Annotated in this window: 210 protein-coding genes, 9 tRNA genes and 6 pseudogenes (2 of these 225 cut by a window edge); 122 read left to right on the forward strand and 103 right to left on the reverse strand. The window is 60.0% G+C overall.

The window, feature by feature from the left end:
* Positions 1–1,027: the beginning of a DNA mismatch repair protein MutS gene (gene mutS, locus ACSAMW_RS19385; protein WP_500591664.1), read on the reverse strand. Its footprint begins 1,541 nt before the window's first position; only the first 1,027 of its 2,568 coding nucleotides appear in the window; its start codon is at positions 1,025–1,027; its stop codon lies off the left edge, out of view.
* Between the two features lie 246 nt (positions 1,028–1,273).
* On the opposite strand from mutS, the gene ACSAMW_RS19390 reads away from it, so the two are divergent.
* The 3 genes from ACSAMW_RS19390 to recX all read left to right on the forward strand — a co-directional run bounded on the left by ACSAMW_RS19390 (position 1,274) and on the right by recX (position 3,486).
* Positions 1,274–1,774, forward strand: a complete 501-nt coding sequence (locus ACSAMW_RS19390) for a CinA family protein (protein ID WP_500591665.1) — start codon at positions 1,274–1,276, stop codon at positions 1,772–1,774.
* A 106-nt stretch (positions 1,775–1,880) separates the two neighbouring features.
* Complete coding sequence (recA, locus tag ACSAMW_RS19395; protein ID WP_500591666.1) at positions 1,881–2,987, forward strand: recombinase RecA; 1,107 nt, start codon at positions 1,881–1,883, stop codon at positions 2,985–2,987.
* Between the two features lie 37 nt (positions 2,988–3,024).
* On the forward strand, positions 3,025–3,486 hold the full coding sequence (gene recX, locus ACSAMW_RS19400; protein ID WP_168082136.1) for a recombination regulator RecX: 462 nt from the start codon (positions 3,025–3,027) through the stop codon (positions 3,484–3,486).
* A 4-nt stretch (positions 3,487–3,490) separates the two neighbouring features.
* On the opposite strand, the gene ACSAMW_RS19405 is transcribed toward recX, so the two are convergent.
* Together ACSAMW_RS19405 and ACSAMW_RS19410 are read right to left on the reverse strand one after the other, a co-directional pair.
* A complete protein-coding gene (locus ACSAMW_RS19405) occupies positions 3,491–4,567 on the reverse strand; it encodes an LOG family protein (RefSeq protein ID WP_500591667.1) in 1,077 nt (358 codons plus the stop codon).
* A 62-nt stretch (positions 4,568–4,629) separates the two neighbouring features.
* On the reverse strand, positions 4,630–5,040 hold the full coding sequence (locus tag ACSAMW_RS19410) for a quorum-sensing-regulated virulence factor family protein (RefSeq protein ID WP_168082132.1): 411 nt from the start codon (positions 5,038–5,040) through the stop codon (positions 4,630–4,632).
* Positions 5,041–5,207: 167 nt separating this feature from the next.
* Here ACSAMW_RS19410 and ACSAMW_RS19415 point away from each other — a divergent pair, with 167 nt between their 5' ends.
* Entirely contained in the window at positions 5,208–5,933 is a 726-nt protein-coding gene (locus ACSAMW_RS19415) for a tRNA-uridine aminocarboxypropyltransferase (RefSeq protein WP_500591668.1), read from the forward strand.
* Here ACSAMW_RS19415 and ACSAMW_RS19420 read toward each other — a convergent pair.
* Positions 5,894–6,778, reverse strand: a complete 885-nt coding sequence (locus ACSAMW_RS19420) for a DMT family transporter (RefSeq protein ID WP_500594084.1) — start codon at positions 6,776–6,778, stop codon at positions 5,894–5,896. The genes ACSAMW_RS19415 and ACSAMW_RS19420 overlap by 40 nt on opposite strands.
* A gap of 167 nt (positions 6,779–6,945) precedes the next feature.
* Here ACSAMW_RS19420 and erdR point away from each other — a divergent pair, with 167 nt between their 5' ends.
* Together erdR and ACSAMW_RS19430 are read left to right on the forward strand one after the other, a co-directional pair.
* Complete coding sequence (gene erdR / locus ACSAMW_RS19425) at positions 6,946–7,596, forward strand: response regulator transcription factor ErdR (protein ID WP_168082674.1); 651 nt, start codon at positions 6,946–6,948, stop codon at positions 7,594–7,596.
* A gap of 53 nt (positions 7,597–7,649) precedes the next feature.
* Complete coding sequence (locus ACSAMW_RS19430; RefSeq protein WP_500591669.1) at positions 7,650–8,018, forward strand: diacylglycerol kinase; 369 nt, start codon at positions 7,650–7,652, stop codon at positions 8,016–8,018.
* Here ACSAMW_RS19430 and ACSAMW_RS19435 read toward each other — a convergent pair.
* Positions 8,015–8,941 carry a LysR family transcriptional regulator gene (locus ACSAMW_RS19435; protein WP_168082124.1) on the reverse strand — a complete coding sequence of 309 codons (927 nt, stop codon included), beginning with the start codon at positions 8,939–8,941 and terminating at the stop codon, positions 8,015–8,017. The genes ACSAMW_RS19430 and ACSAMW_RS19435 overlap by 4 nt on opposite strands.
* Positions 8,942–9,076: 135 nt before the next feature.
* On the opposite strand from ACSAMW_RS19435, the gene ACSAMW_RS19440 reads away from it, so the two are divergent.
* Positions 9,077–9,856, forward strand: a complete 780-nt coding sequence (locus tag ACSAMW_RS19440) for a ferredoxin--NADP reductase (RefSeq protein WP_500591670.1) — start codon at positions 9,077–9,079, stop codon at positions 9,854–9,856.
* 51 nt (positions 9,857–9,907) lie between these two features.
* Here ACSAMW_RS19440 and tsaA read toward each other — a convergent pair whose 3' ends face one another.
* The 3 genes from tsaA to rimO form a co-directional block, all read right to left on the reverse strand.
* Entirely contained in the window at positions 9,908–10,603 is a 696-nt protein-coding gene (gene tsaA / locus ACSAMW_RS19445) for a tRNA (N6-threonylcarbamoyladenosine(37)-N6)-methyltransferase TrmO (protein ID WP_500591671.1), read from the reverse strand.
* A 1-nt stretch (position 10,604) separates the two neighbouring features.
* Positions 10,605–11,066 (reverse strand): YehS family protein, encoded by a 462-nt coding sequence (locus ACSAMW_RS19450; RefSeq protein WP_500591672.1) that lies wholly within the window; start codon positions 11,064–11,066, stop codon positions 10,605–10,607.
* Between the two features lie 86 nt (positions 11,067–11,152).
* Positions 11,153–12,490, reverse strand: a complete 1,338-nt coding sequence (gene rimO / locus ACSAMW_RS19455) for a 30S ribosomal protein S12 methylthiotransferase RimO (protein ID WP_500591673.1) — start codon at positions 12,488–12,490, stop codon at positions 11,153–11,155.
* A gap of 228 nt (positions 12,491–12,718) precedes the next feature.
* Between rimO and ACSAMW_RS19460 the strand changes: the two genes are divergently transcribed.
* Complete coding sequence (locus ACSAMW_RS19460) at positions 12,719–14,617, forward strand: potassium transporter Kup (protein WP_500591674.1); 1,899 nt, start codon at positions 12,719–12,721, stop codon at positions 14,615–14,617.
* An 899-nt stretch (positions 14,618–15,516) separates the two neighbouring features.
* Here the strand turns inward: ACSAMW_RS19460 and ACSAMW_RS19465 are convergent.
* The 4 genes from ACSAMW_RS19465 to ACSAMW_RS19480 form a co-directional block, all read right to left on the reverse strand.
* Positions 15,517–16,791: a virulence factor family protein gene (locus ACSAMW_RS19465; protein ID WP_500591675.1), complete on the reverse strand. Its 1,275-nt coding sequence runs from the start codon at positions 16,789–16,791 to the stop codon at positions 15,517–15,519.
* Positions 16,791–19,433, reverse strand: coding sequence for a bifunctional lysylphosphatidylglycerol flippase/synthetase MprF (mprF, locus tag ACSAMW_RS19470; RefSeq protein ID WP_500591676.1), 2,643 nt, complete (start codon positions 19,431–19,433; stop codon positions 16,791–16,793). The genes ACSAMW_RS19465 and mprF overlap by 1 nt, the downstream gene beginning before the upstream one ends.
* 219 nt (positions 19,434–19,652) lie before the next feature.
* Positions 19,653–19,729: transfer RNA gene (locus tag ACSAMW_RS19475), tRNA-Met, on the reverse strand.
* A 169-nt stretch (positions 19,730–19,898) separates the two neighbouring features.
* Positions 19,899–19,975 (reverse strand) — tRNA-Met (locus ACSAMW_RS19480).
* A gap of 172 nt (positions 19,976–20,147) precedes the next feature.
* Between ACSAMW_RS19480 and dinB the strand changes: the two genes are divergently transcribed.
* Positions 20,148–21,227: a DNA polymerase IV gene (gene dinB, locus ACSAMW_RS19485; protein ID WP_500591677.1), complete on the forward strand. Its 1,080-nt coding sequence runs from the start codon at positions 20,148–20,150 to the stop codon at positions 21,225–21,227.
* Positions 21,228–21,245: 18 nt separating this feature from the next.
* Here dinB and ACSAMW_RS19490 read toward each other — a convergent pair whose 3' ends face one another.
* The 3 genes from ACSAMW_RS19490 to ACSAMW_RS19500 all read right to left on the reverse strand — a co-directional run bounded on the left by ACSAMW_RS19490 (position 21,246) and on the right by ACSAMW_RS19500 (position 25,346).
* On the reverse strand, positions 21,246–22,184 hold the full coding sequence (locus ACSAMW_RS19490) for a hypothetical protein (RefSeq protein ID WP_500591678.1): 939 nt from the start codon (positions 22,182–22,184) through the stop codon (positions 21,246–21,248).
* An 18-nt stretch (positions 22,185–22,202) separates the two neighbouring features.
* A complete protein-coding gene (locus ACSAMW_RS19495) occupies positions 22,203–23,918 on the reverse strand; it encodes a proline--tRNA ligase (RefSeq protein WP_500591679.1) in 1,716 nt (571 codons plus the stop codon).
* A gap of 120 nt (positions 23,919–24,038) precedes the next feature.
* The gene (locus ACSAMW_RS19500; protein WP_500591680.1) at positions 24,039–25,346 is read right to left on the reverse strand and encodes an OprD family porin; all 1,308 of its coding nucleotides are present in this window, start codon (positions 25,344–25,346) and stop codon (positions 24,039–24,041) included.
* Positions 25,347–26,104: 758 nt separating this feature from the next.
* Here ACSAMW_RS19500 and ACSAMW_RS19505 point away from each other — a divergent pair.
* Positions 26,105–26,539, forward strand: a complete 435-nt coding sequence (locus ACSAMW_RS19505; protein ID WP_500591681.1) for an HIT domain-containing protein — start codon at positions 26,105–26,107, stop codon at positions 26,537–26,539.
* The gene (locus ACSAMW_RS19510; protein ID WP_168082098.1) at positions 26,529–26,738 is read left to right on the forward strand and encodes a SlyX family protein; all 210 of its coding nucleotides are present in this window, start codon (positions 26,529–26,531) and stop codon (positions 26,736–26,738) included. Before ACSAMW_RS19505 ends, ACSAMW_RS19510 begins: the two co-directional genes overlap by 11 nt.
* A gap of 8 nt (positions 26,739–26,746) precedes the next feature.
* On the opposite strand, the gene ACSAMW_RS19515 is transcribed toward ACSAMW_RS19510, so the two are convergent.
* Both ACSAMW_RS19515 and ACSAMW_RS19520 read right to left on the reverse strand, forming a co-directional pair.
* Positions 26,747–26,944 carry a cold shock domain-containing protein gene (locus ACSAMW_RS19515; protein ID WP_225776263.1) on the reverse strand — a complete coding sequence of 66 codons (198 nt, stop codon included), beginning with the start codon at positions 26,942–26,944 and terminating at the stop codon, positions 26,747–26,749.
* An 84-nt stretch (positions 26,945–27,028) separates the two neighbouring features.
* Positions 27,029–27,349 (reverse strand): annotated as a pseudogene (locus ACSAMW_RS19520) (cold shock domain-containing protein membrane protein); the annotation flags it as partial.
* A 370-nt stretch (positions 27,350–27,719) separates the two neighbouring features.
* On the opposite strand from ACSAMW_RS19520, the gene ACSAMW_RS19525 reads away from it, so the two are divergent.
* From ACSAMW_RS19525 to ACSAMW_RS19625, 21 genes are all read left to right on the forward strand, one after another.
* Entirely contained in the window at positions 27,720–28,193 is a 474-nt protein-coding gene (locus ACSAMW_RS19525) for a Dps family protein (RefSeq protein ID WP_168082094.1), read from the forward strand.
* A 264-nt stretch (positions 28,194–28,457) separates the two neighbouring features.
* Positions 28,458–28,799, forward strand: a complete 342-nt coding sequence (locus ACSAMW_RS19530) for a ribbon-helix-helix domain-containing protein (protein ID WP_500591682.1) — start codon at positions 28,458–28,460, stop codon at positions 28,797–28,799.
* Between the two features lie 126 nt (positions 28,800–28,925).
* Positions 28,926–29,147 (forward strand): FmdB family zinc ribbon protein, encoded by a 222-nt coding sequence (locus tag ACSAMW_RS19535; protein WP_168082090.1) that lies wholly within the window; start codon positions 28,926–28,928, stop codon positions 29,145–29,147.
* Between the two features lie 84 nt (positions 29,148–29,231).
* Positions 29,232–31,007 carry an aspartate--tRNA ligase gene (aspS, locus tag ACSAMW_RS19540; RefSeq protein ID WP_168082088.1) on the forward strand — a complete coding sequence of 592 codons (1,776 nt, stop codon included), beginning with the start codon at positions 29,232–29,234 and terminating at the stop codon, positions 31,005–31,007.
* Positions 31,008–31,101: 94 nt separating this feature from the next.
* On the forward strand, positions 31,102–31,848 hold the full coding sequence (locus tag ACSAMW_RS19545) for a YebC/PmpR family DNA-binding transcriptional regulator (RefSeq protein WP_500591683.1): 747 nt from the start codon (positions 31,102–31,104) through the stop codon (positions 31,846–31,848).
* Positions 31,845–32,375 carry a crossover junction endodeoxyribonuclease RuvC gene (gene ruvC / locus ACSAMW_RS19550; RefSeq protein ID WP_168082084.1) on the forward strand — a complete coding sequence of 177 codons (531 nt, stop codon included), beginning with the start codon at positions 31,845–31,847 and terminating at the stop codon, positions 32,373–32,375. The genes ACSAMW_RS19545 and ruvC overlap by 4 nt, the downstream gene beginning before the upstream one ends.
* Before the next feature lie 116 nt (positions 32,376–32,491).
* Positions 32,492–33,103, forward strand: coding sequence for a Holliday junction branch migration protein RuvA (ruvA, locus tag ACSAMW_RS19555; RefSeq protein ID WP_168082082.1), 612 nt, complete (start codon positions 32,492–32,494; stop codon positions 33,101–33,103).
* A 1-nt stretch (position 33,104) separates the two neighbouring features.
* Positions 33,105–34,142, forward strand: a complete 1,038-nt coding sequence (gene ruvB / locus ACSAMW_RS19560; protein ID WP_168082080.1) for a Holliday junction branch migration DNA helicase RuvB — start codon at positions 33,105–33,107, stop codon at positions 34,140–34,142.
* A gap of 140 nt (positions 34,143–34,282) precedes the next feature.
* The gene (gene ybgC / locus ACSAMW_RS19565; RefSeq protein WP_168082078.1) at positions 34,283–34,747 is read left to right on the forward strand and encodes a tol-pal system-associated acyl-CoA thioesterase; all 465 of its coding nucleotides are present in this window, start codon (positions 34,283–34,285) and stop codon (positions 34,745–34,747) included.
* Positions 34,737–35,432: a protein TolQ gene (gene tolQ / locus ACSAMW_RS19570; protein ID WP_168082076.1), complete on the forward strand. Its 696-nt coding sequence runs from the start codon at positions 34,737–34,739 to the stop codon at positions 35,430–35,432. The genes ybgC and tolQ overlap by 11 nt, the downstream gene beginning before the upstream one ends.
* 13 nt (positions 35,433–35,445) lie before the next feature.
* Positions 35,446–35,898: a protein TolR gene (gene tolR, locus ACSAMW_RS19575; protein ID WP_168082074.1), complete on the forward strand. Its 453-nt coding sequence runs from the start codon at positions 35,446–35,448 to the stop codon at positions 35,896–35,898.
* Positions 35,898–37,001 (forward strand): cell envelope integrity protein TolA, encoded by a 1,104-nt coding sequence (gene tolA / locus ACSAMW_RS19580; RefSeq protein ID WP_178088838.1) that lies wholly within the window; start codon positions 35,898–35,900, stop codon positions 36,999–37,001. The genes tolR and tolA overlap by 1 nt, the downstream gene beginning before the upstream one ends.
* Positions 36,998–38,296 (forward strand): Tol-Pal system beta propeller repeat protein TolB, encoded by a 1,299-nt coding sequence (gene tolB, locus ACSAMW_RS19585; protein ID WP_500591684.1) that lies wholly within the window; start codon positions 36,998–37,000, stop codon positions 38,294–38,296. The genes tolA and tolB overlap by 4 nt, the downstream gene beginning before the upstream one ends.
* 52 nt (positions 38,297–38,348) lie before the next feature.
* A complete protein-coding gene (gene pal / locus ACSAMW_RS19590; RefSeq protein WP_500591685.1) occupies positions 38,349–38,861 on the forward strand; it encodes a peptidoglycan-associated lipoprotein Pal in 513 nt (170 codons plus the stop codon).
* A gap of 6 nt (positions 38,862–38,867) precedes the next feature.
* Positions 38,868–39,701, forward strand: a complete 834-nt coding sequence (gene ybgF / locus ACSAMW_RS19595; protein ID WP_500591686.1) for a tol-pal system protein YbgF — start codon at positions 38,868–38,870, stop codon at positions 39,699–39,701.
* Positions 39,702–39,864: 163 nt separating this feature from the next.
* On the forward strand, positions 39,865–40,512 hold the full coding sequence (queE, locus tag ACSAMW_RS19600) for a 7-carboxy-7-deazaguanine synthase QueE (RefSeq protein WP_500591687.1): 648 nt from the start codon (positions 39,865–39,867) through the stop codon (positions 40,510–40,512).
* A gap of 22 nt (positions 40,513–40,534) precedes the next feature.
* Positions 40,535–41,209 (forward strand): 7-cyano-7-deazaguanine synthase QueC, encoded by a 675-nt coding sequence (gene queC / locus ACSAMW_RS19605; protein ID WP_500591688.1) that lies wholly within the window; start codon positions 40,535–40,537, stop codon positions 41,207–41,209.
* Between the two features lie 60 nt (positions 41,210–41,269).
* Positions 41,270–41,345, forward strand: a tRNA-Lys gene (locus ACSAMW_RS19610).
* Positions 41,346–41,473: 128 nt separating this feature from the next.
* Complete coding sequence (locus ACSAMW_RS19615) at positions 41,474–42,535, forward strand: catalase family peroxidase (RefSeq protein WP_500591689.1); 1,062 nt, start codon at positions 41,474–41,476, stop codon at positions 42,533–42,535.
* On the forward strand, positions 42,532–43,068 hold the full coding sequence (locus tag ACSAMW_RS19620; RefSeq protein WP_500591690.1) for a cytochrome b: 537 nt from the start codon (positions 42,532–42,534) through the stop codon (positions 43,066–43,068). The genes ACSAMW_RS19615 and ACSAMW_RS19620 overlap by 4 nt, the downstream gene beginning before the upstream one ends.
* Before the next feature lie 151 nt (positions 43,069–43,219).
* Complete coding sequence (locus ACSAMW_RS19625) at positions 43,220–45,073, forward strand: diguanylate cyclase domain-containing protein (protein ID WP_500591691.1); 1,854 nt, start codon at positions 43,220–43,222, stop codon at positions 45,071–45,073.
* Positions 45,074–45,089: 16 nt separating this feature from the next.
* Here the strand turns inward: ACSAMW_RS19625 and ACSAMW_RS19630 are convergent, their stop codons facing one another.
* Positions 45,090–45,176, reverse strand: a complete 87-nt coding sequence (locus ACSAMW_RS19630) for a small membrane protein YohP (RefSeq protein ID WP_442963079.1) — start codon at positions 45,174–45,176, stop codon at positions 45,090–45,092.
* A gap of 91 nt (positions 45,177–45,267) precedes the next feature.
* Positions 45,268–45,996: a DUF4198 domain-containing protein gene (locus ACSAMW_RS19635; RefSeq protein WP_500591692.1), complete on the reverse strand. Its 729-nt coding sequence runs from the start codon at positions 45,994–45,996 to the stop codon at positions 45,268–45,270.
* Positions 45,997–46,177: 181 nt separating this feature from the next.
* Here ACSAMW_RS19635 and ACSAMW_RS19640 point away from each other — a divergent pair, with 181 nt between their 5' ends.
* The 6 genes from ACSAMW_RS19640 (at position 46,178) to ACSAMW_RS19665 (ending at position 53,081) form a co-directional block, all read left to right on the forward strand.
* Positions 46,178–47,107 (forward strand): substrate-binding domain-containing protein, encoded by a 930-nt coding sequence (locus ACSAMW_RS19640; protein ID WP_500591693.1) that lies wholly within the window; start codon positions 46,178–46,180, stop codon positions 47,105–47,107.
* Between the two features lie 42 nt (positions 47,108–47,149).
* Complete coding sequence (locus tag ACSAMW_RS19645) at positions 47,150–48,667, forward strand: sugar ABC transporter ATP-binding protein (protein WP_500591694.1); 1,518 nt, start codon at positions 47,150–47,152, stop codon at positions 48,665–48,667.
* Positions 48,630–49,634, forward strand: a complete 1,005-nt coding sequence (locus ACSAMW_RS19650; RefSeq protein WP_500591695.1) for an ABC transporter permease — start codon at positions 48,630–48,632, stop codon at positions 49,632–49,634. The genes ACSAMW_RS19645 and ACSAMW_RS19650 overlap by 38 nt, the downstream gene beginning before the upstream one ends.
* A 79-nt stretch (positions 49,635–49,713) precedes the next feature.
* Positions 49,714–50,805: a zinc-binding dehydrogenase gene (locus ACSAMW_RS19655; protein WP_500591696.1), complete on the forward strand. Its 1,092-nt coding sequence runs from the start codon at positions 49,714–49,716 to the stop codon at positions 50,803–50,805.
* 10 nt (positions 50,806–50,815) lie between these two features.
* Positions 50,816–52,351, forward strand: a complete 1,536-nt coding sequence (locus ACSAMW_RS19660; RefSeq protein ID WP_500591697.1) for an FGGY-family carbohydrate kinase — start codon at positions 50,816–50,818, stop codon at positions 52,349–52,351.
* Positions 52,344–53,081, forward strand: coding sequence for an SDR family oxidoreductase (locus ACSAMW_RS19665; RefSeq protein ID WP_500591698.1), 738 nt, complete (start codon positions 52,344–52,346; stop codon positions 53,079–53,081). The genes ACSAMW_RS19660 and ACSAMW_RS19665 overlap by 8 nt, the downstream gene beginning before the upstream one ends.
* Before the next feature lie 6 nt (positions 53,082–53,087).
* Here the strand turns inward: ACSAMW_RS19665 and ACSAMW_RS19670 are convergent, their stop codons facing one another.
* Positions 53,088–54,095 carry a LacI family DNA-binding transcriptional regulator gene (locus tag ACSAMW_RS19670; RefSeq protein WP_500591699.1) on the reverse strand — a complete coding sequence of 336 codons (1,008 nt, stop codon included), beginning with the start codon at positions 54,093–54,095 and terminating at the stop codon, positions 53,088–53,090.
* A 27-nt stretch (positions 54,096–54,122) separates the two neighbouring features.
* Here ACSAMW_RS19670 and copC point away from each other — a divergent pair, with 27 nt between their 5' ends.
* Both copC and ACSAMW_RS19680 read left to right on the forward strand, forming a co-directional pair.
* Positions 54,123–54,587, forward strand: a complete 465-nt coding sequence (gene copC, locus ACSAMW_RS19675) for a copper homeostasis periplasmic binding protein CopC (RefSeq protein WP_500591700.1) — start codon at positions 54,123–54,125, stop codon at positions 54,585–54,587.
* A gap of 113 nt (positions 54,588–54,700) precedes the next feature.
* Positions 54,701–55,207, forward strand: coding sequence for a DUF4142 domain-containing protein (locus ACSAMW_RS19680; RefSeq protein WP_500591701.1), 507 nt, complete (start codon positions 54,701–54,703; stop codon positions 55,205–55,207).
* Positions 55,208–55,293: 86 nt separating this feature from the next.
* Here the strand turns inward: ACSAMW_RS19680 and ACSAMW_RS19685 are convergent, their stop codons facing one another.
* Positions 55,294–56,616, reverse strand: a complete 1,323-nt coding sequence (locus ACSAMW_RS19685) for an Nramp family divalent metal transporter (protein ID WP_500594085.1) — start codon at positions 56,614–56,616, stop codon at positions 55,294–55,296.
* A gap of 367 nt (positions 56,617–56,983) precedes the next feature.
* On the opposite strand from ACSAMW_RS19685, the pseudogene ACSAMW_RS19690 reads away from it, so the two are divergent.
* The 3 genes and pseudogenes from ACSAMW_RS19690 to nadA form a co-directional block, all read left to right on the forward strand.
* Positions 56,984–57,118: pseudogene (locus ACSAMW_RS19690) on the forward strand (con-10 family general stress protein); the annotation flags it as partial.
* A gap of 355 nt (positions 57,119–57,473) precedes the next feature.
* Positions 57,474–58,715, forward strand: coding sequence for a sensor domain-containing phosphodiesterase (locus ACSAMW_RS19695; protein WP_500591702.1), 1,242 nt, complete (start codon positions 57,474–57,476; stop codon positions 58,713–58,715).
* Positions 58,716–58,783: 68 nt separating this feature from the next.
* Complete coding sequence (nadA, locus tag ACSAMW_RS19700) at positions 58,784–59,842, forward strand: quinolinate synthase NadA (protein ID WP_500591703.1); 1,059 nt, start codon at positions 58,784–58,786, stop codon at positions 59,840–59,842.
* A 108-nt stretch (positions 59,843–59,950) separates the two neighbouring features.
* Here nadA and ACSAMW_RS19705 read toward each other — a convergent pair whose 3' ends face one another.
* From ACSAMW_RS19705 to ACSAMW_RS19745, 9 genes are all read right to left on the reverse strand, one after another.
* On the reverse strand, positions 59,951–64,225 hold the full coding sequence (locus ACSAMW_RS19705; protein WP_500591704.1) for a DEAD/DEAH box helicase: 4,275 nt from the start codon (positions 64,223–64,225) through the stop codon (positions 59,951–59,953).
* 47 nt (positions 64,226–64,272) lie between these two features.
* Entirely contained in the window at positions 64,273–65,190 is a 918-nt protein-coding gene (gene metR, locus ACSAMW_RS19710) for a transcriptional regulator MetR (protein ID WP_500591705.1), read from the reverse strand.
* A gap of 117 nt (positions 65,191–65,307) precedes the next feature.
* Positions 65,308–69,741: a hypothetical protein gene (locus tag ACSAMW_RS19715; protein WP_500591706.1), complete on the reverse strand. Its 4,434-nt coding sequence runs from the start codon at positions 69,739–69,741 to the stop codon at positions 65,308–65,310.
* A 60-nt stretch (positions 69,742–69,801) separates the two neighbouring features.
* On the reverse strand, positions 69,802–71,124 hold the full coding sequence (aauR, locus tag ACSAMW_RS19720; RefSeq protein ID WP_500591707.1) for a two-component response regulator AauR: 1,323 nt from the start codon (positions 71,122–71,124) through the stop codon (positions 69,802–69,804).
* On the reverse strand, positions 71,121–72,923 hold the full coding sequence (locus ACSAMW_RS19725) for a sensor histidine kinase (protein ID WP_500594086.1): 1,803 nt from the start codon (positions 72,921–72,923) through the stop codon (positions 71,121–71,123). The genes aauR and ACSAMW_RS19725 overlap by 4 nt, the downstream gene beginning before the upstream one ends.
* A gap of 148 nt (positions 72,924–73,071) precedes the next feature.
* Positions 73,072–74,601: a glycerol-3-phosphate dehydrogenase gene (glpD, locus tag ACSAMW_RS19730; RefSeq protein WP_500591708.1), complete on the reverse strand. Its 1,530-nt coding sequence runs from the start codon at positions 74,599–74,601 to the stop codon at positions 73,072–73,074.
* A gap of 167 nt (positions 74,602–74,768) precedes the next feature.
* Positions 74,769–75,527 (reverse strand): DeoR/GlpR family DNA-binding transcription regulator, encoded by a 759-nt coding sequence (locus ACSAMW_RS19735; RefSeq protein WP_500591709.1) that lies wholly within the window; start codon positions 75,525–75,527, stop codon positions 74,769–74,771.
* A 79-nt stretch (positions 75,528–75,606) separates the two neighbouring features.
* Positions 75,607–77,088 (reverse strand): glycerol kinase GlpK, encoded by a 1,482-nt coding sequence (gene glpK, locus ACSAMW_RS19740; RefSeq protein ID WP_500591710.1) that lies wholly within the window; start codon positions 77,086–77,088, stop codon positions 75,607–75,609.
* A 46-nt stretch (positions 77,089–77,134) separates the two neighbouring features.
* Positions 77,135–77,998 carry an MIP/aquaporin family protein gene (locus ACSAMW_RS19745; RefSeq protein WP_500591711.1) on the reverse strand — a complete coding sequence of 288 codons (864 nt, stop codon included), beginning with the start codon at positions 77,996–77,998 and terminating at the stop codon, positions 77,135–77,137.
* 297 nt (positions 77,999–78,295) lie between these two features.
* On the opposite strand from ACSAMW_RS19745, the gene ybaK reads away from it, so the two are divergent.
* Entirely contained in the window at positions 78,296–78,766 is a 471-nt protein-coding gene (gene ybaK, locus ACSAMW_RS19750) for a Cys-tRNA(Pro) deacylase (RefSeq protein WP_500591712.1), read from the forward strand.
* 38 nt (positions 78,767–78,804) lie between these two features.
* The gene (locus ACSAMW_RS19755) at positions 78,805–79,602 is read left to right on the forward strand and encodes a PhzF family phenazine biosynthesis protein (protein ID WP_500591713.1); all 798 of its coding nucleotides are present in this window, start codon (positions 78,805–78,807) and stop codon (positions 79,600–79,602) included.
* A gap of 12 nt (positions 79,603–79,614) precedes the next feature.
* On the opposite strand, the gene ACSAMW_RS19760 is transcribed toward ACSAMW_RS19755, so the two are convergent.
* Together ACSAMW_RS19760 and argF are read right to left on the reverse strand one after the other, a co-directional pair.
* Positions 79,615–80,682, reverse strand: coding sequence for an ABC transporter ATP-binding protein (locus tag ACSAMW_RS19760; protein ID WP_500591714.1), 1,068 nt, complete (start codon positions 80,680–80,682; stop codon positions 79,615–79,617).
* The gene (gene argF, locus ACSAMW_RS19765) at positions 80,679–81,599 is read right to left on the reverse strand and encodes an ornithine carbamoyltransferase (protein ID WP_500591715.1); all 921 of its coding nucleotides are present in this window, start codon (positions 81,597–81,599) and stop codon (positions 80,679–80,681) included. Before argF ends, ACSAMW_RS19760 begins: the two co-directional genes overlap by 4 nt.
* 330 nt (positions 81,600–81,929) lie before the next feature.
* On the opposite strand from argF, the gene plzR reads away from it, so the two are divergent.
* Together plzR and grxD are read left to right on the forward strand one after the other, a co-directional pair.
* Positions 81,930–82,223: a PlzR type 4 pili assembly inhibitor gene (gene plzR / locus ACSAMW_RS19770; protein ID WP_040261033.1), complete on the forward strand. Its 294-nt coding sequence runs from the start codon at positions 81,930–81,932 to the stop codon at positions 82,221–82,223.
* Positions 82,224–82,328: 105 nt separating this feature from the next.
* Positions 82,329–82,670, forward strand: a complete 342-nt coding sequence (gene grxD / locus ACSAMW_RS19775) for a Grx4 family monothiol glutaredoxin (RefSeq protein WP_500591716.1) — start codon at positions 82,329–82,331, stop codon at positions 82,668–82,670.
* 54 nt (positions 82,671–82,724) lie between these two features.
* On the opposite strand, the gene bfr is transcribed toward grxD, so the two are convergent.
* The 4 genes from bfr to pyrC form a co-directional block, all read right to left on the reverse strand.
* Positions 82,725–83,204 (reverse strand): bacterioferritin, encoded by a 480-nt coding sequence (bfr, locus tag ACSAMW_RS19780; RefSeq protein ID WP_500591717.1) that lies wholly within the window; start codon positions 83,202–83,204, stop codon positions 82,725–82,727.
* A gap of 172 nt (positions 83,205–83,376) precedes the next feature.
* Complete coding sequence (locus ACSAMW_RS19785; RefSeq protein ID WP_500591718.1) at positions 83,377–83,595, reverse strand: bacterioferritin-associated ferredoxin; 219 nt, start codon at positions 83,593–83,595, stop codon at positions 83,377–83,379.
* Positions 83,596–83,716: 121 nt separating this feature from the next.
* Positions 83,717–84,391 carry a ribonuclease T gene (gene rnt / locus ACSAMW_RS19790; RefSeq protein WP_500591719.1) on the reverse strand — a complete coding sequence of 225 codons (675 nt, stop codon included), beginning with the start codon at positions 84,389–84,391 and terminating at the stop codon, positions 83,717–83,719.
* Positions 84,388–85,434, reverse strand: a complete 1,047-nt coding sequence (pyrC, locus tag ACSAMW_RS19795) for a dihydroorotase (RefSeq protein WP_500594087.1) — start codon at positions 85,432–85,434, stop codon at positions 84,388–84,390. The genes rnt and pyrC overlap by 4 nt, the downstream gene beginning before the upstream one ends.
* 208 nt (positions 85,435–85,642) lie before the next feature.
* On the opposite strand from pyrC, the gene ACSAMW_RS19800 reads away from it, so the two are divergent.
* Positions 85,643–86,647, forward strand: a complete 1,005-nt coding sequence (locus tag ACSAMW_RS19800) for a flagellar protein MotY (protein WP_500591720.1) — start codon at positions 85,643–85,645, stop codon at positions 86,645–86,647.
* A 122-nt stretch (positions 86,648–86,769) separates the two neighbouring features.
* Complete coding sequence (locus ACSAMW_RS19805) at positions 86,770–87,987, forward strand: argininosuccinate synthase (protein WP_500591721.1); 1,218 nt, start codon at positions 86,770–86,772, stop codon at positions 87,985–87,987.
* A gap of 76 nt (positions 87,988–88,063) precedes the next feature.
* Here the strand turns inward: ACSAMW_RS19805 and ACSAMW_RS19810 are convergent, their stop codons facing one another.
* A complete protein-coding gene (locus ACSAMW_RS19810; RefSeq protein ID WP_500591722.1) occupies positions 88,064–88,363 on the reverse strand; it encodes a hypothetical protein in 300 nt (99 codons plus the stop codon).
* 382 nt (positions 88,364–88,745) lie between these two features.
* Here ACSAMW_RS19810 and ACSAMW_RS19815 point away from each other — a divergent pair, with 382 nt between their 5' ends.
* On the forward strand, positions 88,746–89,378 hold the full coding sequence (locus tag ACSAMW_RS19815) for a response regulator transcription factor (protein WP_168081991.1): 633 nt from the start codon (positions 88,746–88,748) through the stop codon (positions 89,376–89,378).
* A 41-nt stretch (positions 89,379–89,419) separates the two neighbouring features.
* Here ACSAMW_RS19815 and ACSAMW_RS19820 read toward each other — a convergent pair whose 3' ends face one another.
* The 3 genes from ACSAMW_RS19820 to metG all read right to left on the reverse strand — a co-directional run bounded on the left by ACSAMW_RS19820 (position 89,420) and on the right by metG (position 92,457).
* Positions 89,420–89,599, reverse strand: coding sequence for a PA3496 family putative envelope integrity protein (locus ACSAMW_RS19820; protein WP_500591723.1), 180 nt, complete (start codon positions 89,597–89,599; stop codon positions 89,420–89,422).
* Positions 89,600–89,717: 118 nt separating this feature from the next.
* Positions 89,718–90,356, reverse strand: coding sequence for an endonuclease III (gene nth / locus ACSAMW_RS19825; protein WP_500591724.1), 639 nt, complete (start codon positions 90,354–90,356; stop codon positions 89,718–89,720).
* Positions 90,357–90,417: 61 nt separating this feature from the next.
* Positions 90,418–92,457, reverse strand: a complete 2,040-nt coding sequence (gene metG / locus ACSAMW_RS19830) for a methionine--tRNA ligase (RefSeq protein ID WP_500591725.1) — start codon at positions 92,455–92,457, stop codon at positions 90,418–90,420.
* 123 nt (positions 92,458–92,580) lie between these two features.
* On the opposite strand from metG, the gene apbC reads away from it, so the two are divergent.
* Positions 92,581–93,675 carry an iron-sulfur cluster carrier protein ApbC gene (apbC, locus tag ACSAMW_RS19835; protein ID WP_500591726.1) on the forward strand — a complete coding sequence of 365 codons (1,095 nt, stop codon included), beginning with the start codon at positions 92,581–92,583 and terminating at the stop codon, positions 93,673–93,675.
* Between the two features lie 77 nt (positions 93,676–93,752).
* Here apbC and ACSAMW_RS19840 read toward each other — a convergent pair whose 3' ends face one another.
* Complete coding sequence (locus tag ACSAMW_RS19840; protein ID WP_079202733.1) at positions 93,753–93,962, reverse strand: cold-shock protein; 210 nt, start codon at positions 93,960–93,962, stop codon at positions 93,753–93,755.
* 302 nt (positions 93,963–94,264) lie between these two features.
* Between ACSAMW_RS19840 and dcd the strand changes: the two genes are divergently transcribed.
* The 3 genes from dcd to ACSAMW_RS19855 all read left to right on the forward strand — a co-directional run bounded on the left by dcd (position 94,265) and on the right by ACSAMW_RS19855 (position 96,055).
* Positions 94,265–94,831 carry a dCTP deaminase gene (gene dcd, locus ACSAMW_RS19845; protein WP_168081980.1) on the forward strand — a complete coding sequence of 189 codons (567 nt, stop codon included), beginning with the start codon at positions 94,265–94,267 and terminating at the stop codon, positions 94,829–94,831.
* A 109-nt stretch (positions 94,832–94,940) separates the two neighbouring features.
* Entirely contained in the window at positions 94,941–95,162 is a 222-nt protein-coding gene (locus tag ACSAMW_RS19850) for a hypothetical protein (RefSeq protein WP_500591727.1), read from the forward strand.
* A gap of 77 nt (positions 95,163–95,239) precedes the next feature.
* Positions 95,240–96,055 (forward strand): transporter substrate-binding domain-containing protein, encoded by an 816-nt coding sequence (locus ACSAMW_RS19855; protein ID WP_500591728.1) that lies wholly within the window; start codon positions 95,240–95,242, stop codon positions 96,053–96,055.
* Here the strand turns inward: ACSAMW_RS19855 and pdeM are convergent.
* The 9 genes from pdeM to ACSAMW_RS19900 all read right to left on the reverse strand — a co-directional run bounded on the left by pdeM (position 96,052) and on the right by ACSAMW_RS19900 (position 106,496).
* The gene (gene pdeM / locus ACSAMW_RS19860; RefSeq protein ID WP_500594088.1) at positions 96,052–96,711 is read right to left on the reverse strand and encodes a ligase-associated DNA damage response endonuclease PdeM; all 660 of its coding nucleotides are present in this window, start codon (positions 96,709–96,711) and stop codon (positions 96,052–96,054) included. The genes ACSAMW_RS19855 and pdeM overlap by 4 nt on opposite strands.
* Before the next feature lie 11 nt (positions 96,712–96,722).
* Entirely contained in the window at positions 96,723–99,203 is a 2,481-nt protein-coding gene (locus ACSAMW_RS19865; RefSeq protein WP_500591729.1) for a ligase-associated DNA damage response DEXH box helicase, read from the reverse strand.
* A gap of 86 nt (positions 99,204–99,289) precedes the next feature.
* Positions 99,290–100,054: an ABC transporter ATP-binding protein gene (locus ACSAMW_RS19870; RefSeq protein WP_500591730.1), complete on the reverse strand. Its 765-nt coding sequence runs from the start codon at positions 100,052–100,054 to the stop codon at positions 99,290–99,292.
* A 13-nt stretch (positions 100,055–100,067) separates the two neighbouring features.
* Positions 100,068–101,189, reverse strand: a complete 1,122-nt coding sequence (locus tag ACSAMW_RS19875) for a succinylglutamate desuccinylase/aspartoacylase family protein (RefSeq protein ID WP_500591731.1) — start codon at positions 101,187–101,189, stop codon at positions 100,068–100,070.
* Between the two features lie 9 nt (positions 101,190–101,198).
* The gene (locus ACSAMW_RS19880; protein WP_500591732.1) at positions 101,199–101,975 is read right to left on the reverse strand and encodes an ABC transporter permease; all 777 of its coding nucleotides are present in this window, start codon (positions 101,973–101,975) and stop codon (positions 101,199–101,201) included.
* Entirely contained in the window at positions 101,972–102,700 is a 729-nt protein-coding gene (locus tag ACSAMW_RS19885) for an ABC transporter permease (RefSeq protein WP_168081966.1), read from the reverse strand. The genes ACSAMW_RS19880 and ACSAMW_RS19885 overlap by 4 nt, the downstream gene beginning before the upstream one ends.
* A gap of 98 nt (positions 102,701–102,798) precedes the next feature.
* On the reverse strand, positions 102,799–103,578 hold the full coding sequence (locus ACSAMW_RS19890) for a transporter substrate-binding domain-containing protein (protein ID WP_168081964.1): 780 nt from the start codon (positions 103,576–103,578) through the stop codon (positions 102,799–102,801).
* 246 nt (positions 103,579–103,824) lie between these two features.
* On the reverse strand, positions 103,825–105,483 hold the full coding sequence (locus tag ACSAMW_RS19895; RefSeq protein ID WP_168081962.1) for an ATP-dependent DNA ligase: 1,659 nt from the start codon (positions 105,481–105,483) through the stop codon (positions 103,825–103,827).
* Positions 105,480–106,496, reverse strand: a complete 1,017-nt coding sequence (locus tag ACSAMW_RS19900; RefSeq protein ID WP_500591733.1) for a ligase-associated DNA damage response exonuclease — start codon at positions 106,494–106,496, stop codon at positions 105,480–105,482. Before ACSAMW_RS19900 ends, ACSAMW_RS19895 begins: the two co-directional genes overlap by 4 nt.
* A 165-nt stretch (positions 106,497–106,661) precedes the next feature.
* On the opposite strand from ACSAMW_RS19900, the gene ACSAMW_RS19905 reads away from it, so the two are divergent.
* The gene (locus ACSAMW_RS19905; protein ID WP_500591734.1) at positions 106,662–107,297 is read left to right on the forward strand and encodes a M10 family metallopeptidase C-terminal domain-containing protein; all 636 of its coding nucleotides are present in this window, start codon (positions 106,662–106,664) and stop codon (positions 107,295–107,297) included.
* Positions 107,298–107,514: 217 nt separating this feature from the next.
* Here ACSAMW_RS19905 and ACSAMW_RS19910 read toward each other — a convergent pair.
* From ACSAMW_RS19910 to ACSAMW_RS19935, 6 genes and pseudogenes are all read right to left on the reverse strand, one after another.
* Positions 107,515–107,801 (reverse strand): annotated as a pseudogene (locus tag ACSAMW_RS19910) (type II toxin-antitoxin system RelE family toxin).
* Complete coding sequence (locus ACSAMW_RS19915) at positions 107,791–108,030, reverse strand: type II toxin-antitoxin system RelB/DinJ family antitoxin (protein ID WP_500591735.1); 240 nt, start codon at positions 108,028–108,030, stop codon at positions 107,791–107,793. The pseudogene ACSAMW_RS19910 and the gene ACSAMW_RS19915 overlap by 11 nt, the downstream one beginning before the upstream one ends.
* A 136-nt stretch (positions 108,031–108,166) precedes the next feature.
* A complete protein-coding gene (locus tag ACSAMW_RS19920; RefSeq protein ID WP_500594089.1) occupies positions 108,167–109,474 on the reverse strand; it encodes a cytochrome c in 1,308 nt (435 codons plus the stop codon).
* A gap of 5 nt (positions 109,475–109,479) precedes the next feature.
* On the reverse strand, positions 109,480–111,267 hold the full coding sequence (locus ACSAMW_RS19925; RefSeq protein ID WP_500591736.1) for a GMC family oxidoreductase: 1,788 nt from the start codon (positions 111,265–111,267) through the stop codon (positions 109,480–109,482).
* A 2-nt stretch (positions 111,268–111,269) separates the two neighbouring features.
* Entirely contained in the window at positions 111,270–112,016 is a 747-nt protein-coding gene (locus ACSAMW_RS19930) for a gluconate 2-dehydrogenase subunit 3 family protein (protein WP_500591737.1), read from the reverse strand.
* Between the two features lie 289 nt (positions 112,017–112,305).
* Entirely contained in the window at positions 112,306–114,837 is a 2,532-nt protein-coding gene (locus ACSAMW_RS19935) for a penicillin acylase family protein (RefSeq protein ID WP_500591738.1), read from the reverse strand.
* Positions 114,838–115,076: 239 nt separating this feature from the next.
* Here ACSAMW_RS19935 and ACSAMW_RS19940 point away from each other — a divergent pair, with 239 nt between their 5' ends.
* From ACSAMW_RS19940 to ACSAMW_RS19955, 4 genes are all read left to right on the forward strand, one after another.
* Positions 115,077–115,313, forward strand: coding sequence for a hypothetical protein (locus ACSAMW_RS19940; protein WP_500591739.1), 237 nt, complete (start codon positions 115,077–115,079; stop codon positions 115,311–115,313).
* 131 nt (positions 115,314–115,444) lie between these two features.
* Positions 115,445–115,786 carry a ribonuclease E inhibitor RraB gene (locus ACSAMW_RS19945; protein ID WP_500591740.1) on the forward strand — a complete coding sequence of 114 codons (342 nt, stop codon included), beginning with the start codon at positions 115,445–115,447 and terminating at the stop codon, positions 115,784–115,786.
* A gap of 172 nt (positions 115,787–115,958) precedes the next feature.
* A complete protein-coding gene (locus ACSAMW_RS19950) occupies positions 115,959–116,183 on the forward strand; it encodes a hypothetical protein (protein ID WP_500591741.1) in 225 nt (74 codons plus the stop codon).
* Between the two features lie 135 nt (positions 116,184–116,318).
* A complete protein-coding gene (locus tag ACSAMW_RS19955) occupies positions 116,319–117,029 on the forward strand; it encodes an amidotransferase (RefSeq protein WP_500591742.1) in 711 nt (236 codons plus the stop codon).
* 41 nt (positions 117,030–117,070) lie between these two features.
* Here the strand turns inward: ACSAMW_RS19955 and ACSAMW_RS19960 are convergent, their stop codons facing one another.
* The 3 genes from ACSAMW_RS19960 to ACSAMW_RS19970 form a co-directional block, all read right to left on the reverse strand.
* Positions 117,071–118,042: a magnesium and cobalt transport protein CorA gene (locus tag ACSAMW_RS19960; RefSeq protein WP_500591743.1), complete on the reverse strand. Its 972-nt coding sequence runs from the start codon at positions 118,040–118,042 to the stop codon at positions 117,071–117,073.
* Between the two features lie 30 nt (positions 118,043–118,072).
* Complete coding sequence (locus ACSAMW_RS19965; RefSeq protein WP_500591744.1) at positions 118,073–118,810, reverse strand: lysophospholipid acyltransferase family protein; 738 nt, start codon at positions 118,808–118,810, stop codon at positions 118,073–118,075.
* Positions 118,811–118,892: 82 nt separating this feature from the next.
* The gene (locus ACSAMW_RS19970) at positions 118,893–119,588 is read right to left on the reverse strand and encodes a crotonase/enoyl-CoA hydratase family protein (RefSeq protein ID WP_500591745.1); all 696 of its coding nucleotides are present in this window, start codon (positions 119,586–119,588) and stop codon (positions 118,893–118,895) included.
* A 254-nt stretch (positions 119,589–119,842) separates the two neighbouring features.
* Between ACSAMW_RS19970 and ACSAMW_RS19975 the strand changes: the two genes are divergently transcribed.
* Both ACSAMW_RS19975 and ACSAMW_RS19980 read left to right on the forward strand, forming a co-directional pair.
* Positions 119,843–119,932 (forward strand) — tRNA-Ser (locus ACSAMW_RS19975).
* A 255-nt stretch (positions 119,933–120,187) separates the two neighbouring features.
* Positions 120,188–122,149, forward strand: a complete 1,962-nt coding sequence (locus ACSAMW_RS19980) for a P-loop NTPase family protein (protein WP_500591746.1) — start codon at positions 120,188–120,190, stop codon at positions 122,147–122,149.
* Positions 122,150–122,159: 10 nt separating this feature from the next.
* Here ACSAMW_RS19980 and ACSAMW_RS19985 read toward each other — a convergent pair whose 3' ends face one another.
* On the reverse strand, positions 122,160–122,642 hold the full coding sequence (locus tag ACSAMW_RS19985; RefSeq protein WP_500591747.1) for a GreA/GreB family elongation factor: 483 nt from the start codon (positions 122,640–122,642) through the stop codon (positions 122,160–122,162).
* On the reverse strand, positions 122,642–123,094 hold the full coding sequence (locus tag ACSAMW_RS19990; RefSeq protein WP_500591748.1) for a hypothetical protein: 453 nt from the start codon (positions 123,092–123,094) through the stop codon (positions 122,642–122,644). Before ACSAMW_RS19990 ends, ACSAMW_RS19985 begins: the two co-directional genes overlap by 1 nt.
* A gap of 125 nt (positions 123,095–123,219) precedes the next feature.
* Here ACSAMW_RS19990 and earP point away from each other — a divergent pair, with 125 nt between their 5' ends.
* Positions 123,220–124,350, forward strand: a complete 1,131-nt coding sequence (gene earP / locus ACSAMW_RS19995; protein WP_500591749.1) for an elongation factor P maturation arginine rhamnosyltransferase EarP — start codon at positions 123,220–123,222, stop codon at positions 124,348–124,350.
* 42 nt (positions 124,351–124,392) lie between these two features.
* The gene (locus tag ACSAMW_RS20000; protein ID WP_500591750.1) at positions 124,393–124,962 is read left to right on the forward strand and encodes an elongation factor P; all 570 of its coding nucleotides are present in this window, start codon (positions 124,393–124,395) and stop codon (positions 124,960–124,962) included.
* A gap of 54 nt (positions 124,963–125,016) precedes the next feature.
* On the opposite strand, the gene ACSAMW_RS20005 is transcribed toward ACSAMW_RS20000, so the two are convergent.
* The gene (locus ACSAMW_RS20005) at positions 125,017–125,487 is read right to left on the reverse strand and encodes a MarR family winged helix-turn-helix transcriptional regulator (protein WP_500591751.1); all 471 of its coding nucleotides are present in this window, start codon (positions 125,485–125,487) and stop codon (positions 125,017–125,019) included.
* A 178-nt stretch (positions 125,488–125,665) separates the two neighbouring features.
* Between ACSAMW_RS20005 and ACSAMW_RS20010 the strand changes: the two genes are divergently transcribed.
* Positions 125,666–126,415: a sulfite exporter TauE/SafE family protein gene (locus ACSAMW_RS20010; RefSeq protein ID WP_500591752.1), complete on the forward strand. Its 750-nt coding sequence runs from the start codon at positions 125,666–125,668 to the stop codon at positions 126,413–126,415.
* On the opposite strand, the gene ACSAMW_RS20015 is transcribed toward ACSAMW_RS20010, so the two are convergent.
* A complete protein-coding gene (locus ACSAMW_RS20015; protein ID WP_500591753.1) occupies positions 126,416–127,270 on the reverse strand; it encodes a LysR family transcriptional regulator in 855 nt (284 codons plus the stop codon).
* Between the two features lie 97 nt (positions 127,271–127,367).
* Here ACSAMW_RS20015 and ACSAMW_RS20020 point away from each other — a divergent pair, with 97 nt between their 5' ends.
* A complete protein-coding gene (locus tag ACSAMW_RS20020) occupies positions 127,368–127,601 on the forward strand; it encodes a DUF1127 domain-containing protein (RefSeq protein ID WP_500591754.1) in 234 nt (77 codons plus the stop codon).
* Positions 127,602–127,650: 49 nt separating this feature from the next.
* Here the strand turns inward: ACSAMW_RS20020 and ACSAMW_RS20025 are convergent, their stop codons facing one another.
* A complete protein-coding gene (locus tag ACSAMW_RS20025) occupies positions 127,651–129,000 on the reverse strand; it encodes a class II 3-deoxy-7-phosphoheptulonate synthase (RefSeq protein WP_500591755.1) in 1,350 nt (449 codons plus the stop codon).
* A gap of 142 nt (positions 129,001–129,142) precedes the next feature.
* Between ACSAMW_RS20025 and ACSAMW_RS20030 the strand changes: the two genes are divergently transcribed.
* Positions 129,143–129,898 (forward strand): spermidine synthase, encoded by a 756-nt coding sequence (locus ACSAMW_RS20030; RefSeq protein ID WP_500594090.1) that lies wholly within the window; start codon positions 129,143–129,145, stop codon positions 129,896–129,898.
* A 289-nt stretch (positions 129,899–130,187) separates the two neighbouring features.
* Positions 130,188–131,837, forward strand: coding sequence for a DEAD/DEAH box helicase (locus ACSAMW_RS20035; RefSeq protein ID WP_168081918.1), 1,650 nt, complete (start codon positions 130,188–130,190; stop codon positions 131,835–131,837).
* A 72-nt stretch (positions 131,838–131,909) separates the two neighbouring features.
* Here the strand turns inward: ACSAMW_RS20035 and ACSAMW_RS20040 are convergent, their stop codons facing one another.
* The 3 genes from ACSAMW_RS20040 to ACSAMW_RS20050 all read right to left on the reverse strand — a co-directional run bounded on the left by ACSAMW_RS20040 (position 131,910) and on the right by ACSAMW_RS20050 (position 135,149).
* Positions 131,910–132,677, reverse strand: a complete 768-nt coding sequence (locus tag ACSAMW_RS20040) for a DODA-type extradiol aromatic ring-opening family dioxygenase (protein WP_500591756.1) — start codon at positions 132,675–132,677, stop codon at positions 131,910–131,912.
* Between the two features lie 163 nt (positions 132,678–132,840).
* Positions 132,841–133,728 carry a protease HtpX gene (gene htpX, locus ACSAMW_RS20045; protein WP_500591757.1) on the reverse strand — a complete coding sequence of 296 codons (888 nt, stop codon included), beginning with the start codon at positions 133,726–133,728 and terminating at the stop codon, positions 132,841–132,843.
* A gap of 209 nt (positions 133,729–133,937) precedes the next feature.
* Positions 133,938–135,149: a pyridoxal phosphate-dependent aminotransferase gene (locus ACSAMW_RS20050; protein ID WP_500591758.1), complete on the reverse strand. Its 1,212-nt coding sequence runs from the start codon at positions 135,147–135,149 to the stop codon at positions 133,938–133,940.
* A 155-nt stretch (positions 135,150–135,304) separates the two neighbouring features.
* Here ACSAMW_RS20050 and msrB point away from each other — a divergent pair, with 155 nt between their 5' ends.
* Entirely contained in the window at positions 135,305–135,712 is a 408-nt protein-coding gene (msrB, locus tag ACSAMW_RS20055; RefSeq protein ID WP_500591759.1) for a peptide-methionine (R)-S-oxide reductase MsrB, read from the forward strand.
* The gene (locus ACSAMW_RS20060) at positions 135,712–136,203 is read left to right on the forward strand and encodes a glutathione peroxidase (RefSeq protein ID WP_500591760.1); all 492 of its coding nucleotides are present in this window, start codon (positions 135,712–135,714) and stop codon (positions 136,201–136,203) included. Before msrB ends, ACSAMW_RS20060 begins: the two co-directional genes overlap by 1 nt.
* Before the next feature lie 19 nt (positions 136,204–136,222).
* Here ACSAMW_RS20060 and ACSAMW_RS20065 read toward each other — a convergent pair whose 3' ends face one another.
* Positions 136,223–138,547, reverse strand: coding sequence for a response regulator (locus tag ACSAMW_RS20065; protein ID WP_500591761.1), 2,325 nt, complete (start codon positions 138,545–138,547; stop codon positions 136,223–136,225).
* Positions 138,548–138,668: 121 nt separating this feature from the next.
* On the opposite strand from ACSAMW_RS20065, the gene ACSAMW_RS20070 reads away from it, so the two are divergent.
* Both ACSAMW_RS20070 and ACSAMW_RS20075 read left to right on the forward strand, forming a co-directional pair.
* Positions 138,669–139,562, forward strand: a complete 894-nt coding sequence (locus ACSAMW_RS20070; protein ID WP_500591762.1) for an ATP-binding protein — start codon at positions 138,669–138,671, stop codon at positions 139,560–139,562.
* Complete coding sequence (locus tag ACSAMW_RS20075) at positions 139,555–140,040, forward strand: GAF domain-containing protein (protein WP_500591763.1); 486 nt, start codon at positions 139,555–139,557, stop codon at positions 140,038–140,040. The genes ACSAMW_RS20070 and ACSAMW_RS20075 overlap by 8 nt, the downstream gene beginning before the upstream one ends.
* Positions 140,041–140,102: 62 nt before the next feature.
* Here the strand turns inward: ACSAMW_RS20075 and ACSAMW_RS20080 are convergent, their stop codons facing one another.
* On the reverse strand, positions 140,103–140,870 hold the full coding sequence (locus ACSAMW_RS20080) for a hypothetical protein (RefSeq protein WP_500591764.1): 768 nt from the start codon (positions 140,868–140,870) through the stop codon (positions 140,103–140,105).
* Between the two features lie 296 nt (positions 140,871–141,166).
* Here ACSAMW_RS20080 and ACSAMW_RS20085 point away from each other — a divergent pair.
* The 5 genes from ACSAMW_RS20085 to ACSAMW_RS20105 all read left to right on the forward strand — a co-directional run bounded on the left by ACSAMW_RS20085 (position 141,167) and on the right by ACSAMW_RS20105 (position 142,722).
* Positions 141,167–141,242, forward strand: a tRNA-Glu gene (locus ACSAMW_RS20085).
* A 2-nt stretch (positions 141,243–141,244) separates the two neighbouring features.
* A tRNA-Gly gene (locus ACSAMW_RS20090) sits at positions 141,245–141,320 on the forward strand.
* 92 nt (positions 141,321–141,412) lie between these two features.
* Positions 141,413–141,488 (forward strand) — tRNA-Glu (locus tag ACSAMW_RS20095).
* 2 nt (positions 141,489–141,490) lie between these two features.
* Positions 141,491–141,566, forward strand: a tRNA-Gly gene (locus tag ACSAMW_RS20100).
* A 169-nt stretch (positions 141,567–141,735) separates the two neighbouring features.
* Entirely contained in the window at positions 141,736–142,722 is a 987-nt protein-coding gene (locus tag ACSAMW_RS20105; protein ID WP_500591765.1) for a zeta toxin family protein, read from the forward strand.
* An 88-nt stretch (positions 142,723–142,810) separates the two neighbouring features.
* Here the strand turns inward: ACSAMW_RS20105 and ACSAMW_RS20110 are convergent, their stop codons facing one another.
* Positions 142,811–143,221, reverse strand: coding sequence for a PA2817 family protein (locus ACSAMW_RS20110; protein WP_500591766.1), 411 nt, complete (start codon positions 143,219–143,221; stop codon positions 142,811–142,813).
* Between the two features lie 291 nt (positions 143,222–143,512).
* Between ACSAMW_RS20110 and ACSAMW_RS20115 the strand changes: the two genes are divergently transcribed.
* The 11 genes from ACSAMW_RS20115 to ACSAMW_RS20165 all read left to right on the forward strand — a co-directional run bounded on the left by ACSAMW_RS20115 (position 143,513) and on the right by ACSAMW_RS20165 (position 153,281).
* Complete coding sequence (locus tag ACSAMW_RS20115) at positions 143,513–144,445, forward strand: ABC transporter ATP-binding protein (protein ID WP_500591767.1); 933 nt, start codon at positions 143,513–143,515, stop codon at positions 144,443–144,445.
* Positions 144,442–145,221: an ABC transporter permease gene (locus ACSAMW_RS20120; protein ID WP_500591768.1), complete on the forward strand. Its 780-nt coding sequence runs from the start codon at positions 144,442–144,444 to the stop codon at positions 145,219–145,221. Before ACSAMW_RS20115 ends, ACSAMW_RS20120 begins: the two co-directional genes overlap by 4 nt.
* 85 nt (positions 145,222–145,306) lie before the next feature.
* Positions 145,307–147,541 carry a DNA internalization-related competence protein ComEC/Rec2 gene (locus tag ACSAMW_RS20125; protein ID WP_500591769.1) on the forward strand — a complete coding sequence of 745 codons (2,235 nt, stop codon included), beginning with the start codon at positions 145,307–145,309 and terminating at the stop codon, positions 147,539–147,541.
* A 65-nt stretch (positions 147,542–147,606) separates the two neighbouring features.
* Complete coding sequence (pocA, locus tag ACSAMW_RS20130; protein WP_500594091.1) at positions 147,607–148,242, forward strand: flagellar polar localization protein PocA; 636 nt, start codon at positions 147,607–147,609, stop codon at positions 148,240–148,242.
* Entirely contained in the window at positions 148,239–148,670 is a 432-nt protein-coding gene (gene pocB, locus ACSAMW_RS20135; RefSeq protein ID WP_500591770.1) for a flagellar polar localization protein PocB, read from the forward strand. Before pocA ends, pocB begins: the two co-directional genes overlap by 4 nt.
* The gene (lpxK, locus tag ACSAMW_RS20140; RefSeq protein WP_500591771.1) at positions 148,670–149,677 is read left to right on the forward strand and encodes a tetraacyldisaccharide 4'-kinase; all 1,008 of its coding nucleotides are present in this window, start codon (positions 148,670–148,672) and stop codon (positions 149,675–149,677) included. The genes pocB and lpxK overlap by 1 nt, the downstream gene beginning before the upstream one ends.
* A 28-nt stretch (positions 149,678–149,705) precedes the next feature.
* Positions 149,706–149,891 carry a Trm112 family protein gene (locus ACSAMW_RS20145; protein ID WP_168081880.1) on the forward strand — a complete coding sequence of 62 codons (186 nt, stop codon included), beginning with the start codon at positions 149,706–149,708 and terminating at the stop codon, positions 149,889–149,891.
* Positions 149,888–150,655, forward strand: a complete 768-nt coding sequence (gene kdsB, locus ACSAMW_RS20150; RefSeq protein ID WP_500591772.1) for a 3-deoxy-manno-octulosonate cytidylyltransferase — start codon at positions 149,888–149,890, stop codon at positions 150,653–150,655. Before ACSAMW_RS20145 ends, kdsB begins: the two co-directional genes overlap by 4 nt.
* Positions 150,652–151,680: a UDP-N-acetylmuramate dehydrogenase gene (murB, locus tag ACSAMW_RS20155; protein WP_500591773.1), complete on the forward strand. Its 1,029-nt coding sequence runs from the start codon at positions 150,652–150,654 to the stop codon at positions 151,678–151,680. The genes kdsB and murB overlap by 4 nt, the downstream gene beginning before the upstream one ends.
* A 63-nt stretch (positions 151,681–151,743) precedes the next feature.
* Entirely contained in the window at positions 151,744–152,694 is a 951-nt protein-coding gene (locus ACSAMW_RS20160) for an XdhC family protein (RefSeq protein WP_500591774.1), read from the forward strand.
* The gene (locus tag ACSAMW_RS20165; RefSeq protein WP_500591775.1) at positions 152,691–153,281 is read left to right on the forward strand and encodes a nucleotidyltransferase family protein; all 591 of its coding nucleotides are present in this window, start codon (positions 152,691–152,693) and stop codon (positions 153,279–153,281) included. The genes ACSAMW_RS20160 and ACSAMW_RS20165 overlap by 4 nt, the downstream gene beginning before the upstream one ends.
* Before the next feature lie 402 nt (positions 153,282–153,683).
* On the opposite strand, the pseudogene rne reads toward ACSAMW_RS20165, so the two are convergent.
* A pseudogene (rne, locus tag ACSAMW_RS20170) lies at positions 153,684–156,806 on the reverse strand (ribonuclease E); the annotation flags it as partial.
* 747 nt (positions 156,807–157,553) lie between these two features.
* On the opposite strand from rne, the gene rluC reads away from it, so the two are divergent.
* From rluC to ACSAMW_RS20185, 3 genes are read left to right on the forward strand one after another with little or no spacing between them, the layout of a single operon-like run.
* Positions 157,554–158,510, forward strand: coding sequence for a 23S rRNA pseudouridine(955/2504/2580) synthase RluC (gene rluC / locus ACSAMW_RS20175; protein ID WP_168081868.1), 957 nt, complete (start codon positions 157,554–157,556; stop codon positions 158,508–158,510).
* Complete coding sequence (locus ACSAMW_RS20180; RefSeq protein ID WP_500591776.1) at positions 158,503–159,180, forward strand: HAD-IA family hydrolase; 678 nt, start codon at positions 158,503–158,505, stop codon at positions 159,178–159,180. The genes rluC and ACSAMW_RS20180 overlap by 8 nt, the downstream gene beginning before the upstream one ends.
* Before the next feature lie 3 nt (positions 159,181–159,183).
* Positions 159,184–160,182, forward strand: coding sequence for a S49 family peptidase (locus tag ACSAMW_RS20185; protein ID WP_500591777.1), 999 nt, complete (start codon positions 159,184–159,186; stop codon positions 160,180–160,182).
* Positions 160,183–160,188: 6 nt separating this feature from the next.
* Here ACSAMW_RS20185 and ACSAMW_RS20190 read toward each other — a convergent pair whose 3' ends face one another.
* Complete coding sequence (locus tag ACSAMW_RS20190) at positions 160,189–160,767, reverse strand: Maf family protein (protein ID WP_500591778.1); 579 nt, start codon at positions 160,765–160,767, stop codon at positions 160,189–160,191.
* Between the two features lie 110 nt (positions 160,768–160,877).
* Here ACSAMW_RS20190 and ACSAMW_RS20195 point away from each other — a divergent pair, with 110 nt between their 5' ends.
* The 13 genes from ACSAMW_RS20195 (at position 160,878) to ACSAMW_RS20255 (ending at position 170,952) form a co-directional block, all read left to right on the forward strand.
* A complete protein-coding gene (locus ACSAMW_RS20195) occupies positions 160,878–161,405 on the forward strand; it encodes a YceD family protein (protein WP_500591779.1) in 528 nt (175 codons plus the stop codon).
* 13 nt (positions 161,406–161,418) lie between these two features.
* Positions 161,419–161,601, forward strand: coding sequence for a 50S ribosomal protein L32 (gene rpmF, locus ACSAMW_RS20200; protein ID WP_168081858.1), 183 nt, complete (start codon positions 161,419–161,421; stop codon positions 161,599–161,601).
* A gap of 3 nt (positions 161,602–161,604) precedes the next feature.
* On the forward strand, positions 161,605–162,639 hold the full coding sequence (gene plsX / locus ACSAMW_RS20205; RefSeq protein WP_168081856.1) for a phosphate acyltransferase PlsX: 1,035 nt from the start codon (positions 161,605–161,607) through the stop codon (positions 162,637–162,639).
* 94 nt (positions 162,640–162,733) lie between these two features.
* The gene (gene fabD / locus ACSAMW_RS20210; RefSeq protein WP_500591780.1) at positions 162,734–163,672 is read left to right on the forward strand and encodes an ACP S-malonyltransferase; all 939 of its coding nucleotides are present in this window, start codon (positions 162,734–162,736) and stop codon (positions 163,670–163,672) included.
* 16 nt (positions 163,673–163,688) lie between these two features.
* Positions 163,689–164,429, forward strand: coding sequence for a 3-oxoacyl-ACP reductase FabG (gene fabG, locus ACSAMW_RS20215; RefSeq protein ID WP_500591781.1), 741 nt, complete (start codon positions 163,689–163,691; stop codon positions 164,427–164,429).
* Positions 164,430–164,623: 194 nt separating this feature from the next.
* Positions 164,624–164,860, forward strand: a complete 237-nt coding sequence (acpP, locus tag ACSAMW_RS20220; protein WP_010566559.1) for an acyl carrier protein — start codon at positions 164,624–164,626, stop codon at positions 164,858–164,860.
* 109 nt (positions 164,861–164,969) lie between these two features.
* Positions 164,970–166,214 (forward strand): beta-ketoacyl-ACP synthase II, encoded by a 1,245-nt coding sequence (gene fabF / locus ACSAMW_RS20225; RefSeq protein ID WP_500591782.1) that lies wholly within the window; start codon positions 164,970–164,972, stop codon positions 166,212–166,214.
* Positions 166,214–167,029, forward strand: coding sequence for an aminodeoxychorismate lyase (gene pabC, locus ACSAMW_RS20230; protein WP_500591783.1), 816 nt, complete (start codon positions 166,214–166,216; stop codon positions 167,027–167,029). Before fabF ends, pabC begins: the two co-directional genes overlap by 1 nt.
* 2 nt (positions 167,030–167,031) lie before the next feature.
* Entirely contained in the window at positions 167,032–168,138 is a 1,107-nt protein-coding gene (mltG, locus tag ACSAMW_RS20235; RefSeq protein WP_500591784.1) for an endolytic transglycosylase MltG, read from the forward strand.
* A gap of 10 nt (positions 168,139–168,148) precedes the next feature.
* Positions 168,149–168,781 carry a dTMP kinase gene (gene tmk, locus ACSAMW_RS20240; protein ID WP_500591785.1) on the forward strand — a complete coding sequence of 211 codons (633 nt, stop codon included), beginning with the start codon at positions 168,149–168,151 and terminating at the stop codon, positions 168,779–168,781.
* On the forward strand, positions 168,774–169,757 hold the full coding sequence (locus ACSAMW_RS20245; RefSeq protein ID WP_500591786.1) for a DNA polymerase III subunit delta': 984 nt from the start codon (positions 168,774–168,776) through the stop codon (positions 169,755–169,757). Before tmk ends, ACSAMW_RS20245 begins: the two co-directional genes overlap by 8 nt.
* A 31-nt stretch (positions 169,758–169,788) precedes the next feature.
* A complete protein-coding gene (locus ACSAMW_RS20250) occupies positions 169,789–170,145 on the forward strand; it encodes a PilZ domain-containing protein (RefSeq protein WP_168081840.1) in 357 nt (118 codons plus the stop codon).
* Between the two features lie 24 nt (positions 170,146–170,169).
* A complete protein-coding gene (locus ACSAMW_RS20255) occupies positions 170,170–170,952 on the forward strand; it encodes a TatD family hydrolase (RefSeq protein ID WP_500594092.1) in 783 nt (260 codons plus the stop codon).
* Positions 170,953–171,162: 210 nt separating this feature from the next.
* Here ACSAMW_RS20255 and ACSAMW_RS20260 read toward each other — a convergent pair whose 3' ends face one another.
* Complete coding sequence (locus ACSAMW_RS20260; RefSeq protein ID WP_500591787.1) at positions 171,163–172,308, reverse strand: aminotransferase class V-fold PLP-dependent enzyme; 1,146 nt, start codon at positions 172,306–172,308, stop codon at positions 171,163–171,165.
* A 70-nt stretch (positions 172,309–172,378) separates the two neighbouring features.
* On the opposite strand from ACSAMW_RS20260, the gene ACSAMW_RS20265 reads away from it, so the two are divergent.
* Positions 172,379–173,014: a TetR/AcrR family transcriptional regulator gene (locus ACSAMW_RS20265; RefSeq protein ID WP_500591788.1), complete on the forward strand. Its 636-nt coding sequence runs from the start codon at positions 172,379–172,381 to the stop codon at positions 173,012–173,014.
* A 28-nt stretch (positions 173,015–173,042) separates the two neighbouring features.
* On the opposite strand, the gene ACSAMW_RS20270 is transcribed toward ACSAMW_RS20265, so the two are convergent.
* Positions 173,043–173,486, reverse strand: coding sequence for a hypothetical protein (locus tag ACSAMW_RS20270; RefSeq protein ID WP_500591789.1), 444 nt, complete (start codon positions 173,484–173,486; stop codon positions 173,043–173,045).
* A 96-nt stretch (positions 173,487–173,582) separates the two neighbouring features.
* On the opposite strand from ACSAMW_RS20270, the gene dinG reads away from it, so the two are divergent.
* The 5 genes from dinG (at position 173,583) to ACSAMW_RS20295 (ending at position 179,305) form a co-directional block, all read left to right on the forward strand.
* Positions 173,583–175,727: an ATP-dependent DNA helicase DinG gene (dinG, locus tag ACSAMW_RS20275; protein WP_500591790.1), complete on the forward strand. Its 2,145-nt coding sequence runs from the start codon at positions 173,583–173,585 to the stop codon at positions 175,725–175,727.
* Positions 175,728–175,825: 98 nt separating this feature from the next.
* The gene (locus tag ACSAMW_RS20280; RefSeq protein ID WP_500591791.1) at positions 175,826–176,971 is read left to right on the forward strand and encodes a serine hydrolase domain-containing protein; all 1,146 of its coding nucleotides are present in this window, start codon (positions 175,826–175,828) and stop codon (positions 176,969–176,971) included.
* 110 nt (positions 176,972–177,081) lie between these two features.
* Complete coding sequence (locus ACSAMW_RS20285; RefSeq protein WP_500591792.1) at positions 177,082–178,101, forward strand: OmpA family protein; 1,020 nt, start codon at positions 177,082–177,084, stop codon at positions 178,099–178,101.
* 11 nt (positions 178,102–178,112) lie between these two features.
* The gene (gene pdxH, locus ACSAMW_RS20290) at positions 178,113–178,760 is read left to right on the forward strand and encodes a pyridoxamine 5'-phosphate oxidase (protein ID WP_500591793.1); all 648 of its coding nucleotides are present in this window, start codon (positions 178,113–178,115) and stop codon (positions 178,758–178,760) included.
* Between the two features lie 80 nt (positions 178,761–178,840).
* On the forward strand, positions 178,841–179,305 hold the full coding sequence (locus ACSAMW_RS20295; RefSeq protein ID WP_500591794.1) for an outer membrane lipoprotein: 465 nt from the start codon (positions 178,841–178,843) through the stop codon (positions 179,303–179,305).
* Between the two features lie 72 nt (positions 179,306–179,377).
* On the opposite strand, the gene nhaA is transcribed toward ACSAMW_RS20295, so the two are convergent.
* The 8 genes from nhaA to ACSAMW_RS20335 all read right to left on the reverse strand — a co-directional run bounded on the left by nhaA (position 179,378) and on the right by ACSAMW_RS20335 (position 188,240).
* Positions 179,378–180,598 (reverse strand): Na+/H+ antiporter NhaA, encoded by a 1,221-nt coding sequence (gene nhaA, locus ACSAMW_RS20300; RefSeq protein ID WP_500591795.1) that lies wholly within the window; start codon positions 180,596–180,598, stop codon positions 179,378–179,380.
* A 176-nt stretch (positions 180,599–180,774) separates the two neighbouring features.
* A complete protein-coding gene (locus ACSAMW_RS20305) occupies positions 180,775–182,382 on the reverse strand; it encodes an NAD(P)/FAD-dependent oxidoreductase (protein ID WP_500591796.1) in 1,608 nt (535 codons plus the stop codon).
* A gap of 89 nt (positions 182,383–182,471) precedes the next feature.
* Positions 182,472–183,146, reverse strand: coding sequence for a hypothetical protein (locus ACSAMW_RS20310; protein ID WP_500591797.1), 675 nt, complete (start codon positions 183,144–183,146; stop codon positions 182,472–182,474).
* A gap of 121 nt (positions 183,147–183,267) precedes the next feature.
* Positions 183,268–183,969: an ABC transporter ATP-binding protein gene (locus ACSAMW_RS20315; protein WP_500591798.1), complete on the reverse strand. Its 702-nt coding sequence runs from the start codon at positions 183,967–183,969 to the stop codon at positions 183,268–183,270.
* A gap of 1 nt (position 183,970) precedes the next feature.
* A complete protein-coding gene (gene livG, locus ACSAMW_RS20320; RefSeq protein WP_500591799.1) occupies positions 183,971–184,738 on the reverse strand; it encodes a high-affinity branched-chain amino acid ABC transporter ATP-binding protein LivG in 768 nt (255 codons plus the stop codon).
* On the reverse strand, positions 184,735–185,988 hold the full coding sequence (locus tag ACSAMW_RS20325; protein WP_500591800.1) for a high-affinity branched-chain amino acid ABC transporter permease LivM: 1,254 nt from the start codon (positions 185,986–185,988) through the stop codon (positions 184,735–184,737). Before ACSAMW_RS20325 ends, livG begins: the two co-directional genes overlap by 4 nt.
* On the reverse strand, positions 185,985–186,908 hold the full coding sequence (gene livH / locus ACSAMW_RS20330) for a high-affinity branched-chain amino acid ABC transporter permease LivH (protein ID WP_500591801.1): 924 nt from the start codon (positions 186,906–186,908) through the stop codon (positions 185,985–185,987). Before livH ends, ACSAMW_RS20325 begins: the two co-directional genes overlap by 4 nt.
* A 216-nt stretch (positions 186,909–187,124) precedes the next feature.
* On the reverse strand, positions 187,125–188,240 hold the full coding sequence (locus ACSAMW_RS20335) for a branched-chain amino acid ABC transporter substrate-binding protein (protein ID WP_500591802.1): 1,116 nt from the start codon (positions 188,238–188,240) through the stop codon (positions 187,125–187,127).
* A 358-nt stretch (positions 188,241–188,598) separates the two neighbouring features.
* On the opposite strand from ACSAMW_RS20335, the gene ACSAMW_RS20340 reads away from it, so the two are divergent.
* A complete protein-coding gene (locus ACSAMW_RS20340) occupies positions 188,599–188,904 on the forward strand; it encodes a DUF2288 domain-containing protein (RefSeq protein ID WP_500591803.1) in 306 nt (101 codons plus the stop codon).
* A gap of 267 nt (positions 188,905–189,171) precedes the next feature.
* Here the strand turns inward: ACSAMW_RS20340 and rapA are convergent, their stop codons facing one another.
* Complete coding sequence (gene rapA, locus ACSAMW_RS20345; RefSeq protein ID WP_168081804.1) at positions 189,172–192,012, reverse strand: RNA polymerase-associated protein RapA; 2,841 nt, start codon at positions 192,010–192,012, stop codon at positions 189,172–189,174.
* 210 nt (positions 192,013–192,222) lie between these two features.
* On the opposite strand from rapA, the gene ACSAMW_RS20350 reads away from it, so the two are divergent.
* Together ACSAMW_RS20350 and ACSAMW_RS20355 are read left to right on the forward strand one after the other, a co-directional pair.
* Positions 192,223–192,549, forward strand: a complete 327-nt coding sequence (locus tag ACSAMW_RS20350) for an aspartate-semialdehyde dehydrogenase (RefSeq protein WP_500591804.1) — start codon at positions 192,223–192,225, stop codon at positions 192,547–192,549.
* A gap of 52 nt (positions 192,550–192,601) precedes the next feature.
* Positions 192,602–192,766, forward strand: coding sequence for a hypothetical protein (locus ACSAMW_RS20355; protein ID WP_500594106.1), 165 nt, complete (start codon positions 192,602–192,604; stop codon positions 192,764–192,766).
* 134 nt (positions 192,767–192,900) lie between these two features.
* On the opposite strand, the gene ACSAMW_RS20360 is transcribed toward ACSAMW_RS20355, so the two are convergent.
* On the reverse strand, positions 192,901–193,371 hold the full coding sequence (locus ACSAMW_RS20360) for a MaoC family dehydratase (protein ID WP_168081800.1): 471 nt from the start codon (positions 193,369–193,371) through the stop codon (positions 192,901–192,903).
* Positions 193,372–193,546: 175 nt separating this feature from the next.
* On the opposite strand from ACSAMW_RS20360, the pseudogene ACSAMW_RS20365 reads away from it, so the two are divergent.
* From ACSAMW_RS20365 to ACSAMW_RS20385, 5 genes and pseudogenes are all read left to right on the forward strand, one after another.
* Positions 193,547–194,766: pseudogene (locus tag ACSAMW_RS20365) on the forward strand (AMP-binding protein); the annotation flags it as partial.
* 228 nt (positions 194,767–194,994) lie between these two features.
* Positions 194,995–195,273, forward strand: a complete 279-nt coding sequence (locus ACSAMW_RS20370) for an AMP-binding enzyme (RefSeq protein ID WP_500594093.1) — start codon at positions 194,995–194,997, stop codon at positions 195,271–195,273.
* 174 nt (positions 195,274–195,447) lie between these two features.
* Positions 195,448–197,145 carry a long-chain-fatty-acid--CoA ligase FadD1 gene (fadD1, locus tag ACSAMW_RS20375; RefSeq protein WP_500591805.1) on the forward strand — a complete coding sequence of 566 codons (1,698 nt, stop codon included), beginning with the start codon at positions 195,448–195,450 and terminating at the stop codon, positions 197,143–197,145.
* 113 nt (positions 197,146–197,258) lie between these two features.
* Entirely contained in the window at positions 197,259–201,170 is a 3,912-nt protein-coding gene (hrpA, locus tag ACSAMW_RS20380; protein WP_500591806.1) for an ATP-dependent RNA helicase HrpA, read from the forward strand.
* Between the two features lie 81 nt (positions 201,171–201,251).
* Positions 201,252–202,373: a beta-ketoacyl-ACP synthase III gene (locus ACSAMW_RS20385; RefSeq protein WP_500591807.1), complete on the forward strand. Its 1,122-nt coding sequence runs from the start codon at positions 201,252–201,254 to the stop codon at positions 202,371–202,373.
* Between the two features lie 42 nt (positions 202,374–202,415).
* Here ACSAMW_RS20385 and ACSAMW_RS20390 read toward each other — a convergent pair whose 3' ends face one another.
* Together ACSAMW_RS20390 and ACSAMW_RS20395 are read right to left on the reverse strand one after the other, a co-directional pair.
* Positions 202,416–203,186 (reverse strand): class I SAM-dependent methyltransferase, encoded by a 771-nt coding sequence (locus tag ACSAMW_RS20390; protein WP_500591808.1) that lies wholly within the window; start codon positions 203,184–203,186, stop codon positions 202,416–202,418.
* A 129-nt stretch (positions 203,187–203,315) separates the two neighbouring features.
* On the reverse strand, positions 203,316–204,602 hold the full coding sequence (locus tag ACSAMW_RS20395) for a putative porin (protein WP_500591809.1): 1,287 nt from the start codon (positions 204,600–204,602) through the stop codon (positions 203,316–203,318).
* A 304-nt stretch (positions 204,603–204,906) separates the two neighbouring features.
* Between ACSAMW_RS20395 and ACSAMW_RS20400 the strand changes: the two genes are divergently transcribed.
* Positions 204,907–206,037, forward strand: coding sequence for a GNAT family N-acetyltransferase (locus tag ACSAMW_RS20400; RefSeq protein WP_500591810.1), 1,131 nt, complete (start codon positions 204,907–204,909; stop codon positions 206,035–206,037).
* On the opposite strand, the gene ACSAMW_RS20405 is transcribed toward ACSAMW_RS20400, so the two are convergent.
* The 3 genes and pseudogenes from ACSAMW_RS20405 to ACSAMW_RS20415 form a co-directional block, all read right to left on the reverse strand.
* Entirely contained in the window at positions 206,034–206,465 is a 432-nt protein-coding gene (locus ACSAMW_RS20405; RefSeq protein ID WP_500594094.1) for a methyl-accepting chemotaxis protein, read from the reverse strand. The genes ACSAMW_RS20400 and ACSAMW_RS20405 overlap by 4 nt on opposite strands.
* 108 nt (positions 206,466–206,573) lie before the next feature.
* A pseudogene (locus tag ACSAMW_RS20410) lies at positions 206,574–207,350 on the reverse strand (PAS domain-containing protein); the annotation flags it as partial.
* 105 nt (positions 207,351–207,455) lie between these two features.
* Positions 207,456–208,640, reverse strand: coding sequence for a GAF domain-containing sensor histidine kinase (locus ACSAMW_RS20415; RefSeq protein ID WP_500594095.1), 1,185 nt, complete (start codon positions 208,638–208,640; stop codon positions 207,456–207,458).
* 171 nt (positions 208,641–208,811) lie between these two features.
* On the opposite strand from ACSAMW_RS20415, the gene ACSAMW_RS20420 reads away from it, so the two are divergent.
* Positions 208,812–209,888, forward strand: a complete 1,077-nt coding sequence (locus tag ACSAMW_RS20420; protein ID WP_500591811.1) for an MBL fold metallo-hydrolase — start codon at positions 208,812–208,814, stop codon at positions 209,886–209,888.
* On the opposite strand, the gene ACSAMW_RS20425 is transcribed toward ACSAMW_RS20420, so the two are convergent.
* The 3 genes from ACSAMW_RS20425 to ACSAMW_RS20435 form a co-directional block, all read right to left on the reverse strand.
* A complete protein-coding gene (locus tag ACSAMW_RS20425) occupies positions 209,889–210,809 on the reverse strand; it encodes a formate/nitrite transporter family protein (RefSeq protein WP_500591812.1) in 921 nt (306 codons plus the stop codon).
* A 46-nt stretch (positions 210,810–210,855) separates the two neighbouring features.
* Entirely contained in the window at positions 210,856–211,740 is an 885-nt protein-coding gene (locus tag ACSAMW_RS20430; RefSeq protein ID WP_500591813.1) for an alpha/beta hydrolase, read from the reverse strand.
* Between the two features lie 71 nt (positions 211,741–211,811).
* A complete protein-coding gene (locus tag ACSAMW_RS20435) occupies positions 211,812–212,543 on the reverse strand; it encodes a YuaM family protein (RefSeq protein WP_500591814.1) in 732 nt (243 codons plus the stop codon).
* Positions 212,544–212,814: 271 nt separating this feature from the next.
* Between ACSAMW_RS20435 and ACSAMW_RS20440 the strand changes: the two genes are divergently transcribed.
* Positions 212,815–212,891 (forward strand) — tRNA-Val (locus ACSAMW_RS20440).
* Between the two features lie 149 nt (positions 212,892–213,040).
* Positions 213,041–213,523, forward strand: a complete 483-nt coding sequence (locus ACSAMW_RS20445) for a GNAT family N-acetyltransferase (RefSeq protein WP_500591815.1) — start codon at positions 213,041–213,043, stop codon at positions 213,521–213,523.
* A gap of 22 nt (positions 213,524–213,545) precedes the next feature.
* Here the strand turns inward: ACSAMW_RS20445 and ACSAMW_RS20450 are convergent, their stop codons facing one another.
* Entirely contained in the window at positions 213,546–214,151 is a 606-nt protein-coding gene (locus tag ACSAMW_RS20450) for a DcrB/PsbP domain-containing protein (protein WP_500591816.1), read from the reverse strand.
* A 177-nt stretch (positions 214,152–214,328) separates the two neighbouring features.
* Here ACSAMW_RS20450 and ACSAMW_RS20455 point away from each other — a divergent pair, with 177 nt between their 5' ends.
* Positions 214,329–214,880: an ATP-dependent Clp protease proteolytic subunit gene (locus ACSAMW_RS20455; RefSeq protein ID WP_500591817.1), complete on the forward strand. Its 552-nt coding sequence runs from the start codon at positions 214,329–214,331 to the stop codon at positions 214,878–214,880.
* A gap of 134 nt (positions 214,881–215,014) precedes the next feature.
* On the opposite strand, the gene ACSAMW_RS20460 is transcribed toward ACSAMW_RS20455, so the two are convergent.
* The 10 genes from ACSAMW_RS20460 to ACSAMW_RS20505 all read right to left on the reverse strand — a co-directional run.
* A complete protein-coding gene (locus ACSAMW_RS20460; RefSeq protein ID WP_500591818.1) occupies positions 215,015–215,947 on the reverse strand; it encodes an alpha/beta fold hydrolase in 933 nt (310 codons plus the stop codon).
* On the reverse strand, positions 215,947–217,215 hold the full coding sequence (locus tag ACSAMW_RS20465) for an ATP-grasp domain-containing protein (protein ID WP_500591819.1): 1,269 nt from the start codon (positions 217,213–217,215) through the stop codon (positions 215,947–215,949). The genes ACSAMW_RS20460 and ACSAMW_RS20465 overlap by 1 nt, the downstream gene beginning before the upstream one ends.
* The gene (locus ACSAMW_RS20470) at positions 217,212–218,144 is read right to left on the reverse strand and encodes an alpha/beta hydrolase (RefSeq protein WP_500591820.1); all 933 of its coding nucleotides are present in this window, start codon (positions 218,142–218,144) and stop codon (positions 217,212–217,214) included. Before ACSAMW_RS20470 ends, ACSAMW_RS20465 begins: the two co-directional genes overlap by 4 nt.
* Positions 218,145–218,159: 15 nt before the next feature.
* Complete coding sequence (locus ACSAMW_RS20475) at positions 218,160–219,446, reverse strand: MFS transporter (protein WP_500591821.1); 1,287 nt, start codon at positions 219,444–219,446, stop codon at positions 218,160–218,162.
* A gap of 45 nt (positions 219,447–219,491) precedes the next feature.
* Positions 219,492–220,460: a 50S ribosomal protein L11 methyltransferase gene (locus tag ACSAMW_RS20480; RefSeq protein WP_500591822.1), complete on the reverse strand. Its 969-nt coding sequence runs from the start codon at positions 220,458–220,460 to the stop codon at positions 219,492–219,494.
* A 36-nt stretch (positions 220,461–220,496) separates the two neighbouring features.
* Positions 220,497–220,793: a Rieske 2Fe-2S domain-containing protein gene (locus tag ACSAMW_RS20485; RefSeq protein WP_500591823.1), complete on the reverse strand. Its 297-nt coding sequence runs from the start codon at positions 220,791–220,793 to the stop codon at positions 220,497–220,499.
* Entirely contained in the window at positions 220,774–222,171 is a 1,398-nt protein-coding gene (locus tag ACSAMW_RS20490; protein ID WP_500591824.1) for an iron-containing redox enzyme family protein, read from the reverse strand. The genes ACSAMW_RS20485 and ACSAMW_RS20490 overlap by 20 nt, the downstream gene beginning before the upstream one ends.
* 337 nt (positions 222,172–222,508) lie before the next feature.
* Entirely contained in the window at positions 222,509–222,892 is a 384-nt protein-coding gene (locus ACSAMW_RS20495; protein WP_500591825.1) for an Ada metal-binding domain-containing protein, read from the reverse strand.
* Positions 222,793–223,878 (reverse strand): bifunctional DNA-binding transcriptional regulator/O6-methylguanine-DNA methyltransferase Ada, encoded by a 1,086-nt coding sequence (gene ada, locus ACSAMW_RS20500; protein WP_500591826.1) that lies wholly within the window; start codon positions 223,876–223,878, stop codon positions 222,793–222,795. The genes ACSAMW_RS20495 and ada overlap by 100 nt, the downstream gene beginning before the upstream one ends.
* Positions 223,879–224,060: 182 nt before the next feature.
* On the reverse strand, positions 224,061–224,567 hold the 3' portion of the coding sequence (locus ACSAMW_RS20505; RefSeq protein WP_500591827.1) for a DNA-3-methyladenine glycosylase family protein. Its footprint extends 174 nt past the window's final position; the window shows 507 of its 681 coding nt (coding positions 175–681); its start codon lies beyond the right edge, outside the window; it ends in the stop codon at positions 224,061–224,063.

The following is a 224,567-nucleotide window of genomic DNA, read 5'->3' on the forward strand; positions in this document are numbered from 1 at the left end:
CCTTGAGCTGTGGCTGCAGCCCCTCGAACCGATACCCTTCCAACAGGCAGCGGATGGAGTGCTGGCGCGCCGACAATACCTTCAAGTCACGCAACGGGCGGTTGAGCCAGCGGGTCAGCAAACGGCTGCCCATGGCGGTCTGGCACCGGTCCAACACAGACTGCAGGGTGTTGTCGCGCCCCCCTGCCAGGTTGATGTCCAGTTCCAGGTTACGCCGCGTGGCCGCATCCAGCACTACGGTGTCGTCCAGCCGCTCGTGCCGCAGGCTGCGCAAGTGGGGAAGGGCCGTACGTTGTGTTTCGCGTGCGTAGGCCAACAGGCAACCCGCGGCACTGATGGCCAAGGTTAGCTGTTCGCACCCGAACCCTTTCAGGTCCTGAGTGCCGAACTGCTGGCACAGCAGTTTGCGCGCGGTATCGCGTTCGAACTCCCAGGGCGCGCGGCGCCGTGCGCCTCGACGTTTCTCCGCTGGCAGGCCCTGGGGCCAGTCGTCCGGGATCAGGAGTTCTACGGGGTTGATGCGCTCGAGTTCGGCCAGCAGGTGCTCCCAGCCCTTGACCTCCTGAACGATGAACTGGCCGCTAGTGATGTCCAGCACGGCCAGCCCGAACAGGCGCTCGTCCCCGAGCAGGGCGGCGATGAGGTTGTCTCGGCGCTCGTCCAGCAGGGCCTCGTCGCTGACGGTGCCTGGTGTGATGATGCGCACCACCTGACGCTCAACTGGCCCCTTGCTGGTTGCCGGGTCGCCGATCTGCTCGCAGATCACCACGGACTCGCCCAGCTTGACCAGCTTGGCCAGGTAGCCCTCGGCAGCGTGATAAGGGATGCCGCACATGGGTATCGACTGGCCTGCTGACTGCCCCCGCGCGGTCAGGGTGATGTCGAGCAGCTTTGCGGCCCTCTTCGCGTCTTCGTAGAAGATCTCGTAGAAGTCGCCCATGCGGTAGAACATGAGCTGGTCAGGATGCTGGTTCTTCAGCTTCCAGTATTGCTGCATCATCGGGGTATGGTTGGACAGGTCAGACATTCAGGGGCTGGGCTCGGCTGTCGGCAGTAACAAAGGGCGAAAGCGGCCAATGGTACAGGGATTTTTTCCGCGTCGCTAAAACGGGGCAAATGAACTTTGGCGTGCTTGGAGGCTCATCCTCCTGCACCCTGCGTGTAGCGCCGCAACGAATGGTTGCGTATCGGCCATGGACAGACCTCGCCAGCCGGGGGAAAGTCTGCCCGGCCCGCCTGCTGCCAGGCGGCTTGACCCGAACAAGGAGTTTCCATGGATGACATCACCCACCTGGCCACTGCCTTGGGCAACCGCCTCCAGGCGATAGGCGCCCACGTGACCACCGCCGAATCCTGCACAGGCGGTGGCATTGCCGAGGCTATCACGCGGGTGGCCGGTAGCTCGGCCTGGTTCGAAGCTGGCTACGTGACCTACTCTAACGCCCAGAAAACAGCGCAACTGGGCGTACCCGGCACACTGTTCGAGCAGGTAGGCGCCGTCAGCAAGGAGGTTGTCCACGCCATGGCCATTGGCGCGGCGCAGAGGGCACAGGCCAGGTTTTCAGTGGCTGTGAGCGGTGTGGCAGGGCCCGGCGGCGGGTCGCCAGACAAGCCTGTAGGCACCGTGTGGCTGGCGTGGGCAGACGGCTCACGCATTTTTACCGAACGCCAGCAATTCCCAGGTGATCGACATGCTGTACGGCAACAAACCGTTGCCGCCGCGCTTCATGGATTGCTTGCCTTGGCCAATGGAGAAATACCAGGGCAGGGGTAGTCGATCCGTTGAAGGTGTGGAATAATACTGTTCACTTATACAGTTATTGGCCAGTACAGGGCGCGAACAGCGTAATGGCGGCCCTATCGAAATCGTGAGGACATCAATGGACGACAACAAGAAGCGTGCCTTGGCTGCGGCCCTGGGTCAAATCGAGCGTCAATTCGGTAAGGGTGCCGTCATGCGCATGGGCGACCATGAACGCACAGCCATCCCTGCTATCTCGACCGGCTCCCTCGGCCTGGACATCGCACTGGGCATCGGCGGGCTGCCAAAAGGCCGTATCGTCGAAATCTACGGCCCGGAATCTTCGGGTAAAACCACCCTTACGCTGTCGGTCATCGCTCAGGCGCAACGTGCGGGTGCTACCTGCGCCTTCGTCGACGCCGAACACGCCCTAGACCCTGAATACGCCGGCAAGCTAGGGGTAAACGTCGATGACCTGCTGGTCTCGCAGCCAGACACAGGTGAGCAGGCGCTGGAAATCACCGACATGCTGGTGCGCTCCAACGCCGTAGACGTGATCATCGTCGACTCCGTGGCTGCATTGGTACCCAAGGCAGAAATCGAAGGTGAAATGGGTGACATGCATGTGGGCCTCCAGGCGCGCCTCATGTCCCAGGCGCTGCGCAAGATCACCGGCAACATCAAAACTGCCAATTGCCTGGTCATTTTCATCAACCAGATCCGTATGAAAATCGGTGTGATGTTCGGCAGCCCCGAAACCACCACAGGGGGTAATGCCCTCAAGTTCTACGCGTCTGTACGCCTTGATATCCGCCGCACTGGTTCGGTGAAGGAAGGCGACGACGTGGTGGGCAGCGAGACCCGCGTGAAAGTGGTGAAAAACAAGGTATCGCCACCGTTCCGTCAGGCTGAGTTCCAGATTCTCTATGGCAAGGGCATCTACCTGAATGGCGAAATCATCGACCTGGGTGTCGCCAATGGTTTCGTAGACAAGTCAGGCGCTTGGTATGCCTACCAGGGCAACAAAATTGGCCAAGGCAAGGCCAACGCTGCCAAGTACCTTGAGGAGAACCCTGAGGTCAAGGCTGCACTGGAAAAGCAGATCCGTGACAAGTTGCTTAGCGCAGGCCCAGCGCCTGAAACAAAGGACGCTAAAGAGGTGAAGGACGAGAAGCCCGGCCGTAAAGGTGCTGCGCCTGCAGCAGCAGCGGCTGATGAAATGGCTGACGCCGAAAACGATCTGTAAGCGTGAAGTGTTGCGTGGCTCATGAAGAGGGCTGCCCATGCCTGCGGTAGCCCTTGATACAGCGGTTGCCGTACGGCGCGTGGCAATGGACCTGTTGGCCCGGCGGGAACACGGCCGGGTCGAGCTGGAGCGTAAGCTGCGCCAGCGGGGCGCTCCCCCCGAACTCATTAGCTCAGCACTGGACCGCCTTACAGAGGACGGGCTTCTTTCCGAAGCCCGCTACCTCGAAAGCTTCATCAACTACCGTGCCCGTTCTGGGTATGGGCCTGCACGTATTCGTGAGGACCTGGCGCAACGCGGCCTATTGCGCGCTGACATCGACCAGGCCTTGCGGGAATGCGGCTTTGATTGGTCTGCGCTCCTGCGCGATGTTTGGGAGCGCAAATTCTCAGGCGAGTTGCCTATAGACCAAAAGGAACGTGCACGGCAAACGCGTTTTCTGCTGTACCGCGGTTATCCCATGGACTTGGTCGGGCGTTTGTTGAGCGGGCGAGATTGAGCGATCAGCCAGCTTGAACCCAATGCTCTGGCTGGTTGATATAGTCCACCAACTCCCGAAGTCGCCCTTGGTTTCGGCCGGTAAAGGTAAAGGCCAGCCGAACCAGGTGTGCCAGCTCTGGCTCATCAGCCGCTTCAGGTATCACCTCATGCTGCTCGAATTCGCCGCTGAGCTTCAAATCCCCGAATAAGGCATCCAACTTGGCGAGCGCAGGCGCGTTCAGCGGATGGCGCATGCGCACGATAAAAATGTTCTTGTGCCAGCGCGTGGAGTGGAAGTTGGCGTAGAAGCGGTTGATTTCAGCCACAGCGTCTTCGGCACTGTGCACCAGCCGCATCAGTTTCAGGTCGCTGGGCAAAATGTAATGGTTGGCTTCCAGTTCACGGCGCATGAAGCCCAGCGCTTCTTCCCAGAAGGTATGCCCTGGTGCATCCAGCAACACCACAGGTACTAAGGGGCTCTTGCCCGTCTGGATCAAGGTCAGTACTTCGAGTGCTTCATCCAGCGTGCCAAAGCCGCCAGGGCATAGCACGAGCGCATCCGCCTCTTTGACAAAGAACAGTTTGCGCACGAAAAAGAAGTGGAATGACAGCAGGTGATCGGAACCATCGATGGTGGCATTGGCCCGCTGCTCGAAGGGCAGGGCGATGTTGAACCCCAAACTGTTGGCCCGGCCAGCACCCTCGTGGGCTGCCGCCATGATGCCTCCGCCGCCCCCTGTGATCACCATCAGACCTGAACGGGCAAGTGCCGCCCCCAGTTCCTGGGCAATAGCATAAACGGGGTGTTCGCGTGGTGTGCGCGCCGAGCCGAATACGGTCACCTTGCGTTGCCCTTTATGGGCCTGCAACACTCGGAAGGCATGGTCCAGCTCACGCAGGGTTTGTAGCGTGATCTTGGCGTCCCAGCGGCTGCGGTCTTCTTGCGCCATGCGCAGTACCGTCAACACCATGTCCCGGTACAAGGGGAGGTTGGCGCTGCCCGGTGCAAGGCGCGCCAGTTGCGCATCTACTTGGGTTACCAAGGCGCTGTCATGCGCCGCGAAGTGTTCGTCCAGTGTTCTATCGGGCTGGTACGCCATGCAACCGCTCCTTGGTGCCTGCCGGGGGATCAGCAAGAGGCCGACCCCCCAGCACGTGAAGGTCAGTGCTTCAAGCCACAGTCTGCGGCCGTATACCGGTGGGTCGCCACCGGCTTCTTGGTCTTGTACTCGGTAAATTCATAACGCATCACCGCGCCACGGGCCATCAGCTTCTGGTAGCCGGGGTTACGACAGACGCTGGCCCCAAGCTGCAAATAGACTTCCTGGGGGTTCTCACGCATTTGTGCGGCGTGGCCAGGCTGTACGGCCAGGTGGTCGATAAGTTCGTTGCCTTTGACCGTGTAGCCTTGGTCAAGGATGTCTTCGTTGATGGCCCTGGGCGTACCCACACTGCTGTCCTTGGCTACCTGTTCGAGCGCTTTGGTCAGCTCGAAATCCTGTAGCGATGCAGCTTGAGCAATGCCCAGCGGCAAAGCCAGCAGCAGGGAAACAGCGATGGTGAAGCGTGGCATGAAACCTCCTCGATCTGATGGCGCCCTTGGCGCAAGCCCGTTGGACCGGCAATGCCTGCCTGTGTTCCAGGGTAGGGGATGAGGCGCAGTATATACCGCAGCTTGCACGCCCTGTGCTGCAGCCAGTGGTAGACTGCCTCCCTTCCTACTGTCTGCCTGGCTGCACCATGCCCCACGCCGTTTTTCGCCTACGCGCCGAGCGCCTGGCGCGCAGTACCCGGCCTTTTGTGGCCCGCGGCTCGAAAAGCCCGCGCTGCCCACACTGCCGCGTGATTCCCAGCCATTGCCTGTGCGCTGAGGCACCCCAAAAACACAGCGGCCCGGCGATATGCCTGTTGATGCACGATGTAGAAGCCCTCAAGCCGACCAATACGGGCTGGCTGATTGCAGACGTGATTCAGGACACCTATGCCTTTGAGTGGAGCCGAACCCACGTAGACCCTCAACTGCTGGCATTGCTTCAGGACACGCGCTTCAGCCCGGTTCTGGTATTCCCAGGTGAGTTCGTACAGCCGCCTTCGCGTGTGGTGAGTGATGTACCGCCGTTATCGGGCAAGCGCCCCTTGTTCGTGCTGCTCGATGCCACCTGGAGTGAAGCGCGCAAGATGTTCCGCAAAAGCCCTTACCTGGACGGATTGCCGGTACTGAGCCTGGCACCTGAAGCCATCTCCCGTTACCGGCTTCGCCGATCTCGCCGGGACGACCATTTCTGTACCGCTGAAGTGGCTGCCCTGTGCCTGAGCCTGGCAGGGCATGAACAGGCGGCAGACACCTTGGACAACTGGCTCGACCTGTTCAGCGCACACTATATGGCGGCAAAGCGCGGCTTGCCCAGGCCGCGGCCTGGAGTGCCTCAGGCCAGCGCAGGGGTAGCGCGTGACGGCCATAGCTGAGCCACCAGCATACCCGTGAGCATCACTGCGCAACCTACATAGCCCCGTGGCGTGAGCACCTCGCCCAGGAACAGCGTGGCAGCGATGGCCGCAAATACTGCTTCCAGCGAAAAAATGATGGCGGCATGGGAGGTAATCGCATCCTTCTGGGCGATTACCTGCAACGTATACCCCAGCGCCGCTGCAACCATGCCCCCGTAGGCCACCGCAGGCGCAGCGGCCATGATTGCGGCGATGTCGAAGTGCTCGAACACCAGGGAGAGCATCAGGCTGGCCACCGCGCACACCACGAACTGAATGAAGGCCAGGCGTATCACGTCGTGGCGGCTGGCAAAATGCCCTACCAGCAACACGTGGCCTGCCCATACGAAAGCGCCGGCCAATTGCAGCCAGTCGCCTGGGGCTACCTGGAAGTGTTCGTTCACGCTCAACAGGTACATGCCTACCACCGCCAGGCACGCGCCCAGCCAGGTGCCTGTACCCGTGGCATGCCCCAACAGCAGCCCCACCACTGGCACCACAATCACATACAGGCCCGTGATAAACCCGGCATTGGTGACACTGGTGAACTGCAACCCGAACTGTTGCAGGTTGATGCCTATCGCCAGCGCCAAGCCCATGGCGGCGCCGGCGTACCACTGGCCTCGCGTGGCAGGCTGCGGGGCGGTGCGGCTGCGCCAGTACAGCAAGGGCAGCAGGCAGACCGAGCCCAAGGCAAAGCGCAGCCCTGAATAGAGGAAAGGCCCGATATGGTTCATGCCGGCGGTTTGTGCAACAAAGCCAGACCCCCAGATCATTGCGGTCAACAGCATCAGCAGGTCGGCGCGCAGGGCATGGCGTTGCATCATTCGCTCCATGAATTATTTCCGGGGGGCGAAACTGTGCCTCAATGCAGGCAGCTTGACCACCCCTGCCGGCCTCGGCATGCTTGGCGCCGTCCCAGCTGCGGCAGTTTGCCACGCATGTGGCTTTTTCAATTGGACCTTGCTTGTTTGAACAGGACGCCCGCCTGATGGCCAGCTACGACATCCTCATCGCCGATGACCACCCGTTGTTTCGCAGCGCCCTGCGCCAGGCGTTGGTCCTCGGGCTCGGTGACGCGGCACGGCTAGCAGAAGCCGAGAGCATCGCGGAGCTGGAAAGCCGCTTGGCCGGAGAAGCAAGCTGGGACCTGGTATTGCTGGACCTGAACATGCCTGGTGCCTATGGCTTCTCGGGCCTGGTGCTGTTGCGCGGGCAATATCCTCAGGTGCCGGTGGTGATGATTTCTGCCCAGGACGAACCGGCGGTGGTGGTACGTGCTCGGGAGTTCGGTGCCAGCGGGTTCATTCCCAAGTCCAGCCCATTGGAGACCATTCAGGCTGCTGTGCAAGCCGTGCTGCAAGGGGATGACTGGTGGCCGGCGCAGGCTTTCGAGCCCATTGAGGTCAGTGCCCAGGCCAAGGCGGCCGGAGAGGGGCTTGCCAGCCTGACGCCCCAGCAGTTTCGCGTGCTGACCATGGTGTGCGAAGGGCTGCTCAACAAGCAGATCGGTTTCGAGCTCAATGTGTCTGAAGCAACGGTTAAGGCCCATGTAACGGCTATTTTCCGCAAGCTGGGGGTACGCACACGCACCCAGGCCGCGTTATTGCTGCAGCAACTGGCGTCCCTCGGCGCCGGTTGACCTGCTGCATCCCGTGGGCCGATCAGGTAATGTGCAGCCCCCACTAACAGGGTGTGTCCATGTCTCCTTTCAAAGGCCAGAGCGGCCTCAAACGTATCTTCAACGCCGCTGGCTATTCATTTGACGGTTTGCGTGCAGCCTTTACGGGCGAGGCGGCCTTCCGCCAGCTGGTACTGCTCAATGCCGTACTCATTCCCGTGGCGTTCTGCCTGCCGGTGAGCCGGCTAGAGCGTGCGGTGCTGATTGCCGTGTGCCTGGTGGCGTTGATCGTGGAATTGCTCAACTCGGCCATCGAGGCCACGGTGGACCGCATCTCCCTGGAGCGCCACCCGTTGTCCAAGAATGCCAAGGACATGGGCAGCGCGGCTCAATTCATTGCACTTTCATTGATTGGTTTGGTGTGGGCGGTGATTCTTCTTTAGGCAAACGGCCGCAGCACGATTTCATCGCTGCGCTTTACACCGGCGGTGAACGTACGGCATAGCTCTAGAAACTCGCGCATGGCGCAGGTCTGGTATTTCTGTTTGTGCCAGATGAAGAAAAACTGCCGCGCCAGGTCCAGCTCCGGCGTCGCAATGTAGACCAGGCTACCCCGGCGCACGGCGTCGCGCAGGGCCAGGCGGGATACGCAACCAATGCCCAGGCCAGACTCCACGGCGCGCTTGATGGCTTCGGTATGTTCCAGCTCCAACCGCACGTTCAACGTGGAACGGTGGTGGCGCATGGCTTGGTCGAAGGTCAGGCGCGTGCCAGACCCTTGTTCCCGAAGAATCCAGGCTTCCCCCACCAAGTCTTCAAGGCTAGCACTGCCTTTGGCAGCCAGCGGGTGAGCGGGGGAGCAGAACACGGCCAGCTCGTCTTCAACCCAAGGGTGAACTTCAATATCGCTGTGGTAGCAATCCCCCTCGATCAAGCCTAGGTCCAGCTCGTGCTGCGCCACCTGCTGCACGATATGGGCTGTGTTGTGCACATGCAGTTTCACCTGGCTTTCCGGGTGGCGCTGCATAAAGCTGCCAATGAGCAAGGTGGCTAAGTAATTGCCAATAGTAAGTGTGGCCCCTACCGCCAGTGACCCAAAGCCAGACTTGCCATTGAGCAGGTCTTCGATTTCCTTGGCCTGGTCCAGCAGGGCAACCGCCTTGGGTAAGAGCTGATGCCCCAGCGCATTAAGGCTCAGGCGTTTGCCCGCACGGTCGAACAGCTGGCAGCTTGATTGCCGCTCCAGCTCTGTGATGGAGGTACTGGCGGCCGACTGCGACAGCGCCAATTGAGACGCAGCGCGAGAGACGCTTTCCTGCTGGGCCACGGCCACAAAAACCTGTAACTGGCGTAAGGTAAATCGCATATCTATATAACCGATTAGGTATATCTTGATAATTCATTTAACAGATATTATTACGGGCCCTAGAATACCGCGCAATCATGCCGCACTGTCGGCACCTGCCTGGCAGGGTACAGCGTTTTCAGGAGCTTTCTTTCAATGAGCAACTTCAACCACGAGCGCGTGCTCAGTGTTCATCACTGGAACGATACCCTGTTCAGCTTCAAGTGCACCCGGGACCCTGGGCTGCGCTTCGAGAACGGCCAATTCGTGATGATCGGCCTGCAGCAGCCCAATGGCCGCCCTCTGATGCGTGCCTACTCCATCGCCAGCCCCAATTGGGAAGAGCACCTGGAGTTCTTCAGCATCAAAGTGCCAGACGGCCCACTCACCTCGCAACTGCAGCACCTGAACGAAGGTGACGAGATCATCATCAGCAAGAAGCCTACCGGCACGCTGGTGCTCGATGACCTCAAGCCTGGCAAACACCTGTACCTGCTTAGCACCGGTACCGGCCTGGCGCCGTTCATGAGCGTCATCCAAGACCCGGAAACCTACGAGCGTTTCGAAAAGGTGATTCTGGTGCACGGTGTGCGTTACGCCAACGAAGTGGCGTATCACGAGTTCATCACCGAGCACTTGCCGCAGAACGAATTCTTCGGTGAAGGCGTACGGGAAAAGCTGATCTACTACCCTACGGTGACCCGCGACCCATACCGTAACCAGGGCCGGCTAACTGACCTGATGCGCAGTGGCAAGCTGTTCGCCGATATCGGCCTGCCCCCGATCAACCCGGAACACGACCGGGCCATGCTGTGCGGTAGCCCAAGCATGCTGGATGAAACCAGTGAAGTGCTCAACAGCTTCGGCCTTACCGTGTCGCCACGCATGCGTGAGCCAGGGGATTACCTGATCGAGCGTGCCTTCGTCGAGAAGTAAGCCACGTTGCTGCCTGCAAAGCCGCCGCGCGCTAGACGCCCGGCGGCTTTTTCATGCCTGCGGGACCACTTCCAGTACGCGAATGCCATGGGCATCCGGGTAGTGCCAGCGCACTTCCACGTCCCATAGCTTTACCCCGTACTGCCGCTCGGGGGGTGGCGCCTGATAGGCCGGGCGAGGGTCTTGGGCCAGGCATTGTTCGATCAGGGCTACCAGTGGCTCACCAAGGCGCCCAGCGTGCTGCTGAGCCTGATGCAGCGCCGCTTCGGTCCACTGCACCTGAATCAGAGGTGGGGCTGTGTCTGCCAAGGCATTGAATGCCCCTGGCACCTGATCGGCATAGGGTACATAGGGCTTGATGTCGAGCACGGGTGTGCCATCGAGCAGGTCGATGCCGGACAGCCACAGCTTGCCCGGCTCAACCCGGTCCAGCCGCACTACGGACTGGCCTATGCCATTGGGCCGATGGGTCGCGCGGCTGGCAAACACGCCAATACTGCGATTGCCGCCCAGGCGAGGCGGCCGGACCTTTAGCCGAGGTTGTGCCTCAAGGGCCTGGTGGAACACGAACAGCAGCCACACGTGGCTGACGGCTTCCAGCCCTTGAACGGCCTCGGGTCGGTCATAAGGGGCGATTAGCTCCAGGCAGCCACGCGCGGCGCTGGCCAGTGCAGGCTGGCGAGGAATGGCGAACTTCTCTTTGAAGCAGGACCGAACATAGCCCACCGGCACCATGCTGTAGGCCATGTCAGGGGCGCAGTCGCAGGGTCAGGCCTTTAAGGAAGTTGCGCAGCAACTGATCGCCACAGGCCCGGTAGTTGTCATGGCCAACCTTGCGAAAAAGGGCGCTCAGTTCCGGCTTGGATACCGGGAAGTCGACAGTGGCCAGGATCTGACGGATGTCATCTTCGCGCAGCTCAAAGGCCACACGCAGTTTCTTGAGGATGTCATTGTTCGAAACGGGCAACTGAACTGGCAGCTGCGGCCGGCTTTCGTCTTTGCCACGGCGGTGGAACACCAGCCCATCCAGGAAGTGGCCCATGACCGCATCTGGGCAACGAACGAACCCGTTTTCATCCTCTTTCTTGAGGTAAGTGCGTACAGCCTCGATGGTCACGGGTTGGCCACCCAGCTTGATCATGTCCACCAGCGCGCCATCGCTGATGGCCAGTGCATAACGCAGGCTGCGCAGTACATCGTTGTGAATCATAAGTGGTTACACGCCTTTGAGCAGGAAAGCAGGAAATGCACGTGCAGCGCGACCATGGCACCCTGCCTGGCCGCGCCGAGGGCGAGTCAGATGGCGGTAGCCCAGAGGTCGTATTCGTCTGCTTCGGTCACGCGGCACATGACCTTGTCGCCAGGGTGCAGTGGGCGGTCGGCTTCCACATAAACATTGCCGTCGATTTCTGGCGCGTCGTAGAAGCAACGGCCAATGGCGCCTTCCTCGTCCACCTCATCGATCAATACCTCGATTTCGCGACCCACACGGCTTTGCAGGCGGGCGGCGCTGATGGCCTGCTGGTGCGCCATGAAGCGGTCCCAGCGGTCCTGCTTCACCTCGTCTGGCACGATATCGGCCAATGCATTGGCCGGTGCGCCTTCCACAGGCGAATACTGGAAGCAGCCTACGCGGTCCAATTGCGCTTCGGTCAGCCAGTCCAGCAGGTACTGGAAGTCTTCTTCGGTTTCACCCGGGAAGCCTACGATGAACGTGGAGCGAATCACCAGCTCAGGGCACAGTTCACGCCATTGCTTGATACGGGCCAGGGTTCTGTCTTCGAACGCCGGGCGCTTCATCAACTTCAGCACCTTGGGGCTGGCGTGCTGGAAAGGGATGTCCAGGTACGGGAGGATTTTCCCAGCGGCCATCAGCGGGATCAGTTCATCCACGTGTGGGTACGGGTACACATAGTGCAGGCGTACCCACACACCCAACGTGCTGAGTGCCTGGCACAGCTCGGTCATGCGGGTTTTCACCGGCTGGCCGTTCCAGAAGCCGGTACGGTATTTCACGTCCACACCGTAGGCGCTGGTGTCTTGAGAAATGACCAGCAGCTCCTTGACGCCTGCCTTGACCAGGCGCTGGGCTTCGTCCAGTACGTCGCCCACTGGTCGGCTGACCAGCTTGCCGCGCATGGAAGGGATGATGCAGAAGCTGCAGCTGTGGTTGCAGCCTTCGGAAATCTTCAGGTAGGCGTAGTGGCGTGGGGTGAGCTTGATACCTTGTGGAGGAACCAGGTCGATGAGCGGGTTGTGGTCCTGACGGGGCGGCACCACTTCGTGAACAGCGTTGACCACCTGCTCGTACTGCTGTGGCCCACTGACCGACAGCACGCTGGGGTGCACGTTGCGGATGGCATTCTCTTCCACGCCCATGCAGCCGGTCACGATCACACGGCCATTTTCAGCGATGGCTTCGCCAATCACTTCGAGCGATTCGGCTTTGGCACTGTCAATAAAGCCACACGTGTTGACCACCACCACGTCTGCGTCCTGGTAGGTGGGCACAACCTCGTAGCCTTCCATGCGCAATTGGGTCAGGATCCGCTCCGAATCGACCAGGGCTTTGGGGCAGCCCAGTGAGACGAAGCCGACCTTTGGGGCAACGGCAGGCGCAGTGACAGTAGACATGACTAACCTCGGTATGGGGCAGGGGCACGGCCTTGCCCGTGTGCGCGTTCAACGCGCCTGATCAAAAAGTGCGCAATTCTAGCGATGCGCGCGCTGCATTTCCAGTGTTTAGCAGGGAAATACGACCGGCGCTGCGCTATGCTTCGCGCCCTCTGCGCGAAGGTGGCGACTCGTCAGACTTCAACGCGAACGAAACCAGGCCGGTATCAAGGGTAGCAGGAGAGGTGGATGGGTCAGGCAAGCAGTGAGGCACAGGGCGGTCACGCCGCCGCAAAACCGCTGGGTGTGCTGGTGGCAGCCGTGGGTGTGGTGTATGGCGACATCGGTACCAGCCCTTTGTACACCCTCAAGGAAGTGTTCATGGGGGGCTACGGAGTGACCGTCACCCATGAAGGGGTGTTGGGCGTGCTGTCGTTGATCTTTTGGGCGCTGATCTGGGTGGTGTCGATCAAGTATGTGCTGTTCGTGCTCCGTGCCGACAACCAGGGGGAGGGCGGTACCATGGCCCTGCTGTCCTTGGCGCGCAGGGCCGTGGCCGGTTACCCGCGGTTGGGTGCGGTCATGGTGATCTTCGGCCTGGTAGGCGCAGCATTGTTCTATGGAGACAGCATGATCACCCCTGCGGTGTCGGTGCTGTCTGCAGTAGAAGGGCTGGAGCTGGCCTTCGACGGCGTGGACCGATGGGTTATCCCCATTGCCCTGGTGATTCTCATCGGGCTGTTCGTGCTGCAGAAGCACGGCACCGCCAGCATCGGGAAGTTGTTCGGGCCCATCATGGTGTGCTGGTTCCTGGTATTGGGCGCCTTGGGGGTGTTGGGCATTTCCCATCATCCTGAGGTGCTGCACGCCATCAACCCGGTGTGGATGCTGCGCTTTTTCGCCAGCCACCCAGGCATGAGCGTCGCCGTACTGGGCGCCGTGGTGCTGGCGCTCACCGGTGCCGAAGCGTTGTATGCCGACATGGGGCACTTCGGTCGCAAGCCCATCGCCCGCGCCTGGTTTGCGCTGGTGCTGCCTGCACTGGTACTTAATTATTTTGGCCAGGGCGGGCTGTTGCTGGAAAACCCCGAAGCGGCACGCAACCCCTTCTTCCTGCTGGCACCGGGCTGGGCGCTGATTCCCTTGGTAGTGCTATCGACCCTGGCCACAGTGATCGCGTCCCAGGCAGTGATTTCTGGGGCTTTCTCGCTGACGCATCAGGCTATCCAACTGGGCTACATTCCGCGGATGCATATTCAGCACACGTCCAGCAGTGAACAGGGCCAGATCTACATCAGTGCCGTGAACTGGATGCTGATGGTGGGCGTGATTCTGCTGGTGCTGGGGTTCGAATCCTCCAGTGCCCTGGCCTCGGCCTACGGCGTGGCGGTGACGGGCACGATGTTGTGCACTACTGTGCTGCTATCGGTGGTAGTGGTACGCCTCTGGAATTGGTCGCCTTGGCTGGCCGTTCCGCTGATGGTCAGTTTCCTGCTGGTGGACCTGCTGTTCTTCGCCGCCAACGTGCCGAAGATTGTGCAGGGCGGCGCCTTCCCGGTGCTGGCTGGCGGGGCACTGTTCATCCTCATGACCACTTGGAAGCGCGGCAAGCAGTTGCTGGTCGAGCGCCTGGACGAAGGCAGCCTGCCGTTGCCCATCTTCATTGGCAGTATTCGTGTGCAGCCGCCTTACCGTGCCCAGGGTACGGCGGTATTCCTGACCGCGCGCCAGGATGCTGTGCCCCATGCGTTGCTGCATAACATGCTGCATAACCAGGTGCTGCATGAGCAGGTGGTACTGCTGACGGTATTGAGCGAAGACCAGCCTCGTGTGCCGGCAGAGCGACGGGTAGAAGTGGAGGCGTTTGGCGAAGGCTTCTACCGGGTGATTCTGCATTACGGTTTCATGGACGAGCCGGATGTGCCTGCTGCGCTGGGCTTGTGTCAGCTCGAAGATCTGGACTTCACCCCTATGCGTACCACTTACTTCCTTAGCCGGGAAACGGTGATCCCGTCCCGCCTGCCGGGCATGGCCCGCTGGCGGGAAGGGCTGTTCGCGTTCATGCTCAAAAACGCCAACGGCAACCTACGGTTCTTCCGCCTGCCGTTGAACCGGGTGATCGAACTGGGGACTCAGGTGGAGATGTAGTTCGCGGCCTGTTCGCTACAGGGCGCGTGCTCCACGCGTTTTGTGTACGAGCCTGTGAAACGCAGGCGAATGGGCCTCAGAGCCTATGCGCATTGTTCGCGGCCTACGACCGCTCCTACAGGGCCCGTGCCTGGCGCGGTTTGTGTAGGCACCTGTGAAGCGCGGGCGAAGCGGGCGAATGGGCCTCAGAGCCTATGTGTATTGTTCGCGGCCTACGGCCGCTCCTACAGGGCCCGTGCCTGGGGCAGTTTCTGTAGGAGCCTGCGAAAGCGGGCGAATGGGCCTCAGAGCCTATGCGTATTGTTCGCGGTCTACGACCGCTCCTACAAGGCCCGTGCCTGGCGCGGTTTGTGTAGGCACCTGTGAAGCGCGGGCGCAGCGGGCGAATGGGCCTCAGAGCCTATGCGCATTGTTCGCGGCCTACGGCCGCTCCTACAGGGCCCGTGCCTGGCGCGGTTTGTGTAGGCACCTGTGAAGCGCGGGCGCAGCGGGCGAATGGGCCTCAGAGCCTATGCGCATTGTTCGCGGCCTACGGCCGCTCCTACAGGGCCCGTGCCTGGCGCGGTTTGTGTAGGAGCCTGCGAAAGCGGGCGAATGGGCCTTGGAGCCTATGTGTATTGTTCGCGGCCTACGGCCGCTCCTACAGGGCCCGTGCCTGGGGCGGTTTCTGTAGGCGCCTGCGAAAGCGGGCGAATGGGCCTTGGAGCCTATGCGCATTGTTCGCGGCCTACGACCGCTCCTACAGGGCCCGTGCCTGGCGCGGTTTGTGTAGGCACCTGTGAAGCGCGGGCGCAGCGGGCGAATGGGCCTCAGAGCCTATGTGTATTGTTCGCGGCCTACGGCCGCTCCTACAGGGCCCGTGCCTGGCGCGGTTTCTGTAGGAGCCATGAGCACAAAACCTACTGCGCTTTGCGCTTGTCGATCTGCTGAATCAGCTTCTGCGCCAAGGCGGGGTAGTTCTCGTCGAAGTGATGGCCGCCGGGCAGCTGAAGCTTTTCGCCCAGGTCTGTGGCTTCGGTGCAGCCGCTTTCGTCCACTTCTTCCACGCCATACACGCACAACACCTTGGCACCGGGCACCTTGGCCAGTTCAGGCCCGGTAGGCGCTTCCTTGCCCTCGGCACCCAGCCAGCCTTCTACAGCGATTTCGAAGCTGCCGCTGCGGGCAAAGGCTAGCAGGATCATGCTGTCTACCCGAGCCTGTTCCTCGGCCGGCATACGGTTATAGATGGCCGGGAGTACGTCAGCGCCGAATGAATACCCTGCCAGCACAAAGCGCTTGGCACCCCATTTCTGGCGGTAGTACTGCATCACTTCCACCAGGTCCTCGGCACTTTCTTCCGGGGACTTGTGCTGCCAGTAGTAACGCAGGGTATCGATGCCCACCACCGGATAGCCGGTCTTGGCCATGTCTTCAGCCACGTCCTTGTCCAGGTCGCGCCAGCCGCCGTCGCCGGACAGGAACAGCGTCACCGTATCGTTTGGTTTGCTGGAAGGCACTTCCACCACTGGCATTTTCAGGCCGGTATCGTTTTCGCCCACCAAGGCCTGGGTCAGTTGCGTCTTGAGCAATTGCGGCAGCTTCACATCGTAGTCACTGATGCTGTTCTGGGCATTGGCTTGGCCGCGTACGAAGGTAGCACTCACATCATCGGGCCAGTCATTCCAGGCCACGGACCACTTGCCATGGTCGGCTTTCTTAGGCACGTCAAGCTTGCAGTTGGGCTGTTCCAACGTAAGGTCCACGGATACGGCGCGGGCCTTGTCATTGGTTTGCCCGGCCAGCCACGCCCACGCCAGCGATGCACCAGGGCCGATGCCGCCTACCATGTCTGGAGTGGCCGGTAGTTGCTTGAGCGCAGCCTGGAAGGCCTGTTGCTGGGCAACACAGTCGTCCTTGGGCAGTACCACCTGGAGGATCTTCGCTGCACCTGTACGGCTAAGGTCGGTGAGCTGACGTTCAGTCATCTGCTGGTCTACCGGCACAGCCACGGCTATGACCACCTTGGTGCGCTGGCCTGGCGTTACCAGCGTGGCCTGGCTGCCATCACTGAGTGTTACAGGTTCAGCCGTAGCAGGCGGAGTGGGCCGGTGGGTCCACCAGAAAGCCGCCGCAGCCAAGGCAATCACGATCAACAGCACAATCAGCGCCAGGCGCCAGTAACGTCGAATCATCAGCGTTTCACCAATCCAGTCAGGCCGCCTGCGATCAGGGCAGCGGTGTCAGCCAATGCCACCAGCGGGTCGAGGCCCGCGGGCACGGCCATGTAACGAGGCTCCCAGTCTGGCTGGAACTTGTCCTTGAACCGGCGCAAGCCCTGGAAGTTGTACAGTTGTTCTCCGCGCCGGAACACCATCGACCCCAAGCGTTGGGTAAGGGGCGCGCCGCGCCGCGGTTGCAACCCGGACAGCGGCACCATCCCCAGGCTGAAGCGCCCATAGCCCAACTGTTTGTAGTGCTGGATCAGCCCTACCATCATGAATTCCATGGTCAGCTTCGGCGCTTCGGGGTGTGAACGCATCAGGTCCAGGCTGGCCAGCTCATGGCTATTGGTTTCCAGCAAGTTGGCAAAGGCCACCGGGCGGCCCTGGAAATGAATGATCACGATACGGAAGTGCTTGAGGTAGTCCGGGCTGAAACGCCCGAGGGAGAACCCTTTCTCGCGCACATTCTTACCTGATAGCCAAGCGTCCGAGATAACTTTCAGTTCATCGAGCGGGGCTGTGCCCGGCTCATAGATTTCCATGCTCAAGCCATCTCGCGTACCCCGGTTCCAGGTATAGCGCAGGTCTTTCATTTCCTTGCCCTTGGCGTCCAAGTCGAAGCGGCGCAGGTCCACGCGCGCCTCTTCTCCCAGCTTTATCGCGGTCAGGCCAATGTCCATGTAGAACGGCAGGTTCTCGGCACGTACCTGATAAAACACAGGGCGCGCGTGATGGAAGTCGCACAGGTCCCGGAACTGCCAGATCATTTCTGCACGCGGCTGGGTAGGCCCGATAGGGTCGTACAGGGCTACCAGGCTGCGGCCACGGCGTGCATACATCAGGAAGGCTTTATCATCTGGGTGAAAGAGCAGCGCCTTATCGCCGGTCAACGCCAGGCCGCCATCGGGCTGATGCGAAGCCATCAGGATCTTGTGTGCCCGGTCCAGCTCATCCTTGGCAGGCAGGTGAATCACCGGCCGGGCGGTGCGTAGCAGCCACGTCAGCGAAACAATGATCAGCAGCACAGCGCTGCCCAGTGCCGAGCGCAGCGCCCGCGGTGCATCGGCATCAAGCGCGAACTGCCACCACAGGCGGTTGTTGTATGGCACGTCTTGATAAGCGAAGAACAGCAGCCAGATCGATGCGCCCACCACACAAGCCGCTGCCATGAGGTAGAACGGCGACAGCGGAAGCTCCATCAGGCGGCTTGGCCGATAGAACGAGCGGCGGAACACGGCAAGCAAGCAGGCGGTAAGGGTAAGGATGCTGGCCTCTTCCCAATCAAAGCCTTTGAGCAACGAGAGCACCGAGCCGGCCAGCAGCAGGATCATGGTCAGCATCCAGGCCGCGGACAGACGCCGCCGCAAGCCTTGGGCAAGCAGCAGGCAGAGCACGCCAATCAGGCTGGCAGCAAAGTGCGACGCGTCGATGAGGCGATGGGGAATCAAAAAGCCCATATGCCGCAGGCGGGTGTCAATTTCCGGGGTAGCGCCCGAGAACAGCAGCACCATGCCTGACAGGAACACCAGCACCGCCAGAATGGGCGCCGCCAGGCCTGATGCCACCCGAATGGCCTGACGGGCAAACAATAGCCGCCGTGCTTCGTTGGCCAACAGCACCAGGCAGGCCACCAGGAAGGGCAGCATTACGTAGATCAGCCGGTACAGGAGCAAGGCCGCAGCCAGTGGCGCAGCCCCCAGCTGATTGGCAAAGGCTGCCAAAAGAATGGCCTCGAACACCCCTACGCCGCCTGGCACATGGCTGAGGACGCCGGCGGCCAAGGCTAGCAGGTAGACCAGAAGGAAGGCCCCAAACGGCGGTGCTTCTGGCAACAGGCTGTACAGCACGGCAGCGGCCACGGCCACATCCAGCGCCGTGATTGCCAACTGCAGCAGGCACAGGCGCAGCGCAGGCAGGCGCAGCGTGCTACGGCCAGCCCTCACAATGAGGTTGTGGGGGAATGGCTGCGCGGGTGTGCGGCGACGGTACACGCCCACCGCCAAGCCACCGGCCAGCAGTAATACGGCAATAGCAATGGCTGCCAGCACGGTAGGCGGCAGCCGCAGCGCGGTGGAGGCTGCGCCCAGGTCGCTCAGGCATGCCAGCGCTGCCAGCGGGGGCAAGGCGCACCCTAGGGACAAGCTGGCAAACAGGGTCATGCGGGCCACTTCTGCAGGGCCCACGCCTTGGCGTGAGTACAGGCGGTAGCGCACTGAGCCACCGGACAGCAGGGAGAGGCCTACCGCATTACCAATGGCAAAGGCGGTAAACCCACCCAATGCAAGGGTGCGCGGGGGCAACGGGGCGTTGGCATAGCGGGCGGCCGACCATTCATAGCCCAGCAGCACGGCAAAACCTGCAACCGTGAAGCCCAGCGCTGCCAGCAAGGCGGAGGAGGGCGTAGCCGCGATCGAATCGTGCAGCGCGTAGAGGTCCAGGTCCCTTAGCATGCGGCGGCAGGCAATAAGGGCAATGGCAAACATGACCAAGGTTAGCCCGATACCCAATGGTTGACGGTACCGGCTTAGCAGTTCCAGCCAGCGCAGGCGGCGGGAGGGTAGAGGTTCAGGAGGGGTTGCAGTGTCGTTTACTTCAGACATTTCGGGGCGCATCAATGACCTCGCCTATTGAGCGCGACAGGATGGCGGTATCTGGGCAACTTACCAATCCCTGGAAAATGAAATTTTTGCGAAACTGGGATTCCTGCGCGCTCTTCGACCAGACCCCTCTGCCCGAGGGGAAGTTTCGTACTGGCGCCAATGCTGCCATACAAGCTGAAGATTGGCACAGGCAAAAAAAAAGGCCACTTTTTCAAGTGGCCTTTCTCTATTTGGTTGCGGGAGCCGGATTTGAACCGACGACCTTCGGGTTATGAGCCCGACGAGCTACCAGACTGCTCCATCCCGCGTCTGTGGTTGCGCATTATAGGGAAGTTTTGCGCCGTGTCAACACTAAGCCGTGTTTATTTATTCCGGTGCTGTAGCAGGCTGTGCTCAACTCACCATAGCGATCAAAAAGCACTGACCAAATGTAGCGGCCAAAAAAAAGGCCACTTTTTCAAGTGGCCTTTCTCTGTTTGGTTGCGGGAGCCGGATTTGAACCGACGACCTTCGGGTTATGAGCCCGACGAGCTACCAGACTGCTCCATCCCGCGTCTGTGGGGCGGATTCTACGCGTATCGTTGAGCTTGTCAACCCTTGATATGGAAAAAATGCTTTCCAGTCATACATTTAGCATGGCATGAAGGGCCCAGGCACTGTGATTCGAGCGGTTTGGTTACAAGTACTGTATATTCATTCACCTGTATCAACAGGTGTCGTTCAGCGATGGTGCAGCGAAAAATCCTTCATATCGATTGCGACTGCTTTTACGCAGCTATCGAAATGCGTGACGATCCCAGGCTGGCAGGTAAACCGCTGGCTGTAGGCGGTTCGGCGGAGCGGCGGGGCGTTATAGCCACCTGCAACTACGAAGCCCGTGCTTATGGTGTGCGCTCGGCCATGTCATCGCGTCATGCCTTGAAGCTGTGCCCGGACCTGACTATCGTCCGCCCCCGGTTCGATGCCTATAAAGAAGCCTCCCGCGAAATCCACCTTGTCTTCCAGCAATACACCGACCTGATCGAGCCACTGTCGCTGGACGAGGCGTACCTGGATGTGACGCAATCTCCCCATTTTCATGGCAGTGCAACCCGTATTGCAGAAGCTATTCGCCAGGATGTTTCAAGGCGATTGCACATTACAGTGTCCGCGGGCGTAGCGCCGAACAAGTTCCTGGCCAAGATTGCCAGTGACTGGCGCAAGCCCAACGGGCTGTTCGTGATCACTCCAGCCGAAGTGGAAGCCTTTGTGGCGGCATTGCCGGTGGCCAAGCTGCACGGTGTAGGCAAGGTCACTGCCGATAAGTTGGTACGCCTGGGCATCGAGCATTGTGCCGACCTTCTGGAGTGGCCACGGTTGAACCTGATTCGAGAGTTTGGCGGTTTTGGTGAGCGGCTGTACCAGCTCGCACGGGGTATTGATGACCGGCCGGTGCACGTGGACAGCCGCCGGCAATCCGCCAGTGTGGAAAATACCTACGACCAGGATTTGCCAGACCTAGAGGCCTGCCTGGCCAAGCTGCCGGAACTGATGGAGACACTGGCGGGGCGGCTGGCCCGGCTGGATGACAGTTATCGCCTTGGCAAGCCGTTCGTGAAGGTCAAGTTTCACGACTTCACACAAACCACACTGGAGCAGGCCAATGCGTCCAGAGACTTGCAAAGCTACCGAACGCTGCTCGGCCAGGCTTATGCCCGGGGGAACAAGCCTGTACGGTTGCTTGGGATAGGTGTGCGGTTACATGACATGAAAGGTGCGCTTACCCAGTTGGAGCTGTTTGGGGAAGCGGCCAGCGACAGGGCCTAGGCACAGGCCCCATACGTATTACTGATCCACAACGCGCCCTGCATCCCGTGCCAGTGCCTTGATTAAGTCCTGGTGAAGTTCCGGATCATTGCGGGTCAGCTCCAGCAGGCTTTGCTGCAAACCGTTGGCTTCGTCTTCAAACCCTAGCTGTGACAGGCGCTTGACTCGGTATACCCACTGGCTCACCTCGTCGTCCTCCAAGTCGTCATAGATCAGCCCACGGGCTTCGGCTACGCGTGTTCGCAGGGTGGCAGCAAGCTGCAGCGTTGCGTCGGCACGGGACGTCCCGTCATCATCCTTTGCCATCAACACAAGGCGGTTCACACGGCGCAGGTCCTGATCGGCAAAAGGCGCATCCAGCAGGTTCAAACGCAGGTAGCCCTTGCCGTCGGTGTTCAGCGCATACACTTCAGCGCCAGCCGTTACCTCTACAGGTTTTTCTACCCAAGGCTCGGTAAGCACCTCCTGGCGCTTGTCGCGCTGTACTTCCTCGATGCCTGCCAGGTTCTGTTCCGCACGGCCGTTGGATTGGGCGTTCATGAAAGGATTCACCCCGGCAAAGCCGTAGTTGATCCACCCATGGGTCACGTTTTCCGGCAGGCGCCCTAACAGCACAACATTCAACGCATTGGCGGCCACACCCGCTACCACCGCCACGGTCCCCAAGGGAACTTCGTAGAGCTCGCGCCAGGGTTGGTAGGGCGTGTAACGGTCATAGCGGCGGGTCACTTCGAAGTCTGTCACCTCGAATGTGGACTGCTCGGTGACGCGTACCCTCCGCTGTGGCTGCTCCATCAAGGGGTCCCCCACCTCCAGCGACAGGTGATGCTCAACGGGTTTGCGCTCGGTGCGTGCCTCCTGCTCGCTTCGTTGAGACATGTGGTTGGCGCAGCCGGCCAGCAGGCACAGGCCGCACAAGGCGGCCGTTCCAGACAGCGAAAAACGTGTGGTAAACATGAACGCCCTATGTGTTGATCAGCGGCCCAGGCGTGCGCGCAGGAAAGGCAGAACGTCCGCCACATCCATGCTTTGTGCGTCGCTTTGCGTGCGCTGCTTGTATTCCAGCTTGCCTTCGGCCAGGGACCGGTCGCTGATGACGATTCGGTGTGGAACGCCAATCAGCTCCATGTCGGCGAACTTGATGCCAGGGCTGGTTTTCTTGTCGCGGTCATCCAGCAGCACATCGATACCTGCTGCGGTCAATTCGCGGTACAGGGTATCCGTGGCTTCACGCACCTGTTCGGTTTCGTAGCGCAACGGCACTAGCGCCACTTGGAACGGCGCCAGGGTGTCGCTCCAGATAATGCCGTTGGTGTCGTGATTCTGCTCAATGGCGGCGGCCACTACGCGAGAAACACCAATACCGTAGCAACCCATGGTCATGGTCACAGGCTTGCCGTTTTCGCCCAGCACCTGTGCTTTCATGGCTTCGCTGTACTTGGTGCCCAGCTGGAAGATATGGCCCACTTCAATACCGCGCTTGATTTCCAGCGTGCCATTGCCACAAGGGCTTGGGTCGCCTTCCACCACGTTGCGCAGGTCTGCCACTTCCGGCACCGGCAGGTCACGCTCCCAGTTCACGCCAAAGTAGTGCTTGTCGTCGATGTTGGCACCGACGGCAAAATCGCTCATCAAGGCCACGGAGCGGTCGATGATGCAGGGCAGGGGCAGGTTCAAGGGGCCCAGGGACCCGGCACCTGCGCCGATAGCGTCGCGCAGTTCGGCTTCGCCTGCCATCACCAAGGGGCTTGCCACCAAAGGATGGTTGCCGGCCTTGATTTCATTCAGTTCGTGATCCCCGCGGATCACCAGGGCGATCAGCTTGCCTTCTTCGGCGGCCTGCACCACCAGCGTCTTCACGGTTTTTTCGATGGGCAGGTTGAAGCCCTCGACCAACGCAGCAATGGTTTTGGTGTCTGGCGTGTCTACCAGGCGCAGCGCTTCGGTTGCAGCACCGCGAGCGGTCTCGCGTGGCAGGGCCTCGGCCTTTTCAATGTTGGCGGCGTACTCCGAGCCATTACTGAACACGATATCGTCTTCGCCCGAAGAGGCCAGCACGTGGAATTCGTGGGAGCCGGCACCACCGATGGAGCCGTTGTCGGCTTCCACAGGGCGGAAGTTCAGGCCCAGGCGGGTGAAGATATTGCAGTACGCTTGGTGCATGCGGTCGTAGGTTGCCTGCAGGGAAGCCTGGTCGGCATGGAAGGAGTAGGCGTCCTTCATGATGAACTCGCGGCCACGCATCAAGCCAAAGCGTGGGCGGATTTCGTCACGGAATTTGGTCTGGATCTGATACAGGTTGATCGGCAACTGCTTATAGCTGTTCAGCTCGTTGCGTGCGATATCCGTGATCACTTCTTCATGGGTAGGGCCTGCACAGAATTCCCGCGCGTGGCGGTCCTTCAGGCGCAGCAGTTCGGGCCCGTATTGCTCCCAGCGGCCGGACTCCTGCCACAGCTCGGCAGGCTGGATACCAGGCATCAGCACTTCCAGGGCGCCGGCGGCGTTCATTTCTTCACGCACAATGGCTTCAACCTTGCGCATCACTCGCAAGCCCATCGGCAGCCAGGTGTACAGGCCGGAAGCGAGCTTGCGGATCATCCCCGCACGGAGCATCAGCTGATGGCTGATAACGACCGCGTCGGACGGGGTTTCTTTGAGTGTGGCGAGCAGGAATTGACTAGTGCGCATGGTAGGCCGTGTCGGTTGCTGAATTCGGATTTAGCGGGTCATTGTACGGAGCAAGCAGCGCCAATGAAAAGCCCGGCGCTAGGCCGGGCTGTTCGGTGGAGCTGGCTCGCCGCGATTCGGTTACAGAATCGAGATCGGGTAGTCCACGATCAGGCGGAAGTTGTTGGAGTTGCCGTCGATCTGCTCGGTACTGGCGCGGTGCCAGGCAAGGCGCGTACGGAAGGACAGGTTTTTGGCCGGGCCTTCCTGAACGACGTATTTGGCTTCAACGTTAGTCTCATGGTGGTCAGCATCGCTGGCGAAGCGGCTACCGTAATAGCCCTTGATGTCATCACCCTTGACATAGCGGCCCATGAAGGTAAGGCCAGGCACGCCGTAGGAAGCCATGTTGAGTTCGTATTGCAGCTTCCAGGATTTTTCGCCAGCGCCGTTGAAGTCCGAAATCTGGATGGAGTTGGCGAGGAAGATAGAGTCGCCGCCTTCCCCTGAACCGTTACGGCCTACGCCCAGGTAATCGAACGCCGTGCTGCCGTTCACTTTCTGGAAGGCCAGGGTAACGGTGTGAGCAGTCAGGAACGAATACGCCGCGGAGAGCGAGTACGTATTGTTGTTGATATCACCGGCCTTGGCGCTACCTTGATCCTGAGTGTTGTAATAGTTGGCGTCGAAAGTCAGGGATTGACTGTCGGCCAATGGCAACACGTAGTTCACGTTACCGTAGTACTGGTTCCACACATCTTTGAACTCGGATGCATAAGCACCCACGCTCAAGTTGTCGTTGATCTGATAACGGCCACCGCCAAAATCTACAGAGCTTGCAGTAACGCTGCCATAGGTAGCCCACAGTTCGCCGTCGCGGTTACTGTTGGATGCAGAGCTAGAGGAGTAGAAATGGCCTGCTTCCAGGTCCAGGCCTTTGATCTCGCTGGTCATCAAGCTGATGCCGCTAGCGGTCTGAGGCGTGATGCGTGAGCCGCCCACCGCAAAAACTGGAGAGGTGGAGGGCTGCATGTCGCCGATTTTGAGCATGGTTTTGGAGATACGGAACTTGGCGGCAGCACCCGCCTTGCCAAACGTATCATCCGTACGGCCATCGGAACCCACAGGAAGGTTGCCTGTGCCATGGCTGTTGTCATCGAGTTTGGCGGCGAAATAGCCGAATGCATCGACACCTACCCCAACGGTGCCGGTGGTGAAGCCGGAGCTGTACACGCCGTGAACACCGCCATACCAGCCCTTGCCGTCGTCACTGCGGTCCTTGTTGTCCTGGTTCCAATAGTAGCTGCGAAGCAACACGTTCAGGGTGCTGTCCTCAACGAAGCCCTTGGCGTCTGCCTGGTCGCTGACGAATGCTTCGGCCATGGCCAGTTGCGAGCCTGCCGCTGCAGTTACTGCCAGTGCAATCGCGCTCCACTTCATCACTTTCATCGTGACTTGCTCCTTTGGTTTTTAGGAAGTGCCGCCAGCCGCCTGTTTTTTATCTGGCCAGCTCTTTCTTTATCATGTGTGGCATGACGAGGGTCATGCTCACGGTTGTTCTGCAGCACCACTGATGGCCTTCCGGGCAGGAGGGTAAAATCTCGGGTGCTACGTTTATCCTTTGCGTCGTATCCGCTGCCTCGTATCTGTCGAGGCTCCTTGCCGGGGCCGACTGCCCTGCTGTGACCGGCTTGCTGAAGTATTTGCAACAACTGTGCTCAATCCAGAGGGTAGCTCACAAAATTTTCACTTTTTTTACTGAGGCAGCGTAAACCCCTGCTGTTATTAGGGTTAGGGCACTCCCAATGAGCCTTGACAGGCACAGCGCTTTAAGATGGTGCTCAGCCAATCCTCAGTAAAGTGTTACCAATGCTCCGTTACTCATTGATGAATAACGGCTCGCGCGCACCTAATGCGTTCACCTTGAACCTTTATGGTGCGAAAAGTAGCACTGGCGCAGCACAGGCTAGCTTAAAGTTTGTGCTTAGCAAGCCTTTGCTTAGTACCGTTTGGCTTAAGCACCTAACGAAGCGCCTAGGCTGTAGGGGTACTATCCCGGCGTTCACCCTGTGATGTGCCCCGATAAGGTGCGCGGGCCTACACAGACCAGGCCGGTTTGGCGCAGGCTATCCATCCTAATCAAAGTGCTGGCAGGTATGCTTGTGACGTTCGCCAATCCAGGCACTTGCCCTTTAGAGGAAGCAGCAATGTTTGAGCTTGATCCCCGCTTGCAGGCGGATACATGGGTACTGGGGGATTTCCCGCTGTGCAGGTTATTGCTGAGCAAGGACGCCAATTACCCGTGGCTGATCCTCGTGCCACGCCGATCAGGCATCACCGAGGCATTCGAACTGGAGACCGCTGACCAGGCGCAGCTTGCCCGTGAAACGGCGTTAGTGGCGCAGCACCTAAAAGCGGTTGTAAATGCCGACAAGATCAATGTGGCTGCCCTGGGTAACGTAGTCGCCCAGTTGCACGTACATGTGATTGCTCGCTATACCCACGATGTGGCCTGGCCTGCGCCAGTATGGGGAAGGGCGGCCGCGGCCAGTTATGAGCATGAGCGCCTTGAGCAGTTCAAGGTACAGTTGCGCGGTAGCCTGACAGACGACTTTGCATGGGCTGATACGAATGAACGTTGAAGACCGGGTTACAGAACTGGAAACACGCCTGGCATTCCAGGATGACACGATTCATGAACTCAACGAGGTGCTGGTAGAGCAGCAGCGGCAGCTCACATTGATGGCGGCGCAACTTGGCCAGTTGATAGAACGGTACAGGGAAATAGCAGGGGGGCAGTATGGGGAGGGTGGTGATGAAGCGCCGCCCCCCCACTACTAGATGTAGCGTTAGCGCCCTGGGGCTGCGGCTACCACGTCTTCGGCTTGAAGGCCTTTGTCGCGGTTCATGACAGAGAACTCCACGCGCTGGCCTTCAACGAGCACACGGTGGCCTTCGCCGCGGATAGCGCGGAAATGGACGAAGATGTCATCACCTGAATCCCGGGAAATGAACCCGAAGCCCTTGGAGGTGTTGAACCACTTCACTGTGCCGGTATCACGGTTGGCCGCATTGAAGTTCGCCGGTGCAGGCGCTACGTACTGCTTGGGCCGGCTGGCGGCCAGTTGAAGCACGACGGCCGCCAGCATCGACAGCAGGCCCAGCCATACTGCAGGTTCACCGGCCACCAGTGGCAGAGGTGCGTACAGCACCAGCGCCTGTAGCACAGCGGCGAGTACCAGTAGTGCGCTTACAAAGGTTTGCAAGGTTTGCCGGGGGTTGTGTTTCCATTGCGGAATCAAGGGGGCGAACAGCAGGTTGCCCAGGCCGATGAATGCCAGGTGAAAGGCATCGGTTTGCGAGAGGTAAGGCATGGCGCCTGGCATCAAGCCAGGCAAGGCGGCCAGCAGCAATGCGCCTGCGCCTGTCATCAGATGAACGGTTTTCAACATGGGTATGACTCACATTTTTCCAGAGGATCAATAAAGCGCGGATCCCTCGCAGTGCACGTAAACAATGTTGAACGAAAAACAGCTGGAGGGATTGGCCTATGCACCTGCGTGCCAACCCCGCACGGCAACCGCATGGAACAAGAAAGGAAGCGGCGACTCGAAAGGGATTGGCAGCGCGCCTTCGGCACCTGGCTATTTAACAGGAAATAGCCCCGCTAGCTCAATTGCATCTCGCGGATCGCACAGACTAATGACTTTTTTGCAGACACGCGGCGCCAGTGGCTCTGCCGTGACCGCTGCAGCCAAACGGCGGTCTTGCTACAGTAGCGTGTGCATTTTTTGAAACGTTTCACTCAACAAGGGAATATCCATGGCAATCGATATCGGTATCAGTGAAGAAGACCGCAAATCCATTGTAGAAGGCTTGTCCCGCCTGCTTGCGGACACCTACGTGCTGTACCTGCAGACCCATAATTTCCATTGGAACGTCAGCGGCCCCATGTTCCGTACCTTGCACCTGATGTTCGAGGAGCAATACAACGAATTGGCCCTGGCAGTGGATTCCATTGCCGAACGCATCCGTGCCTTGGGCTTTCCTGCCCCTGGCACCTATGCCACGTACGCACGCTTGTCCTCGATTACGGTAGAAGAGGGCGTTCCTGCCGCTGAAGACATGATCAAGCAGTTGGTTACGGGCCAGGAAGCCGTCGTGCGCACCGCCCGCAGCCTGTTCCCGCTGCTGGACAAAGTCAGCGACGAGCCAACTGCAGACCTGCTGACCCAGCGTATGCAAACTCACGAAAAAACCGCCTGGATGCTGCGGGCCATGCTGGAAGAGAAATAAGCCTCAAGCCTCAAGCTTCGAGCGGCAAGTTGGTGTACCGGGGGCTGGCCTCGCCGTAGGCCCCCGGCCATGCTGTGCCGCTTGCCGCTTGCCGCTTGCCGCTTGCCGCTTGCCGCTTGCCGCTTGCCGCTTGCCGCTTGCACCTCAGGCCGCCTTTTCCTACGGCCCTGATCGTTCCGCTCCCTACCTTTACTACGCCGCCAACGCTTTCATAGCCTCTGTCATGCATCCATGCATGGGAATAGAGCCAAGGAAGGTGTGGATATGTCTATGGAGTGTTCGAATTCCGATCGCGGTTGCAGCGCCGCTAAACTGTTGCTTGATCCGTTCCAGAAGGATTTCAACATGGCGCTGGCCCGGCCAACCGCACGGTCCGTGCGGCTCAATGGCTTCGCAACGTGCCTGCGCCTGGAACAGGTCTACTGGAATATCTTGCAGTCCCTTGCCGATCGAAACGGTTGTACGGTCAGTCAGTTGTTGTCCTATCTGGACCGTGAGGTACATCTGCGTTATGGGGGGGTGAAGAATTTCAGCGGGCTGGTCAGGGTCGTTTGCGTCGCTTATGCCCTGTCAGAGCACAATGCAGGCATGCCTGCGGACGCCTGAATAAGTGCAGGAGGCGATAAACATGGCTGCGGGGCGCTTGCAGGTGAGCGCGGTTAACCAGATATAATTCCGCGCTTGAGACCACCCGCGCCCTTTGCGCCCTGTTTGTAGCCGAGCACCTGTAAGATGCCTTTGTATAATTACCAATGCGAACGCTGTGATCACCAGCTGGAAGCTATCCAGAAAATCAGTGAAGCGCCTCTGGTCGACTGCCCGGCCTGTGCGGCGCCCGAATTGAAGAAGACGGTGTCCCGTGCAGGCTTCCGCCTTAGTGGAACCGGCTGGTACGAAACCGATTTCAAGACCGGTGCCAAGAAAAACCTGGCAGGCGGCGATAAGGCCGACTGAGTTGAACCCCTTCGCTGGGTGCTGCACACTTCCTGTAATGCGGCCCTGGCCGAACACGACTGACTAATAAGTGAACCGACCATCATGATGCGCAGCCACTATTGCGGCCAATTGAACGAGAGCCTGGACGGCCAGGAAATCACCCTTTGCGGCTGGGTACACCGCCGCCGCGACCATGGCGGGGTCATCTTCCTGGATATCCGCGACCGTGAAGGCATGGCCCAAGTGGTCTTCGATCCGGATCGTGCCGGCTCCTTCGCTGCAGCCGATCGGGTGCGCAGCGAGTACGTGGTACGCATTTCCGGCAAGGTGCGCCTGCGCCCTGCTGGCGCGGTGAACCCCAACATGGCATCCGGAGCCATCGAAGTATTGGGTTATGAGCTTGAAGTGCTCAACGAGGCCGAAACCCCGCCGTTCCCGCTCAACGAATACTCCGACGTAGGCGAGGAAACCCGCTTGCGCTACCGTTTCATCGACCTGCGCCGCCCGGAAATGGCCGACAAGCTGCGCCTGCGTTCGCGTATTACCAGCAGCATTCGCCGCTACCTGGATGAAAACGGCTTCCTGGATGTGGAAACCCCTATCCTCACCCGGGCCACGCCGGAAGGCGCACGCGATTACCTGGTGCCGAGCCGCACCCACCCCGGCAGCTTCTTTGCCTTGCCCCAGTCGCCCCAGTTGTTCAAGCAACTGCTAATGGTGGCGGGTTTCGACCGTTACTACCAGATCGCCAAGTGCTTCCGCGACGAAGACCTGCGTGCCGATCGCCAACCTGAATTCACCCAGATCGACATTGAAACCAGCTTCCTGGACGAAAGCGAGATCATGGGCCTGACCGAAGGCATGATCCGTAAACTGTTCAAAGAAGTGCTGGACCTGGAGTTCGGTGACTTCCCGCACATGACGTTCGAAGAGGCCATGCGCCGCTACGGTTCCGACAAGCCAGACCTGCGCAACCCGCTGGAACTGGTAGATGTGGCCGACCAGCTTCGGGAAGTGGAATTCAAGGTCTTCAGTGGCCCGGCGAACGACCCCAAGTGCCGCGTGGCCGCTTTGCGGGTGCCTGGCGGTGCGAGCATGCCGCGCAAGCAGATCGACGACTACACCAAGTTCGTAGGCATCTATGGCGCCAAGGGCCTGGCCTACATCAAGGTCAATGAGCGCGCCAAAGGCGTCGATGGCCTGCAGTCTCCGATCGTCAAGAACATTCCTGAGGCCAACCTGAACGTGATCCTGGATCGCGTGGGTGCAGTAGACGGCGATATCGTGTTCTTCGGCGCAGACAAGGCCAAGATCGTGAGCGAGGCCCTGGGTGCGCTGCGTATCAAGCTCGGCCATGACCTGAGCCTGCTCACGTGCGAATGGGCGCCAATGTGGGTCGTGGACTTCCCTATGTTCGAAGAAAACGACGATGGCAGCTTCAGCGCGCTGCACCATCCGTTCACCGCACCCAAGTGCACCCCGGCAGAGCTGGAGGCCAACCCTGCGGGTGCGCTGTCCCGCGCGTACGACATGGTGCTCAACGGCACCGAGCTGGGTGGCGGTTCCATCCGTATTCACCGCAAGGAAATGCAGCAGTCGGTATTCCGCCTGCTGGGTATCGAGGCTGCGGAACAGGAAGAGAAGTTCGGCTTCCTGCTGGATGCGCTCAAGTTCGGTGCCCCGCCTCACGGTGGCTTGGCCTTCGGCCTGGACCGCCTGGTCATGCTGATGACCGGCGCTCAATCGATTCGCGAAGTGATCGCCTTCCCGAAAACCCAGAGCGCCGCAGACGTGATGACCCAGGCGCCGGGCGTCGTGGATGCCAAGGCTTTGCGCGAGCTGCACATTCGCCTGCGCGAGCAACCCAAGGCCGAGTAAGCCGGTGCGCGTACGCGCGGCCTGGTAACCCCCGCTGCCCCCGCCGCGTTTCGCGTTCGGGGGCGGTTTTTTCATGAACGAGTTCGGAGTCTGTATGGCCGGTCATTCCAAGTGGGCGAATATCAAGCACCGCAAAGAACGCCAAGATGCCAAGAGAGGCAAGATTTTCACCAAGTGGATTCGCGAGCTGACGGTTGCGGCCAAGCAGGGTGGCGGTGATCCGGGTTCCAACCCGCGCCTGCGCCTGGCGCTGGACAAGGCCCTTGGCGCCAACATGAGCCGTGACATCATCGACCGTGCCATCGCGCGCGGCGCCGGTTCCACTGAAGGTGAGAACGTCGAGGAACTGGGTTATGAGGGCTACGGCCCCGGTGGTGTGGCCGTGATGGTGGAGGCCATGACCGACAACCGCAACCGCACGGCCGCAGCGGTTCGCCATGCCTTCAGCAAGTGCGGTGGCAACCTGGGTACCGATGGTTCGGTCGCCTACCTGTTCGAGCGCAAGGGGCAGCTCAGTTTTACAGCAGGCGTAGATGAAGAGGCACTCACCGAAGCGGCTATCGAGGCCGAAGCGGACGATGTGGTCAGCCATGAAGATGGCAGTGTGGACGTGTTCACTTCATTCGCCAGCTTCTATGGTGTGCGCACCGCACTGGAGGCGCAGGGTTTCAAGGCGGCCGATGCGGAAATCATTCTGGAGCCTAGTACCCAGGTGGACCTGGACCGCGAGGGGGCGGAAAAGGTGCTCAAGTTGATCGACATGCTCGAAGACCTGGATGACGTGCAGAACGTGTATTCCAACGCGGCCATTGCCGATGACGTAATGGAACAGCTAGGTTGACCCTTGTACTCGGGATTGACCCCGGCTCGCGCATCACAGGCTACGGCGTGGTGCTCGACCGCGGGCTGGGCCGCGGTTGCGAATACGTGGCTTCAGGCTGCATTCGCACAGGTACTGGTGAGTTACATGAGCGCCTGCAGGTGGTGTATCGCAGCGTACGTGAAGTCATCCAGGCCCACGGGCCTGTCACCATGGGTATCGAGCGAGTGTTCATGGCGCGCAACGCCGACTCTGCCCTCAAATTGGGGCAGGCGCGTGGAGCGGCCATCGTGGCAGGTGCCGAAGAGGGGCTGGAGATCGCCGAATATTCGGCCACCCAGGTCAAGCAGGCGATCACGGGAACAGGGGGCGCTAGCAAGGAACAGGTTCAGCTGATGGTCATGCACCTGCTCAAGCTCACGGTCAAACCCCAGATCGATGCCTCCGACGCCTTGGCCATCGCCCTGTGTCATGCTCATACCCGCTCCAGCCTGGTGCCCCATGGCTTGAGCACTGCCCGTAGCCGTGGCGGCCGGCTGCGCTTGTAAATAGCATCATTCCCTAAAACTTTTCTATTTGCCGATTCACACCAGGCTGCGATCATGCGCACTGGTTTGTGAACGGCGCCCGGTTCCCATGGGCGTCGGCATTACAGGACTTCTACGTGATCGGACGCTTGCGCGGCACCCTGGCGGAAAAACAACCGCCTCACCTGATTCTCGACGTGAATGGGCTTGGCTATGAGCTGGAAGTACCCATGACCACGCTGTATCGCCTGCCGCCGGTCGGCCAGGCGCTCACCTTGCATACCCATTTGGTGGTGCGTGAGGATGCACAGCTGCTCTACGGCTTCTACGAACGCCGTGAGCGCGAGCTGTTCCGCGAACTGATCCGCCTCAATGGGGTAGGGCCAAAGCTGGCGCTGGCGCTTATGTCCAGCCTGGAGGTAGACGAGCTGGTGCGCTGTGTTCAGGCACAGGACACCAGCGCGCTTGTGAAAGTACCGGGTGTAGGCAAGAAAACAGCCGAGCGCTTGCTGGTCGAATTGAAGGACCGGTTCAAGGCCTGGGAAACCGTGCCTGCCATGTTCGAACTGGTGCCAGATAACGGCGCTGCGCCTCGGGCGCCCCAGCCCACAGCGGAAACCGATGCGGTCAGTGCCCTTGTGTCCCTAGGTTACAAGCCACAGGAGGCCAGCAAGGCCGTCTCGGCGGTCAACGAAAAAGGCTTGTCCAGCGAAGACCTCATCCGCCGTGCATTGAAGGGGATGAACTGACGTGATCGAAGCCGACCGCCTGATCTCGGCCACTGGCAAGGACCGCGAGGAACAGCAGGACAGGGCCATTCGTCCATTGAGCCTGGCCGAATACATTGGCCAGCCTGTGGTGCGCGAGCAGATGGAGCTGTTCATCCAGGCTGCGCGCGGCAGGGCCGAGTCCCTGGACCACACGCTCATTTTCGGCCCGCCGGGGCTGGGAAAGACAACCCTGGCCAATATCATTGCCCAGGAAATGGGTGTGTCCATCAAGAGTACTTCCGGGCCGGTGCTGGAGCGGCCAGGGGACCTGGCAGCCATGCTGACCAACCTTGAACCCCATGATGTGCTGTTCATTGACGAAATCCATCGCCTTTCGCCCATTGTGGAAGAGGTGTTGTACCCAGCCATGGAAGACTTCCAGCTGGACATCATGATCGGTGAGGGGCCTGCTGCCCGCTCCATCAAGCTGGACCTGCCCCCGTTCACCCTGGTAGGCGCTACCACGCGTGCCGGGATGCTCACCAATCCATTGCGCGACCGCTTCGGTATCGTGCAGCGGCTGGAGTTCTACAGTGATGCAGACCTGGCCACCATCGTGGCGCGCTCGGCGCGAATCCTGAACCTGCACGTGGACCCTGAAGGCGCCTACGAAATCGCTCGCCGTGCCCGCGGTACCCCCCGTATCGCCAACCGCCTGCTACGACGAGTGCGTGACTATGCCCAGGTGCGCGGCAAGGGCGAAATCACCAAGGCTGTGGCCGACCTGGCCTTGAACATGCTGGACGTGGACGAGCGCGGCTTCGACCACCAGGACCGTCGCCTGCTGCTGACCATGATCGAGAAGTTCGATGGTGGGCCGGTGGGTGTGGACAACCTGGCCGCAGCCATCAGCGAAGAGCGCCACACCATCGAGGATGTGCTGGAGCCTTACCTGATCCAGCAGGGGTACATCATGCGTACGCCTCGGGGGAGGGTGGTCACCCGCCATGCCTACCTGCATTTCGGGCTCAATCGGCCAGAGCGTTTCGAGCCGGGTGCGTCGGAGGAGTTGCCATGATCTGCCTCAGGCTGGCCGATCAAATCCGCGTTTTGATGGTCATAGGGGCTGATGTGACGGTTGCGTTCCCAGAAGCCTCCAAGTCATTGAAAAAACAATTACCTGGCCGGATTGGCAACCCACGGAGTTCGCACTAGAGTATGGGCGCGCAAAACAGGCTTGCGCCGTTCGTTCATCACTGTCGCGTTTATTACGAAGACACGGATGCTGGCGGCGTCGTCTACTACGTTAACTACCTCAAGTTCATGGAGCGGGCACGCACCGAGCGTTTGCGCGAGCTGGGCTATGTCCAGTCCGTGCTGGCCGAGGAAAACCTGCTGTTCGTCGTACATTCCAGCGAGGCGCGTTACCACGCACCGGCGCGGCTGGACGATGAACTGCTGGTGAGCGCTCAAGTCACCGAACTGAACCGGGCAAGCCTGCGGTTTTCGCAGCACATACGGCGTGCGTCGGACCAACGGCTGATATGCGAGGGCCAGTTCCTGGTGGCTTGCGTACGTGCCGACACCTTCAAACCCCGAGCCATTCCCCCCGCCATGCATGCGGCCTTCGCCGATGATGGCTTGGGTACAACCAACAAGCAGGAGAACCAGCGTGGAAGCTAACGCCGTCGACCATACCTCCATGTGGAGCCTGGTCAGTAACGCCAGTATCGTAGTGCAGCTGGTGATGCTGATCCTGGTGGCCGCCTCGGTCACTTCGTGGGTCATCATTTTTCAGCGTAGCAACCTGATCCGGGCAGGCCGCCGGGCTCTGGATTCCTTCGAAGAACGCTTCTGGTCGGGTATCGACCTGTCCAAGTTGTACCGCCAGGCCGGCAGCAACCCGGATCCGGACTCCGGGGTGGAGCAAGTCTTCCGTGCCGGTTTCAAGGAATTCTCCCGTTTGCGCCAGCAGCCCGGTGTAGACCCGGATGCGGTCATGGAGGGCGTGGGCCGTGCCATGCGTGTGGCCATTTCCCGCGAAGAAGAAAAGCTCGAGCAAACCCTGCCGTTCCTTGCGACCGTTGGGTCTACCAGCCCCTACATAGGCCTGTTCGGCACAGTTTGGGGGATCATGAACTCCTTCCGCGGCCTGGCCGCCGTTCAGCAGGCCACGCTGGCCACGGTTGCGCCGGGGATCGCGGAGGCACTGGTGGCCACTGCCATCGGCCTGTTTGCAGCCATTCCCGCGGTAATCGCTTACAACCGGTTCGCTGCGCGCAGCGAAACCCTGATCAGCCGCTACTACACCTTCGCCGACGAATTCCAGGCGATCCTGCACCGCAAAGTGCACACCAGCGAAGAGTAGGCAGGTATTTCCAATGGCTCGAGTTCGGCAGAAACGCAAGCCGGTGGCCGAGATGAACGTGGTGCCTTACATCGACGTGATGCTGGTGCTGCTGGTCATCTTCATGGTTACCGCACCCATGCTCAATCAGGGCGTGAAAGTGGACTTGCCCAAGGTTTCCAGCGAAGCCTTGCCGCAGGACAACAACACTCAGGTGCTGACGATTTCGATCAAGGCAGACAAAACCTATTACTGGAACCTAGGCAGTGAAGTGGACACGGAAAAACAGATGGACCGTGCCCAGACCCTGCCCCAACTTACCCAGGCCGTGACTGCCCTTATCAACCAGGGCAACGCGAACGGCAAGAAAACCCAGGTGTTTATCCGTGGTGACAAGGCCGTAGACTACGGCGCCGTCATGGGTGCCATGGGCGGGTTGCAGAAAGCCGGCGTGGGTAATGTCGGCCTGATTACCGAGGCCCCCTGATGCGACCACGGGAGCATTCCGCCTCGGAAAACTACTTTTGGCCCAGCGTCTGGGCCATCGCGCTGCATGTGCTGATCTTCGGCATGCTGTTTGTCAGTTTTGCCATGACGCCTGAATTGCCGCCCGCACGGCCTATCGTTCAGGCCACGCTCTATCAGCTCAAGTCAAAAAGCCAGGCCACCACCCAGACCAACCAGAAGCTTGCAGGCGAAGCGAAGAAATCCGCTGCGCGCCAAACGGAAGTCGAGCAGATGGAAACCAAAAAGGTCGAGCAGGAGGAGATAAAGGCCGCGGAACAAAAGAAAGCGGACGCTGCTCAAAAAGCCGAAGCCGCCGCCAAGGCTGACCAGGCCAAGAAGGCTGAGGCTGCGGCCAAGGCTGCTGATGCGGCCAAGGCCGCGGAGGCCGCAAAAGCTGCGGACGCCGCCAAGGCTGCCGAAGCCAAGAAAGCCGAGCAGGCCGACATCGCGAAGAAGAAGGCTGAAGAAGAGGCCAAGAAGGAAGCGGCAGAAGAGGCCAAGAAACAGGCCGCTGACGACGCCAAGAAAAAAGCCGCTGCTGATGCGGCCAAGGCTGCTGAAGACGCGAAGAAAAAAGCGGCAGACGATGCCAAGGCCAAGGCTGCTGACGAGGCGAAAGCCAAAGCTGCTGAGGATGCCAAGAAGAAAGCCGCAGCCGATGCTGCCAAGAAGAAGGCGCAGGATGCAGCTCGCAAGGCTGCAGAGGACAAGAAAGCTCAGGCATTGGCGGATCTGCTGTCCGACAAGCCCCAGCGGCAACAGGCGCTGGCCGATGAGCAGGGTGATGAAGTGGCCGGCAATTTCGATGACTTGATTCGTTCACGTGCTGCCGAAGGCTGGGCTCGCCCACCGTCAGCGCGCAAGGGCATGACGGTTGTATTGCAGATCAGCATGTTGCCCGATGGCACCGTTACCAATGTAAGCGTTGCGAAGTCCAGCGGAGATGGGCCTTATGACAGCTCTGCAGTGGCTGCGGTGAAAAACATTGGTCGCTTGACTGAAATGCAGGGCATGAAGCCTGCCGACTTCAACCAGTACCGTTCATTCAAAATGACATTCACACCTGAGGATCTTGCGTTGTGATTAATCTTATCCGAGGCCTGCTTGCCGTGCTCTGCTGCGCGGCGGGGTTCGCCAGTGCCGATGAAAAAAACATCATGGTCACCAGCGGTTCCGACCGCGCCACCCCCATTGCGGTAGTGCCTTTCGGCTACCAAGGTGGCGCACTGCCGGACGACATGGCCCAGATCATTGGCGATGACCTGCGCAACTCAGGCTACTACGCGCCTATCCCGCGCCAGAACATGATCAGCCTGCCAGCCCAGCCGAGCGAAGTGATCTTCCGGGACTGGAAAGCCTTGGGCGCCCAGTACTTGATGGTAGGTAACATCGTGCCTTCCGGCGGTCGCCTGCAGGTGCAGTACACCTTGTTCAACGTGGCTACCGAACAACAGGTCAGCACCGGCAGCGTCAGCGGCGGTACCGATCAGCTGCGTGACATGGCGCACTTCATCGCCGACCAGTCGTTCGAAAAACTGACGGGCATCAAGGGCGCGTTCTCGACCCGTATGCTGTATGTCACAGCGGAGCGCCTGGGTGGCGCCAATGTGCGCTATACCTTGCAGCGTTCGGATTACGACGGCGCCCGTGCGGTAACGCTGTTGCAGTCGCGTGAACCTATCCTCTCACCACGTTATGCTCCAGACGGCAAGCGTATTGCGTACGTGTCGTTTGAACAAAAGCGACCGCGCATCTTTATTCAATACGTCGATACCGGTCGCCGGGAACAATTGACCAACTTCGAAGGCCTTAATGGTGCACCAGCGTTTTCGCCAGATGGTAATCGCCTTGCATTTGTACTTTCCAAGGACGGCAACCCTGAAATCTATGTGATGGACTTGGGCAGCCGTGGCATTACTCGAGTAACAAACAGCCCGGCAATCGATACTGAACCGTTTTGGGGCAAGGATGGTTCCACCATTTACTTTACGTCCGACCGGGGCGGGAAACCGCAGATTTATAAAACTACGGTGGGCAGCGGCAATGCTGAACGCGTGACTTTCGTCGGTAACTACAACGCCAACCCCAAATTGTCTGCGGACGAAAAAACGTTGGTGATGATTCATCGCAATGAAGGCTTCACCAATTTCAAGGTAGCGTCCCAGGACTTGCAACGTGGGAGTGTAAAGATACTTACGGACTCAAGTCTTGATGAGTCGCCTACTGTTGCACCCAACGGCACCATGGTAATCTACGCCACCCGCTCGCAGGGCCGGGGAGTCTTGATGCTCGTGTCCTTGAACGGACGCGTAAGGCTCCCGCTTCCTACTGCACAAGGCGAAGTCAGAGAACCGTCCTGGTCCCCTTACCTGAACTGATGCGGCGCACAACGTTACACTTAACACACTGGGGTTCATTAGGAGTTTTACGATGGAAATGCTGAAGTTTGGTAAATTCGCTGCACTGGCTCTGGCCATGGCTGTAGCTGTAGGTTGCTCCTCCAAGGGCGGTGACAACGCTGGCGAAGGTGCTGGCGGTGCTGGCGCAGTCGATCCAAACGCTGGCTACGGTGCAAACACCGGCGCCGTTGATGGCAGCCTGAGCGACGAAGCCGCTCTGCGCGCTATCACCACCTTCTACTTCGAATACGACAGCTCCGACCTGAAGCCGGAAGCCATGCGTGCCCTCGACGTACACGCCAAGGACCTGAAAGCTAGCGGCGCTCGCGTCGTTCTGGAAGGTAACACCGACGAGCGCGGTACCCGTGAATACAACATGGCGCTGGGTGAGCGTCGTGCCAAGGCTGTTCAGCGCTACCTGGTTCTGCAGGGCGTTTCCCCAGCTCAGCTGGAAATCGTTTCCTACGGCGAAGAGCGTCCTGTCGCCACCGGTAACGATGAGCAGTCCTGGGCTCAAAACCGTCGCGTCGAACTGCGTAAGTAATTCGTCATGCGAGCGTGCCGCCGTGTTGTAACTGTATTGGCGCTGTCCCTGCCGTTTTCGGTATGGGCAGCGGTTCCCGTGGTTGATGGAAGCGGTGCCGGCAACGGCAGTAGCTATCCACCCTCCGGTTATGGCACGAGCGGCGCCTATGCCGGGGCAGGGGCCTCATCGGCCCCTGTCTCGGCGCAGGGCGAGCTGTTCATGCAACTGCAACAAATGCAGGAAGACATAGCGCGCCTTCGTGGCCAGCTTGAAGTCCAGCAGAACGATATCCAGCGCATGAAGCAGGAAGCCCTGGATCGTTATCAAGACCTGGACCGTCGTATTGGCACGGGTACACCTGTGCAACAAGCGACAGCACCGGTCGACGCTTCTCAGAATTCCGCCACTGGCGGCGCCCCAGGCGCTGACATGGCACCCGCTGCGGCTGCTACTGATGCAGGCGCAGGCACCGAACCCGCAGACCCCGCCAAGGAAAAGCTCTACTACGAAGCCGCCTTTGACCTGATCAAGGCCAAGGACTTCGACAAGGCGAGCCAGGCGTTTGGTGCTTTTCTACGTAAATACCCCAACAGCCAGTATGCGGGTAACGCCCAATACTGGCTGGGTGAAGTAAACCTGGCCAAAGGCGATCTCCAAGGTGCTGGCCAGGCTTTTGCCAAGGTTAGCCAACTGTACCCCAAGCACCCCAAGGTGCCCGATGCCATGTACAAGCTGGCCGATGTGGAGCGCCGCCTTGGCCATACGGATCGCGTAAAGCCGATTCTGCAACAGGTCATTAGCCAATACCCAGGTACGGCTGCTGCACAATTGGCGCAGCGTGATCTGCAGAAACTGTAACGCTGGCCGATAAGCTTCATGAACGAACCCGCGCATGTCGCGGGTTTTTTCGTTAGAATCTGCGCCCTTTATCAACGACCTTCATCTGCTTTGGCCATTGGCTGGCAGGTACAGGTGCTAACGGAGGCGGGTGGCCTGTTCAGCTGCTACGCCCGTGGCGATCATGTCCGACACATTACGCATTACCGAAATCTTTCATTCATTACAGGGTGAAACACGTACGGCTGGCTTGCCTACAGTATTCGTACGCCTGACCGGCTGCCCGCTTCGCTGCCAATACTGCGACAGTGCTTATGCGTTCAGTGGAGGAACCCTGTTCACGCTGGACAGCATCATGGAGCAGGTTGCCTCGATGCGCCCGCGTTACGTGTGTGTCACAGGCGGTGAGCCTCTGGCCCAGCCCAATGCGATCCCTTTGCTCAAGCGCTTGTGCGACGCCGGTTACGAGGTATCGCTTGAAACCAGCGGCGCCCTCGACATAGGGGCTACGGATACGCGCGTGAGCCGTGTGGTGGACCTGAAAACACCCGGCTCACGCGAATCGCACCGCAACCTTTATGACAATATCAGGCTGCTCACCCCTAACGACCAGGTCAAGTTTGTGATCTGTTCGCGAGAGGACTACGACTGGGCTGTATCTAAAGTGATTGAGTACAACCTGTTAGAACGTGCCGGTGAAGTGCTGTTTTCTCCAAGCCATCATGACGTGAAGGCGTCTGACCTGGCGGACTGGATAGTGGCCGATAACCTGCCTGTCCGCTTTCAGTTGCAGTTGCACAAGTTGCTCTGGAACGACGAACCAGGCCGCTGACCGGCTTAACGAGGAGTGTGCTGTGTCTGATAAGAAAGCTGTGATCCTGCTGTCCGGGGGCCTGGACTCGGCCACCGTAGTCGCTATGGCCAAAGCTGAAGGCTATGCCTGTTACACCATGAGCTTTGATTACGGTCAACGCCATCGCGCCGAGCTGAATGCCGCTGCCCGTGTCGCCCAGGACCTGGGTGTAGTGGAACACAAAGTGATTGGCCTTAACCTCAACGGCATAGGCGGGTCGGCACTGACAGACGCCAGTATCGCGGTGCCCGAGGCGCCCACTGAAGGTATCCCCATTACCTATGTGCCGGCACGTAATACCGTCTTCCTGGCTCTGGCGTTGGGCTGGGCCGAAGTGCTCGAAGCACGCGATATCTTTATTGGTGTCAATGCCGTGGATTATTCCGGCTACCCCGATTGTCGCCCAGAATTCGTCGAAGCGTTCGAGCAGATGGCCAACCTTGCAACCAAGGCAGGCGTGGAGGGGCAGGGCTTCACCATTCGTGCCCCTCTGCAGAACCTTAGCAAGGCAGATATCGTGCGGGCAGGTATCGGGCACGGTGTGGACTACAGCTTGACCGTGTCCTGCTATCAAGCTGACGACGAGGGCCGTGCCTGCGGCAAATGCGATAGCTGCCGCCTGCGCGCAGAAGGCTTCACGGCAGCAGGTGTGCAAGACCCTACGCGGTACGCATGATTTCTATCCCTTAAGGGGTTGATTATTGCTTGAAAATCAGTATGATGCGCACCACCTGATGGGTCGTTAGCTCAGTTGGTAGAGCAGTTGGCTTTTAACCAATTGGTCGTAGGTTCGAATCCTACACGACCCACCATATTCTTCGAAAACCCTCCTTGTGAGGGTTTTTGCGTTTCTGGCGTTGCGGTTATCTTTGATACGTCGGAATAAACACCCTCAGTGCGCGTCTCTCCAGCTGATCCGATCAGCCTGGAGCCCCCCACAATGACAAAACCCCCACCCCTGAGTACAGGCGATACACTCGCCCGGTTCGGCCTGATTGGCGTACCGGTTGTGGTGCTTGCCGCTGCCATGGCCTATGTCCATGGGTGGCTGGACCCTGGTCGGCTTACCCCAGAGCGAATTGTCGATACCCTGCAGGCCAGTGGGGGAGCCCACCCGGGCTACCGGCGCAACCATGCAAAAGGTGTGTGTGTCAGTGGCTGGTTCGAAAGCAGCGGGCAATTGGCACAGTATTCAAAAGCTGAAGTGTTTGCGCCGGGCCGTACACCGGTTGTGGGCCGCTTTGCGCTGCCTGGCGGAAACCCCTATGCCCCTGACAGCAGTGTGCCCATTCGCAGTTTTGCCCTGCGCTTCACACAGGCCGATGGGCAGCAATGGCGCACAGGGATGAACAGCATGCCTGTGTTTCCGGTAGGCACAACCGAAGCGTTTTTTGCCAGCCTACAGGCGTCTCGCCCTGACCCTGCCACAGGAAAGCCCAACCCTGCGGCGCAGCAGGCCTTCTTTGCCAGCCACCCGGAAACGGCCCCGTTCCTGGCGTGGGTGAAAACTGCCAAGCCCTCCGCGAGTTTTGCGACCGAGCGTTACGACGGGCTGAATGCGTTTTACCTGGTGGCCGCTGACGGCAAGCGCCAAGCGGTACGCTGGGACGTCGAACCTGTAGGCGTCACTCCCGCCGCCACTGCAGGAGAAGGGGCAGATTTTCTAGAGCATGACCTTGAGCAGCGACTGGCTGCTGGCCCGCTACGCTGGGCACTGAAGATGACTTTTGCGGCGCCTGGCGACCCCGTAGACGACGCCAGCAAACAATGGCCGCAGGATCGGCAGGCCATAGTGGCTGGCACCGTAGTGCTGGACCACGCCGTATCGCAGATGGACGGCCCCTGCCGGGATATCAACTATGACCCCACCTTGTTACCCCAAGGCATTGAAGTGTCGGGTGACCCTTTATTGCCTGCCCGGTCAGCGGCGTATGCCGATTCCTACCTGCGCCGCACTGGCGAAGTCGAAACCCTTAACACCGCACAGGAGCGCCGCCCATGAGTACGCCCCCCCGTCACTTTGCGCCCGCTGCACGGTGGCTGCATTGGTCCATGGCCGTCGGGCTGCTGGCCATGCTATTCATCGGTGCCGGTATGGCCGCCTCAGTATCAGAACGGCATGAGTGGTTGCTTCAATTGCACAAACCTTTAGGCATTGCCTTGCTGGCGTTGGCTGTGATCCGCGTAGCGATACGGTTGTCGACGCGTCAGCCTCCGTTGCCTGCAGACCTTCCAGGGCCGCAGGCGCTTGCCGCCAAAGCATCCCACCTATTGCTGTATGGCTTGATGCTAAGCCTGCCACTCTTGGGATGGGCCATGTTGTCTGCAGCCGGTGACCCAGTCAGCCTGGGAGCAGGGGTGCAACTACCGCCCTTGATAGCCCCAGATGCGAAGACCTTTGCAGTATTGCGTACAGCACACGGCTACCTGGCCTACCTGTTGTTCCTGACGGTACTGGTGCATCTGGCGGCGGCCTTGTACCACGGGTTGATCCGGCGAGATGGGGTGCTACGAAGCATGGCGCGCGCCAGGTAATGCGGTACAGTGGCCTCCAAGTGCTGCCGCCCGGCAGTCCGTGGGGGCTTGGATTACAGGTTTTCCTTGTTCTGCCGATACAAAGGATGCCGACCGATCCCTTGCCCCTTTGGCAGGTCCGGCGCTGTCTGACATGTAGCGGCTGGACCTTATGCAAACTGCCTTATTGCCATCTAACGAAACTGCCCGCTTGCGCATGCTGCACAGCCTTGCGCTACTGGACACGCCGCCGGAGGAATGCTTCGACCGGGCGACGCGTGTGCTTGCGCAATTATTGCGTGTGCCTATCGCCATGGTTTCCTTGGTAGACGCCGATCGCCAATGGTTCAAGTCCAAGGTAGGGTTGGAGGTGTGTGAAACCTCTCGTGACGTGGCGTTCTGCGCTCATGCCTTGGCCTCTCCCCACATGATGCTGGTAGAAGACGCCTTGGCCGATGAGCGATTTGCGGACAACCCGTTGGTGACAGGTGAGCCTCATGTGCGATTTTATGCCGGTGTGCCGCTGACCAGCGACAACGGCCTGGTGTTAGGCGCCTTGTGTGCAATCGATACGAAGCCACGCACCCTGTCAGGCAGTGAACAGGCGGCTATGGTGGATCTAGCTCGCATGGTTGAGCGCGACCTGTTGCAGCGTTCCGTGGCCTACGACATGCGTTTGGTAAACGCCCATGAACGGCAGGCTCGCGCCGTAGTAGAAGCGCGCTTCCTGACCGTTTTCCAGCAGGCGCCTACTGGCAAGGCCTTGGTAAGCCTGGAAGGCTTCTTTACAGAAGTGAATGCCAAGCTATGCGAGCTTACGGGTTATACCCGGGAAACCCTGATGAGCAAGTCATTCGCCGATATCACGTACCCGGATGACCTGCCGGCGGACCTGGCCCTGGCGAACGAACTGTTGGCGGGGTTGCGCGATACTTTCACCTTGGAAAAGCGTTACATATGTCAGGACGGCAGCCTTGTCTGGGTAGAATTGAACGTGTCCCTGGTCAGGGACTCGGACGGCGAGCCCCGACACTTTATTGCCGATATTGTTGATATTTCCCTGCGCAAACACCACGAACGGCTGCTGCAGCAGCACCAGGAAGAGCTGGAACATCGCGTGGAAGTGCGCACGGAAGAGCTTTCACGCAGCAGGGGTACCTTGCAAATCATCACTGACAACCTCCCGATACTGATTTCCCATGTGGACCGGAACCTGCGCTACCTCTTCAACAATGATGTGTATCGTCAGGTGTTTGGTGTTTCCCCCCAAGCACTCATCGGTAAACGCATCGAGGATGTACTTTCCCCCGAGCTGTACACTGAGTTGCTACCTTGCTTCGAGCGTGCGCTGGCCGGGGAGCGGGTGGTATATGACCATGTGCACTACGCCTCAGACCCTTCACGGGTATGGGCGGCCAGCTACATTCCGGATATCCGGGAAGGCGAAGTGCATGGGTTTTTCGTAATGTCCCAGGATGTCACCGAGCGCAAGCTAATCGAGCGCTCCCTGCACGACAAGGCCATGCGCGATACGCTGACGGACCTGCCCAACAGGCGCGCATTGAATGAACTGTTGATTCAGCTGGCCCAGGCGCCTGCCCCTGAGTTCGCAGTGCTTTTCCTGGACCTCGACGGCTTCAAAGCCGTGAACGACAGCTATGGGCATGACCTGGGTGACGTATTGCTTCAGCAGGTGGCCGTGCGCCTGCAACACACCGTGCGAAAAGCCGACTTTACCTGCCGTTTGGCAGGTGATGAGTTTGTAGTGGTGGCTCAAGGGGTGAGCAGCGAGGCCATCGCCAGGCGTATTGCCGAGGGTATCTGCATGGCGCTGGCCGAGCCTTTCGTTCTGGATGGCAAGGTTGCGCGGATCGGGGCCAGTATTGGCGTTGCGCTCCATGTGCCTGGTTCAGGGCAAAGCGTAGAAGCCATTCTGGGCAAGGCGGATGCGGCCATGTACGCGGCAAAGCGTATGGGCAAGAACGGCTATCAGGTAGCCGGTCGAGAGCACACAGCTGCGTCGTGACAGGCTGCGGGGGTAGTTAGAAAACGAGTTTGAACAGCGCAATGACCACGATCAGGCCGATCAGGAAAATGATGCCAACAGTGCCGCCGAGGAATTTCAACATGGTCCTGCTCCTTGAGATTGAGTAGGAGGTAGACCCCGACTGCGCCGCATCGGTTTCCTTTAATCGAAGCGGCGGAGTTGGCGGGTGTGGTTCATTCGGCGTGAGGCGCACCTACAAAGGTCAGTGACGCAAAATAGGCACGGCTGTCGATGTGCTTGTCACCGGCTACAGGCATCAAGGTTTCCACGGCCAGCACATTCAGCCCCTCGTTACGCACAGGAATGCTTGCCTTGCCCTGCGCGTCGGTTTTCCCGCTCACTACGGAGGGCGCGCCCCGGTAGTCGCCGAAAACCTGAGCGTCGGCTACAGGCTTGCCATTGGACAGCACCTTGACGGTTAGCGATTGCCCAGGCTTGAGGGTGCTGGGGTCTACGTCCGGTACGATTACCAGCCCAAGTGTGTCCAGCGGGGGCAGCTGTTTATAAGGTGTATTCAGGGCAAGGCTGTACTTGAGCACTTCCATGGACTGCTTCGGGTTCTTGACCTCGGTACGGCCTTTGTTCTCCCACTTGCCGTCTGTGGTTTCCGTCCATAGGCCGGCATTGAATTCAACGGCCGTGACCGCGGCAGGCGTGGTGGGCGCCAGCCGGGCATGGTCCTTCAGTCGCTCGATATTCACGTTCAAAGGCTTGGCGTCTGCACTCCAGGCCCAGGCTGCGGTCACGCCTTTAGGGTCGAAGGCCTCGTCGTCGGCACCTTCACCAAAGACGACTTCGGTCATGCCGCGCCGCTGTTCGGTCCAAAGGCCATGGGCCTGTGCAACACTGCTGAAAAGGAGGGGAAGCGCAACGGCCAGGCCAAGCAAACGGACGGAGTTCATGGAATGCTCTCGAAAGTTGAGCTGGCGATGCTACCGAGAGAAAGCCCCCGGCGCCTCCGCTACACTGTTACCGAATATTTACCAGATTGCCGTCTTGCCAGAGCCAGAATGCTCTGCTAGCTTGAGCAATGTTAACGATGACATTCTGTACAAAAACAAAAAACGACAGGGTCTACCGCACATGAACAGCCTTCCACGGTTTCGCTTCGCCCGTACCTTTTTGCCCTTCGCCCTGGCTGCCGGCCTTCCTCTGGCGGCGCTGGCCGCGCCTGCGCCGTTGAAAGTGGGCGCCTCTTTCCAGGAAATCAACAACCCCTATTTCGTCACCATGAAAGGGGCACTGGAAGAAGCCACCGCCAGCATAGGCGCGACGCTCCTGGTCACCGATGCACGCCATGACGTTTCCAAGCAGCTCAGCGACATTGAAGACATGTTGCAGAAAGGCATCGATATTCTCGTCATCAACCCTACGGATTCGGTGGGGGTGCAGTCGGCTGTGAAAATGGCCCATGACAAGGGCGTGGTCGTGGTAGCAGTAGACGCACAAGCCGAGGGGCCGTTGGATGCCTTCGTGGGCTCCAAGAACTTCGATGCCGGGGTTCAGGCCTGCCAGTACCTGGGCGAAAAGCTGGGCGGTAAGGGTGACGTGGGCATTCTTGATGGCATTGCCGTGGTGCCCATCCTTGAGCGCGTGCGAGGGTGCAAAGAGGCGCTGGGCAAATTCCCAGGCATCAAGATCGCGAGCATCCAGAACGGCAAGCAGGAGCGAGACCAAGCCCTTACCGTGACCGAAAACATGCTTCAGGCCCAGCCCAACCTCAAAGGGCTGTTCAGCGTGAACGACAACGGCTCGCTGGGTGCCTTGGCCGCCATCGAAGCCAGTGGCCTGGATGTGAAGCTGGTTAGCGTGGACGGCGCGCCAGACGCAATCAAGGAAATACAAAAGCCGGACAGCAAGTTTATCGCCACCTCAGCCCAGTACCCGCGCGACCAGGTACGCCTCGCGCTGGGCATTGCCCTGGCTCGCAAGTGGGGCGCACAGGTCCCCAAGGCAGTGCCCGTGGATATTCTGCTGGTAGACCGCGACAAGGCCAAGACCTTCGCCTGGTAACCGCGCTATTGCGCACGGCACACGCGACAGGCGAGGTGAGTGATGGGCAGCCTTTTGCACCTGAGTGATATTTCCAAACGGTACCGCGGCGTGCAGGCGCTCAAGGGTATCGAGATGACCGTGGAGCGGGGCGAAATTCACGCGCTGCTGGGAGAAAACGGCGCGGGCAAGTCCACGCTGATGAAAATCCTGGTAGGCGTGGAACACCCCGACACAGGCACTATCGAGTTCGATGGCTCGCCCCGGCGCTTTGCGACCTACCATGACGCTATCGCTGTAGGCATTGGCATCGTGTTTCAGGAATTCAGCCTTATTCCCTACCTCAATGCTGTGGAAAACATCTTCCTTGGGCATGAACAGGTAGGGCGCTTCGGCCTGCTGCGCAAGCGGCACATGCGTGAACGGGCCGCACAGTTATGTGACCGGCTGGGCGTCACCATAGACCTGGACTGCCCTGTACACCACCTGAGTGTGGCGCAGCAGCAGTTCGTGGAAATCGCCAAGGCGCTGGCCCTGGAGGCGCGCCTGCTGATCCTCGACGAGCCTACGGCCACCCTTACACCTGGCGAAGCCGAGCTGCTGTTCAACGTGATGCGTGAACTCAAGCGTCAGGGCGTAGCGATGATCTTCATCTCCCATCACCTGGAAGAGATTTTCCAGGTGTGCGATCGCATTACGGTCCTGCGCGATGGGGCCAATGTGGGCGGCATGGCCACCGCCCGGAGCGACCTTGATCAACTGGTGGAAATGATGGTGGGCCGCAAGCTGGCCTCGAGCTTCCCCGTCAAGCCCGACGCGGCCAGCACTCCCCAGGAGGTGGTGCTGGACGTGAAGCGGTTGCAGCGTACTCATAACGGGCCGGTGAACAGTTTTTGCCTGCACCGCGGGGAAATACTGGGGTTTGCCGGGTTGGTAGGGTCGGGGCGCACGGAATTGGCCCTTGCGGTCATAGGCGCACTGCCCAGTGTAAGCCGCGACGTCTGGCTCAACGGTCAGGCCGTACACCTCAAGGACCCTGCGGTGGCGCTGGCCAACGGAATCGGGCTGCTTCCCGAAAGCCGCAAGACCGAAGGGTTAGTACTGGATTTCAGCATTCGGGAAAATATTTCCCTGAACAACTTGGGCAAATATGAGCGCGCCGGTGGCCTGATCGACAAAGGGCACGAGCGCGACAGCGTGACCCAGTTGATGAAAGCCTTGGCTATAAAGGCGCCGGGCCCGGAAAGCCTGGTGATCAACCTGAGTGGTGGCAACCAGCAGAAGGTGGTGATTGCCCGCTGGGTCAACCACCACTGCACCGTACTGATCTTCGACGAACCCACACGCGGTATCGACGTGGGTGCCAAGGCTGAAATCTACAGCCTGATGCGAAAACTGACCGAGCAAGGCTACGCCATCATCCTGATCTCCAGCGAGTTGCCGGAAATTATTGGCATGAGTGATCGGGTAGCAGTCTTCAACAAGGGCGCCATTGTCACCACCCTATCGGGCAGCGCCATTAATCCCCAAGAGGTTATGCGCCATGCGACCGCAAGCCAGCAATCTCGACACATCCATTAAGCCTGTTTCGGCACCTGGCGCCTCGCCTCGTGAGGACATGCTTCGACAACTGATCCGCTCTCCAGCGTTTTATCCCTTCGTGGGGTTGCTGCTGGTGACGACGTTCATGGTCTTTGCCAGCGACAACTTCCTCACCGGCGCCAACCTTGAAAACATCGTTCGCCAGGTCTCCATCAACGCCATCATCGCCGTAGGCATGACCTGCGTGATACTCACGGGCGGCATCGACCTGTCCGTGGGGCCGGTCATGGCGTTGTCCGGAACGCTCAGCGCCGGCCTGCTGGTGGCAGGTGTACCGCCACCCCTGGCCATTGGCGCGGGCCTGGCCATCGGTGTGGGCTTCGGGCTGGGCAATGGCCTGCTGGTGGCCTACCTGCAAATGCCCCCCATTATCGTGACCCTGGCCACCATGGGCATCGCCCGTGGCCTAGGGCTGCTGTATACCGACGGCTATCCTATTTCCGGCCTGCCGGACTGGTTTGCCTGGTTCGGCCGCGGCACCTTGCTGGGCGTACAGGTGCCGATCCTCATCATGCTGCTCACCTACCTGCTGGCCTGGGTGATGCTGCAACACACCCGTATGGGGCGCTATGTGTATGCCATTGGCGGCAACGAAGAGGCTGTTCGCCTCTCCGGGGTGCGTGCGGCGCGTTTCAAGCTGGCGGTCTACGCCATCAGCGGCTTTACCGCCGCGCTGGCAGGGCTGGTGCTGTCATCCCGTCTGATGAGCGGGCAACCCAATGCAGGCGCTTCGTTCGAGCTGGATGCCATTGCGGCCGTCGTGCTGGGCGGCGCCTCCATTGCCGGTGGCCGGGGCGTCATTCTGGGCACACTGGTGGGCGCCATGTTGCTGGGCGTACTCAACAATGGGCTGAACATGTTGGGTGTGTCGCCTTACGTTCAAAGTGTCATCAAGGGCGGCATCATCCTGCTGGCGATATTCATCAGCCGTCAACGCCGCCGCTAGTCGCTGTTCAACTTCGCTTCACGGCAGCCCTCTTAGCCTGCCGCGAGCTGTCTTGCCTCTAATAACAAGGACTACTGTCATGTCAGACGCTACCCCTACCACCATGCAGGCTGTTGTGTGCCACGCGCCCAAGGACTACCGCCTGGAACGGATCGGCAAACCCCAGGCGCGCCCTCTGGAGCTGGTGCTGCGCATCGGCGCCTGTGGCATCTGTGCCAGTGACTGTAAGTGCCACTCGGGTGCGGCCATGTTCTGGGGCGGTGAAACCCCGTGGGTAAAAGCACCGGTTGTACCCGGTCACGAATTCTTTGGTTATGTGGACCAGGCAGGCGAGGGCGCCGAGGAGCACTTCGGGGTGAAGGTGGGCGACAAAGTGATTGCAGAGCAGATCGTGCCCTGTGAGAAGTGCCGGTTCTGCAAGAGCGGCCAGTACTGGATGTGCGAGGTGCACAACATTTTCGGCTTCCAGAAAGACGTCGCTGAAGGGGGAATGGCGCAATACATGCGTATTCCACGCACCGGCATTGTGCATAAGATTCCGGAGGCCATCCCTCTGGAGGACTGCGCGCTGATCGAACCTATGTCGTGCGCCATCCACACGGTCAACCGAGGCGATGTGCAACTTGACGACGTGCTGGTAATCGCCGGTGCTGGCACACTCGGCCTGTGCATGGTGCAGGTTGCTCACCTGAAAACGCCCCGCAAGCTGGTCGTCATCGACATGGTGGATGAGCGCCTGGAGCTGGCCCGCCAGTTCGGCGCAGACGTGGTGATCAACCCTGCCCGAGAGGACGCTAAAGCCATCATCGCCGGCCTTACCGATGGCTATGGGTGCGACGTGTATATCGAAACCACGGGCGTGCCCGTCGGTGTGACCCAAGGCCTGGAGCTGATCCGCAAGCTGGGTCGCTTTGTGGAGTTCAGCGTGTTTGGCGCAGAAACCAGTGCCGACTGGTCCATCATTGGCGACCGCAAGGAGTTGGATGTGCGCGGGGCCCACCTAGGGCCGTATTGCTACCCTATTGCCATCGACCTGTTCGAACGGGGCTTGATCACCTCCAAAGGCATCGTGACCCATAGCTTTGGCCTGGACGACTATGCCGAAGCGTTTGCACTGGCCGATTCCACGCGCTCCATCAAAGTATTGCTCACGCCTGATGCCCAAGCCTGAGGGCGCTGCCATGGCATACGTGATCGGTGTAGACATCGGCACCCAGAGCACCAAAGCCTTGCTGGTGTCAGCAGCCGGTGAGGTGGTTGCCCAGCACAGCCAGGGGTACCGGGTGGACACCCCCAGGCCTGGCTGGGCCGAACAGTGGCCTCAGGTATGGCTGGACGCGGTGTATCACTGTGTAGCGGCTTGCACAGCCGAGGCGCAGGTAGACCCTGTACAGATCAAGGCCCTGTGTGTCAGTAGCCTATATGGCGGTTCGGGCATTCCAGTGAGCGAGGCCATGGAGCCCCTGCACCCTTGCCTGATCTGGATGGACCGCCGGGCCGAGGCGCAGGTGGCACAGGTTCAGGCAGGACCTGACCTGGACTTGGAGCAGCTCAAGGCAATTACCGGCAACGGCGTAGACAGTTATTACGGCTTCACCAAGATGCTATGGCTCAAGCAGCAGCGCCCAGAGGTATGGGATCGCACGCGCTGGCTGTTGCCCCCAAACAGCTACGTGAACCATGCATTAACTGGGGAATTGGCCATCGACCACAGCAGTGCTGGCAACATCGGTGGGGTCTACGACATTGTGCAACGTCGGTGGTCGCAGCCCCTGCTTGAGGCACTAGGCATCGATCCGGCATTGATGCCTTCGCGGCTGCTGCAGTCGGCTGAGATTGTAGGCGGCCTGCTGTCGGAACCTGCCGCGCGCCTTGGGTTATTGCCGGGCACCGCCGTACTGGCGGGGGGTGTGGATGCTGCCATGGCCACCTTTGCCGCGGGTGTCAATCGGCCAGGCAAGCATGTGGCCATGATCGGTACCAGCATGTGCTGGGGCTACCTTGATGCGCAGGCCGATGCCCGCCATGGGCTGGTCAGCTTTCCTCACGTTTACAACGGCGACCGTGACCTCTACAGCTTTGGCGGCGCATTGACCGCCGGGGCGTCAGTCACCTGGTTTCGGGAGCAGGTGTTCGACGTACAGTCGGCTCCAGGCGAAGACCCACACATGGCCTTGGAGCACATGGCCACCCAGGTTCCCGCTGGCTGCGAGGGATTGCTGTTTCTGCCCTACCTGATGGGCGAGCGCAGCCCAGTGTGGGACGCCAAGGCCAGTGGCGCCTACATCGGCCTGGGGTTGCAGCACGGCAAAGCCCATTTGTACCGTGCCGTGCTGGAAGGCGTAACCTACGCCCTGCGCCATAATATCGAGGCGGGCCGTGAGGCGGTGGGTGACCTGGACACCACCTTGATTGTGGTAGGCGGGGCCAGCCATTCGGACCTGTGGATGCAGATTATCGCCGACATCACAGGCTTTGACGTGGTGTCCATCGCCCAGGACGTCGAGGCGGCCTATGGCGCAGCGTTGCTGGCGGCCCACACGGCCGGGCTGGTAAGCGAAGCGGAACTGAACAAAGGCTGGGTGCGTCTACGCCCCAGGGCCAAGCCCAACGCGGCTGTGCGTGACCGCTACAATCGCCTGTTCGAGGCCTACCGGGCGTGCTACCCCGCGTTGAAACCCATCTTCCACCAGTTGCGGAGCGCCAGGGATGAGTAACTTCAGCTTCAAATTCACCGGCCAGCGGGTGCTGGTGACCGGCGCTACCAGCGGCATCGGGCTGGAAGTGGCCCAGCAGTTGCTCAAGGCCGGGGCGAGCGTTTATGCACTGGGCCGCGATGCAGAAGCGCTGCAACGGCTCCAGGCCGAGGGCGCTACGGTACTGCAGGTGGACATTGCCGACCCTGTGGCCGTACAGCACGCTTGCGCCGAGCTTCCCCCACTGCATGGGTTAGTCAATTGCGCAGGCATTGCCCTGTTGCACGCCGCGACCCATGTGGACCCCCTCACGTTCGACCAAACCATGGCCGTGAATGTGCGTGGTGCAGCCATGATCGCCGGCAGCGTGGCCAAGGACATGATCGTTGCCGGGATCGCCGGCAGCATTGTCAACGTATCCAGCCAGGCCTCTATGGTAGGGCTGGACGACCATCTGAGCTACTGCGCCTCCAAGGCCGCCATGGACGCCATGACCCGCGTGCAGTGCGGCGAATGGGGGCGCTACGGGATTCGGGTCAATGCCGTGAACCCTACGGTAACGCTTACGCCCATGGCCACCATGGCCTGGGGAGACCCTGCCAAGAGCGGTCCCATGCTGGCGGCCATTCCTTTGAACCGCTTTGCCAAACCCTCGGAAGTCGCCGCGCCCGTGATGTTCCTGCTCAGCGAGGGTGCTGCCATGATCAGCGGAGTATGTTTGGCTGTAGACGGCGGCTATACCAGCCGCTAGCTGGCACTACCCATTCACCAGCGCCCCCGTCACCACCTCCCTGGCTTGCCTCTTCAAGGGGTCGCGAATTTGCGCTATCAGCAGGCGCATGGCCAGGGCCCCGGCATGAGTGCCGTCATGGGCTACGCAAGGAATGGGAAACTCGAAAATGTCGGCAAACGGTAAACGGTCGATGCCACAGATGGCCAGGTCGCTTCGGTGGATGCCACATTCGCGTAGGGCTTTGAGCGCCCCTAACGTAATGAGCTGGTTGAAACCGAACAGAGCACTTGGCGCAGAATGCTGCTGCAGATAACCCAATGTCGCGTCATAGGCCGGTTGCAAGGTGTAGTCACCGGCCAGTACGTCCAGGGTCACGGCTCGGCCGCAGCCGGCAACTGCGGCCTTTACGCCCTCAAGGCGTTCATGGCTGATGCGTGAGCCTGCCGGGCCTGTAAGCACCAGCAATCGCTGCAGGTCAGGTACTTTACTTAACAAGTAATGCGCGCCTTTCAGGCCACTGTGATAATTGTCGAGCACTACTTGGCTGAAGGGGACACCCGCCAGGGCTCGATCCAGCTGTACCACAGGAACATCACCATTTTTCAAACGGCTCAGGTACGCGGGCTGGTACCCGGGCTCGTCGGAAACCGGCGACAGGATGATGCCGGCCACACGGTAGCCTAAAAGGGTTTCAATGGCCTTTTCTTCCACGTCAGCGAGGCCATCAGTATCGATCAGCATGATCGTGTAGCCCTGTGCCTTAGCCTCCCGAGAGATGGCCTTGATCATCTCACTGTAGAAAGGGTTGTCTACCGATGCAGTCACAACGCCGACTATCAGGCTTTCGCTGCGTTTGAGGCCGCGGGCGAAAGCGTTAGGCACGTAGTCCAGGTCACGGGCGGCGGCAAGAATACGCTCAAGGGTATCGGGCTTGACCAGATGAGGCTTGTTGAAGGCCCGTGACACGGTAATGGTCGTGACGTTGGCCTGCCGTGCAACATCGGTGATGGTCGCGGAGACCTTTTTATTCATGAGCCCAGGGCCCGACGGTGGCAACTGATGCGCCATGATCCTCACATACTGCAAGGCTCGCAAGCGGTGGATGGTCGCTTGCAGGGGGGGCATGCCGCTATGATGCTGGGCTTCGCCATCGCTTGTGGGTACGTCTCGATGAAAACCTCTGCCGCCGCCATCCTCGCTCTGGCCAGCGTTCTTTCTAATTCCGTATGGGCCCATGCCCACCTGCGCACGCCAAGCCCCGCTCCAGACAGCACCGTGGCTGCGCCTGCCGAGTTGCGCTTGAGCTTCAGTGAGGGCGTAGAGCCTGCGTTCAGCGAAGTCACATTGGTCAATGACAAGGGCGAGGTGGTGAAGACGCAGGTACACCGCGCAGACGGCGATGACAGTACCCTGATCGCAGCGCCGGCCTTGCCGCTAAGTACCGGGGCCTGGGACGTTCAATGGAAAGTCGTGTCGGTGGATACTCACCGAAGCGAGGGGCATTACCGGTTCACAATTAAATAGGTAGGCCAGGCCTGTGCCTTAAAAAACCTGAACCGTCCGGTAATCAGTCCGTCAGAAAGAGGGCGAGGTGCTGTTACAAGCGCCTGTTTGCCACTCATGAAAGGACGACCAACATGAACAAGACCCTCAAAGCCGGTATCTGCGGTGCATTCCTCCTGCTGGGCGCACACACCGCCTTTGCTGCCGATGCCGAGGACTTCGTGGACGATGCTTCGGCCAAGGGCATTGCCGAAATTGAAGCAGGCAAACTGGCCGAGCAGAAAAGCCAGTCGGCCGACGTAAAAACCTATGCGGCCATGATGATCAAGGACCACACGGCAGCTAACGAAAAGCTCAGGGGTATCGCGACGGCTAAGAAGCTTGAAGTCGCCTCCGATGCCATGCTGCTGGACAAGGCCAAGGCCATGATCTTGGACATCCGTGAAGACTCGTTCGACAAGTCGTACGCCAACAACCAAGTCAAGGCACATGAAGCGACCATCGAGATCTTTAAGAAAGAGATCAATGACGGCAAGGATGCAGAGCTCAAGGCCTTTGCCAAAGAGACCCTGCCCAAGCTGGAAGCTCACCTTGCAGCGGCCAAGAAACTGGCAGCTGCTCACGGTGGCGATGCCAAGTAACGCTTGATACCAAGCAACATCTGATAGCAAGCAACAGTTGCGAGGTTCGCCAGCGTACTGCTGGCGAATCAGCATTTACCAGGTAGCTACAGCCATTCCTGTGCAAACCCTACCAGCAACTTCACGTTCAACACTACGATCAGCGCTGTAATCACCCACGCCAGCACCGCAAGCCCACGGCCTGCCACCAATGCCCCCATCTTCGACCGGTCTGTGACGAACCTCACCAGCGGGATCACTGCCATGGGGAGTTGCATCGACAGGATCACTTGGCTAAACACAAGCAATTGCGAAGTGCCGCGCTCTCCATACAGCGCCGTAACCACTACCACCGGCACCACCGCTATTCCACGGGTGATCAGCCGCCGTGCCCAATCGGGGATGCGCAGGTGAAGGAAGCCTTCCATCACAATCTGCCCCGCCAGTGTGGCAGTCACGGTGGAGTTGATGCCTGAAGCCAGCAGTGCGACTGCAAACAGGGTAGAGGCGATACCAATACCGAGCATGGGGGACAGCAGTTCGTGTGCCTGCTCGATGTCCACTACATCTGTGCGCCCGGCAGAATGAAACACGGCAGCCGCTGTAATCAGAATGGCGGCATTGACGAATAGCGCCAGGCTTAAGGCAATAGTGCTGTCAGTGACCGCCCAACGCAGGCCCTGCCGCTTACCCGCATCGGTACGTTCGTAGGCCCGGGTCTGCACAATGGAGGAGTGCAGGTACAGGTTGTGGGGCATCACCGTTGCGCCAATGATGCCGATGGCCAGGTAGAGCGCTGCTGGGTTGGTGATGATCTCTTTCTGCGGAATGAACCCACGCAATACCTCAGCCAACGGCGGGTGCGACATCACCATTTGCGCGGCGAAACAGAGAAAGATCAAGGTCAGAAGCGCAATCACAAATGCCTCCAGCCAGCGAAACCCACGGCGCATCAGCAGCAGAATCAGGAAAACATCCAGCGCGCACAGGATCGCCCCCCAGATCAGTGGAATGTCGAACAGTAGCTTGAGCGCAATGGCGGTACCAATCACTTCGGCCAGGTCACAGGCAATGATGGCTAACTCACAAGCCAGCCACAGCGCAATTCTCACTGGCCGGCTGTACTGCTCCCGGCATGCCTGGGCCAGGTCCATGCCGGTAGCAATCCCCAAGCGGGCGGCCAACGCCTGCAGCACAATGGCCATCAGGTTCGACAGCAGAATCACCGATAACAGCATGTAGCCGAACTGCGAGCCGCCTGCCAGGTCGGTCGCCCAGTTGCCTGGGTCCATATACCCTACGGCGACCATGTACCCAGGCCCGGCGAAGGCAATCAACCGCCTTAGCCATCCGCCGTTCTGCGGCACCTGGATGCTGGCATTCAAATCCCCAAGGCTGGGCCTGGCACCTACACCAAAACGGCTGAGCAATGCTGGCTCGCCGTCATCGGCACGGAAATTGGGTCGGTCTTCAGGGTCCGCCACGTTCAAGCTCCACAAGATAAAAAAGCACGCACCTGGATAGGAACGCCGTAAAGGGCCAGCGTTCAGGTCCAGGACAAGGGTTGGCCGCTGGTCTGCCCAAAACTCTGACGGTCTGGCCTTCAACGGTAGTCTGTTCAAGTAACTGCTTAATCCTTATACAACTTTCCCAGTTTGATTAAATAGGGGTATTAGCCATGCTAAACCGTTTGTCAGCTGAGTCTGTATTTATGAAAAACTTATTTCCATAGGGTGCTTCCATAACTATGTAGCGACCCACATCCAGGAGGATATCGCCATGGCAGTTAAGAGTAAAAACGCTGGTAACTTCGCGAACAACCCAACACGTGCGGCTGAAGCCGGACGCAAGGGCGGCAGTGTGTCGGGTGGTAATTTTGCTAACGATCCTGCCAGAGCGGCAGAAGCGGGTCGCAAGGGTGGAAGGCGTAGCCATCGTGGTTCTAACAAGGACACCACTGTGACCAAGGGCTGAATGCTCTTGAACGTGCCAAAAGGTTCACGCAAGCCCTCTGGCACGTTCTACACACAGGCACTGTCGGGCTGCCAGATGAATGATCGGGCAGTTGTAGAATCACTTGTGCCGCTCTTGTGTGACATTTCATTAGTTAATGCTCAAACATTTAAAAAGGTAGGGGATCGTAAAATGCTCGCCCACGCTTTACACCGCTGAGCGCTAACAGATAGCGTTAGTGGGCAGGTGCAAAGCTTTTTCACATGAAGCTGGCGTAACCCTTTCCTAAAGCTTTACCCTTTCTGTATCACGGTTGTCACAGGGAGGTAGGCCGATGAACGCAACGCATGTCATGGACCTTAAATCTTCGATAAATACTGGAGATGACGGTATAGACAAGGCATTAAGGGCCTTGAGGACCCACTTGGGTATGGAAGTAGCCTTCATATCCAGGTTCCGCGAAAAGGATCGCGTATTTACTCACGTGGACGCCAAGGGCAATTCGCCTATCAAACGCGGCGACCATCTCTCACTCGAAAGCGGATATTGCAAAAAGGTCGTAGAGGGGCGCCTGCCCCAGCTTATCCCGGACACCTCAGTATTTCCCTTGGCCATGGCCATCCCTGAAACCCGTGGCCTGCCGATCGGGGCACACCTAAGCGTGCCTGTACAGTTGAGCAGTGGGCAGCTGTATGGAACATTGTGTTGTTTTTCAGGCCAGGCCGATCCTACCTTAGGCGAGCGCGACCTTGGGATGCTTAAGGTATTTGCTGAGCTGATTGCCGATCGCCTTGAGGCGGATCAACAGGCCAAGGACGAGCGGTTGCGCAAGCACCGCCTCATATGTGCCGCCCTGGCGACTGCGCAGCCTAACGTGGTCTACCAGCCTATCGTGAACCTTCGTCAAGGGCAGATTTGCGGGTGGGAGTCATTGGCGCGTTTCACCCATGAGCCTGTGCGCAGCCCGGACCTCTGGTTCAAGGAGGCAGCCGAAGCAGGCCTTGGGCTGGAAATGGAGCTATATGCGATAGAGAAAGCACTCAAGGGCCTGAGCCAGCTTTCCCACGGGCATTACCTCTCATTGAACTGCTCTCCACAATTGCTGTTATCCGGTCGGCTAACGCGCGCTTTGGCTGGCCATGATCCCCATCGACTGGTGCTGGAGCTTACGGAGCACTGCATCGTTTCCGATTATGACGCCCTTACCGCAACCATCGACCCACTGCGCGCTGCTGGGCTGCGCCTGGCCATTGACGACGCCGGTGCCGGCTATTCAAGCATGAGGCACATCCTTCAGCTGCGGCCCGACATCATCAAACTGGACATGGCCCTGACCCAGGGCATCGAGCATGATGCGCAACGCCGGGCCATGGCCTCGGCACTGATTGCATTTGCCAGAGAAACGGGCTGCCGGGTAGTGGCCGAAGGCGTAGAGAACCTTCCGGATCTAGTCACCCTTCGCCGCCTGGGCGCAGATAACGTGCAGGGTTATCTCACTGGAAAGCCCATGCCCTTACTGCTTGCTGCACATTGGCAGGTGCCGCGCATGGCAGAACTGTCTGATCCTGTGCCCTAGATACGCTTCGCCAGTGCCGTGGGTGTATAGTTGCGGCTTGCATCCACCCGTACCCTGTAGGCCCCGTCATGTCCCATATTTCCGAACGCTTGCTTGTCCAGGCCCACCTGGATGCACGGCAGCCCATGGTTCTCAGCGAAGCCGAACAGGCCCAGTATCGGCAGGCTATCGCGGATGAACTCAAGGCACGGGATGCCGTACTGGTAGCGCATTACTACTGTGACCCGGTTATCCAGGCCCTGGCTGAGGAAACAGGCGGTTGCGTGTCGGACTCGCTGGAAATGGCCCGCTTCGGCAATCAACACAGCGCTAGCACTGTGCTGGTTGCCGGCGTGCGCTTCATGGGGGAAACCGCCAAAATCCTCAACCCGGAAAAGCGTATTCTGATGCCGACCCTGGAGGCCACGTGTTCGCTGGACCTGGGCTGCCCGGTGGAGGCCTTTTCAGCCTTTTGTGATCAGCACCCAGATCGGACCGTTGTGGTGTATGCCAATACCTCAGCCGCCGTAAAGGCCCGGGCAGACTGGGTGGTGACGTCCAGCTGTGCGGTCGAGATCGTGGAAAGCCTGATGGACAACGGCGAAAAAATTCTCTGGGCGCCGGACCGCCACCTGGGGGGCTATATCCAGAAGCACACAGGCGCAGACATGCTGCTGTGGGACGGTGCCTGCATCGTCCATGAAGAGTTCAAATCCCGGCAGTTGGAGGACCTTAAGGCCCTGTACCCCGAAGCGGCCGTGCTGGTTCATCCTGAATCTCCAGAAGCCGTGATTGCCCTGGCCGATGCCGTGGGTTCTACCAGCCAGCTGATCGCTGCTGCCCAGCGCATGCCTAACCCTACGTTCATTGTGGCGACCGACCGCGGCATCTTTTACAAGATGCAGCAGCTTTGCCCGGACAAAACCTTTATCGAAGCCCCCACGGCGGGTAACGGCGCAGCCTGTCGAAGCTGTGCGCACTGCCCGTGGATGGCCATGAATACGTTGCAGCGTACCCTGGAGTGCCTACGCGAAGGCACTAACGAGATTTTCGTGGAGCCTGCCCTGATACCCCACGCCATTCGCCCGCTCAAGCGTATGCTGGACTTCACCCACGCTGCACGCTTACGCCTGGCGGGTAACGCCTGAGCCCTTCAGCCCCTTCGCAGGCTCTGCCCGCTCTTACAGGTTCACGACACAGCTACTGTAGGAGCGGGCAGAACCCGCCAATGAACTACCGAAGGCCTGTTTAACAGGTCAAGGCCGCCGGATCAGTGCTTCCCTGATAGCCGCTGTCTGCTCCAGCCAGTGAACGGGCTTGCCGCCGATCATGGCTGCCGCCGGCACGCCGTCCAGGTACACCAGCCGGTTGGCCGCCAGTGACGGTACTCGCGTACCCGGCAGCAAGGTGCCGCTGAGGTTCAAAGGGTCGATGGCACTCACCCCGATCACGCTGCCGTCCAGCGGCCTACGCCTGACTTCACGTAATAGAGGAATGGCTTCGGGCAGCGCAAAGTGCTCACCTGCCAACCCTTCGATAAAGCGCCCGCCGCGTATCTCGCCGCGAGCTTCCAGTCGCTGGAAGGTGCGTAACAGGTCGCGCCAGCTGGGCAGCCAGTCCGCCTCGCACTCCAGCAAGCGCCAGAACACCACCCCATAGCGACGTAGCAGGGTCATGGCCAGGTGTTCGAGTTGTTCGCTGGAGGCTGGCGGGTTTGCCGGGGGGCTTAGCAACGCCCAGCGCCCGGCGTCCTGCATACCGCCGATAAACGCTCCCAGCCCACGTCGGCTGCTGCGTTGCTGTCGGCTGCTGGCCGGTGTCACCAAGGCGCGCAGCCCTGCGAAACTGTCGGCACTGACGTGCCCGTTGGCGACCAGTTCGGCCAGTGCGTTTTCCAGCTCTGTGCGTAACAGCCGAGCCTGGTCCTGCAACTGATCGAAGAACAGGGCACCCTGCTGGCTCAAGGCGTCTACCACTTTCTGCGCGCGTGGGCTCACATCGGTGTCGCTCGGGTGATTCGCCAGTGCCTGCCATAGCCCCAGATGAGCCCGGGGCAACAGCATAATGGGCATTGTACGCAATGCTGTACCGCTGCTTTTCATGCCGCCGCCACGCCGTAACCATAGGGTTTTCCCTGAGCGGCAGGCAGCGTCCAGCCAGGTGCTGCTGTAGCCCTTGACACGTGCCGGCAGCAAATCGTTTTCCCAGGCACCGGCCGGTGCGTTGTACCCTTCCAGCTGCGCCAGGGCCTGCGCCAAGGCGGCCTGCCCTTCCAGGCGGGTGGCAGGGGATACGTGTTGCCAGTCAAACAGAAAACGCGTGAAGTCTTGCAACGACACCGGCTCGATGTCCTTGCGCAGCCGCTTGACCGTATACCGGTGGATACGCGCCAGCAGATGACGTTCGCACCACTGCGGCGTTTCCAGACCTGGCTGGAAACGGCCTTGCAGCAGGTAACCTTCGGCTTGCAAATGCGTTAGCGCCTGCACCACAACCTCGGCTGCCAACCCCAGCGACTGGGCAATGTCCATAGCCTGCTGAGGGCCAAGCCCTCCCAACCGGCTACGGATCAGTTCACGCCGGGCAGCGTCGATGTCCCAGCTTTGGATAAAACCGGGCAACACTGCCAGGGCGGGTTGCACCAAGCTGCCAGGGTAAGCGGCCTGTACGCACAGCAACCGCTCTCGGGCAAACCACAGGCACTGGTTGCCGGCGGTGATCAATTGCCCTGCACGGCCGGTTTTAGCCAGGGCTGCCAACCAATCAGGCCATCCGGCGTGGGCCTGGGCCTCAGCTTGGGTCACCACGCCCAGGTTCATCAAGGCCTCGTGCATTTCATCGGTGCTACGCGGCTGCGGCCAGGCCTGTAACCGCACAGCTTCAATGGCTTCAGGTGCCAGCGCGCCCAAGTCATCGGCTGATTCGGGGTCGGTCCAGCGGCGGCCCAGCACAGCCTGGGTTCGCCGCTCTTCCAACGGTGCATTGTCCAGAAACGCATAGGGGCGAGCGTTGAGGATGGCCGCGGCCAACGGGGAGGGTGATGGCAGGTCGTGGCTGATCAGCCGCACCTCGCCTGCTTCCATGCACCGCAGCAGTTGCAGCCAGCGGTCGCTGTCCAAGGCCTCGTGCAGGCAATCGTGTAGGGTCTGACGTACCAAGGGGTGATCCGGCACCTCACGTTCGCCCACGGCGTTTTCCATGCAAGCGGCCTGCTCCGGGAACACATGGGTAATCAGATCTTCGCTTTTCATCCGCTGCAGTTGGGGGGCCACCTTGCGCCCGCCTGCAAAACGCGGCAACGCCAGGGCATTGGCCGCATTCCACCGCCAGCGTACCCCGAACAAAGGCGCCTCCAGCACGGCCTGAACGAGGACAGCTTCGGCAGTAGCGCTGCGCAAGTACCCCCACACGTCATCCAATGTAAAACGAGGTTCGGTGGGCAGCGACACCACAATGGCATCCTCACTGGCAGCCGCTTGAAGCTCAATGTTGAACGTCTGGCCAAAGCGTTTGCGCAACGCCAGCCCCCAGGCGCGATTGACGCGGCTGCCGAAGGGGGAATGGACAACCAGTTGGGTACCACCGGACGCGTCGAGGAAGCGCTCCATGATCAGTGTGTCCTGGGACGGCAGAGCGCCCAGCACGTGCCGTGTGCGTGCCAGGTATTCCAGCAGCTGCTCAGCGCTCGCCAGGTCCAGCGCCAGCGCCTTGGTCATCCACGCCCTCACCGGGGCGTGCTGGCCCTCACTACAAGCCAATTGCTCGTCCACCGCGGCCTGTAGCCTGGCCACAGAGCGCGATAGCTCATCACTACGGCCCGGTGCCTCACCGAGCCAGAACGGCACATTGGGCGGCATACCCTTGGCGTCTTCTACGCGCACGCGCCCGCCTTCCACACGAATGATGCGGTAGGACGCATTGCCCAACTGGAACACGTCCCCCGCCAGGCTTTCCACAGCAAAATCTTCGTTGACACTGCCGATGTTCAGGCCTTGAGGCTCCAGCATCACGGCGTAGTCGGCATTGTCGGCAATGGTACCGCCGCTGGTTACTGCCGCTAGCCTGCTGCCGCGCCGTCCGCGCAAGGTACCGCCCACGGTATCGCGGTGAAGGTAGGCACTGCGCAGGCCCTGGCGGGTTTCATAGCCCTCGGCCAAGGTGGTCACTACTGCCTGGTAATCGGGTTGGGCAAGTTCGGCGTAGGGCGTTGCACAGCGAAACAGCGCAAGCAAGGCGGCTTCGTCCCACTCCCGGCAACTGACTTCAGCCACGATGTGCTGGGCCAGCACGTCCAAGGGCGCCTGAGGCACCTTTAGTTCGTCCAGCTCGCCTCGGCGTACGCAGTCCAGTAGGGCGACGCATTCAATCAGGTCATCACGAGACGTGGCGAACAAGCGCCCCTTGGGTGTGCCGCCGACTTGATGGCCTGAACGGCCTACTCGCTGAAGAAAGGCGGCGATAGAGCGGGGCGAGCTGATCTGGCATACCAGGTCCACCTCTCCGATATCAATGCCCAGCTCCAGCGACGCGGTGGCTACCAGCACGCGCAACTCACCCCGCTTAAGGCGCTGTTCGGCACTCAGGCGCTGGTCGCGCGCAAGGCTGCCATGGTGGGCGGCCACCTGCTCATGGCCAAGACGTTCACTCAGGTGACGGGCCAACCGCTCTGCCAAGCGCCGCGTGTTTACAAATACCAGCGTGGTGCGATGTTCTTTGGCCAGGGCTGCCACGCGATCGTACAACAGTGCCCAGACGTCGTTGGCCATGACTGCCTCAAGGGGCACGGGAGGCACTTCCAGCGCAAGGTCGCGCGGGCGGGCGTGGCCAATGTCCACGATTTCGCAAGGCTGCTGATGCCCTGCCAGGAACCCCGCCACCCGTTCGATAGGCGTTTGCGTAGCTGACAGGCCAATGCGCCTCAGCGGTGCGCCACTGAGGGCTTGCAGGCGCTCCAGGCTCAGCGCCAGGTGGCTGCCCCGCTTGCTCCCTGCCACTGCATGAATCTCGTCCACGATCACCGTGTGTACGCCGCTCAGCATTTGCCGCCCCCCGTCCGAGCCCAGCAGCACGTACAAGGATTCAGGCGTGGTGACCAGAATATGCGGCGGCCGCCGCCGCATGGCCGCACGGTCCTTCTGCGGCGTGTCACCCGTGCGCACAGCGGTACGCAGGGGCAAGGCAGGTAGCCCCATGCTTTCAAGTTGCTGGCTGATACCGGCCAGGGGGCCCTGCAGGTTGAGCTGAATGTCGTTGGACAAGGCTTTGAGCGGCGACACGTATACCACCAGCACCTGCTCAGGCAACCCTTCAGGCGTCAGCGCCTGGCATACCAGTTCATCGAGCACGGCCAGGAAGGCCGTGAGCGTTTTTCCAGAACCCGTAGGTGCGGCGACGAGGGTAGAACGCCTGGCACGGATCAGCGGCCAGGCCGCCGCCTGTGCCGGGGTCGTTGCCGGGAAGCTGTGCTGGAACCAGCGCTGTATGGCGGGGTGGAAGGCGCTAAGGGCTGGGTCTGGAAAGGGCAGGTTCATGACCCCTTTATGAGGCCACCGGCACGCGCTTGCAAGCGCCTGATGCACTATCGAACAGCGCTTACGCCATCGAGGGTCGCGAAGGAGGTGTCCTTGGCAGTCAACAGGAAATCGCGCATGAAAGGCGCTTCCAGCATGTCGGTACGCACGGCGGCATACAGGGTGGCGAACAACCCTTTTTCCCCGAGCCGTCGGCCTTTCACATAGCCACGTGCACTGTATTCGTGAAGGGCCCAGTGGGGCATCCCGCATACTCCGCGCCCACTGGCCACCAATTGCATCATCATCACGGATAATTCGGCGGTACGCACGCTGGCAGGCTCTACCTCGGCTGGTTCCAGAAAACGCGTGAAGATATCAAGGCGGTCCCGGTCAACCGGATAGGTGATCAGTGTCTGGTCCAGCAGGTCTTCCGGTTCGACCCAGGGCTTGCTGGCCAGAGGGTGCTGGTTGCCTACCGCCAGCATGGCCTCGAAGGTAAACAATGGCACATAGGTAATGCCATTGAGATCCAGAGGGTCGGAGGTTACCACCAGGTCCAGGTCGCCTCGTGCCAAGGCAGGCAGAGGCGCGAAGGCGAAACCGGAGGCCAGATCCAGCTCTACCTCCGGCCAGGCGTCACGGAACTGGTCTATTGTGGGCATCAGCCACTGGAAACAGCTGTGACACTCGATCGCCATGTGCAGGCGGCCTGCCGTACCACCTGCCAGGCGTGCCATGTCCCGCTCGGCGGCGCGCATCAACGGCAACGTAGCGTCAGCCAGCTGCAGCAGGCGTAACCCGGCACTGGTGAAACGAACAGGTTTGGTCTTGCGCACGAACAAGGTCATGCCGAGGCGGTCTTCCAGTTCCTTGAACTGGTGAGACAGGGCGGACTGGGTCAAATGCAGCCGCTCAGCCGCTTCGACCAGGCTGTCGGCCTCACGCAAAGCGTACAGGGTTCTAAGATGACGAATTTCAAGCATGCCGCACCATGAGCCAAGTTCCCGTTCCCAGAGAAAGGCATGAGTCTGGCTCATGGTGTGCAAGATGTCGACAGCTCAAGCCTAGGTGCGCCGTGAAGCCAGGGCGCGCACCAAGGGTCAATGGAACAGCGGTTCGAACAGTCTGGTTGCCAGCTGGCGGCTGATCTCACCGCGCCACACGGTCGCCTGGCCCGGTGCGCCCGTGCCTTGCAGGCGCTGGCCTGGCGTCTTCAAGTGAGCAGCTACAAAGTCCTGGAAACGAGGCTGTGCATTTGAATAATGGAAATGAGCATAGCCCCAAGGTTGGCCATTGTGGCTATCGACCACCTCATATTCCTGCAACCAGTTCCGGGTACGGGGGGTATTGCCAGAAGGCTTTAGCTCACCCAGTTTACGGATCTGGACTTCGCCTGCCTCGTACAGGTATTCCAAGTAACCACCGGTTGGCTTCGGGGACGCCTTGCAGTGCGCTATTCTGGCCTGTCGCCCTTCAGACGTAAGCATCTGCGCCTCTTCTTGCAGGCGCGCCGTCACCTGCGCGTAGTGGTGTTCAGTGTCGGCCAAGAGCAGCTGTCGGGCATGGAATTCCAGTTCCTGTCCCTCGCCTGTGAAGAGGTCTTCAAGGTCTGCTGCCGGTATGTCAGGCTGGGTGTAGCGACGAACACGCTGACGAAAGGCAGGCAGTTGCGCAAGCCGTTCCTGGGCGTGTCGGGCCAGTTCCGCAGCGGAGCGCTGAGGTACCGGAACAGGTGTGGGCGCCACAGGTGCCCAAGATTGGTTGGCACGACGTGCCCAGCGCTCGGTCCGGTTGTTGACCTCGCCAATGACCAGTATGTCAGGCTGGCCTTCCACGGGGTTGCCTACCAGCAGCAGGCCGTCGCCTTCGAACGTTCTGGGGCGAGTTCGCCCGCGGGGAAGGGTAGCCGGTGCCGATGGCGCAGGTGTCGCTTGGCGTAATGCCTGCAGGGCTTGCAACAAGCGCTCGCTATACAACGGATCGAACTGTTCCGGGTAGCTGAGAGTCAGGCGACGCACCTGCCGGGTAAACGCTTGGTTCTGCTCCCGCACCTGCGCCACCAGGCGATCACGCTGCTGGGGGCGAAGGTTAAGGTTTTCACCCTGGAAGGCCGATTGCATTACACGGTCATAACGCTCCCGCGCGGGTGTATACAACCGCCTCATGTAGGGCCATGAAGGCTTGGTAATGTCGTCCACCGGCGCGAGGTCCATCAGCAGCGCCATGCGTACCAGGCCCAGGCGCTTCTCTGAAAAAGTCTCCAGCAAGCCTTGCTGCTCGGTATGCAGTGCTCGCCGGTGTTCGGCAGATGTCACACGGCGTTGCCAGGCCTTCACACGCTCCAGGCAACGCTCGACGAAGTCGTACCGGTCCAGAATCTGGACCACGGTCTGGCGTATGGCTTTCATGCCCTCTATCAGTTCAGCGGTTACAAGCGCATCAGGGCCTGCGTTATCGTAGAGCCTGACGATCAGTCGATCCAGTTCAGTGCGCTGTTCCAAGACCAAATCGCCAAGGCGCACAGCATCCATATGGGCGACTTTGATCTGCAGTTGCGACTTGGCGCAAATATTCGCCGCTGCCCGGCTCTGGTCTAACCCTGCTTCGGCATAGCGGTGCCCTCGGGTAAACTGCCGAAGGTGGTCAAGGTTGTCATGCAGCGCCGTGGCCGCATCTATAGCTTCCTGCGCAGTATCCAGAAAAGCCTGTGCCGAACCTTGCTGAGCCTTGAACGCGTTTAAAGCCTGCTGAACCTTCGCTTCGTTTTCAACCACCCGCCTGAGGCAGACGGTACGCTCCCCTAGCAACTGATGCTGACGACGGAAATGAGCATCTGCCCACCACCGTGGCAGCAGGCGGCGCAAAGTATCTGGCCAGAGCGGGTCCAGACGGTCTGCCAGGTAGCTTTGCAGGCCGCCACCGCCGTGTAATCCACTGTCGACCAAGGTACCGTAAAGGTGCCCATGGGTTTGCCATTGCCCGTTTTCATCCAGCGCCACCGGCTGACGATAGTGGCGTGTACGTGTAGGCGCCAACCGCCAGGTATGGTGAGTAGCATCCCATTGAACTTCATAGGCTGCACTGCCACGCTGGATAAACGTGCCACTGCTTAGGCGGTAGATACCCCGCCAGCGCCCCTCATGGCCAGGCTGAGCGCTCAAGGTGATTGCCTGTTCATAACCCACGAAGCCTTCATCGGCACGCCGAGCGCTCCAGGGTGACAGGGCCCTCAGCCGGCCGGCGCCCTTGAGGCCATGGCGCAAGTGCCTAGCCTGGGCGGTAGCACGCAGGCTCGTGGCGGGTGCAGACGCCGCCAGGCCCGCTGGGCCGAAGTCCAGAAAGGCGTCCGCAATGGAGAAAAGCACGGATTGGGTAGCCTCGATACCGCCGGCACCATTGCCCTCAGCGAAGGCGCTGCCAGCCTCCATGGCAGCTTCCAAGGCGTCGACCAGGGCAATCGCGCTGCCTATGAAGGGCACGAACCCCAAGGCCAGGCGAATGTATCTCACCACGTTCAGTCGGCTGTCTTGGGCATCTTCAAAGACCCGATCGGCGCTGGATGTGGAACTGGCTCGGTGGGCTCGGATATGAAGCCCCAACTCGGCCAGGCTTTGATTACGGACAAGTGATTGATGCGCAGGCCAGGGTGTACCTATAGTGATCAGGCGGTGGAACCCGGCCATCAATGCCTGGTTTACCCGGCTTTCCAGCAATAGGGGATCGCCTTCAATGGCCCGTTCACACAGGTAGCGGCGCAGGCGCGCGTCCATAAACAGGTCTTCGAGGGCTTCGATCGCCAGGTCAGCACGCTCGTATTGCCTCAAGGCCTTGCCATCGGGTGGGTCGGGCAGCACTAGAACGGTTGTTTTACTGATGCGGTCTTGGATCAAGACCACCCCTGCCAAGGTACTGCCACTGCTATGAGTCGTTTCGTCGAACAGCGTAAGCGACACGGGCAACAAGGCCAGGTCCAGCCCGTCTGCTCGCCACGCGGCGGGAATGATGGCACTTTGTGCTATTTGCACCATGCGCAACCCGCGGTCATCAAGGCGCCGTTGGTGGTGGGCAATCAGCGCCTGGATGTCCAGCATCAATGCGTACGGGCGTTGCAGAACAGCTTCATCCTGAATGCGCACCTCAAAACGGCCAACACGCAAATACACATCTACGAGTAACCGCTCATAGCCCCCCGCAACGTCCAATGCTGGAATCTGTTCTTGCAGCCAGGCAAGCGTGACCGCTTGCGTGATAGCAGCGGCCTGGGGGTGATGTGCAGGCAGCACATGCACTTGGGCAAAGGCCAGGCGCCGGGCCATGGTTTCATCGATCTGCGCCAAGGCCAGGGTTTCCAACGCCAGCTGTTCGGTATCCAGGGAGGGGCGTGGTACCAGCCGGGTGGGCGTACCTGGCGCGCCGGAACCTGCAATCAGATCACGTACCATGTCCACCCGCATCGGCAGTGTCAGCCTTACGCGGCAGGGGTGTTCCAAGGCAAAGTGGCTGGTCAGGAATTCGCTGATCCGGTGGCTGGCGTAATCGGCCCGAGTGGGTAAGTCGGCCCGCAGCAGTCGCTCAGCGTCGCCGACGGCCTGGGCATAGGCCGTAATGAGCCCTGCCAGGCGCAGGCAGCTGTCTGAAGGCAGGTTGGACAGCCAGGCGCGGGCCTGCTCGCCCAAGTGTAGCGAACGTCGCGTTTCTTCCACACGCGCCAAGGCGAGAAGCCTGGAAGGGTTCACGGGAACCGTGAGCAACTCCAGTGCTTCGATCAGGCGACGCTCCTTGGCTTCCAAAGTGTGTGGCGGTTGCCCCTCAGGCGCAGCCTTCAACGCAGCCAGCTGTGCATCCAGGGTGTCATGGAACGTAGTCCATTGGCCGGCAACCAGCGTAACGCGTTGCTCTGGCAAGGGGAGGAGTGCATTGTGCAGTACAACTTGAAGGTCGTCGGCTGAGGCGTGTGCGCTCCAACCACCATAGGCCCCAAACCGGTACAACAGAAGCCGAAGGGGCTGGCCAAGGTCATTGAGTTGCACCAGGTTGGTAAGTGTCAAAGCGCTGTCCCAGAACACTTGGTGGTTACGGTCGCTGAGCCTGATCCGGCCGAGCCTGTAGGCCTGGATGGGCTCTTGTCCCTCCAGCAACGGCTGCAGGCAGCCCACAATGGCGTGGTACTCACTGTCAGTCAGGGTGCCCAAGTACCTCTGTACCAGGGCTTCGGCGAGTGCGCCGGACAAATGAGTACGGTGATAGGCCTGCACAAGCTGAGGGGAGTGGCTGGTGGCATGCAGGAGTTGATCGACCTGCTCCCTGCTTTGCTCGTGAAGCGCTTCCAGTGCCTGGCAGGCGCCCACAAGGTTTGCCCAGGCGCGAGGGTCGGCACCGGTGAGGTAGCGCTCCAGTTGACGCTCCACGGGTGGCTGCCATCGATCCACGCCTTGCCACAATAAAGGCGTAGTGGAGGCGTCGGGAGGCGCTTCGACTGAAGGTGTGAAGTTGTAGGTACTGGCCAGCAAGGTGGGGAGTGTGGGGAACGGCATGCCGTAGCTCTCCGGTATAAAGGAGCGGGCATTTAGACGCGGAAGGGGAAGACAGGCGTGTTACTTAACGCTTGGGTCTGTAAGACGGTATTTCTTTACCCTGTCGAACAGGGTGGTCTTGGCCATGCCCAGTTCCTGGCTGGCCTGGCTCAGGTTGCCCCCATTGCGGGCCAGCGCATGCTGTAAAAGGCTGCGTTCGAAGGCTTCTACGGCCTCGGCAAAGCGCAGCCCCGTGTTTTGAGCGTCATCTTGTCGGAAGGCAGGCATGCCCAAGGCAAAGCGTTCAGCGACATTGCGCAGCTCTCGAACGTTGCCTGGCCACGTATGAGTCATCAGGCGTGAGCGTGTCACATCGTCAAGCGACTGGGCTTCCCTGTCGAAGCGCAGCGCGGCCTGTTGCAGAAAATGCTCGAACAGCACCGGGATGTCTTCGCGGCGGCTACGCAGGGGTGGCAGCTCTAGCGTGACCACGTTGAGGCGGTAAAAGAAATCACTGCGAAGGTACGTTTCATGAGCGCCGTGGGCCATGTCGGCCTTGGTCGCTGCAATCACACGGATATCTACAGCTACAGGCTGGTTGGACCCAAGCCGCTCCAGCGTACGTTCTTGCAGTACGCGTAGCATTTTTATCTGGAGGGCTGCAGGCAGCGCTTCAATCTCATCCAGAAACAGAGTGCCCTCATGGGCATGCTCCAGCTTGCCCACACGTTGTGAACCGCTGCTGGCTTCACGGCCAAAGATTTCGCTGTCAAACAGCGGGTCCGATAGCCCACCGCAGTTGAGTGCCACAAAGGCGTGAGGCAGCCGCCGGCTGTAGTCGTGCAGGCAACGGGCAACCAACTCCTTGCCAGTGCCTGTTTCACCGGTAATCAACACGTTGGCGGGTGTATCTGCCACATTGGCGATGGCTGCGCGCAGGGCCTGCATTGCCGCGGAATGGCCGATCAGGCGCTCGTGAAGTGCTTCGCGATGCTGTAACTGACGCTGCAAGGCCGATACCTGAAGGGTCAACCGGCGTTGCTCCAGCGCCCGCCTTACGGCTTCGACCAAGCGCTCTGGCGAAAAGGGTTTTTCCATGAAGTCGTAAGCACCCTGGCGCATGGCGCTCACCGCCAGCGCCACATCACCATGGCCCGTAATCAGCATCACAGGCAGCGCCGGGTCGATGTCTTTTAGCTGGCGCAGCAGTTGCAAACCGTCGATGCCAGGCAGGCGAATATCACTGACGACAATGCCAGCAAAGCCTTGGCTGATACGCTGCAGGGCCAGCTCAGCAGTGGCCACGCCTTCGCTGGCAATGTCTTCGAGCCCCAAGGCTTGCTGGCACCCAAGCATCACATGCGGGTCGTCTTCGACGATCAATACAGTCAGCGCAGTGGTCAAGGCAGGTTACTCGTATCAGGCCCTGCACACACGGGCAGGGTCAGGGTAAAGGTGGCGCCTTGCGTGGTGTGTGTATCCAGGCGTAACTGACCATTGGCAGCGGCGGCCAATTGTGCCGACAGTGTAAGCCCCAGGCCAAGCCCTTGTTCAAGCGGCTTGGTGGTAAAGAAGGCTTCGAACACCTGCCCACGGCGCTGGGGATCGATCCCCGGCCCGTTATCGCTTACCTGAACGTGATAGTGCTGGCCTGAGCGTTGGCCCGTTACATGGATACGGGGCTGGGGAGCACCAACAAGGGCATCCAGAGCATTGGCCATAAGGTTGATAAGGATTTGTTCCAGCCGTGTAGGTTCGATGGCTACCCGCGCCGGTACCACGTCACATGCTAGTGTAATCGGGGAGCCTTCCAGCCGATGCGCGAGCACGCTGCGCGCGGTTGCAACCGCTTCGCTCACGTCTGCTTCGCCGCTGTGATCGGTTCCTCGGGCAAATGCGCGAAGGCTGGCGATAATACGGCCAAGGCGATCCACCAGTTCGCAGATTGTGTTCAAGTTGGTGCTGGCAACGTCAAGGCGCCCGCGCTCAAGAAAGCGTACGGTGTTGCCCGACAGGGTCCGCAGTGCGGCCAGCGGCTGGTTGAGTTCATGAGCGATGCTGGTGGACATCTGCCCAATGGCGGCCAGCTTGCCTGCCCTGACCAATTCATCCTGGGCTTTGCGCAAGGTTTGCTCAGCCTGGCGACGCTCTCGAATCTGCCCCTCAAGGCGCTCATTGCTGTTGCGAAGGTCTTGGGTGCGTTCGGCGATACGCTTTTCCAGCAAGCTGTTTGCTGCCTCTAGTGCTTCTCGAGCAGCCAGGCGAGCGGCAACCACCTTGCGCCGCTCGTTAAGTGCGATCAGCAGTATGGCCAGCAAGGCCACAGCGGCAGCGGCCAGTACACCGTGAATAATGGCTTCACGGCGTTGGTCTTTGAGGGGGGTAAGCAGGGTCATGCGCCAGCGTGTGTCTGTAATCGGCAGGCTTTGGGCGATATAGCGGGCCGGCCATGTACGGCCCTCGGTGTCGTGCTGGCTCAAAGTAAGGCGCTCTACGCCTTCACTGAGCCGCTCACGCTCTAAAGGGCGCAGCTCGCTCAAGGGGGCGGCGTAATATTGCAGGCTGCGAGCCAGTTGTTCACGGTGCGCAGCATCCAGGGGGGCAATGGATTTCAACCGCCGGGTTGTGTCGCTGGACAAGATAATGATGCCATTTTCGTCGGTGACGAATGCCTCTAGCCGAGCCCGCTGCCAACGTGCTTCCAACGCGTCCAGACGCGCTTTGACCACGGCCACACCAACGATTTTGCCGTGCTCCACCAGCCCATGGGCAATAAAGTACCCAGGTTCCCCTGTGGTGGTGCCCACCCCGTAGTAACGGCCAGGGCGGCCCTGTACGGCGTCTTTGAAATACGGCCTGAAGGACAGGTTCTCGCCCATGAAACTGTCGGCAGCCTGCCAATTGCTGCTGGCAACCACGCGACCCTGAAGGTCCATGACAAAGATTGCCCGGCTGCCGCTACGCACTTGCAGGCCTGCCAGGTAGCGGTTGACAGTATCTGTCTCGTTTTGACGTGGCGCGTTGAGCACATTCAGCACGCTCTGTTCCAGCTCAAGCAGGCTAGGCAGGTAAGTAAACTTGTCGAGTTCGCTTTCGACCGCCCGCGCATGGAGCGCCAGCTGTCGCGCGCCGGTATCGGCTTGGGTGCGCAGGCCAAGGGTTTCGCTCAGCCGATACCCGGCCAGGCCGAAGGTGCCAAGCATGAGCACGGCAAGGGCAAGCAGGGCCCAGCGGCGAAGGTAGGGTAGATTCACAAGAAGGAGGAATCGAGGGTTGGCAAGTGGGCAGCCATTTCATCACAGCCGCCCATACTCGCCAACAGTGACACGCCTGAGCATGCCAGAGGGTCCATCAAGCAGCGCGGGTACCGCCCTCGCTGGTAACAGCCTGAGCCAAGTGGGCAGCCAGGGCCTGCTGGCCCTCTTCATCAATGAACAGGCCCAGTTTAGTGCGGCGCCACAGAATGTCTTCAGCGGTACGTGCCCATTCTGCCTTGACCAGGTAATCCACTTCACGGGCATAAAGGCCTCCACCAAAGTACTGGCCCAGATCGGCCAGGCGCTGGCAGCCTTCGAGCAGGATGAAACTGCGGCTGCCATAGGTGATTGACCAGCGGGCGGCCACGGCGGTCGGCAACCAGGGCGCTTTGGCGACCAGGTCCGCAGCCAGTTGCTGTGGCGTTGTCATGCGCTCGCCCCCTGGCAGTGGCTTGCTGGCTGTCCAGCTGGCACCCATGTTGGGGAAAAATGGCTTGAGCTGGCCCATGGCGGACTCGGCCAGCTTGCGATAGGTCGTGAGCTTGCCTCCAAAGACCGAGAGCAGCGGCGCCTGGCCCTGTTCCTGGGTGAGGGCCAGCGTGTAGTCCCGGGTAATGGCAGAAGGATTATCCGATTCGTCATTACACAGGGGGCGCACACCCGAGTAGGTGCGCAGAATGTCCTCACGGCTGAGCTGATGCTTGAAGTGGTTATTCACCACGTTAAGGATGTAGTCCGTTTCCTGGTCGGTAATCGTGACTTTGGAAGGGTCACCTGTATATTCACGATCAGTTGTGCCAATGATGGTGAAGTTGTCCAAGTAAGGAATGGCAAACACGATCCGTTGGTCGGTGTTCTGCAGAATGTAAGCGTGATCGCCTTCGTACAGGCGCGGCACAATCAGGTGGCTGCCTTGAATAAGGCGTATGCCATAGGGTGAAGCCAGTTTCAAGTCTTCACGAATGAACCGTGCAACCCATGGGCCGGCCGCGTTTACCAAGGCCTTGGCACGAATGCTGTAGAGCTGACCCTCAGGGCCTTCCAATTGCACATCCCACACACCGCCCACGCGCTGCGCATTGACGCAGCGGGTTCGGGTTTTTACGTGGGCTCCGCTCTCGCGAGCGGAAATGGCATTGAGCGCCACCAGGCGGGCGTCGTCTACCCAGCAGTCGGAGTACTCAAAACCGCGCTTGAAGTCTGCCTTTAAGGGGTTGCGCGGACCAAAGCGCAGGCTGCGAGAGCCCGGCAATTTTTCGCGTTTGCCCAAGTGGTCATAGAGAAACAGCCCTGCACGGATCATCCAGGCAGGGCGCAGGTGCGGTTGATGGGGAAGCACAAAGCGCATGGGCTTCACGATGTGCGGGGCCTTTGCCAACAGCACTTCCCGCTCGGCAAGCGCTTCCTTTACCAGACGGAACTCGTAGTGTTCCAGGTAGCGCAGCCCACCATGGATAAGTTTGCTGCTGGCCGAAGAGGTATGGCTGGCCAGGTCGTCCTTTTCACAAAGGAATACCGAAAGCCCTCTGCCAGCAGCATCGGCAGCGATTCCAACACCATTGATGCCACCGCCGATGACCGCAACGTCGTACAGGTGGTCGGGCGTATGTGCGGTCTCGGTCATGGTGCCTCCAGGCTGATTCGAAATTAATCCGAACATCAAATGTTCATTTTCGAAAATCGTAGCCTATAAAGCGCCCAGCCGCCAGCGCACTATGATTGAAAATCTTCATAGGGTTGGCGAAAAAGAACAATTATGAAAATGCGTGGAACCAATGCGCGGGCGTGTGGTTATACGACTTCAACCCGGACCTTGTGCTTGTTCAGGTGATCGGACAGCGCCATAGAGGGTGCGCCGTCGGTCACTAGGCAATCGATCAAGCTGATCGGCCCAAGGCGTACCATGGCGTTGCGACCGAATTTGCTGGAATCTGCCGCCAGAATGACTTGGCGGGCATTGGCGATGATCGCTTGGGAAACACGTACTTCCTGGTAGTCGAAGTCCAGCAGGCTGCCGTCTTCTTCATCAATGCCACTGATGCCAACCAAGGCGTAGTCCACCTTGAATTGACTGATGAAGTCTACACAGGCCTGACCCACCACGCCGCCATCCCGGCGAACCGTCCCGCCCGCGAGCAGCACTTCGAAATCCTCCTTGCCGCTGAGAATCGACGCCACATGGATATTGTTGGTAATGACCTTGAGCTGGTTGTGGCCCAACAAGGCGCGCGCGATGGATTCAGTCGTAGTGCCGATATTGATGAACAGGGAGGCGTGGTCTGGGACTTGTGCGGCTACAGCTTCGGCAATGCGTTGCTTTTCATCACGCATCTGGTCGGCACGCATGGCGTAGGCCGTATTTTCGATACTGGAGTCGTAGGCAGCACCGCCATGGTAGCGGCGCAGCAGGCCGCCTTCGGCAAGCTGATTGATGTCCCGACGGATGGTTTGAGGCGTGACCACGAACAGCTGGGCCATCTCTTCGATGCTGACGTAGCCACGCTCTCGCACCAAGTCGAGGATCTGCTGCTGACGGGGGGGCAGGTTCATGGAGGTCCTTGTTGCTTTAACAGAGTGCTCCCATGATGCCGTAGCGTCCCCCCCTTATCCAGCCTGTGGGGGAGAGGCCTTACTCCGACCAGCCGCGCGTGCGTTCCACGGCACGCTGCCAACCCTTGTAGGAGGCCGTGCGCTGGGCTTCGTCGATCTGGGGTTCGAATGTGCGCTCGATAACGGCCTTGTTACGCAATTCGTCGAGGCTGCCCCAGAAGCCCGACGCCAGCCCGGCCAGGTAAGCGGCACCCAATGCAGTGGTCTCGCGCATCTGTGGGCGCTCCACTGGCGTGCCAAGAATGTCGGCCTGGAACTGCATAAGGAAGTTGTTGGCCACTGCGCCGCCGTCCACCCGCAAGGCGTTCAAGCGGGCGCCCGCATCCTGTTGCATGGCATCCAGCACGTCGCGGGTCTGATAGGCGATGGATTCCAGTGCGGCACGGATGATGTGGTCCACTTTCACGCCACGGGTCAGGCCGAACAATGCGCCACGGGCATAAGGGTCCCAATAGGGCGCGCCTAGCCCGGTGAAGGCCGGCACAAGGTATACGCCATTGCTGTCCTTGACCTTGGTAGCGAAATATTCGGTATCCAGGGCATCGTTGACCACTTTCAATTCGTCACGCAGCCATTGGACAGTGGAGCCGCCGTTGAATACCGCGCCTTCCAAGGCATAGGCCACGTCGCCACGAGGGCCACACGCCAATGTTGTCAGCAGCCCATGGTTGGACGTTACGGCCTTGCTGCCGGTGTTCATCAGCAAGAAGCAGCCCGTGCCGTAGGTATTCTTGGCTTCGCCTGGGTTCACGCACATCTGCCCAAAGAGCGCTGCTTGCTGGTCACCCGCGATGCCCGCAATGTCGATTCCGCTTTTGGTCTGGCCGTACACTTCCGAGGAGGACCGCACTTCAGGCAGCATCTGCTCCGGAATATCCAGCACCTCCAGCATGCGCTTGTCCCATTGCAGGGTATGGATGTTGAACATCAAGGTACGCGAGGCGTTGGTGTAGTCGGTAACGTGTACCTTGCCACCTGTGAATTTCCAGATCAGCCAGGTATCCACGGTGCCGAACAGCAGTTCGCCACGGCGGGCGCGCTCACGGCTGCCCTCTACATGGTCAAGAATCCATTTCACCTTGGTGCCGGAAAAGTATGGGTCAATCACCAGCCCCGTGGTTTCACGGATATAGTCTTCGAAGCCATCACGCTTGAGCTGTTCGCAGATTTCAGTACTGCGGCGGCACTGCCATACCACGGCGTTGTGGATAGGGCGGCCTGTGTTCTTATCCCACACCACCACAGTTTCCCGCTGGTTGGTGATGCCTATGGCCGCTACCTGGGCATGGCTGAGCCCCGCCTGGGCAAGCGCCTCTACCATGGTAGCGCTCTGTGTGGCGAAGATTTCCATGGGGTCATGCTCTACCCAGCCTGGCTGCGGATAGTGCTGGGCGAACTCACGCTGGGCGGAACACACCACGTTGGCATCACGGTCGAAGATGATCGCACGGGAGCTGGTGGTGCCTTGGTCAAGGGCAATGATGTAGTGCTTGTCGGTCATGGTGGTAGCCTTGATTGTAGTTGGTCGGGTCGAGGGCTTCGCAGGTTCAGGAGGTGCGAGCATCGGCCTCTTTGGCTGTGTCTTGAACAGGGGGGCAAGCTGGGGCTGCAGCCTGGGCAACAGGCAGGTGCCGGGCCAGCAGCAGGCGATAGCTCGCCGCGCCGAAACAGGCACCCAGAATAGGCGCTGCAATGGGAATCAGGAAGTAGGGCAGGTCACGGCCACCGGTAAAGGCTATCTCGCCCCAGCCTGCAAGGAATGTCATGAGCTTGGGGCCGAAGTCCCGCGCAGGGTTCATGGCAAAACCCGTAAGAGGGCCCATGGCGCTACCGATCACAGCGATCAGCAAGCCAATAAGCAAGGGCGCAAGCGGGCCTCTAGGCAGGCCGTTGTTGTCATCCGTAAGCGCCATGATCACGCCCATCAGGATGGCAGTAATCACGGCCTCCACCATGAAGGCCCCGCCGTCGGTCAGCGCAGGGTGGGGGTAGGTGGAAAACACGCCTGCCAACTCCAGGCTCGCCGCTGTGCCACGCACCATGTGATGCGCCTGTTCGTATTCGAAAAACAGGTTGGTGTAAAGCCCGTAGACCAAGGCCGCACCGCAGAAGGTGCCAGCAACCTGTGCCAGGATGTAAAAGGGCAATTTGCGGCGTTCAAAGTCGCCGAACAGCCACAGGGCAATACTGACTGCAGGGTTAAGGTGCGCACCGGATACACCGGCAGTGAGGTAGATCGCCATGCTGACGCCTACACCCCAGATAATGCTGATCTCCCATAGCCCCAGGCTAGCGCCCGCGACCTTGAGCGCGGCAACGCAACCGGTGCCGAAGAAGATAAACAGTGCAGCGCCCAGGAACTCGGCCATGCATTGACCGGACAGCGTGGGTTTATTGAAACCGTGTGACATCCTCTACCTCGTTTTTTGTTGTTGTTCAGCATGCCGCTGTTTGTGCCTGCGTGCAGGCCACCTGGCGGTGATTACGGACGCAATAGACAATGCAGCGCAAAAAGGTTCTGTGCTGCATTCGTAAACGAAAAAATATAACCATAAAATGAGTCTGTAAAGATCGGAATCGAACGTTTCATGCCCATTGGTTTGCAAAACGTAGCACGTCCCTGGATTTCTCTTGCTTCTGTGCCTGAGCGCTTGGCGGATTTTGGATATAAGCTACGCATAACCAAACGCTACTGCTGAACCCTGCACATGACACCTGCCATCGACCTGTTGAAAAAGCACCGAGCCGCCCACCGGGTCCATGCGTACGAGCACGATCCCAAGGCGGCCTCCTATGGGCTTGAGGCCGCCGAGAAGCTGGCGCTGCAGCCTGAGCAGGTATTCAAGACCCTGCTGGCAGCCAGTGAGCGAAACGAGCTTTTAGTGGCGATAGTGCCTGTGGCGGGTAGCCTTGATCTCAAGGCGCTTGCACAAGCCGCAGGTGTTAAAAAGTGCGAAATGGCAGACCCTTTACAGGCCCAGAGAACCACTGGCTACCTGCTTGGAGGCATCAGCCCGCTGGGGCAGAAAAAACGGCTGCGCACGTTTATAGACAGTACTGCCCAACAGGTTGAAAGCGTATTCGTAAGCGCGGGCAGGCGTGGGCTTGAAGTGGAGTTGACAGCAACGGTGCTGGCCGAGCTGACCAATGCCACCTTCGCAGCGATTGGAAAAAGCTAGCGGTTTCGGGTGTTGTTATCCGTTAAAGGAAGTGGCCAATGCATCTTGATTACCATCAGGTCGACGCCTTCGCGGACCGCCCGTTCAGTGGCAACCCCACTATTGTGTACCGCTTGGAGCACTGGTTGGCCGACGAGCGCCTGCAGCGGATTGCCACCGAGCATAACCTGTCGCAAACAGCCTTCGTGGTGCGAGAAGGGCCTGCCTGGCACATCCGTTCTTTCACCCCTGTCACCGAGGTGCCGCTAAGCGGCCACGCCACGCTGGCGGCAGCTCATGTATTGCAGCTTATCTATGCCGAGGCCGATGACACCCTGCCTTTTGTCAGCCGCGCTGGCCCGCTCACCGTGACACGGGACAATGACCGGCTGTGGCTTGACCTGTTGGCCCAGTACCCTGACGAAGAGGGCGTGAGCCTGGATGTACAGCGGGCATTAGGCGTCGAGGTCATCGATGTGCTTGGGGCCAACGAGCTCTTTGTGGTGCTGGAATCCGAGCAGGCCGTACGCCGGTGCAAACCGGACCTTACGGCCCTTTCGAAACTCATGTGGGTAGGCGTGGTGATCACGGCCCGTGGCGAGCAGCAGGATTTCGTTTCCAGGTTCTTTGCGCCGCAGTTGGGCATTCCCGAGGACGCCGTTACAGCGACGACACACTGCAGCCTGGTCCCTTACTGGGCCCGCCGCCTGAAAAAGAACGCCTTGAGTGCCTACCAGTGCTCTCGCCGTGGCGGGCACCTGGCGTGTCGGCTAGAGGGTGACCGTGTGCATGTGGGCGGGCAGGCCACGCTCATGGCGTCAGGGCGGTTGCTCACAGGCCTCGTTGGAGACCCTTGATGTACCTGCAGGCTAGGGATGTACCGGTACGCTGCCAGCCGCTTCGAACAACACAAGGTGTTCGGCGGCCACGGCAATACCCACTTCCTGGCCTATGGGGTAGTCAGCATGGCTGGCAAACACGGCTTCTACCTGGCTTCCCGTGGGCAAGCGGAGTTGATAGAGCGTTGAGGCGCCTAGAAAGCTCTTGCCTACAATGTGAGCCCGCAGTGCACTGGCAGGTGATAGCACGATATCGTCTGGGCGCAAAAGCACGTCCACAGCGGCCCCCATTGGCCAAGGGTAGGCCTGGCGCCCTTGCAGCTCGCCTAACTCGGTATGTACGGTTGCCGGGCCGGTGAGTTCGCCGCGAATGAAATAGCCCTGGCCGATGAAGCTGGCCACAAAGGGTGTGCGAGGCTGGTGGTAGAGATTATAGGGCGTATCCCACTGTTCCAGGTTGCCTTGCCGGAAGACACCTACCTTGTCGCTGACGGCAAAGGCTTCCTCTTGGTCGTGAGTGACCAGAATGGCGCTGATGCCACGGCCCTTGAGAATGTCACGCACCTCACGGCTCAGCCGACGGCGCAGCTCTACGTCCAGGTTGGAAAAAGGTTCGTCCAGCAGCAGCAGCCGGGGTTCTGGTGCCAACGCGCGGGCAAGTGCGACCCGCTGTTGCTGCCCCCCTGACAGTTCATGGGGGTAGCGTTCGCCCAGCCCCTGCAGCTTGACCAGCGCCAACATGTCCGCCACCACACGGGCAACGTCTACGCCTTTGCCCAGCCCAAAGGCCACATTGCGTGCCACGGTAAGGTGTGGGAACAGGGCGTAGTCCTGAAACACCATGCCAATGCGGCGCTTTTCCGGGGCCAAGGTGTGGCCTGGGCGGGAAATGACCTCGTCGCCCAGCTGGATCTCGCCTTCATGCACGGGCTCAAAGCCCGCGATCGCACGCAGTGTGGTGGTTTTACCGCACCCGGAAGCACCCAGCAGGCAACCTATTTCGCCAGGGGCCAGGTGCAGGTGAAGGTTATGGACAACGCGCTGGGTGGCATAGCCGCAGGCCAGCGCGTTCAAGCTCAAGAGGGCAGAGGAAGTCATTCGGCTCGATAGGCAGGTGTGACGAGGAACTCAAGCAGCGCCTTTTGCGCATGCAAGCGGTTTTCAGCCTGCTGCCAGGCGGCCGAGCGAGGGTCTTCGAGCAAGTCGTGGCTGATTTCCTCGCCGCGGTGTGCAGGCAGGCAATGCATGAATACCACGTCCGGTGCCGCCAGATCGAGCAATTCTCGTGTGACCTGGAAGGGGGCGAACCGTGCCAGGCGTTGCTCTGCCTCTTCTTCCTGGCCCATGGACGTCCATACGTCCGTACTGACCAGGTGCGCACCGCGAACGGCCTCACGTGGGTCGCGCGTGAGCGTTACACGGTCGCCGGCTTTGGCCAGGAAGCGGGCGTCGGGCTCATAGCCTTCCGGGCAAGCTACGCGCAACTGGAAGCCAAACTGGATAGCCGCTTCCACGTAGCTGTTGCACATGTTGTTGCCATCCCCCACCCACGCCACCGTTTTACCTTGGATCGCGCCGCGCATTTCAAGAAACGTCTGCATGTCGGCCAGTAACTGGCAAGGATGCAGGTCGTCCGACAGGCCATTGATCACGGGCACATTGGAATGGGCCGCAAAGCGGGTAAGCGTGGAGTGTGCGAAGGTCCGGATCATAACCGCGTCCAGCATGCTGGACATCACGATAGCGGCATCCTCGATCGGTTCACCGCGCCCCAGCTGGGTATCCCGTGTAGAAAGGAAAATGGCTTGGCCGCCCAGTTGTATCATCCCGGCCTCGAACGAAAGCCGTGTACGGGTCGAGGACTTTTCAAAAATCATCCCCAGCACGCGATTTTTCAGGGGTTCGTGCAACACGGCGCGATTGCGCAGGCCTTTGAGCTCGATCCCTCGGCGAATCACCGCCACAAGCTCATCGGGCGTGAAGTCCATGAAGGAGAGAAAGTGCCTGGCGCTCATGTATGACTACCTTTTGCATCATGCCGAAAGGGGCCCGCTGAAAGGAGCGGGCCAGAGGGCGAAAGCCGCGCACAGCGCGACGAATCGTTCAAGAGGACGCGATGGTATAAAAAAATGTCGCGTATTACCAATGGGTGTCACAGATTTTGAACGGCCAATCGCCTCATGATGTGTCTGCTCGCCATTTGTCGCCGGCCAGGTGAACCGCAGGGGCCAGGCGCAGTCCGTTTCTTGAAGGGTGTCACACCAATGGCCTGCATTGACGTGACGGCATTCCACAACGCTCTGCCGTGGGTGATAATGTGTCCCACGCGACACAGGGAGTCCCGAATGGAAGCGAAGGAAAAACAACTGATGGAGCTGCTTGGGTTGACGGCCCGTACGCTTACCCATCTGACGGCATCGATCACCACCATGTCCTTCGAGTTGCTGCGTAGCGAAGACAAGGTCGCCCGCGAGGCGGGCCGCCACATGATCGATCGTATGGCGACTATCAGTTCGGAGCTGGATGCTCATTGGCAAATCATCGGCGAAATGACCGGTGTGCATGTGCCGCAGGATGAAGTCGAAACCATCACCGAAATCGAAATGTTAAGCCCTCCCTCCGGCAATGCCATGCAGTAAGGCTTGGTCGGGGCAGGGCGAAGACCGAGCGCCACACTCGGCTTTCCTTTACAATTGCCCTACGTATCGGCGCGCAAGTGTCGAGTAGCCAAGCCTGAGGTGCCCATGGATATCATCGAAACCATCAAAGACCAGATCGCCAACAACACCATTTTGCTGTACATGAAAGGTTCGCCAAACGCTCCGCAATGCGGTTTTTCCGCAAAGGCCGTGCAGGCCGTGATGGGCTGCGGTGAGAAATTCGCTTACGTCGACATTCTGCAGAATCCGGAAATCCGCGCCAACCTTCCCAAGTACGCCAATTGGCCAACCTTCCCCCAATTGTGGGTTGGAGGCGAGCTGGTTGGCGGCAGTGATATCGTGGCCGAAATGGCCGCCAATGGCGAGTTGCAAACCTTGATCAAGGGTGCGACCACCAAGGCCGCGGAGCCACAAGCTGGCGCTTGATACGGTGACTCATAAAAAAACCCCGCCTCGGCGGGGTTTTTTTATGGCCAAAGCTTAGGCGTCTTCTTCGCCCATGCCGGATTGGAGGTAGTTCTCGATGCCGATCTTGTCGATCAGGCCAAGCTGAGTTTCCAGCCAGTCGATGTGCTCTTCTTCAGACTCAAGAATGTCCTCGAGCAGGTCACGGCTGCCGTAGTCGCCGACGGTTTCACAGTGGGCAATGGCGGCGCGCAAGTCCATAATGCCTTTCTGTTCAAGCTTGAGATCGCACTCCAGCATTTCACGGGTGTGCTCCCCGATCAGCAGCTTACCTAACTCTTGAACATTGGGAATGCCTTCAAGGAAAAGAATACGCTTGATCAGTTTGTCAGCGTGCTTCATCTCATCGATGGATTCATCGTACTCGTGCTTGCCAAGCTTGTTCAGGCCCCAGTCTTCGTACATGCGCGCATGAAGGAAGTACTGGTTGATGGCAATCAGCTCGTTGCCAAGAACACGGTTGAGATGCTGTATGACGCTAACGTCACCTTTCATGGTTTTAGCCTGTGCTTTTGCAGATGCCTGAAAGTTTGCGCGCCATAAAAGGCGCTGTCAAACAGGCATTTGCAGCACAAATATTCGCAAGTGTGAACGGGAATGGCTAATGTTTGCGTTCAACGCCAAATAGCAACACGAATGAAACGCGGTGGACAACAGAGGAGGGGTATTAAGCCACTGTAAACTCTACGGGAAAGACCGATACAGCTTGGGCTGCACGAATGTCAGCCAGCGTGTCACGCACCACTTCCTTGGCCAGGCAGGCACATTTTCCGCATTGACTGGCTACGCCTGTGGCCAGGCGCACTTCTCGGTAGCTGCAGCAACCTTCGTTGATGGCTTCACGGATCTGACCATCGGTAACACCCGTGCAGAGGCAAACATACATATCGCTGGCACCGTCGCTGTAAGGCTGGGAGTGCCAGGATCTTAATGTTAATGAGAATGCTTGTCAAAACGCCTCGGCAGCGAACGAGCCTCCCCCGATGAAAGGTCGTTCAGCGCTGCCTTCAGGCATCGAAGTCGCGCCAGCCGCCTAGGTCTTTCCAGCGGTTCACGATGCCACAAAACAGCTCAGCGGTTTTCTCGGTATCGTACCGGGCAGAGTGCGCCTCGCGGCCATCAAAGTCGATGTTGGCACTCTGGCAAGCCTTGGCCAGCACGGTTTGCCCGTACGCCAGGCCGGCCAGCGTAGCGGTGTCGAAGCTGGAGAAGGGGTGGAACGGGTTACGTTTCAGGTCGTGGCGTGCAATGGCGGCGTTAAGGAACCCGAGGTCAAAACTGCTGTTGTGGCCTACCAGAATGGCACGCTTGCAGCCGTTGGCTTTGACCGCCTTGCGAACGCTGCGGAAAATGTCAGTCAGTGCCGCTTCTTCGCTCACAGCCATACGGAGGGGGTGATCGAGCTTGATACCCGTGAATTCCAGCGCTGCGGCTTCGATGTTGGCGCCCGCAAAAGGCTCTACGCGGAAGAACAGCGTATGGTCGGGAAAGACGAACCCCTTTTCATCCATGGCAATAGTGGTGGCGGCAATTTCCAGCAATGCATCGGTCGCACTGTTGAAACCACCGGTTTCCACATCGATCACAACCGGCAGGTAGCCTCTGAAACGCGCTGCCATGGGATGGCGGCTGGCCGATGAAGCAGGGCCGTCAAGGTCGTCGTCGAAATGCTCTTCGCTCACGCGTGTGTCTCCAATACTCGCCACTGCAGGGTTTCACCTGCACGTAGTGGCACAACTTCATGTTCCCCAAAGGCGAGCACTGAAGGCGCTGCCCAAGGCTGACGGACCAGGGTGATCCGCGAGGTGTTGGTAGGCAGCCCGTAGAACGCTGGGCCATGAACGCTGGCGAAGCCTTCGAGCTGGTTCAGGGCGCCAGCTTGGTCAAAGGCTTCAGCGTACAGTTCGATAGCAGCATAGGCGGTGTAACAGCCTGCACACCCGCAGGCCGCTTCCTTGGCGTGCCGGGCATGGGGTGCCGAGTCAGTACCAAGGAAGAACTTGGGGCTGCCACTGGTAGCGGCCTCGATCAAAGCGCGCTGGTGCGTATTTCGCTTCAGGATAGGCAGGCAGTAAAAGTGCGGCCGTATACCGCCTACCAGCATGTGATTCCGGTTGTACAGCAAGTGGTGCGCCGTAATGGTTGCGCCGACATTGGCGCCCGCTGACGTCACGAAAGCCACAGCGTCGGCCGTAGTGATGTGTTCGAACACCACCTTCAGGTTCGGGAAACGCTCAACGATTCTCACCATGTGCTCGTCGATAAAGGCCTTCTCCCGGTCGAACACATCGATGTCCGCATGGGTCACCTCGCCGTGCACCAGCAGGGGCATCCCGACATCCGCCATGACCTCCAGTACCGGGAACAACCTTTCGATGGAGGTCACGCCTGAGTCGGAGTTGGTCGTGGCACCGGCCGGGTAGAGCTTGGCGGCCTGCACATAACCTGTGGCCTGCGCAGCGCGGATGTCCTCGGGCGAGGTGCGGTCGGTGAGGTAGAGCACCATCAGTGGCTCGAACGTACTGCCAGCAGGGCGGGCCGCCAGAATGCGCTGCCGGTAAGCCCCGGCCTGTTCGGCATTGCGTACAGGGGGCACCAGGTTGGGCATGATGATCGCGCGGCCGAACGTACGTGCGGCGTCAGCGACGGTCTGGGCCAAGGCCGCGCCGTCACGCAGGTGAATGTGCCAGTCGTCAGGACGTAGCAGGGTAAGGCGGTCGGTCATGAAGGGTACCAGGCGGGTCGAACTCATGAAGGCGCAGGCAACGTGGCAGGAACGGCACACAAGGGCCGGTACGTGTGCAGCTGCGAGCTACCGGTATAACAGGTGGGCGAATCCTACCGGAAAAGCCCGGTGGGGGCATCCGCTATCAAGTTTGCCGTGCCCTGACCGATATGCAGGGAGTACGTAGACTTCTACTCCGGAGCTTGCCGTGGGCCATCGCTACCTTGCCTGTCTGTCCCTGATCGCCTGTGGCCTTGCCACTGCGCCAGCGATGGCCTTTACCTTCCAGACTCGCCTGGAGAACGTGGAATGGAAAGTGGAGGGTGACCCCTTCGAATGTCGCCTTACGCAGCCGGTCGCCGATTTCGGCGACGGTCAATTCGTGCGCCGCGCCGGTGAGAAAGTTGTTTTTCGGCTCAATTCCAGCACAGGGGCGCTTGGTAACGGGACAGCTTCTCTGTTGGCTGCGGCGGCGCCTTGGCAGCCTGGCCGTTCCGATGTCAGCCTGGGTAGTACACGGCTTGGCGCAGGGCCGGTGTTGTTGACATCCAGCCAGGGCCAGGCGGCCGCACTGGTCAGTGGCTTGCTGGAAGGGCGCAGCAGCGTCGTGCGAACCGTTTCCACCGAAACAGGTCAAGCCATGGAAGTGCGTTTGCTACCCGTGAAATTCAGCAAGGCCTGGAACGATTACCAGGCCTGTACGGCAAAGCTGCTGCCGATGAATTTTGAGCAGGTGCGTTTGAGCCAAGTGCCTTTCCCCGGTACCGGAACAGAGCTGGATAACGCTGCCAAGGCACGGCTGGACACGATACTGGCCTTCATGAAAGCCGATCCATCGGTCAATCATGTGGAGTTGGATGGCCATTCCGATAACAGTGGCAACCGCCTGGCCAACCGCGACCTTTCACGTCGACGGGCATTGTCCGTAGCGGACTACCTTAAGGCGCATGGCGTACCGGAAAGCGCGATCGACGTACGTTTCCATGGTGAGCAATACCCGTTGGTGCCTAATACCTCCGCTGCCAACAGGGCTCGCAACCGCCGGGTAAATATCCAGCTCGACAGACGCACAACGACAGCCGTTGCCCCCGTCACGCCTGCAGAGGCCCCGTTAACTGCGCCCGCGACCGCCATTGGAGCTACTCCACCCCCGGCTTCCTCCAGTGCACCGGCTGCACCCGCAGCCCAGCCACAAGGGGCTGCGAAACACTGATATCAGCACCATGCTGTCGAAGTGACTGTCGCTTCCCCAACAGTGCTTGTCGCGCTACTGTAAATCCACGGCAGTCGGCGGTAGAATCGTCGGCTTTCAGCAAAACCCCGTGGAGTGATGGCATGGCGGACGTAAAAAAGGTCGTTCTGGCGTATTCCGGCGGCCTGGACACTTCGGTGATCCTCAAGTGGCTGCAGGATACCTATGATTGTGAAGTGGTGACCTTCACCGCTGACCTGGGCCAGGGCGAGGAAGTTGAGCCCGCACGCGCCAAGGCTCAGGCCATGGGCGTGAAAGAAGTGTACATCGACGACCTGCGAGAAGAGTTCGTACGCGACTTCGTGTTCCCAATGTTCCGTGCCAATACGGTTTACGAGGGCGAATACCTGTTGGGTACCTCCATTGCCCGCCCCTTGATCGCCAAGCGGCTGATCGAGATCGCCAACGAAACCGGCGCCGACGCCATCAGCCATGGTGCTACCGGCAAAGGCAATGATCAGGTTCGTTTCGAGTTGGGTGCCTATGCGCTCAAGCCTGGCGTGAAAGTGATCGCACCCTGGCGCGAGTGGGACCTCCTGTCCCGCGAGAAGCTGATGGACTACGCCGAGAAACACAGCATTCCCATCGAGCGCCATGGCAAAAAGAAGTCGCCTTATTCCATGGACGCCAACCTGCTGCACATCTCCTATGAAGGGGGCGTGCTGGAGGACACATGGACCGAACATGAAGAAGACATGTGGCGGTGGACTGTCTCGCCGGAAAATGCGCCGGACACCCCCACGTACCTGGAGCTGACCTACCGCCACGGCGACATCGTTGCACTGGACGGTGTGGAAAAATCGCCTGCCACCGTGCTGGCCGACCTCAACCGCATTGGCGGGGAAAACGGCATTGGTCGCCTGGACATCGTCGAAAACCGCTATGTTGGGATGAAGTCCCGGGGCTGCTATGAAACCCCCGGCGGTACGATCATGCTGCGCGCGCACCGTGCCATTGAGTCCATCACCCTGGATCGCGAAGTGGCGCACCTCAAAGACGAGTTGATGCCACGCTACGCAAGCCTGATCTACACCGGCTATTGGTGGAGCCCTGAGCGCCTGTTGCTGCAACAGATGATCGACGCGTCTCAGGCTCATGTGAACGGTGTGGTGCGTCTGAAACTGTACAAGGGCAACGTGACGGTGGTAGGGCGCAAGTCTGATGATTCGCTGTTCGATGCCACCATCGCCACCTTTGAAGAAGACGGGGGCGCCTATAACCAGGCCGATGCGGCTGGCTTTATCAAACTCAATGCATTGCGCATGCGAATTGCCGCCAACAAGGGCCGTAACCTGGCTTGAGTCAGTGGCATGAAGAAAGAGCCGCAGCCTGTGCTGCGGCTTTTTTTGCCGTATATCTGGGCGTTTGGGGTCGACTTTATGGCTGGGCCTGATCTGTAAGAGGCGGCTCCTGGGGTGGTGTACCCTGAGGGCGTGTAGCCTCCCTAGGAGGGGCAGTATCCGCGGTTGTGCTTCCGATGAGCGCCTGCTTGTTGAAATTCAGCGTGATAAAAAACAACGCAGTCAGAAAGGGCGGAAAAAGGACTAGGAACCACACAAATACGGCCTGATTTCGGTAGTCAAGCAAGGGGAGGCTGACCAGTGCCGAGGCTTCGGTTGTTGCGGCCAGAACGGCAATCAAGGCCAATGGGTTATTGATAGAGGCTGAAATGCGCATGCTCAGTCCTTGTCGCAGTGTGCGACGGTTAGTGTTTCGGCTTCAGGATAGGGGCCTTGAGCGGTATAAAACACTAGATAAAGCTAGACACGCTTAAACCGGATTAAACGGTATTAACCATCTGGTACGTGCTCTGTAACAGGTTGATAGCTTAAATGTAGGGCTCGCAATTGATGTCTAGGGAGGGGCGTGTAACGTTCCTGCTTCATTGCGATCATCCACGGGTTCAAAGGCAAGCTTTCAAGCATACTTGTAGGATATTTCAATCACCCATGTAAGGGGATTCTCAGACTCTACTCACCCTGGCATTTCGGTAACACCTGCGGCCGGAAACTGGGCTATGTTCCCGTTCGACAACAAACTGTAGCAATCGGATCAGCTCATGAACAAAGTGCTCATCGTGGATGACCATCCCGTGATACGTCTGGCAGTAAGGATGTTAATGGAACGCCATGGCTACGATGTCGTTGGCGAAACCGACAACGGGGCGGATGCGCTCCAGCTGGCTCGTGAATCACAGCCGGATATCGTCATCCTTGATATTGGTATCCCCAAGCTGGACGGCCTGGAGGTTATTGCTCGCCTGACGGCAGGGTCTATTGCTCATATGCGCGTGCTGGTGTTGACCTCCCAGGCCCCTGGCCATTTCTCCATGCGTTGCATGCAGGCCGGTGCAGCGGGTTACGTGTGCAAGCAACAGGATCTTACTGAATTGCTTAGTGCAATCAAGGCGGTATTGTCCGGCTACAGCTATTTCCCGAACCAGGCACTGCACCCGGTGCGCTCTCAAATGGGGAATGTTAGTGAAAAGGAGCTGGTACAGCGTTTGTCGAGCCGGGAAATGATGGTTTTGCAACAACTAGCTTCGGGCCGAACAAACAAGGAGATAGCGGAAGCCATGTTGCTTAGCAACAAAACGGTCAGCACCTATAAGACCAGGTTGCTGATGAAACTTAATGCCAGGTCATTGGTAGACCTGGTGGAAGTCGCTCAGCGCAACGGAATTGTCGGTTAGTTTTGCGCCCCCGCCTTCGCGGGGGCAAGGCGTTTTCTGCGTCAGAAGTCGAAGTTGTAGTCATCCAACTGCTTTTTGAGCCGACGCTCCTCCAGAAGGTTGTCGATGGTTCGACGCTTGCTCAGGTTGCTTTTACTGACCTCTGCGACAGGCTCGGCTTCGTCTGCATCGGCCAGTACAAAATCTTCATCCACTTCCAGTGCTGCTTGCTCGGTTGCCATTCATCCACTCCGGCCCAGTGGGCCTCCAAGGGGGTGCTCTTGGCGCACCTTATATCGGCAATTCCAGAGTGGGTAAAAGAGATTTTTTCAATCAGCAAGATAGCGGCATTACGCTTTCTCAATCGTCCGAAGTCTTGGCCTTGTATTCGCACAGGTCTTCGATGCGGCAGCTGCCACAGCGGGGTTTGCGTGCCTGGCAAACGTAGCGCCCGTGAAGGATCAGCCAGTGGTGAGCGTCGAGCAGGTAGGGCTTGGGAACGTGCTTGAGCAGGCCTCGTTCCACCTCTACGACATTCTTCCCAGGTGCAATACGAGTGCGGTTGCTCACCCTGAAGATATGAGTGTCCACTGCCATGGTGAGCTGTCGAAAGGCCGTGTTTAGCACCACATTGGCCGTTTTGCGACCAACGCCCGGTAGCGCTTCCAAGGCTTCTCGACCTTCTGGAACCTCGCCGCCATGCAACTCGACCAGGCGCCGACAGGTTTCGATCACATTCTTGGCTTTGCTGTTATACAGCCCGATGGTCTTGATGTAATGGCTCAAGCCTTCTACACCCAGGTCGAGAATGGCCTGGGGCGTATTGGCGACCGGGTATAACCGAGCCGTGGCCTTGTTCACACCTACATCCGTGGATTGCGCAGACAGAATGACCGCGATCAACAGTTCGAAGGGTGTGGTGTAGGCCAGCTCGGTGCGGGGTTCGGGATTGTCTTCGTGGAAGCGGCGGAAGATTTCCAGTCGCTTGGCAGCGTTCATTGAAAAGGTCCTCTGGCTGCCCCCGCCCAGCTCAAGGCTGGGCACGAACAAGGTATTGCGCTTATTTGATCCGCTGACCAGGCTTGGCACCTGTGTCTGGTGACAGCAGGTAGATCTCCGAGCCGCCAGGGCCCGCCGCCAACACCATACCTTCGGAAAGACCGAAACGCATTTTGCGCGGCTTAAGGTTGGCGATCATCATCGTAAGCCGCCCTTCGAGCGCGGTTGGGTCAGGGTACGCACTCTTGATGCCGGAGAACACCGTGCGTTGCGCATCGCCGATGTCCAGCGTCAGGCGCAGTAGCTTGTCTGCGCCCTCGACCGCTTCGGCCTTGAGAATGCGTGCTACGCGCAAGTCAACGGCAGCAAATGCGTCAAAGTCGATTTCGTCTGCCAAGGGGTCTGATACCAGCTCGCCATTGCCAGACGATACGGGATCGACCGTAGCAGCCAGGCTCTCCTGGGACGCCGCCACCATCGCCTCGACCCGGGCCGGTTCTATACGCGTCATCAGCGGCTTGAAGGCATTCAGGGCATGATCGGTCAGCAGCGCCTGGTGGTCGTCCCAGTGCAGCGGGGCGACGTTGAGGAAGGTTTCAGCCTCGGCAGCCAAGGCTGGCAGCACCGGTTTGAGGTAAATCATCAGCAGGCGGAAGAGGTTGATGCCTGCCGCACAGATGGCCTGCACTTCATCCTGCTTGCCTTCCTGCTTGGCCAAAGCCCACGGTGCCTTGTCGGCAATCCATGCATTGGCACGGTCGGCCAGGGCCATGGTTTCACGCATGGCCCGTGCGAAGTCTCGCTGCTCGTAGGCGTCTGCAATAACCGGCGCCGCAGCGACGAAGGCTGCTGTCAGCTCGGGTGCGGCATTACCGGCTACCAGGCGGCCGCCATTGCCCTTGTGGATAAAGCCGGCACAACGACTGGCAATGTTCACTACCTTGCCGATGAGGTCCGAATTGACCTTCTGCACGAAGTCCTCAAGGTTCATGTCCAGGTCGTCCACGCCCCGGCCTAGCTTGGATGCGTAGTAGTAGCGCAGGTACTCCGGCGCCAGGTGTTCAAGGTACGTTCGGGCCTTGATGAACGTGCCCCTGGATTTGGACATTTTCTGGCCATTGACCGTGAGGTAACCGTGCACATTGAGTGCGGTAGGCTTGCGGTAACCAGCGCCTTCGAGCATGGCGGGCCAGAACAGCGCATGGAAGTTGACGATGTCCTTGCCAATGAAATGGTACAGCTCGGCGGTGGAGTCCTTGCCCCAGAAGGCGTCAAAGTCCAGCTCTGGCCGCCGTGCGCACAGGTTCTGGAAGCTCGCCATGTAGCCGATGGGTGCATCCAGCCACACATAGAAGTACTTGCCAGGTGCGTCGGGAATTTCAAAACCGAAGTACGGCGCGTCGCGTGAGATGTCCCACTCCTGCAGCCCAGAGTCCAACCACTCGGCCAGCTTGTTGGCCACTGGCTCCTGCAGGGTGCCGCTACGGGTCCAGCCTTGCAGCATGGCCTGGAAATCTGGCAGCTTGAAGAAAAAGTGCTTAGAGTCACGCAAAACGGGGGTGGCCCCTGAGATCGCCGACTTCGGGTCTTTGAGGTCTGTGGGCTCGTAAGTAGCACCACATTTTTCGCAGTTGTCCCCGTACTGATCGGCTGTACCGCATTTGGGACAGGTGCCCTTGATGAAACGGTCGGCCAGAAACATCTGCTTTTCAGGATCGAAATACTGGGTCACGGAGCGTGTGGCAATGTGACCGGCGTCGCGCAGGCGCACATAGATCTCGCTGGAGAGCGCGCGGTTCTCTTCAGAGTGGGTGGAGTAGAAATTGTCGAACTCAACCAGAAAGTCTGCGAAGTCGGTGCTGTGCTCGGCCTTGACCGCATCGATCAGCTGTTCGTTGGTCACCCCTTCCTTTTCTGCCCGCAGCATGATGGCCGAGCCGTGCGCATCGTCGGCGCACACATAGATGCACTGGTTGCCGCGCAGCTTCTGATAGCGCACCCACACGTCGGTCTGGATGTACTCGACCATGTGGCCCAGGTGAATGGAGCCGTTGGCATAGGGCAGGGCGCTGGTAACGAGAATCTTGCGGGGCTCGGACATAAGGCTCGGCTACTTGAACTGGAACGAAGACCGACCACTATAAAGCGGCGCGCTTTTTTTTTCATCAACGCGGCTGAACAGGTAGCATAGGCGGCCATCACACAGCCTTGCCAGGGAGTTGCCATGAGCGTTGTTACCCGCGCAGCAGTAGAGAGCGTGCTGCGCCAGTACACAGACCCATACCTCGAACAGGACCCGGTGACGGCCGGGTGTGTGGAAGCTGTTCACATCCAGAGCACCCAGGTACAGGTGGACCTGCTGCTCGGTTACGCGGCGGCGCAATTCCATGCGGGGTGGGCGCAAACCCTGCAGATAGCTTTGGAAGGCCTGGAGGGCGTAGAACAGGCGCAGGTGCGTGTGCGCTCTGCGGTTCAGCCGCACAAGGCCCAGGCGCAGGTACCGGCGCTGGCCAACGTTAAGAATGTCATTGCCGTCGCGTCAGGAAAAGGCGGGGTAGGGAAGTCCACCACGGCAGCCAACCTTGCCTTGGCATTGGCCAGAGAAGGTGCGCGCGTGGGCATCCTGGACGCCGATATCTACGGCCCTAGCCAGGGCGTAATGTTCGGTATTGCCGAGGGTACGCGCCCGCAGGTGCGTGAGCAGAAGTGGTTCGTGCCGCTTCAGGCCCATGGTGTGGAGGTGATGTCCATGGCATTCCTGACGGACGACAACACGCCCGTGGTGTGGCGAGGGCCCATGGTGTCCGGCGCCCTGATGCAACTGATCACGCAGACGGCCTGGAATGATCTGGATTACCTGGTGATCGACATGCCGCCGGGAACCGGTGACATTCAGCTGACCTTGGCGCAGAAAGTACCCGTGGCCGGTGCGGTCATTGTTACCACGCCACAGGACCTGGCTTTGCTGGATGCCAGAAAGGGCGTTGAAATGTTCCGCAAGGTGCATATTCCGGTGCTGGGCGTAGTGGAAAACATGGCGGTGCACCTGTGCTCCAACTGCGGCCATGCCGAACACCTGTTTGGCGAAGGCGGCGGTGCGCGCCTCGCGGCCCAGTACAGCGTGGAACTGCTGGCATCGCTCCCGCTTGCGATGAGCATTCGCCAGCACGCGGATAGCGGCAAGCCAACGGCGATTGCAGAGCCCGACAGCCAGGTTGCCCTCATGTACCAGGACCTTGCCCGCCGCGTGGGTGCACGTATCGCCCGGGAAGAGCGCCTGGCCGCTCCGTTGCCGACGATCAGCATTTCAGATGACTGAATCGAAGGCATGAAAAAACCCCGCCTAGGCGGGGTTTTTCAGCTTCTCACCGAGGAGAGAAGCGCATTCAAGTGCGATTAGGCAACTTGAACTTCTTCAGCTTGCATGCCCTTCTGGCCGCGAGTAGCGACGAAAGTCACTGCTTGGCCTTCTTTCAGGGACTTGAAGCCGTCGGACTGGATGGCTTTGAAGTGTACGAACAGGTCATCGCCCGACTGAGGGGTGATGAAGCCGTAGCCTTTCTCGTCGTTGAACCACTTGACGGTGCCGTTTTGGCGATTGGACATGGTATGTCTCCTTGGACAAAGTTAACTGCGGCGTTGGAACAGCCCTAGCCGGAACTGAGTGCAAAGAGCATGAAAATTCTTGTTGATGATGAACATCCTGCAGTAATTCTCGGTGACAAAAGCAGCACAGTGGCGCCACCTTAAACCTTTTTCAGCGGCCTGCCAATGTACTTTTCACTCTCGCCTCATCACGCTGCTGGCCCGGCGCTGTATGCTCGATAACCCCGCCTCGCTTTGAACCCACGGCTCCAGCCCGGTAAGATGCGCGCCAATTGTGTATCAACCTTCAGGACAGCCCTCCAATGAGCATCAAATCGGACAAGTGGATTCGCCGCATGGCCCAGGACCACGGCATGATCGAACCCTTCGTGGAGCGCCAGGTGCGAGGCGAGGGCGCGCAACGGGTGATCTCCTTTGGCGTCTCCAGCTATGGCTACGACGTACGGTGTGCTGACGAATTCAAGGTGTTCACCAACATCAACTCCGCGACCGTGGACCCGAAGAATTTCGACGAAAAAAGCTTTGTCGACGTCAAGAGCGATGTGTGCATCATCCCGCCCAACTCCTTCGCGCTTGCACGCACCGTCGAGTATTTCCGCATTCCACGCAACGTGCTTACCATTTGCCTGGGCAAAAGCACTTACGCCCGTTGCGGTATCATCGTCAACGTCACACCGCTGGAGCCCGAGTGGGAGGGCCATGTGACCCTGGAATTCTCCAACACTACGACCCTGCCGGCGAAAATCTACGCCAACGAGGGGGTAGCACAAATGCTGTTCCTGGAGTCCGACGAAGCCTGTGAAGTGTCCTACCGGGACCGGGGTGGCAAATACCAGGGCCAGCGTGGTGTCACCCTGCCGCGTACATGAAAACTGCGTTACACCAACGAATCGAGTTGAATTCGATCCGGTTCCATGACTCTACTGCACGAACTCTTCGATTGTGTATTTCGAAACGGGCCCATGCTCAGGAGTGACTATGAAGATCGACTCGAACATCAGTGCCACACTGGCTTCGCTGCAGCCGAACAATATCGGCATGCTGGCCTGGTCTCTGCTCGCGAACCCTGCCGGCTGGCAAGCAGGCGGCGTACCTGGCCAGCCTGACCCAGACTTTCCGGCGCCTGGCCCGGGTGAGCAGCCCAGCGAGCCAGGGGAACCCACCATCCCAGACGTACCACCCCCCACGCCGGTGGCGTGATTTATAAATGGCAGCCAGTTAATCTGCGAGGGCTTCACCACGAAGCCCTTCGACTATTTTGACAATAAAGGCTTGCCATGCGCGCACACCGTTTTCTCCAGCAGTGCTTCCTCGCCTGCGTTGCCCTGTTTTCCTTCGCCGCTTCGGCCTCTGCCGAGCCCACAGCCAACCGCCTGCAAACGGTCATAGACCGAGGCGTTCTACGCGTTGGCACCACAGGGGATTACAAACCGTTCAGTTACAAGATGCCCGACAGCGGCCAGTTCGTTGGCCTGGACCTGGAGATTGCTAAGGGCATTGCCGAGTCGCTGGGCGTGAAGCTTGAGGTGGTGCCCACCAGTTGGCCTACCCTGATGGCTGACTTGGCAGCGGACAAGTACGACCTAGCACTGTCAGGTGTTTCAGTGAACCTGGAGCGCCAGAAGAAGGCGTTTTTCTCTCTCCCTTACCAGCGCGATGGAAAAACACCTATCACCCTGTGCAAAAACCAGGAACGTTTTCAAACCCTTGCCCAGATCGATCAGCCACAGGTCAAGGCCATCGTCAACCCCGGCGGCACCAATGAAAAATTCGCCCGTGCCAACCTCAAGCACGCTCAGATTCTGATGCACCCGGACAACGTCACCATTTTCGAACAGATTGTGGAAGGTAAAGCCGACCTGATGATGACGGATGCAGTTGAAACCCGCCTTCAGCAGAAGCTGCACCCTGAACTATGCTCGGTGCACCCGGATGCGCCTTTCGATTTCTCGGAAAAAGCCGCTCTGATGCCTCAGGATGCCGCACTCAAAGCCTATGTGGACCAGTGGCTGCACCTGGACATCGCCAGTGGCCGTTTCGATCAGCGCATGCAGCAGTGGCTGGATTATCCTTGGCAGCCAGCACGTCACTAGGGGGCGATTGGCCATACCTGGCCATCACCTACCACGTAGAGTTGGGTGCCTGGCTTGCGCTCTACGGCGAACCCCCCGGTAAATGCACCGAAGGCGGGTAGCAGCGTTACCTGCCGACTACTGTGGAAGCAGGGCAAACGCATGCGCTGCCGACCGCGACCAGACAAGAAAAATACCGGGTGCACGTGGCCGGCCAGCACATGCCGGTCCGGGTGAGGGTGGGGTTCGTGTTGCAGGGCCAGGTTGCCTAGCAGCAAGGGCTCAGGCACCACTTCAAATGCCAGGTCTGGGGGTGGGTCACCGGCCCGGTGGTCGTGGTTGCCGCGTATCAGCACAATCCGCAGAGTCGGGTTAAGCCGGCGCCACGCCCGTAACTGGTCCAGCGTACCGGGCGCGTGGGAGCCAGGGCCATGCAGAAAATCCCCTAAGAAAATCAAGTGCTCGACCGGGTAACGGTCCAGCGCCTGCTGCAGTACCTGCAGGTTTGTGCCAGTGGTTCCGTGAGGCACAGGCTGGCCCAGGCTGCGGTAGGCAGCAGCCTTGCCAAAATGCGCATCGGCGATCAGCAGGGCCCGCTGTTCAGGCCACCAAATAGCTTTTTCGCCCATCAGCACCAACTGTTCGCCTGCCAGTGTTATGACCTGATCGCCGCTCATCACCGCGTCACTCATCGGGGCACCTCAGGCCCTGCTGCTTTCTCCAGATCATTCACCATTCGGGCAATCCGGTCAGCCAGTTTTTCCGAGCTCATGCTTTCACGCAGGCGCTCGACCATTAGCGGGAACGCTAGCGGCGTGGGCCGCTTGATCACATGGAAGTCCAAGGTGCGTTCGCCGATACGCCGCAGGGTCTGCTCCAGCCGCACCACGTCCAGTTCCTGGCGCAACACTTCCTGCTGGGCTTGGGTCAGCAAGAGGTTGCCTGCGTCGTATTGCTTGAACACTTCATAGAACAATCCACTGGAGGCCTGTACCTGCCGGGTGCTCTTCTGTGCGCCGGGGTAGCCGCCAAACACCAGGCCGGAAATGCGTGCAATCTCCCGAAACCTTCGCAAAGCCAGTTCCCCTGCATTCAGGCTGGCCAGGGCGTCCTCCAGCAGGCCGTCTGGGGATAGCACGCCACTGGCCAGCGCCTCGCTCCAGTCCACCTCACTTGGGGTGAGCAGTTCCACGCCGTAGTCATTTACGGCAATGGAAAAGCTCAGCGGGCGTTGCTGGGTAAGGCGCCAGGCCAACAGGCTGGCCAGCCCCAAGTGAACCAGGCGGCCAGCGAACGGGTACAGAAACAGGTGCCAGCCTTCGCGGGATTTCAGGCTTTCTGCCAGGAACGTATGGCGGGTGGGCAGGGCCGACCACGTTTGCTGAACGTCTAGCAGAGGGCGTACTGCGCGCATGGGCGCACTGGTATAGATCCCGCGGCTGGCATCGTCAAGCTTGCCCACGAATGCATCGGCCAGTTCACCGGACAAGGGCAGGCGGGTGCCATTCCAGCGAGGGACAGAAGGTTTTTTGCCGGTGCTGCGCTTGACGTAGGCCGTCATGTTTTCTACCCGCACCAACTCCAGCACCTTGCCCCCGAACAGAAAGACTTCGCCCGGGCGCAGCCGTGCAACAAAGCCTTCTTCGACACTGCCTAGCGAGCGCCCACCGCCGCCTTTGCTCCAGTATTTCAAATGCAGTGTGGCGTCGCTGACAATGGTGCCGATGCCCATGCGATGGCGCCGGCCCACGCGTGCATCCGGTACCCGCCAGACACCCGCCTCATCCGGTTCCACGCGGCGGTAGTCGGGGTACGCCGTCAGGCTCGCGCCCCCATGGCGTACAAACGCCAGGGCCCACGCCCACTCATCGTCGGTGAGGTCGCGGTAGGCCCAGGCGCTGCGAACCTCTTCCAGTAGCGGCTCAGGCAGAAAACCACCTCCCAGGGCGATGGTCACCAGGTGCTGTACCAGCACGTCTAGGGGCTTTTCCGGTGACTCGCGGGGCTCTACCTGGCGCGCTTGCAAGGCGTCGGTGATGGCGGCTGCTTCCACTAGCTCTAGGCTATGTGTAGGGACCAGTGTCACGCGCGAGGGTCGACCGGGAGCATGACCTGACCGACCGGCGCGCTGTATGAGCCGTGCCACGCCTTTGGCTGAACCGATCTGCAACACCCGCTCCACGGGTAGAAAGTCCACGCCCAGGTCCAGGCTGGACGTGCACACAACCGCCTTGAGGTGCCCCTGCTTGAGCGCCATCTCTACCCATTCGCGGACTTCGCGGGCCAGTGAACCATGGTGCAGCGCAATCAGGCCTGCCCATTCCGGGCGCGCCTCCAGAATGGCCAGGTACCACAGTTCGGACTGGCCGCGGGTGTTGGTGAACACTAAGGTGCTTTCGCTTTGCGCCAGTTGCTCTACCACTTGGTCCAGCATGCGCAGGCCGATATGACCGGCCCATGGAAAGCGTTCGATCGCCGGTGGCAACAGGGTGTCCACCGTGATGACCTTGGCTGTGCCGCCTTCGATACGGGTACCCCCGCCTTGTGGCAGCAGCACCTGCTGGGCTTGGTCAAGGTTGCCAAGGGTCGCGGAGATACCCCATACCTGAAGGTGAGGGTTCCACTGGCGCAAACGGGCCAGTGCCAGTTGAAGCTGCACACCGCGCTTGTTGCCCATCAGCTCATGCCACTCGTCGACCACTACCATGCCCAGTGTCGAAAGCTCCTCTCGGGATTGCTCCCGGGCCAGCATCAGCGTCAGGCTTTCAGGTGTAGTCACCAAGGCGCTGGGCATCCGCCGGCTCTGGCGGGCGCGTTCGGCACTGCTGGTGTCACCGGTACGCAGTCCAACCGTCCAATTGATACCCAAGGCTTCTATAGGGGCGAGCAGGGCGCGGTGGGTATCAGCGGCCAGTGCGCGCATGGGGGTTATCCATAGCACGCGCAGGGGGGCTGCCACCTTGCGTTTGCGGGTAGGCGCCGGTACGTCGATGGCAAAGGCACTGAGCGCGGCGAACCAGACGGCGTAGGTCTTACCCGCCCCGGTGTTGGCATGCAGCAGTCCGGATTCACCCCTGGCGCTGGCGGCCCATAAGGCTTTCTGAAAGGGAAAGGGTTTCCAGCCGCAGGCGTCGAACCAGGCCTTGGCGTAATTGGGAGGGCGGGGCATGGGGGAGGGCGTGGCTCCGAAAGGCTTTCTTCAGTGACCACGCCAGCGGTCGGTTGTTTAGGTTTTGTATAGGTTTTGAAGGTGAACTACTTCAGGTTCCCACTGAGAAACTGTTGCAGCCGCTCGCTCTTAGGGGCGCCCAACACATCGGCGGGTACGCCCTGCTCCTCTACACGGCCCTGGTGCAGGAACAGCACTTGGCTGGAGACCTGGCGGGCGAACGCCATTTCATGGGTTACCATGATCATGGTGCGGCCTTCTTCGGCCAGGCCTTGAATCACCTTAAGCACTTCACCCACCAGCTCCGGGTCCAGTGCTGAGGTCGGTTCATCGAACAGCATCACCTCCGGCTCCATCGCCAACGCCCGGGCAATGGCAACGCGCTGCTGCTGCCCTCCGGACAGAAAGGCCGGGTACTGGTCTGCCACGCGTGCAGGCAGGCCGACTTTGTCCAGGTAGGCACGGGCCCGGGTTTCAGCGTCCAGTTTGCTGACGCCCAGTACCCGCCGTGGTGCCAGGGTGATGTTTTCCAACACCGTCATGTGGCTCCACAGGTTGAAATGCTGGAACACCATGGCCAAGCGGGTACGCAGGCGTTGCAGTTCGTCGGGGTCCGCCACGTGCAGGCCGTGTGCGGTCTCCTTCATGGCAATGGCCTTGCCGTCCAGGCTCATGGCGCCGGCATTGGGCGTTTCGAGAAAGTTGATGCACCGCAGGAACGTGCTTTTGCCTGAACCGCTGGCACCGATCAGGCAGATCACATCACCCGTGCGGGCTTTCAACGACACACCTTTGAGCACTTCGTTGTCGCCGTAGCGCTTGTGCAGGTCGTCGATGGTCAGTTTGTACATGCGCGTCGCGCCCTCAAGGTGAAAGTAGGTAACCGCTACGGTAGGCTTCAGGCCCAGCGATGCGGGCGACGACCATGCCGGCTGTGGCCATGCGGCGCAGTGAGCGGGCATAGAGCAGCCCCGGTTTTTCGTTGTGCACCTGGGTCACGCTGTCGGTGAGAGGGTCAATGATTTCCGCAATCAATTGCCCAGCTTCCAGGTATTCGCCTGGCATGCAGCAGAACACCAGAATGCCGCCCACGGGGGTGCTCACAGGCTCGACGCCGGCCAGGGGGGTAGCGGGGTACAACAGTTCAGGCAGTGCCGAGGGCGCCGTATCGCTGTCGATGGCCCCATACTGTTCCAAGTAGCTTATGATCGCCTGCGCGTCACGGCTGGCCAGGGCATGGTTCACATCCCCTTGCCCCCGCAGTTCGAGCGTCACCGAGAAGCTGCCGAGTGCAATAGGGAAGCGATCGTTGAAACGCAGGCTCAGCTTGTGCCACACCAGGCTGAAGCATTCATCGAAGGACTGGCCACCCGAATCAGTCGCCAGCAGGTTGGCCTGGGACCCCATGTAGCGGGCCAGGGGCTCCACCTGCGGCCAGGCCTCAGGGGTGGTGTACAGGTGCTCTACGGCTTCGAAGTCGCAGTGCAGGTCCAGTACCATTTCAGCGTCACAGGCCAGGGTTTGCAGGGTAAGGCGTTGGGACTCCAGCTGGTTGGCGGGTGTTTGGGCCTGCAATGCCTGGCGCAGGGCCTGACGGATCAGTTGGGTGTTGTGTTCGATGTCGCTACCCAAGGCGGCTTCGACGGCATCGCCTACCTGCTCGCTGAGGTCCACGAACCGCCGGTTGAAGTTTTCACCCGTTTCCAGCTCGTAACGCCCCAGCGGGGTGTCCATCACCACCTGCTCCAGCCCTACTGGGTTGGCGACGGGCACCAGGACCACCTCACGGCGCAGGCGGCCGGCCTGCTCAAGCTCATTCAGGCGTTGCTTGAGGTGCCAGGCCACCAGCATGCCGGGGATTTCGTCCGCGTGCAGCGAGGCCTGGATGTAGATTTTGCCGGCACCCTGGGGCCCGAAGTGAAAGCTCTCGATCGCCCTGGCTGTGCCCGGCAGGGGAGCCAGTAAGGCGTGGCGTTGCTGTTGCATCGAATCTCCTTATCGGGCCGGGCCGAGAAAGGCCAGCCAGCGGCGTTCGGCCAGGCGGAACAGGCCCACCAGCGTGAAGGTAATGATCAGGTACAGCACAGCGGCGATGCCAAAGGCCTGGAACGTCAGGTAAGTGGCGGAGTTGGCATCCCGCGCCACTTTCAAGATGTCCGGGATGGTGGCAGTAAACGCTACCGTGGTGGCGTGCAGCATCAGGATCACTTCGTTGGCATAGAAGGGCAACGAACGGCGCAGCACCGAGGGCATGATCACGTGTGCATACAGTTTGAAGCCACTGAGGCCATAGGCCTTGGCCGCTTCAATCTCGCCATGGGCCATGCTGCGAATGGCGCCGGCGAAGATTTCAGTGGTGTAGGCGCCGGTATTAAGGGCAAATGCCAGCAGGGTACAGTTCATGGCATCGCGGAAAAAGGCGTTGAGTAGCGGTTGCTCGCGTACGCCTTCAAGGCTGTAGAGGCCGGTGTAGCAGATCAGCAACTGGATGTAGAGCGGTGTACCCCGGAACAGGTAGGTATAGAACTGCACTGGCCAGCGAACCCAGCACCGTGGAGACACTCGTGCGATGGAAAGTGGCACCGACAGCACGAAGCCAATGGCAATGGACGCGCACAGCAGCCAGAGGGTCATGGCCAGCCCTGTGACGTTCACTCCATCGGTGTACAGGAACGGTTGCCAGTAGTCAGCGAGCAGGTCCTTTGTGGAAGCGCCGAACGCCACCAGTTGTTCGCCTAACCAGGTTACGAATTGTAGAAACGAGTCGATCATCGGAGCGCCTCCCGGGTCCCCACATTGAACCGGCGCTCAAGGTAGCGCAGGGCGATGTTCGACACGCTGGTGATCACCAGGTAGATAAGCCCGGCCAGCACAAGGAAATAAAAGAGCTGATAGGTGCTTTTGCCGGCGTCCTGCGCCGCTTTTACAACGTCTGCCAAGCCGATGATGGACACCAGCGCCGTGGCCTTGAGAATCACCATCCAGTTGTTGCCAATGCCCGGCAGGGCGTAGCGCATCATTTGCGGGAACACCACATAGCGAAAGCGTTGCCCCCTGGACAGCCCATAGGCCGTAGCGGCTTCCTGCTGGCCACGGGGTACGGCCAGGATGGCGCCGCGGAAGGTTTCGGTGAAATACGCGCCGTAAATGAACCCCAGGGTCACAACGCCGGCGGCAAAGGGGTTGATCTCGATGTAGTCCCATTCCAGTGCATTGGTGATCAGGGTCAGCCACATCTGCAGGCTGTAGAAGATCAAAAGCATCAGTACCAGGTCAGGTATGCCGCGGATCAGGGTCGTGTAGACCTGGGCAACCACGCGCAACACCTTGATGTTCGAAAGCTTCGCGCTCGCGCCGATCAGGCCGATGACCACGGCAACCAGCAGCGACAGCAACGACAGTTTGACTGTCATCCAGGTGCCCTCCAACAAGAGAGGGCCAAAGCCTTTCAGGCTGAATGCCGAGAGCCCGAGGCTCTGCAACAGGTGATCAAGCATGTATCAAGCCTTTGCAATCGATAAAGACGCCCGCCTGTACCCCACGAAGCTGGCTGTGGCCAGTGGTACGGGGCGCAGGCGGGCGCTGTGTGAGGCGGTTACTTGCCGCTGTACAGGTTCAGGTCACCGAAGTGCTTTTTCTGGATTTCGCTGTAGGTGCCGTCTTTATGCAGGGCTTCGATGCCCTTGTTGAGCAAGGCTTGCAGTTCCTTGTTGCCCTTGTTGATGCCCACGGCGGTTTTGGCCGGCAGGTAGTCGCTGGTCAGCGGCTCGCTGACGGTGTAGTCGGCGCCCTGAGGGGACTTCAGGAAGCCCAGCTCAGCCTGCAGCATGTCCTGGATGGAAGCATCGAGGCGGCCTGAGGTGAGGTCGGCATACACCTGGTCCTGGTTCTGATAGGCCTGGGTCTTCACGCCAGCCTTGTCCAGTACGGCCTTGGCATAGGCTTCCTGAATAGTGCCCTGCTCGTAGCCTACGGTTTTGCCCTTCAGCCCTTCCAAGGTAAGGGTAACGCCGCCTTTCTTGCCGACGTAGGCCGTAGGGCCGGAGAACAGCTCGTTGGAGAAGTCGATGGCTTTCTCACGGGCCGGTGTCACCGTCATGGACGAGATGACGCCGTCGAACTTGTTGGCTTTCAGGCCAGGGATCATGCCGTCGAAATCGCTTTCAACCCACTTGCACGTCACCTTCAGCTCTTTGCAGATCGCATTGCCCAAGTCGATATCGAAGCCTACCAGGCTGCCGTCGGCGGCCTTGGATTCAAACGGGGCGTAGGAGGGGTCTACACCGAAACGCAGCTCTTTGTATTCCTTGGCCATAGCGCCGCCAGCGGACAGGCAGAGCGCCAGGGCGGAAAGGGTCAGCCATGCTTTTTTCATTGTGCAGTCCTTAAAAAGACAAAGGTTTTTCGCATTCATGCCAGGCAGTACAGCGTTACCGCCCAGTGCCAGACATCAAAGTGATAGCAAACTTCGCACCATAGTGCAGGGTTCACGCAGGGTGAGGCGCATGGTGATCCCTTTGCGTCGCACTTCTGACCGAAACGGCGTACAGCCAGCGTATTCAGCCTTGCCCCATAAAGAAGCAGCAGGTTCAAGCGGCGCTATTGTGGTGCGAGGCGGGATTCAACTCAACAAGTCTTGTAACGTTGACAGACTATCGGCCTCGTCAACAGGCTTGTCATGGCGCCACCGCAGCATGCGTGGGAACCGCACTGCAATGCCGCTCTTGTGGCGTTTTGACAGGGCAATGCCCTCAAAACCCAGCTCGAAGACCAGTGTGGGGGTAACACTTCTCACCGGCCCGAATTTTTCCACGGTGGTGCGACGAATAATCGCATCCACCTGGCGCATTTCAGCATCGGTAAGGCCTGAGTAGGCCTTGGCGAACGGCACCAGGGTGCGCGCTGTGCCAGGTGGCCCGTCCCACACCGCAAAGGTGTAGTCGGTGTACAGGCTGGCCCTGCGGCCATGGCCCGCCTGTGCATAGATCAGCACGGCATCGACGGTGAAAGGGTCCACTTTCCACTTCCACCATACCCCCATGTCCTTGGTGCGCCCCACCCCGTATAACGCGTTACGGGCCTTGAGCATCATGCCCTCCACGCCTAGCTTGCGTGAGGCTTCGCGTTGCAAGGCCAGGTCCGCCCAAGTGGGGCCCAGTAGAAGAGGGGACAGTTGCAGCAATGGGCTGGCGGTTTGCTGGGCAACGGTTTCCAGCTGTGAGCGGCGCTGGGCCTGAGTGTGGTTGCGCCAATCCTCGCCCTCATGCTCAAGCAGGTCGTAGGCCAGCAGCACAACGGGAATATCCTCCAGCAGCTTCTTGCTCAAGGTCTTGCGGCCCAGGCGCTGTTGCAGTAACGCAAAGGGCTGCACGGAGGGCGCGTTTTCCTGGCCGTCATCGGGGCCTTTCCACACCACAATCTCCCCGTCGATTACAGTGCCGTCCGGCAGGCACATCAAGGCCTGAAGTTCGGGGAAGCGGTCCGTGACCAGCTCTTCGCCACGGGACCATACCCATAGGCGGCCGTCGCGCTTGACCACCTGGGCGCGGATACCGTCCCATTTCCATTCCACCTGCCAGTCTTGGCAGGGGCCCAGTAAAGCGTCGAACTGCTCCACGGGTTGCTGCAGGGCATGGGCCAGGAAGAACGGGTAAGGCTGGCCGCCACGCTGGGCGTGTTCGTCATCGCTTTCCGGTGCAACCAGCTTGAGGTAGCTCTGGGCGGTGGGGCGATGGGACAGGTCCGTGTAACCCACCAAGCGTTGTGCCACCCGTTTGCTGTCCAGGGTGGCCAGTTGTGCCAAGGCGCGCGTGACCAGCAGTTTGGACACGCCCACCCGGAAGCTGCCCGTGATCAGTTTCAGGCAGACCATCAAGCTTTGCCGGTCCAGTTGCAGCCACAAGGGCGGCAGGCGTTGGGACAGTTCCTCAGTGGGCATGCCACGCAAGGGCAGCAGCTCGTGTTCCAGCCACCACGCCAGGCCCTCGTCGCTGCTGTGGGTGGACTCAGGCAGCACCAGGGAGACCGTTTCTGCCAGGTCACCTACCGCCTGGTAGCTTTCTTCGAACAGCCACTCGGGCAGGCCGGACAATGCAATGGTGATTTCCCTCAGCAGCCGCGTCGGCACCAGTTGCCGTGGGCGCCCGCCTGACAGGAAGTACACGGCCCACGCAGCGTCCTCGGGTGCCGCTTCGGCAAAGTAGGCCTGGAGCGCCGCCAGCTTGGCATTGCTGGAAGTGGTGGCGTCCAGTTCGGCGTACAAGGCGGCAAAGGCTTTCATTCCGGTTGCGCCTCCGTGGCCGCTTCGTCTTCGTCACCGTATTCGGTGGTAAAGCCCTGCGCATCCAGGCCCTGGTCACACAGGTAGCGCACCAGGACGCCGACCGAGCCATGGGTGACCATGACCCGCTGCGCGCCGGTTTGCTCAATGGCCCACAGCAGGCCGGGCCAGTCGGCATGGTCGGACAGCACGAAGCCTCGGTCTACACCACGGCGCCGGCGCGTGCCGCGCAACCGCATCCAGCCACTGGCGAAGGCATCGCTGTATTCACCGAAGCGGCGCATCCAGGTGCTGCCCCCAGCAGAGGGCGGTGCAATGATCAGGCAGTTGCGCAAGGCGGGGTCGGTTTTCTTGAAGTCGCCTGCGTAGTGGGTTTCCGGGATGCGTACACCCGCGTCCCGGTAGACTCGGTTCAGCGGTTCCACAGAGCCGTGGCTAAGGATAGGGCCGATGCTGTCGTCAATGCCGTGCAGCAGGCGCTGGGCTTTTCCGAAGGCATAGCAGAACAGCACGCTGGCTTTCCCGGCGGCGGCATTTTCGCGCCACCAAGCGTTCACTTCACCGAATATTTCAGCTTGTGGCTGCCAGCGATAGATGGGCAGGCCAAAGGTGGATTCAGTAATAAACGTGTGGCAACGCACGGGCTCAAAGGGGGCACAGGTGCCGTCGGGCTCGACTTTATAATCGCCTGAGGCGACCCATACCTCGCCTTGGTATTCAAGGCGCACTTGGGCTGAGCCCAGCACATGACCTGCCGGGTGCAGGCTGATGGTGACGCCGTTGTGTACCAATGGCTCGCCGTAGGGCAGGGTCTGTAAATTAATGTCCACCCCCAGGCGTGTTCGCAGGATGCCAGCGCCAATGTCGGTTGCCAGATAATGGCCATTGCCTACACGGGCGTGGTCGCCATGGCCGTGTGTGATCACAGCGCGCGGCACAGGCTTCCAAGGGTCAATGTAGAAGTCACCGGCGGTGCAATACAGGCCTTCGGGGCGGGCAATGACAAGGTCCATGGGCGGCTTCGCGGGCAGGGGCTTGTTTGTTCAGAGCCGTTGGGTTCGGTGGAAGTTGCACTGGGGCGCGCTCCCGGCTTGAGGCCCACGTACGCGGCTATGGAATTCGAGCATTGGCAGGGCGTCTGATGCCTATACCCCTTCGCGTTCCCTTTGGACATCCACATGAGCACATTACCTTCAGGTTCACTGCGCACCCAGCCCGTTCTTGCTGGCACGGATGCGACGGATGTGCTTCGCGGGACGGACGTTGGCGAAGCCCTCCGTGGCGAGGGCGGGGACGACTACCTGTTCGGCGGTGGCGGCGATGATTACCTTTATGGGGGTGACGGAGACGACATCATCGTCGGCGGCTCGGGCCGGGATGTGCTGTATGGCGGCTCGGGCGCCAATACCTTTGTGTACACCTTCCTCACCCAGAGCTACCACGCAGGCGACGACACCGCCCATACCGACCGTATCCAAGACTTTGCGGCCTCAAGTGACAACCGCATCGACGTGTCTGCCATGGGGTTCACAGGGTTCGGGAATGGCCATGCGCATACCCTTGATGTGGTGGTAAACGAGGCCGGCACCCGTACCTACCTCAAGTCCTACGCCTACGACGAAGGGGGTGACCGGTTCGAGCTGGCATTCGAGGGAGACGTAAGCCAGTACCTGACCGAAGGCCACATGATCTTTGCCAGCAAGGCTCAAGGCACGGCGGCCGAGCAGGGAAGTGGGCCTGTGCTGCCAGCCACCTCTGTAAGCCTTGAACTGCTGGGCGTGCCGGAGCACCCTCCTGCGGACGCAGTGGCATAAACGCTTGTTCGCCCGCTGCGCAGGCTCCCACAGTGCCCACGCCTTGAGCGCCTTTTGTGGAGCCTACGGAGCACGGGCGAACAGGACTAGGGTTTTGGAAAGATTTTGCCGACTGCACGGGCTCTAACAATGGGCACATCAAGGCTGATGATCGCCGTAGGCGCAAGGCTCTGCCTGCGCTCGAACGATAAGCCGTTTTGCCTGTGCCGCAAAATGTCTAACTCAGTCTTTTTCCAGCTTTGAGGTAAGCCTGCTCGCGCTCGCGCTTATCGACTGCTACGACAAACACTACAACCTCTAGATCGATTACTTGATAAACGAGTCGGTAACCGCTGCTGCGGAGTTTGATTTTGTAGCAATCCGGTAGGGTGTGTAGGCGGTTGGCCTCGATACGAGGGTTGAGCAATACGGCCCGCAGCTTCTTTTTGAGCTGTTCGCGTACGGTATCCCCCAATTTTGCCATTCCTTCAGAGCCCTTGCATCGAATTCAAGGCTATAAGTCATCCAGGGAAACCTTGACGCGCTGAGGTGCTGCAAGGCGCTCGCGTAACACTTTTAGCAACGCCTCATCTTCTTCGGTCATGAGCATCGGCTTGAACGGCAATTGACCGCGTTCGGCAACGTACTGAAAGGCCTGGCGCATTAGTTCGGAAGGGGTCACGCCGAGTTTTTCGAGTTCACGATAGGCGCGCGCTTTGAGATCATCGTCAATTCGGACATTAATTGAGGCCATGGAAAGAGTCTCGTAATGACATTTGTCTTTACATTGACGCATAAATAGCGCGGTTGCAAGGGCCGCCTCTACTGAACCGCGTCTGCCTTTTGTGTGTAGGCGTGGTGGCGCCAGCCCTTAACCAGGCTGGCTCACCTCACTTGGACGACACCTGCCCTAGGTCGTCCCCGGACGTGCCTTTGAGGTCACTGTCGCGCAGGTTCTTCACCTCCTTTGCCGCCACGGGCGCGCCTTGGTTGCCCCAGCTGGTGCGGATGAAGTTCACCACATCGGCCACTTGCTGGTCGGACAGGCGCCAGGCGTAGCCCGGCATAGTGAAGGTCGAGGGTGCTGTGTGTGTGGCCACCAGCGTACCGCCGCGCAACACGAGGTTGATCAACGATGTGGCGTCGGCCGTTTGCACCACCGGGTTGCCGGCCAGGGCCGGGAACACGCGGGTGTAGCCCTTGCCATCCGTGCGGTGACAGGCAGCGCAGTTATCCACATACACCGAGGCGCCGGGTTTGCTGTCGTCGCCCTTCCACAAGGCATCGCCCACGGCCCGGTCATACACCTGGGGGGCGTCGTCAGGATTTACCGGTGGCAAGGTTTTCAGGTAACGGGCAATGGCCGTCAGGTCGGCGTCGCTCATGTACTGCATGCTGTGCTCGACTACATCGCTCATGCCGCCAAACACGGCGGTGCGGTCACTGCGACCGGTCTTGAGAAACGCTACCAGCTCGGCTTCGCTCCAACTGCCCAGCCCGTCCCGGTGATCGCCACGCAGGTTCTTGGCGATCCACCCTTCCAACGGTGCAGAACCGGAGAGGAAGTCATTGCTCTCCGACGCGGTGAGGGCTTTTTCCTGCATCGTGAGTGCCCGCGGTGTATGGCACGCGCCGCAGTGGCCCAGGCCTTCGACCAGGTAAGCGCCACGGTCAACCACCTCATCCGTGCCGGCTGCTTTGAAAGGCTCCACTTTGGGCGCAAACATGGCCCGCCATACCGACAGTGGCCAGCGCATGCTCAATGGCCACGGAATGTCCGTTTCCTTGTTGGCTTGGGCTACCGGCTGCACGCCGTGCATGAAATAGGCATACAGCGCCTGCATGTCCTCATCGCTTACCCGGGCATAGGACGGGTAAGGCATGGCGGGGTAGAGGGTGCTGCCATCCTTGCGCACACCATGGCGAATCGCTTGGTCGAAATCGTCGAAGGAATACCCGCCGATACCGGTGCTGTCCGGGGTGATGTTGCTGGAGTAGATCACGCCGATGGGCGTTTCCATGGCCAGGCCACCGGCAAAGGACGCGCCGCCTTTGGCCGTATGGCAGGCGACACAATCTCCGGCCCGGGCCAGATATTCCCCTCTCTTCACCAAGGCCGGGTCCGGCGTGCTTTCCACCGCCCATAGGGGAAGGCTGGCCAGGGCCACGGAGGCGACGAGCAGTTTTTTCAGGGTCATCGTTCTCATGCCTGCACCAGCGGGCCAGGGTTTTTAAGGTACTGCTCGCGAATGGCCCTGGCCGACCAGTAGGTCAGGGCCGCCACTAGGCCGGTGGGGTTGTAGCCCAGCCCTTGTGGAAAAGCCGAAGCACCGGGCACGAACACGTTATGCACATCCCAGCTTTGCAAATAGCGGTTCAGGGCACTGGTGTTGGGGTCTGTGCCCATGATCGCGCCACCGTTGAGGTGGGTCGTCTGGTAGGTGGTGGCATCGAAATGGCTATTGAATTCGCGTTTGTGGGCGAAGATCGCCTTGGGGCCCATGGCCTTGGCGATTCCTTCCAGCTTGTCCACCATGAAGCGGATCATCTTGATGTCATTCTCTTTCCAGTCGAATGTCATCCGCAGCAGGGGCTGGCCATAGGCATCGGTGTAAACCGGGTCCAGGTCCAGGTAGTTGTCGCGGTAGGACTGGTGAGCGCCGTGGGCGTTCATGGACAGGTGGTGGGTGTAATAATCTGCCGTGGCCGCTTTCCATTGGCTGCCCCACTTGGGTGTGCCGGGCGGCGTGGTCACGCCTGCGATGGGCTTGGTGCCGGCCTGGTTGCACCAGAACGGCGAGCCACCTACGAACCCGTGTGGCCCGTGGTCAAAGTTGTCGGCGTTGAAATCGTCGATAGCCATGCCGTTACCACCTGCCCCGATAAAGGGGTTGGTGTGGTGCTGGTCCTTGTCGAAGAAGGCTTTCACCCCCGCTTCGTTTTGGTAGGCGAAGTTGCGACCCACCACACCTTTACCGGTTTTCGGGTCGTAGGGTTTGCCAATCCCGGACAGCAGCATCAGGCGCACATTGTTGAACTGGAAGGCGCCAATGATCACGATATCCGCTGGCTGCTCGAATTCGCGGCCCTGAGCGTCCACGTAGGTCACGCCGGTGGCCAGCGTCTTGTCCGCAGTCAGGTTCACCCGCAGCACATGGGCATCGGTGCGCAGTTCGAACTTCGGTTCCTGGCGCAGGGCCGGCAGCACGTTCACGTTGGGCGAGGCCTTGGAGTACATGTAGCAGGCATAGCCGCTGCAGTAGCCGCAGAAGTTGCAAGGGCCCATCTGCGCCCCGTAGGGGTTGGTATAGGGGCCGGAGGTATTGGCAGACGGCAGGTTATAGGGGTGGTAGCCCAGGGAGGCCGCCGCCTTGCCGAACACCTGCGCCGACACGGTGTTTTTCTGAGCGGGCAGGGGAAAGGGGTTGGAGCGGTCGGGGGCGAAGTAATTGCCGCCCTTGCCTTCGCCGACCTTTTCACCCTTCACTGACCAGGCAGTGCCTGAGGTGCCGAACACTTTTTCGGCGAAATCGAAGAAGGGCTCCAGCTCTTCGTAGCTTACGCCGAAGTCCTGAATGGTCATGCCTTCGGGTATGAAGGCCTTGCCGTAGCGCTCCTCGTAGTGGCTGCGCATGCGCAGCTCCATCGGGTCTACCCGGAAATGCACACCTGACCAGTGCAGGCCCGCGCCGCCTACACCAGTGCCGGGCAGGAAGGCGCCAAACTGCCGATATGGCACCGCTACATCATTCACGCTGTGGCGCAACGTGACAGTTTCCTTGGAAATGTCCATGAACAGCTTTTTGCGCGAATTGAACGTCAGTTCGTCCATGGTCTGCGGATACACGCCGTCCGGGTAGGTATCGCGCATGGGGCCCCGCTCCAGGGCCACCACATCCAGCCCCGCCTCGGTCAGCTCCTTGGCCATGATCGCGCCTGTCCAGCCGAAACCAACGATCACGACGTCCTTCTTGTCCAGTACCTTGGCCATGCTCAGCTCCGCGCGCCATTGATGGAAACCGGCGGGTAGGCATAGCGTTCGTCACGTTCTACCCAGTCCATGAAATCGGCGCGGGCGCCGGGGAAATTGATCAGCTTCCAGCCCACCAGGTGCTTGTTGCCACCGTGGATAGGGTCACAGAAAAAGCCTTCCTTGGTGTTGCTCCACAGCAGGCTGAAGAAGGTCCCGGCCGGTAGCGCCTCAAAGGTGGCCTTGTTTTCATCCAGCGCTTTGAGCACCTGTTCCTGCTGGTCATGGGGCAGTTCCACGAACGCCTTGCCGAAGGTCTTGCGGCAATAGCCGTCGGCCTCGCTGATGCCTAGGCGGTAAAGCTGCTGCGGCGACAGCTTGAGCTGGTAGCCCAGCTCTGGCGGTGCATCGGGATGGAAAGGGCCCTGCATGAACCAGAGGTTACCGGCCCCGTAGGGGGTATTCATCTGGCGGTCGATGAACTCTGGGACACCTGCCTCTACAGCGCCAGGGCCGCGGTCGTCGTTAGGGATCAGGTGCGCCACCGCGGCCTGTAGGAACGCCCATTCTTCTTGGGTGAAGAAGGTAGGGTGGTAGTCATCCACGTTGCTGGAGGGAGTATGGGGCGCTGGTGCCGGTGCGGGCGTTGCAGCGAGCACTGTAGTGCCCATGCCGGTACTCGCAAGGGTGGCCACGGGTATCAGGGTTAGCGACTTGCGCAAAAAGTCACGCCTGGCGTCTGAGTGGCCAGGTTTGTTATCGGTTGCCATGAAGGCATCTCCCTCAAGCGTGAATCACGGTAGGTGGCGGTGGAGCCGGTTCAGGTTCAGCGAGGGAATTGTTTTTGGTTTTATGTAAAGGCGCCCGGTACGGGCTGCATCGTCAAAAACGATAGGGAGCTACGCTGTTGAGCGATGGTAGCAGATGTGTGCGGCAATGTTACATCTTGCAACACATGGGAGTTTGATGATTATTAAGTTTTATGAAGGGCGCGTGTAGGACCTGGCGAAGCCAGGGAATGGCTTCACGCAGGTTTCAAAGAGGTTAAAACCTTGGCGGTTACTTCCCAGGCACCAGTGTCAGCCGCTGGGTACCGTAGGCTTTGTCCAGGTTCTGCGGCTGCATTGGGAATGTCAGGTACTGGCCCTTGAGCCAGTTCTGAATGCCGTCGGCGTAGTGAGGGCTGGCAGGGTTGCCGGACTGCCCGGTGCTGTTGAGCCCCATCATGGGTTCGGGCTGGCCGAAGTCCACCACAATGCGCATGGCGGGTATCAGCCAGGCATCGAAATTGCTACCCCAATGGTAGGCCGCTGCGTTGAGGGTGGTATGGTCGCCGCCGGCAGGTACAGGGCCGCGGTTGAGGTAGCCCTCCAGGCTGGCTAGGCCAGCGCGTTCAGTTGCACTCAGCCACGGGGCCAGTTTGGTGCCTTCGGTGGTCCAGCGGTATTGGTGTAGTGTGCCCCACTGCCAGGCCTTGTGGTCGGGCCCCAGCAAGGCATCGCCCTGGGTAATGGCTGCGGCCAGGCTGCGCGCCAGAATGGCCGGCTTGTCCTCCTTCTGTGGGGTGCGAACATCATCCCAGAACGGGCTGTCGTCACGGCCCAGCAGGTGATCTTCCTGGGCCGAATAGGACTGGTCCGCGTTGGCTACGAAGGCTTTCCAGGCCGGGCTGTCTTCGGGGCCCAGTTCGTCAAGGAAGGTCTGCTTGGCACTTTCCTGCAGAAACAGTTCGTACAGGGCAGCGTCGGCAGAGCCGGCGGCCAGTTGGCCGTTGAAGGCCATCAGCCGGGTGAACGCTTCACGGGCTTTGCTGCGGTCGGCCTCAGGCAGCGCATCGATGGCCTTTTTCAAAGGCTGCGCCATGCCCGGTGCTTCGAACATGGCCTTAAGTTTGGCAGCGAAGGTGGTGGTCTGGTCGTATTGCCAGGCCATCATGCTGCGTGCGTCCTGCTTGCCATTGGCCGCCAGCTGCGCCAGGCGTTCGCTGCGCTCTGGGTAGTACCAGGAACTGGACAGCTGCATGCCGTAACCGGGCTGCGCCGTGCGCTGGTTCGCGGTACCCAGCCAGCCGCTGGCCGGCGTCTGGTCGTAGGGGTGCAGCATAGGGTCGGCATACCCGTCCCAATCATAACGGCTGTCCCAACCTGGCGAAGGTATCTGGCCCTTGCCGTCCTTGCGGTTGGGGTAGCGGCCAGTCACCTGCCAGCCAATATCGTTGGCGTCGGCAAACACCATGTTCAGCGCAACGGCGCGGATAGCGCGGGCACTGTCGAAGGCTTTGTCGACGGACTGTGCTCGCGACAGGTTGAAGAACGCATCCAGCGACTGATCGTCTTTGAGGTCTGGCATCTGCAACGCCAAGCCATAGCCACTGGCAAAGGCTGCCGGCTGCACACCCAGCTTGCGTTCGCCCAGCGCAGTGTTCAGCAACGGGCCGTGGCGGGTTTCGTACACCACCTCGCGTACCGGCTTCTGGCCCTTGATGAAGAAGGTTTCGTTGCGGGCCGTGGCGCGTAGCCACTTGCCGTCAGCCTGATACATCAGCACGCCGTTCTCGCGCTTTACGCGCTCCAGAAAGACGTCCTGGTTGTCCCCCATCACCATGGTCATGCCCCACGCCAGCTTGCCGTTGAAGCCGGCGACGATGGCAGGGACACCGGCCAGGGACACACCCGCAGCCTGGAATTTCGGCGCACGCACTTGCACAAAGTTCCAGGCGCTCGGCAGGCTGATAGGCAAGTGGGTGTCGTTGGCAAACAGGCTCTTGCCACTGCGGCTGCGCGACGGCGCCAGTGCCCAGTTGTTGGAGGCTGCCACGCCCAGTTGGCCCAGGCCTGCCAGTTGTTCGCTCACCGCCTGGAGCCCGGCGAACTGGCCGTTCAGGGCAAGCCCCTTGAGCTTGCCGGCTTCACTGAAGGGCAGGGGCTCGTCCGGGTAGGTAGGCATCAGCCAGGCGAGGGTGTCTGCGCCTACTTTCTGAGCCAGCACCAGGCTGTTGATTTCTTCCTGCAGGTTCATTTGCAGGCTGAAGTTCATGAGGCAGAACACCAGTGCCGAGTCCTCACCCTTCCAGTATTCCGGGGTGTACCCGGAGCGTGCCAGGTCCATGGGCAGCTTGTCGCGATAACGGAACAGCCAGGCATTCACACCGCGGGCATAGATTTCGAAGAAGTTACGCAGGCGTGGTGAGGCGGCGGCATACAGCTGCGTGGCCTGGCGCTTGAGGTCCACCGTGCGCATGAAACGGTCTGCTTCCAGCACGCTTGGCCCTGCCATCTCGGCCAGCCGGCCCTGTGCAAGCAGGCGCATGCTCACCATCTGGCTGATGCGGTCGCCGGCATGCACGTAGCCCAGGGCGAACAGCGCATCGTGAAAGTTGTTGCTTTCGATCAGCGGCATGCCTACCGCGTTGCGGCGTATGGACACATTCTGGCCCAAGCCTTTGAGGGGCTGCACGCCGAGGGTGGGGGGCAGGCTTTCGCTGTTGTGATCGTCTACCCAGGTCTGGCAGCCGGCAAGCCCCAGCGCTCCGGAAATGGCGGCAGCAAGGCCCACACGTGGAAAGAGGTGGCGGAATGCAGACAACGCCATGGGACGGCTCCTGGGCAAGCATCGGGAAGGCGCTTAAGGTAGTAAGGCTTCCCGTGGTGCGCAAGCCAGGTAACAGGCTTTATTTCATTCCCGATCGGCGGGCACTGTATAGGCAGGTAGCGTGTAGCCTGGTCGTGCAGCTTCATGAAAACAGGGGGAACAACGCTGCCAGGGCCTCGGTCCATTATGGGCAGGCAGGACGCCTGCATTCCTACATCCATGGCTTGAAGGAGATACCAGTGAAAAAGTGGGAGATCACCTTCCTTGACCCAAAGGGCATTCTGACCCGCCTGCCGCTTGACGCTGAGCAGCAACCTAGCCCCGAAGAGGCCGCGCAAGCGGTGCGTGCACACCTGTTTCCCGTCACCACCAAGGCGGACCTTAATGATTTCGAAGGGCGTGTGGCTGAACCTACCGTCAAATGGCTGGAAGAACAGAACGGTGTAAAAATATCGGCTATCGACGAACTGGCCTGATTCCCCCCGCAGCACCATGCCCTGGCAGCCTTACGCTCGCCTCGGGCGGCCTTTCATTTCAAACGCTTCATGCAAGTGACCGGTGAGCCGGTAACACGGAAAGTCTATCCAGCACTGTAGGAGGACGAGACATGAGCAATGCCTATCAGGAAGACATCAGCAGCGCACTGCTGCAGAAGATGAAAGAAGGTGGCTTTGATTTCGCAGCCATCCACCCGATCGAGTTCTATGCAGTCTTTCCGGACGAAGACGGTGCCAGGGCAGCGGCCGGGCAGTTCCAGGGCGAATCGCTCAACGCTCAGGTCATGGAGCGTGAAGATGGTGCCTGGCACCTGGAACTGTCCAAACTGATGTACGCCACCCAGTTTGGTATCGGCGAGTTCGAGCATGACTTCGAAACGGCTGTGGAGCCGTTTGGTGGTGAAATAGAGGGGTGGGGCGTGAAGCACAAGTTGTCGCAGCCCCACGCGTGAACCACAGGTGAGCGAATGTAGCCAGGTTCGCCAATGGGCCTGGCCTTTTACTGACCTGCCTTAAAGGTAAGGCGTAAGCGACACCTAACCGAACAGGCGACCCAGGTTGGGAAGTATCAGTAACAGGGTAGTGGCAAAGACGATAAGCCCTGCCTGACGGAACTTGGGATGCTTGAGCATTGATCTAGCCTTTATTCTTGTTGACCAGCGCCACTCCGCGGCCTGGGGTGGCTTCACTGCGTATTGGCTGGCCGCAGTGCGCAGGCAAAAGGCGCCGCGCAACCGGAATATGTTTACTGTAGAAGCGGCAGCCAGCCTGTCCAGCATAACTCTGCTGGGAACTACCTGGTTTTTATATGGAAACGGCGTGAAACGCTTTGCCGTATCGTTTCAGTAGGTTGACCTAGACAGGCCCCTGCCGATCCAACGAAATACTGACCGTTCGTCTGAGCACGGCCTTGCATTTGCCCCTCCTTCCCATGCAGGCTTGGTACAAGCAATCCTGCTTGTTCCGATAAGAGACCCCGCCCTCATGTCGCTGCGCATCTGCATCCTGGAAACCGACCATATTCGCGACGAGTTCGTTGATCAGTACACAGGCTATGGCGCCATGTTCAAAACGTTGTTTGCAGGCCAGCCCGTCGCAGCGGATTTCGATGTGTTCAACGTGGTGGAAGGCCATTACCCTCGAGAAGATGCCCACTACGATGCCTACCTGGTAACCGGTAGCAAGGCAGATTCGTTCGGCACAGACCCCTGGATCGAGACGCTCAAGGTGTTCCTGCTGAGCCGTTACCAGCGCGGCGATAAACTGCTGGGCATCTGCTTTGGCCACCAGTTGCTGGCCTTAGTGCTCGGCGGCCATGCTCAACGGGCCACGCAGGGGTGGGGCGTGGGCATTCACCGGTATCGTGTCCATGCCCAGGCACCCTGGATGACGCCCCATGACGGCGACGTCACGTTGCTCATCAGCCACCAGGATCAGGTCACCGCGTTGCCAGAGGGGGCTACGGTGGTCGCCTCCAGCGAGTTCTGCCCCTTTGCGGCCTACCAGCTCAATGACCAAGTGCTGTGCTTCCAGGGCCACCCTGAATTCGTGCACGACTATTCACGGGCCTTGCTGGAACTGCGCCAGCAGAACATGGCAGACGACGTTTACCAAGCGGCAGTGGACAGCCTGAACCACAGCCATGATGGCGCCACGGTGGGCGAGTGGATGCTGCGGTTTGTGGCGCAAAAGTAACGCTGAAGTGTTGCCCAGCGGGAGGCGTAGCCAGGCAGCCCCTACAGCCAGCCTGACCGTTTGAAGCTGGCAAAGAGCCCCGTGCAGCCGGTGACAATTACCCCTAGCACGGTGTAATAGCCGTAGTGCCAGCTCAGCTCCGGCATGAATTGAAAGTTCATGCCGTAGATGCCTGCAATGGCAGTAGGGAAGGCCAGAATGGCCGCCCAGGCACCAAATTTGCGCTGGGTGATGCTCTGCCGGGCTGACTCCATCAGCATCCCGATCTCGATGGTTTGGCTGGCCATGTCGCGAATGCCTGTGAGGTCTTCCATGTACCGGTTCACGTGAATCTGCACATCGCGAAAATACGGGCGCATGTTCTTGTCGATGAACGGAAAGGCCAGGCGCTGGAGTTCTTCGCTGATCTCCACCATGGGGGCCAGGTAGCGCCGCATCCTCAGCAGGTCCCTGCGCAAGCCATGCAGGCGCTGGATGTCGCGCTCGTTGAGGGCCTGGCTGAGTACGTTATGCTCCAGCGCCTCGATTTCCGTGTGAATGCTCTCGGTCACTGGCTGGTAACTTTCCGAGACGAAATCCAGCAGCGCATACAGCACGAAATCTTCGCCATGCTCCAGCAGCAGGGGCCTTGCTTCGCACCGTTGGCGAACCAGGGCATAGGACGCCGAATGCCCGTTCCTGCAGGTGATCACGTACCCTTTGCCCGCGAAAATATGGGTTTCGATAAATTCCAGCTTGCCCTCGTGGCGTACCGGCGAATACGTGACCATGAACAAGGCATCGCCGAAGGTTTCCAGCTTAGGTCGGCTATGGCGCTCCAGCGCGTCTTCGATCGCCAGTTCGTGCAGGTCAAATTGCTGTTGCAGGGTGGCCAGCGCGGCTTCATCCGGCTCCTGGAGGCCGATCCATACGAAATGGTTCGGCTGGCAGGCCCAGTGGCGGCCGTCTTCCAAGGCAATGTCCGTGACTTTCTTCCCGGCACTGTAGGCCGCTGCGGCGACGACTCGACCCATGAACGATGATTCTCCCTAAAGCGCGCCAGATCAGAGTGGTGTGTGAGCGTGCAGTTCAGTGACTTCGGACAGTTCGTCGATGCAGGCCTGCATGGCGGCATGGCAACGTGCCATGAGCGCCGGGGCATCCTTTGCGGTCATGCCGGTGGTTGGGATCGGCGCCAGGGCGCGTACGCGCAGGGTTCCACTGTGTCGCTGGTTGAGGTTCAACGTGCCCACATACCGGCTGGCGCACACAGGGACAATGGGCACGCCTGCGTCAATGGCCATCACGAAAGCCCCTTTCTTGAACGGCAGCAAACGGTCACTGGGGTTGCGAGTACCTTCCGGAAAGATCCAGATAGAGGTGGCTTGGTCACGCAGTACACGGCTGGTGGTATGTAGCGCGCGCCGTGCCTGGTAGGCATTGTCGCGGTTGAGCAGTACGTTGCCACCGAGCCAGAACAGCTGGCCGAACAAGGGGACCCAGCCGAGGCTTTTCTTGCCGATGCAGGCCATGCGCCGAGGGACAATGGCGCCCAGGAAGAACACATCAAAATTGGACTGGTGGTTGGCAATGATCACGCAGCCTGGCGGTTGGGCGTGGAGCGAATCAACGTCGGCCTCCAGCTTAAGCCCCAGCAAGGCCAGGGCAGGGCGGCTGTAGAGGCGAGCATACAGGCGGTTGTTGTCTGGGTTGAAGGGGCGGGCCAGGCCTATCACCAACCCCAGTATCCCTACCAGCAGAAAGTGGAGGCCTAGCAAGGCCATGCGAACGATGTAGAGCATGCCAACGACTCACGGTACACAGTTGGTCGCAGTGTACGGTTGCGCTTTGCAGGCGGCAAATGACATCGCCAGCAGGTTGGCTTCAACCGACCTTGAAGCTGTCACGGTCCTTGGCGATGGCCTGGTCAAGGGTCTCCAACAGTGCCTGGCGAACCTTGAGCTTGGTGGCGCGATGGGCTAGAGGGTTAAGGCTTTTGAGCCGTTGTGCAGCCTTGATCACAGCATCGGGCAGGGCTTCGGGGTGCACGACTTCATCCAGGAAACCTGCGCTGAGTGCGCCCTGAGGGTCAAACATCTCGGCGCAGATCACGGCCCGGTGGAATGCCGAGCGACGCAGGCGATCACGGGCCAGTTCGATGCCGGCGTGGTGCATGGTCATGCCGATCATCACTTCATTGAGGCCAATGTGGAAGGTGCCCTCCACGCCAATGCGGTAATCAGCCGCCAGCAGTAGGAAGGCGCCTTTGGCGATGGCATGCCCGGTGCACACCACGACTACAGGGTAAGGGTGGGACAGCAAGCGGCGGGTCAGCGTTGAGCCTGCGGTGACCAGGTCCACGGCCTGCTGTGGGCCAGCGGTCATCACCTTGAGGTCATAGCCCCCTGAAAGAATGCCAGGCTGGCCAGTGATCACCACCACGGCGCGGTCTGCCTCCGCCTGGTCCAGGGCGGTATTGAACGCCTCGATCAGGGCAGGGGAGATGGCATTGACCTTGCCATTGTTCAGCGTCAGCGTTGCCACGCCCTCGGCCAGGCGGTACTCGATCAGGTCAGACATGGGCAACGTTCCTTGGTTATGCAGAGAATGTTATTCAAAAAATGTTATGCAGAAAGCGCGAACGTTACCTAGGGCCTCTGTTCCGGTAAAGCACGATGGCTGACCAGGCAGTCACGCCCTGGTGCGTTGCACGTGCATTGGGTATCGAAGCCGTTTGGCTTAAGCGCATGAAAAGCATCAAAAAAAGCTTTGCCATCTGAATCGGTTTCGACTACATTAGCGCGCCTCGACACACTGACGGTGTGAAGAGCTACGGTGAGGTGTCCGAGTGGTTGAAGGAGCACGCCTGGAAAGTGTGTATACAGGAAACTGTATCAAGGGTTCGAATCCCTTCCTCACCGCCACATTGGAAAGCCCCGCAGGCTAACGCTTGCGGGGCTTTTTCGTTTTGGCTGCTCCACAGGCGTCAAGTTGCACGGCCAGGTTTTACGGGGTGATACATAATCATCCCGCTCAGGTGTGGCGGGCACACCCTGAATAAGGGACAGTATTTCCCTGGCATGACCTGTCTTGTGCCAGTCGCCGCTGTTCCCGCGCAGCCTGGCCATGGCCATTGGCACAGTAGAACCTGATGCGTCCTTTACCGGTTTTGAGGCGTTATGCACCCGGAACACTTTGACCTGTCCAGCCCGTTGTTTTTGCCAGTCACGGATGACACCTGTGCAAGCCTGCTAAGCGATGCGGCTCAGGCTGTGCTGGCTGGGCTGTCCACGCCGGAGCTGGCTGCCGTACTCGCCCTCAATCACTTGCCCAAGGCCACTGAAGCGGAGCGGACCAGTGATGCCGTTGAGCGTGTGCTCGAAAAACTCATCGCCTGGAGCCTCGCCCCACGGCATGCAAACGCAACGCTGCTGTCCGAAGCCCTGCGCCTGTTTGATCAGCCCACGTTTGCCCATGGGCTGGAAATGGCCAGGCACCTGAAGCTGCGTTTTCTGTCCGCCGAGGGCGTGGCAGCGCAGCACTACCTGTTGCCCAACGGCGAGTGGGACAGAGCGTTCAGGGTGCACCAGCACAGGCGGAACAGGCCGTTCAGCGAACAGATGGTCAGCCCTCGGCGGCGCGAGCGCTGGCTGACGGCAGCTCAGGACAAGCTGGTGCGAACGTTTCGGGCCAACCTGGACGAAGACCTTCATGTTCAGGGTTACGCGGGCATCGGTAAAAGCTACTTGCTTGCGGCGCTGGCCGAACATTTGAAACCAGAGAATACCCTGGTGCTGGCCCTGACAGCCGAAAAGCTCGAAACCCTGAAACAGCGAATGGGCTACACGGGCAAGCGTGGCATCGGGTTTACCTTTCAAAGCTTTGCCCACAGGCTGACAAGCTCACCCAAGGCAGCAGTGTCTGAAAACCCGCAGCGCACCCTCGGCCTGTCGTCCCTTGCCCAGGCCCTAGGCATCGTAGGCAGAGGGCAGTTTGACGCCCAGGGTACGCTTAACGTGTGCCTGAAAGTGCTGGAGCTGTACTGCCGCTCCAGAGACTACACCTTGGCGGCCAGCCACCTTCCGCATTTCAAGCAGCCACTGAACAAGGTAGAGCAGCAGGTGTTGCTGGAGTATGCGAGCCGGCTATGGGCCTACCTGGGTGCAAACCCAGGCTGGTACCGGCAGCTGGACCCGGTGGGGCTGATGCTGATCAAGCAGGCGAGCCTGGCAGGCAGCACAGTGCCTGGGCGCTACACCCATGTGCTGATCGATGAAAGCCAGGAGGTGCCTGCGCCGTTGTTGCAGATCATCGGCCGAAGCCGCCTGGCGCTGGTTACTTTGGGTGACGAGTACCAGCACGCCAAAGGCGATATTCCGAACCGGGGCCGCGAAGTGCGCAGGGCAGAGATCATCCAGTCGGTGCGCTCGGGCCGTACCATAGAGCGGCTGGTCAACCCTTTGATTTCCAGGCATTCCAACAAAGGCAAGGCCGCGTTCGAGGGCACACTTCACTCGGACGTTAGCGTGGAGCACTACCCTCAGGGTTTCGTGCCTCCCGTTGGGTGCAGGGTGCTGACGGCGTCCCCATGGGACACGTTGAAATGGGTACTTGAGCTTGACCGTACCGGTGGGGTGTTCAGTGTGCCAGGCAGGGCAGCGCATCAAGACGTCATGAGGTTCATGGCCACAGCCATCGCCCTGTTCAACCCTACCTGTTACAGCGCCGAGCAAAGCGCCGAGGGCCCGCACCCAGCCTTCAGTGAAACGCCTACCTGGGCCCTGGTGCACGATGCACACCGTTTCGATCACTCGTTCCTGTGGGTCGAGGGCCAGCTTGAAAAGGGCCTGAGGGCCGCCGACGTGACCCGCCTAAGCTCGCGGCTAGGGCACGCCGGAGAGGGGTGTACGCTCATGCTAGCCGAGGCTGCGGGCGGCATGGAGTTCGACCAGGTGCTGCTAACACCTGAGCTGCTGACCACCGAGCGTTTCAAGGACCCCACCGAGTTCGACGAGCGCATATGTGCGGTTTATATCGCCATCTCCCGGGCAAGGTTTCGGCTCTTCCTGCCCTATGACGTGGTGGAATGGATCGAGTATCACCACCAGCAGGCATTCCGCGAGGGCGTTACGGGGTATTGAGCGCGCGGGCTCAGCTGGCCTCGACAACCACGTAGGTTTGGAGCTTGCCGGCCACCTGCACTTGAACCTCATCACCCTCCTGGCGGCCAAGCAGTGCTTGGCCGAGAGGCGCACGGGGCGTAATCACGGTGACCGGGCTGTTATCGGTGTGGACCACCAAGCCCGCAGCGTCCGGCCCTATGAACAGGGCGCGCACGTGGCCGTCAGGGTTTTCCAGCACCACATAATCGCCCAGTTGCAGGCCTCGATCCGGGCAGTGCCGGGTGGCCGGCAAAGCGCGCAAGGCCGTCAGGGCCTGCGCGATTTCACTCATTCGCCGGGCCTGCCCCGTGGCCAGGTAGGACGCCTCCAAGCCAAGGGTGTCGTACTTGTTCTCAGCAATGTTCTCTTCGTGAGTGGCGGTTTCATAAGCGGTTTGTGCAGCACGGCGTGCCACATCAAGGTTCCGCTCCAAGGCCTCTACAATAAGCCTTTGTAAAGCCTGCTTATCCATCAATGACACAGCCTCGCCACTTGCTCGCGGCTTTCATCGCTTGGCGCGGCCTGCGCCTGTTCCAGCCAGAACTGGCAGCTAGGGTTGTTCTGGTTGGCCGGGTTCGCCCGTGCGGCTTCCTCGGCCTGGCGCAGCGACTGTTTGTGCAGTTCCTGCTGGTAGCGCTCGAACATTTCATCGGCATTGGGTGCAGCGACAGGGGCGGCAGGTACTGCAGTAGCAGGGGGAGGTGCAGGCCTGGCTGCCAGCGGTGCCGGTGCAGGGGTAGCGGGTGCTGAGGCAGGCACGATGGCCACGGGTTGAAACAGCACATTGGCCCCAAGGCGCCAGGCGGCCCAGCCGGTCAGCAGCATGAGCACAAACCCAAGCCACAGGCCCAGCGCGATGGACAGCACCAGTTGCAGGCTGGATGAGCGGACCCTCAGGGTCGAGCGGGCTGGGCGTACTGGCATGGCTTGGCTCCAGAAAGTTGGGAACGAACGATAGGGGTAGTAGTGTGGCACAGGCGCTAAGTTCGAGCTTTACGAGCCTCCCCACCGCCCCCACAATTTGCAGCTTTGCCAGCGCGGTGAGTGCCATGGACAACGGTTGGGATATTTTCTGCAAGGTGGTGGATAACTTTGGCGATGCTGGAGTGACCTGGCGCCTGGCCCGCCAGTTGGCCCATGAGCACGGCCTACAGGTGCGGTTATGGATCGATAACCTCGGCGCGTTCGCGCGGCTGTGCCCTGAGGCTGACCTCCACCGCGCCCAGCAAACCCTGGAAGGCGTTCACGTGTGCCGCTGGCCGGAACACTGGGTAGACACACCGGTTGCCAGCGTGGTCATAGAGGCGTTTGGCTGCACGCTCCCTGCCCAGTACGAGGCTGCGTTGGCCAACAGGCTACAGCCGGCCTGCTGGATCAACCTGGAGTACCTCAGCGCTGAACCCTGGGTAGGCGGCTGTCACGGGCTGCCCTCCATGAAATCAGGCGGCGTGCGAAAGTTCTTCTTTTTCCCCGGCTTTCGGCCCGACACAGGCGGCTTGCTCCGCGAACAGGGCCTATTGGAAGCGCGTGAGGTACTGCAGGGCAGCGCCAAGGCTCGTACTGCCTTCCTCAACAGCATAGGGGTGTCCCCCGCCGACACGGCCTGCCTGGTATCGCTGTTCGCCTACGAGAATGGCGGCTTGGGCGGGTGGTTCGATCAGATGGCAGCAGGGCCCTCGCCGGTTCATGTGCTTGTGCCGGAGGGGCGTGTGCTAGCCAGCGTCCAGGCCTGGGCAGGGCAAACGCTCACTCAGGGCCAGCTGTTCACCCGAGGGGCGTTACAGGTGCAGGTACTGCCTTTCCTGTCACAGCCAGCGTATGACCAATTGCTATGGGCCTGCGACTTCAATGCGGTGCGTGGCGAGGATTCCTTCGTGCGCGCCCAGTGGGCGGCCCGCCCCCTGCTGTGGCACATCTACCAGCAAGATGAGTACGCACACTGGGAAAAGCTCGAGGCCTTCCTGGCCCTTTATACCCAGGCACTGCCAGCCGCAGCCGCCGAGGCCCTATGTGCAGTGTGGCGGGCCTGGAACATGGACGGCGACATGGGGGCGGCCTGGGCAGGGCTGATGCCCCACTGGCAGATGCTGGCTGCCCATGCCCGCAACTGGTGCACAGAACTGGCTGCCCGCCCGGACCTTGCCACGGCGCTGGTGCAGTTTCGCCGAAATTCGCTATGATACGCGGCTACGACACGTCACCACCCCATTCGGAATTGCGTAATGAAAACTGGTAAAGAGCTCAAACCCGGTACCGTCATCAAGATCGACAACGATCCATGGCTGGTGCAAAAGGCCGACTTCACCAAGTCCGGCCGTAACAGCGCGATCATGAAGACCAAGCTGAAGAACCTGCTGACCGGCTACAAAACCGAAACCGTGTATTCGGCTGATGACAAGCTGGACGACGTGATCCTGGACCGCAAGGAAGCCACCCTGTCGTTCATCAGTGGTGACACTTATACGTTCATGGACACCACTGACTACACCATGTACGAGCTGAACGCCGATGACATCGAAGCCGTTCTGCCGTTCGTGGAAGAAGGCATGACCGACATTTGCGAAGCTGTCTTCTTCGAAGGTCGCCTGGTATCGGTTGAATTGCCAACCACCATCGTGCGCCAAGTGGACTACACCGAAGGTTCGGCCCGTGGTGACACGTCTGGCAAGGTCATGAAGCCCGCCAAATTGAAGAATGGTACTGAACTGACGGTGGCCGACTTCATCGAAATCGGTGACATGATCGAGATCGATACCCGCGAAGGTGGTTCCTACAAGGGCCGCGCCAAGTAAGTTTTGCGCGCGTGAAAACCCGGCCTGGTGCCGGGTTTTTTGTTTTTCACAGGGTTAAATGTTGTCCTGAAGCCGTGCGCGTACCTCCAGCAAGCGGCTCTGGAGTTTGCTTAGGTCGGGCGGGTCCATGGCAATAGCGCCGAAGATGCAGGCAGGGATCTCCAATGCGGCGGCCTTGAGTTCACGGCCTGCGTCAGTCAAGTTGACGATCACTACGCGTTCGTCCTCTTTGCTGCGGGTGCGGGTCAGGAACCCCAGGCTTTCCAAGCGCTTCAACAAGGGCGTCAGCGAGCCTGGGTCTGTAAGCAATCGAGTGCTGATTTCCCCAACGGTCATGCCGTTGCGTTCCCACAGCACAAGCATCGCCAGGTATTGAGGGTAGGTAAGGCCCAGCTTGCCTAATAGTGGCTTGTACACTTTGGTCATGAGCAGTGAAGTGGAATAAAGGGCAAAGCAAAGCTGGTTATCCAGCAGCAAGTGATCGCCGGGGTCGGCCGCCTGCTTGGTTAAGTGTTCGGCTTTCATGCTGATCCTTGATGTCGAATGACTATAAGTTAGCGCGAATGTAGTTCGTGGCCATTCAATCCATGTCGGTTCTTTCGCTACGACAGCGAGCAACCTGAAATTTCGAACCGTGAAGGTCTTCAGAAGTTCGTTAAATGTTCACGGCCCGTACAAAACGGGGCTGGTAAGGGGGGAGGTGATGCTGGAGTGGGCAGGGTACGTGGTGTTTGGCGCTGCGCTGGGCACCTTGGGTGGAATATTCGGTATTGGGGGCGGCCTGATCGCGATTCCCGCGCTGGGTTTGCTGTTTGGCCTGGACCAGCAATTGGCTCAAGGCACCGCCTTGGTGATGGTAGTCCCCAATGTGCTGCTGGCCTTGTGGCGCTACCATCAGCGCAACCGCATCGACCCCCGCCAGGCGGCCGCACTGGGCGTGGCCGGGCTGCTGTGTGCCTGGCTGGGGTCCTTATGGGCCATAGGCCTAGACCCTGCGCTTATGCGCAAGGGGTTCATTGGTTTTCTGCTGTTTCTGGTGGCGATGAACCTGTGGCGAATGTTTAGTCATAAGCAGGCACCTGCTGCTCAACTCAAGCACGGTTGGCCTTGGCTGGGCGCATTGGGCGGCCTTGCGGGCTTGATGGGCGGGTTGTTCGGGGTAGGCGGCGCCGTGGTGGCTACGCCGGTGCTGACGGCGGCTTTTGGTGCGTCACAGGTGGTGGCCCAAGGGCTTTCGCTGGCGCTGGCTGCGCCCAGCACAGGGATCACGCTGGTCACCTATGCGATGCACAGACACGTGAACTGGCCCATGGGCCTGGCCATGGCTGCAGGCGGTTTACTTAGCATCAGTTGGGGGGTGCGTATCGCTTACGCCCTGCCAGAACGGGTGCTGCGCATGGCATTTTGTGGCTTCGTGCTGGTCTGCGCTCTGATGCTTGCCCTCAAAGTGTGATTACAAGCGGAAACCTTCCGCAATCACCTCTGCAAGGGATTCGGTCACAGGTGACTGGGTGGCGGTGTTGCGCAGGAGCATCACGTTGGCCAGAGGCAGTTCTGGCAGGCCCTCCGCCGCACCCAAGATGCGCATGTCAGCAGGTATCAGGCTTTGCAATTGGGCCGTCACGGCCAGCCCGGCGGTCACCACCGCCATGATGGCAGCCAGGCTTGGGCTGGTGTAGGCCACGCGATAGCCCTTGCCTCGGGTGTCCAGCGCATTGCAGGCCCATACGCGGCAAAAGCAATCCGTGTTGAACAGGGCCAAGGGTACCGGGTCGCGCTCATGGGGTGAAAACCCGTTGGCTTCAGCCCACACGAAACGTTCCTGGCGCAGCAATTGGCCCACGTCCTGCCCCGGCTCACGGGTTACGATCGTAAGGTCAAGGTCCTTGCGCGTCATCAGCTGGCGTGAGGTTTCGCAGTGTACTTCCACCTGGACCAGCGGGTAGGTTTCGGCAAAGCGTGACAGGATGCCCGGTAAAAACCGCATGGCGTAGTCGTCTGGTGTGCCGATGCGCACCGTACCCACCATATGGGGGGCGCGCAGGGTGTTGAACACTTCACTGTGCAATTTCAGGATGCGCCGGGCATACCCGAGCAACACCTGGCCCTCGGCCGTCAGGCGAACCTGCCGCCCGTCACGCTCGAACAGTTGGCGCTGCAACACCTCTTCCTCCAGCCGCTTCATTTGCATGCTGACGGCCGACTGGGTCCGGTTGACCAATTCGCCAGCGCGCGTGAAACCACCCTGGTCGGCAATGGCTACAAAGGTGCGCAGTACATCAGAGTCGATACTCGGGTAGTTAGCCATTCATCAATATCCGAGATGGGATGGATAAGAAACATTCGTTGGATTGATCTTATCGGGGTGGCGGACACTTTGCCCATCGCTTACGGAGGGCAATACGATGAAAGGTCAGAACGGATGTGTACCTGTTTCCAAAGCACGATTTGAAACGCTCCAGTGGCCTGGTTGGGCCTGTACGGCTATCGCGCAGGTTCGCCGCTGGCGGGAGCTGGGCCGCCAGCGAACCCAGCTGGCGACCCTGGGCGATGAGGCGTTGAAGGACCTGGGCTTGAGCCGCGCAGACATCGCCATGGAAACCGAGCGGCCTTTCTGGGATGACCCCCTGCGACGTTGAAGCTGCTGGCCGGGAGGGGGGGCGTGCAGCCGCCCAGGTCAGGCGTTTGTCAGGAACGACGTACCCCCTTGAGGGTTTCGGCGATCATGAAGGCCAGCTCAAGGGATTGATCGGCATTGAGCCGAGGGTCGCAATGGGTGTGGTAACGGTCTGACAGTGCGTCTTCGGTCACAGGGCGTGAGCCCCCGATGCATTCGGTCACGTTCTGCCCGGTCATTTCAATGTGAATACCGCCGGCATAGGTACCCTCGGCCTGGTGTGCCTGGAAGAAGTCCTTCACTTCACCCAGCACCTGCGCAAAGTCCCGGGTCTTGTAGCCGGAGCTGGCTTTGATGGTGTTGCCATGCATAGGGTCGCAGCTCCACAGCACCTGCTTGCCTTCACGCTGCACAGCCTGTAGCAGCCGGGGCAGGTGGTCGGCCACCTTGCCTGCGCCCATGCGCACGATAAGGTTCAGGCGGCCCGGGTCGTTATCCGGGTTGAGCACGTCGATCAGGCGGATCAGCTCGTCGCTGTCCATGCTTGGCCCCACTTTAACCCCGATGGGGTTGCCGACCCCACGCAGGAACTCCACATGCGCGCCGTCCAGCTGGCGTGTTCGGTCGCCGATCCACAGCATGTGCGCCGAACAGTCGTACCAGTCGTTGGTCAGGCTATCCCGGCGTACGAAAGCCTGTTCGTAGTTGAGCAGTAGCGCTTCGTGGGCGGTGAAAAAGCTGGTTTCGCGCAACTGCGGGAGGTCATGAAGCCCACAGGCGCGCATAAAGCCCAGGCTTTCATCAATGCGATCGGCCAGGCGGTGGTATTTATCGGCAAGGGCCGAGCCTGCAATGAAGTCCAGGTTCCACTTGTGCACTTGGTGCAGGTCAGCGAACCCGCCTTGGGCAAAGGCGCGCAGCAAGTTAAGGCTGGCGGTGGACTGGTGATAAGCCTGCATCAGCCGTTCTGGGTCCGGCACACGGCTTTTCTCGTCAAAGCCGATACCATTGACAATATCGCCCCGGTAGGCCGGCAGCGTCACTGCCCCTTGGGTTTCATCATTGCCCGAGCGCGGCTTGGCGAACTGCCCGGCCATGCGCCCCACTTTCACCACTGGGCAACCGGCCGCGAAAGTCATCACCACCGCCATCTGCAGTAATACCTTGAAGGTGTCGCGAATCTTGGCGGCAGAGAACTCGGCAAAGCTTTCGGCGCAATCGCCCCCTTGCAGCAGGAATGCGCGGCCATGGGTTACCTCGGCAAACTGGCGACGCAACTCGCGGGCTTCGCCGGCAAACACCAAGGGCGGGAAGCCGGCAAGAGTATGCTCTACGCGGGCCAGGTGAGCGGCATCGGGATAGGCGGGCTGTTGCTTGATCGGCAGCTGGCGCCAGCTGTCAGGGGTCCAGGGGGCAAACATGGGGGCCTCGCAATAAGGGCAGGGGCACGCATGGTAGCGTACCCGCCGGGGTTTCGCTTCGCTGGCGCATTACCGGGCGGTAGGGGAGAATGCACGGTTTCCGCTTAGCGACGGCCCTCTCATGGACGAACCCAACCAACCCCTGTCGCCCGCTTCGGACGAGCACCTGCTGGCCGAGGTCGAAGATGCCTTTGGCGTCATTCGTGTGTGGGCAGTGGGTGAGTACCGCTTTCTGGAATTCGGCCAGGCCATCGAGCAGAGTTGCGTGTTCATGCCAGACCCAGCCTGGCTGGAATACGATTACACCCGAGCCATGCTCATTGGCGCGCTGTGCCACGAACAACCAGAGACGGCCCTGTTCCTGGGGCTAGGTGCGGGAAACCTGACCCAGGCCTGCCTGGCGCACCTGCCGCTCGAAGACGTTGAATGCATCGAACTGCGCCCTGACGTACCCCGCCTGGCCATGGAGCACATGGGGCTCAAGGATGACCCGCGGTTGTACATCCGCATAGGCGATGCGCTGGCCTTGCTGCCCACGGCGGAGTCGGCGGACCTGGTATTCGTGGACCTTTACACCGACCAGGGGCCTGGTGTGGCCCACTTGGCCTGGCGATTTTTGGAGCAGTGCCAGCAGCGCCTCAACCCTGAAGGCTGGCTCATCATCAACCAGTGGGCCAGCGATGATGGCAAGCCCCTGGGGGCGGCCCTGTTGCGAGGGCTATATCACCGTCATTACTGGGAGCTTCCCGTCAAGGAGGGCAATGTCATCTTGCTGGTGCCTGCGGACCTGAACCAGGCCCTGGACATCGATGCCATGCGCCAGCGCTGTGCTCAGCTAGCGCCAAAACTGGGCTATTCGCTGGACTACCTGCTCAACGCACTGCGGCCTGCCTCTTGAGGCGGCCCAACGGGCGCGGGCGGGGCAGCGCTGTCTTGGCAGTGAAAAAACTCCCCCGCACTCTGGCTTTTCAGGTATGATGCGCGCCGGCCTTTTAACGGGCCACGTTTAGGTAGCACTCTCCGAAGACAGCTTCGGCTGACGTCCGCACTAGCGGGCTCTCCTGACGATTCATTCATCAATCGTTTTCGCAAATCCCCGCCGCCAAAGTTGCCAGGGTGACTCTCGAAGTCTTTCGGCATGCGCAGCTTTGGAATGGGTCTTTGCGGATGCACTCAGAGGCAGACCCATGACCCAGGAATCCGGCGGCTTCGCCGCGCTCGAACTTCATCCAAGCATCGTTGCAGCAGTCATTGCCACAGGGTACGAAGAACCCTCGGCAATCCAGCAGCAATCGATTCCGATCATCCTGGCCGGTCACGACATGATTGGCCAGGCGCAGACCGGTACCGGCAAAACTGCCGCGTTCGCTCTGCCGATCCTGCACCGTATTGACCCGAGCAAGCGCGAGCCGCAAGCCCTGATCCTTGCGCCAACCCGTGAGTTGGCGCTGCAAGTGGCTACCGCGTTCGAAACCTACGCCAAGCAAATGCCTGGCGTGAACGTTGTAGCTGTATATGGCGGAGCCCCGATGGGCCCGCAGCTCAAAGCCATTCGCAATGGCGCGCAAATCGTCGTGGCAACCCCCGGCCGCTTGTGCGACCACCTGCGCCGCGACGAAAAGGTGCTGTCGACCGTCAACCACCTGGTGCTCGACGAAGCCGACGAAATGCTCAAGCTGGGCTTCATGGATGACCTCGAAGTGATCTTCGAAGCCATGCCTGAAACCCGCCAGACCGTGCTGTTCTCGGCTACCCTGCCGCAGTCCATCCGCGCGATCGCCGAGCGTCACCTGCGTGACCCCAAGCACGTCAAGATCCAGACCAAGACGCAAACCGTATCGGCGATCGAGCAGGCTTTCCTGCTGGTTCACGCCGACCAGAAAGTGCCAGCCGTGCTGCGCTTGCTGGAAGTGGAAGAGTTCGACGCCCTGATCGCTTTCGTGCGCACCAAGCAAGCCACCCTGGACCTGGCCAGCGCCCTCGAAGCCAAAGGCTACAAGGCCGCTGCGCTGAACGGTGATATTGCCCAGAACCAGCGTGAGCGTGTGATCGAGTCGCTCAAGGATGGCCGCCTGGACATCGTTGTGGCGACCGACGTAGCGGCTCGTGGCCTGGACGTACCGCGCATCACCCACGTATTCAACGTGGACATGCCGTACGACCCGGAATCCTACGTGCACCGTATCGGCCGTACTGGCCGTGCCGGTCGCGAAGGCCGTGCGCTGCTGCTGGTGACCCCGCGCGAGCGTCGTATGCTGCAGGTGATCGAGCGCGTCACGGGCCAGAAGGTAGCCGAAGTTCGACTGCCCAACGCCCAAGCCGTACTGGATGCACGCATCAAGAAGCTGACCAACAGCCTGTCGCCGCTGGTAGCCGATGCAGAAGCCAGCCATGGCGAACTGCTCGACCGCCTCACCGCAGACATCGGTTGCAGCCCGCGCGCGTTGGCTGCTGCCCTGCTCAGCAAAGCCACCAATGGTCAAGCGCTGGACCTGGCCACCGTTGAGCGGGATCAGCCCCTGGTGCCGACCGCGGGTGCTCAACGCGAGCGCAGTGGCGAGCGTCACGAGCGCCGTGCCCCCATGCCGTTGGGCGAAGGCCGCGTACGCTGCCGTACCGCCCTGGGTGCTCGCGACGGTATCGCCGCGAAAAACCTGCTGGGTGCAATCCTCAATGAGGGCGGCCTGGTGCGTGAAGCCATTGGTCGCATTCAAGTGCGTGACAGCTTCAGCCTGGTCGAGCTGCCTGAAGACGGCCTGGACCGTCTGCTGGCCAAGCTCAAGGACACGCGTGTAGCGGGCAAGCAGTTGAAACTGCGCCGTTACCGTGAAGACTGAGCCGTAGCGGCCACAACAGAAGCCCCCGCCTGAGTGCGGGGGTTTTTGTTTTCCGGGCAGGCGTTTTCGTTCTCAACCAAACCGATATACATCCATGCCCAATGAGCCCAACGTGAACCCTTGGTGTGCAGTGCTGAACGCGCCGCCAGCGCCCAAGGCGAAGTACAGCGGCAGCAAGTGCTCATCGCTCGGGTGGTTGCGCAGGGCGTAAGGCGCTTGTTGGCGGTAGTCCAGCAAGGCATCAATGTCTGCGCGTTCCAACTTTTCCACCATCCAGTCCCTGAAGGCCAACGCCCAGGGCGCTGACTGTTCGTCGTCTGCATAACGGTCTAGCTCCCGCAGGTTGTGCGTGATACTACCGGAGCCCACCAGCAGAACGCCTTCACTGCGCAACCCTGCCAGCGCCTCGCCAACGGCCATTTGCAGAGCAGGCCCGTGCTGGCTGGGCAGTGAAACCTGCACCACAGGAATGTCGGCGTTTGGGTACATCAAGCTCAATGGCACCCACACACCGTGATCAAAGGGGCGCTGTGGATCGAGTATGGCGGGCAACCCATGCAACCCCAGTTGCTCAGCAATGCGTTCAGCAAGGGCAGGCTGCCCTGGAGCGGGGTATTGCACGGCGTACAGCGGTGCAGGAAAACCACCGAAGTCATGCCAAGTGCGTGGAGCCGGGTGGCTACCCACCTGCAAGGCTTGGCTTTCCCAATGTGCAGACACCACCACAATAGCGCTAGGCCGCGGGAATTCCGCAGCCAGCCGTTGCAGCGCCGGGCCACTGGCACCCGGCTCCAACGCTAGCATGGGTGAGCCGTGAGAGACGAACAGGCTAGGCAGCATAGTGGCCTCATAAAAAAGAGAATGCCTGATCTTCAATCAACTTCTCTTTTAGATCCAGCCCATTTTCCTGCACAAACCTATCGAATAAACCCAGCCCTGATCCCAGAAAACGCAAAAGGACGACTTTCGCCGTCCTTCTTGAAGCTTGAAGCTTGAAGCTGGCTCAACCCCGCTGGCGCAACGCCTCGATACGCGCTTCCAGAGGCGGGTGGCTCATCAGCAGGCCTGCGAGGCCCTGTTTCAAGCCGCCGTTGATACCAAATGCAGTGAGGGTGCTTGGCATAGTGACCGGAACGCCCTGCTCGGCACGCAACCGCTGCAGCGCATTGATCATCGCGCCCGTACCAGCCAGGCGTGCGCCAGCGTCGTCGGCCCGGAATTCGCGACGGCGTGAGAACCACATCACGATGATGCTGGCCAGAATGCCCAATACGATTTCGGCGAAAATGGTCGCGATGAAGTAGGCGATACCTTGCCCTTCTTCGTTCTTGAAGATCACCTTATCGACGAAATTGCCGATGATGCGAGCGAAGAACATCACGAAGGTGTTTACCACACCCTGTACCAAGGCCAGGGTCACCATGTCTCCGTTGGCCACATGGCCGATCTCGTGCGCCAGTACTGCACGCACTTCATCAGGTGAAAAGCGTTCCAGCAGGCCTTGGCTCACGGCCACCAAGGCGTCGTTTCGGTTCCAGCCGGTGGCGAAGGCATTGGCTTCATAGGCAGGGAAAATACCCACCTCAGGCATTTTTATACCGGCCTCGCGGGACAGCTCTGCCACGGTCTGCATCAACCATTGTTCGTGGCGTGTGCGGGGTTGGGTGATGACCTGGGTGCCGGTACTCATCCGGGCCATCCATTTGGAGATGAACAGCGAGATCAGCGAGCCGGCGAAGCCGAACACTGCACAGAAGACCAGCAGCTGGCTCAGGTCAAGGTCTACGCCGTTTGCCGCCATGAAACCGTTGAAGCCAAAGAGGCTCAGGGTGATGCTGGCAATCAGCACCACCGCCAGGTTGGTGGCCACGAACAGCAGAATGCGCATCATGGTGTTGAGGTACTCCCGACAAATAGAGGTAAAACGTAGTCGGGTATATAAGGCGCCTTGCTGGTCGATTCAACCGAGCGACTATTTCAAACTGTGTCGTCAGAAGTTTCCTACGCAACCTGTCGAAAAATGCCATCTCCTGCAGCCAGCGCTAAACCGCGGCTTGCAAGGCTTCGGGCCTGTGCGGCACCCGAAGCCATTGCCAGGTGTTACTGGCGATAGGTACGCAGGAAATTTCCGATACGGCCGATGGCTTGCTCCAGGTCATCGACCCTGGGTAGCGTTACCACACGGAAATGGTCAGGCCACGGCCAGTTGAAAGCAGTGCCCTGGACCACCAGCAGTTTTTCCGATAGCAGCAGGTCCAGCACGAATTTTTCATCGTTGAGAATGGGGCAAACCTTCGGATCGATGCGTGGGAAGGCATAGAGTGCGCCCATAGGCTTGACGCAGCTTACGCCAGGAATGTCATTGAGCAGTTCCCAGGTGCGGTTGCGCTGCTCCAGCAGGCGCCCAGGTGGCAGCACCAGGTCATTGATGCTCTGGTAACCACCCAAAGCGGTCTGGATAGCATGCTGGCTAGGTACGTTGGCGCACAAACGCATGTTGGCCAGGATATCCAGGCCTTCAATATAGCTCTGTGCATTGTGCTTGGGCCCGGAAATGGCTAGCCAGCCGGAGCGGAAACCCGCCACGCGGTAGGACTTGGACAAGCCGTTGAAAGTCAGGCAGAGCAGGTCGGGTGCCAGAGAGGCCGTGCTGATGTGCAGGGCTTCGTCGTAAAGAATCTTGTCGTAGATCTCGTCGGAAAACACCACCAGGTTATGCTGGCGGGCCAGCTCTAACATGCCCAGCAGTACGTCCTTGGAGTACACCGCGCCTGTAGGGTTGTTGGGATTGATGATCACCATGGCCTTGGTGTTGGGGGTGATCTTGGCCTTGATGTCGTCCAGGTCTGGCCACCAGTTGGCCTGTTCGTCGCACAGGTAATGCACGGCATGCCCCCCTGCCAGGCTCACGGCGGCTGTCCAGAGGGGGTAGTCCGGCGCGGGTATTAGCACTTCGTCGCCATTGTTGAGCAACGCCTGCATGGACATCACGATAAGCTCGGACACGCCGTTGCCCAGGTAGATATCTTCGATGCCAACGCCGTCTACCTGCTTTTGCTGGTAATACTGCATCACCGCCTTGCGGGCGCTGAACAGCCCCTTGGAGTCGCTGTAGCCTTGGGCAGTGGGCAGGTTTCGAATCACATCCTGAAGGATTTCTTCCGGTGCTTCGAAACCGAACGGGGCAGGGTTGCCGATATTCAGCTTGAGGATGCGGTGGCCTTCTTCTTCAAGGCGTTTGGCATGCTTGAGGACCGGCCCGCGGATGTCATAGCAGACATTGGCGAGCTTGTTGGATTTGCTGAACTGCATGATGAGATCCCGAGGAGTGGCCGGGCGGCGCCGAAATTGGATTTGAACGCGCAGTGCGCGGGTGACAGACTGGCAAGGCACAAAGGCGCAATCATACGTGCCGCTCCCATCACGGAAAAGCCACCTGGCGGATTTTCCGCAGCCGAGGCAAACCCATGCAAAAAGTTGAGAAAACCCTGGAAGAATGGCGCGACATGCTCGACCCAGAGCAATACCGCGTGTGCAGGCTGGCCGGGACCGAACGGCCCGGTACCGGCAAATACAACATGACCAAGACGCCAGGTGTGTACCATTGCATCTGCTGTGATGTACCCCTGTTCGATGCCAGCAGCAAGTTCGACTCCGGTTGCGGCTGGCCCAGCTTCTACGAGCCCATCGGCGAGCAGGCGATGGTGGAGATTCGCGATACCACTCATGGCATGATCCGTACCGAAGTGCGCTGTTCAACCTGTGATGCCCACTTGGGGCATGTCTTTCCCGACGGCCCGCCGCCCACCGGCCTGCGCTACTGCATCAACTCGGTATGCCTGCAACTGGTAACGGCTGACGGGGAGCGAGTGTAATGGCAGCCTCGCTGCTCGACATACCCTGCGCAACCATGGCTGATGGGCCGCGTACCCTGGCCCAGATGCCTGCACGGGCATGGCTGGTGGTCAACACCGCCAGCAAGTGCGGCTTCACGCCTCAGTATCAGGGGCTAGAGCAACTGTGGCAGCGTTACCAAGCACGCGGGCTGATGGTGCTGGGCTTTCCCTGCAACCAATTCGGCGGGCAGGAGCCAGGCAGCGAAGCCGACATCGCACAGTTCTGTGAGCTTAACTTCGGGGTTACTTTCCCTTTGTTCCGCAAGGTTGAGGTCAACGGTTCCCAGGCTCACCCCCTGTTCGTAGCGCTCAAGCAGCGTGCGCCGGGGATGTTTGGGAGCCAGGGCATCAAGTGGAATTTCACCAAGTTTCTGGTGGACGCCTCGGGGCAGCGGGTGAAGCGCTTTGCGCCTCTTACCAAGCCCCAGCAGCTGGAGGCTGAAATAGAGGCATTGTTAGGCCTGCCTTAAGCGGGCGCGTGCTCTGGTATCAAGGCGCGTTCTCTTGTGGTGCTATCCATTGATCGATCATGGCAACCAACTCCTCGCGTCGGAAGGGCTTGGCAAGATAGTCGGACATTCCTGCTGCCTTGCACCGCTCCCGCTCCTCGGGCATGGCATTAGCGGTCAAGGCAATGATGGGCAGGTCGGGCCAGCGGCCGCTGTCGCGAATGCGCCGGGTAGCCTCATAGCCATCCATCACGGGCATATTGCAATCCATCAATACCAGGTCGAATGGCTGCTGCTCCAGCGCCTTTATACCTTCGGCACCATTCATGGCCACTTCTACCCGGCAGCCCAGCTTGCTGAGCATGCCTTTGGCGACAAGCTGGTTAACAGGGTTGTCTTCGATCAGCAGAATGCGGGCATGCCGCGCGGTGCTACGTTCACCTGGCAAGGGGGTCGGCAGTGTAGGGGAGGGCTCTTCCAGGTGGCTGCGCAGGAAATCGAGCAGTGCCTGGCGTGACAGCGGGCGCGGTAGCTGGTGCATGGGCGCCAGGTCTGCGGCCTGTTCCACGGGAAGGAAATTGCCATAAGCGGTAACCAGCAACAACGGCGCAGCCACGCTAGGGCGCAATTTTGGCAGGCAATTAAGGCAATCGGTAATGACCAGGTCAGGGGATATGCCATCCAGCGAAGCCTGGCTGTCATGACGCTGGTACTCAAGCCCCCAGCGCGGCAGGTGCTCACCCAGCATTTCAGCCAGCCCGCTTTCAGCCTCGCTGACCAGTACCACAGTGCCGCGCAGCCTGGGGGCAGGGTGGGCAGGCGTATGCACTGGCAGTGGCAGGTCGGCATGAAAACGGCTCCCCATGCCTACGCGCGAGCTGATGCCCAACCGGCCATGCATGGCCGTACACAGGTTGCTGGTAAGGGCTAGCCCTAGGCCTGTGCCACCAAACTGGCGGCTGATACCTGCACCGGCCTGGGTAAAAGGCTCGAAAATCTTGATCTGGGCTTCTGGTGGTATGCCAATGCCGGTGTCTGTAACCTCAATTCGAACCTTGTCTTCCAAGTACTGCAACCTGACGTCTACACGCCCCTGGCGCGTGAACTTCAACGCATTGGACAGCAGGTTGCTGATGACCTGCCGAATGCGCATTGGGTCGCCCACTACCATGGCGGGGAAGCCGGGCTCTACCAGGCATGTCAGTTCTACGTCCGGCGCTGCATTCTGAGAGAACAGGTTGGCCGTGTCTTCGGCCAGTGCCGCAAGGTCGAAGGGAAGCTGTTCAAGTTCCAGCTGGCCGGCGTCGAACTTGGACAGGTCAAGGATATCGTTCAGCAGCTCCACCAGCACCTTGCCCGAGTCATGGGCAATGGCCAGTTGTTGCCGCTGTTCGCTAGAAAGTGGGCTGTCGAGCGTCAGGGCAATCATGCCGAGCAAGCCGTTCAGCGGTGTGCGAATCTCATGGCTCATGTTGGCAAGAAAGGTGGAACGGGCCTGCGCCATTTCCAGTGCGGTACGCTTGGCAACTTCCAGTTCGCGGTTGGTCTGGCTCAACCGCTGGTTGCTGGCTTCGAGCTCAGTAGTGCGTGCCGAAACAATAGATTCCAGTTCATCAAGGTACGCCGTAAGCCGATCCTCGGCGGCGCGGCGCTGGCGTATTTCCACTGCGGTGCGGTCGAGCTGCTGGTTGGCTACCTTGATCAGCACACCTATTTCGTCGTGATGATGGCCGGAGGGCCAGGGCAGGTGTTCTGGGGTGGCCGCGCCAGGGCTTGACCGGCTCAAGTGCTCGATCACATGAACCAGCGGCTTGGTGAGCATGAAATAGAACATCACCAGTAAAATGGCCGTGAACAAGGTGGTGCGAAGAAAGCCGCTGACCAAGGTCACTTCAGCGCGTTCGATGAATCGCCCGCCCAGGGGCGCGGTATCGATCACGACACTGAGCGTTCCCAGCTTCTCGTCCGGCAGGTGTTCCAGAAACAGCGGCACCGAGATTTCAAGGCTGCGCCCGAACAGAACATCGGTGATCATGCGGTACGACGCATCGGCCTTGGAGCGCTGAACTGCCGCCAATAGCGTGTTCTCGTTATCCGTGAGCCGCGCGCTCACTATGGATTCGGAGCGAAGCAGGCCGCGGGTCAGCTCAAGGGCCAGTTCCCGGTCAATGTTATAGGCGATCCGGGAGGCCGGGTTCTGGCTGATTTCCAACAGGGAGGCAATCTGGCGTTTGAGCAGGTCGCGGCTGCTGGCATAATCGAGCGAAATCTGCACCACGCTCAGCAGCGTGCCCAGTAGCAGGCCAACCACCACGGTTAGCCGTGCTTGTTTATAGGACAACCGCTGGTTGAACTTGATACTCATTGGCACAGCACTGATTTCCTTATTGATGTACCCCCCAGCATAGTCAAGAAGGTACGGCCTGGCAGTGGCCAAGGGCGTATCCTGTCTCCTGTATAGCGCGTGTTGGCGCCGAGGTGAAGTTGTGGATGATCGTTTGTATCGCTTTCTCGACCGCGCCGAAGCGGTATTGGCTCGGCTGGAGCCATTGCTCCCGGTAGCTCGTCCGGTTGTAGACTGGACGGTCGCTCTGGCGGCCCGCTGGCAGCAGGACAGCCGTGGCGGCTACCTGCTGCCGCTGGAAGTGCGCCTGGACATTCGCCTGGACGACCTGCGCGGCGTCGACAGGCAGCGAGAGCAGCTAGCGCGCAATACCCGCCAGTTGCTCGACGGCCTGCCGGCCAACCACGCCTTGCTGTGGGGCGCTCGGGGTACGGGCAAGTCCTCGCTGGTTCGGGCCTTGTTAGCCGAATACGCTAGCGCCGGGCTGCGCCTGGTTGAAATCGAGCGGGATCACCTGGCCGACCTTCCACGGGTGGTCGAGCAACTGCAAGGGCTGCCCCAGCGCTTCGTGCTGTTCTGCGACGACCTCTCATTCGAAGCCGGAGAAGGGGATTACCGCGTGCTTAAAAGCGTGCTGGACGGGTCCTTGGAGCAGGCCCCGGAGAACGTGTTGCTGTATGCCACGTCCAATCGTCGCCATCTGGTGCCGGAAAAGCAGAGTGACAACGACAATTGGACGCGTGTAGAGGGTGAGTTGCACCCCAGTGAGGCGGTAGAAGACAAGATTGCCTTGTCGGATCGGTTCGGCCTGTGGCTGTCGTTCTACCCCTTTACCCAGGAACACTACCTGAATGTGGTCGAGCACTGGGTAGGGCAGCTGGCGACCAAGGCCGGCCTGGCCTGGCAGCGGGACCCGGCCTTTGACATTCAGGCCATTCGTTTTGCGACCTCGCGCGGCAACCGCAACGGTCGCTGTGCCTATCAATTTGCCCGCCATTGGGTGGGCCTGCATATGTTGGAGTCGAACCATGATTGATCTGCAAGCTACGGGCGCTGGCCTGGAGGGTTATGCATTACTGGGCGCTCAGCTTGAAGCGCTGCTGGCAGGCGAGCGGGACTTCGTCGCCAACGCTGCCCAGTTCTCGGCATTCCTGTTCAGCGAGCTGCCAGACCTGAACTGGGCGGGCTTCTACCTCAACCGTAACGAGCAACTGGTATTAGGCCCTTTCCAAGGCAAAGTGGCGTGCGTGCGTATTCCCTTCGACAAGGGCGTCTGTGGCGCGGCCGCCCGTACTCGAACCACACAGCGAGTGGAGGATGTGCATGCGTTTGAAGGGCATATCGCTTGCGATAGCGCCTCGAACAGCGAGTTAGTGGTTCCGCTGGTAAAGGCTGGCAGGCTGATTGGTGTGCTGGACCTGGATAGCCCCAGCACGGGCCGGTTTACGGCGCAGGACGCGGAAGGCGTAGAAGCCTTGGTCAGCATTTTCCTGAATGCCACGGACGTGGCCTGAGCGCTGCCCGTGCACTGCGCGCTTGCTGGGCTGAGCGCGCAACGCGTCGGAATCGACGAGCGCTAGTCGTAGAGCGCCTTCTTTTTCCACTCCGTTTCTTCTTCGGTATCTTTCAACCCAGCGGTCAGCGCATTGTGGTCGCCATCCTGAGGCAGGTTCTTGTTCTGCAACATGGCATCGGCCCGGGCGACCATCTTCTGCGCGTAGGACAATTCTTCGTTGTAGAGCGAAGGGTCCGGTTGTTTCTTCAAATATTGCACCGCCCGCTCATACGCCAGGCGCGCCTGGCCAAGCTCTCCGTCAGCCAAGGCCTGCTGCCCGAGGTTATCGAAGAACTCCAAGTGCAGCTTAACCAGCAGGCCACGGATCACATTAGCCCAGTGGCGGGACTCGCCTGGCTTAAAGATGCCTTCCTGGGCAGCCCGCAGTATCTGGTGGTGGAGGCCCTCGATCATGAAGCTAACGTCCTTGGCTTGAGGCTCCGTCACGATCGGCACGGAGGGGTTCTTGATCTCCACCTCTTCCTTGCCCATGTCCAGCTCCAGCTCGGCAAGCCGCTCCTTGAGGGCCAAGCTGGTCTTGTTCAGGGCAAGCGCGCGTTTGACCACATTGTGTTCCAGCCGGTGCATCAGCATTTTCAGCTCCGGCGTGGTGAGCTGGCCCGGGAAACGTTCATTGAGTTCGGCACAGCGGCGCAGGCGGTCCTTGAACTCATGGCCCAACCGCACCTTCTCTGCCTTATTGGCCTCTACCATATTGTTGAGAAAGCCGATGGCAATGAGCAGCGCGATACCCGCTATCACGATTATGGCGATCATCATATGTGTCACGGGGCGGACCTCTTTCGTACCAATGGCTTGAGTGTAGTGGCTGCAGGAACAGGTGCACAGCGCAGCCCGTTGCGCCAGGGCGGGCAGGGCGCTTGAATTATGCGCGTGGCACAAAGCGGGGCATAGCCCTGCGGTGGCATTTTGAAGCCTTCACGCAGGCTCGCTCAGGCTGAAGCCTTTGATTTGAATAATTTTTTCATGAGGGCTTGACGGGTATGGAAACCATCCCTAGAATGCGCGCCACTTGCAGCGTAAAGCACTTTGCTTAGCGTTGCAGGCAGTGAATGTTGTAGCGTGTCCCCTTCGTCTAGTGGCCTAGGACACCGCCCTTTCACGGCGGTAACAGGGGTTCGAGTCCCCTAGGGGACGCCATTGCGGGAATAGCTCAGTTGGTAGAGCACGACCTTGCCAAGGTCGGGGTCGCGAGTTCGAGTCTCGTTTCCCGCTCCAGTTTACATGCGCACTGCTTATGGCGGTGTGGGTAAAACCCGATACCCTTGAGGTGTTGGGCACGAAGCAAGCAGTTAGTGCTTCGGGCAGTTGTCCCCTTCGTCTAGTGGCCTAGGACACCGCCCTTTCACGGCGGTAACAGGGGTTCGAGTCCCCTAGGGGACGCCATTGCGGGAATAGCTCAGTTGGTAGAGCACGACCTTGCCAAGGTCGGGGTCGCGAGTTCGAGTCTCGTTTCCCGCTCCAAATTCAGGTGAGCCTTTTCAAGGTGAGCCTAATGAAAAAAGGACCTTCGGGTCCTTTTTTCATGCCTGTGATTCGCGGCATGGCTGAACGCGCACGGCATATCTAACTACCACCCAGCCCTTGTCATCGATCCTAGAGTAGTGGCCCCATCCTTATCAGGGCCATCATCATGACCTCTCTGTACCCCTATACCGACGCCGACCTGGACCAGGCGTTTGCCATGCTCAGTGAATCGCTTTTCGACAAGCGTCGGGACGCTGACTGCACTACCTGTAAGCCTGGTCCGAAAATGCTCATCGTGGCGGGTGCTCAAGGCTCGGGTAAAACCTATTTGCTTGAGAACACACTGCTGCCCAGCGGGCGCTACAGCAACTATGTACGGTTGTATTTGCCCTCCTTCCGGGAGCTGCATCCTCATTACGCGCGAATGAAAGAGCACGGCGTGCTGCATGTCTATGAGCACACGGAGGCCTTCGTCTGGGCACTGGGCCGCAAGGTGTTTGAGTATGCTTTCAGCAACCGTTACAACATCATCATGGAGTCGGCGCTTGACAGCCCGGCGTTTGCTGAATTTCCACCCGTGGCCGTGGAAAAAGGCTATCAGTTCGATGTCCATATGATTGCCTGCCAGAAGGAGTTCAGTCACTGGGCAACGCTGGACCGGGGTGTGAGAAGTCTTGAAAGGAATGAGCTTGAACGTTTCTTGACCTTGTCAGCGATCGAGGTCTCGCAACTCAATGCGAAATCGATCCTCGATGCCTTCGAGAATGCCTGCACGCAAGTACCGGGCTCCCAGATCACACTCTACCATCGGGGCATTGAAACCGGCATGGACAGCAAGCCATTGTGTCACAGCCATTGTGACGCCCCGGCCCAGCTAACCCCCCAAGCCGATTACGATGGGCAACCCTTCGTACAACTGGCGAGGGTTAATCCTTCCTTCAGGATACTTCGCAACGCTCAGGCAGATTTTCCCTGCTCGTACCTTCAATACGCCCAGGTTGTGCATGCGGGCATGACTGATCCGCACGTGCGTCAGGAAATGGTGAAGTTCTGTTGCAAGACGCTGGGACGAGCACAGTCATTGATGCCAAAGGTGCCGGAAGATGTATTCCGGGCGTTGAGCCTGTACCTCCTGAAATACATCTATCCTTGAACCCGTGATCCAAGCAGGGGAGATAGCCTGGCCTGACCCAGCCCTGCTGGCTCGAATGCCCTGCAGCCCCGTGCAAGCCCAGCGCGTATCAATGCCGGGGGGCATTCTCGGACATGGCCAGCAGTTGCTTCTCCTGGTTCCAGTCGAAAGGCTCATCGTTGGCCTCGGCATCGTGGCGGCGATCTTCGAGCTGCTGGTACAGGTCGATTTCGTCATCGGGCATGTAGTGAAGGCAATCGCCCCCGAAGAACCATAACAAATCACGAGGGACCAGGTGGGCGATCTGCGGGTAGCGGGTGAACACCTGGCAGAGCAGGTCCTGGCCGAGGTAGAAGTTTTCCGGTGCTTCATGCGCCAGTGCATCGATCAATTCATCGAAGCGCTCTACGAACAGTGCATGGCTTTCTTCCGGCACTTGCTCGGCCTCGCCCAATGCCACAAGAATTCCACGCAAGTGGCGAAGCAGCGCCAGGTGATGTTCAACGAACGGATTGGCCACGAAAATCTCCAATGTGAAGGGCGCGCCAGTATAGGCGCCGCCGTTACGGTTGTCCTTCCCGCTGCAGCTTTGCATTGAAACGGCAGGCAGGCCGGCGAAACTTAGGCCCCGCTAAGCCGGTCGGTGGTTCAAGGGCAAACGGAAAGAGCATGTGGGCTGATAGTTATTATCAATGCCACTGACTGTACTGCTCTATCATGCTAGGTCAGCATGAAACGCGCCCCCAAGCATTGTAATCCACTCCTGTGGCCCTTAACGTTCGCGCCACCTTCCTATCGGTACTGATCAGTCATGAGTTCTGCACTGGCCATTCGGCAGTTAACCAAGACCTACGGCAACGGCTTCCAGGCCCTGAGGGGTATTGATCTGGACGTTGCAGAGGGCGATTTTTTTGCCTTGCTCGGCCCCAATGGTGCCGGCAAATCCACCACCATTGGCATTCTGTCTACCCTGGTCAATAAAACCAGCGGTACTGTCAATGTGTTCGGCCATGACTTGGACAAGGACCCAGCGAGGCTCAAGCGTGCCATAGGTGTCGTGCCCCAGGAATTCAACTTCAACCAGTTTGAAAAAGTATTCGACATTGTTGTTACCCAGGCCGGCTATTACGGAATCCCTCCCAAGGTCGCCAAGACACGGGCCGAGCAATACCTGACGCAACTGGGATTGTGGGAAAAGCGTGATTCGCCCTCCCGTTCGCTGTCGGGGGGCATGAAGCGCCGCCTGATGATTGCGCGGGCTCTGATCCACGAACCACGGTTGCTGATTCTCGATGAGCCTACCGCTGGGGTGGACATCGAACTACGCCGCTCTATGTGGGCCTTTCTGACCGAGCTCAACGAGCGTGGCATCACGATCATTCTGACTACCCACTACCTGGAAGAAGCCGAGCAGCTGTGCCGCAATATCGGCATCATCGACCACGGCACCATTGCCGAGAACACCAGCATGCGTGCCTTGCTGGGCAAGTTGACCGTGGAAACCTTTGTGCTGGACCTGCGGCAAAACCTGGCCGTGGCGCCTACCCTGGCGGGCTACCCTTGCAGTTTGCTGGACCCCCACACCCTAGAGGTGCAAGTGGACAAACAAGTAGGTGTGACGCAGCTATTCAGCCAGCTGGCCATGCAGAACATTGAAGTGCAAAGCCTGCGCAACAAGACTAATCGCCTTGAGGAGTTGTTTGTGTCACTGGTTGAAAAAAACCTGGCGAAGGTGGCCGTATGAGTTCCGAATTCACGCCCAACCTCGTGGCGCTCAATACCATCGTGTACCGAGAAGTGCGCAGGTTCATGCGGATCTGGCCGCAGACCCTGCTACCACCGGCCATCACCATGGTGCTGTACTTCGTGATATTCGGAAACCTGATCGGCCGCCAGATTGGCGACATGAACGGATTTACCTACATGCAGTACATCGTGCCCGGCCTGATCATGATGTCGGTGATCACCAACTCGTACGGCAACGTGGTTTCAAGCTTCTTCGGCGCCAAGTTCCAACGCTCCATCGAGGAGCTTATGGTGTCTCCAGTGTCCCCCCATATCATTCTGGTGGGCTATGCATTGGGTGGCGTACTGCGCGGGCTGGCAGTCGGCGTGATCGTAACGCTGCTGTCGCTGTTCTTCACCGACCTGCACGTGCATCACCTAGGCGTGACGCTGATAGTGGTGGTGCTGACAGCCACCATTTTCTCGCTGTTAGGCTTCGTCAACGCCGTATTTGCGCGGAATTTCGATGACATTTCTATCATCCCGACCTTTGTGCTCACGCCGTTGACGTACCTGGGGGGTGTGTTTTACTCCATCAACCTGCTGCCACCGATCTGGCAGACCCTTTCGCTCGCTAACCCCGTGCTGCACATGGTGAACGCCTTCCGTTTTGGCATTCTGGGCGTGTCCGATATTCAAATCGGCACGGCGCTGACCTTCATGTGCGTTGCCACCGTAGTGCTTTATATCGCATGCGCACGCCTGCTGGTAAGCGGCCGAGGCATGCGCACCTGAGCTGTCTTAAAACCTGGTAACAGCCTGCTTCATCCCTGGGTGGCGCTTCCCATTCATACTGCACGGGCCACCAGGGAGGGCGGTTATGCAGGCAGCATTGTTGGCGTTTGCAGCAGGGGCACTGGGCGCACGCTGGTGGCCGGGGCCGCCACCTGCCGGGTGGGCTTGCCTGCTTGCGCTGGGTGGCCTGGTGGCCTTGCTGTGCCGCTACAGGCCGGCGACCTGGGCGGGGTGTGCCTTGGCTGGGCTAGCATGGGCATTGCTTGCAGCGGCTCGTGTTGGTGAAGGGCAACTGGCGCCGGAGCTGGACGGCCGTACCCTCTGGCTCGAAGGGACGGTAGCCAGCCTGCCGGTGCGGGGTGAGGCCAATATCAGTTTCATGGTTCAGGGCGCGACCTCCCGGCGCGGTGTACTTCCGTCGCTTATACGCGTGACCTGGCGCAATGGTCCGGTGGTGCGCAGTGGAGAACGCTGGCGGCTGGCGGTCACCCTGTCAGCGCCTCGGGGCCAGGTAAATCCTGGCGGCTTCGACTACGAAGCCTGGCTGTTTGCTCAAGGCCTGGGGGCTACTGGAACGGTCAAGGCCGGGGAGCGGCTCGCAGCCAGCCGCCCTGCTGTCAGGGAAGCTGTGCGGGAGCGGCTATTGGCGTCGAAGGTACAGGTGGCCATTCCTTTGCTGATAGCCCTGGTGCTAGGTGACGATTCGGGGATCACTGCCGCACAGTGGCGCGTACTCCAAGCCACAGGCACTGTGCACCTGTTCGTGATCTCGGGGCAGCACGTAGGGCTGGTGGCTGGCCTGGTATATGGGCTGGTGGCCTGGCTGGCGCGCAGGCGAGGGTGGCCAGGGAGGCTGCCAGGGTTGCCCTGTGCCTGCCTGGGGGCTGGCGGTGCGGCCTTGGGGTATGGGGCGCTGGCGGGCTTTGACGTACCGGTTCAGCGTGCCTGCCTGATGATCCTTGTGACCTTGGTATGGCGGTGGCGTTTTCGGCACATCGGTGTATTCACGCCACTGGTACTGGCCCTGGCGGCCGTATTGGTGGTCAACCCCTTGGTAAGCCTTACGCCTGGGTTCTGGCTATCTTTTTCAGCCGTTGCTGTACTGCTGCTAGCGTTTGCCGGCCGCTTGGGGCGATGGGCATGGTGGCAGGCCTGGTGGCGTGCCCAATGGTGCATCGCGGTAGGGCTGGCTGTCGTCATGGCTGCGCTGGGCTTGGCCGTCAGCCTCACCGGCCCTGTGATCAACCTGGTGGCGGTGCCGTGGGTCGGCCTGGTTGCACTCCCGGCAGCCCTGCTAGGCACCGCAGCCCTCTGGCTTCCTTGGGGAAGTGAACCGCTGCTATGGGTGGCCGGTAACGCGCTGGAGCTGTTGCTGAAGCTGCTAGGGCTAGCAGCCCAAGCGTCGCCACCCTGGTTGCCGTCCCAGCTTCCCCTGTGGGCTTGGCTGCTGGCATTGTTTGGCGCTCTGTTGCTGCTGATGCCGCGCGGGTTGCCACTGCGATGGGCAGGCCTTCCCCTCGTGTTGCAATTGGGCTTTGCACCGCTTCCGCGGCCACCCTGGGGGCAAGCGCAGGTGGTGCAGTTGGACGTGGGTCAAGGGCTGGCCATCCTGGTACGAACCCGCGATCACGCCCTGTTGTTCGATGCTGGGCCACAGTACAGCACAGGCGACGCGGGTGAACGTATTGTGGTGCCTAGCCTCCGTCGCCTGGGTGTACGCCACTTGGATACGCTGGTGGTCAGCCATAACCATGCCGATCACAGCGGCGGTGCGCAGGCCGTTGTAGACGCACTGTCCCCTGGCAGTGTACTGGCGGGTGAGCCAGGCGCCGCGCCTGCTCATTGGCAGGCCGAGGGCTGTGAAGGCAGCGTGCCCTGGACCTGGGACGGCGTTCGCTTCGAACCCTGGCGTTGGTCCGCCGCCCGAAGCCCTAATCCCGCCTCCTGTGTACTGTTGGTCGAAGCAAACGGGCAGCGCCTGCTGCTGACGGGTGATATTGATGCCGAGGCCGAGCGGGCACTGATCACCGCGTACCCGGCCTGGACAGTTGATTGGCTGCAGGTGCCTCATCACGGTAGCCGTACGTCCAGCTCGGCGGCACTGCTCAATGCCCTGTCGCCTCGCGGGGCATTGATTTCGCGAGGCTGGAACAACCGTTTCGGCCATCCCCATGCGCAGGTATCAGCACGGCTCGCCGAGCGGGGCATCGTTGTATTGGACAGCGCGCGACACGGTGCCCTCTCGTGGCACTTGGGCAGTGACGAAGCCCCCACCCTATGGCGACAACAGCGCAGGCTATGGCGTACGACCGACGGTTGACGCCAGGTCTGGTCTGGCAGACGGTTGTGATAGAGTGGCGAAATTTGCTTGAGAGGGACGGTACTGTGTGGGAATTGGTCAAAGCCGGTGGCTGGATGATGCTGCCGATCATTTTGAGTTCCGTCGCTGCGCTGGCGATTGTTGCCGAGCGTTTGTGGACCTTGCGCGCAAGCCGGGTTGCGCCACCTAACCTGATCGCTCAGGTATGGAAGTGGATGAAGGAAAAGCAGCTCAACAACGAAAAGCTCAAGGAGCTGCGAGCCCATTCCCCTTTGGGTGAAATTCTTGCTGCGGGCCTTGCCAACTCCCGTCATGGCCGCGACATCATGAAAGAGTGCATCGAAGAAGCCGCCAGCAGTGTCATTCATGAACTGGAACGCTACGTGGGCGCGCTGGGCACCATTGCGGCCATGGCGCCGCTATTGGGCCTGCTGGGTACCGTGCTGGGCATGATCGATATTTTCAGCGCCTTCAATGCCAGCGGCAACACCACCAATGCCACGGTCTTGGCCGGGGGTATCTCCAAAGCGTTGATCACGACCGCTTCAGGCCTGCTGGTGGCCATTCCTGCCGTATTCTTCCACCGGCTGCTGCAGCGTCGCATCGATGACCTGGTCGTCCGCATGGAGCAGGACGCCATCAAACTGGTGGAAGTGCTGCATGGCGACCGCGATATCGACCTGGATGGAGGCAAAGCGTGAAATTTCGCCGTACTCGCCGGCGTCGCGAAGACATCGAGATCAACCTCACCTCGCTGATCGATGTGGTGTTCATCCTCCTGTTGTTTTTCGTCGTCACTACCACGTTTACACGCGAAACCGGCCTTCAGGTAGAGCTGCCCCAGGCCGTGAATGGCGCCCCTGAGCAGAATCCGCCCAAGCGCCTGGACATCGCCATCAGCGCGGACGGCAACTATGCCATCAACCGGCATGTGCTACCCAAGAGCGACCTGGATACGCTGCTGACGGCGCTGCGGGCTGAATCGGGTGGGGACAACACGCTGCCGCTGTCCATCAGCGCCGATGGCAAAACCCCTCATCAGGCCGTTATCACGGCCATGGACGCCGCTGGGAAGCTGGGTTTCAGCCGGTTGAGCATGACCACGGTCGAGGCGCAGGCAAACCGCTGATGGCGCTTTCGGACCGTTTGCTTGCCGCGTGGTACAAGGGCCATCCGGCCTTGGCATTGCTCAGGCCACTGGAATGCCTTTACCGGCGCGTTGCAGGCCGCCGCCGGCAGGCCTTCATCGACGGCATTCGCCCTTCCTGGAGGGCACCGGTACCGGTGGTGGTCGTGGGTAATATCACCGTCGGCGGAACGGGTAAAACCCCTATGATCCTCTGGTTGATCGAGCATTGCCGGCAGGCGGGCCTGCAGGTAGGCGTGATCAGCCGAGGCTATGGCGCCACACCGCCTCGTTTCCCCTGGCAGGTAACGGCAGGGGACACGGCTGCTGTGGCAGGCGATGAACCCTTGCTGATCGTTCAGCGTAGCGGCGTACCGTTGTGCATCGACCCCGACCGGCCCGAGGCCGCGCGTGCGCTGCTGGCCGAGCATGCCTTGGACCTGATTCTGTGCGATGACGGCCTGCAGCACTACCGCCTCGCCCGCGACCTGGAGTTGGTACTGGTTGATGCAGCGCGTGGGCTGGGCAACCGTCGCTGCCTGCCGGCCGGCCCGCTGCGTGAACCACCTGAACGCTTGAACGACGTCGATGCAGTACTGTGCAATGGCCAGCCAACTGACAGTGCGCTGGGCTACGGCATGCTATTGCAGCCTGTGGCACTGGTAAACGTAGCCTCCGGGGAGCGCGTAGGCCTGGATCATTTTCCTTCCGGCCAGGCGATACATGCCGTGGCCGGCATCGGCAACCCCCAGCGTTTCTTCTCGACCCTCGAAGGGTTAAACTGGCGCCCAATCGAGCATGCATTTGCCGACCACGCTACCTATAGCGCTGCGCAACTGGCTTTCGAGCCACCACTGCCTGTGCTCATGACCGAGAAAGACGCGGTCAAGTGCCAGGGCTTTGCCCGCGCCAACTGGTGGTACCTGGCAGTCGATGCACGCCCCTCACCGGCGTTCGTGGCCTGGTTCGATGCCCGCCTGGCGCACCTGATCGGCAGCGCACCTGCCTGACAACGCCCCTACCTGATGCAAGGACCTTATGGACACCAAACTGCTCGATATCCTCGCCTGCCCCCTTTGCAAGGGCCCGCTCAAGCTCAGCGAAGACAAGACGGAGCTGATCAGTAAAGGGGCTGGGGTGGCCTATCCGATTCGCGACGGCATTCCGGTGATGCTGGAAACGGAAGCCCGTACCCTGACCGACGACGAGCGCCTGGAAAAATGACCGTACCCTTTACGGTGGTGATTCCTGCACGCTATGCCTCCACGCGTTTTCCCGGCAAGCCGCTGCAGGACCTCGCCGGCAAGCCAATAATCCAGCGTGTGTGGGAGCAGGCCAGGCTCAGCGGCGCCACCCGTGTTGTCGTGGCCACAGATGACCTGCGCATTCAGGCGGCATGCCAGGGTTTCGGGGCCGAGGTTGTCATGACGCGGGACGACCATGAATCTGGCACTGACAGGCTGGCAGAAGTGACTGCTGCCCTGGGCCTTGGCAGCGATGCCATTGTCGTGAACGTACAGGGTGACGAGCCGCTGATTCCGCCTGCGGTGATCGACCAGGTGGCTGCGAACCTGGCGACCAGCGCTGAAGCAGGCATGGCGACGCTTAGTGAGCCGTTGCTGGATGCACACCAGTTGTTCAACCCAAATGTGGTCAAGGTAGTCACCGACGTGAACGGCCTGGCGCTCACGTTCAGCCGCGCGCCGTTGCCATGGGCGCGTGATGCCTTGGCCCAGCGGCCAACCGAGTTGCCCGATGGCGTTCCCTATCGGCGTCATATCGGCATCTACGCCTACCGCGCCGGCTTTCTGCAGGATTTCGTACGCTGGGGCCCCTGCTGGCTGGAAAAAACCGAATCCCTGGAACAACTCAGGGCGCTATGGCACGGCGTGCGCATCCACGTGGCCGATGCGCAGGTTGCGCCGCCGCCGGGTGTTGATACGCCCGAAGACCTGGAGCGTGTCCGGCGCCTGCTGGAGGCCGGATGACCCTGTCGATTCGCCAGGCCGTCTCTCTCAAGCCTTACAACACCTTTGGGGTTGAGGCCAAGGCGGCCTATTTTGTCGACGTTACCGACGACGCTTCATTGGTCGCTGCGCTGGAGTACGCCAAGGCTCGGTCCCTGCCCGTGCATATCCTGGGCGGAGGCAGCAACTTGTTGCTGTTGGGCGATGTACCGGGCCTGGTGATTCGCATGGCCAGCCGCGGGCAGCGCATCGTGCAGGCTGGCACCCCCCATGTGCTAGTGGAGGCAGAGGCCGGCGAGCCCTGGCACCCCTTTGTATGCTTCACACTTGAACAAGGCCTGGCAGGCCTTGAGAACCTCAGCCTCATACCGGGAACGGTAGGCGCAGCACCCATGCAGAACGTAGGGGCTTATGGTGTTGAAATAAAGGATGTGTTTGCGGGCCTCACGGCCCTGGATCGCCACACGAATACACTGGCCGACTTCTCCCTGGAAGACTGCCGTTTCGGTTACCGCGACAGCGTGTTCAAGCAGCAGCCCGGCCGTTGGATCATCCTGCGCGTTCGTTTCCAGCTCAGCCGTGAGGCCCCTTTGCACCTGGAATACGGGCCGGTTCGGCAACGCCTGGCCATACGTGGCATTGACGAGGTCACGCCACAGGCCGTGAGCGATGCCATTTGTGAGATCCGCCGAGAAAAGCTGCCAGACCCCGCCACGCTGGGCAACGCTGGCAGTTTCTTCAAGAACCCTGTGGTGCCCCAGGCCCAGGCCGCTGCCCTCGCTGCACAATGGCCCGGTCTGGTGGCTTATCCTCAGGGCGACCAGCAGGCCAAGCTGGCGGCAGGCTGGTTGATCGAGCAGGCAGGTTGGAAGGGCTGCCGCCGCGGTGACGCTGGTGTGCACAAGGACCAGGCCTTGGTGCTGGTCAACCATGGCTCGGCCACAGGCCCCGAGTTGCTGGCGTTGGCCCGGGACATTCAGGCCAGTATTCAGGCGCGTTTTGGCGTTACGCTTGAAATGGAGCCCAATCTGCTACCTGCAGGCTGAACCCCACTGCCCCGTTGCCGTCCGATGCTGGTGGCTCAGCCGCCATCAGCAGAAGAGGCAGCAATGAACAGCGTCGACCTTGGCGTGTTACACGATATAAAAGACTGGCTCGCCGGGGGACGCACCGTGGTGCTGTACACCGTCGTACAGACCTGGGGCAGTGCACCTCGGCCCCCCGGTGCCATGCTCGCCCTGCGTGATGACGGTGTGGTGAGCGGTTCCGTTTCAGGGGGTTGTATCGAGGATGACCTGATTGCCCGCCTCCATGACGGTCGATTGCAGCGAAATGGCAACCAAGTCCAACTGGTAACCTACGGGCTCACCGTCGAGGAAGCCGCTCGTTTCGGGTTGCCGTGTGGGGGCACCCTGCGCCTGACCGAAGAGTGGCTTAGCGATGCCGGTTGGATTGACGAGCTCTTGGCGCGCTGCAATGACCATGAGTTGGTGCTCCGGGAGCTGGACCTTCCTACGGGCGCCATACGCCTTTCAGCCGCGAGCCGCGATACCGCGCACAGTTTTGATGGCCACTGCCTGCGTACGCTTTACGGGCCCCGCTGGCGGCTGTTGCTGATCGGTGCGGGCCAGCTTTCCCGGTGTGTTGCCGACATTGCGCGGCTGCTCGACTTCGACGTGCTGGTGTGCGATCCGCGCAGCGAATTCAATCAGGGTTGGGAAGCCGGGCAGGGCCGCTTTGTGCCAGGCATGCCAGATGATGCAGTCCTGGCCATTGAACCAGACCCACGCACCGCCATCGTTGCCCTGACCCATGACCCTCGCCTGGACGACATGGCGCTATTGACTGCACTGGACTCGCAAGCGTTCTATGTAGGTGCATTAGGGTCCCGGGTTAACAGCGAGAAGCGCAAACACAACCTGGCCACCTTAGGCGTGAGCGAGGCTGCACTGGCCCGTTTACATGGGCCTATCGGGTTGCCCATCGGTAGCCATACCCCCGCTGAAATTGCCTTGTCACTCATGGCGCAGGTGGTTGCCCTCAAGAACCAGGCAACATGACACGCACGTGTGCCATCCTGTTGGCCGCCGGTTACGGACGACGCTTTGCCGAACAATCAGAGACACTCTCCAATAAACTGCTGGCGCCTTGTATTGGCCTGGATGGCACTCGGCGGCCGGTACTGGAGCACGCGTTGCGTGCGTTCGAGGGGTGGTCCGGCACAGGCGTACTGGTGGTGAGGCGTGACAGTGAGCGTCGCGATGAACTGAGTGCACTTGCCAGCCAATACGGCTTCGACCTGCTGGACGTGGCTTCATCAGGAATGGGGGACAGCCTTAGTGCTGCTGTGGGTGCCTATCCCACGGCCCAAGGCTGGTTGGTAGCCCTTGGCGACATGCCTTGGGTGCAGGCCCATACGGTGCAAAGCGTGTATACCGGTATGACCCCCGAGGGCATCTGCCTGCCTGTGTATCAGGGGCAGCGTGGCCACCCTGTAGGTTTCGGCGCAACGTATGGCCAGGCATTGAGTGCCCTCAACGGGGACCAGGGAGGGCGCCGACTGCTTGAACAGGGGAGGGTGACACTGCTGGAGGTCAACGACCCCGGTATCGTACGGGATGTAGACGTGCCCAAAGACCTTGCCTGAGCCCAATGCCGAGAGTTTTCTCAAGGCCGACCAAAGAAAAGCCCCTGTCACCGTATGATGACAGGGGCTTTCTTATTCAAGCGCTCAGGCCTGGGGCTTGGGTTCCTTGTTGTGCTTCTCGGTTTCGTTCACCTGTGTAGTGCTGTCTTCCGTACCCTGGCGAGGCTCATCAAGAGCAGGCGCCTGGCTTGGCGCCTCCATGGCGCCGGTATGAGCCTGCGGCAGGGCTTCATCGGTGGCCTGTTCGGCGACCAGCTGTGCAACCGGGTCTGCTTCCACGACAGGAGCAGGGGCCGCTTCAGCTGACATGTGAGGCGCCGCGGGTTCAACCACGACCGGTGCCGGGACGTCTACTTCGACCGGTGCCTGGACCTGTGCAAGCGCGTTGGCGTTGGTCAGGCGGGCAGCGTCTTCGGCCTCACGGGCAGCGGCAGCAGCAAGTTCGGCTTCACGCTTGCGGCGGCGTACTTCACGAGGGTCATTGGGCGCACGGCCATTGGCCGAAACAACAGGTGCAGGGGCCGGAGCCTGGGCAGCGGGTGCTTCTGCACCGGGTGCGTCAGCCGCTGGAGCTTCCATGGTGGCCGCAGGTGTTGCCACGGGTGCTTCAGCCTCAACAGGCGCCTGGGAGAACGCCACACGCGTAGGCTGCTCGACCACTGGAGCGGTAGGCTGTTCAGCGGCTTCGGTCGCTGCTGGCACGTCCACGTGCTGTACCGGTTGTTCCACAACGGGCGCTACAGCGACCTCAGGCAACGGCTCTGGCACGACTTCGGCCACCGGTGATTCGACAACAGGGGCTTCGACAGCCGGCGTATCGACGCCCGACGTATCGACGCCCGACGCTTTGGTCAAGCGCTCCAAAGGCTCAGGCACAATGGAAGGCGCCTGTTCATTAGGTGTGGTGATGATCTCAGGTGCGGCGGTAGCCTCAGCCGGCTGCACACTGGCAGTGGCGGCTTCGGCCTGCTGATGGGCCTGAGCTTCGGCAGCTGGGGTGATGGCCGTTTCGGCAACCACTGTTGCAGCGGCAGCAGCCACCACTGCGCCTTCAGCCGCTTCGCCTTCACCTGGAGCCTGATCGTCTTCGGCTTCGCCGCCAATCAGGTTGCCATTGGCATCACGCTGGCGCTCGCGACGGTTGCTGCGGCGGCGCTGGCCACGCGAGCGACGGCGTGGGCGGTCGTTGTCGTTACTGTCCTGGCTGTCGTCCTGCGACTCGTCGTTCAGCACGGCTTCTTCAGCCGCATCCACCACTGGGGTGGCAAGTTCCTCGACCGCTGGGCGCAGTTGGCGCTCTTCGCGTGGGGCACGCTGTTCACGGGGTGCTCGCTCTTCACGAGGTGCACGTTCCTCACGCGTTGAGCGTTCTTCACGAGGTGCACGTTCGGTACGCTCTTCACGCACAGGGCGCTCTTCACGGGCCTCAGGCTGTGCCTGAGATTGAGTCGGGGCATCCAAAGGCTCACGCAGTTCGCGCGCAGGCCGGTCTTCACGTGAACGGCGGTCTTCGCGAGGAGCGCGAGCTTCGCGGTTTGAGCGCGGCGCGCGTTCTTCACGGGGTGCAGCGGTCTCTTCACGTGTTTCGCGAGGGGCGCGCTCTTCACGCGGTACCCGCTCTTCGCGGCTGCTGCGCTCTTCGCGCGGCTTGCGTTCTTCGTCACGCCGGCCGTTACGGTTGCGGCTCTGCTGGCGGCCGTTACGACGCTCATCGTTACGTGACGTGCGCTCGCTGGCCGGCTTGGCTGCAGCGGGTGCTACAGCTGTGGTGGCGACCGGAGCGGCAGGGGTTTCCTTGCCGGCGAACAGGCTGACCAACGATTTCACTAGGCCTTTGAACAGGCTGGGCTCGCCAACCGACGGCGTGGCAACCGGTGCTGCAGCAGTCGGTGTGGCGGCGGGCTCTTCGCTGGCAGGCATGGGTGCATTAGCGCGAACGGGTGCGGTCTTGACGGCCGCTTCCTGGCGAACCAGGGTGCGGGTCGCGGCAACGGGCTGCACTTCTTCGGTTTCGGCCGCAGCGATCTCGTAGCTTGACTGCGTGTTCAGCACTTCCGGGTTGTCGTCACGCAGGCGCTGCACTTCGAAGTGCGGCGTTTCCAGGTGATCGTTCGGCAGGATGATGATACGGGCACGGGTACGCAGTTCGATCTTGGTGATCGAATTGCGTTTTTCGTTCAGCAGGAAGGCTGCAACCGGGATAGGCACCTGTGCACGTACCTCGGCAGTACGGTCTTTGAGAGCTTCTTCCTCGATCAGGCGCAGAATGGCCAGCGAGAGCGATTCCACGTCCCGGATAATGCCGGTGCCGCTGCAGCGTGGGCATACGATACCGCTGCTTTCACCCAAGGACGGGCGCAAGCGCTGGCGAGACATTTCCAGCAGGCCGAAGCGGGAGATGCGGCCTACCTGTACACGAGCGCGGTCGGCTTCCAGGCTTTCGCGGACTTTTTCTTCCACGGCGCGCTGGTTCTTGGCCGGTGTCATGTCGATGAAGTCGATGACGATCAGGCCGCCGATGTCACGCAGGCGCAGCTGGCGGGCGATTTCCTCAGCCGCTTCCAGGTTGGTCTGCAGGGCTGTTTCTTCGATGTCGCTGCCTTTGGTGGCACGCGCCGAGTTGATGTCGATGGACACCAGGGCCTCGGTAGGGTCGATCACGATGGAGCCGCCCGATGGCAGCTCTACCACGCGCTGGAAGGCGGTTTCGATCTGGCTTTCGATCTGGAAACGGTTGAACAGTGGGACGCTGTCTTCGTACAGCTTGATTTTGCTGGCGTACTGCGGCATCACCTGGCGGATGAAGGTCAGGGCTTCTTCCTGGGCTTCGACGCTGTCGATCAGCACCTCGCCGATGTCCTGGCGAAGGTAGTCGCGAATGGCGCGAATGATGACGTTGCTTTCTTGGTAGATCAGGAACGGGGCAGAGCGGTCAAGGGAGGCTTCCTTGATGGCGGTCCACAACTGCAGCAGGTAGTCCAGGTCCCACTGCATTTCTTCGCTGCTGCGGCCAAGGCCGGCAGTACGAACGATCAGCCCCATGTCGGCGGGGGCGACCAGGCCGTTGAGGGCTTCACGCAGTTCGTTGCGTTCTTCACCTTCGATGCGGCGCGAGATGCCGCCGGCACGGGGGTTGTTAGGCATCAGTACCAGGTAGCGGCCGGCCAGGCTGATGAAGGTGGTGAGGGCGGCGCCTTTGTTGCCGCGCTCTTCCTTCTCGACCTGGACAATGACTTCCTGGCCTTCGCTCAGCACTTCCTTGATGTTTACACGGCCTTCAGGTGCCTTCTTGAAGTACTCGCGGGAAATTTCCTTGAGGGGCAGGAAGCCGTGGCGCTCGGAGCCGAAGTCCACGAAGGCCGCTTCGAGGCTAGGCTCGATACGGGTAATGCGGCCTTTGTAGATGTTGGCTTTTTTCTGCTCACGCGCACCGGATTCGATATCCAGGTCGTAGAGGCGCTGGCCATCCACCAGCGCTACGCGCAACTCTTCGGGTTGAGTTGCGTTTATCAGCATTCTTTTCATGTAGTACCGTCGGTTTCCGGGCTGCCGGAAACGGCGTTCGGCACACACGACTTCTCACGGTCGGTGTTCAGGTGCGAGGGAGGCTTTTACAGCTTCCTTGCCAGCGGCGAGGCTTCGTTGAGCCTGCGCCGCGGCGACGCGTCCTGCCTTTGTGTGGTGTCAAAAGCACTCAGTCAGGAGGAGGAATCAGGTACCCAGCCGTGGACGCTTCGAAAGCGTCTGTGCGCGCCGGCCGTGCCGCGTGCTGGCCCTGGGCAACGGTCGCACCGGGGTTTCCACTGGCGGGGCTCGGCGCCACACGGCACGTTACCTGTGCATCTCCACCCTACACGTATCCCTGATAATTCGGGTGCTGCCGCGCGCTGAATCCGCAACGGGTTGGCATTTATCACGGCGCCTTTTGGCCGCCGCACGCTAAAAAAACTAAGGCTTGTATTTCCGAAGCCTTCATCACTTCACCTGATGGAACCATTGCGCTTTCATGTAAGCCGCAATACTCGACTACACAAGGCCCGATAAGGCCGCCTTGTTGAACTCGATACATTCCTGCCAGGCTGCGCCTTGTACGAACCACTGGTTCGCCGCGCGGTGAAAGCCCCGTCGGACGGCCTCGCGTCCTCTTTTGAAAATGGGTAAGCGGCGGTCGTTTACCGTCTGTCACTCCCCATCCGCTTATGGCGGCGCTCGGGACTATAGCAGCAAACATTAAGTGCTTCAAATGGCTCAAAAATTGATATTATCTGGCCCATGACCACGACCTCTTCTCCAACTTCAGGCGTTCAGTTGCTTGAAGTTGCGCCGGAACTTGCCGGCCAGCGCATCGACAATTTTCTTATCACTGCACTCAAGGGTGTGCCACGCACGCTTGTGTACCGCATTTTGCGCAAGGGCGAAGTGCGGGTGAACAAGGGCCGTATCAAACCCGAGTACAAGCTTCAGGCGGGTGACATTGTGCGGGTGCCACCGCTGCGCCTGCCCGAGCGTGATGCGCCGGTGCCAGTCGCCCAAGGCCTGCTGCAGCGCCTGGAGGCCGCTATCGTTCACGAAGACAAAGGCCTGATCATTCTCAACAAGCCTGCCGGTATTGCCGTGCACGGCGGCAGCGGCCTGAGCTTTGGCGTGATCGAAGCCTTCCGCCAGTTGCGTCCGGACGCCAAGGAGCTGGAGCTGGTACACCGCCTGGACCGAGACACCTCCGGCCTGCTGATGATTGCCAAGAAGCGGAGCATGTTGCGCCACCTCCATGAGGCCTTGCGAGGTGATGGGGTAGACAAACGCTACATGGCGCTGGTGCGAGGCCACTGGGCCACTGCGAAGAAGCAGGTCAACGCCCCCCTGCTCAAAAGCAACTTGCGCTCCGGCGAGCGGATGGTGGAAGTAAACCCTGAGGGCAAGGAGGCCTTGACGGTATTCAAGGTGCTACGCCGGTTTGGCGACTTCGCCACAATGGTCGAAGCGCGGCCCATCACCGGCCGTACACACCAGATTCGCGTGCATGCGCTGCATGCTGGCCACAGCATCGCCGGGGACCCTAAATACGGCGATGAAGACTTCAGTCGTGAAGTGCGCGAACTCGGCGGCAAGCGGTTGTTCCTCCATGCGTACGCCCTGTCCGTGACATTGCCGGACGGTAGCCGTCTTGACGTCCAGGCTCCTGTCGATGAAATGTGGGCCGCTACGGTGGAGAAGCTGGTCAATGCCTGATTATGACCTGCTGGTGTTCGACTGGGACGGCACCTTGGCCGACTCCATTGGCCGTATCGTCGATGCCATGCAGCACGCGGCGGTCTGCTGCGATCTGGCCCCCCGCGACGCTACCCAGGTCAAGGGCATTATCGGGCTAGGCCTACCGGAAGCGATCCGTTCACTGTATCCGCGGCTGGACGAAGCGGCGGTAGTGGCGTTCCGTGACCAATATGCCCAGCGTTACATTGCATTGGAGGCTACGCCTTCCCCCTTGTTCGACGGGGTGCTCGAAGGGCTTGACCGGTTCCGTCGCGACGGTTTTCAGCTGGCCGTCGCCACAGGCAAGGCCCGCCGCGGCCTTGATCGCGTTCTTAAGGCTCATGGCCTGGATACGTTCTTCGACATTACCCGAGCCGCCGACGAAACCCGCAGCAAGCCACACCCATTGATGTTGGAAGAGATCCTTCAGCACTGTGGTGTGAGGGCCGAGCGCGCCCTGATGATCGGTGACTCGGCGTTTGACCTGCAGATGGCTCGCAATGCCGGCATGCCTTGTGTAGCCGTTGGCTACGGCGCCATCGAGCTGAAGGCCTTGCTGGCTTACGAACCCGTGCTGGCTATCGATCGTTTTCCCCAATTGACCGCCTGGCTGCAGCCAGGTGAACCCTTATCAGCCAGAAGTGAGTAGCGGATGTCAGATCAATGGAAAGCGCCCTCGGCCGAAGGTGAGCAGGGCTCTGGCTCTGGTGATGAGCGCAGCTGGAAGCTGTTGGAAAAAACGTTGCTCGCCAGCGTTCAGGAGCAGCGCCGCGCTCGGCGCTGGGGCATTTTTTTCAAAAGCCTGACCTTCCTTTATCTATTGGGCATGCTGTTTCTGTTCTCGCCGTTCGGCAAGCTCGAAAAAGCGGCAGGCAAAGGCAGTGCCTACACCGCCCTGATCGACGTTAAGGGGGTGATCGCGGACAAGGAAAGTGCCAGCGCCGACAACATCGTAACCAGCCTGCGGGCCGCCTTCGATGACGCGAAGGTAAAAGGCGTTGTGCTGCGCATCAACAGCCCTGGCGGCAGCCCTGTCCAGAGCGGTTACGTGTATGACGAAATCAAACGCCTTCGCGGGCTGCACCCTGATGTAAAAGTGTATGCGGTAATTGCCGACCTGGGCGCCTCAGGTGCCTATTACATTGCCAGTGCCGCAGACGAGATCTATGCCGACAAGGCTAGCCTCGTGGGCTCCATTGGGGTGACAGCCGCCGGTTACGGTTTTGTGGGGGCCATGGAAAAGCTGGGCGTGGAGCGCCGCCCCTACAGTTCGGGCGAGCACAAGGCCTTCCTTGACCCGTTCCAGCCTGCCAAGGAATCTGAAACACGCTTCTGGCAAGGCGTGCTGGACACCACCCACCAGCAGTTCATTGCACAGGTGAAAGCGGGCCGTGGCGATCGCCTGAAGGACAAGGACCATCCCGAGCTGTTCTCGGGGTTGATCTGGTCGGGTGAGCAAGCTCTCCAGCTGGGGCTGATTGACGGCCTGGGTAGCAGCAGCCATGTAGCCCGAGACATCATTCACGCCAAGGACCTGGTGGACTTTACGGTAGAAGACTCCCCGCTGGACCGTTTCTCCAAGAAGCTGGGCGCCAGTGTGGCCAGCGAGCTGGCGATGTTTATGGGGTTTAATGGCCCAGCCTTGCGCTGAACCGCTTTACGGAACATCCACCCCAGCCTGTGCCAGCATCGCCACCAAGCGAATCAGTGGCAAGCCGACCAGGCTGGTGGCGTCGGGGCCTTCCGTACGTTCGAACAGGCTCACGCCCAGCCCTTCGGCCTTGAAGCTGCCCGCGCAGTCATAGGGCTGTTCGGCCTTAAGGTAGCGGGCGAGGGCGCTTTCAGGCAGCGTACGCATGGTCACTGAAAAAGGCACCATGTCCACCTGGCACAGGCCGGTATGGGTATCAAGCAAGGCCAGGCCTGTCATAAAGGTCACCTGCTGGCCATTGGTCGCCATCAACTGCTCCAGTGCCTGCTCGAAGCCCCCCGGCTTGCCCAGTATGCGCTCGCCCAACACCGCCACCTGGTCGGAGCCAATGATCAGATGAGCAGGGTAGTGACCGGCCAGTGCGCGTGCCTTTCCTTCTGCCAGTCGATGCACCAGTGCCAGGGCCGCCTCACCAGGCAGGCGTGTTTCGTCGAGCTCGGGCGAGCGGCTCTCGAAGGGCAGGTTCAGGCGGCGCAGCAGCGCCTGGCGATAGGTGGAGCTCGAAGCAAGAATCAAGGGCCGCATGGTTAGCCTCAGCAAGGTTGAAGCCCGTGATTCTACGCGCGTACCCTTGCACTGCCGATGGCCGAATTTCCTTTGACACAAACAGGGGGCATCCCTAGAATGTCGCGCCTATGTTGAATGACCCGATTCCACCTCACGTTGACCCGCGCAAATTGGCCGATCGTGGCGTTACCCTTCAAGGTAGCCTGCCTCTAGCCGATCTGGAGAGACTTTGCGACCTGCTTTCCGACAATGTCGGTACGGTCCAGGCTAAACTCATCTTCGAACGAGCCGAAGATCACACTGCGCTCATGCGCAGTGATCTGAGCGTCGACGTCAAGATGGTTTGCCAGCGCTGTCTTGAGCTGGTCACCCTTCCTATTCACAGCGAATGTACGTACGCCGTGGTCAGGGAGGGTGCGAATACCCAATCGTTACCGAAAGGTTATGACGTGCTGGAACTGGGCGAAGATCCCTTGGATCTGCGGGCCGTGATCGAAGAAGAGCTGTTGCTCGCCCTTCCGATCATCCCTGCTCATCATCCGGAAGAATGCCAGCAGCCGGCGGGTCTCGAAGAGCCCGAGCCGACCGAGGACGAGGTAACGCGGTCCAACCCGTTCAGTGTTTTGGCGCAGTTAAAGCGTGACCCAAACGTTTAGGAGTTAATCAATTATGGCTGTTCAGCAGAACAAAAAATCCCGCTCTGCCCGTGACATGCGCCGTTCGCACGACGCGCTCGAGCCGAACGCACTGTCCGTCGAAAAAACCACCGGTGAAGTTCACCTGCGTCACCACGTATCGCCAGAAGGCGTATACCGTGGCCGTAAAGTGATCGACAAGGGCGCTGACGAGTAATCCTTGTCCGCTCGAACCATCGCGATCGACGCAATGGGCGGGGACTTCGGTCCCCGCAGCATTGTCCAGGCCTGTGCTGCCTGCCTCGTTTCAAACCCCTCGCTGTCCCTGGCCCTTGTTGGCCAACCCGCCCTGCTTGAAGACATTCTGCGCGCCTATCCGGGCGTCGATCGATCTCGCCTGCGAATTCTGCCTGCTACTGAAGTGATTGGCATGAATGACAAGCCGTCCCATGCCCTGCGTAGCAAGCCGGATGCTTCCATGCGGGTGGCGTTGCAGGCCCTGCGCGATAATCAGGTGCAGGCTGTGGTCAGTGCAGGTAACACCGGCGCACTGATGGCGCTGTCCCGGCATGTGCTTAAAACCCTCCCAGGCGTAGATCGCCCGGCAATGGTCGCCGCCCTGCCTACGCGCAAGGGATATTGCCAATTGCTGGACCTGGGCGCGAACGTGGATTGCGATGCCGAGCATCTGTATCAGTTCGCGCTCATGGGCACTGTTGCTGCCCAGGTTCAGGGCATTGCAACACCGCGAGTAGCGCTACTCAACGTTGGTACCGAAGACATCAAAGGGAACCAGCAGGTAAGGGCCGCCGCCCTTTTGCTGCAAGGCGCCGGTATCCACTATGTCGGGTTCGTGGAAGGTGATGGTGTCTACCGGGGTGAAGCTGATGTGGTGGTCTGCGATGGTTTTGCAGGCAATGTGCTGCTCAAGGCCAGTGAAGGGCTCGCTAGCATGATTGGCGAGCGCATAGAAGCTCAGTTCACCAAAGGGGTGATGGCGCGAATTGCAGGGGCAGTTGCATTGCCGGTGCTAAGGCGGTTGCGCGAAGACCTCATGCCGGCACGCCATAACGGCGCCAGTTTCCTTGGCCTGCAGGGCATTGTGATAAAAAGCCATGGTGCTGCCGGGGTGCAAGGGCTGCAGGCTGCCATAGAGCGGGCACGCGACCAGATAGACGAAAATCTGCCCTGTCGGCTCGGGGAAGGCTTGGCCGCCCTGTTGTCGCAGCGCTCGTCACACGGCGGTAGAATGTGACCGGCCGGTTCCGGTTATCATCCAACACTGGATTTTTGTGTTCGGTCCCTGACCGTCAACACGTTTACTCACAGCATTGATAAGGGCGCGTTCCATGTCTGCATCCCTCGCATTCGTCTTTCCAGGGCAAGGCTCCCAAGCCGTCGGTATGCTCGCCGCCCAGGCCGGCCACCACCCATTGGTAGGCGAAACCTTCAAGGAAGCGTCCGCCGCCTTGGGCTACGACCTCTGGGCGCTGACCCAGCAAGGGCCGGCTGAGCAGTTGAACCAGACCGACAAAACCCAGCCGGCGATTCTTACCGCGTCTATCGCCCTGTGGCGTGTGTGGCAGGCTGAAGGCGGTGCTGTACCGGCCTACGTGGCCGGGCATAGCTTGGGTGAGTACAGTGCGCTGGTTGCGGCGGGCAGTGTGGACCTGGGAGAGGCTGTACGCCTGGTCGCGCGGCGTGGCCGGTTGATGCAGGATGCTGTGCCGGCAGGGCAGGGCGGCATGGCTGCCATACTGGGCCTTTCGGACGAAGACGTGATTGCAGCCTGCGCAGAAGCTGCAGCCGGCGAAGTGGTGAGTGCGGTGAACTTTAACTCGCCAGGCCAGGTGGTCATTGCCGGTGGTGCGGCGGCTGTTGCCCGCGCCATCGACGCTTGCAAGGCGCGCGGGGCCAAGCGTGCCTTGCCGCTGCCCGTAAGTGTGCCCTCTCACTGCGCCCTGATGAAGCCCGCTGCCGAGCGATTTGCCGAAGATATCGCAGGCATTGCCTGGAAAACCCCAGCCATTTCGATCGTTCAAAACGTGACGGCCACAGTGCCCGCAAGCCTTGAAGACCTTAAGCAGAACTTGCTGGCCCAGCTGTACATGCCGGTTCGCTGGGTTGAATCGGTCGCGCTGCTGGCCCAACACGGCGCCACTCAGCTAGTGGAGTGCGGCCCTGGCAAGGTGCTGTCGGGGCTGAACAAGCGCTGCGCCGATGGCCTGACAACCTACAATCTGGATACCCCCGATGCTTTGGCCGCCACGCGTGCGGCCTTGGCCTGAAACAGGAGATGCTGGCATGAGCCTGCAAGGTAAAGTGGCACTGGTAACCGGTGCGAGTCGTGGCATTGGCCAGGCAATTGCCCTGGAGCTTGGTCGCCAGGGCGCTATCGTCATTGGGACAGCCACCAGCGCCTCAGGCGCAGAACGCATCACGGCTACCCTCAAGGAACACGGTATCGAAGGCCTCGGCCTTGAGTTGAACGTGTGTGATGACGCGTCCGTGGCAACCGCCCTGGCAACGATCTCGGAGCGTTTCGGCGCACCAGCCATCCTGGTCAACAATGCCGGTATCACACGCGACAACCTGATGCTTCGCATGAAAGACGACGAATGGTTCGACGTAGTGGATACCAACCTGAACAGTCTGTTCCGCCTGTCCAAGGCCGTGCTGCGTGGCATGACCAAGGCTCGCTGGGGCCGTATCATCAGTATTGGTTCGGTTGTGGGTGCCATGGGCAACGCCGGCCAAGTAAACTATGCAGCCGCCAAGGCAGGCCTTGAAGGCTTCAGCCGCGCATTGGCACGCGAAGTGGGTTCTCGGGGCATTACTGTGAACTCAGTAACGCCCGGCTTCATCGATACCGACATGACCCGCGAGTTGCCTGAAGCGCAGCGTGAAGGCTTGTTGACACAGATTCCGCTAGGCCGTCTGGGGCAGGCGGAGGAAATCGCCAAGGTTGTAGGCTTCCTTGCATCCGATGGCGCTGCTTACGTGACAGGGGCCACGGTTCCGGTCAATGGCGGCATGTACATGTGACGCAGCTCAACCGGGTGCTGTAGAAAAAATGTCATACGTAACACCCGAAAATCCGTTATAAAGCTGCATCTCGATTATAGAGGTCGCTAGCCGGCGTTTGGCGAGGTTCGCATTCAGCTTGAAATGCGAGGGCCTTCCTATAAACTTACACACCGGCCAGTCGCCTGACTATCCACTAGGAGTGAAAACTAGGTATGAGCACCATCGAAGAACGCGTCAAGAAAATCGTTGCCGAGCAACTGGGCGTGAAAGAAGAAGAAGTTACCAACACAGCCAGCTTCGTTGAAGACCTCGGTGCCGACTCGCTTGACACCGTCGAGCTGGTAATGGCGCTGGAAGAAGAATTCGAAACCGAGATTCCAGACGAAGAAGCCGAGAAGATCACCACCGTTCAGGCAGCCATCGACTACGTCACCGCCCACCAGGCCTGATTGCCGTAATCGACGCTTTCTGTCAGGAGAAAACCGCACTGCCTTTGTCGGCGTGCGGTTTTTTCTTTAGAGGGGCAGGAAGTTGAAACAAAGTATTAAGGAGAACCCTGTGTCGCGTAGACGCGTCGTGGTCACTGGAATGGGCATGCTATCGCCATTGGGCGTCGACGTGCCAAGCACCTGGCAAGGCATTCTGGCCGGCCAAAGCGGCATCGGTCCGATCGAACATACGGACCTGTCAGCGTTTTCCACCCGTTTCGGTGGTTCGGTCAAGCAGTTCGATGTGGCGCAGTACCTGTCGCCCAAAGAGGCGCGCAAGCTCGATCTGTTCATCCAGTATGGCCTGGCGGCCGGCTTTCAGGCCGTGCGTGATGCCGGGCTGGATATCACCGATGGCAACCGCGAGCGCATTGGTGTGGCCATGGGTTCGGGGATCGGTGGCCTGACCAACATCGAGGACACCAGCCGTACCTTGCATGACCAGGGCCCCCGGCGCATTTCGCCGTTCTTTGTGCCTGGCTCTATCATCAACATGATTTCCGGGTTCCTGTCGATCCACCTGGGTGTACAGGGGCCTAACTACGCTATTTCCACAGCCTGCACTACGGGCACCCACTGCATTGGTATGGCAGCGCGCAACATCGCCTATGGCGAAGCGGACGTGATGATTGCCGGTGGTGCGGAGATGGCTGCCTGTGGCCTGGGTATGGGCGGCTTTGGTGCTGCACGTGCCCTGTCGACCCGCAACGATGAGCCGACCCGGGCCAGCCGCCCTTGGGACAAAGGCCGTGATGGCTTCGTGCTTTCTGATGGCGCAGGTGCACTGGTGCTCGAAGAGCTGGAGCACGCCCGTGCACGTGGTGCCCGGATCTATGCCGAATTGATCGGCTTTGGCACCAGCGGCGATGCCTTCCACATGACCTCCCCGCCAGAAGACGGTGCAGGCGCGGCCCGCTGCATGGCCAACGCCTTGAAGGATGCTGGCCTGGCACCAGAAGCCGTCCAGTACATCAATGCCCACGGTACGTCCACTTCAGCCGGTGACCTGGCTGAAGTTCGGGCTATCAAGGCGGTGTTTGGGGACCATGCGTACCATCTGGCGGTCAGCTCCACCAAATCCATGGTAGGGCACCTGCTGGGCGCGGCAGGTGCGGTAGAGGCCATTTTCAGCGTGCTGGCCATACGCGACCAGATCGCCCCGCCTACCATCAACCTGGATGAGCCGGACGACGACTGCGACCTGGATTTCGTGCCCCACGAAGCTCGCAGCATGCCTATCGACGTGGTGCTGTCGAACTCGTTTGGCTTTGGCGGGACCAACGGTTCGCTGGTGTTCCGCCGGTTCAGCGAATAATGGAGGCCTGGGTCGACGGCGCACCCGCGTCTACCATCGGCCTGGGCAACCGTGGGCTTGCCTACGGCGATGGGGTATTCGAAACCATTCGCGTGACAGGCGGGCAACTACGCCTGCGCAATCGCCACCTCCAGCGCCTGGTGCTTGGGTGCCAGCGGCTGGGTATACCGCTGGATTCGGTGGCAGCCCGGTACGAAATCGAGGCCTATGCCAAAGCCATGGGCGAGGGTGTGCTCAAACTCACGGTCACCCGGGGCGATAGCGCCCGTGGTTATGCAGGTGACCCTTCAGCACCGCCGCGGCGCTTCATACAGGGCTCGCCGCTACCAGCGTATCCCGAAGCGCACCAGGCCGAAGGCGTTGCGTTGTTTGCGTGCAGCGTGCGCCTTGCAGAGCAACCACTGCTGGCGGGCCTCAAGCACCTGAACCGCCTTGAGCAGGTCATGGCCCGGGCCGAATGGCAGGGCAGTGAATATGCCGAGGGCCTGATGCTGGATACGGCGGGCTGGGTAATCGAAGGCGTGTTCAGCAACCTGTTCATGGTCTGTGACGGCCAAGTGCTTACCCCTGACCTGCGCCGCTGCGGTGTAGCAGGTACGCTGCGTGCCGAACTGCTGGCACGCCTGGCTGCCGAAGGCAAACCGGCGGAGGTGGTGGACATCGACCTGCGTACCCTTGGCCGCGCCAGCGAGGTCTTCACCTGTAACAGTGTCTACGGTATCTGGCCGGTTCGTCGCTATGCCGACCTGGCTTGGCCCGTAGGCCCCTCCACCCGTAGACTTCAGCAAATGGCTCGCGAACTTCTGGATACCTGACAGTGCTGCGCAAATTTCTGTTGCTGCTTGAAACCCTTGTTCTGCTCGGCGTTATCCTGATGGGCATCGCTGCGTGGCGGGTACAGAGCGTACTTGATCAACCCCTTTCGTTGCCTGCCGAGCAGCTCGTTGATGTGCCGGCCGGTGCCTCACCAGGTGGCATGCTGAACCGTCTGGAAGAACAGGGCGCTCTGCAGGGTGCGTTCTGGGCTCGCGTGTACTGGCGCTTCAACCTGGCCGGGCAGGCCCTGCACACCGGTGAGTATCGCGTAGGGCCTGCCACCACGGTACGCGATATGCTGGACCTATGGCAGCGCGGTGAGGTAGTGCAGTACAGCCTTACCCTGGTGGAAGGCTGGAACTTCCGCCAGGTACGTGCATTGCTGGCTCGCCAGGAAAAGCTCAAGCAGACCCTGGCCGGCCTCTCGGATGAGGCGGTGATGGCCAAGCTCGGCCACCCCGGCGTGTTTCCGGAAGGTCGCTTCTTCCCGGACACCTATAAATACGTTAAGGGCATGACGGACGAGCAACTGCTGGAGCAGGCTTTCACGCGCCTGGATGCTGTGCTGGCTGAAGCGTGGAAGACGCGCGCCACCGGCTTGCCCTATAGCGACCCTTACCAGGCCTTGATCATGGCTTCACTGATCGAGAAGGAAACTGGAGTGCCCGAGGAGCGTAGCGAAATCGCCGGGGTGTTCGTACGCCGCCTGGCCGCTGGTATGCTGTTGCAAACCGACCCGACGGTGATCTACGGCATGGGTGAGCGTTATACCGGCCGAATTACCCGCGCCGACCTGCGTGAGCCCAGCCCTTACAACACTTACCTGAACCCTGGCCTGCCGCCTACGCCTATTGCCCTGGTAGGGCGCGAGGCTATTCGTGCGGCCCTTAACCCGGCTGATGGCAATAGCCTGTATTTCGTCGCCAAAGGTGACGGTAGCCATGTGTTCTCCAACGACATCGACGCGCACAACCAAGCCGTGCGCCAGTACCAGCTCAAGCGTCGTGCGGATTACCGCTCCAGCCCGGCAGCCACCCAAGGCCTGGAGGGCGCTTCGGGTGCAGACCAAGCGCCTGCCGTGCCTGTCGAGGAAACGAAACAACCATGAGGAAACCTGTGTGAGCGGTCTGTTCATTACCCTTGAAGGGCCTGAGGGTGCCGGCAAAAGCACCAACCGCGACTACCTTGCGGCTCGCCTGCGGGACGCTGGAATGGACGTACAATTGACGCGCGAGCCGGGGGGCACGCCATTGGCCGAGCGTATTCGTGAACTGCTGCTAGCCCCCAGCGACGAGCCCATGGCCGTGGACACCGAACTGCTGCTGATGTTTGCCGCGCGGGCACAGCACATTGACCAGGTGATCCGCCCAGCACTGGCGCGCGGCGCGGTGGTGGTGTGTGATCGGTTCACCGATGCTACCTATGCCTACCAAGGCGGCGGGCGTGGCATCTCCGTCAGCCGTATCGCCGAGCTGGAAGCTTTCGTGCAGGGCAGCCTGCGCCCGGACCTGACCCTGGTCTTCGACTTGCCGGTGGACGTAGGGCTTGCCCGCGCAGCAGCCCGAGGCCGGCTGGACCGCTTCGAGCAAGAAGCGCGCGGCTTCTTCGACGCTGTTCGCCAGGCCTACCTGGCACGTGCTGCAACGGACCCGCAGCGTTACGAAATCATCGACGCCAGCCTGCCGCTGGCCGAGGTTCAGGCTCACCTGCAGGCGGGGTTGCCGCGCTGGCTGGAACGCGCCCGTGGCTGAGCTTTACCCTTGGCAGGCTACAGCCTGGCAGCAATTGAGCAGCCGGACCGAGCATGCTCACGCCTACCTGCTGCAAGGCCCGCAAGGTATCGGCAAGCGAGCCTTGGCAGACCGCCTCATGGCGCTGCTGCTGTGCAAAGTGCCAGGGCATGAACCCTGCGGGGCGTGCAAGAGCTGCCATTTGCTGGTGGCGGGGAGCCACCCGGACCACTTCCTGCTGCAACCTGAAGAAGCCGATAAAGCCATCCTGGTCGATCAGGTGCGCAGCCTGGTGAGCTTTGTAAGCCAGACCGCGCAGTTGGGTGGGCGCAAGGTGATCCTTATCGAGCCGGCCGAAGCCATGAACCTCAATGCTGCCAATGCCCTGCTCAAGAGCCTTGAAGAGCCATCCGGTAACACCGTCATGCTCTTGGTGAGCCATCAGCCCAGCCGCCTGCTGCCCACCATTCGCAGCCGTTGCGTACAGCAACCCTGCCCATTGCCTACCTCAGCACAGGCCGGCGAGTGGTTGGCTCACACGTTACCGGACGTAGACACTGCGGCACGCGAAGCCCTGCTGGCGCTGGCCAATGATTCACCCCTGGCGGCACGTCGGCTGCATGAACAGGGCGCGCTGGAGCAGCGGGCGCTAGTGGTAGAGGGCGTCAAGCGGCTGCTTAAACAGCAGCAAAGCCCTACGGAGCTGGCCGAAGGGTGGAAGCAGGTGCCTCTGCTCTGGCTGTTCGACTGGTTCACCGACTGGTCGCAGCGTGTGCTTCGCTACCAGTTGACGCTGGATGAAAGCGGTTTAGGCTTGAGCGATATGCGCAAGGTGCTGCAATATCTTGCCCAGAAGTCGACCATGGCCAAGGTGATCGCCCTTCAGGACTGGACACTGCAGCATCGTCAGAAAGTGCTAGCCAAAGCGAACCTCAACCGTGTGTTGCTACTCGAAAGCTTGCTTGGGTTGTGGATGACATTGCCAGGCCCGTCTTGAGCACGTTTCAATCCCGCTACAAGGAAGATCAATGAACCAGCCGATCGCGTCCGCTCCACGCAGCGGTATCCTGTCGCTGACCATCAAGGACAAGGCAGTGCTGTATGCTGCTTACATGCCTTTCATCAAGAATGGTGGTTTGTTCATCCCTACCGCCAAAAGCTACCGGTTGGGCGACGAGCTGTTCATGCTGCTCAACCTTATGGACGAGCCGGAAAAGATACCTGTCGCGGGCAAAGTGGCGTGGATCACCCCGCGAGGCGCCCAAGGCAACCGTGCTGCCGGCGTAGGCGTGCAGTTCAACGATGGCGACGATACCGCCCGCAACAAGATCGAGACTTACCTTGCCGGTGCGCTGAAATCGGACCGGCCGACCCACACCATGTAGAGCCTGATGACTTCTTCAACCCCCTTGCTGATCGATTCACACTGCCACCTTGACCGCCTTGACCTGTCCGCTCACGGCGGGTCACTGGACGCTGCACTCGAAGCCGCACGTGCCCGCGGTGTCGGCCACTTTTTGTGTATCGGCGTCAGTGCCGACAACGCTCAGGCCGTGCGTGACCTAGCGGCCCGTTACCCGGATGTGGATTGTTCTGTCGGTATCCATCCCTTGGATGTTGCCCCCCAAGGCGTACCTAGCCTGGAGTGGCTACTAAGTGAGCTGGACCATCCTCGGGTAGTGGCCATTGGGGAAACCGGGTTGGACTACCACTACGAACCGGAAACTGCCGAAGTACAGAAGGCGTCTTTTGCGCTTCATCTCCAGGCCGCCGCAACAACGGGTAAACCCGTGATTGTCCATACCCGGGCTGCCCAGGCCGATACTCTGGACTTGCTACAGGCTGCTGCTCTGCCACAAGGTGGCGTGCTTCATTGCTTCACGGAAGACTGGGCCATGGCCAAAGCCGCGCTGGACCTTGGCTTCTACATTTCCTTGTCTGGCATCGTTACCTTCCGCAATGCCGAAGCCTTGCGGGAAGTGGCTCGCAAGGTACCTGCAGACCGCCTGCTGGTGGAAACAGACGCCCCTTACCTGGCACCCATTCCTTACAGGGGCAAGCCCAACCTGCCCCAGTATGTCTACGAAGTGGCTGCTTTTCTGGCCGACCTGCGCGGTGAGGCGTATGACGCCTTCGCTGCCCAGACCACTGCCAATTTCCGACGCTTATTCCCCTTGGCCAGGGTGGCCTGATTGTAAAAAAACCCAGGCCTTTAGAAGCGCCTGGGTCAAGACCATTAGGAGTAAAACAAAGGTGCGCGGTCCGTCGACACCTTTATCGCGCTGCCCTGTGGGGGGAATAGGGCAGAGCGACCTGTTTAGTATTGGTCAGGCCACCGATTCGTCCAGCGCATTACCTTCGTTCCTTAAACGGTTTTGGAATCAGCAGGCATGCGCTCACAACTACTGGTTTGCAAGGCTTCGACTTAGCGTAGCCACCTTAGCCACTGCATCGGCGATCGCTTGCTCGCTGGTGTAGAAGTGCGGCGAAAAGCGAATACCCTTGCCACGCGGAATGCACACCACGTTTTCGGCCATTAGTTGCTTGTGCAACGCGAGTGAATCCTGGCCGTCGATGCTGAACGAGAAAATACCACTGCGCCTGTCCGGTTGAAGGGAGGAGTGGATACGGGCGCCAGGCAATTGGGCAATGCCTACAGCAAGCTGGTCCATGCGAGCGGCGATAAGTTGCTCGACCTCTACCAGGCCTACCTCTTCCAGCAGCTCAAGGCTGGCGTCAAGCGCCATGATCCCAAGCATGTTAGGGCTGCCGCATTCAAAGCGCCGGGCACTGTGGGAGGGCGCCCAGGTAGGCTGAGTGTAGTCGCCTACCACTTCGACCATACGCCAGCCGTACTGCTGAAGCGTCAGGCGAGGGCGCAGCGCTGCCCGGCAATAGAACACGCCCAGCCCCTCTGGCCCCATCATCCATTTGTGACCGTCAGCCATAGCGAAATCGCACGCATAGGCCTGGACATCGAACGGCGCGGCCCCCAGCTGCTGAATGGCATCGATGCAAAACAGTACGTCCCGTGCCTTGCAGCCCTGGCCAAGCCGGGGCAGGTCCATCTTCAAGCCGCTGGCGTATTGTACGGCGCTGATGGACAACAAGCGGGTTCTGGGGCCGCACGCCTGCAGTAGGGCGGCTTCGGGATCTTCGCCGTCAAGGGCAACCTGGATCACCTCCACGCCTTTGGGCGCCAGGGCCTCCCACACGATGCGGTTGGAAGGGAACTCCTCCTGGCTGATCACCACTTGGTCACCCGGCGCCCAATCCAGCCCGAACGCTACCATTGAAAGCGCCTCAGAGGTATTTTTCACCAAGGCGATGTCGTCCGGAGAGGGGGCATTGAGCAAGCGCTGGAAACGCTCGCGTAGCCGGTGTTCAACGGTTAGCCAGGTTGGGTAGTCCCGCGCACCGAGCTGCACGTTCTCTTGGGCAAAACGCGCCACTGCAAGGGCACTGCGCTGGGGCCACGGGGACACGGCTGCATGATTGAGATACAAGAGGCCAGGAGCCTGGGGGAACTCGCTTGAAAACATGGGCATAGTGGGATGATCCGTGCAATTTGACGCCAGTTAGGCATAATACCGCCTTCGATTCAGCCCCGGTTTGTGTATGCAAAAAGAACCTCGAAAGGTCCGCGAATTCCGCCGCAGGGAACAGGAAATCCTCGACACCGCGCTCAAGCTGTTCCTGGAACAGGGCGAAGACAGCGTTACCGTGGAAATGATCGCTGATGCGGTAGGGATCGGCAAAGGCACCATCTACAAGCACTTCAAATCCAAGGCTGAAATCTACCTTCGGTTGATGCTGGACTATGAGCAGGACCTCAACAGCCTGCTGCATTCAGCCGATGTAGACCGTGACAAGGAAGCGTTGTCACGTGCCTATTTCGAGTTCCGCATGCGTGATCCCCAGCGCTACCGGCTGTTCGATCGGCTGGAAGAAAAGGTTGTGAAAGGCGCGCAGGTCCCTGAGATGGTGGCTGAACTGCACAGCATCCGGGCGTCCAATTTCGATCGCCTCACCCAGCTTATCAAAGGGCGGATCGATGAAGGCAAGCTGGAGGACGTCCCCCCGTACTTCCATTACTGTGCGGCCTGGGCGCTGGTACATGGCGCAGTAGCGCTGTACCACTCGCCGTTCTGGAGCAACGTACTCGAGGACCAGGAAGGGTTTTTCCAGTTTCTCATGGACATTGGTGTGCGCATGGGCAACAAGCGCAAGCGTGATGGGGATGGGCACGCCTGAGGCCCTAGTGCACCACTCCAGCTTTCGGCTATGGGCAGCAGGCGGGGCCCGTGAAGGGAAAAGGGCTGGTCAGCCATCGCAATAGGGCTGCCCCACCCAGCAGCACTGCTGCAACGCCCAATTGCCAACGTACGAAGCGCTGCAGCCTTGCCAACCCCAGGCCTTTGGTTTGAGCCAGCTCATTGGCACGCAGCAGGGTCACCCGGGCCAGCAGTGCGCCGCTGGCCAGCACAAGGCCCAGTTGCCACTGCACCGGCCTTGGTGCAGCGTCCAACCCATAGGCCTGGCCCTTGAACCAGAGCACCATGCACACCACCATAGCCGCAAACCCTGCCCATGCCAGGCCGCACGCCTGGAGTAACCGGGCGTGACGGCTAACGCTCACGGCGGCATAGAGCAGCACGGTGGCGGTGACCATTGCAGCCAGCACAAAGGGGACGGCTTGGCTGACATAGAAAGTTATCGAGTTCATCCCGGTTTGAGTCCGCGTGGCAGGCAATAGGGGGTATGATAGCGACCTTCCCGAACCACTGATAATCCATCCAGCCCTGCGGGGCGCTCGGACGCCATGCTTAGCACTGAACTCAAATCTACTATCCAGGGCGCCTACAGCCGTTTTCTCGAAGCCAAGGGGCTCAAGGCCCGTTATGGCCAGCGCCTGATGATTGCCGAAGTGGCCAAGGCGCTGGGTGCGGTGCCCTGCGATGAAGAAGGGCGGCGTGTCGGTGACCCGGCCGTGGTCGCGGTGGAGGCAGGCACAGGCACCGGCAAAACGGTCGCCTACAGCCTGGCCGCCATTCCGGCTGCAAAGGCGGCTGGCAAGCGGCTGGTGATTGCTACGGCAACGGTTGCGCTACAGGAGCAGATCGTCCACAAGGACCTGCCGGACATCATGCGCAATGCCGGGCTCAATTTCAGTTTCGCGCTGGCCAAGGGCCGGGGGCGCTACCTGTGCCTGTCCAAGCTGGACGCCCTGCTGCAGGAGGGCGAGGCGCAGAATGCTACCGCCCAGCTCTTCGAGGACGAAGGCTTTGCCATCGACGTGGACGAAGCCAGCCTCAAGCTGTTTACCAAGATGATCGAGAAGCTGGCCAGCAATCGTTGGGACGGTGATCGGGACAGCTGGCCCGAAGCTTTGGAAGACCCAGTGTGGGCACGGCTTACCACCGACCATAGCCAATGCACCAATCGCCATTGCCCGAACTTCCAGCAATGCACCTTTTTCAAGGCGCGCGAGGGCATGGGGAAGGTGGATGTGATTGTCACCAACCACGACATGGTGCTGGCAGACCTGGCCCTGGGGGGCGGCGCCGTACTACCGGACCCAAAAGACACACTCTACGTGTTCGATGAAGGCCACCACCTGCCGGACAAAGCCATCGGGCACTTCGCCCATTTCACCCGGCTGCGCTCCACCGCAGACTGGCTGGAGCAAACCGCACGCAACCTGACCAAGCTTCTGGCCCAGCATCCGCTGCCGGGCGACCTGGGCAAGTTCATCGAACAGGTGCCGGAGCTGGCCCGCGAGCTCAAGTCACAGATGCAATTCATGTATGGCGCATGCGAGCAACTGGCAGATTTTCGCCCCGGCGAAGACATGCAGGGCCGCGAGCGCCCTCGCCATCGCTTTGTGGGGGGGCTGGTGCCCGAGCACATTCGCGAAATGGGTATCGAACTCAAGCAGGGTTTTGCCCGCCTTACCGACCTGTACACCCGCCTGGCCGACCTGCTCAAAGAGGGCATGGAGGGTGAGGTGAACATTGGCATTGCCAGCCACCAGGCTGAAGAATGGTACCCCTTGTTCGGCACCTTGCTGGCACGGGCGCAGGGCAGTTGGGAGCTATGGGTAGCCTTCACTGCCGAAGATCCGGAAGGCAGCCCGCCCATGGCACGTTGGCTTACCTTGGTGGAGGCCGGCGCTTCGTACGACCTGGAGGTGAATGCGAGCCCCATCCTGGCCGCGGAGATGCTGCGTCGCAACCTGTGGAACGTCGCTTTCGGCGCGGTGGTCACCTCCGCCACCCTTACGGCCCTGGGCCGCTTCGATCGGTTCCGCATGCGTGCAGGCCTGCCCAAGGACGCCGTCACTGCGGTGGTGCCCAGCCCCTTCCACCATGCCGATGCCGGTGTGCTGAGAGTGCCAGACCTGCGTGCAGACCCGCGGGACTCTGCAGCCCATACAGCGGCCATCATCCGGGACCTGCCGGGGCTGGTGGAAGGTTCCAGAGGATCCTTGGTGCTGTTCTCATCGCGGCGGCAAATGCAGGACGTGTTCGATGGTGTAGACCGCGACTGGCGCCGACAAGTGTTTATCCAGGGCAACCTTTCGAAGCAGGAAACGCTGAACAAGCATAAGGCTCGGGTAGACGGCGGCGAGAGCAGTGTCCTGTTTGGCCTTGCCAGCTTCGCCGAAGGGGTCGACCTCCCAGGGGCTTACTGCGAGCATGTGGTGATTGCCAAGATTCCCTTTGCGGTGCCAGACGACCCCGTTGAAGCCGCGCTCGCAGAATGGATCGAAGCCCGTGGGGGGAACCCCTTCATGGAGATCGCGGTGCCAGATGCCTCCTTACGGTTGATTCAGGCCTGTGGTCGGCTGCTGCGCACAGAGCAAGACAGGGGCATGATCACGCTGCTGGACAGGCGGGTGGTCACCCAGCGTTATGGCAAGGCTATTCTGGATGCGCTGCCGCCGTTCCGTCGGGAAATAGGTTGATACGGCGAAGCCGCTGCACCATGGGGCTTCGCTTCCCAAAGCCGTCAATCGCTGAAACAATGCACGGCCTTGTATGACGAGCCTGTGCGGAGCTTCCTGTGTTGATTCAAGGCCACTATTCGCTGGAATTCGAACCGGTTCGTGACGCCTTCGCGGCCTTGTTCGACGATCGCCAGGAGCGAGGCGCTGCCTTGTGTATCCAGGTTAATGGCGAAACGGTAATCGACCTGTGGGCCGGAACCAGTGACCGTGATGGGTCCGAAGTCTGGCATAGCGATACCCTGGTAAACCTGTTTTCCTGCACCAAAACCTTAACCGCTGTAGCAGCGTTGCAATTGGCGGCAGAAGGCAAGTTGGACCTGGATGCTCCTGTGGCACGGTATTGGCCTGAATTTTCCGAAAACGGCAAAGCTGTCATTACCGTACGCCAGCTACTGTGCCACCGCGCAGGCCTGCCGGCCTTGCGGGAATTGCTTCCAGCCGACGCGCTGTACGATTGGCCACGCATGACCGCTGCGTTAGCAACCGAGCGCCCTTGGTGGGCGCCTGGCACCGCTCAGGGGTATGCCGCGATTACGTACGGCTGGTTGCTAGGCGAGGTGATCCGCCGGGTCGATGGCCGCTCGCCAGGCCGTGCCATCGTGGACAGGGTGGCAGCCCCGCTTGGGCTAGACATTCATATTGGCCTGGCTGACAGCGAGTTCCACCGGGTGGCCCACGTGGCCCGTAGCAAAGGCAACCCAGGCGATGCCGCTGCCCAGCGGCTGCTCCAAGTCACGCTGCGCGAGCCTGAGGCCTTGAGTACCCGGGCGTTCACTAATCCACCCTCCATCCTTACCAGTACCAACAAGCCGGAATGGCGGCGCATGGAACAACCTGCGGCCAACGGGCACGGCAATGCCCGTGGCCTGGCCGGGTTCTACCAGGGGCTGCTGGAGGGCAGCTTGCTAAGCGACGAGTGGTTGGGCGAGTTGACCCGTGAGCACAGCCGTGAAGAAGACTTGACGCTGCTTACCCCTGTACGATTCGGCCTGGGGTGCATGCTGGACCAGCCTTCAGTGCCCAACGCTACGTTTGGCTTGGGCCCGGGAGCGTTCGGCCACCCTGGTGCAGGGGGGTCGGTAGGGTTTGCTGATCCTTACCATGGCGTGGCGTTCGGGTTCGTGACCAATACCCTGGGCCCCTATGTGTTGATGGACCCACGAGCCCAGAAACTGGCGCGTACCCTCATGGCCTGCCTTTAGTTCCATGCGACCGGCGGTAGCCCACGACGCGCTGAATGTTCTACCATCCAATCAACGATTTAAGTGGGTTTTTTAACCCGATTTATTGACATCATCTTTCCGGATCGATCATGTACGCCAAGAAGACCTTCGCTTTCGCTCTGTGCCTGGCAATCACCGGCTGTGCCCACACGTCGCAAGACGCCTCTGCCAAAACGGGTGCAAGCTGGTGGCCGTTTGGCGAGCCGTCCGCAAAAGAAGCCGCGAACAAAGAGGTCGCCAAGGACAACAGCGTAGAGCAGGCCGTACAGGATCGAGTCACCCAGGCCGAAGCCGCGTCTGATGCCAAGGCAGCCAGCGAAGGTCACTGGTGGTGGCCGTTTGGCAATGATGGCAAGGCTCAGGCCGCTGCAACCAACCCGAAAGGGGCGCCCGCTGCCGCTATTGCCACAGCGGCCAAGGTTGATCCGGCGGTGACCAAGGCCTGGCTCGACGCCTACGAGCCCAAGCTTCGCGAAGCCATTCGCGGCAGCAAGTTCGAGCTGGCTCGTGGTGATGACATGTTCGTGGTCACAGCGCCAGTAGATGGTTCCTTCAACCCGGATCGCCCGGCCATGCTGTTGCCTGTGTCCCTGTCGCCTATCACCAATGTGGCCAAGGCATTGGAAGGGGACGCCAAGACGTCTGTATTGATTCTCGGCCATGCGGACAGCACCGGTGCCGCGGACGCTAACCGCAAGGTCAGCCTGGAGCGTGCACAGTCCATTGCCGCCATTTTCCGCCTCAGCGGTTTGCAGCGTAACCGCCTCAGCACTCGTGGCATGGGCTCGGTCGTGCCTCGCGCCGCCAACGACAGCCCCGCCGGCCGGGCCCTGAACCGTCGTGTAGAAATGCTGGTAACGCCGGAAAGCGGCATGGCCGTGTTGATGGCCAAGTATGACCAGCCTACTCCAGTGGCTGCGGCCCTGGTCGCACTACAAGACGTCAAAGCCCTGCCAGAAGCCCCCAAAGCTGCCCCGGCAACGGCCAAGAAAACAGCTGGCAAGCAAGTGGCGGCCAAAAAGCCTGCTGCACCGGCTAAAAAGAAAGCACCTGCCAAGAAAGCAGCCGCCGCTAAGAAGCCGGTTGCCGATCAACAGGCCAAGAACTGAGCAACGGATTGATGAGCAAATCCCTGGCGGACATGCGTCGTGACTACACGCGAAATGGGCTGACAGAAAGCGACGCCCCAAGCGATCCCTTCAACCTGTTCCGCCAATGGTTTGATGAAGCTGTTGCTACCGAGCAACTGCCTGTCGAGGCCAATGCCATGACCTTGGCGACGGTGGACAGTGAGGGGCGGCCTCACTGCCGCGTGCTGTTGCTCAAAGGCCTTGATGACCAGGGGTTCACCTTCTTCACCAACTACGAAAGCGCCAAGGGTGAGCACCTCGCACTCAATGCGTTTGCGGCCATGACCTTTTTCTGGCCTGCCCTGGAGCGTCAGGTTCGCATTGAGGGCAGGGCACTGAAAGTGGCGTCGGCCGAGTCCGAGGCCTATTACCAGGTTCGCCCTTTGGGCAGCCGTATCGGGGCCTGGGCCTCTCCCCAAAGCCGCCCTATCCGCGACCGCGCCGAACTGGAAACCCTCCTTGAGGAGACGCGCGAGCGCTTCGGTGACAAACCGTTGACCTGCCCGGAGCATTGGGGCGGGTATCGCCTGGTGCCGGACCGTATCGAGTTCTGGCAGGGTCGCTCCAGCCGTCTCCATGATCGCCTGGATTATCGCTTGCACCAAGGCACTTGGCAGCGTCAGCGGTTGGCGCCTTAAGGCCCTTCAAAACTTCCGGAATTCATGACACCCTTCGTACGGCGGCGTTTAATGGCTGTCTGTCCTACGGAGTGTGATCCATGCGTAATTCTGTTGTTCTTGCCAGTTGCTTTACTGCCCTGACCATCCTGCTAAGCGGGTGCGCGTCCAGCCTTACCGGTGATACCTATTCCCGCGACGAAGCCCGCCGAGTGCAAACGGTTCGTATGGGCACTATCGAAGCGCTGCGCCCTGTCAAGATCGAAGGCACCAAAACGCCTATCGGTACCGGTGCAGGCGCTATCGTGGGTGGTGTAGCCGGCAGCGCTGTAGGCGGCGGCCGCGGCAGCCTGGTTGCAGCCGTGATCGGTGCCGTAGCAGGCGGCTTCCTGGGGTCCGCCAGTGAGGAAGGCCTGACACGTACCCAAGGGGTGGAAGTCACGGTGCGCGAAGACGACGGCAGCACCCGCGCCTATGTGCAGCAGGTGCAGGAAAATGAAGTGTTCCGTGTAGGTGAGCGGGTGCGCATCATGACGGTCGATGGCACCAGCCGGGTTACCCATTAAGCCACAGGTAACTGGCCGCTTCGCAGGCTTGGGCACCAGAGGCCCCAATGCCTGCGAGCAACGGCCATGCACTCATGCCTGGGCTTTGGGCCTGCTGGCCAGGGCCATGATGATGTAACCCCCAACGGCTGACAGGAGGGACCCCGCCAGAATGCCCATGCGGTCCTGGCCGGCATAAGGGCTGGTAGCGGCGTCGAACGCCAGTGAACCCACAAAGATGCTCATGGTGAACCCTATGCCGCACAACACGGCCACGCCTAGCAGCTGGCCCCAGTTTGCGTGTGCAGGCAAGGCCGCCAGGCCGGTTTTCACGGCCATGAAGGTCATGCCGAACACCCCGAGGGTCTTGCCCAGCATCAGCCCGGTCATGATGCCCAAGGGTACCGAATGCGTGAAGCTTTCAAGGCTCATGCCCTTCAACGAGATGCCCGCGTTGGCAAAGGCGAACAGCGGCAGGATGGCATAGGACACCCAGGGGTGCAGCGCGTGTTCAAGGCGTAGCAACGGTGATTCACGCTCCGCCGTGTCGCCCCCACGCAAAGGAATGAAGAAGGCAAGGGCAACACCTGCCAAGGTGGCATGCACGCCGCTTTTCAGTACGCACACCCAGAGTACGAGGCCGATCAGCAGGTAGGGCGCCAAGTGACGTACACCTGCCCGGTTCAGCGCCAGCAGGGCAACAAGGCAGCCGGCAGCCAACAGCAATGCGGTGGTTGAAAGCGCGCCGGAGTAGAACAGGGCGATGATCACGATGGCACCTAGATCATCAATGATGGCCAGCGTCATCAGAAACAATTTAAGGGACGCGGGCACACGCTTGCCCAGCAAGGCCAATACACCCAACGCAAAAGCGATGTCTGTGGCCGTGGGAATGGCCCAACCTGCCGCAGCTGCAGAGTCTTGGTGGTTTAGTGACCAATAGATAAGGGCCGGCACTATCATGCCGCCAAGGGCCGCTGCCCCTGGTAGCACCACTTGAGACAGTTTTGCCAGGTGGCCCTGAAGCATTTCGCGTTTAACTTCCAGGCCGATCAGCAAAAAGAAGAGGGCCATTAGCCCGTCGTTGATCCATAGCAGCCAGGGCTTGGCAATTTCCAGCGGGCCCAGGCGTACCCCGACCGGGATATCGAGAAACCCTTGGTACCAGGCCGAAGCAGGCGAGTTGTTGGCTACAAGGGCCACGGCGGCTGCGACGATCAATAGCAAGCCACCTGTGGCCTCCATTGCGAAAAACTTGCGTAGCGACAAACGTACAGACAAGGCGCCCTCCTGGGTCTGATAAGTGTGGGGCATACCCTAACGCGCAGGGCTTGCCTGGCAAACCCGAAGTATAAGCCGGGATCCAGGCGCGAGGGCTGAAACCCCCGCAGCCATAGGCTTTTCAGAGGATTCCTTGAATGCGTTTCCGATTGTGTCCGAAACGTTAAAGCCGCTGCCGGCGTCCTTTCCGGCTGCTTTGTGGCTTGGGCTTAAACGCCTAGCAAATCCCTGGCGACCGCTTCGGCCACACGAATACCATCCACCCCTGCCGAAAGGATGCCCCCGGCGTACCCGGCGCCTTCGCCTGCCGGGAACAAGCCTTTGAGGTTCAAGCTCTGGAAGTGCTCGTTACGGGTAATGCGCAAGGGTGATGAGGTACGTGTTTCAAGCCCGGTCAGCACAGCGTCGTGCATGCTGTAGCCTTTGATCTGACGGTCGAAGGCAGGCAGTGCTTCGCGGATAGCCTCAATGGCAAAGGCCGGCAGGGAGGCGGCCAGGTCAATCAGCGTGACCCCTGGCTTGTAGCTGGGCTCCACGCTGCCCAAGTGGGTCGATGCACGGCCTGCCATGAAATCGCCCACCAGTTGCCCCGGCGCATGGTAGCTGCTGCCACCCAAAAGGTAGGCGGTGGTTTCCAGCTGTTCCTGCAGTTCGATACCGGCCAATGGGCCGCCTGGGTAGTCCTGTTCAGGGGAGATGCCGACCACCAGCCCAGAGTTGGCGTTGCGTTCGTTGCGTGAGTACTGGCTCATGCCGTTGGTCACTACGCGGCCTGGCTCGGAGGTAGCAGCCACTACCGTACCGCCCGGGCACATGCAGAAGCTGTAGACGGACCGGCCGTTGCTGGCGTGGTACACCAGTTTGTAGTCAGCGGCACCGAGCTTGGGGTGCCCGGCGTATTTGCCCAGCCGGGCCTTGTCGATCACCGACTGGGGGTGTTCGATACGAAAACCGACGGAGAAGGGCTTGGCCTCCATGTACACGCCACGGGTATGCAGCATACGGAATGTATCGCGAGCGCTATGACCCAGGGCGAGTACCACCTGGTTGGCCATCAGTTGTTCGCCGTTGCCCAGTTGCACGCCTCGTATGCGATCGTTTTCGATCAGAAGGTCCGTGACCTTGGATTCGAAACGGACTTCGCCCCCCAGCGCAATGATCTGCTGGCGCATGTTTTCAACCATGCCGGTCAGGCGGAACGTGCCGATATGCGGCTTGTTGACGTAGAGGATTTCTTCCGGCGCCCCGGCTTTCACGAATTCTTCCAGCACCTTGCGCCCATGGTGCTGCGGGTCGCGGATCTGGCTGTACAGCTTGCCGTCCGAGAATGTCCCAGCACCGCCCTCACCGAACTGTACATTGGACTCAGGGTTGAGTTCGGCCTTGCGCCACAGCCCCCAGGTGTCCTTGGTACGTTGCCGTACTTCCTTGCCGCGCTCCAGCACAATAGGGCGCAGGCCCATCTGTGCCAGTAGCAGGGCGGCGAAGATGCCGCAGGGCCCGAAGCCTACGACCAGGGGGCGTTGGCCCATCGGCGCCGGGGCGTGGCCCACAAAGCGATACGCCATGTCCGGTGCCACTACCAGGTTATGGTCGTTGGCAAACCGTTCCAGCAGGGCGGTTTCGTGTGCGACTTCAACGTCTACCGCATAGATGAACAGCAGCTCTGAGTTCTTCTTTCGGGCGTCATAGCTACGTTTGAAGATGCTGAACGACAACAGCTCTGCATCTGCGATCGCAAGGCGTTGAACGATGGCGTGGCGCAACGCCTCGTCGGTATGGTCCAGGGGGAGTTTGAGTTCGGTAATTCGTAGCATGGGGTGTCCAGTGGCCGGCCGCGATCGCGCGGCGCAAATGCAAGCCGGCAATTATACCCGCTCGAGGCGCGCCAGCCACTGGTGAGCGGTCAATGCCCGTCGGCCGGAGCGCCGCCGGGGTAGGCGCAACCGCGCTGTACTTGAGTACCTATGCGTAATTCGGCGGTTAGAAAACTCACCCGGTCGCCTTCCATACAGCGTTGTGGTGCCAGCCATAGTTCGATGTGCTGGCTGTTGGCTTCGGTGCTCAGGCTGGTAGCCCCCCCAGGCAATTGCTCCTGCACGTACGGCACCGCCAAGGCAGGCTGGCCGTCGCGCTCCAGCTTCATGCCATTGGCGTTGACCTGAGCCGACCAGCCTTTGCCTTGGGCGGCGTAGGTCGTCAGCTTGAAATTAGGGTCCTTGCAGGCACCGTTGCCGGGTTCTACCCGGTAGAGGGTCTGAAGGTTGAGCTGGCCTGGCCTGCCTTCAACGGCGTTACCATCGAAGCGGCCGCGCAGGTCAGCAAACAGGGGGCCTGGCTGCTGGCCGAATGCTGCCGCCTCTTCAGCCAGGCCGGTCTTGCCATTGTCGGTGACCACAAACGTGCGGGAAGACGCACAAGGCGTGAACAGCAGGTGGCCTTCGGCGGTCGCCAGGCTGCCTTGCATGCGGGTCTGGCCGGAGAGCGTTGGCGCTGTATCGTCACCGGTCAAACCCAGCATCTGGCAGCCTGCGAACACGGGGAGCAGGGTGGCAAGCAACAGCGAGCGGGCAGCGTGCATCGTCGGTCTCCAGGTAAAGGGAGGCCAAGTTAGCACGTTCCTGGCCTGTACCTAGTACCCAACCTGATACTGTTGCCCCGTCTGCCTTTGCTGCGCAGCCCCTGCCGGAAATCTTGCGGCGTTATCCGCCCAGGTACGCCTCCCGCACTTTGGGGTCGGTCAACAGAGCTTCTCCCGTCCCGGTCATGACCACACGGCCGTTTTCCAGCACATAGGCGCGGTCCGCTACCTTGAGCGCCTGGTTGGCGTTCTGTTCCACCAGAAACACCGTCACGCCATCACGTCGCAGTTGTTCGATAATGTCGAAGATCTGCTGGATGATGATAGGTGCCAGGCCCAATGAAGGTTCGTCCAGCAGCAATAGCTTCGGCTTGCTCATCAAGGCGCGGCCGATAGCCAGCATCTGTTGCTCACCGCCGGACATGGTGCCGCCGCGCTGCCCATAGCGTTCCTTCAGGCGGGGGAACAACGCCAGCACAGTCTCCAGCTGCGCCTCATAGTCGCCTTTTTCCGTGAAAAAGCCGCCCATGGCCAGGTTCTCTTCCACCGTGAGGCGGGCGAATACGCGGCGGCCTTCGGGCACCACCGCAATGCTTTTGCGCATGATCTGCGCCGACTCCAGCCCCACCAGTTCCTCGCCCAGGTAACGAATACTGCCCGAATGCGCTCGCGGTGAGCCGCACAGCGTCATCAATAAGGTGGACTTACCCGCGCCGTTGGCGCCGATCAGGGTGACGATCTCGCCCTGGTTGATCTCCACGTTCACATCATGCAAAGCCTGGATCTTGCCGTAGAAGGTCGATACGTTTTCAAACTGCAGCATCTCAGGCTTCCCCCAGGTAGGCTTTGATCACATCAGGGTTGTCCCGGATCTGTTCAGGCGTGCCATCGGCCAAGGGCGTACCTTGGTTGATCACCACAATATGGTCGGAGATGGTCATCACCAGCTTCATGTCGTGCTCGATCAGCAGCACCGTGGCGTTGTATTCCTCGCGCAGCACACCGATCAGCGCCTTGAGCTCTTCGGTTTCCCGAGGGTTGAGGCCTGCGGCTGGCTCATCCAGCATCAGAATGCGCGGGCGGGTCATCATGCAACGGGCAATTTCCAGCCGCCGTTGCTGGCCGTAGGCAAGGGTACCGGCTGGGCGGTTGGCCACGTCCTTCAGGTTCACCCGCTCAAGCCAGTGCTCGGCGTACGCCATGGCCTCACGTTCGCTTCGGCGGAAGGCGGGGGTCTTGAACAGGCCTGCCAAAAAGCCGGTATTGAGGTGGCGGTGCTGGGCGATCAGCAGGTTTTCCACGGCGGTCATGTCCTTGAATAACCGCACGTTCTGGAAGGTGCGCACCACGCCCTTACGTGCAATCACATGGCCGGGCAGCCCTTGCACGGCTTCGCCGTCCAGCAGGATGGTCCCGCCGCTGGGCTTGTAGAAGCCGGTAAGGCAGTTGAACACGGTGGTTTTGCCGGCGCCATTGGGGCCGATCAGGGAGACCACTTCCTTTTCTTTGACAGTCAAGGCCACGCCATTGACCGCCAACAGCCCGCCAAAACGCATGGACAGGCCGCTGACCTTCAATATTTCACGGTTCATCGGCCCAGCTCCATGTGGGGGCGTTGCATGGGCAGCAGCCCCTGCGGGCGCCATACCATCATCAGCACCATCAAGGCGCCGAACATCAACATGCGGTAGTCGCTGAACTCACGCATAAGCTCCGGTAGCAGGATCATGACGATCGCTGCCAGGATCACGCCCAGCTGTGAGCCCATGCCGCCCAGCACCACGATGGCCAGAATGATCGCCGATTCGATAAAGGTGAATGACTCGGGTGTGACCAGCCCCTGCCGTGCGGCAAAGAAGCTGCCGGCAAAGCCGGCGAACGCTGCACCCAACGTAAACGCCGAGAGCTTGATCACTGTGGGGTTCAGGCCCAGGGCACGGCAGGCAATTTCATCCTCGCGCAAGGCTTCCCAGGCCCGGCCAATAGGCATGCGAAGCAAGCGATTGATCACAAACAAAGCCGCCAGCGCCAACAGCAGGGCGATCAGGTAGAGAAATACCACTTTGTCTGCCGGGTTGTAGTCCAGCCCGAAATACTGATGGAAGGTCTGAGCGCCTTCGGCCGCGCGACGCTCGAAGCTCAAGCCGAACAGCGTAGGCTTTTCGATGTTGCCGATACCATTGGGGCCACCCGTAATGCTGGTGAGGTTGCGCAGGAAAATGCGAATGATCTCGCCAAAGCCCAGGGTCACGATAGCCAGGTAGTCCCCACGCAGGCGCAGCACGGGGAAGCCCAGTACAAACCCGAACAGTGCCGCGAACAGGCCGGCCAGTGGCAGGCATACCCAGAAGCTGAGCCCGTAGTAGTGCGAGAGCAGGGCATAGCTGTAGGCGCCCACGGCGTAGAAGCCCACATAGCCCAGGTCCAGCAACCCTGCCAGGCCTACGACGATGTTCAGGCCCAAGCCCAGCATCACATAGATAAGCACCAGGGTGGCAATGTCCACTGCGCCACGGGAGCCGAAGAACGGCCATACGAAGGCCAGTACGATCAGTGCGGCCAGGCCCCAGCGTTGGGTGCTGGGCAGGGTCAGCCAGGAAGAGACACCGGCGGGCACCCAAGGCTTGCGGTCTGCGCCAGGGGTGCCGGCTTTACGGCTGGCCAGCAATACCCGAATGAACAGCGCAACCGAACACAGGGCAATGATGATGACGGTGGTGGTATCGGCACCTTGCACCTGCAAGGTCACTCCTGAAAACACCAGCTTGAGCCCGAATACTGGGTAGGCCACTGCCCATACCAGCAAGGCGCTGAACAGCGCCGACTTGATTGATTTGCTCATACCTTCTCAACCTCCGGGCGACCGAGTATGCCGGTCGGGCGGAACAGCAACACCAGCACGAGCAGGCCAAAGGCGACAACGTCTTTGTACTGGTCGCCAAATACATCGGCACCGAAGGCTTCAGCGACCCCTAGCACCAGCCCGCCCAGCATGGCGCCGGGGATACTGCCGATGCCGCCCAGTACCGCAGCGGTGAAGGCCTTCAGGCCCACCAGGAAACCGGCGTTGGGGTTGATCACGCCGTATTGCATGCTCAGCAGCATGGCGGCTACCGCAGCCAGCGCTGCACCGATCACGAACGTCAGGGCGATCACACCGTTGGTATTGATGCCCAGCAGGCTGGCCATTTTCATGTCTTCGGCACACGCGCGGCAGGCACGCCCCATGCGCGAGCGGGAAATGAACAGGGTGAGGCCATACATGGTAGCGACCGTGACCACGAAGACCAGGATCTGCATATAGGAAACCAATACTTCCTGTGACCCACCTGGCCCGAAGCGTACATCGCCGGGCAGCAGGTTAGGGATGGCAAAGTTGCCAGACCCCTGCGACAGCTGGACCGCGTTCTGCAGGAAGATGGACATGCCGATCGCCGAAATCAGTGGAATGAGGCGGTTGCTGTTGCGCAGCGGGCGATAGGCCACGCGTTCGATACTGTAGCCGTAGGCGCTGGTGACCACGATAGCGGCGGCAAAGCCTGCGATCATGAGCACGGGCAGGCTGTGGATACCCACCATGGCCAGGCCGGCGAGGACCATGAACGCCACGTAGGAGCCGATCATGTACACCTCGCCATGGGCGAAGTTGATCATGCCGATGATGCCGTACACCATGGTGTAGCCAATGGCGATCAGGGCGTAGGTACTGCCAACGGTGAGGCCGTTGATCAACTGTTGCAGGTAATGATAAATGTCGGGCATGTGCCGCGCTCCTAAAAACCTGTTGGCATTTCCCCGGCAGCCGTGTGGTTCAACACTCTGAAGGTGCGTTCAGCCACGTCTGGTCCAGTGAACCGCATGTAACGGTTTTAAGATTTTCAGGGGAAGCGCTCGCCGCGGGGCGGCAAGGGCTTCGGTGCTCGTAAAACAAAGCCCACTGCACTAGGCAGTGGGCTTTGGTGGGCCGTAGCGGGAGGGTTACTTCGCTTCGGTCTTGGGCTTGCCGTAGTGCCATTCGTAAACGACGAACTGGAAGTTCTTAAGGTCGCCTTTGTCGTCGTAGCTCAGGTCGCCCATTGGGGTTTTGAAGGTGCCAGCGTGAAGCGCCTTCGCAACGTCTTCGGGTTTTTCGCTTTTCGCGGCGGTGATACCGTCGGCGATCAGCTGCACGGCGGTGTAGGACGGATACACGAACGGACCGCTTGGGTCTTCTTTCTTGTCCTTGAACGCCTGGGTCAGGGCCTGGTTGGCTGGGTCCTGGTCGAAGGATTTCGGCAGGGTCACCAACAGGCCTTCGGAGGCATCACCGGCAATCTGGGAGATGGAGTCGTTGCCGACGCCCTCAGGGCCCATGAACTTGGCGTTCAGGCCCTTTTCCTTGGCCTGGCGCAGGATCTGGCCCAGCTCCGGGTGGTAGCCGCCGTAGTACACGAAGTCCACGTTAGCCTGCTTGAGCTTGGCAATCAGCGAAGAGAAGTCCTTGTCACCGGCATTGATGCCCTCGAACACGGCCACTTTTACGCCTTTGCCTTCCAGTGTCTGTTTGACTGCGGTGGCAATACCCTCACCGTACTGCTGCTTGTCGTGCACCACTGCCACAATCTTGGGTTTCACGTGGTCAGCGATATAGTTGCCGGCGGCAGGGCCCTGGGCACTGTCCAGGCCAATGGTGCGGAACACCAGCTTGTAGCCACGGCTGGTAATGTCCGGGCTGGTCGCTGCCGGGGTGACCATCAGGATGCCTTCGTCTTCATAGACGTCCGAGGCCGGCTGAGTAGAGCTGGAGCACAGGTGGCCGACCACGAACTTAACGCCATCGTTGACGACCTTGTTGGCGACCGCTACGGCCTGCTTGGGGTCACAGGCATCGTCGTAGGTGACCGCCTCAAGCTTCTTGCCGTCCACACCGCCCTTGGCGTTGATCTGGTCGACTGCCATGAGCGCACCGCGGAATTGCATGGCGCCGTACTCGGCCACAGGGCCGGTCTTGGGGCCAGCGATGCCGATCTTGATGGTGTCAGCAGCGAACGAGTAGCTGGCGGCGCCAGCCAATACCATGGCGGCAAACAGTTTGGACATCTTGGTGTTGTGCATAAGGCTCCACTCTCGTGTTTTAGTTCTTATAGTCCGTGCGGCAGGCCGCGGACCGGTACTGCTGCGCCTGCCATTGCAGGATTGCACCATAATCGACCGGCGTGGCCAGTGTGTCTCGGTATCGCGAAGGCAGTGTAGTTTGCCCCTTGATCCATTGAAAAGCTGGCCAGTTGCCGGGCATCGCGTCGATGTCGCTTATGTGAAATTTTCTTACAGATTTTCGACGAGCAAATGCCTTTTATCACGCTAACACCTGGGAAATACAGGTGTTTTATTCGGTACGCGAAGTTGAAACCAGGTTTTTCAGAAAAGCGCTAGCCGCTATCATTGCCGCTACTTTTCTTCTCAGGCCAGGCCCATGACGCAACAGACAAGCACCCTCTATGCCAAACTGCTCGGCGAGACGGAAAGAATCAACTGGCAGGAACTGCAGCCATTCTTTGCGCGCGGCGCACTGTTGTGGGTCGCTGCCGAGTTGGACCTGATTGCGGTTGCTGAAGCCATGGCCAATAACAATCATGCTCAGCTAAGCACGTGGCTAGACGCAGGCGAGGTGGCTAAAGTAGGTGAGGGCAGGGCGGCGGACCTATTGGAGCGCGACCCTGAATTGTGGGCTGTTGTCGTTTCGCCCTGGGTTGTGTTCCAGGAGAGGGCAAGCAACTGAGAAGCTGCCCTAATAGGGTGCGGGAGCTGCTCGCTTGGTACCTATCATCTGGAGACCCGTTCGCAGGCTTCGCCAGCTCCTACAAAAGCACGCGCGGTCTGCTGTGGGGCTGCTCGAAGGTGAGGGCGTAGGCCGGGAACTGCCCGCTTGGTACATTCCATCTGAGGGCTAGGTTCGCAGCGCCTACAAAAACCGCGTGGTCTGCTGTGGGACTGGTCGAAGCCAAAGGCGTAGGCCGGGAACGTGCCGGCCTTAACCCCCGCCAGATCAGCCGGCAACCAATACCCGAATCGCCTCAAGCCGCAAGGCCGCCTTCGATAGCATTTCCATGCCTTGCTCACGCTGGTCGCGCAGGGCCTGAACCTCGCTCTCCCGTACACTGGGGTTGATGGCGCGCAAGGCGGTCAGGCGAGCGATTTCCTCGTCCAGTTCGGCTGCCAAGCGCCGCTGCGCTTCGGCCACGCGCTCTGCATGGCGTGGCGCAACCTTGGCCTCGGCCGCATTGATACGGGGCCCCAGTGCATCCCGCTGCGCCTGGATGAACTTGTTGGCGCTGCCCTTGGGCACGCTTTCAAGCTGGTCGTTAAGGGTTTCAAAGGCCACACGTGGCGCCAGGTCGTTGCCATTGCCGTCCAGCAGGCAGCGCAAGGCCACAGGCGGCAGGAAGCGGCCAAGTTGCAGTGCCCTTGGCGCTACGGCTTCACTGACGTAAAGCAGTTCGAGCAATACCGTCCCAGGCTTGAGCGCCTTGTTCTTGATCAGCGCTACGGCCGTGTTGCCCATGGAGCCGGACAGCACCAGGTCCATGCCACCCTGAACCATCGGGTGTTCCCAGGTCAGGAACTGCATGTCTTCACGTGACAACGCCTGTTGGCGGTCATAGGTGATGGTCACACCTTCGTCGTCGCCGAGCGGGAAGCTGGCGTCCAGCATCTTTTCACTGGGTTTGAGGATGAGGGCGTTTTCCGAATGGTCCTCGCTGTCGATACCAAAGGCGTCGAACAGGGTTTCCATATAGATGGGCAAGGCGAACTGATCGTCCTGCTCTTCAATGGCCTCAACCAGCGCCTGGCCCTCGCCCGCACCACCGGAGTTAAGCTCCAGCAGCCGGTCGCGGCCGCTGTGCAGTTCGGCCTCCAGTTTCTCGCGCTCGGCACGGGCCTCCAGAATCAAGGCATCGAATGCTGCGTCGCTGCCCCCTTCGAGCTGGGCCTGAAGTTGTTCACCATAGCGGTGCTGGAGCGTGTTGCCGGTGGGGCAGGTGGCAAGGAATGCGTTCAGGGCTTCGTGGTACCAGCGGAACTGCCGCGCTTGTGGCGTGCCGGCCAGGTAGGGCACGTGCAACTGAATCACGTGCTTCTGGCCGATGCGGTCCAGGCGGCCAATGCGTTGTTCGAGCAGGTCTGGGTGGGCAGGCAGGTCGAACAATACCAAGTGGTGAGCAAACTGGAAGTTGCGCCCTTCAGAGCCGATTTCCGAACAGATAAGCACTTGCGCGCCGTATTCCTCGTCCGCGAAGTAGGCTGCCGCGCGGTCACGCTCCAGAATGCTCATGCCTTCGTGGAAGGTGGTAGCCGGAATACCGGAGCGCACGCGCAGCGCGTCTTCCAGGTCCATGGCCGTTTCGGCACGTGCGCAGATCACCAGCACCTTGACCTTTTTCAGCGACTTCAGCGTGTCGATCAACCAGGTTACCCGTGGGTCGAAGCGCCACCAGCGGTTGTCGTCCGTTTCGCCCTGTGCGGGTTCTACCACCAGCTCCGGATGCAGCGCCTGAAGGCCACGCAACTCGGCATATTCCACAGGCGCGTCCAGCGCACAGGCATGCAGTTCGCGCTCGGGGAACCCCTGGATCGCCGCACGGGTATTACGGAACAGCACGCGGCCAGTACCGTGGCGGTCCAGCAATTCGCGGATCAGGCGCGCACTGGCTTCAGCATCGCCGTCCTGTACCGCGCCCAGCAGTGCCTCACCCTCGGCACCCAGGAAATCATGGATGGTCTTGTGTGCCGCCTGGGACAGCCGGCCCTGCTCCAGCAGTTCCTGCACCGCTTCAGCGATGGGTTTGTAATGCTCGCTTTCACGGCGGAAGGCTTCCAGGTCATGGAAGCGATTCGGGTCCAGCAGGCGCAGGCGGGCGAAGTGGCTGTCCAAGCCCAGTTGCTCGGGGGTGGCTGTCAGCAGCAGCACGCTTGGAATCACTTGGGCCAGTTGATCGACCAGGCTGTACTCCGGGCTAGGTTTTTCCGGGTGCCAGACCAGATGGTGCGCTTCGTCCACCACCAGCATGTCCCAGCCTGCCGCAAACAGGGCGTCCTGGGCCTTTTCCGATTCGGTCAGCCACTCAAGGGATACCAAGGCCAACTGGGCATCGTCGAAGGGGTTGCTGGCATCGCTTTCCAGGAAGCGCTCGGCATCGAACAGGGCCACTTCGAGGTTGAAGCGGCGGCGCATTTCCACCAGCCATTGGTGCTGCAGGTTTTCCGGCAGCAGGATAAGCACGCGGCTGGCACGGCCGCTGAGCAACTGCCGATGAATGATCAGGCCGGCTTCGATGGTCTTGCCCAGGCCGACTTCGTCCGCCAGCAGGACGCGTGGCGCGATACGGTCTGCCACTTCCCGAGCAATGTGCAACTGGTGCGCAATGGGTTGGGCGCGTACGCCGCCCAGGCCCCATAGCGAGGACTGGACCTGCCGGCTGCTGTGCTGCAAGGTGTTATAGCGCAGCGAGAACCATTGCAAGGGGTCGATCTGCCCGGCGAACAGGCGGTCGCTGGGCAGGCGGAACTGAATGAAGTTGGATAGCTGGGTTTCCGGGAGCGTACGGGGTTCGTGCTGGGCATCGAAGCCGTGGTACACCAGCAGGCCATCCACGTCCTCCACCTCGCGCACGGTCAGCTTCCAGCCCTCGAAGTGCGTGATCGAGTCGCCGGGCGAAAACCGCACGCGGGTGAGGGGGGCATTGCGCAGCGCATACTGGCGCGTGTCCCCGGTCGAGGGGTAGAGCACTGTCAGCAGGCGGCCGTCCTGAGCGATGACCGTACCCAGCCCCAGTTCCGCTTCGCTGTCGCTGATCCAGCGTTGTCCTGGTTGATACTGCTGCGCCATGCCTTACTCCGCCTGCAAAAACCGGGGATTCTAACGGATCGCCCGGTCAGAACCAAAGGCGCCTTGCGCAATTGTAGGCCAGCTTTGGCGAACGCCCACAGACGAAACGCCTCAAGTCGGCCAGCGGTTGGCCGATAGCCTGGTCAGCCAGGGCTCCGTCATCCTGTACAGGATCAGATGAAGCCCCTTTGACAGGCACTTGGAGGAAAAATGATTCCACCTGTGACATTGCAGCCTTTCGTGCCGGTAAATCCGCAACTGGACCCCATCCGGCCAACACCTGATATCGCGCCTGTGGCCCCTGCGCAGCCGACGTCCACTGAAACCGATATCGACCTGCGCAACCGTGAGCGTGAGGATGCCGCGGCATTGGTGCGGGAATTCGAGGAGCGGCGCAAGCGCCAGGAACACAAGGGCCAGGCTTCGCCAGCCGTGGTGCTGGCGGGGGATGAGCTCAACGCCGACAATACAGTGCCTGCCGTTCCTCTGATGGAAGCACCGCCTCGCCAGGGCCTGTGGGTGGACCTTGAAGTGTGACTGGCCAGCCGGGCAGGGACGCGCGATGATACGACCACATTCCTGACGTGTCATGACCATGAGCCAAGACGACAACCTTCTGGATTTCACTGCCGAACGCGCGCGCAGGCAGCACGACCTCAATGAAAAGCGCCTGCGTGAAGTGCGCAAGGCGTTCGAGCAGGCCATGCCCATGGCCGGAAAAAAGAAGCCTAAGAAGAAACCGAAGAAGCGTTGACATGGGTCATGCCCTGGCATGGCAAGGGGGGCTAACTTTCAAGGCCTGAGGCAGCAACTCCCCGCTGTCCTTGGGCACGCACGGCATATTCAGGGCGGCTTGGGCCGCCTTTTTTTTGCCTGCTCGAAAGCGGATCAGCCCACCGTGATGGTCGGCAGCGCTGCCAGCGTTACCGTCTGCGGCTTGCGCGGCGCAAGAATGTCCGCTTCCCCATCTACTACCAGCTCTTCATGCTGGTTGAACACGCGTGTAGCAATCCGCACCTTGAACTTGGGCAGCTTTTCCAGGATCTCCAGGCGTACCGTCAGCGTGTCGCCTATTTTCACGGGCTTCTGGAACGTCATCTGCTGGCCCAGGTAGATAGTCCCAGGCCCCGGCAGCTCGCAGGCCACTGCCGCGCTGATCAGGGCGCCGGTGATCATACCGTGGGCAATGCGCTCCTTGAACAGGGTTTTGGCAGCATAGTCTGCGTCCAGGTGCACCGGGTTGCGGTCGCCGGAAAGCTCTGCGAACAGCTGGATTTCACGCTCGGTCACGGTACGGCTGTAACTGGCGGTCTGGCCGATTTCAAGGGCTTCGTAGGGCGTGTTGGTGCTGTCGGTCATGGAGGGTCGATCCTGTTCGCGCAAAGGCGCCTAGTGTATCGCCATGTGGCGTGTCTATTTCAATTCAGGATGTAAATAACGCAACCCTGGCGGTTGCCATAGTTCACTCAGCTGCTAATTTCGCCCCAAGGCTGCGCTGGCATGAAGCCCGCGCCTCAAGCAGGGGAGAATAACAATGCAACCTGACTTCTGGGCCGACAAGCGCCCCGCAGGCCTACCTACCACGCTGGATTTCACTAGGTGGGCCTCTGTAGTAGAGGTGTTCCAGTATGCCTGCGGCGCCTTCGCCGACAAGCCTGCCTACAGCAACCTGGGGCGCACGCTCACCTATGGCCAGCTGAAGCGCGAAGCGGAGGCCTTTGCCGCCTGGCTGCAACAGCATACCGACCTGGTGCCCGGCGACCGCATCGCTGTTCAACTGCCCAATGTGCTTCAGTACCCTGTCGCAGTGTTTGGCGCCCTCTGCGCAGGGCTGATCGTTGTAAACACCAACCCGCTGTACACCACCCGGGAAATGCGCCACCAGTTCAAGGATTCAGGCGCCAGGGCCCTGGTTTACCTGAACCTGTTCGGCGACCGCGTTCAAGAGGTGGTCGCCGACACACCCATGGACTACCTGATCGAGGCCAAAATGGGCGACCTGCTGTCGCCCGCCCAAGGCTGGCTGGTGAACCTGGCGGTGGCAAGGTTGAAAAAGCAGGTACCCAATTATCATCTACCCCAGGCCGTTGGCTTCACTCGGGCGCTGAAGCTGGGCCGCAAGTGCGCCGTCATGCCCGTTGCCCTGTGCCGTGAAGATACTGCCGTATTGCAGTACACCGGTGGTACCACGGGCGTGGCCAAAGGCGCGATGCTGACCCATGGCAACCTGCTTGCGAATATGCAGCAAGTGCAGGCGTGCTTTAGCCAATCAGGTGCCGATGGCCAACCCCTGGTGCGTGACGGCCAGGAAACCGCCATTGCGCCGCTCCCGCTTTACCACATCTACGCCTTTACCGCGCATTGCCTCTGCCTCATGGTCACCGGCAATCACAACGTGCTCATTACCAACCCACGCGACATTCCTGCCTTTATCAAGGTGCTGAGCCGTTGGCGGTTCACGTTTTCGTTGGGTTGAACACCTTGTTCGTGGCGCTGATGGATCATCCGGCGTTCGCGAGGCTGGATTTTTCCGCACTGAAGGTCACGAACTCAGGTGGCACGGCACTGGTGAAAGCGACTGCGGAACGGTGGGAAGCGCTCACGGGTTGCCGAATCACCGAAGGCTACGGCCTGACAGAAACCTCGCCTGTGGTCTGCACCAACCCCTACGGTAGTGGGGCGCGCTTGGGTTCAGTGGGCCTGCCCGTGATAGGAACGGCGCTAAAGGTTATCGACGAGCAGGGGCAGGCGCTACCCTTGGGCGAGGCCGGTGAGCTATGCGTGCGCGGGCCGCAAGTGATGAAAGGCTACTGGCAGCGCCCCGAGGAAACGGCGCAAACGCTGGACGGCGAAGGTTGGCTGAAAACCGGCGACATGGCCATCATCGACCCTGACGGTTTTGTGCGCATTGTGGACCGCAAGAAAGACATGATCATTGTGTCCGGCTTCAACGTATACCCCAACGAAGTGGAAGAGGTCGTAATGGCCCACCCTCAGGTGCTTAACTGTGCAGCGATCGGCGTGCCTGACGAGCGCACGGGGGAGGCCATACGGCTGTTCGTGGTACCTCGGGCCAATAGCCTGGACGTAGCAGCCCTCAGCCACTGGTGCCGTGAGAACTTGGCACCGTACAAGGTGCCCAGGCAGGTTCTGATACGAGACGCCCTGCCCATGACGCCTGTAGGAAAAATACTGCGCCGTGCGCTACGAGAAGAAGCCCACGCTTCAGAAAGGAGGCCAAGGAAGGGTTGCGAGGTTTAGAGTAATTACACTAAAAGTGACTGAGGGCGGTGATCGAGTTTTCAATATGACCTTTGGCGTGGGTCTGGCTCTAGGCGGTTTTTCCCAAAGCTGATAATCTCGGCCCGCTTTTCACCATATCTATAAGAACCGCATCGACTGCGGTGATCTCGCCGTACGAGGAGCAGGGTTTCCATGGCCGACAATTTCTGGGCAGACAAGTACCCGCCGGGCATTCCCGCCGAGATCGATCCAGATGCATACCCTAATATCCAGGCCGTGCTCCAGCAGTCGTGCCAGCGGTTCGCCCACAAACCTGCGTTCAGCAACCTGGGCCAGACGCTCACCTACGGTGACCTGTACGCGCTGTCCGGTGCCTTTGCGGCCTGGTTGCAGCAGCATACGGACCTTATGCCAGGCGACCGCATCGCTGTGCAACTACCCAATGTGCTGCAGTACCCGGTGGCCGTGTTCGGCGCGATACGGGCCGGGCTGATCGTGGTCAACACCAACCCGCTGTACACGGCGCGGGAAATGGAACACCAGTTCAAGGATTCCGGTGCCAAGGCACTGGTGTGCCTGGCGAACATGGCTCACCTGGCCCAGGCGGTCGTACCCAAGACCGCAGTGCGTCATGTAATCGTGACAGAAGTGGCCGACCTGCTGCCGCCGGTGAAGCGGCTGCTGGTCAACAGCGTGGTGCGGTACGTCAAGAAAATGGTCCCGCCCTACCATATTCCGGGCGCGGTACGGTTCAACCAGGCCCTTGCCTTGGGCCGTGGCGTCGCCATCAAGGAGGTATCGCCCAACAGTGGCGAAGTGGCCGTGCTGCAATACACCGGCGGTACAACAGGCGTGGCCAAAGGCGCCATGCTCACCCACCGCAACCTGGTGGCCAACATGCTGCAATGCAAGGCGCTGATGGGGTCGAACCTGGCAGAAGGCAGCGAAGTGCTGATCACGCCGCTGCCGCTGTACCACATCTATGCGTTCACCTTTCACTGCATGGCCATGATGCTGATGGGCAACCACAATGTGCTTATCAGTAACCCGCGTGACCTGTCGGCCATGGTCAAGGAGCTGGGCAAGTGGAAATTCAGTGGGTTCGTGGGGCTTAACACGCTGTTCGTTGCCCTGTGCAACAACGCTGACTTCCGCAAGCTGGACTTTTCCGCGCTCAAGCTCACGCTTTCTGGTGGTATGGCATTGCAAGCGGCGGTAGCCGAGCGTTGGCGTGAAACCACGGGCTGCTCCATTTGCGAAGGCTATGGCATGACCGAAACCAGCCCCGTGGCGACGGTCAATCCCAAGCAAGGCATCCAGATCGGCACCATTGGCATTCCTGTCTGTTCCACCCTGTGCCGTGTCATTGCCGACAGTGGGCGCGAACTGGGCTTTGGCGAAGCCGGGGAACTGTGCGTGAAAGGTCCACAGGTGATGAAAGGGTACTGGGAGCGCCCGGAGGCTACGGCAGAGATGCTGGATGCCGACGGTTGGCTCAAGACGGGCGATATCGCGGTCATTCAACCAGACGGTTACATCCGGATCGTGGACCGCAAGAAGGACATGATCCTGGTGTCCGGTTTCAATGTGTACCCCAACGAGCTTGAAGACGTGCTGGTTACCTTGCCCGGCGTTCTGCAGTGTGCGGCCATTGGTATCCCTGATGAAAAATCCGGCGAGACCATCAAGGTGTTCGTGGTGGTCAAGCCTGGCATGACCGTTACACGTGACCAGGTGATGGACCATATGCGCGCCAACATGACCGGCTACAAGGTGCCCAAAACCGTTGAGTTCCGCGACAGTTTACCTACCACGAACGTTGGCAAGATCCTGCGCCGCGAGTTGCGTGACGAAGAGCTGAAAAAGCTGGGGCTCAAGAAAACCGCTTGAGGCCTAGGGGCGATGGGCCAGATGTGCCGTCGCCCCTGCCGGCGCCCCCAAACCCTGGCAAATCTGCGACAATCCCGGTCACATTTTCTACCGTGCCCGCCCGGGCCACACTGATGACCGAACCCACGCCGTCCCTCGATACCCTGTTGCGCAACCTTGACCTGGCCCAGACCGCCGACCGCCATCGCCTGCGGCGGCAATTGCACGAGCTGCGTAAAGCGCCCGACGAGGCCAAGCTGGCCCGCTGGCTGGAACGCTATGAAGCGTCCTGCGCCGTTGTAGCCGAGCGGCGTGCCAGCGTACCGACCATTCGCTACGACGATCAGCTGCCGATTGCTGCCAAGCGCGACGAGATCAAGGCGCTCATCGCCAAGCATCAAGTGGTGATCATTGCGGGCGAAACCGGGTCCGGTAAAACCACTCAATTGCCCAAAATCTGCTTGGAACTGGGGCGTGGGCAGGCTGGGTTGATTGCCCATACCCAGCCACGCCGGATTGCCGCCCGTAGTGTGGCCACTCGAGTGGCCGAGGAGCTGGGTACGCCCTTGGGCAGCCTGGTGGGCTATCAGGTACGCTTCGAGGACCAGAGCAGCGCCAGCAGCCTGGTAAAGCTGATGACAGACGGTATCTTGCTGGCGGAAACACAGCACGACCGTTTCCTTGAGCGCTACGACACTATCATTGTGGACGAGGCCCATGAGCGCAGCCTGAACATCGACTTCCTGCTGGGCTACCTCAAAACCCTGCTGCCACGCCGCCCGGACCTGAAAGTCATCATCACCTCGGCCACCATCGACCTGGAGCGCTTTTCCAAGCACTTCGACGGCGCGCCTGTGATCGAAGTGTCAGGCCGCACCTTCCCTGTAGACGTGTGGTACCGCCCACTGGTGGGCGAGCAAGACGAAGATGGCAATACGGTAGAAGAAGACCTGAGCATGGACCAGGGCATTCTCGCCGCGCTCGAAGAATTTGCCGAGCTGGAACGCCAGGATCGGAAAAGCCCAGGTGACGTGCTGGTGTTCCTGCCGGGTGAGCGGGAGATTCGCGATGCGGCCGAGTACCTGCGCAAGGCCCAGCTACGCCATACCGAGATACTGCCGCTGTACGCGCGGCTGTCACCGGCCGAGCAGCAGCGCATTTTCCAGTCCCACCCTGGTCGGCGCGTGGTGCTTGCAACCAACGTGGCCGAAACGTCCCTGACCGTACCGGGCATTCGCTACGTGATTGACACCGGTACGGCGCGCATCAGCCGCTACAGCTACCGCGCCAAGGTGCAGCGCTTGCCCATTGAGGCGGTGTCCCAAGCCAGTGCTAATCAGCGCAAAGGTCGTTGTGGGCGGGTTGAGCCAGGGTTGTGCGTGCGCCTGTACAGCGAGGAGGATTTCAACGCACGGCCGGCCTTCACCGACCCGGAAATTCTTCGCACTAACTTAGCAGCGGTGATTCTGCAGATGCTGCACCTGCGGCTGGGTGCCATCGATGCCTTCCCCTTTATCGAGCCACCGGACGGCAAGGCTGTCAGCGATGGCTTCAACCTGTTGCAGGAACTGCGCGCGGTCAACCGCGAAAACCAGCTCACGCCCCTGGGCCGCCAGTTGGCGCGCCTGCCCGTGGACCCGCGCCTGGCGCGCATGCTCCTGGAAGGCGCTCAGCAAGGCAGCCTGGCCGAGGTGCTGATCGTGGCCAGCGCGCTGTCCGTACAAGACCCGCGCGAGCGCCCGCCAGAGCGTCAGCAAGCCGCCGACCAGGCCCATGCCCAATGGAAAGACGTAGATTCTGACTTTGCCGGGTTGGTGAACCTGTGGAACGGCTTCGAGGAGCAGCGTCAGGCACTGGGCAGCAACCCGTTGCGCAACTGGTGCCGCAAACAGTTCCTCAACTATTTGCGCTTGCGCGAGTGGCGCGACGCGCACCGCCAATTGGCGCTGATCTGCCGCGACCTGCAATTACCCGTCAACCCGGAGCCGGCCGACTACGCCAAACTGCACAAGGCTATCTTGTCCGGCTTGCTGAGCCAGATAGGGCAGAAGACGGAAGAGGGGGATTACCTGGGGGCACGGCAACGGCGATTCTGGGTTCACCCGTCCAGTGGCATCGGGCGCAAGCGGCCGCAATGGTTGATGGCCGCCGAGCTGGTGGAAACCACTAAGCTGTACGCCCGCATGGTCGCCAAGATCGATGCCCAGTGGCTGGAGCCGTTGGCTGAGCACCTGATCAAACGCAACCATTTCGAGCCCCACTGGGAGAAGAAGCGCGGCCAGGTGGTGGCCTTCGAGCAGATTACCCTCTATGGCCTGATTATCATTGGCCGCCGCCCGGTTCATTTCGGGCCGATCGACCCTGTCGCTTCCCGAGAGCTGTTTATCCGCGAAGGCTTGGTGCGCGGGGAGATCCAGTCCCGTGCGCGGTGCCTGACGGCCAACCGCCAATTGCTGGAGCGCCTGGACGAGCTGGAAGCCAAGGCGCGCCGCCGCGACATCCTGGCCGATGAAGAAACGCTCTATAACTTCTACGAAGCCCGGCTACCTGCAGAGATCCACCAGACCGCCACCTTCGACAGCTGGTATCGCGTTCACAGCCAGAAAAACCCGAACCTGCTGATTATGCGGGATGAGGATGTACTGGCCCGTGAGGCCAGCGAAGTCACGGCAGCCCTGTACCCCGATACGCTGCACTTGGGTGACCTGGCTTTGCCCCTCACCTACCACTTCGAGCCTGGCAATACCCGTGATGGCGTGACCCTGCGGGTGCCGGCACCCTTGCTCAATACGCTGCCGGCCGAACGCCTGGCCTGGCTGGTGCCGGGGTTGATCGAGGCCCGCTGCGTGGCCCTTGTGCGTAACCTGCCCAAGGCCGTACGCAAGAATTTCGTACCGGTACCGGACTTCATAAAAGCCGCGCTGGCGCGCATGGTCTTCGGCCAGGGTTCGTTACCTCAGGCACTGGGAGCAGAGCTTACCCGCATGACAGGCGCCCGTGTGAGCGAAGAGGACTGGGCCGACGCCGAGCGCCAGTTGGAAGGTCACCTGCGCATGAACCTTGAAGTGGTAGACGCCCAAGGCAAGTTCCTGGGCGAAGGCCGCGACCTGGCCACCCTCACCGCACGCTTTGCCGAGGCCGGGCAGGCGGCACTGGCCATGCCTGCGGCTACCCAGGCGTCCGGGCCGGTACAGCCCAAAGCCTTTGCCTCTGTGGCCGAAACCGCACGGCATAACGTCGCCGGCCTTCAGCTCACGGTCTATCCGGCCTTGGTGGAGGAGCAGGGCGAAGTGCGCGAAGGCCGGTTTTCCACAGCAGCCGAAGCCGACTATCAACACCGGCGCGCCCTGCAACGCCTGCTGTTGCAGCAATTGGCAGAGCCGGCGCGCTTCCTGCGCAGCAAGCTACCAGGGCAAACCCAGATGGGCCTGTTGTACCGGGACCTGGGGCGTATCGAGGCCTTGGTCGAAGACATATTGCTGGCCAGCCTGGACAGCTGCGTGCTGGAAGGGGAGGCCAACCTGCCGCGCGAAGGCGCTGGGCTGGCCAGCCTGGCCGAACGCAAGCGCGGCAGCTGGGCTGAGCATGCCGAGCGGTTGGCGCGCCTGGTACTGGAGGTCCTGACCTTGTGGCACGGCTTGCAGAAGCGTTTCAAGGGCCGTATCGACTTGGCCCAGGCCGTTGCACTCAACGACATCAAGCAGCAACTGGCGGGGCTGGTCTATCCTGGGTTCGTTCGGGAAACACCGGCTCAGTGGCTTAAAGAGCTGCCACGCTACCTCAAGGGTATCGAGCTTCGCCTGGATAAAGTGGGCACTCAGGTGCAACGTGATCGTGTCTGGAGCGGCGAACTGGGCGAGTTGTGGGCGCAGTATCAGGCACGTGCTGCCAAGCACGCTCAGGAGGGCAAGCGCGACCCTGAACTGGCACTGTACCGCTGGTGGCTTGAGGAGTACCGGATATCGCTCTTCGCCCAGCAGTTGGGCACAAAAGTGCCGATTTCAGACAAGCGCCTGGCCAAGCAATGGGCGTTGGTGGAAGCCTGATGCCAATGGGCACGTTCGTGCCAAGTGTGGCAAAATCTGCGGGCTTCGCCTTCACAGGCGCCCCTATTCAGAGGAACGAACGTGTACAACGTCGTTATCAGCGGTACCGGGCTGTTCACACCGCCCCACAGCATTACCAACGAAGAGCTGGTGGCATCGTTCAATACCTGGGTGCACCAATACAATGCCGCACAGGCCGAGGCTATCGGCCGTGGCGAGCAGGAGCCCCTGGCGGAGTCCAATGCGGCGTTCATCGAGAAAGCGTCTGGCATCAAAAGCCGTTTCGTGATGGACAAGGCCGGTATCCTGGACCCGCAACGCATGGTGCCGCGCTTGCCCGAGCGCAGCAATGACGAGCCCTCGATTCTGTGCGAAATGGCCACGGCGGCAGCGCGGCAGGCATTGGACCGAGCAGGGCGTACGGCCGCCGATGTAGATGCAGTCATCGTGGCCTGTTCCAACTTGCAACGGCCTTACCCAGCCGTGGCTATCGAGGTGCAGCAGGCCTTGGGCATCCAAGGGTTTGGTTTCGACATGAACGTGGCTTGTTCGTCCGCCACCTTCGGCATTCAGGCAGCCGCCAACGCTGTTCAACTGGGCCAGGCCCGGGCGGTGCTGGTGGTCAGCCCGGAGATCTGTACGGGCCACCTGAACTTCCGCGACCGCGACAGCCATTTTATCTTTGGTGACGCCGCTACTGCTGTGCTGGTGGAGCGGGCCGACCTGGCTACATCGCCGTACCAGTTCGATGTGGTCAGCACCAAGCTGATCACGCAGTTCTCAAACAACATTCGCAACAACTTCGGCTTCCTCAACCGGGCAGCGGAAGAGGGCGCCCTGGCACAGGACAAATTGTTCGTGCAGGAAGGCCGCAAAGTATTCCGCGAAGTATGCCCCATGGTGGCTGAGCTGGTGGGCAAACACCTGGAGGAAAACGACATCGAAGTCAGCCGGGTGTCACGGTTCTGGCTACACCAGGCGAACCTGAGCATGAACCAGCTGATCGTGAAAAAACTGCTGGGGCGCGATGCTACGGCAGACGAAGCGCCGGTGATTCTTGATACCTACGCTAATACCAGCTCTGCCGGTTCGGTGATTGCCCTGCACAAACACCAGGATGACCTGCCCCAAGGCGCCCTGGGCGTGCTGAGTTCGTTTGGCGCCGGTTACTCCATTGGCAGCGTGATCCTGCGCAAGCGTTGAAACACGTGTCGGCGCTATGATGCCGACATGCAGGTGAGGCCCTTAACCCAGGCGTTGGCACACGTACGCCTGCGTCTGGTAAGGGAACTCGATGGTCGCCCGGCCCGCCAATGCTGGGTGATCATGAATCAGTTCGCGTAACTGTTGTGCAACGGCGGCGTTATCAGCAGCAGGCAGGCTGGCAATAAAGCTGACCGAGAGAAATCGGTTCATGATGACGGTTTCGGCTGTACCCGCATGGGTGTAGCCGAAGCACGTAGGTTCGGGGGCGGAAAAAAGTGTTCCATCGAACGGCGCTAGCCACTTCCCAGTATGAAACCTCGGTGTATCACCCTCGTACGGCGTGATTATCCGGGTAATCTCCGCTACCCAGTCCACCGACTCATCACGCACATTCCACACCAACCCCAGCCGCCCCTCCGGCTTGAGCACCCTGTGAATCTCTTCAAGGGCTTTCCGTTCGGCAAACCAGTGGAAGGCTTGGGCACACAGTACGGCATCGACGTTGCTGTCCGGCAAAGGAAGGGCTTGTGCGGTACCGGGGGCTACCTCGATATCCGGGAAGCTTTGTATAAATGCCTGGCGCATGGCCTCCACCGGTTCAATGGCGATCACGTGATCGCTGAGCGGTGTCAGCAGGCGGGTAAACTTTCCCGTACCTGCGCCCAGGTCGACCACACGCGCCTGTGGGGTAATGTTTATCGTGTGGTTGAGCCAGGTGCTCAGCCCCTTGGGGTAGTCTGGGCGGCCCTGGGTATACCGCTGCGCCTGTGCCGAATAACCCTTTAGTGCAGCGTTGTGGACAGACGACATGGAGCAAGCACCTATCGTTGTGGAGGGTGCAGTATAGTCCAGGTTTGTCTGTGGGACCGGCGCAGCCGAAGGCGGAGACCGACAACAGGCCTCCGCGCAATGGGCTGCAGCAAACAGGTTACAGCACCCTTAGAACTTCGCTTCCAAGTCCACTTGAAGGGTATCGACGTCCGTGTCGGTACGGTTGGTGACATAGGTGTCGGACTCGGCCATGAAGTAGGTTGCGCCCAGGGCAAAGTTCTTGTCGATGTCGTAGGACACTTTCAGCTTGTGGCCCCGCGCGCCGGTGAAGCCGCCGCCGAAATCAGAATCGGTGAAGGCGCCCACCACCGCATTGCGCTGAACATCGCGGTAGTTGTAATCCAGGCTCCACTTGTCGAAGACCTTGGTCTTGGCGCCCACCAACCAGGCACTGTCGGCGTCGTCGCTGGCGTCTGCGTTCTTCACGTATTGGCCATACACGGCCAGGGGGATCACCATGCCGGTGATGTCCATCTGGGCGAAGCCTTCGTACAGCTTGAACTGCTCACCAGCGGTGTTGCCGTTCACCGATAGCTTGCCCGATCCGGCGGTATCATCACCGTCACCGTCGAAGCCGTACACGCTGCCACCGACGGTCAGTTTCAGGTTATCGGTAAGGCCGAAGCGGCCGCCCAACTGCCCTGCGTACATGCGTAGGTCGTGGCGGAACTGCACACCTTCGCCGTCTACGTTGTCTTTGAGGTTGTAGTAGCCCGCGCTGCCGAATAACTCGTTGTTGCCGCCGATCGAACGCTTGTAAGCGGCAGAAACGCCTTCAGGGTTGATGTCGCCATCCCAGATCACGTCACCCATGTTCACCCACTGCTGGGTCATTTTGCCACCCACCAGGTGCAGGTCTGGCAGGGCCGTGGGGTGCCAGTCCAGGTAGGCCAGGTCTACCCAGGAGCTCTTCTTGACGAAATAGTTGTCTAGGTTTTCGTTGGTAGAGCGCGCATCGCTGCTGCTCCCCGTGGCCAGGCGAATGCCTGCGTCCACTTGTGGGTTAATCTGGCTGTACACCCCAAAGCGGGCACGTACGCGCTGGCGGTCGGTGTCCTTGCCACTGTTGCTGGCAGCACCATCGGTGTTCTGATCTTCGTAGCGCAGGCGAACGTCGCCTTTTATCTGGGTTTTCGACGCCCATGCCACTTTCTGTTCAAAGGCGGACAGCTCTTCTTTCTTGGCCTGGGCTGCTGCGACCTGCTGCTGTTGCTGCGCTTGCCTGTCGCGATCCAGCTCGCCCTTGAGTTCGGCGTATTGGCTGCCACTGATCGAACCGTTAGCGCGGAGCATTTCCAGCAGCTTTTCATCGACGGCCGCCGAGGCGGGCAGGCTGGCTGCCAGCAGCAGGGCTGCGCAGGCGCCGGCACCGGTTCGTGTTGAAACAAGACGCATAGGTTACTCCCTGGTTAAGAGCGGGACGTGGTCATCCCAAGACAGGTCCGATCAGGACGGCAGCGGGGTTGAGCCCCGTCTTCGAAAACAGGCGCAAGTATTGCGGGGGGGGTGTGACAGGTGAGTGGCAGCCACATGGCAGGTTGATGACAAGCGAAGCGGTGCGAGCCGCTCTGGAAAAGGGGTTGCACGCTGACGGCAGGCGCCTTGCCACTATGCTGGATCAAGCCGCTGGTAGCCTGAGCTGTAAAACCCGTGCATTTTTCAGCACTATGGATAGCCACTGCACCTTGGGGATCGATTCATGACCATACAGATTGCAACCTGCCTGGCAGAGGTGCCGCCGCAGGCCTGGGATGGGTTGCTGACCGATGCCCAGCCCTTTCTGCGTCACGGCTTTCTCAGCAGCCTGGAAGACAGCGGCAGCGTGGGCCGCGGCACCGGCTGGCGCGCCGAGCACCTGTTGTGGTGGGACAAGGGGGTGCTACGTGCCGCCATGCCGGCCTACCGAAAAAGCCACTCCTATGGCGAGTATGTGTTCGACCATGGCTGGGCCGACGCCTGCCGCCGTGCCGGGCTGGCGTACTATCCCAAACTGTTGTGTGCCGTACCGTTCAGCCCAGTGACCGGCCAGCGTGTGCTAGGCGACCCGGCGTACGGGCTGGCCCTGCTACGGGCAATCCCCGAGCACTTGGCAACGGCGGGCTACTCCGGTGCCCACGTGAATTTCACCGAGGCTGGGGTCGATCACCTGCTTGCCCAGGAGCCAGGCTGGCTTGAACGGCTAGGCTGCCAATACCACTGGCACAACCGGGGCTACCGGGATTTTCAGGATTTTCTTGATACCCTCAACTCACGCAAACGCAAGCAGATGCGCAAGGAACGCGAGCAAGTGGCGGCGCAGGGCTTTGAGTTCCAGTGGCTGAAGGGCCGTGAGCTGGGCGAGGCCCACTGGGACTTCGTCTACGCCTGCTATGCCAATACCTATGAAGTGCGTGGCCAGGCGCCGTACCTGGAGCGCGCGTTTTTCAGCCTGCTGGCCGAGCGCATGCCGGACGCCATTCGCGTGGTGTTTGCACACCAACGTGGCCGGCCCGTGGCCATGGCGTTCTGCCTGGTGGATGGGCAGACGTTATACGGCCGCTACTGGGGTTGCCTGGCAGAGTTCGACCGGCTGCATTTTGAAACCTGTTTCTACCAAGGCATGGACCAGGCCATTGCCTTGGGGCTGTCGCGCTTCGATGCCGGCGCGCAGGGTGAGCACAAGCTGATCCGGGGCTTCGAACCGGTTATTACCCGGTCCTGGCATTACCTGATGCACACAGGCCTTCGGGACGCGGTGGCCGAATATCTGGACGGTGAACGCGAGGGCATCCTGCAGTACGCCCTGGAGGCGCGTAGTGCGTTGCCCTACCGGCAAGCCGACAGCAATTAGTGCCCGAGTTGGGTTGCAAACTGCTGCACCGCACTCACCACCTTCTGCGCACCATCCTGAATTTCCACGATAACGCTGCCGGCCTGGCCGGCCAGTTCCATACCGGCCTGGGCCTGCTGCTGGCCCGTGGTGATAACGCCCACTGCGTCGGACGCCAGCTTCTGGTTCTTTTGCACTACGCCTGCGATTTCAGCCGTGGCTTGGGTGGTACGCGAAGCCAGCTGGCGAACTTCATCGGCCACCACCGCAAAGCCACGCCCCTGTTCCCCTGCGCGTGCCGCTTCAATGGCTGCGTTGAGCGCCAGCAGGTTGGTTTGCTCGGCAATGCCGCTGATGGTTTTGATGATGGTACTGATCACCTGGCTCTGCTGGTCCAGGGCCTGAATGCCCGCAGCCGCTTCTTCCATCTGCCGTGCCAAGCCGTTCATCACGGCAACGGTCTGCTGCACTACATCCGCACCCCGGTGGGCGGTGCTGTCGGTCTGCACGGAAGTGCTGTAGGCAATGGTGGCGGCATCGGCCACCGCCCTCTCGCGGTCGACCTGCTCCGTGATCACGGTGGCAAACTTAATGATCTTCACCAAACGGTCGTTCGGGTCCAGTACCGGGTTATACGAAGCCTCCAGCCACACCGGTCGGCCTTGGCTGTCTACCCGCTGGAAACGCGTGGCCACATATTCGCCGCGGCGTAGTTGGTCCCAGAACGCTTGGTAGGCCGGTGAACTGACCTCTTCGGGGGTGCAGAAGAGGCGGTGGTGCTTACCCTTGATCTGCTCAAGGCGATAACCCATGGCGCCCAGGAAGCGATCGTTGGCGGTGAGTACATTGCCTTGCAGATCGAATTCGATCACAGCGGTGGAGCGGAGCAGGGCCTTGATCACGCCTTCCTGTTCGCGGGAGGTTTCAATGGTGCGGGTCAGGTCATTGGCATAGAGGATAAACTCGGTGACCGCACCGCTGCTGTCTTGGGCCGGGACCAGCAGTACACGTAGCCAGGCTTCGCGACCGTCCCGGCGTAGCAGGCGCAAGGCGCCACTGAAGCTCTCCGCGCGCTCAAGGGCGGTGCGTACTCGCAGGTGAAAGGGGTCGCGTTTCACATGGGCCGGGACCAGGTCTTCCAGTGGCTTGCCGAGCAGTTCCGTCCGGCGGTAAAGCATCTCCGTCTCAAAGTTCGCATTCACATGCTCAATGCAGCCTTTGGGGTCGAGGCGGATAACCAGCATGTCCGCGTCGAGCAGTGAGCGTATCTGCTGGGTAGTCGCATGCTCTTCGCGCAGCGTCGCCAGTTCGGATTTGAGGTGTTTGTTGAACATGGCGCACTCCTGACAGGACCTGCAAAATGGATGTCAGGGCATCGGCCATAGGGAGCTGCGCTTTAATCACGGGGCTTTAGTACCGACGAAGGGGCTAGGCAAAGGTCAGTCGTGAACCTGCAAGGGCAGGCTGAATACGAACCGGGTGCCAGCGTCGGTAGAGGCCACCTGGAGTTCGCCGCCATGGGCCACAGCGATGTGATGGGCGATGTAGAGCCCCAGGCCCAGGCCATTTCCGGGCCGCTCATTGCGGCGCCGTTGAAAAGGCTGGAACAGCTGCGCCAGCACCGCGTCTTCGATGGCCGGGCCATAGTTATGCACACTGATAAGCAGGTGGCCCGGCGTTCGTTCGGCAGTCAAGGTCACAGGCTGGTCCTGAGCGCCGTGCAGGATGGCATTGCTCAGCAGGTTGGACACCAGTTGCGTCACACGCTCCCGGTCGCAGTGCACGCCTTCCAGGTTGCCAAGCACGGCCTGCACTTCCCGGTTCGGATAGATACCTTCGATTTCCTTGACCACCTGCTGCAAGGCCTGCGACAGGTCGGGGCAAAGGGCTACCTTCAAAGTAAGGCCACCTCCCAGCCGCCCTCGGGCAAAGTCCAGCACGTCTGCCACCAGGCGGGACGCCCGTTCACCACTGGCGCGGATGTGTTCGACAACGGTTCTTGAACGGTCTTCCAACGTACGCCTGAGCAACAGCTCAGCGCCGGCGCTGATGGCGAACAAGGGGTTGCGCAGGTCATGGCCGAGTACCGCAATGAACTGGTCACGCAACTCTGCGGCTTCTTGTTCGCGCAACAGTGCTGCTTCAGTGCGTTGCTGCGCTAGCTCGGTTTCAATCATTACCGACAGCAACCGGGCGAATGACTCGACCATGGCCGGGGCGGTGCTGTGTCTCAAGGGGGTAGGCAGCGGGTCGAACGCGCAAATGGTGCCGAACAGGCGGCCATCGGGGAAGAACATAGGTACGGAAATATAGCTTTCAAAACGATACAGCTTCGGCGTGGGGTGGTCGCAAAAGCCTGGGTCTTCACTGGCATGATCGATAACGATGGGCTTGTGGCTATCGCGCAACTCATCGCACAGGGTGGTATGCAAGGCCAACTCATCCCCCGGCGCCAAGCCAAAGCCCAGGCGGTCATCCACGGCACAGGCCATCCAATGGGTATCGGTCACCCGTGCAACGGCCGCAAAACGAAGGCCGGTGGTTTCGCACACCACTCGAAGCATGGCAGGCACAGCCTGTATCCGGCTGATAAGGGCGACGTCATCGTTCAGGTGGCTTGCCATCATGGGGTGTCCAATGGAATTCGATGGCAGAGTTTAGGCCATGTATGAACGTTCCCGAAACCCGCATACTCCGGATGCGCCCTGGGGCGTCGGCCTGTATGCTCAAAGCCTTGGCCCCACGTCCCCGTTCCTTATATGAAACGATTGGTTGCTACAGGAGTGCTATTGCTGATGGCCCTACCGCCCCTTGCGTCCGCTTTGGAAGATGAGCGCCTACCGCACTCACGCATGGCTGACGGCCGCTATCAGAACTTCACAGTGTCGCCCCCGGATGGCGTGCTGAAAAAGCTGCGTATTGGTGTCAAGTTTCTGCTCATGCGCAAACCTCCGCAAACGCGCCCCCAGGCACCGTTGCCCGTGCAGCCTCTGAGCCGCCAGGTGCTATTGGATGCACCGGACAACAGCCTGTGGCGGCTGGGGCATTCCACGCTATTGATCAAGACCCACGGCGTTTTCTTTCTCACCGATCCGGTGTTCTCTGAGCGTGCTTCACCTGTGCAATGGGCCGGCCCCAAGCGCTTTCACGCGCCGCCGCTGAGCCTGGATGACCTGCCACCCTTGGCGGCGGTGGTGCTATCTCATAACCATTATGACCATCTGGACCATGCCAGCATCATGGCCCTTGCGGCCAAGACCGAGCACTTTCTCGCCCCGCTGGGCGTAGGCGAAACCCTGATGGAGTGGGGCGTACCCGCGCACAAGGTGCGCCAGCTGGACTGGTGGCAGGAAACAGAGGTCGCCGGTGTTCGCCTGGCCGCAACGCCTGCGCAGCATTTTTCCGGCCGTAGCCTTACAGACAGCAACCGAACCCTGTGGGCCTCTTGGGTGTTGATCGACCCGCAATGGCGGCTGTTCTTCAGTGGCGATTCGGGCTATTTCGAGGGCTTCAAAGCTATTGGTGAGCGCTACGGCCCGTTTGACCTGGCGCTGGTGGAAACGGGTGCCTACAACGCGGCCTGGCCTAACGTGCACATGCAACCTGAGGAAAGCCTAAAGGCCTGCCAGGATGTACAAGGGCGCTGGATGGTCCCTATCCATAACGGCACCTTCGACCTGGCTTTCCACGCCTGGCAAGAGCCCTTCGAGCGCATCACCCGCCTGGCTGACGCCGCCGGTGTGCCCGTGGCCACCCCCCATTTGGGCGAGCGGCTGGACCTGCTGCAACCGCACCGGGGTGTTGCCTGGTGGCGTGAGGTAGAGGCCGTGCCCCTGGCCGAGAGCGAGCAGGGGCAGGTGTACCGGCCCTGATTACTTTGTGGGGGTAGTAGAGGCGTCGCTGCGGATCTGCGCATGGCTGATCAGGGCGAAGATAAAGCTGCCGCCAATGATGTTGCCGGCCAGAGTAGGACCGGCAAAGCCCAGCCAGAAGTCGCTCCAGGGCAATTCACCCGCCCATACCAGGTAGGACACCTCTGCAGCGCCCACCACGATGTGCGTGAAGTCACCCAGGGCCATCAGGTAGGTGATCATGATGATCACCCAGATGCGGGCGTTGTCTAGGGCCGCGATCATCCACACCATGGTGGCAATCATCCAGCCCGAGATAATGCCTTTGGAGAACATCTGCCCTGGTGCGTTTTCCATGACCTTGTGGCCGATTTCAAGGAAGGCCTTGTCCGTGGCGGTATCGAAAATAGGCAAGTGCAGCATGATCCACGACACGAACAAGGTGCCTACCAGGTTGCCGCCCAGTACCACGGCCCACAGGCGCAGCAAGCGGGTGAAGTTGGCCAGGGTAGGGTGGGTCATGACCGGTAGTACGGCTGTGATGGTGTTTTCGGTGAACAATTGCTGGCGGGCCAGGATCACGGCCAGAAAGCCGGCCGAATAGCCGAAGCTGGCGATCACATGGCTGGCCTCGCCGGCTGGCAGGCGTGCGTTGAGCAGCCCCATGGCCATCAACGAGAGGCCCATGGTCAGGCCGGCAGCCAACGCAGACCAGAACAGTGCCGCCACACTGCGCTCCAGTTCATGGTCACCCTGGCTACGAATGATCTCATGCAGCACGGCGGGGCGCGGTGGGGTGCTTTCTTCCACCTCGTCTTTTTCGTCGTTCGAAAGCCCAGGTGTCTCTTTGCCGGAGGCTTCAACGCCTGGCTGTTCAGCGAGCTGTTCAGCGGGTCGTTCGGCGCTGTGTGGGGAGGTGTCGCGGCGTTCTTGGTCAGTCATCGTAGGTTCGCTCCTGGCAGTGTGCTACTGACTGCCGCCCGTTGTGTTAGTTGCCTACCCCGAACAACTCCCGAAGGGCCACGGTATATTCGCGGCTGCCCACCGTCATGCTGTTGTTGTGGGTGCCGCCGGGTACCAGCAACAGCCGCTTGGGCTCGGCTGCCGCCGCGAACAAGGCCTGGCTGAAACGGTCCGGTACGTACTTGTCATCGGTGCCGTGCACGATCAGTACGGGCATGCGAATGCCACCGATTTTATCCACGGAGTCGAACTTCTCCGACAGCACCCAACGAAGGGGCAATGAGGTGTCGATCACCGCCATGGCCGCATCGGCCATGTTGGTGAAGGTGGATTCGACGATCAGGCCTGAGGCGGGGGCAGCATCACCTTCACCAATACGTTCGGCCAGGTCCACGGCGATGGCGCCCCCCAAGGAGTGCCCGTAGATAAAGCGCTTGGCCGGGTCGGGTTGTAGCGTGACCAACCGTTCCCAAGCGGCCTGTGCATCCTGGTAGACGCTGCGTTCGGACGGTAGCGCGCCTGGGCTATCGCCAAACCCACGGTAATCGATGGCCAACACCGAGAAGCCCATGGCCCGCAGTTGGCTGATGCGTCGGAGCTGGGCGGTGAGGTTCCAGCGAGTGCCATGCAGGTAAAGCACCGACGGCGCCCCTTTGGCCGAAGCTGGCCACCACCAGGCATGCAAGTATTGCCGCGGGTTGGCCTGGTCGGCGGTGACAGGAATAGTCATGTCCACCATGCCGTCCGGCACCCCGCTGAACCAGCTGGCTGGGCCGGGCTCGATGTTGAAAATCAGCTCCCGCTCCTTGTAGGCCAGGCGCGAGCACCCGTAGGGTAGGCCCACGGCCAGAAACAGCGCCAGGCCTGCCAGGGTGAGCCAGCGGCGGTGAGGGGAGCGTGCAGGAGCCATGGGCAATGCCTTGAGGTGCGTGAGGAAACGACTCAGTGATAGACCGCTGCGCTGGGGAGGTGTTGCGGTGCTTAGCAGGGTGGGTGGGTTGAATGGCTGGTTGCTTTTTGCGCGTGAAGCGCTTGGTCAAGCAAGTCCAGCTCGTACCGATAGCGGTCGTTGAGCATGCGTAGCACCAAGCTACCCAAGGCAAGCCCCGTCAGCACTGCCAACCCCAGCAATAGGCCTAGGTTAAGGGGATGATTCCATACCCCCAAGGTGAATTTCTCACTTACGGCGGTAAACCCACCTAGTGCCTGTATTGCAGAAAACCCCAGCACCGCGAGGGTAAACAAGGCCACCTTATCGCCGAACACGCTGGCAATACGTCGCTCCTGGCGGCCGATTTTCTGAGTGAGCAATCGGTGCACATGTTCCAGGTCGCACAGGGGGTACTCCAATAGCCGGGCTACGTATACGGCTTCAGCAGCAAAACCTGCTAGCAGTTGCTGAAGGGTATCGGTCCGCCAATAACGCAACGCCGCCACTGCCGCAACAATAGGAAAGCTCAGCGCAAGCACCATCAGGGCCTGGCTTGTCAGCCCACTGATAAGGCCTGCCATACGCAGGGTACTGCCCACCGGTAGATCTACCCAAGCCCAGCCAGCAATTGCCACCACAGGTAAAAACGCGGCGATAGCTGCCCAGAACAGCAGTTTTGCCAGTTTCTCCATCCGTGCCACGAAGGGCCGTTGAGTCTGACTGTCCTGAAGCCTGCAGGTATTGAGGTAAGACAGAATCGCGCTTACGTTCGGTGACAGCATGGTTCGTACCTTGTATCGGGGTAGGAACCGTTTTGTACCATTGGCGGGTGGGGCGAAGCGCAGGCGATGAACAGTTTGGGAAACGTCCTACGCAAGTTTTCCACGTTTCATGGGGCTGGCGGGTGGCGAAGTTTCAACACGGCGGCTGGCCTTGGTAATGAGGACTACGCCTTGTACCAGTCCAAGATGATGGCTTTGTGACACTGGCTAACGATAGCCGCGTTAGCACGTTGACAGTCGCTGGAATATCCGTAGAATGCCGCGCCACAGCAGGCACATAGCTCAGTTGGTTAGAGCACCACCTTGACATGGTGGGGGTCGTTGGTTCGAGTCCAATTGTGCCTACCAGCTTAAAGCCCCGGTGTTCCGGGCATGAGAAGGGCGATCCGAAAGGGTCGCCCTTTTTTGTTGCTCATACGGCGGTAAAGCCCGTGATCCAAGAGGCAATCTGAGCCATTATCCGGTGCGTGTCATTCCCTACCTGTCAGGAGACTTGCGTGTCCTTTCACATTCGCGACGCTACCCGTGCCGATGCAACGGCCATCCATGGCTTTATTCTGGAGCTGGCTATCTATGAGAAGGCTGAACACGAAATGCAGGCCACGGTGGCCGACATCGAGCGCAGCTTGTTCGATGAACCGTCCCCCGCCAGGGCAGTGATGTGCGAGCGGGACGGGCAGCCCATTGGCTTTGCCGTGTACTTCCTCAGCTACTCCACCTGGCAAGGCCGCAAGGGCTTGTACCTGGAAGACCTGTTCGTGTCCCCTAGCCATCGTGGGATAGGGGCCGGCAAGGGCTTGCTGCGCCATCTGGCGCGGATTGCCCATGAGACGGGCTGCGGCCGTGTGGATTGGAGCGTGCTGGACTGGAACCAGCCCGCCATCGACTTCTACACCTCTATTGGTGCCCAGGCCCATGAAGAGTGGGTGCGGTATCGCCTGGAAGGCGACGCGCTGGAGGCATTTGCGCTAGGGGCATGACCTGTGCGAACCCAGCACGGGTTCACTTCCTGGCGCCGGCCACCACGCGCTTGACCATGGCTTGGTGGCCGGCCGGGTCGCTTTCCCGTGACACCACCTGCACCACGGCCAGCTGCTTGCCAACGCCTGTAATGAAATAAGTGGTCAGTGTTCGGCCGCCGCCGATGCTGGCAGTGGCGTCTACCTGCTGGGCAGGCAGGCCATTCAAGGTCACGCGTTTTTCTGCCGTCTTGTGAAAGTCTGTCAGGCCTTGGGCCTGGCGGCCGATAAAGCCTTCGCTGGCACTGGCCAGGAAGCTGTCGTCGTTGGCGGGGGTCGCACCCGTACCCGCTTCAACGGGTACTTCGGTCGTTACCACAATGCGCCGGTCCTTGTCGTTTGTGTAAAGCGTGCCGCTGGCGCCGGCTGTACCCGTGCTGGCCTCGCCTGGCGGTAATGGTGTGCCGGTATAGCCGGTGGGCAGGCTGAACTGCAGCTTGCCACCCAGCAGGCTTACCTTGAGGGTTTTGCTTGAGGTCGGCGCTGCAGCGGCAGGCTTGTGGGCTGCCTGGCCGCACCAGGCAACGGGCGATACGGTACACAGCCCGATCAGGCACAGGGACCAGGCAAGCGAGCGGGGCAGGGGCATTCAGGTCTCCAAAAGTGCAAAGGTAGGCAAGAAGGGGAATTTATAGGCAGTGATCGCCAGGCGCTACATTTTGCTGTCTTCACACCGTTCGTCCTTCCAGGGTAAGCGACCTGAACTGGGCTGTACCGCGTTGGCTCAACATTGAAAGGCCTGATCACGCCGGAGGGAGCAGTCAGCATGACCACACACATTGTGCATTTCACCTCGTCGATCAATTCCACCTCAACCGGTGAGCTCATCGAAAAATGCTCATTGGCTGTCCAGAAAGGCGCTTCAAGCATCGTGATCAAGATTGCGACCATGGGCGGCGAGTGCAGTTATGGCTTTTCGCTGTACAACTTTCTGGTGGCGCTGCCCATTCCTGTCCATACCCATAACCTGGGCACGGTCGAGTCCATGGGCAATATCATTTTCCTGGCGGGGGAGCGGCGCACGGCATGTAAGCACAGCAAGTTCCTGTTCCACCCTTTTCACTGGAACCTGCACGGCTCAGTGGACCATGCACGCATGTCCGAATACGCCATGAGCCTGGACTACGACCTGGAGTTGTATTCGCGCATTGTGGACGAGCGTACGTACGGTGCGGCTGTGCCTTTGGACGTGTCCAGTTGCCTGATCGCGTCCCCCCGCATTCTGAACGCCGAGGAAGCGCTGGCTACAGGGGTGGTGCATGGGGTGGATGAGTTGCCGATGCCCAAGGATGCGGTATGCCATGTGGTGCATGGTTAGGCCGGGTGTGCGATGTGCTGATGCCGGGCGACAGGCTTCACCCATCACCCATCACCCGGTTTGGACCTTCTCTCTGTAGCGTTTCAACGCGCTGCCAGGGCCTACTTTATGCCGATCCTACTTGGTAAAGGGTATTAGCTGGGGGCGCTGGATTCTACAGGTTGCTGGGCATGAAGCCGACAGTGCAGTCGGATATGCTCCAAGACAGTTTCATTCTCCTCGATAAACGAAAACGATCCACTTTTTTCGAGGAAGTGGAGGTCGATGGCGGGGCCTTCGAAACCCAATTGCAGTGCAGGGTACAACGCCCGGTCGTGGCGGCCTGCGAGCACTCGGGTAGCCGGCCCAAGGTCCTTGAGCCTGGGCCGAAAATCGGGAATCGCAAGCAACTGGCCACCAATTTCGAAATCTACGTCTGGCCCGCAGAACACTGGATACAGGTCCGTGTTGCGGGCGCCAGGTTCCGAGAACAGCTGGCTGGCATTGTGTGGGTCGTAGAACCTGACCAAGGGTGCCGCCAGCGCGAACAGTGATTGCATGCGCGCAGACGTAGAGGGCTCGCCAGCGGTGTGTAGCTCGCTGATCTGCTGCCATAGCTCAGGGTGTTGCGCCTGGAGGGTCCTATTGATGTTTTCGTGGTTCTTCTGCCACATGTCTGGGCTGTGCAATGAGTTGCATAACAGCATTGAATGAACGAGCGCCGGTTGTTCAAGGGCAGTTTGAAGGGCCAGTAACCCGCCATAGGAAAAACCGAACAAGTGAACGCCTGCAGGGCAGAGTAGCCGAATCAGGGCGCTCACATCGTTGGCATCCTGCTCGAACGTGATGGTCGACAAGTCTTCGGGCCTGTCTGATCGACCTCGGCCGTAAAGGTCCACATAGATCACGCGGAAATCGCTGTGCAACGCATCAAAATGCGGGTGGAACACGGCATGCGACCCGGCGGGGCCCAGCCCTGACAGCAACATCAAAGGTTCGCCTTCGCCAGCGATTTCCACCCATAAGCGCTTGCCATTGATGTCGTAAAAGCGCCCAGGCGCATGGGTTACAGCTGAGCAGCCATTCATTATCCGGCCTCCTGATAGTACTGAAACACACTGGCCTGAGCGCAATGCACAGCCTGTACGTCGCGCTCCAATAACGTTTGATCTTCATTGGCCAGCACCACAAAGCCTAGCGCCAGGGTTGCAAACAGGTCACACGTGGCAGGCACCTTCTGGGCTTCTACCACCTTGATGCTGCTGTCCACGTAGCTACTCAGCGAGGACAGTGAATGCAGCAACCCCGGATTTTGCACAACCGCAGGCTTGGCACTGCGCAAGAACACCACCGTCATGTGCTTGCGCAGGGTGTAGCCAGGCGGCGGAATGCGCCCATCGGCGAAGAAACTCACCGAGCGCTTGACCTGGCTGTCGCCTGTCGCCAGCTCGCATAAGCGCGGATGCCCGCCCCCGTGTGGCCGGGCGCCGAGCTCGATCAGTCTAGGGCCGGCATCGGTCAGCATGATTTCAATGTGGGCATTGCCCCAGGCCATACCCAAGGCGTTGAGGACCTGCTTGGCATAGGGCACCAGGAGTGCAGTGGCTGGGTGATCAGGTTCTACCCAGTCCATCCGATCGTAGATGGCCATGCCATTTTCATTAGCGATTTTGGTGTACTTGCAGACACTGCACAGGCTGTGCTCTGCGCCGTAGCTGAACGTATCGACTACATACTCCGTGCCACTCAGGTATTCCTGAACCAGCACATGATCGTTGATGATCCCAAGGCGATTGGGCCTGTGAAGCAGCTTTGAAAAAGCCTGTTCAAGCCCGCGCCCGGCCGGGAGCTTGCTGACGCCGTCCGTACTTGCGCTTTTGGGTGGTTTGATAACTAGGTCCTTGCCTACCAGGTGCTGCTCGGCAAGCCAATGCGCTACGGCCTGGTAGTGGTCGGTACAGATCTGCTTCATTATCGGCACGCCGGCGTCCCTCACTGCCTGCGCCATCAAGCCTTTGTCTCGCCTGGCAAGGGCCAATTGGGGTACGTTGGCGCGATCGGGGAGCACCAGTGGCGCAAGTTGCTCTGCCAATTCCACACCCGATTCACAGCCTGCCAGCACACATACAGGCTGATACTCACGCAATTGGCTAGCCAAAGGCTGTAGGTCCCCAGACGGAGCTACATACACCTGCACAAAGTCCTGCGCACGGTAAGACGCGGCATAAACGTCAGGGGGTTGAGCACAGGACAAGACGGCAATCACTTTGCAATCACTGGCCGCAAAGGTTCCGGCGAACAAGGCACCAGAGGAGTAAGGGTCCACTATCACCGCATAGCGGTCAGTGCGGGTCATGGCTCGTTCCTTAGCATGTCGCTGATCTTGCTGCAGTACCGTGTCCAGGCCTCCTCAACGCTCGGGCTCACCCCCCGCGCACGAATGGCGGCGTGGACCATGCCCGGCTCGATAACCAGCTCAGCTACCGTACCATGCCCCAGTAATGCGTCTGCGTACTGCTGGGCGTCGATCGCCAGGGAATCCATTTCGGCACCCATGACATACGCCTTTGGAAGGCCGGAGAAGTCGCCAGCTATCAGAGGGGAGACATAAGGGTGGGAGGTAGTCGCCGGGTCTGGTGAGTAACAAGCGGTGTAAAACTCCATTTCCCCGCCTGTCAGCAGGGGAGCATCCTCACCGCCGTTTCGCCAGCGAGTGAAGTCCAGCACGGGGCTGATCAGTGCTTGGCCTGCCAGGGAAGGGCCCTGACGATCGCGGCACATCATGGCAACGGCAACGGCCATGTTGGCCCCAGAGCTATCTCCGGCAATAACGATTTTTTCCGGATCTATGTCCAGCGAGGTGGCATGTTCGACAGCATAGAGAACGGCGTTGTAACAGTCTTCAAGTGCGGCTGGAAAGGGATGTTCCGGTGCAAGGCGAAAATCCACGGCCATGACTTTCACCTTGGCCTTGGACGCTATTTCCGCTGTGACAGTGTGATGAGTGTCCAGTGACCCCAGTACGAAACCACCACCGCGAACGTAGATGACCAGCCCTCGGCTGGCAATATCCAGCGGTTCATACAGCCTATAGCGCAGAGGCCGGCCCCCTTGCTCTACCGTTATCTGCTCCCACTGTACGTCGCCTGGCAATGCGTAAGGGAACTCGATCACCAAGTTGTGGTAAAGGCGGCGCTGTTTGCTCAAGTCGTAAGTGTAAGCATCCGGTGGCATGACCTTGTTGCAGCGGTTAACGAAGTCTTCTATGCCTGGTGCGTAAGCCATGGGTAGTTCCTCCTGTCAACTGTTGCTCAGATCGGCCTGTAGAGCCGTATTTGGCGTACGAAGGTCGGCTAAAATGCCGCGCCGCAGCAGCGGCACCAGGCACAGTGCCGCACCAGCGCCCCCGACCCATAATGTCCACTCAAGGCCTGCATACCGGATGATCAGCGAGGTCATTACGCTGCCCAGCGGAATGGCGCCCCAAATCATGAAGCGTTGGACCGAATTCACGCGGCCCAGCATCGACAAGGGCGTCTGGGTTTGACGCAGGGTCAGCGACGTGGGACCAAATACCCCTTCGCCCATACCATGGAGCACACTGGCAGCGATCAACCCAGGCACGGACCCTGACGCACCACACACTGCAATCAGAAACAGCCCCAGCACCGATGTCAGCGCCGACGCCACCAGCGTGCGTGCTATACCCAAATGGTTAAGAACCTTGGAGGAGATGAGGTTGGCGATGGGAAAGCCTGCAGCCGTGGCCCCTATCACCAAGCCGATAGTAGTAGGCGTCAGCTTTAGGATATCCTTGCAAAACAGTACCAGGCTGGTTTCGATGGCCGTTAGAAACAGTACATACACGGCACCGCAGAGAAACACGGGCTGCAGCTTGGGATGGGCAAACACAAAAGTGAGCCCTGCCTTGATGTCAGCCAGAATGGTCGTTTTGGCCCGAGCCGGTTCGGAGTGCTCCCTTATCTGCTCATCCGTACGAATCGCCTGTGCGGTGAGCGCGGAAATCAGAAAAGATGCGCCATTGATCAGAATGGCCAGCGCCGGCCCAAACATAGCAATCACAGGGCCTGCCAAGGCAGGGCCGATAATGCGCGCAACCGATTCTGAGAAGAAGAGTTTCGCGTTACCTTTTTGTAGCTCCGTAGCACCCGAGTAGATCTCAGGCAACAGCGAGTTGTAAGCCACCTGGAAGAACACCGACGCAATACCGGCTACAAACACCAGCGCCATCAATGCTGGGAAACCCATCAAGCCCTTGAGCGCCAAGAGGGCAATGGCCGAATAGACAAGCATTTGCACAACATCGGCCAACACCATGGCCTTGCGCTTGTGAAGCCTGTCCACCAGCGCCCCTGCAGGCAGCCCGATCAGCAGAAAAGGCACGAACATCACAAACGGCAATAGCACGGCTTGCGCGGCCGAAGCGCCTATGACTTGAACCGCGAACAGCGGCAGGCCTATGACCAGGAACTGATTGCCCAGCAGGCTCATGGACTGGCCTGACCACAACAGGTTGAAGTTTCTGTAGGCAACGCGTGATGAAGGCGCGGAAGCGGCTGGGTCCATTGTATAAACTCCTGTTAAATAAAGAACGCCCACGGCATGGATGTTTCAACTGGCGATGTTGGCCAGGAAGTTGGGTGTAAGAAGGCTTCCAAAGGCCACACCGGAACGGCTCATGGAGAGTGTTACGTTGTAGCCGTGGCCTTCACGAACATAGGTAGGCGTGTCGAACAGCTGGACCGCCTGCATCCAGTGCGAACGAATGTTCACTGGCGCATTTGAAAGGCAATGGTCGTCCTTGAGATAAAGATCAAACCAGAACACCACACCATGTGCCAAAGCGTTGGCATTGGCTGAAAAACTCAGTTCGGCAACCTGGTCGAACGAGTAAGTGCCCTGGAATTTTGCTTCATAGAAGGCTACTGGATGGCTGACGAGCCGATGGGGCCAGGTTTGCAGGCGTACAGGGAAGTAACCTGGGGTCTTGAATGCGTTGAAGGCGCTGACATCAAGCCCGAAAACATCATCATAAATATAATTGAGGTTCGCAACGTCCTGGCTGGATAGCAAGCAAGCATGCAATGTTACAGCGCTTGGGATAACCGCTGCGTGCGTGCTTAGCAGTTCCTCCTGCGCATGCTGAAGGGCGTGACCGAACCCCTCGCCAAAAAAGCCACAGTCAACCGTCTCGGAAATCATCAAGTCAATGCCCTTAGGAATATCGACGCCGGACACCAGGTCTGTTGATAATTTATTGATTACGGTAATACGCGACTCAAGGCCGTTCACTCGAATGATTTCAGCCGCTTTTGCGGCAACGTGGGGGTTGGACTCACAGGTGTACACGTGGTGGGCGCCCCGTTGCGCAATCAGCATCGCCAACAACCCTGAACCAGTGCCTATGTCCAGTACAGTCTTTCCTGCAAAATCGGTAGCCTGGATAGCATCAAAAAACGCTTGGTTACGTTCGCGGTCATTGAGCATCGCAAAGTGCCAACGAGGAATGTCTGAAAGGTGCCCATTGGGTACGGTTGGAGTGAGGGTATCAAACGCAGGTACGCTATTAACGTTTAGCATTTTGAAGCTCCGATAAGTTGGGCTTACATACAGGTTTTAGCTGTTATGGATAACGCGCTCGAAGTCACTGAGGCCAACCCATACCGTACTGTCACTCTCGATGAACGGAAGATTTATGTAGCGAATATTGCACTTCTTTGTGGTTTTTCCATGCCAGGGGCAAACGATGGAGTGCTCGCCTTCCAGCCCATGTGTCAATGGCCCGCCACGGTGCAGGCAAGTCATGTCTTTAAACTTGAGATTGCCCGATTGGTCTCGCACCATTTGTATGTATTTGTCAGACGTTTTAATAATGGTCGAGCCCGGCTGGTGATCAAATCGAATAATTTGCATATTTGCGATAATCCCCAATAGAAAGAATTCGATATTTGCAGAACTCTGAAAGAACAAGGGCACCGTGTAGCCTGTTTTTGGCAATCACGACACATTCGCCGGGGCCAAGATCGCTGAAACAGTCCGGGCCATGACAGAAGCGCAGTAGGCCTTCATCGACAATGCAAAATTCATCACCGTCATGAACATGCGGTACGGAAAGCTCATTGAAAGGCTCGTTCAGGTGCGCGACAGGAATATTTTCTATGTCTGCTAGAACGGCTTCCTTGATGTCATGAGCGAGTTTACGGTAGCGCGGGCGGTTGTCCATCCAAGTTATTTGTGCACAGAGGTCCTTTTCCATAATGGCTTGTAGCTTGCAGGACATTTCTATCCCTTTTACGAACTCAGGATAGACACTAGGGCCAAAACGTTCCGCCAAGGGAAGCAATATTTCGTTCAACGTCATTGAGCCGTGATAGCCATCAATGTGCACATGCTCGGTGTAATAGCGTACATCAGCGTTGGCGAAATATTTCTCTATAAGTTTCTTTACCCTTCCACAATAGGGGCCAAACGCGTTTTCAGCATAGGTGATTGCCCCTACATACTCGAAGAACCGTTCCGGGCTCCTGGTAAGCAGGTGGAAGTAGTTGTTGTTCAACAGAGAGCTGTTGAGATAGAAATTCCAATAGGCGTGAGAATGATCCAGCATGCCCAGCGAGGCGAGGGTCTTTTTAAACAGCGTGCTGTGTTTTGCGGCATGCTTGCCATAGCCGAACTCGTCTAGCAATACACGGAAAATAGCGGATTGGGCTTCGCCATAATCGCCCTTTGCAAATCGCGCCATATGGGACGATTCGGGAAGAAAGTCCACGGCGTGCTGCATCAGCAGCAAACGGACCATCAGTGCCGGAGAGGCAGATTCTTCGATCAGATCAATGGAGTCGGCAGGGGAACCAGGCAGAGGCTCTAGCTTGTTTGCCAAGTAAACTTTGAACAGTTCGCTGTTCCATTCCCCGCCCACCTTGACTTCTTGTTGCAGGGAGCCAAGCACCTGTTCTTCCAACAGCGGTATCAGTGTGGCTGCCAACGCTCGCAATTCGTTGCTGTAAACTTGTTTGAGCTCCGAAACAATGTTTTCTGATGTAGCCGGGAGATAAAGAAAGTCTTGTTCGTACAGTGCTGTCAGTGTTCGGTTCATGGTAAAGGCAGCGTAATCAAGCAAGGTGTCCTGATTGATCCGGGAAAAGCGAGTGTATTTGAACGCCTGCGGGCGTAATGGTCGTTTCCACACACTTTTAGCTTCAACCCACGATTCCCCATCGCGGTATATTTCAAATGCCTTGAGCTGCGCCATTACCGCATCGATTTGATCTTCCACTAAATCCCTATCCATCCCGCTACTCCTCTGATGTATTGCTGAGAACAAGCCTCAAGTAAACAATCAACTGTTTTCAGATATGTACGAGCTTTCAGAAGTGTTGGCCTTGATGTGGGATCCAGACGGCGCCAATGGAATTAACCTATTTCTTAAGCCAGACGGGGAAACTCCGTTTCTTGCTCTGTAATTTTTATTACAGGTAAAGCTCCTGAGAACGCATTCCAGGCCGCGTTATCGTCTGGCACGAATTGGACTTACTCTCCCTATATAAATGCTAATATAAAAAGCAAAACACGCCCGTGGCGGTTAGCCTAGGGCGTGTGTGAATGTAAGAAACCTTAGTTGCTGGAGGTCAGCTATCCAGAAGGTGCTTTTCTTTCCATTGAAGGTACATACTCCTCATACAGCGTGCGCAGGGGCGAAAACCCGCGGATTGTGCATCGCGTTCGTTCTTGAAAAATACTCGATTCTTTACGTAACCACCTTGGCCTAAAGCTCGCAATGCAGCCGGGCAATCCAGTCGGCCATAGATCTTCCCCTTTAAATGCCCTCCTAGAATGCCCGGCGTGGCGCTCCAGAAGGCGGCTCCATCGGCCCCTAAAAGCTTCCACTGTTTCATCGGCTTTGTGCCTCGAATCATGCATGGCTCTTTTCCTGCTCCAGCAACTTGCGCTTGCGTTCGATACCCCAGCGGTAACCGGACAGGGAGCCGTCGCTGCGCACCACTCGATGGCATGGAATAGCAACCGCCAGTTTGTTTGCCCCACAGGCATTGGCCACAGCACGTACCGCTTTAGGCATGCCAATGCGCGCAGCGATTTCGGTGTAGGTCACGGTTGCCCCTACGGGTATGTCCCGCAGTGCCTGCCATACCCGCTCCTGGAATACGGTACCGCGAATATCCAGTGGCAAGGCCAGGCCAATACCGGGCGACTCTACGAACCCGACCACCTGGGCCACCCGCTGCTCGAAGTCAGGGTCATTACCAATCAGGTTAGCGTTAGGAAACTGGTCCTGGAAGCGTTCGACAAGTTGATTGGGGTCGTCTCCCAAGGTGATGGCGCATATGCCGCGTGCGCTTTCAGCCACTAGGATTGCACCGAGTGCGCTGGCACCTACGGCAAATTTGATGTCCAGCTCTGCACCGCCTGCTCGGTATTCGGTGGGCTTCATCCCCAGCATTTTTTTGGACGCTTCATAGAAGCGGCTGTTGGAGTTGTAGCCAGCATCGTAGAGTGCCTGCGTGATGGTGTCGCATTGAGACAACCGGTCCCTTACCCGCGACCGTAGTGAGGCGCTGCCATAGCCTTTGGGCGTGAGCCCAGTGATCTTTTTGAAAATGCGGTGAAAATGGAAAGTGCTCATGCCGACCTGCTCTGCAAGCCCGTTTAGATTCGGGACGGCTTCAGACAGGTCAATCAGGCGGCAGGCGTCGGCCACCACTTGGGCATGTTTGGCTTCCACTTTGTCTTGGGTCCGATCCGCGCGTTTGGAGGGCCGATAACCTGCAGCTTCTGCCTGAGAGGCCGTATCAAAAAAGACCACGTTTTCCGGGCGAGGCAGTTTGGTGGGGCTACAGGGCGTGCAATACACCCCGGTCGTGATCACGCCATACACGAACTCGACACCTGCCCGTGCCTTGCGATCAAGCAGCATCTGCCACCTGGGATCGTCTTCGGTGCTGTGCCGTACAGTGGCTGAGGCGTACTTGATACTGTCCATGGGGGCGCCTTTTTTGGGTTAGGCTATGTACGAAAAGCCCTGACACTCGGTGATGCTGCGTTGAAAACAGCTTCGGAATGCTCATTTACAACCAGTAAACTCCGCTTCCTCAGCTGTTTTCGCCTTGCCTGACCTTCGCGTCAGAACATTTCGTACACAGCCTAGGTACAAAGCTACCGGCATCAATGCGCTGAGCCACTCCGGGTCTTGCTTTCATATTCTTGAAAGTCCAATGGCTCGAAACCCACAGGCACCCGCCACAGGTACCAGGCACCCAACGTTCTATAGGGTGCCAGGGCATGCCCCCACCGTTTCAGCTGTGTTGCGCCTGGCCGCTCGGCCAGCCCATACAGCCGGCGAAAGCCCTCGCGTACGCCAAAGTCACTCGCGGGAAACACATCCAGTTTACCCAAGCCATAGATCAGCATCATCTCAACCGTCCATTGGCCCACACCGGGCAACGCCACCAGTGTTTGTATCAGCGCGTCTTCGCTCATGGCCAGTGCCTGGTGCACATCGGGCACTCGTTCTTCCAGGCGCGCCAGCGCGATAGCTTTGATGGCCTTGCATTTGGCCGTGGAAAATCCACAGCTCGCCAGTGCCGGTTGCTCAAGGGCTACCAGTTGGGCAGGGGTTGGAAACACCTGGCCTGGAAACAGCTCACGAAGCCGACGCAGCATCGCGTCTCC

This window comes from Pseudomonas sp. AB39(2026) (assembly GCF_059831485.1).

What these genes read in the sequence shown, in the direction of transcription:
- ACSAMW_RS19390 (WP_500591665.1), top strand. Translation starts at nt 1,274, where the DNA reads ATGGATGACATCACCCACCTGGCCACTGCCTTGGGCAACCGCCTCCAG.
- recA (WP_500591666.1), top strand. Translation starts at nt 1,881, where the DNA reads ATGGACGACAACAAGAAGCGTGCCTTGGCTGCGGCCCTGGGTCAAATC.
- recX (WP_168082136.1), top strand. Translation starts at nt 3,025, where the DNA reads ATGCCTGCGGTAGCCCTTGATACAGCGGTTGCCGTACGGCGCGTGGCA.
- ACSAMW_RS19405 (WP_500591667.1), bottom strand. Translation starts at nt 4,567, where the DNA reads ATGGCGTACCAGCCCGATAGAACACTGGACGAACACTTCGCGGCGCAT.
- ACSAMW_RS19410 (WP_168082132.1), bottom strand. Translation starts at nt 5,040, where the DNA reads ATGCCACGCTTCACCATCGCTGTTTCCCTGCTGCTGGCTTTGCCGCTG.
- ACSAMW_RS19415 (WP_500591668.1), top strand. Translation starts at nt 5,208, where the DNA reads ATGCCCCACGCCGTTTTTCGCCTACGCGCCGAGCGCCTGGCGCGCAGT.
- ACSAMW_RS19420 (WP_500594084.1), bottom strand. Translation starts at nt 6,778, where the DNA reads ATGCAACGCCATGCCCTGCGCGCCGACCTGCTGATGCTGTTGACCGCA.
- erdR (WP_168082674.1), top strand. Translation starts at nt 6,946, where the DNA reads ATGGCCAGCTACGACATCCTCATCGCCGATGACCACCCGTTGTTTCGC.
- ACSAMW_RS19435 (WP_168082124.1), bottom strand. Translation starts at nt 8,941, where the DNA reads ATGCGATTTACCTTACGCCAGTTACAGGTTTTTGTGGCCGTGGCCCAG.
- ACSAMW_RS19440 (WP_500591670.1), top strand. Translation starts at nt 9,077, where the DNA reads ATGAGCAACTTCAACCACGAGCGCGTGCTCAGTGTTCATCACTGGAAC.
- tsaA (WP_500591671.1), bottom strand. Translation starts at nt 10,603, where the DNA reads ATGGCCTACAGCATGGTGCCGGTGGGCTATGTTCGGTCCTGCTTCAAA.
- ACSAMW_RS19450 (WP_500591672.1), bottom strand. Translation starts at nt 11,066, where the DNA reads ATGATTCACAACGATGTACTGCGCAGCCTGCGTTATGCACTGGCCATC.
- rimO (WP_500591673.1), bottom strand. Translation starts at nt 12,490, where the DNA reads ATGTCTACTGTCACTGCGCCTGCCGTTGCCCCAAAGGTCGGCTTCGTC.
- ACSAMW_RS19460 (WP_500591674.1), top strand. Translation starts at nt 12,719, where the DNA reads ATGGGTCAGGCAAGCAGTGAGGCACAGGGCGGTCACGCCGCCGCAAAA.
- ACSAMW_RS19465 (WP_500591675.1), bottom strand. Translation starts at nt 16,791, where the DNA reads ATGATTCGACGTTACTGGCGCCTGGCGCTGATTGTGCTGTTGATCGTG.
- mprF (WP_500591676.1), bottom strand. Translation starts at nt 19,433, where the DNA reads ATGCGCCCCGAAATGTCTGAAGTAAACGACACTGCAACCCCTCCTGAA.
- dinB (WP_500591677.1), top strand. Translation starts at nt 20,148, where the DNA reads ATGGTGCAGCGAAAAATCCTTCATATCGATTGCGACTGCTTTTACGCA.
- ACSAMW_RS19490 (WP_500591678.1), bottom strand. Translation starts at nt 22,184, where the DNA reads ATGTTTACCACACGTTTTTCGCTGTCTGGAACGGCCGCCTTGTGCGGC.
- ACSAMW_RS19495 (WP_500591679.1), bottom strand. Translation starts at nt 23,918, where the DNA reads ATGCGCACTAGTCAATTCCTGCTCGCCACACTCAAAGAAACCCCGTCC.
- ACSAMW_RS19500 (WP_500591680.1), bottom strand. Translation starts at nt 25,346, where the DNA reads ATGAAAGTGATGAAGTGGAGCGCGATTGCACTGGCAGTAACTGCAGCG.
- ACSAMW_RS19505 (WP_500591681.1), top strand. Translation starts at nt 26,105, where the DNA reads ATGTTTGAGCTTGATCCCCGCTTGCAGGCGGATACATGGGTACTGGGG.
- ACSAMW_RS19510 (WP_168082098.1), top strand. Translation starts at nt 26,529, where the DNA reads ATGAACGTTGAAGACCGGGTTACAGAACTGGAAACACGCCTGGCATTC.
- ACSAMW_RS19525 (WP_168082094.1), top strand. Translation starts at nt 27,720, where the DNA reads ATGGCAATCGATATCGGTATCAGTGAAGAAGACCGCAAATCCATTGTA.
- ACSAMW_RS19530 (WP_500591682.1), top strand. Translation starts at nt 28,458, where the DNA reads ATGTCTATGGAGTGTTCGAATTCCGATCGCGGTTGCAGCGCCGCTAAA.
- ACSAMW_RS19535 (WP_168082090.1), top strand. Translation starts at nt 28,926, where the DNA reads ATGCCTTTGTATAATTACCAATGCGAACGCTGTGATCACCAGCTGGAA.
- aspS (WP_168082088.1), top strand. Translation starts at nt 29,232, where the DNA reads ATGATGCGCAGCCACTATTGCGGCCAATTGAACGAGAGCCTGGACGGC.
- ACSAMW_RS19545 (WP_500591683.1), top strand. Translation starts at nt 31,102, where the DNA reads ATGGCCGGTCATTCCAAGTGGGCGAATATCAAGCACCGCAAAGAACGC.
- ybgC (WP_168082078.1), top strand. Translation starts at nt 34,283, where the DNA reads ATGGGCGCGCAAAACAGGCTTGCGCCGTTCGTTCATCACTGTCGCGTT.
- tolR (WP_168082074.1), top strand. Translation starts at nt 35,446, where the DNA reads ATGGCTCGAGTTCGGCAGAAACGCAAGCCGGTGGCCGAGATGAACGTG.
- tolA (WP_178088838.1), top strand. Translation starts at nt 35,898, where the DNA reads ATGCGACCACGGGAGCATTCCGCCTCGGAAAACTACTTTTGGCCCAGC.
- pal (WP_500591685.1), top strand. Translation starts at nt 38,349, where the DNA reads ATGGAAATGCTGAAGTTTGGTAAATTCGCTGCACTGGCTCTGGCCATG.
- ybgF (WP_500591686.1), top strand. Translation starts at nt 38,868, where the DNA reads ATGCGAGCGTGCCGCCGTGTTGTAACTGTATTGGCGCTGTCCCTGCCG.
- queE (WP_500591687.1), top strand. Translation starts at nt 39,865, where the DNA reads ATGTCCGACACATTACGCATTACCGAAATCTTTCATTCATTACAGGGT.
- ACSAMW_RS19615 (WP_500591689.1), top strand. Translation starts at nt 41,474, where the DNA reads ATGACAAAACCCCCACCCCTGAGTACAGGCGATACACTCGCCCGGTTC.
- ACSAMW_RS19620 (WP_500591690.1), top strand. Translation starts at nt 42,532, where the DNA reads ATGAGTACGCCCCCCCGTCACTTTGCGCCCGCTGCACGGTGGCTGCAT.
- ACSAMW_RS19625 (WP_500591691.1), top strand. Translation starts at nt 43,220, where the DNA reads ATGCAAACTGCCTTATTGCCATCTAACGAAACTGCCCGCTTGCGCATG.
- ACSAMW_RS19630 (WP_442963079.1), bottom strand. Translation starts at nt 45,176, where the DNA reads ATGTTGAAATTCCTCGGCGGCACTGTTGGCATCATTTTCCTGATCGGC.
- ACSAMW_RS19635 (WP_500591692.1), bottom strand. Translation starts at nt 45,996, where the DNA reads ATGAACTCCGTCCGTTTGCTTGGCCTGGCCGTTGCGCTTCCCCTCCTT.
- ACSAMW_RS19640 (WP_500591693.1), top strand. Translation starts at nt 46,178, where the DNA reads ATGAACAGCCTTCCACGGTTTCGCTTCGCCCGTACCTTTTTGCCCTTC.
- ACSAMW_RS19645 (WP_500591694.1), top strand. Translation starts at nt 47,150, where the DNA reads ATGGGCAGCCTTTTGCACCTGAGTGATATTTCCAAACGGTACCGCGGC.
- ACSAMW_RS19650 (WP_500591695.1), top strand. Translation starts at nt 48,630, where the DNA reads ATGCGACCGCAAGCCAGCAATCTCGACACATCCATTAAGCCTGTTTCG.
- ACSAMW_RS19655 (WP_500591696.1), top strand. Translation starts at nt 49,714, where the DNA reads ATGTCAGACGCTACCCCTACCACCATGCAGGCTGTTGTGTGCCACGCG.
- ACSAMW_RS19660 (WP_500591697.1), top strand. Translation starts at nt 50,816, where the DNA reads ATGGCATACGTGATCGGTGTAGACATCGGCACCCAGAGCACCAAAGCC.
- ACSAMW_RS19665 (WP_500591698.1), top strand. Translation starts at nt 52,344, where the DNA reads ATGAGTAACTTCAGCTTCAAATTCACCGGCCAGCGGGTGCTGGTGACC.
- ACSAMW_RS19670 (WP_500591699.1), bottom strand. Translation starts at nt 54,095, where the DNA reads ATGAATAAAAAGGTCTCCGCGACCATCACCGATGTTGCACGGCAGGCC.
- copC (WP_500591700.1), top strand. Translation starts at nt 54,123, where the DNA reads ATGCGCCATGATCCTCACATACTGCAAGGCTCGCAAGCGGTGGATGGT.
- ACSAMW_RS19680 (WP_500591701.1), top strand. Translation starts at nt 54,701, where the DNA reads ATGAACAAGACCCTCAAAGCCGGTATCTGCGGTGCATTCCTCCTGCTG.
- ACSAMW_RS19695 (WP_500591702.1), top strand. Translation starts at nt 57,474, where the DNA reads ATGAACGCAACGCATGTCATGGACCTTAAATCTTCGATAAATACTGGA.
- nadA (WP_500591703.1), top strand. Translation starts at nt 58,784, where the DNA reads ATGTCCCATATTTCCGAACGCTTGCTTGTCCAGGCCCACCTGGATGCA.
- ACSAMW_RS19705 (WP_500591704.1), bottom strand. Translation starts at nt 64,225, where the DNA reads ATGAACCTGCCCTTTCCAGACCCAGCCCTTAGCGCCTTCCACCCCGCC.
- metR (WP_500591705.1), bottom strand. Translation starts at nt 65,190, where the DNA reads ATGCTTGAAATTCGTCATCTTAGAACCCTGTACGCTTTGCGTGAGGCC.
- ACSAMW_RS19715 (WP_500591706.1), bottom strand. Translation starts at nt 69,741, where the DNA reads ATGCCGTTCCCCACACTCCCCACCTTGCTGGCCAGTACCTACAACTTC.
- ACSAMW_RS19725 (WP_500594086.1), bottom strand. Translation starts at nt 72,923, where the DNA reads ATGCTTGGCACCTTCGGCCTGGCCGGGTATCGGCTGAGCGAAACCCTT.
- glpD (WP_500591708.1), bottom strand. Translation starts at nt 74,601, where the DNA reads ATGACCGAGACCGCACATACGCCCGACCACCTGTACGACGTTGCGGTC.
- ACSAMW_RS19735 (WP_500591709.1), bottom strand. Translation starts at nt 75,527, where the DNA reads ATGAACCTGCCCCCCCGTCAGCAGCAGATCCTCGACTTGGTGCGAGAG.
- glpK (WP_500591710.1), bottom strand. Translation starts at nt 77,088, where the DNA reads ATGACCGACAAGCACTACATCATTGCCCTTGACCAAGGCACCACCAGC.
- ACSAMW_RS19745 (WP_500591711.1), bottom strand. Translation starts at nt 77,998, where the DNA reads ATGTCACACGGTTTCAATAAACCCACGCTGTCCGGTCAATGCATGGCC.
- ybaK (WP_500591712.1), top strand. Translation starts at nt 78,296, where the DNA reads ATGACACCTGCCATCGACCTGTTGAAAAAGCACCGAGCCGCCCACCGG.
- ACSAMW_RS19755 (WP_500591713.1), top strand. Translation starts at nt 78,805, where the DNA reads ATGCATCTTGATTACCATCAGGTCGACGCCTTCGCGGACCGCCCGTTC.
- ACSAMW_RS19760 (WP_500591714.1), bottom strand. Translation starts at nt 80,682, where the DNA reads ATGACTTCCTCTGCCCTCTTGAGCTTGAACGCGCTGGCCTGCGGCTAT.
- argF (WP_500591715.1), bottom strand. Translation starts at nt 81,599, where the DNA reads ATGAGCGCCAGGCACTTTCTCTCCTTCATGGACTTCACGCCCGATGAG.
- plzR (WP_040261033.1), top strand. Translation starts at nt 81,930, where the DNA reads ATGGAAGCGAAGGAAAAACAACTGATGGAGCTGCTTGGGTTGACGGCC.
- grxD (WP_500591716.1), top strand. Translation starts at nt 82,329, where the DNA reads ATGGATATCATCGAAACCATCAAAGACCAGATCGCCAACAACACCATT.
- bfr (WP_500591717.1), bottom strand. Translation starts at nt 83,204, where the DNA reads ATGAAAGGTGACGTTAGCGTCATACAGCATCTCAACCGTGTTCTTGGC.
- ACSAMW_RS19785 (WP_500591718.1), bottom strand. Translation starts at nt 83,595, where the DNA reads ATGTATGTTTGCCTCTGCACGGGTGTTACCGATGGTCAGATCCGTGAA.
- pyrC (WP_500594087.1), bottom strand. Translation starts at nt 85,434, where the DNA reads ATGACCGACCGCCTTACCCTGCTACGTCCTGACGACTGGCACATTCAC.
- ACSAMW_RS19805 (WP_500591721.1), top strand. Translation starts at nt 86,770, where the DNA reads ATGGCGGACGTAAAAAAGGTCGTTCTGGCGTATTCCGGCGGCCTGGAC.
- ACSAMW_RS19810 (WP_500591722.1), bottom strand. Translation starts at nt 88,363, where the DNA reads ATGCGCATTTCAGCCTCTATCAATAACCCATTGGCCTTGATTGCCGTT.
- ACSAMW_RS19815 (WP_168081991.1), top strand. Translation starts at nt 88,746, where the DNA reads ATGAACAAAGTGCTCATCGTGGATGACCATCCCGTGATACGTCTGGCA.
- ACSAMW_RS19820 (WP_500591723.1), bottom strand. Translation starts at nt 89,599, where the DNA reads ATGGCAACCGAGCAAGCAGCACTGGAAGTGGATGAAGATTTTGTACTG.
- nth (WP_500591724.1), bottom strand. Translation starts at nt 90,356, where the DNA reads ATGAACGCTGCCAAGCGACTGGAAATCTTCCGCCGCTTCCACGAAGAC.
- metG (WP_500591725.1), bottom strand. Translation starts at nt 92,457, where the DNA reads ATGTCCGAGCCCCGCAAGATTCTCGTTACCAGCGCCCTGCCCTATGCC.
- apbC (WP_500591726.1), top strand. Translation starts at nt 92,581, where the DNA reads ATGAGCGTTGTTACCCGCGCAGCAGTAGAGAGCGTGCTGCGCCAGTAC.
- ACSAMW_RS19840 (WP_079202733.1), bottom strand. Translation starts at nt 93,962, where the DNA reads ATGTCCAATCGCCAAAACGGCACCGTCAAGTGGTTCAACGACGAGAAA.
- dcd (WP_168081980.1), top strand. Translation starts at nt 94,265, where the DNA reads ATGAGCATCAAATCGGACAAGTGGATTCGCCGCATGGCCCAGGACCAC.
- ACSAMW_RS19850 (WP_500591727.1), top strand. Translation starts at nt 94,941, where the DNA reads ATGAAGATCGACTCGAACATCAGTGCCACACTGGCTTCGCTGCAGCCG.
- ACSAMW_RS19855 (WP_500591728.1), top strand. Translation starts at nt 95,240, where the DNA reads ATGCGCGCACACCGTTTTCTCCAGCAGTGCTTCCTCGCCTGCGTTGCC.
- pdeM (WP_500594088.1), bottom strand. Translation starts at nt 96,711, where the DNA reads ATGAGCGGCGATCAGGTCATAACACTGGCAGGCGAACAGTTGGTGCTG.
- ACSAMW_RS19865 (WP_500591729.1), bottom strand. Translation starts at nt 99,203, where the DNA reads ATGCCCCGCCCTCCCAATTACGCCAAGGCCTGGTTCGACGCCTGCGGC.
- ACSAMW_RS19870 (WP_500591730.1), bottom strand. Translation starts at nt 100,054, where the DNA reads ATGTACAAACTGACCATCGACGACCTGCACAAGCGCTACGGCGACAAC.
- ACSAMW_RS19875 (WP_500591731.1), bottom strand. Translation starts at nt 101,189, where the DNA reads ATGCAACAGCAACGCCACGCCTTACTGGCTCCCCTGCCGGGCACAGCC.
- ACSAMW_RS19880 (WP_500591732.1), bottom strand. Translation starts at nt 101,975, where the DNA reads ATGATCGACTCGTTTCTACAATTCGTAACCTGGTTAGGCGAACAACTG.
- ACSAMW_RS19885 (WP_168081966.1), bottom strand. Translation starts at nt 102,700, where the DNA reads ATGCTTGATCACCTGTTGCAGAGCCTCGGGCTCTCGGCATTCAGCCTG.
- ACSAMW_RS19890 (WP_168081964.1), bottom strand. Translation starts at nt 103,578, where the DNA reads ATGAAAAAAGCATGGCTGACCCTTTCCGCCCTGGCGCTCTGCCTGTCC.
- ACSAMW_RS19895 (WP_168081962.1), bottom strand. Translation starts at nt 105,483, where the DNA reads ATGAAAGCCTTTGCCGCCTTGTACGCCGAACTGGACGCCACCACTTCC.
- ACSAMW_RS19900 (WP_500591733.1), bottom strand. Translation starts at nt 106,496, where the DNA reads ATGGACCTTGTCATTGCCCGCCCCGAAGGCCTGTATTGCACCGCCGGT.
- ACSAMW_RS19905 (WP_500591734.1), top strand. Translation starts at nt 106,662, where the DNA reads ATGAGCACATTACCTTCAGGTTCACTGCGCACCCAGCCCGTTCTTGCT.
- ACSAMW_RS19915 (WP_500591735.1), bottom strand. Translation starts at nt 108,030, where the DNA reads ATGGCCTCAATTAATGTCCGAATTGACGATGATCTCAAAGCGCGCGCC.
- ACSAMW_RS19920 (WP_500594089.1), bottom strand. Translation starts at nt 109,474, where the DNA reads ATGACCCTGAAAAAACTGCTCGTCGCCTCCGTGGCCCTGGCCAGCCTT.
- ACSAMW_RS19925 (WP_500591736.1), bottom strand. Translation starts at nt 111,267, where the DNA reads ATGGCCAAGGTACTGGACAAGAAGGACGTCGTGATCGTTGGTTTCGGC.
- ACSAMW_RS19930 (WP_500591737.1), bottom strand. Translation starts at nt 112,016, where the DNA reads ATGGCAACCGATAACAAACCTGGCCACTCAGACGCCAGGCGTGACTTT.
- ACSAMW_RS19935 (WP_500591738.1), bottom strand. Translation starts at nt 114,837, where the DNA reads ATGGCGTTGTCTGCATTCCGCCACCTCTTTCCACGTGTGGGCCTTGCT.
- ACSAMW_RS19945 (WP_500591740.1), top strand. Translation starts at nt 115,445, where the DNA reads ATGAGCAATGCCTATCAGGAAGACATCAGCAGCGCACTGCTGCAGAAG.
- ACSAMW_RS19955 (WP_500591742.1), top strand. Translation starts at nt 116,319, where the DNA reads ATGTCGCTGCGCATCTGCATCCTGGAAACCGACCATATTCGCGACGAG.
- ACSAMW_RS19960 (WP_500591743.1), bottom strand. Translation starts at nt 118,042, where the DNA reads ATGGGTCGAGTCGTCGCCGCAGCGGCCTACAGTGCCGGGAAGAAAGTC.
- ACSAMW_RS19965 (WP_500591744.1), bottom strand. Translation starts at nt 118,810, where the DNA reads ATGCTCTACATCGTTCGCATGGCCTTGCTAGGCCTCCACTTTCTGCTG.
- ACSAMW_RS19970 (WP_500591745.1), bottom strand. Translation starts at nt 119,588, where the DNA reads ATGTCTGACCTGATCGAGTACCGCCTGGCCGAGGGCGTGGCAACGCTG.
- ACSAMW_RS19980 (WP_500591746.1), top strand. Translation starts at nt 120,188, where the DNA reads ATGCACCCGGAACACTTTGACCTGTCCAGCCCGTTGTTTTTGCCAGTC.
- ACSAMW_RS19985 (WP_500591747.1), bottom strand. Translation starts at nt 122,642, where the DNA reads ATGGATAAGCAGGCTTTACAAAGGCTTATTGTAGAGGCCTTGGAGCGG.
- ACSAMW_RS19990 (WP_500591748.1), bottom strand. Translation starts at nt 123,094, where the DNA reads ATGCCAGTACGCCCAGCCCGCTCGACCCTGAGGGTCCGCTCATCCAGC.
- earP (WP_500591749.1), top strand. Translation starts at nt 123,220, where the DNA reads ATGGACAACGGTTGGGATATTTTCTGCAAGGTGGTGGATAACTTTGGC.
- ACSAMW_RS20000 (WP_500591750.1), top strand. Translation starts at nt 124,393, where the DNA reads ATGAAAACTGGTAAAGAGCTCAAACCCGGTACCGTCATCAAGATCGAC.
- ACSAMW_RS20005 (WP_500591751.1), bottom strand. Translation starts at nt 125,487, where the DNA reads ATGAAAGCCGAACACTTAACCAAGCAGGCGGCCGACCCCGGCGATCAC.
- ACSAMW_RS20010 (WP_500591752.1), top strand. Translation starts at nt 125,666, where the DNA reads ATGCTGGAGTGGGCAGGGTACGTGGTGTTTGGCGCTGCGCTGGGCACC.
- ACSAMW_RS20015 (WP_500591753.1), bottom strand. Translation starts at nt 127,270, where the DNA reads ATGGCTAACTACCCGAGTATCGACTCTGATGTACTGCGCACCTTTGTA.
- ACSAMW_RS20020 (WP_500591754.1), top strand. Translation starts at nt 127,368, where the DNA reads ATGAAAGGTCAGAACGGATGTGTACCTGTTTCCAAAGCACGATTTGAA.
- ACSAMW_RS20025 (WP_500591755.1), bottom strand. Translation starts at nt 129,000, where the DNA reads ATGTTTGCCCCCTGGACCCCTGACAGCTGGCGCCAGCTGCCGATCAAG.
- ACSAMW_RS20035 (WP_168081918.1), top strand. Translation starts at nt 130,188, where the DNA reads ATGACCCAGGAATCCGGCGGCTTCGCCGCGCTCGAACTTCATCCAAGC.
- ACSAMW_RS20040 (WP_500591756.1), bottom strand. Translation starts at nt 132,677, where the DNA reads ATGCTGCCTAGCCTGTTCGTCTCTCACGGCTCACCCATGCTAGCGTTG.
- htpX (WP_500591757.1), bottom strand. Translation starts at nt 133,728, where the DNA reads ATGATGCGCATTCTGCTGTTCGTGGCCACCAACCTGGCGGTGGTGCTG.
- ACSAMW_RS20050 (WP_500591758.1), bottom strand. Translation starts at nt 135,149, where the DNA reads ATGCAGTTCAGCAAATCCAACAAGCTCGCCAATGTCTGCTATGACATC.
- msrB (WP_500591759.1), top strand. Translation starts at nt 135,305, where the DNA reads ATGCAAAAAGTTGAGAAAACCCTGGAAGAATGGCGCGACATGCTCGAC.
- ACSAMW_RS20060 (WP_500591760.1), top strand. Translation starts at nt 135,712, where the DNA reads ATGGCAGCCTCGCTGCTCGACATACCCTGCGCAACCATGGCTGATGGG.
- ACSAMW_RS20065 (WP_500591761.1), bottom strand. Translation starts at nt 138,547, where the DNA reads ATGAGTATCAAGTTCAACCAGCGGTTGTCCTATAAACAAGCACGGCTA.
- ACSAMW_RS20075 (WP_500591763.1), top strand. Translation starts at nt 139,555, where the DNA reads ATGATTGATCTGCAAGCTACGGGCGCTGGCCTGGAGGGTTATGCATTA.
- ACSAMW_RS20105 (WP_500591765.1), top strand. Translation starts at nt 141,736, where the DNA reads ATGACCTCTCTGTACCCCTATACCGACGCCGACCTGGACCAGGCGTTT.
- ACSAMW_RS20115 (WP_500591767.1), top strand. Translation starts at nt 143,513, where the DNA reads ATGAGTTCTGCACTGGCCATTCGGCAGTTAACCAAGACCTACGGCAAC.
- ACSAMW_RS20120 (WP_500591768.1), top strand. Translation starts at nt 144,442, where the DNA reads ATGAGTTCCGAATTCACGCCCAACCTCGTGGCGCTCAATACCATCGTG.
- ACSAMW_RS20125 (WP_500591769.1), top strand. Translation starts at nt 145,307, where the DNA reads ATGCAGGCAGCATTGTTGGCGTTTGCAGCAGGGGCACTGGGCGCACGC.
- lpxK (WP_500591771.1), top strand. Translation starts at nt 148,670, where the DNA reads ATGGCGCTTTCGGACCGTTTGCTTGCCGCGTGGTACAAGGGCCATCCG.
- ACSAMW_RS20145 (WP_168081880.1), top strand. Translation starts at nt 149,706, where the DNA reads ATGGACACCAAACTGCTCGATATCCTCGCCTGCCCCCTTTGCAAGGGC.
- kdsB (WP_500591772.1), top strand. Translation starts at nt 149,888, where the DNA reads ATGACCGTACCCTTTACGGTGGTGATTCCTGCACGCTATGCCTCCACG.
- murB (WP_500591773.1), top strand. Translation starts at nt 150,652, where the DNA reads ATGACCCTGTCGATTCGCCAGGCCGTCTCTCTCAAGCCTTACAACACC.
- ACSAMW_RS20160 (WP_500591774.1), top strand. Translation starts at nt 151,744, where the DNA reads ATGAACAGCGTCGACCTTGGCGTGTTACACGATATAAAAGACTGGCTC.
- ACSAMW_RS20165 (WP_500591775.1), top strand. Translation starts at nt 152,691, where the DNA reads ATGACACGCACGTGTGCCATCCTGTTGGCCGCCGGTTACGGACGACGC.
- rluC (WP_168081868.1), top strand. Translation starts at nt 157,554, where the DNA reads ATGACCACGACCTCTTCTCCAACTTCAGGCGTTCAGTTGCTTGAAGTT.
- ACSAMW_RS20180 (WP_500591776.1), top strand. Translation starts at nt 158,503, where the DNA reads ATGCCTGATTATGACCTGCTGGTGTTCGACTGGGACGGCACCTTGGCC.
- ACSAMW_RS20185 (WP_500591777.1), top strand. Translation starts at nt 159,184, where the DNA reads ATGTCAGATCAATGGAAAGCGCCCTCGGCCGAAGGTGAGCAGGGCTCT.
- ACSAMW_RS20190 (WP_500591778.1), bottom strand. Translation starts at nt 160,767, where the DNA reads ATGCGGCCCTTGATTCTTGCTTCGAGCTCCACCTATCGCCAGGCGCTG.
- ACSAMW_RS20195 (WP_500591779.1), top strand. Translation starts at nt 160,878, where the DNA reads ATGTTGAATGACCCGATTCCACCTCACGTTGACCCGCGCAAATTGGCC.
- rpmF (WP_168081858.1), top strand. Translation starts at nt 161,419, where the DNA reads ATGGCTGTTCAGCAGAACAAAAAATCCCGCTCTGCCCGTGACATGCGC.
- fabD (WP_500591780.1), top strand. Translation starts at nt 162,734, where the DNA reads ATGTCTGCATCCCTCGCATTCGTCTTTCCAGGGCAAGGCTCCCAAGCC.
- fabG (WP_500591781.1), top strand. Translation starts at nt 163,689, where the DNA reads ATGAGCCTGCAAGGTAAAGTGGCACTGGTAACCGGTGCGAGTCGTGGC.
- acpP (WP_010566559.1), top strand. Translation starts at nt 164,624, where the DNA reads ATGAGCACCATCGAAGAACGCGTCAAGAAAATCGTTGCCGAGCAACTG.
- pabC (WP_500591783.1), top strand. Translation starts at nt 166,214, where the DNA reads ATGGAGGCCTGGGTCGACGGCGCACCCGCGTCTACCATCGGCCTGGGC.
- ACSAMW_RS20250 (WP_168081840.1), top strand. Translation starts at nt 169,789, where the DNA reads ATGAACCAGCCGATCGCGTCCGCTCCACGCAGCGGTATCCTGTCGCTG.
- ACSAMW_RS20260 (WP_500591787.1), bottom strand. Translation starts at nt 172,308, where the DNA reads ATGCCCATGTTTTCAAGCGAGTTCCCCCAGGCTCCTGGCCTCTTGTAT.
- ACSAMW_RS20265 (WP_500591788.1), top strand. Translation starts at nt 172,379, where the DNA reads ATGCAAAAAGAACCTCGAAAGGTCCGCGAATTCCGCCGCAGGGAACAG.
- ACSAMW_RS20270 (WP_500591789.1), bottom strand. Translation starts at nt 173,486, where the DNA reads ATGAACTCGATAACTTTCTATGTCAGCCAAGCCGTCCCCTTTGTGCTG.
- dinG (WP_500591790.1), top strand. Translation starts at nt 173,583, where the DNA reads ATGCTTAGCACTGAACTCAAATCTACTATCCAGGGCGCCTACAGCCGT.
- ACSAMW_RS20285 (WP_500591792.1), top strand. Translation starts at nt 177,082, where the DNA reads ATGTACGCCAAGAAGACCTTCGCTTTCGCTCTGTGCCTGGCAATCACC.
- pdxH (WP_500591793.1), top strand. Translation starts at nt 178,113, where the DNA reads ATGAGCAAATCCCTGGCGGACATGCGTCGTGACTACACGCGAAATGGG.
- ACSAMW_RS20295 (WP_500591794.1), top strand. Translation starts at nt 178,841, where the DNA reads ATGCGTAATTCTGTTGTTCTTGCCAGTTGCTTTACTGCCCTGACCATC.
- nhaA (WP_500591795.1), bottom strand. Translation starts at nt 180,598, where the DNA reads ATGCCCCACACTTATCAGACCCAGGAGGGCGCCTTGTCTGTACGTTTG.
- ACSAMW_RS20305 (WP_500591796.1), bottom strand. Translation starts at nt 182,382, where the DNA reads ATGCTACGAATTACCGAACTCAAACTCCCCCTGGACCATACCGACGAG.
- ACSAMW_RS20310 (WP_500591797.1), bottom strand. Translation starts at nt 183,146, where the DNA reads ATGCACGCTGCCCGCTCGCTGTTGCTTGCCACCCTGCTCCCCGTGTTC.
- ACSAMW_RS20315 (WP_500591798.1), bottom strand. Translation starts at nt 183,969, where the DNA reads ATGCTGCAGTTTGAAAACGTATCGACCTTCTACGGCAAGATCCAGGCT.
- livG (WP_500591799.1), bottom strand. Translation starts at nt 184,738, where the DNA reads ATGAACCGTGAAATATTGAAGGTCAGCGGCCTGTCCATGCGTTTTGGC.
- ACSAMW_RS20325 (WP_500591800.1), bottom strand. Translation starts at nt 185,988, where the DNA reads ATGAGCAAATCAATCAAGTCGGCGCTGTTCAGCGCCTTGCTGGTATGG.
- livH (WP_500591801.1), bottom strand. Translation starts at nt 186,908, where the DNA reads ATGCCCGACATTTATCATTACCTGCAACAGTTGATCAACGGCCTCACC.
- ACSAMW_RS20335 (WP_500591802.1), bottom strand. Translation starts at nt 188,240, where the DNA reads ATGCACAACACCAAGATGTCCAAACTGTTTGCCGCCATGGTATTGGCT.
- ACSAMW_RS20340 (WP_500591803.1), top strand. Translation starts at nt 188,599, where the DNA reads ATGACGCAACAGACAAGCACCCTCTATGCCAAACTGCTCGGCGAGACG.
- rapA (WP_168081804.1), bottom strand. Translation starts at nt 192,012, where the DNA reads ATGGCGCAGCAGTATCAACCAGGACAACGCTGGATCAGCGACAGCGAA.
- ACSAMW_RS20350 (WP_500591804.1), top strand. Translation starts at nt 192,223, where the DNA reads ATGATTCCACCTGTGACATTGCAGCCTTTCGTGCCGGTAAATCCGCAA.
- ACSAMW_RS20355 (WP_500594106.1), top strand. Translation starts at nt 192,602, where the DNA reads ATGACCATGAGCCAAGACGACAACCTTCTGGATTTCACTGCCGAACGC.
- ACSAMW_RS20360 (WP_168081800.1), bottom strand. Translation starts at nt 193,371, where the DNA reads ATGACCGACAGCACCAACACGCCCTACGAAGCCCTTGAAATCGGCCAG.
- ACSAMW_RS20370 (WP_500594093.1), top strand. Translation starts at nt 194,995, where the DNA reads ATGGCCCACCCTCAGGTGCTTAACTGTGCAGCGATCGGCGTGCCTGAC.
- fadD1 (WP_500591805.1), top strand. Translation starts at nt 195,448, where the DNA reads ATGGCCGACAATTTCTGGGCAGACAAGTACCCGCCGGGCATTCCCGCC.
- hrpA (WP_500591806.1), top strand. Translation starts at nt 197,259, where the DNA reads ATGACCGAACCCACGCCGTCCCTCGATACCCTGTTGCGCAACCTTGAC.
- ACSAMW_RS20390 (WP_500591808.1), bottom strand. Translation starts at nt 203,186, where the DNA reads ATGTCGTCTGTCCACAACGCTGCACTAAAGGGTTATTCGGCACAGGCG.
- ACSAMW_RS20395 (WP_500591809.1), bottom strand. Translation starts at nt 204,602, where the DNA reads ATGCGTCTTGTTTCAACACGAACCGGTGCCGGCGCCTGCGCAGCCCTG.
- ACSAMW_RS20400 (WP_500591810.1), top strand. Translation starts at nt 204,907, where the DNA reads ATGACCATACAGATTGCAACCTGCCTGGCAGAGGTGCCGCCGCAGGCC.
- ACSAMW_RS20405 (WP_500594094.1), bottom strand. Translation starts at nt 206,465, where the DNA reads ATGAACGGCTTGGCACGGCAGATGGAAGAAGCGGCTGCGGGCATTCAG.
- ACSAMW_RS20415 (WP_500594095.1), bottom strand. Translation starts at nt 208,640, where the DNA reads ATGGCAAGCCACCTGAACGATGACGTCGCCCTTATCAGCCGGATACAG.
- ACSAMW_RS20420 (WP_500591811.1), top strand. Translation starts at nt 208,812, where the DNA reads ATGGCCCTACCGCCCCTTGCGTCCGCTTTGGAAGATGAGCGCCTACCG.
- ACSAMW_RS20425 (WP_500591812.1), bottom strand. Translation starts at nt 210,809, where the DNA reads ATGACTGACCAAGAACGCCGCGACACCTCCCCACACAGCGCCGAACGA.
- ACSAMW_RS20430 (WP_500591813.1), bottom strand. Translation starts at nt 211,740, where the DNA reads ATGGCTCCTGCACGCTCCCCTCACCGCCGCTGGCTCACCCTGGCAGGC.
- ACSAMW_RS20435 (WP_500591814.1), bottom strand. Translation starts at nt 212,543, where the DNA reads ATGCTGTCACCGAACGTAAGCGCGATTCTGTCTTACCTCAATACCTGC.
- ACSAMW_RS20450 (WP_500591816.1), bottom strand. Translation starts at nt 214,151, where the DNA reads ATGCCCCTGCCCCGCTCGCTTGCCTGGTCCCTGTGCCTGATCGGGCTG.
- ACSAMW_RS20455 (WP_500591817.1), top strand. Translation starts at nt 214,329, where the DNA reads ATGACCACACACATTGTGCATTTCACCTCGTCGATCAATTCCACCTCA.
- ACSAMW_RS20460 (WP_500591818.1), bottom strand. Translation starts at nt 215,947, where the DNA reads ATGAATGGCTGCTCAGCTGTAACCCATGCGCCTGGGCGCTTTTACGAC.
- ACSAMW_RS20465 (WP_500591819.1), bottom strand. Translation starts at nt 217,215, where the DNA reads ATGACCCGCACTGACCGCTATGCGGTGATAGTGGACCCTTACTCCTCT.
- ACSAMW_RS20470 (WP_500591820.1), bottom strand. Translation starts at nt 218,144, where the DNA reads ATGGCTTACGCACCAGGCATAGAAGACTTCGTTAACCGCTGCAACAAG.
- ACSAMW_RS20475 (WP_500591821.1), bottom strand. Translation starts at nt 219,446, where the DNA reads ATGGACCCAGCCGCTTCCGCGCCTTCATCACGCGTTGCCTACAGAAAC.
- ACSAMW_RS20480 (WP_500591822.1), bottom strand. Translation starts at nt 220,460, where the DNA reads ATGCTAAACGTTAATAGCGTACCTGCGTTTGATACCCTCACTCCAACC.
- ACSAMW_RS20485 (WP_500591823.1), bottom strand. Translation starts at nt 220,793, where the DNA reads ATGCAAATTATTCGATTTGATCACCAGCCGGGCTCGACCATTATTAAA.
- ACSAMW_RS20490 (WP_500591824.1), bottom strand. Translation starts at nt 222,171, where the DNA reads ATGGATAGGGATTTAGTGGAAGATCAAATCGATGCGGTAATGGCGCAG.
- ACSAMW_RS20495 (WP_500591825.1), bottom strand. Translation starts at nt 222,892, where the DNA reads ATGCCATCGAGTGGTGCGCAGCGACGGCTCCCTGTCCGGTTACCGCTG.
- ada (WP_500591826.1), bottom strand. Translation starts at nt 223,878, where the DNA reads ATGGACAGTATCAAGTACGCCTCAGCCACTGTACGGCACAGCACCGAA.